Annotated in this window: 206 protein-coding genes (2 of these 206 only partly in view); 99 read left to right on the top strand and 107 right to left on the bottom strand. The window is 69.4% G+C overall.

The features are described from left to right. Together ABFY20_RS01845 and ABFY20_RS01840 are read right to left on the bottom strand one after the other, a co-directional pair. Positions 1–435 carry the 5' end (the start) of a sugar phosphate isomerase/epimerase family protein gene (locus ABFY20_RS01845; RefSeq protein ID WP_368498250.1) on the bottom strand. It extends 480 nt beyond the left edge of the window, so only the first 435 of its 915 coding nucleotides appear in the window; it begins with the start codon at positions 433–435; its stop codon lies off the left edge, out of view. A gap of 46 nt (positions 436–481) precedes the next feature. Further along, positions 482–1,582: a Gfo/Idh/MocA family protein gene (locus tag ABFY20_RS01840; RefSeq protein ID WP_368498249.1), complete on the bottom strand. Its 1,101-nt coding sequence runs from the start codon at positions 1,580–1,582 to the stop codon at positions 482–484. 127 nt (positions 1,583–1,709) lie between these two features. Here ABFY20_RS01840 and ABFY20_RS01835 point away from each other — a divergent pair, with 127 nt between their 5' ends. From ABFY20_RS01835 to ABFY20_RS01810, 6 genes are all read left to right on the top strand, one after another. Continuing rightward, positions 1,710–2,792, top strand: a complete 1,083-nt coding sequence (locus ABFY20_RS01835; protein WP_368498248.1) for a substrate-binding domain-containing protein — start codon at positions 1,710–1,712, stop codon at positions 2,790–2,792. A 9-nt stretch (positions 2,793–2,801) separates the two neighbouring features. Next, on the top strand, positions 2,802–4,364 hold the full coding sequence (locus tag ABFY20_RS01830; protein WP_368498247.1) for a sugar ABC transporter ATP-binding protein: 1,563 nt from the start codon (positions 2,802–2,804) through the stop codon (positions 4,362–4,364). Beyond that, the gene (locus ABFY20_RS01825; protein ID WP_368498246.1) at positions 4,361–5,374 is read left to right on the top strand and encodes an ABC transporter permease; all 1,014 of its coding nucleotides are present in this window, start codon (positions 4,361–4,363) and stop codon (positions 5,372–5,374) included. The genes ABFY20_RS01830 and ABFY20_RS01825 overlap by 4 nt, the downstream gene beginning before the upstream one ends. Then, positions 5,371–6,447: an ABC transporter permease gene (locus tag ABFY20_RS01820; protein WP_368498245.1), complete on the top strand. Its 1,077-nt coding sequence runs from the start codon at positions 5,371–5,373 to the stop codon at positions 6,445–6,447. The genes ABFY20_RS01825 and ABFY20_RS01820 overlap by 4 nt, the downstream gene beginning before the upstream one ends. A gap of 222 nt (positions 6,448–6,669) precedes the next feature. Next, a complete protein-coding gene (locus tag ABFY20_RS01815) occupies positions 6,670–7,812 on the top strand; it encodes an ABC transporter substrate-binding protein (RefSeq protein ID WP_368498244.1) in 1,143 nt (380 codons plus the stop codon). Beyond that, on the top strand, positions 7,809–9,017 hold the full coding sequence (locus ABFY20_RS01810) for a fumarylacetoacetate hydrolase family protein (RefSeq protein WP_368498243.1): 1,209 nt from the start codon (positions 7,809–7,811) through the stop codon (positions 9,015–9,017). The genes ABFY20_RS01815 and ABFY20_RS01810 overlap by 4 nt, the downstream gene beginning before the upstream one ends. Here the strand turns inward: ABFY20_RS01810 and ABFY20_RS01805 are convergent. Then, positions 9,014–10,075, bottom strand: a complete 1,062-nt coding sequence (locus tag ABFY20_RS01805; RefSeq protein ID WP_368498242.1) for a LacI family DNA-binding transcriptional regulator — start codon at positions 10,073–10,075, stop codon at positions 9,014–9,016. The genes ABFY20_RS01810 and ABFY20_RS01805 overlap by 4 nt on opposite strands. A 153-nt stretch (positions 10,076–10,228) precedes the next feature. On the opposite strand from ABFY20_RS01805, the gene ABFY20_RS01800 reads away from it, so the two are divergent. The 4 genes from ABFY20_RS01800 to ABFY20_RS01785 all read left to right on the top strand — a co-directional run bounded on the left by ABFY20_RS01800 (position 10,229) and on the right by ABFY20_RS01785 (position 14,991). Then, positions 10,229–11,440, top strand: coding sequence for a CaiB/BaiF CoA transferase family protein (locus ABFY20_RS01800; RefSeq protein ID WP_368498241.1), 1,212 nt, complete (start codon positions 10,229–10,231; stop codon positions 11,438–11,440). 47 nt (positions 11,441–11,487) lie between these two features. Then, positions 11,488–12,897: an MFS transporter gene (locus ABFY20_RS01795; protein ID WP_368498240.1), complete on the top strand. Its 1,410-nt coding sequence runs from the start codon at positions 11,488–11,490 to the stop codon at positions 12,895–12,897. Next, positions 12,894–13,349 carry a MaoC family dehydratase gene (locus tag ABFY20_RS01790; protein WP_368498239.1) on the top strand — a complete coding sequence of 152 codons (456 nt, stop codon included), beginning with the start codon at positions 12,894–12,896 and terminating at the stop codon, positions 13,347–13,349. The genes ABFY20_RS01795 and ABFY20_RS01790 overlap by 4 nt, the downstream gene beginning before the upstream one ends. A 64-nt stretch (positions 13,350–13,413) precedes the next feature. Then, complete coding sequence (locus tag ABFY20_RS01785) at positions 13,414–14,991, top strand: aldehyde dehydrogenase (NADP(+)) (protein ID WP_368498238.1); 1,578 nt, start codon at positions 13,414–13,416, stop codon at positions 14,989–14,991. Between the two features lie 65 nt (positions 14,992–15,056). On the opposite strand, the gene ABFY20_RS01780 is transcribed toward ABFY20_RS01785, so the two are convergent. Together ABFY20_RS01780 and ABFY20_RS01775 are read right to left on the bottom strand one after the other, a co-directional pair. Further along, positions 15,057–17,696, bottom strand: a complete 2,640-nt coding sequence (locus ABFY20_RS01780; protein ID WP_368498237.1) for an excinuclease ABC subunit A — start codon at positions 17,694–17,696, stop codon at positions 15,057–15,059. Positions 17,697–17,869: 173 nt separating this feature from the next. Continuing rightward, the gene (locus tag ABFY20_RS01775; protein WP_368498236.1) at positions 17,870–18,733 is read right to left on the bottom strand and encodes an SMP-30/gluconolactonase/LRE family protein; all 864 of its coding nucleotides are present in this window, start codon (positions 18,731–18,733) and stop codon (positions 17,870–17,872) included. Positions 18,734–18,849: 116 nt separating this feature from the next. Between ABFY20_RS01775 and ABFY20_RS01770 the strand changes: the two genes are divergently transcribed. The 6 genes from ABFY20_RS01770 to ABFY20_RS01745 are packed head-to-tail and all read left to right on the top strand — an operon-like array spanning position 18,850 to position 26,065. After that, positions 18,850–19,884, top strand: a complete 1,035-nt coding sequence (locus tag ABFY20_RS01770) for a LacI family DNA-binding transcriptional regulator (RefSeq protein ID WP_368498235.1) — start codon at positions 18,850–18,852, stop codon at positions 19,882–19,884. Positions 19,885–19,893: 9 nt separating this feature from the next. Beyond that, positions 19,894–21,192 (top strand): extracellular solute-binding protein, encoded by a 1,299-nt coding sequence (locus tag ABFY20_RS01765; RefSeq protein WP_368498234.1) that lies wholly within the window; start codon positions 19,894–19,896, stop codon positions 21,190–21,192. 4 nt (positions 21,193–21,196) lie between these two features. After that, entirely contained in the window at positions 21,197–22,078 is an 882-nt protein-coding gene (locus ABFY20_RS01760; RefSeq protein WP_368498233.1) for a carbohydrate ABC transporter permease, read from the top strand. After that, entirely contained in the window at positions 22,075–22,908 is an 834-nt protein-coding gene (locus ABFY20_RS01755) for a carbohydrate ABC transporter permease (protein WP_368498232.1), read from the top strand. Before ABFY20_RS01760 ends, ABFY20_RS01755 begins: the two co-directional genes overlap by 4 nt. Positions 22,909–22,917: 9 nt before the next feature. Continuing rightward, on the top strand, positions 22,918–24,060 hold the full coding sequence (locus ABFY20_RS01750) for a hypothetical protein (RefSeq protein WP_368498231.1): 1,143 nt from the start codon (positions 22,918–22,920) through the stop codon (positions 24,058–24,060). Beyond that, a complete protein-coding gene (locus tag ABFY20_RS01745) occupies positions 24,053–26,065 on the top strand; it encodes a hypothetical protein (RefSeq protein ID WP_368498230.1) in 2,013 nt (670 codons plus the stop codon). The genes ABFY20_RS01750 and ABFY20_RS01745 overlap by 8 nt, the downstream gene beginning before the upstream one ends. A gap of 1 nt (position 26,066) precedes the next feature. Here the strand turns inward: ABFY20_RS01745 and ABFY20_RS01740 are convergent, their stop codons facing one another. Together ABFY20_RS01740 and ABFY20_RS01735 are read right to left on the bottom strand one after the other, a co-directional pair. Continuing rightward, positions 26,067–26,696 (bottom strand): DUF2812 domain-containing protein, encoded by a 630-nt coding sequence (locus ABFY20_RS01740; protein WP_368498229.1) that lies wholly within the window; start codon positions 26,694–26,696, stop codon positions 26,067–26,069. Beyond that, positions 26,693–27,037, bottom strand: a complete 345-nt coding sequence (locus tag ABFY20_RS01735) for a PadR family transcriptional regulator (protein ID WP_368498228.1) — start codon at positions 27,035–27,037, stop codon at positions 26,693–26,695. The genes ABFY20_RS01740 and ABFY20_RS01735 overlap by 4 nt, the downstream gene beginning before the upstream one ends. A gap of 152 nt (positions 27,038–27,189) precedes the next feature. Between ABFY20_RS01735 and ABFY20_RS01730 the strand changes: the two genes are divergently transcribed. Continuing rightward, positions 27,190–28,167 (top strand): aldo/keto reductase, encoded by a 978-nt coding sequence (locus tag ABFY20_RS01730; RefSeq protein WP_368499847.1) that lies wholly within the window; start codon positions 27,190–27,192, stop codon positions 28,165–28,167. Further along, positions 28,160–29,536: an FAD-binding protein gene (locus ABFY20_RS01725; protein WP_368498227.1), complete on the top strand. Its 1,377-nt coding sequence runs from the start codon at positions 28,160–28,162 to the stop codon at positions 29,534–29,536. The genes ABFY20_RS01730 and ABFY20_RS01725 overlap by 8 nt, the downstream gene beginning before the upstream one ends. Positions 29,537–29,629: 93 nt before the next feature. Here the strand turns inward: ABFY20_RS01725 and ABFY20_RS01720 are convergent, their stop codons facing one another. From ABFY20_RS01720 to ABFY20_RS01685, 8 genes are all read right to left on the bottom strand, one after another. Next, on the bottom strand, positions 29,630–31,780 hold the full coding sequence (locus ABFY20_RS01720; protein ID WP_368498226.1) for a hypothetical protein: 2,151 nt from the start codon (positions 31,778–31,780) through the stop codon (positions 29,630–29,632). Continuing rightward, complete coding sequence (locus tag ABFY20_RS01715) at positions 31,777–34,050, bottom strand: hypothetical protein (protein ID WP_368498225.1); 2,274 nt, start codon at positions 34,048–34,050, stop codon at positions 31,777–31,779. The genes ABFY20_RS01720 and ABFY20_RS01715 overlap by 4 nt, the downstream gene beginning before the upstream one ends. A gap of 92 nt (positions 34,051–34,142) precedes the next feature. Next, positions 34,143–36,683 carry a hypothetical protein gene (locus ABFY20_RS01710; RefSeq protein WP_368498224.1) on the bottom strand — a complete coding sequence of 847 codons (2,541 nt, stop codon included), beginning with the start codon at positions 36,681–36,683 and terminating at the stop codon, positions 34,143–34,145. Between the two features lie 7 nt (positions 36,684–36,690). Next, positions 36,691–37,593, bottom strand: coding sequence for a carbohydrate ABC transporter permease (locus tag ABFY20_RS01705; RefSeq protein ID WP_368498223.1), 903 nt, complete (start codon positions 37,591–37,593; stop codon positions 36,691–36,693). Then, positions 37,583–38,476 (bottom strand): carbohydrate ABC transporter permease, encoded by an 894-nt coding sequence (locus ABFY20_RS01700; protein WP_368498222.1) that lies wholly within the window; start codon positions 38,474–38,476, stop codon positions 37,583–37,585. The genes ABFY20_RS01705 and ABFY20_RS01700 overlap by 11 nt, the downstream gene beginning before the upstream one ends. After that, positions 38,473–39,756: a sugar ABC transporter substrate-binding protein gene (locus tag ABFY20_RS01695; RefSeq protein ID WP_368498221.1), complete on the bottom strand. Its 1,284-nt coding sequence runs from the start codon at positions 39,754–39,756 to the stop codon at positions 38,473–38,475. The genes ABFY20_RS01700 and ABFY20_RS01695 overlap by 4 nt, the downstream gene beginning before the upstream one ends. Positions 39,757–39,789: 33 nt before the next feature. After that, complete coding sequence (locus ABFY20_RS01690; protein WP_368498220.1) at positions 39,790–40,500, bottom strand: PIG-L deacetylase family protein; 711 nt, start codon at positions 40,498–40,500, stop codon at positions 39,790–39,792. A 9-nt stretch (positions 40,501–40,509) separates the two neighbouring features. After that, a complete protein-coding gene (locus tag ABFY20_RS01685) occupies positions 40,510–41,685 on the bottom strand; it encodes a mandelate racemase/muconate lactonizing enzyme family protein (RefSeq protein ID WP_368498219.1) in 1,176 nt (391 codons plus the stop codon). Between the two features lie 184 nt (positions 41,686–41,869). On the opposite strand from ABFY20_RS01685, the gene ABFY20_RS01680 reads away from it, so the two are divergent. Genes ABFY20_RS01680 through ABFY20_RS01665 form a run of 4 tightly spaced genes read left to right on the top strand, consistent with a single transcriptional unit; the run spans position 41,870 to position 46,980 of the window. Beyond that, entirely contained in the window at positions 41,870–42,565 is a 696-nt protein-coding gene (locus tag ABFY20_RS01680) for a FadR/GntR family transcriptional regulator (protein ID WP_368498218.1), read from the top strand. Beyond that, on the top strand, positions 42,562–43,776 hold the full coding sequence (locus tag ABFY20_RS01675) for a trehalase family glycosidase (protein ID WP_368498217.1): 1,215 nt from the start codon (positions 42,562–42,564) through the stop codon (positions 43,774–43,776). Before ABFY20_RS01680 ends, ABFY20_RS01675 begins: the two co-directional genes overlap by 4 nt. Then, positions 43,763–45,976: a family 78 glycoside hydrolase catalytic domain gene (locus ABFY20_RS01670; RefSeq protein WP_368498216.1), complete on the top strand. Its 2,214-nt coding sequence runs from the start codon at positions 43,763–43,765 to the stop codon at positions 45,974–45,976. Before ABFY20_RS01675 ends, ABFY20_RS01670 begins: the two co-directional genes overlap by 14 nt. Beyond that, positions 45,973–46,980: a zinc-binding dehydrogenase gene (locus ABFY20_RS01665; protein WP_368498215.1), complete on the top strand. Its 1,008-nt coding sequence runs from the start codon at positions 45,973–45,975 to the stop codon at positions 46,978–46,980. The genes ABFY20_RS01670 and ABFY20_RS01665 overlap by 4 nt, the downstream gene beginning before the upstream one ends. 81 nt (positions 46,981–47,061) lie before the next feature. On the opposite strand, the gene glgX is transcribed toward ABFY20_RS01665, so the two are convergent. The 3 genes from glgX to ABFY20_RS01650 all read right to left on the bottom strand — a co-directional run bounded on the left by glgX (position 47,062) and on the right by ABFY20_RS01650 (position 51,423). Continuing rightward, complete coding sequence (gene glgX / locus ABFY20_RS01660; protein ID WP_368498214.1) at positions 47,062–49,113, bottom strand: glycogen debranching protein GlgX; 2,052 nt, start codon at positions 49,111–49,113, stop codon at positions 47,062–47,064. A gap of 112 nt (positions 49,114–49,225) precedes the next feature. After that, complete coding sequence (locus ABFY20_RS01655; RefSeq protein WP_368498213.1) at positions 49,226–50,251, bottom strand: SIS domain-containing protein; 1,026 nt, start codon at positions 50,249–50,251, stop codon at positions 49,226–49,228. Then, positions 50,221–51,423: a hypothetical protein gene (locus ABFY20_RS01650; protein WP_368498212.1), complete on the bottom strand. Its 1,203-nt coding sequence runs from the start codon at positions 51,421–51,423 to the stop codon at positions 50,221–50,223. Before ABFY20_RS01650 ends, ABFY20_RS01655 begins: the two co-directional genes overlap by 31 nt. Before the next feature lie 147 nt (positions 51,424–51,570). Here ABFY20_RS01650 and ABFY20_RS01645 point away from each other — a divergent pair, with 147 nt between their 5' ends. Genes ABFY20_RS01645 through ABFY20_RS01630 form a run of 4 tightly spaced genes read left to right on the top strand, consistent with a single transcriptional unit; the run spans position 51,571 to position 55,463 of the window. Beyond that, entirely contained in the window at positions 51,571–52,659 is a 1,089-nt protein-coding gene (locus tag ABFY20_RS01645; protein WP_368498211.1) for a spermidine/putrescine ABC transporter substrate-binding protein, read from the top strand. Further along, the gene (locus tag ABFY20_RS01640; protein ID WP_368498210.1) at positions 52,656–53,618 is read left to right on the top strand and encodes an ABC transporter permease; all 963 of its coding nucleotides are present in this window, start codon (positions 52,656–52,658) and stop codon (positions 53,616–53,618) included. Before ABFY20_RS01645 ends, ABFY20_RS01640 begins: the two co-directional genes overlap by 4 nt. After that, on the top strand, positions 53,611–54,381 hold the full coding sequence (locus tag ABFY20_RS01635) for an ABC transporter permease (protein ID WP_368498209.1): 771 nt from the start codon (positions 53,611–53,613) through the stop codon (positions 54,379–54,381). Before ABFY20_RS01640 ends, ABFY20_RS01635 begins: the two co-directional genes overlap by 8 nt. Next, complete coding sequence (locus ABFY20_RS01630) at positions 54,378–55,463, top strand: ABC transporter ATP-binding protein (RefSeq protein ID WP_368498208.1); 1,086 nt, start codon at positions 54,378–54,380, stop codon at positions 55,461–55,463. Before ABFY20_RS01635 ends, ABFY20_RS01630 begins: the two co-directional genes overlap by 4 nt. Here the strand turns inward: ABFY20_RS01630 and ABFY20_RS01625 are convergent. Next, a complete protein-coding gene (locus ABFY20_RS01625; protein WP_368498206.1) occupies positions 55,448–56,053 on the bottom strand; it encodes a TetR/AcrR family transcriptional regulator in 606 nt (201 codons plus the stop codon). The two genes, ABFY20_RS01630 and ABFY20_RS01625, sit on opposite strands and share 16 nt — an antisense overlap. A gap of 146 nt (positions 56,054–56,199) precedes the next feature. Here ABFY20_RS01625 and ABFY20_RS01620 point away from each other — a divergent pair, with 146 nt between their 5' ends. The 4 genes from ABFY20_RS01620 to ABFY20_RS01605 all read left to right on the top strand — a co-directional run bounded on the left by ABFY20_RS01620 (position 56,200) and on the right by ABFY20_RS01605 (position 61,805). Continuing rightward, the gene (locus tag ABFY20_RS01620) at positions 56,200–57,564 is read left to right on the top strand and encodes a glycosyltransferase (protein ID WP_368498205.1); all 1,365 of its coding nucleotides are present in this window, start codon (positions 56,200–56,202) and stop codon (positions 57,562–57,564) included. Continuing rightward, complete coding sequence (locus tag ABFY20_RS01615) at positions 57,561–58,979, top strand: NAD(P)/FAD-dependent oxidoreductase (RefSeq protein ID WP_368498204.1); 1,419 nt, start codon at positions 57,561–57,563, stop codon at positions 58,977–58,979. Before ABFY20_RS01620 ends, ABFY20_RS01615 begins: the two co-directional genes overlap by 4 nt. Before the next feature lie 58 nt (positions 58,980–59,037). Beyond that, complete coding sequence (locus ABFY20_RS01610) at positions 59,038–60,495, top strand: aminobutyraldehyde dehydrogenase (RefSeq protein ID WP_368498203.1); 1,458 nt, start codon at positions 59,038–59,040, stop codon at positions 60,493–60,495. 110 nt (positions 60,496–60,605) lie between these two features. Continuing rightward, positions 60,606–61,805, top strand: coding sequence for an acyltransferase family protein (locus ABFY20_RS01605; RefSeq protein ID WP_368498202.1), 1,200 nt, complete (start codon positions 60,606–60,608; stop codon positions 61,803–61,805). Here ABFY20_RS01605 and ABFY20_RS01600 read toward each other — a convergent pair. Both ABFY20_RS01600 and ABFY20_RS01595 read right to left on the bottom strand, forming a co-directional pair. Next, complete coding sequence (locus tag ABFY20_RS01600) at positions 61,779–62,729, bottom strand: helix-turn-helix transcriptional regulator (RefSeq protein WP_368498201.1); 951 nt, start codon at positions 62,727–62,729, stop codon at positions 61,779–61,781. The two genes, ABFY20_RS01605 and ABFY20_RS01600, sit on opposite strands and share 27 nt — an antisense overlap. Before the next feature lie 34 nt (positions 62,730–62,763). Then, positions 62,764–63,063, bottom strand: a complete 300-nt coding sequence (locus ABFY20_RS01595) for a rhodanese-like domain-containing protein (RefSeq protein ID WP_368499846.1) — start codon at positions 63,061–63,063, stop codon at positions 62,764–62,766. A gap of 116 nt (positions 63,064–63,179) precedes the next feature. Here ABFY20_RS01595 and ABFY20_RS01590 point away from each other — a divergent pair, with 116 nt between their 5' ends. Genes ABFY20_RS01590 through ABFY20_RS01580 form a run of 3 tightly spaced genes read left to right on the top strand, consistent with a single transcriptional unit; the run spans position 63,180 to position 65,593 of the window. Beyond that, on the top strand, positions 63,180–63,743 hold the full coding sequence (locus ABFY20_RS01590) for a hypothetical protein (protein WP_368498200.1): 564 nt from the start codon (positions 63,180–63,182) through the stop codon (positions 63,741–63,743). Between the two features lie 51 nt (positions 63,744–63,794). Then, entirely contained in the window at positions 63,795–64,961 is a 1,167-nt protein-coding gene (locus tag ABFY20_RS01585; RefSeq protein WP_368498199.1) for a sensor histidine kinase, read from the top strand. Then, a complete protein-coding gene (locus ABFY20_RS01580) occupies positions 64,958–65,593 on the top strand; it encodes a response regulator (RefSeq protein ID WP_368498198.1) in 636 nt (211 codons plus the stop codon). The genes ABFY20_RS01585 and ABFY20_RS01580 overlap by 4 nt, the downstream gene beginning before the upstream one ends. Before the next feature lie 12 nt (positions 65,594–65,605). Here the strand turns inward: ABFY20_RS01580 and ABFY20_RS01575 are convergent, their stop codons facing one another. The 9 genes from ABFY20_RS01575 to ABFY20_RS01535 form a co-directional block, all read right to left on the bottom strand. Continuing rightward, the gene (locus ABFY20_RS01575) at positions 65,606–67,600 is read right to left on the bottom strand and encodes an amidase (protein WP_368498197.1); all 1,995 of its coding nucleotides are present in this window, start codon (positions 67,598–67,600) and stop codon (positions 65,606–65,608) included. A 67-nt stretch (positions 67,601–67,667) separates the two neighbouring features. Beyond that, positions 67,668–68,039: a VOC family protein gene (locus ABFY20_RS01570; protein WP_368498196.1), complete on the bottom strand. Its 372-nt coding sequence runs from the start codon at positions 68,037–68,039 to the stop codon at positions 67,668–67,670. A gap of 105 nt (positions 68,040–68,144) precedes the next feature. Then, positions 68,145–68,846, bottom strand: coding sequence for a helix-turn-helix transcriptional regulator (locus ABFY20_RS01565; protein ID WP_368498195.1), 702 nt, complete (start codon positions 68,844–68,846; stop codon positions 68,145–68,147). A gap of 37 nt (positions 68,847–68,883) precedes the next feature. Then, positions 68,884–69,246 (bottom strand): DUF202 domain-containing protein, encoded by a 363-nt coding sequence (locus ABFY20_RS01560; protein ID WP_368498194.1) that lies wholly within the window; start codon positions 69,244–69,246, stop codon positions 68,884–68,886. After that, positions 69,243–69,617: a YidH family protein gene (locus ABFY20_RS01555; protein ID WP_368498193.1), complete on the bottom strand. Its 375-nt coding sequence runs from the start codon at positions 69,615–69,617 to the stop codon at positions 69,243–69,245. Before ABFY20_RS01555 ends, ABFY20_RS01560 begins: the two co-directional genes overlap by 4 nt. Further along, the gene (locus tag ABFY20_RS01550; protein WP_368498192.1) at positions 69,614–70,603 is read right to left on the bottom strand and encodes a formylglycine-generating enzyme family protein; all 990 of its coding nucleotides are present in this window, start codon (positions 70,601–70,603) and stop codon (positions 69,614–69,616) included. Before ABFY20_RS01550 ends, ABFY20_RS01555 begins: the two co-directional genes overlap by 4 nt. A gap of 69 nt (positions 70,604–70,672) precedes the next feature. Further along, a complete protein-coding gene (locus ABFY20_RS01545) occupies positions 70,673–71,932 on the bottom strand; it encodes a sulfatase (protein ID WP_368498191.1) in 1,260 nt (419 codons plus the stop codon). Then, positions 71,929–73,425 carry a sulfatase gene (locus tag ABFY20_RS01540; RefSeq protein WP_368498190.1) on the bottom strand — a complete coding sequence of 499 codons (1,497 nt, stop codon included), beginning with the start codon at positions 73,423–73,425 and terminating at the stop codon, positions 71,929–71,931. Before ABFY20_RS01540 ends, ABFY20_RS01545 begins: the two co-directional genes overlap by 4 nt. A gap of 45 nt (positions 73,426–73,470) precedes the next feature. After that, positions 73,471–74,904, bottom strand: coding sequence for a sulfatase-like hydrolase/transferase (locus ABFY20_RS01535; protein ID WP_368498189.1), 1,434 nt, complete (start codon positions 74,902–74,904; stop codon positions 73,471–73,473). Between the two features lie 103 nt (positions 74,905–75,007). Between ABFY20_RS01535 and ABFY20_RS01530 the strand changes: the two genes are divergently transcribed. From ABFY20_RS01530 to ABFY20_RS01490, 9 genes are all read left to right on the top strand, one after another. Further along, complete coding sequence (locus ABFY20_RS01530) at positions 75,008–76,543, top strand: ABC transporter substrate-binding protein (RefSeq protein WP_368498188.1); 1,536 nt, start codon at positions 75,008–75,010, stop codon at positions 76,541–76,543. Positions 76,544–76,626: 83 nt separating this feature from the next. Beyond that, positions 76,627–78,006, top strand: coding sequence for a sulfatase (locus tag ABFY20_RS01525; protein WP_368498187.1), 1,380 nt, complete (start codon positions 76,627–76,629; stop codon positions 78,004–78,006). Then, entirely contained in the window at positions 78,006–78,953 is a 948-nt protein-coding gene (locus ABFY20_RS01520; protein WP_368498186.1) for an ABC transporter permease, read from the top strand. The genes ABFY20_RS01525 and ABFY20_RS01520 overlap by 1 nt, the downstream gene beginning before the upstream one ends. A gap of 55 nt (positions 78,954–79,008) precedes the next feature. Then, entirely contained in the window at positions 79,009–79,869 is an 861-nt protein-coding gene (locus tag ABFY20_RS01515) for an ABC transporter permease (RefSeq protein WP_368498185.1), read from the top strand. Further along, a complete protein-coding gene (locus ABFY20_RS01510) occupies positions 79,866–81,497 on the top strand; it encodes an ABC transporter ATP-binding protein (RefSeq protein WP_368498184.1) in 1,632 nt (543 codons plus the stop codon). Before ABFY20_RS01515 ends, ABFY20_RS01510 begins: the two co-directional genes overlap by 4 nt. A gap of 29 nt (positions 81,498–81,526) precedes the next feature. Next, positions 81,527–82,180 (top strand): TetR/AcrR family transcriptional regulator, encoded by a 654-nt coding sequence (locus tag ABFY20_RS01505; RefSeq protein WP_368498183.1) that lies wholly within the window; start codon positions 81,527–81,529, stop codon positions 82,178–82,180. Positions 82,181–82,206: 26 nt separating this feature from the next. After that, complete coding sequence (locus tag ABFY20_RS01500; RefSeq protein WP_368498182.1) at positions 82,207–83,772, top strand: arylsulfatase; 1,566 nt, start codon at positions 82,207–82,209, stop codon at positions 83,770–83,772. Between the two features lie 13 nt (positions 83,773–83,785). Then, on the top strand, positions 83,786–85,153 hold the full coding sequence (locus tag ABFY20_RS01495; protein ID WP_368498181.1) for a sulfatase: 1,368 nt from the start codon (positions 83,786–83,788) through the stop codon (positions 85,151–85,153). Between the two features lie 2 nt (positions 85,154–85,155). After that, the gene (locus ABFY20_RS01490; protein ID WP_368498180.1) at positions 85,156–87,654 is read left to right on the top strand and encodes a glycoside hydrolase family 3 C-terminal domain-containing protein; all 2,499 of its coding nucleotides are present in this window, start codon (positions 85,156–85,158) and stop codon (positions 87,652–87,654) included. Here ABFY20_RS01490 and ABFY20_RS01485 read toward each other — a convergent pair. Genes ABFY20_RS01485 through ABFY20_RS01470 form a run of 4 tightly spaced genes read right to left on the bottom strand, consistent with a single transcriptional unit; the run spans position 87,651 to position 91,740 of the window. Beyond that, positions 87,651–88,418, bottom strand: coding sequence for an IclR family transcriptional regulator (locus ABFY20_RS01485; RefSeq protein WP_368498179.1), 768 nt, complete (start codon positions 88,416–88,418; stop codon positions 87,651–87,653). The two genes, ABFY20_RS01490 and ABFY20_RS01485, sit on opposite strands and share 4 nt — an antisense overlap. A 41-nt stretch (positions 88,419–88,459) precedes the next feature. Next, positions 88,460–90,070, bottom strand: coding sequence for an arylsulfatase (locus ABFY20_RS01480; RefSeq protein WP_368498178.1), 1,611 nt, complete (start codon positions 90,068–90,070; stop codon positions 88,460–88,462). A gap of 30 nt (positions 90,071–90,100) precedes the next feature. Next, positions 90,101–91,456 carry an MFS transporter gene (locus tag ABFY20_RS01475; protein ID WP_368498177.1) on the bottom strand — a complete coding sequence of 452 codons (1,356 nt, stop codon included), beginning with the start codon at positions 91,454–91,456 and terminating at the stop codon, positions 90,101–90,103. A gap of 11 nt (positions 91,457–91,467) precedes the next feature. Then, positions 91,468–91,740, bottom strand: a complete 273-nt coding sequence (locus tag ABFY20_RS01470) for a hypothetical protein (protein ID WP_368498176.1) — start codon at positions 91,738–91,740, stop codon at positions 91,468–91,470. 205 nt (positions 91,741–91,945) lie between these two features. Here ABFY20_RS01470 and ABFY20_RS01465 point away from each other — a divergent pair, with 205 nt between their 5' ends. From ABFY20_RS01465 to ABFY20_RS01450, 4 genes are all read left to right on the top strand, one after another. Continuing rightward, positions 91,946–93,307, top strand: coding sequence for a hypothetical protein (locus tag ABFY20_RS01465; RefSeq protein WP_368498175.1), 1,362 nt, complete (start codon positions 91,946–91,948; stop codon positions 93,305–93,307). A 140-nt stretch (positions 93,308–93,447) separates the two neighbouring features. Continuing rightward, on the top strand, positions 93,448–94,359 hold the full coding sequence (locus ABFY20_RS01460) for a CPBP family glutamic-type intramembrane protease (RefSeq protein WP_368498174.1): 912 nt from the start codon (positions 93,448–93,450) through the stop codon (positions 94,357–94,359). 52 nt (positions 94,360–94,411) lie between these two features. Further along, the gene (locus tag ABFY20_RS01455) at positions 94,412–95,677 is read left to right on the top strand and encodes a sensor histidine kinase (RefSeq protein ID WP_368498173.1); all 1,266 of its coding nucleotides are present in this window, start codon (positions 94,412–94,414) and stop codon (positions 95,675–95,677) included. Further along, a complete protein-coding gene (locus ABFY20_RS01450) occupies positions 95,674–96,354 on the top strand; it encodes a response regulator (protein ID WP_368498172.1) in 681 nt (226 codons plus the stop codon). The genes ABFY20_RS01455 and ABFY20_RS01450 overlap by 4 nt, the downstream gene beginning before the upstream one ends. Positions 96,355–96,389: 35 nt before the next feature. Here ABFY20_RS01450 and ABFY20_RS01445 read toward each other — a convergent pair whose 3' ends face one another. The 6 genes from ABFY20_RS01445 to ABFY20_RS01420 all read right to left on the bottom strand — a co-directional run bounded on the left by ABFY20_RS01445 (position 96,390) and on the right by ABFY20_RS01420 (position 104,378). After that, positions 96,390–98,180 carry an amylo-alpha-1,6-glucosidase gene (locus ABFY20_RS01445; RefSeq protein WP_368498171.1) on the bottom strand — a complete coding sequence of 597 codons (1,791 nt, stop codon included), beginning with the start codon at positions 98,178–98,180 and terminating at the stop codon, positions 96,390–96,392. 46 nt (positions 98,181–98,226) lie between these two features. Then, a complete protein-coding gene (locus ABFY20_RS01440) occupies positions 98,227–100,179 on the bottom strand; it encodes a glycoside hydrolase family 127 protein (protein WP_368498170.1) in 1,953 nt (650 codons plus the stop codon). Between the two features lie 4 nt (positions 100,180–100,183). After that, positions 100,184–101,002, bottom strand: coding sequence for a carbohydrate ABC transporter permease (locus ABFY20_RS01435; protein ID WP_368498169.1), 819 nt, complete (start codon positions 101,000–101,002; stop codon positions 100,184–100,186). Beyond that, a complete protein-coding gene (locus ABFY20_RS01430) occupies positions 100,999–101,979 on the bottom strand; it encodes a carbohydrate ABC transporter permease (protein ID WP_368498168.1) in 981 nt (326 codons plus the stop codon). The genes ABFY20_RS01435 and ABFY20_RS01430 overlap by 4 nt, the downstream gene beginning before the upstream one ends. 67 nt (positions 101,980–102,046) lie before the next feature. Then, entirely contained in the window at positions 102,047–103,309 is a 1,263-nt protein-coding gene (locus ABFY20_RS01425; protein WP_368498167.1) for an extracellular solute-binding protein, read from the bottom strand. A gap of 46 nt (positions 103,310–103,355) precedes the next feature. Then, positions 103,356–104,378, bottom strand: a complete 1,023-nt coding sequence (locus ABFY20_RS01420; RefSeq protein ID WP_368498166.1) for a LacI family DNA-binding transcriptional regulator — start codon at positions 104,376–104,378, stop codon at positions 103,356–103,358. 226 nt (positions 104,379–104,604) lie between these two features. Between ABFY20_RS01420 and ABFY20_RS01415 the strand changes: the two genes are divergently transcribed. Continuing rightward, positions 104,605–107,637: a LamG-like jellyroll fold domain-containing protein gene (locus ABFY20_RS01415; protein ID WP_368498165.1), complete on the top strand. Its 3,033-nt coding sequence runs from the start codon at positions 104,605–104,607 to the stop codon at positions 107,635–107,637. Between the two features lie 56 nt (positions 107,638–107,693). Here the strand turns inward: ABFY20_RS01415 and ABFY20_RS01410 are convergent, their stop codons facing one another. Beyond that, entirely contained in the window at positions 107,694–108,698 is a 1,005-nt protein-coding gene (locus ABFY20_RS01410) for a LacI family DNA-binding transcriptional regulator (RefSeq protein WP_368498164.1), read from the bottom strand. Between the two features lie 124 nt (positions 108,699–108,822). Between ABFY20_RS01410 and ABFY20_RS01405 the strand changes: the two genes are divergently transcribed. The 6 genes from ABFY20_RS01405 (at position 108,823) to ABFY20_RS01380 (ending at position 114,951) form a co-directional block, all read left to right on the top strand. Next, positions 108,823–110,190: an ABC transporter substrate-binding protein gene (locus ABFY20_RS01405; RefSeq protein WP_368498163.1), complete on the top strand. Its 1,368-nt coding sequence runs from the start codon at positions 108,823–108,825 to the stop codon at positions 110,188–110,190. Between the two features lie 16 nt (positions 110,191–110,206). Continuing rightward, a complete protein-coding gene (locus tag ABFY20_RS01400; protein WP_368498162.1) occupies positions 110,207–111,085 on the top strand; it encodes a carbohydrate ABC transporter permease in 879 nt (292 codons plus the stop codon). 3 nt (positions 111,086–111,088) lie between these two features. Continuing rightward, positions 111,089–112,009 (top strand): carbohydrate ABC transporter permease, encoded by a 921-nt coding sequence (locus tag ABFY20_RS01395; protein WP_368498161.1) that lies wholly within the window; start codon positions 111,089–111,091, stop codon positions 112,007–112,009. A 7-nt stretch (positions 112,010–112,016) separates the two neighbouring features. Beyond that, a complete protein-coding gene (locus ABFY20_RS01390) occupies positions 112,017–114,257 on the top strand; it encodes a glycoside hydrolase family 2 protein (protein WP_368498160.1) in 2,241 nt (746 codons plus the stop codon). A 107-nt stretch (positions 114,258–114,364) separates the two neighbouring features. Then, the gene (locus ABFY20_RS01385) at positions 114,365–114,610 is read left to right on the top strand and encodes a CopG family ribbon-helix-helix protein (RefSeq protein WP_368498159.1); all 246 of its coding nucleotides are present in this window, start codon (positions 114,365–114,367) and stop codon (positions 114,608–114,610) included. Further along, positions 114,604–114,951 carry a type II toxin-antitoxin system PemK/MazF family toxin gene (locus ABFY20_RS01380; protein ID WP_368498158.1) on the top strand — a complete coding sequence of 116 codons (348 nt, stop codon included), beginning with the start codon at positions 114,604–114,606 and terminating at the stop codon, positions 114,949–114,951. The genes ABFY20_RS01385 and ABFY20_RS01380 overlap by 7 nt, the downstream gene beginning before the upstream one ends. Here ABFY20_RS01380 and ABFY20_RS01375 read toward each other — a convergent pair. The 3 genes from ABFY20_RS01375 to ABFY20_RS01365 form a co-directional block, all read right to left on the bottom strand. Next, positions 114,935–115,621 carry a hypothetical protein gene (locus ABFY20_RS01375; protein ID WP_368498157.1) on the bottom strand — a complete coding sequence of 229 codons (687 nt, stop codon included), beginning with the start codon at positions 115,619–115,621 and terminating at the stop codon, positions 114,935–114,937. The genes ABFY20_RS01380 and ABFY20_RS01375 overlap by 17 nt on opposite strands. A 175-nt stretch (positions 115,622–115,796) precedes the next feature. Next, a complete protein-coding gene (locus tag ABFY20_RS01370) occupies positions 115,797–116,867 on the bottom strand; it encodes a lactonase family protein (protein ID WP_368498156.1) in 1,071 nt (356 codons plus the stop codon). Next, entirely contained in the window at positions 116,851–117,990 is a 1,140-nt protein-coding gene (locus ABFY20_RS01365) for an alanine racemase (RefSeq protein ID WP_368498155.1), read from the bottom strand. The genes ABFY20_RS01370 and ABFY20_RS01365 overlap by 17 nt, the downstream gene beginning before the upstream one ends. A 93-nt stretch (positions 117,991–118,083) precedes the next feature. Here ABFY20_RS01365 and ABFY20_RS01360 point away from each other — a divergent pair, with 93 nt between their 5' ends. Continuing rightward, positions 118,084–119,220: a mandelate racemase/muconate lactonizing enzyme family protein gene (locus tag ABFY20_RS01360; protein WP_368498154.1), complete on the top strand. Its 1,137-nt coding sequence runs from the start codon at positions 118,084–118,086 to the stop codon at positions 119,218–119,220. After that, the gene (locus ABFY20_RS01355) at positions 119,217–120,722 is read left to right on the top strand and encodes an amidohydrolase family protein (protein ID WP_368498153.1); all 1,506 of its coding nucleotides are present in this window, start codon (positions 119,217–119,219) and stop codon (positions 120,720–120,722) included. The genes ABFY20_RS01360 and ABFY20_RS01355 overlap by 4 nt, the downstream gene beginning before the upstream one ends. A 19-nt stretch (positions 120,723–120,741) precedes the next feature. Here ABFY20_RS01355 and ABFY20_RS01350 read toward each other — a convergent pair whose 3' ends face one another. The 5 genes from ABFY20_RS01350 to ABFY20_RS01330 form a co-directional block, all read right to left on the bottom strand. Further along, positions 120,742–123,069 (bottom strand): pyruvate dehydrogenase, encoded by a 2,328-nt coding sequence (locus tag ABFY20_RS01350; RefSeq protein WP_368499845.1) that lies wholly within the window; start codon positions 123,067–123,069, stop codon positions 120,742–120,744. A gap of 54 nt (positions 123,070–123,123) precedes the next feature. Then, positions 123,124–123,927 carry an SDR family NAD(P)-dependent oxidoreductase gene (locus tag ABFY20_RS01345; RefSeq protein ID WP_368498152.1) on the bottom strand — a complete coding sequence of 268 codons (804 nt, stop codon included), beginning with the start codon at positions 123,925–123,927 and terminating at the stop codon, positions 123,124–123,126. Between the two features lie 61 nt (positions 123,928–123,988). Continuing rightward, complete coding sequence (locus ABFY20_RS01340) at positions 123,989–125,290, bottom strand: ABC transporter substrate-binding protein (RefSeq protein WP_368498151.1); 1,302 nt, start codon at positions 125,288–125,290, stop codon at positions 123,989–123,991. A 47-nt stretch (positions 125,291–125,337) separates the two neighbouring features. After that, positions 125,338–126,234, bottom strand: a complete 897-nt coding sequence (locus tag ABFY20_RS01335) for a carbohydrate ABC transporter permease (RefSeq protein WP_368498150.1) — start codon at positions 126,232–126,234, stop codon at positions 125,338–125,340. Then, positions 126,224–127,198, bottom strand: coding sequence for a carbohydrate ABC transporter permease (locus tag ABFY20_RS01330; RefSeq protein ID WP_368498149.1), 975 nt, complete (start codon positions 127,196–127,198; stop codon positions 126,224–126,226). The genes ABFY20_RS01335 and ABFY20_RS01330 overlap by 11 nt, the downstream gene beginning before the upstream one ends. Before the next feature lie 188 nt (positions 127,199–127,386). Here ABFY20_RS01330 and ABFY20_RS01325 point away from each other — a divergent pair, with 188 nt between their 5' ends. Continuing rightward, a complete protein-coding gene (locus ABFY20_RS01325; protein ID WP_368498148.1) occupies positions 127,387–128,709 on the top strand; it encodes a mandelate racemase/muconate lactonizing enzyme family protein in 1,323 nt (440 codons plus the stop codon). A 28-nt stretch (positions 128,710–128,737) separates the two neighbouring features. Then, positions 128,738–129,517, top strand: coding sequence for a creatininase family protein (locus ABFY20_RS01320; protein WP_368498147.1), 780 nt, complete (start codon positions 128,738–128,740; stop codon positions 129,515–129,517). 14 nt (positions 129,518–129,531) lie between these two features. Here the strand turns inward: ABFY20_RS01320 and ABFY20_RS01315 are convergent, their stop codons facing one another. From ABFY20_RS01315 to ABFY20_RS01295, 5 genes are all read right to left on the bottom strand, one after another. Continuing rightward, positions 129,532–130,899, bottom strand: coding sequence for a hypothetical protein (locus ABFY20_RS01315; protein ID WP_368498146.1), 1,368 nt, complete (start codon positions 130,897–130,899; stop codon positions 129,532–129,534). After that, positions 130,896–133,193, bottom strand: coding sequence for a glycoside hydrolase family 3 C-terminal domain-containing protein (locus tag ABFY20_RS01310; protein WP_368498145.1), 2,298 nt, complete (start codon positions 133,191–133,193; stop codon positions 130,896–130,898). Before ABFY20_RS01310 ends, ABFY20_RS01315 begins: the two co-directional genes overlap by 4 nt. Before the next feature lie 94 nt (positions 133,194–133,287). Next, positions 133,288–134,106 (bottom strand): SDR family NAD(P)-dependent oxidoreductase, encoded by an 819-nt coding sequence (locus ABFY20_RS01305; RefSeq protein WP_368498144.1) that lies wholly within the window; start codon positions 134,104–134,106, stop codon positions 133,288–133,290. 5 nt (positions 134,107–134,111) lie between these two features. After that, positions 134,112–134,768 (bottom strand): GntR family transcriptional regulator, encoded by a 657-nt coding sequence (locus tag ABFY20_RS01300; protein WP_368498143.1) that lies wholly within the window; start codon positions 134,766–134,768, stop codon positions 134,112–134,114. 37 nt (positions 134,769–134,805) lie between these two features. Next, positions 134,806–135,231: a RidA family protein gene (locus ABFY20_RS01295; RefSeq protein WP_368498142.1), complete on the bottom strand. Its 426-nt coding sequence runs from the start codon at positions 135,229–135,231 to the stop codon at positions 134,806–134,808. 193 nt (positions 135,232–135,424) lie between these two features. Here ABFY20_RS01295 and ABFY20_RS01290 point away from each other — a divergent pair, with 193 nt between their 5' ends. Then, the gene (locus ABFY20_RS01290) at positions 135,425–136,795 is read left to right on the top strand and encodes a hypothetical protein (protein WP_368498141.1); all 1,371 of its coding nucleotides are present in this window, start codon (positions 135,425–135,427) and stop codon (positions 136,793–136,795) included. 64 nt (positions 136,796–136,859) lie between these two features. Here the strand turns inward: ABFY20_RS01290 and ABFY20_RS01285 are convergent, their stop codons facing one another. Both ABFY20_RS01285 and ABFY20_RS01280 read right to left on the bottom strand, forming a co-directional pair. After that, positions 136,860–137,681 carry a carbohydrate ABC transporter permease gene (locus ABFY20_RS01285; protein ID WP_368498140.1) on the bottom strand — a complete coding sequence of 274 codons (822 nt, stop codon included), beginning with the start codon at positions 137,679–137,681 and terminating at the stop codon, positions 136,860–136,862. Then, complete coding sequence (locus ABFY20_RS01280) at positions 137,678–138,511, bottom strand: carbohydrate ABC transporter permease (RefSeq protein ID WP_368498139.1); 834 nt, start codon at positions 138,509–138,511, stop codon at positions 137,678–137,680. The genes ABFY20_RS01285 and ABFY20_RS01280 overlap by 4 nt, the downstream gene beginning before the upstream one ends. A gap of 179 nt (positions 138,512–138,690) precedes the next feature. Between ABFY20_RS01280 and ABFY20_RS01275 the strand changes: the two genes are divergently transcribed. After that, positions 138,691–139,974: an ABC transporter substrate-binding protein gene (locus ABFY20_RS01275; RefSeq protein WP_368498138.1), complete on the top strand. Its 1,284-nt coding sequence runs from the start codon at positions 138,691–138,693 to the stop codon at positions 139,972–139,974. A 19-nt stretch (positions 139,975–139,993) separates the two neighbouring features. Here the strand turns inward: ABFY20_RS01275 and ABFY20_RS01270 are convergent, their stop codons facing one another. From ABFY20_RS01270 to ABFY20_RS01260, 3 genes are all read right to left on the bottom strand, one after another. Next, on the bottom strand, positions 139,994–140,722 hold the full coding sequence (locus tag ABFY20_RS01270; protein ID WP_368498137.1) for a VIT family protein: 729 nt from the start codon (positions 140,720–140,722) through the stop codon (positions 139,994–139,996). Then, positions 140,719–141,897 (bottom strand): NAD(P)-binding domain-containing protein, encoded by a 1,179-nt coding sequence (locus tag ABFY20_RS01265; RefSeq protein WP_368499844.1) that lies wholly within the window; start codon positions 141,895–141,897, stop codon positions 140,719–140,721. The genes ABFY20_RS01270 and ABFY20_RS01265 overlap by 4 nt, the downstream gene beginning before the upstream one ends. 163 nt (positions 141,898–142,060) lie before the next feature. Next, on the bottom strand, positions 142,061–143,752 hold the full coding sequence (locus tag ABFY20_RS01260; protein ID WP_368498136.1) for an AMP-binding protein: 1,692 nt from the start codon (positions 143,750–143,752) through the stop codon (positions 142,061–142,063). Between the two features lie 89 nt (positions 143,753–143,841). Between ABFY20_RS01260 and ABFY20_RS01255 the strand changes: the two genes are divergently transcribed. From ABFY20_RS01255 to ABFY20_RS01245, 3 genes are read left to right on the top strand one after another with little or no spacing between them, the layout of a single operon-like run. Continuing rightward, positions 143,842–144,522: a TetR/AcrR family transcriptional regulator gene (locus ABFY20_RS01255; protein ID WP_368498135.1), complete on the top strand. Its 681-nt coding sequence runs from the start codon at positions 143,842–143,844 to the stop codon at positions 144,520–144,522. After that, the gene (locus ABFY20_RS01250; RefSeq protein WP_368498134.1) at positions 144,519–145,394 is read left to right on the top strand and encodes a hypothetical protein; all 876 of its coding nucleotides are present in this window, start codon (positions 144,519–144,521) and stop codon (positions 145,392–145,394) included. The genes ABFY20_RS01255 and ABFY20_RS01250 overlap by 4 nt, the downstream gene beginning before the upstream one ends. Further along, a complete protein-coding gene (locus ABFY20_RS01245) occupies positions 145,391–147,370 on the top strand; it encodes a YhgE/Pip family protein (protein WP_368498133.1) in 1,980 nt (659 codons plus the stop codon). Before ABFY20_RS01250 ends, ABFY20_RS01245 begins: the two co-directional genes overlap by 4 nt. A gap of 88 nt (positions 147,371–147,458) precedes the next feature. Here ABFY20_RS01245 and ABFY20_RS01240 read toward each other — a convergent pair whose 3' ends face one another. Then, positions 147,459–149,117, bottom strand: a complete 1,659-nt coding sequence (locus ABFY20_RS01240; RefSeq protein ID WP_368498132.1) for a molybdopterin-dependent oxidoreductase — start codon at positions 149,115–149,117, stop codon at positions 147,459–147,461. Positions 149,118–149,224: 107 nt separating this feature from the next. After that, positions 149,225–150,166: a linear amide C-N hydrolase gene (locus tag ABFY20_RS01235; protein WP_368498131.1), complete on the bottom strand. Its 942-nt coding sequence runs from the start codon at positions 150,164–150,166 to the stop codon at positions 149,225–149,227. Positions 150,167–150,227: 61 nt separating this feature from the next. Here ABFY20_RS01235 and ABFY20_RS01230 point away from each other — a divergent pair, with 61 nt between their 5' ends. After that, positions 150,228–150,617 carry a hypothetical protein gene (locus ABFY20_RS01230; RefSeq protein ID WP_368498130.1) on the top strand — a complete coding sequence of 130 codons (390 nt, stop codon included), beginning with the start codon at positions 150,228–150,230 and terminating at the stop codon, positions 150,615–150,617. A gap of 21 nt (positions 150,618–150,638) precedes the next feature. On the opposite strand, the gene ABFY20_RS01225 is transcribed toward ABFY20_RS01230, so the two are convergent. Continuing rightward, on the bottom strand, positions 150,639–151,058 hold the full coding sequence (locus ABFY20_RS01225; RefSeq protein WP_368499843.1) for a DUF3054 domain-containing protein: 420 nt from the start codon (positions 151,056–151,058) through the stop codon (positions 150,639–150,641). Between the two features lie 44 nt (positions 151,059–151,102). Here ABFY20_RS01225 and ABFY20_RS01220 point away from each other — a divergent pair, with 44 nt between their 5' ends. The 6 genes from ABFY20_RS01220 (at position 151,103) to ABFY20_RS01195 (ending at position 155,793) form a co-directional block, all read left to right on the top strand. Beyond that, positions 151,103–151,366, top strand: coding sequence for a hypothetical protein (locus tag ABFY20_RS01220; protein ID WP_368498129.1), 264 nt, complete (start codon positions 151,103–151,105; stop codon positions 151,364–151,366). 93 nt (positions 151,367–151,459) lie between these two features. Continuing rightward, positions 151,460–152,386, top strand: a complete 927-nt coding sequence (locus tag ABFY20_RS01215) for an EamA family transporter (RefSeq protein ID WP_368498128.1) — start codon at positions 151,460–151,462, stop codon at positions 152,384–152,386. Between the two features lie 200 nt (positions 152,387–152,586). Beyond that, positions 152,587–153,657 (top strand): cupin domain-containing protein, encoded by a 1,071-nt coding sequence (locus ABFY20_RS01210; protein ID WP_368499842.1) that lies wholly within the window; start codon positions 152,587–152,589, stop codon positions 153,655–153,657. Positions 153,658–153,677: 20 nt separating this feature from the next. Next, on the top strand, positions 153,678–154,523 hold the full coding sequence (locus ABFY20_RS01205; RefSeq protein ID WP_368498127.1) for a fumarylacetoacetate hydrolase family protein: 846 nt from the start codon (positions 153,678–153,680) through the stop codon (positions 154,521–154,523). A 3-nt stretch (positions 154,524–154,526) separates the two neighbouring features. Beyond that, positions 154,527–155,312 carry a maleylpyruvate isomerase family mycothiol-dependent enzyme gene (locus tag ABFY20_RS01200; RefSeq protein ID WP_368498126.1) on the top strand — a complete coding sequence of 262 codons (786 nt, stop codon included), beginning with the start codon at positions 154,527–154,529 and terminating at the stop codon, positions 155,310–155,312. Positions 155,313–155,349: 37 nt separating this feature from the next. Continuing rightward, positions 155,350–155,793: a MarR family winged helix-turn-helix transcriptional regulator gene (locus ABFY20_RS01195; RefSeq protein WP_368498125.1), complete on the top strand. Its 444-nt coding sequence runs from the start codon at positions 155,350–155,352 to the stop codon at positions 155,791–155,793. An 87-nt stretch (positions 155,794–155,880) separates the two neighbouring features. On the opposite strand, the gene ABFY20_RS01190 is transcribed toward ABFY20_RS01195, so the two are convergent. From ABFY20_RS01190 to ABFY20_RS01165, 6 genes are all read right to left on the bottom strand, one after another. Then, positions 155,881–157,476, bottom strand: coding sequence for a gamma-glutamyltransferase family protein (locus ABFY20_RS01190; RefSeq protein WP_368498124.1), 1,596 nt, complete (start codon positions 157,474–157,476; stop codon positions 155,881–155,883). A 49-nt stretch (positions 157,477–157,525) separates the two neighbouring features. Next, positions 157,526–158,239, bottom strand: coding sequence for an ABC transporter ATP-binding protein (locus ABFY20_RS01185; RefSeq protein WP_368498123.1), 714 nt, complete (start codon positions 158,237–158,239; stop codon positions 157,526–157,528). After that, positions 158,236–160,149, bottom strand: a complete 1,914-nt coding sequence (locus tag ABFY20_RS01180; RefSeq protein ID WP_368498122.1) for an ATP-binding cassette domain-containing protein — start codon at positions 160,147–160,149, stop codon at positions 158,236–158,238. The genes ABFY20_RS01185 and ABFY20_RS01180 overlap by 4 nt, the downstream gene beginning before the upstream one ends. A 2-nt stretch (positions 160,150–160,151) precedes the next feature. Then, on the bottom strand, positions 160,152–161,060 hold the full coding sequence (locus ABFY20_RS01175; protein ID WP_368498121.1) for a branched-chain amino acid ABC transporter permease: 909 nt from the start codon (positions 161,058–161,060) through the stop codon (positions 160,152–160,154). A 111-nt stretch (positions 161,061–161,171) separates the two neighbouring features. Next, on the bottom strand, positions 161,172–162,329 hold the full coding sequence (locus ABFY20_RS01170) for an ABC transporter substrate-binding protein (protein WP_368498120.1): 1,158 nt from the start codon (positions 162,327–162,329) through the stop codon (positions 161,172–161,174). 1 nt (position 162,330) lies between these two features. Next, positions 162,331–162,828 carry a RidA family protein gene (locus ABFY20_RS01165; protein WP_368498119.1) on the bottom strand — a complete coding sequence of 166 codons (498 nt, stop codon included), beginning with the start codon at positions 162,826–162,828 and terminating at the stop codon, positions 162,331–162,333. 349 nt (positions 162,829–163,177) lie between these two features. Here ABFY20_RS01165 and ABFY20_RS01160 point away from each other — a divergent pair, with 349 nt between their 5' ends. Next, entirely contained in the window at positions 163,178–164,488 is a 1,311-nt protein-coding gene (locus ABFY20_RS01160) for an NtaA/DmoA family FMN-dependent monooxygenase (RefSeq protein WP_368498118.1), read from the top strand. Here the strand turns inward: ABFY20_RS01160 and ABFY20_RS01155 are convergent. Both ABFY20_RS01155 and argG read right to left on the bottom strand, forming a co-directional pair. Beyond that, the gene (locus ABFY20_RS01155; RefSeq protein ID WP_368498117.1) at positions 164,485–165,567 is read right to left on the bottom strand and encodes a LacI family DNA-binding transcriptional regulator; all 1,083 of its coding nucleotides are present in this window, start codon (positions 165,565–165,567) and stop codon (positions 164,485–164,487) included. The genes ABFY20_RS01160 and ABFY20_RS01155 overlap by 4 nt on opposite strands. Positions 165,568–165,763: 196 nt before the next feature. After that, the gene (argG, locus tag ABFY20_RS01150) at positions 165,764–167,191 is read right to left on the bottom strand and encodes an argininosuccinate synthase (protein ID WP_368498116.1); all 1,428 of its coding nucleotides are present in this window, start codon (positions 167,189–167,191) and stop codon (positions 165,764–165,766) included. Positions 167,192–167,310: 119 nt separating this feature from the next. Between argG and ABFY20_RS01145 the strand changes: the two genes are divergently transcribed. After that, positions 167,311–169,053, top strand: a complete 1,743-nt coding sequence (locus ABFY20_RS01145; protein ID WP_368498115.1) for an alpha/beta hydrolase family protein — start codon at positions 167,311–167,313, stop codon at positions 169,051–169,053. Positions 169,054–169,204: 151 nt separating this feature from the next. On the opposite strand, the gene ABFY20_RS01140 is transcribed toward ABFY20_RS01145, so the two are convergent. After that, positions 169,205–169,783 (bottom strand): TetR/AcrR family transcriptional regulator, encoded by a 579-nt coding sequence (locus tag ABFY20_RS01140; protein WP_368498114.1) that lies wholly within the window; start codon positions 169,781–169,783, stop codon positions 169,205–169,207. A gap of 66 nt (positions 169,784–169,849) precedes the next feature. Here ABFY20_RS01140 and ABFY20_RS01135 point away from each other — a divergent pair, with 66 nt between their 5' ends. Next, positions 169,850–171,289: an MDR family MFS transporter gene (locus ABFY20_RS01135; protein ID WP_368498113.1), complete on the top strand. Its 1,440-nt coding sequence runs from the start codon at positions 169,850–169,852 to the stop codon at positions 171,287–171,289. A gap of 26 nt (positions 171,290–171,315) precedes the next feature. On the opposite strand, the gene ABFY20_RS01130 is transcribed toward ABFY20_RS01135, so the two are convergent. Beyond that, positions 171,316–171,960 carry a TrmH family RNA methyltransferase gene (locus tag ABFY20_RS01130; protein WP_368498112.1) on the bottom strand — a complete coding sequence of 215 codons (645 nt, stop codon included), beginning with the start codon at positions 171,958–171,960 and terminating at the stop codon, positions 171,316–171,318. A 107-nt stretch (positions 171,961–172,067) separates the two neighbouring features. Here ABFY20_RS01130 and ABFY20_RS01125 point away from each other — a divergent pair, with 107 nt between their 5' ends. After that, on the top strand, positions 172,068–172,922 hold the full coding sequence (locus ABFY20_RS01125) for a CoA ester lyase (protein ID WP_368498111.1): 855 nt from the start codon (positions 172,068–172,070) through the stop codon (positions 172,920–172,922). A gap of 125 nt (positions 172,923–173,047) precedes the next feature. Here the strand turns inward: ABFY20_RS01125 and ABFY20_RS01120 are convergent, their stop codons facing one another. From ABFY20_RS01120 to ABFY20_RS01095, 6 genes are read right to left on the bottom strand one after another with little or no spacing between them, the layout of a single operon-like run. Next, positions 173,048–173,221 (bottom strand): CsbD family protein, encoded by a 174-nt coding sequence (locus tag ABFY20_RS01120; RefSeq protein WP_368498110.1) that lies wholly within the window; start codon positions 173,219–173,221, stop codon positions 173,048–173,050. Between the two features lie 51 nt (positions 173,222–173,272). Further along, positions 173,273–173,890 (bottom strand): hypothetical protein, encoded by a 618-nt coding sequence (locus tag ABFY20_RS01115; protein WP_368498109.1) that lies wholly within the window; start codon positions 173,888–173,890, stop codon positions 173,273–173,275. Next, positions 173,887–174,465, bottom strand: coding sequence for a DNA/RNA endonuclease G (locus ABFY20_RS01110; protein WP_368498108.1), 579 nt, complete (start codon positions 174,463–174,465; stop codon positions 173,887–173,889). Before ABFY20_RS01110 ends, ABFY20_RS01115 begins: the two co-directional genes overlap by 4 nt. Beyond that, the gene (locus ABFY20_RS01105) at positions 174,462–174,827 is read right to left on the bottom strand and encodes an NTP pyrophosphohydrolase (protein WP_368498107.1); all 366 of its coding nucleotides are present in this window, start codon (positions 174,825–174,827) and stop codon (positions 174,462–174,464) included. The genes ABFY20_RS01110 and ABFY20_RS01105 overlap by 4 nt, the downstream gene beginning before the upstream one ends. Beyond that, on the bottom strand, positions 174,827–175,015 hold the full coding sequence (locus ABFY20_RS01100) for a DUF2273 domain-containing protein (RefSeq protein ID WP_171706452.1): 189 nt from the start codon (positions 175,013–175,015) through the stop codon (positions 174,827–174,829). Before ABFY20_RS01100 ends, ABFY20_RS01105 begins: the two co-directional genes overlap by 1 nt. After that, positions 175,012–175,518 carry an Asp23/Gls24 family envelope stress response protein gene (locus ABFY20_RS01095; protein ID WP_368498106.1) on the bottom strand — a complete coding sequence of 169 codons (507 nt, stop codon included), beginning with the start codon at positions 175,516–175,518 and terminating at the stop codon, positions 175,012–175,014. The genes ABFY20_RS01100 and ABFY20_RS01095 overlap by 4 nt, the downstream gene beginning before the upstream one ends. 206 nt (positions 175,519–175,724) lie before the next feature. On the opposite strand from ABFY20_RS01095, the gene ABFY20_RS01090 reads away from it, so the two are divergent. The 3 genes from ABFY20_RS01090 to ABFY20_RS01080 all read left to right on the top strand — a co-directional run bounded on the left by ABFY20_RS01090 (position 175,725) and on the right by ABFY20_RS01080 (position 178,815). After that, entirely contained in the window at positions 175,725–177,077 is a 1,353-nt protein-coding gene (locus ABFY20_RS01090; protein ID WP_368498105.1) for an NAD(P)/FAD-dependent oxidoreductase, read from the top strand. Then, the gene (gene sigJ, locus ABFY20_RS01085) at positions 177,074–177,976 is read left to right on the top strand and encodes an RNA polymerase sigma factor SigJ (protein WP_368498104.1); all 903 of its coding nucleotides are present in this window, start codon (positions 177,074–177,076) and stop codon (positions 177,974–177,976) included. The genes ABFY20_RS01090 and sigJ overlap by 4 nt, the downstream gene beginning before the upstream one ends. An 89-nt stretch (positions 177,977–178,065) precedes the next feature. Next, complete coding sequence (locus ABFY20_RS01080) at positions 178,066–178,815, top strand: SDR family oxidoreductase (RefSeq protein ID WP_368498103.1); 750 nt, start codon at positions 178,066–178,068, stop codon at positions 178,813–178,815. On the opposite strand, the gene ABFY20_RS01075 is transcribed toward ABFY20_RS01080, so the two are convergent. From ABFY20_RS01075 to ABFY20_RS01065, 3 genes are all read right to left on the bottom strand, one after another. Then, positions 178,782–179,840 carry a magnesium and cobalt transport protein CorA gene (locus ABFY20_RS01075; protein ID WP_368498102.1) on the bottom strand — a complete coding sequence of 353 codons (1,059 nt, stop codon included), beginning with the start codon at positions 179,838–179,840 and terminating at the stop codon, positions 178,782–178,784. The genes ABFY20_RS01080 and ABFY20_RS01075 overlap by 34 nt on opposite strands. A gap of 75 nt (positions 179,841–179,915) precedes the next feature. Next, entirely contained in the window at positions 179,916–180,830 is a 915-nt protein-coding gene (locus ABFY20_RS01070) for an alpha/beta hydrolase (protein ID WP_368498101.1), read from the bottom strand. Between the two features lie 7 nt (positions 180,831–180,837). Continuing rightward, positions 180,838–181,542, bottom strand: a complete 705-nt coding sequence (locus ABFY20_RS01065) for a helix-turn-helix domain-containing protein (protein ID WP_368498100.1) — start codon at positions 181,540–181,542, stop codon at positions 180,838–180,840. Between the two features lie 175 nt (positions 181,543–181,717). On the opposite strand from ABFY20_RS01065, the gene ABFY20_RS01060 reads away from it, so the two are divergent. From ABFY20_RS01060 to ABFY20_RS01050, 3 genes are all read left to right on the top strand, one after another. After that, positions 181,718–182,920 (top strand): acyl-CoA dehydrogenase family protein, encoded by a 1,203-nt coding sequence (locus tag ABFY20_RS01060; protein ID WP_368498099.1) that lies wholly within the window; start codon positions 181,718–181,720, stop codon positions 182,918–182,920. 62 nt (positions 182,921–182,982) lie between these two features. Next, positions 182,983–183,552, top strand: a complete 570-nt coding sequence (locus ABFY20_RS01055; protein ID WP_368498098.1) for a flavin reductase family protein — start codon at positions 182,983–182,985, stop codon at positions 183,550–183,552. 81 nt (positions 183,553–183,633) lie between these two features. Continuing rightward, on the top strand, positions 183,634–184,020 hold the full coding sequence (locus tag ABFY20_RS01050; protein ID WP_368498097.1) for a RidA family protein: 387 nt from the start codon (positions 183,634–183,636) through the stop codon (positions 184,018–184,020). Positions 184,021–184,106: 86 nt separating this feature from the next. On the opposite strand, the gene ABFY20_RS01045 is transcribed toward ABFY20_RS01050, so the two are convergent. Then, on the bottom strand, positions 184,107–185,003 hold the full coding sequence (locus ABFY20_RS01045) for an N-acyl homoserine lactonase family protein (RefSeq protein ID WP_368498096.1): 897 nt from the start codon (positions 185,001–185,003) through the stop codon (positions 184,107–184,109). 122 nt (positions 185,004–185,125) lie between these two features. Next, positions 185,126–186,487 (bottom strand): Nramp family divalent metal transporter, encoded by a 1,362-nt coding sequence (locus tag ABFY20_RS01040; protein ID WP_368498095.1) that lies wholly within the window; start codon positions 186,485–186,487, stop codon positions 185,126–185,128. Positions 186,488–186,636: 149 nt separating this feature from the next. On the opposite strand from ABFY20_RS01040, the gene ABFY20_RS01035 reads away from it, so the two are divergent. Continuing rightward, the gene (locus tag ABFY20_RS01035) at positions 186,637–187,041 is read left to right on the top strand and encodes a PPOX class F420-dependent oxidoreductase (RefSeq protein WP_368498094.1); all 405 of its coding nucleotides are present in this window, start codon (positions 186,637–186,639) and stop codon (positions 187,039–187,041) included. A gap of 24 nt (positions 187,042–187,065) precedes the next feature. Here ABFY20_RS01035 and ABFY20_RS01030 read toward each other — a convergent pair whose 3' ends face one another. After that, complete coding sequence (locus ABFY20_RS01030) at positions 187,066–187,446, bottom strand: winged helix-turn-helix transcriptional regulator (RefSeq protein ID WP_368498093.1); 381 nt, start codon at positions 187,444–187,446, stop codon at positions 187,066–187,068. Positions 187,447–187,510: 64 nt separating this feature from the next. Between ABFY20_RS01030 and ABFY20_RS01025 the strand changes: the two genes are divergently transcribed. Beyond that, positions 187,511–189,757: an LLM class flavin-dependent oxidoreductase gene (locus ABFY20_RS01025; protein WP_368498092.1), complete on the top strand. Its 2,247-nt coding sequence runs from the start codon at positions 187,511–187,513 to the stop codon at positions 189,755–189,757. Here ABFY20_RS01025 and ABFY20_RS01020 read toward each other — a convergent pair. From ABFY20_RS01020 to ABFY20_RS01010, 3 genes are all read right to left on the bottom strand, one after another. Then, the gene (locus ABFY20_RS01020) at positions 189,729–190,286 is read right to left on the bottom strand and encodes a hypothetical protein (protein ID WP_368498091.1); all 558 of its coding nucleotides are present in this window, start codon (positions 190,284–190,286) and stop codon (positions 189,729–189,731) included. The two genes, ABFY20_RS01025 and ABFY20_RS01020, sit on opposite strands and share 29 nt — an antisense overlap. A 113-nt stretch (positions 190,287–190,399) precedes the next feature. Beyond that, positions 190,400–190,804, bottom strand: a complete 405-nt coding sequence (locus ABFY20_RS01015) for a VOC family protein (RefSeq protein ID WP_368498090.1) — start codon at positions 190,802–190,804, stop codon at positions 190,400–190,402. Positions 190,805–190,814: 10 nt separating this feature from the next. Further along, complete coding sequence (locus ABFY20_RS01010; protein ID WP_368498089.1) at positions 190,815–191,504, bottom strand: TetR/AcrR family transcriptional regulator C-terminal domain-containing protein; 690 nt, start codon at positions 191,502–191,504, stop codon at positions 190,815–190,817. 51 nt (positions 191,505–191,555) lie between these two features. On the opposite strand from ABFY20_RS01010, the gene ABFY20_RS01005 reads away from it, so the two are divergent. Genes ABFY20_RS01005 through ABFY20_RS00985 form a run of 5 tightly spaced genes read left to right on the top strand, consistent with a single transcriptional unit; the run spans position 191,556 to position 194,790 of the window. Further along, complete coding sequence (locus ABFY20_RS01005; RefSeq protein WP_368498088.1) at positions 191,556–192,167, top strand: biotin transporter BioY; 612 nt, start codon at positions 191,556–191,558, stop codon at positions 192,165–192,167. Beyond that, complete coding sequence (locus tag ABFY20_RS01000; RefSeq protein ID WP_368498087.1) at positions 192,164–192,868, top strand: energy-coupling factor ABC transporter ATP-binding protein; 705 nt, start codon at positions 192,164–192,166, stop codon at positions 192,866–192,868. The genes ABFY20_RS01005 and ABFY20_RS01000 overlap by 4 nt, the downstream gene beginning before the upstream one ends. After that, positions 192,865–193,461, top strand: coding sequence for an energy-coupling factor transporter transmembrane protein EcfT (locus tag ABFY20_RS00995; protein ID WP_368498086.1), 597 nt, complete (start codon positions 192,865–192,867; stop codon positions 193,459–193,461). Before ABFY20_RS01000 ends, ABFY20_RS00995 begins: the two co-directional genes overlap by 4 nt. Positions 193,462–193,480: 19 nt before the next feature. Continuing rightward, a complete protein-coding gene (locus ABFY20_RS00990) occupies positions 193,481–194,020 on the top strand; it encodes a pyridoxamine 5'-phosphate oxidase family protein (protein ID WP_368498085.1) in 540 nt (179 codons plus the stop codon). Between the two features lie 38 nt (positions 194,021–194,058). Further along, on the top strand, positions 194,059–194,790 hold the full coding sequence (locus ABFY20_RS00985) for an alpha/beta fold hydrolase (protein ID WP_368498084.1): 732 nt from the start codon (positions 194,059–194,061) through the stop codon (positions 194,788–194,790). Here ABFY20_RS00985 and ABFY20_RS00980 read toward each other — a convergent pair. After that, positions 194,774–195,673, bottom strand: a complete 900-nt coding sequence (locus ABFY20_RS00980) for an alpha/beta hydrolase (RefSeq protein WP_368498083.1) — start codon at positions 195,671–195,673, stop codon at positions 194,774–194,776. The two genes, ABFY20_RS00985 and ABFY20_RS00980, sit on opposite strands and share 17 nt — an antisense overlap. 211 nt (positions 195,674–195,884) lie before the next feature. On the opposite strand from ABFY20_RS00980, the gene ABFY20_RS00975 reads away from it, so the two are divergent. From ABFY20_RS00975 to ABFY20_RS00965, 3 genes are all read left to right on the top strand, one after another. Beyond that, positions 195,885–197,102 (top strand): acyl-CoA dehydrogenase, encoded by a 1,218-nt coding sequence (locus tag ABFY20_RS00975; RefSeq protein WP_368498082.1) that lies wholly within the window; start codon positions 195,885–195,887, stop codon positions 197,100–197,102. A gap of 64 nt (positions 197,103–197,166) precedes the next feature. Further along, entirely contained in the window at positions 197,167–198,471 is a 1,305-nt protein-coding gene (locus tag ABFY20_RS00970; RefSeq protein ID WP_368498081.1) for a PucR family transcriptional regulator, read from the top strand. Between the two features lie 178 nt (positions 198,472–198,649). Continuing rightward, the gene (locus ABFY20_RS00965) at positions 198,650–200,116 is read left to right on the top strand and encodes an APC family permease (RefSeq protein WP_368498080.1); all 1,467 of its coding nucleotides are present in this window, start codon (positions 198,650–198,652) and stop codon (positions 200,114–200,116) included. Positions 200,117–200,124: 8 nt separating this feature from the next. Here ABFY20_RS00965 and ABFY20_RS00960 read toward each other — a convergent pair whose 3' ends face one another. After that, positions 200,125–200,994 carry a CoA ester lyase gene (locus ABFY20_RS00960; protein WP_368498079.1) on the bottom strand — a complete coding sequence of 290 codons (870 nt, stop codon included), beginning with the start codon at positions 200,992–200,994 and terminating at the stop codon, positions 200,125–200,127. A 116-nt stretch (positions 200,995–201,110) separates the two neighbouring features. Between ABFY20_RS00960 and ABFY20_RS00955 the strand changes: the two genes are divergently transcribed. From ABFY20_RS00955 to ABFY20_RS00945, 3 genes are all read left to right on the top strand, one after another. Beyond that, positions 201,111–201,560, top strand: a complete 450-nt coding sequence (locus ABFY20_RS00955) for a VOC family protein (protein WP_368498078.1) — start codon at positions 201,111–201,113, stop codon at positions 201,558–201,560. A gap of 82 nt (positions 201,561–201,642) precedes the next feature. Beyond that, the gene (locus tag ABFY20_RS00950; RefSeq protein ID WP_368498077.1) at positions 201,643–202,305 is read left to right on the top strand and encodes a helix-turn-helix domain-containing protein; all 663 of its coding nucleotides are present in this window, start codon (positions 201,643–201,645) and stop codon (positions 202,303–202,305) included. A gap of 3 nt (positions 202,306–202,308) precedes the next feature. Then, on the top strand, positions 202,309–202,512 hold the full coding sequence (locus ABFY20_RS00945; RefSeq protein WP_368498076.1) for a hypothetical protein: 204 nt from the start codon (positions 202,309–202,311) through the stop codon (positions 202,510–202,512). A 36-nt stretch (positions 202,513–202,548) separates the two neighbouring features. Here ABFY20_RS00945 and ABFY20_RS00940 read toward each other — a convergent pair whose 3' ends face one another. Then, on the bottom strand, positions 202,549–203,286 hold the full coding sequence (locus ABFY20_RS00940; protein WP_368498075.1) for a helix-turn-helix domain-containing protein: 738 nt from the start codon (positions 203,284–203,286) through the stop codon (positions 202,549–202,551). Positions 203,287–203,482: 196 nt separating this feature from the next. On the opposite strand from ABFY20_RS00940, the gene ABFY20_RS00935 reads away from it, so the two are divergent. The 5 genes from ABFY20_RS00935 to ABFY20_RS00915 are packed head-to-tail and all read left to right on the top strand — an operon-like array spanning position 203,483 to position 207,338. After that, positions 203,483–204,652, top strand: a complete 1,170-nt coding sequence (locus ABFY20_RS00935; protein ID WP_368498074.1) for an OmpA family protein — start codon at positions 203,483–203,485, stop codon at positions 204,650–204,652. A gap of 55 nt (positions 204,653–204,707) precedes the next feature. Beyond that, positions 204,708–205,319 (top strand): DUF3060 domain-containing protein, encoded by a 612-nt coding sequence (locus tag ABFY20_RS00930; RefSeq protein ID WP_368498073.1) that lies wholly within the window; start codon positions 204,708–204,710, stop codon positions 205,317–205,319. Beyond that, complete coding sequence (locus ABFY20_RS00925; RefSeq protein WP_368498072.1) at positions 205,316–205,630, top strand: DUF4190 domain-containing protein; 315 nt, start codon at positions 205,316–205,318, stop codon at positions 205,628–205,630. Before ABFY20_RS00930 ends, ABFY20_RS00925 begins: the two co-directional genes overlap by 4 nt. Continuing rightward, the gene (locus ABFY20_RS00920) at positions 205,627–206,382 is read left to right on the top strand and encodes a response regulator transcription factor (protein ID WP_368498071.1); all 756 of its coding nucleotides are present in this window, start codon (positions 205,627–205,629) and stop codon (positions 206,380–206,382) included. Before ABFY20_RS00925 ends, ABFY20_RS00920 begins: the two co-directional genes overlap by 4 nt. Next, entirely contained in the window at positions 206,379–207,338 is a 960-nt protein-coding gene (locus ABFY20_RS00915) for a sensor histidine kinase (RefSeq protein WP_368498070.1), read from the top strand. Before ABFY20_RS00920 ends, ABFY20_RS00915 begins: the two co-directional genes overlap by 4 nt. Before the next feature lie 50 nt (positions 207,339–207,388). Here ABFY20_RS00915 and ABFY20_RS00910 read toward each other — a convergent pair whose 3' ends face one another. From ABFY20_RS00910 to ABFY20_RS00890, 5 genes are all read right to left on the bottom strand, one after another. Next, positions 207,389–209,113, bottom strand: a complete 1,725-nt coding sequence (locus ABFY20_RS00910; RefSeq protein WP_368498069.1) for a S8 family serine peptidase — start codon at positions 209,111–209,113, stop codon at positions 207,389–207,391. A 90-nt stretch (positions 209,114–209,203) separates the two neighbouring features. Continuing rightward, positions 209,204–209,584, bottom strand: coding sequence for a hypothetical protein (locus tag ABFY20_RS00905; protein ID WP_368498068.1), 381 nt, complete (start codon positions 209,582–209,584; stop codon positions 209,204–209,206). Then, entirely contained in the window at positions 209,568–209,819 is a 252-nt protein-coding gene (locus ABFY20_RS00900) for a hypothetical protein (protein WP_368498067.1), read from the bottom strand. The genes ABFY20_RS00905 and ABFY20_RS00900 overlap by 17 nt, the downstream gene beginning before the upstream one ends. Further along, positions 209,816–210,142: an ATP-dependent DNA ligase gene (locus tag ABFY20_RS00895; protein WP_368498066.1), complete on the bottom strand. Its 327-nt coding sequence runs from the start codon at positions 210,140–210,142 to the stop codon at positions 209,816–209,818. The genes ABFY20_RS00900 and ABFY20_RS00895 overlap by 4 nt, the downstream gene beginning before the upstream one ends. Continuing rightward, a complete protein-coding gene (locus tag ABFY20_RS00890; protein ID WP_368498065.1) occupies positions 210,142–210,501 on the bottom strand; it encodes a hypothetical protein in 360 nt (119 codons plus the stop codon). The genes ABFY20_RS00895 and ABFY20_RS00890 overlap by 1 nt, the downstream gene beginning before the upstream one ends. A 148-nt stretch (positions 210,502–210,649) precedes the next feature. Between ABFY20_RS00890 and ABFY20_RS00885 the strand changes: the two genes are divergently transcribed. Continuing rightward, positions 210,650–210,859: a hypothetical protein gene (locus ABFY20_RS00885; RefSeq protein WP_368498064.1), complete on the top strand. Its 210-nt coding sequence runs from the start codon at positions 210,650–210,652 to the stop codon at positions 210,857–210,859. A gap of 63 nt (positions 210,860–210,922) precedes the next feature. Next, positions 210,923–211,681 (top strand): metal-dependent transcriptional regulator, encoded by a 759-nt coding sequence (locus tag ABFY20_RS00880; protein WP_368498063.1) that lies wholly within the window; start codon positions 210,923–210,925, stop codon positions 211,679–211,681. A 190-nt stretch (positions 211,682–211,871) separates the two neighbouring features. Here ABFY20_RS00880 and ABFY20_RS00875 read toward each other — a convergent pair whose 3' ends face one another. From ABFY20_RS00875 to ABFY20_RS00820, 12 genes are all read right to left on the bottom strand, one after another. Then, positions 211,872–213,089, bottom strand: a complete 1,218-nt coding sequence (locus ABFY20_RS00875) for a cysteine desulfurase family protein (protein ID WP_368498062.1) — start codon at positions 213,087–213,089, stop codon at positions 211,872–211,874. Beyond that, positions 213,086–213,943, bottom strand: a complete 858-nt coding sequence (gene nadC, locus ABFY20_RS00870) for a carboxylating nicotinate-nucleotide diphosphorylase (RefSeq protein WP_368498061.1) — start codon at positions 213,941–213,943, stop codon at positions 213,086–213,088. The genes ABFY20_RS00875 and nadC overlap by 4 nt, the downstream gene beginning before the upstream one ends. Beyond that, complete coding sequence (gene nadB / locus ABFY20_RS00865; protein WP_368498060.1) at positions 213,943–215,910, bottom strand: L-aspartate oxidase; 1,968 nt, start codon at positions 215,908–215,910, stop codon at positions 213,943–213,945. The genes nadC and nadB overlap by 1 nt, the downstream gene beginning before the upstream one ends. Positions 215,911–216,023: 113 nt before the next feature. After that, positions 216,024–217,322, bottom strand: coding sequence for a quinolinate synthase NadA (gene nadA, locus ABFY20_RS00860; protein WP_368498059.1), 1,299 nt, complete (start codon positions 217,320–217,322; stop codon positions 216,024–216,026). After that, positions 217,319–218,113, bottom strand: coding sequence for an NUDIX domain-containing protein (locus ABFY20_RS00855; protein ID WP_368498058.1), 795 nt, complete (start codon positions 218,111–218,113; stop codon positions 217,319–217,321). Before ABFY20_RS00855 ends, nadA begins: the two co-directional genes overlap by 4 nt. A 136-nt stretch (positions 218,114–218,249) precedes the next feature. After that, a complete protein-coding gene (locus ABFY20_RS00850) occupies positions 218,250–219,041 on the bottom strand; it encodes a hypothetical protein (protein WP_368498057.1) in 792 nt (263 codons plus the stop codon). Between the two features lie 74 nt (positions 219,042–219,115). Next, positions 219,116–219,943 carry a polyphosphate kinase 2 gene (gene ppk2 / locus ABFY20_RS00845; protein ID WP_368498056.1) on the bottom strand — a complete coding sequence of 276 codons (828 nt, stop codon included), beginning with the start codon at positions 219,941–219,943 and terminating at the stop codon, positions 219,116–219,118. Positions 219,944–220,034: 91 nt separating this feature from the next. Next, on the bottom strand, positions 220,035–223,187 hold the full coding sequence (locus ABFY20_RS00840; protein WP_368498055.1) for a discoidin domain-containing protein: 3,153 nt from the start codon (positions 223,185–223,187) through the stop codon (positions 220,035–220,037). A 44-nt stretch (positions 223,188–223,231) separates the two neighbouring features. Then, the gene (locus ABFY20_RS00835; protein WP_368498054.1) at positions 223,232–224,422 is read right to left on the bottom strand and encodes a glycoside hydrolase family 99-like domain-containing protein; all 1,191 of its coding nucleotides are present in this window, start codon (positions 224,420–224,422) and stop codon (positions 223,232–223,234) included. Next, complete coding sequence (locus ABFY20_RS00830; RefSeq protein WP_368498052.1) at positions 224,419–225,207, bottom strand: carbohydrate ABC transporter permease; 789 nt, start codon at positions 225,205–225,207, stop codon at positions 224,419–224,421. The genes ABFY20_RS00835 and ABFY20_RS00830 overlap by 4 nt, the downstream gene beginning before the upstream one ends. Beyond that, entirely contained in the window at positions 225,207–226,148 is a 942-nt protein-coding gene (locus tag ABFY20_RS00825) for a carbohydrate ABC transporter permease (RefSeq protein ID WP_368498051.1), read from the bottom strand. The genes ABFY20_RS00830 and ABFY20_RS00825 overlap by 1 nt, the downstream gene beginning before the upstream one ends. A gap of 53 nt (positions 226,149–226,201) precedes the next feature. Further along, a protein-coding gene (locus tag ABFY20_RS00820; protein WP_368498050.1) for an ABC transporter substrate-binding protein crosses the window boundary here: on the bottom strand, positions 226,202–227,187 show its 3' portion. It continues 331 nt past the right edge of the window; 986 of the gene's 1,317 nt are visible here — the last part of the coding sequence; the start codon falls outside the window, past its right edge; the stop codon is at positions 226,202–226,204.

Raw genomic sequence — 227,187 nt, 5'->3', positions numbered from 1 at the left:
GTCGTAGGCCTCCTGCGCCAGCTCGGCGAGCACGGTGCGCACCTGCTCGTAGGCGTCTTCGGAGCGGTTGTGCGGGTCGTGGTCCCACTCGCTCTCGGGGTTGAAGGTGCCCGACTCCGAGATGACGTACTTCGAGCCGAAGTTGCGGGCGTTGCGGATGATCTCCTTGAGGTACTCGACGTTCGCCTTCCGGTGCTCGGGGTCGGGGTGGACGATGTTCGTGTAGCCCGAGATGGCCGAGATGGGCAGGTCGTGGTCGCGGAAGGTGTCGCTGACGAGCTTCGCCTTCTCCTTGGTGATCTGGCCGGCGCTCAGGTCGAGGTCTTTGAAGTGGAGGTCGAGCTGCACGGTGTTGAAGCCGTGCGCGCGGATCTTCTCGGCGGTGGTCTTGAGGTCGTAGGGGTAGTAGGCGGTGAAGATGCCCAGCTGGATCATGGCGTCGTTGCTCCTTGTTGTCTGGCTTGTTCGGTAGGAAAGGTGTCTAGAGGGCGAACTCGGAGAGCTGCACCGGACGCTTCTCGGCGATCGAGCGGTAGCCCGCCTCGATCAGCGCCATCGTCTTCACGTTGTCGGCGACGCTCAACTCCGGGGCACCACCCGTCTCGACGGCGTGCTGCACCTGCTCCATCACGCCGATGAAGGCGTGCGGGAACCAGTGGGTGTCCCAGCTCGGCGAGACCCACTCGCCGTCGGTGTGGGTGCGCGAGGCGTAGCGGATGCTCGACGGCTCGCCGGTGGGCCAGCCGATGGTGCCGTTGGCCACCCCCGCTGTGCCCTCGACGCGCCACCTGATGAAGAAGTCGTCGTCGTAGCCCTCTTCGCGCGGGCCGCCCCAGACGTCTTCGACGCTCAGCGCCAACACGTCACCGGGGAAACGGAGAGTGGAGACGACGATGCCGTCTTCGTGTTCGAACGTGGTGCGCGGGTCTTCACGCACCACCGTGGTGATCTCGCTCGGGTCGCCGAACAGGTAGCGCAGTGCGTCGAGGTGGTGCACGCTCATGTTCGCGAGCGTCAGCCGGTCGTACCCCTCGAGGAATCCCTGCCAGTGCGGCACCGCGTGCATGTCGATCTGCGCGAACACCGGTTCGCCGAGCGCGCCCGAGTCGAGCAGTTGCTTGAGCACGCGGATCGACTGGTCGTAGCGCATGTTCTGGTTGACCGAGAGGATCTTGCCGGCCGCCGCGGCCTCGTCGCGGAGCGCGAGCGCCTCGTCGAGGTCGAGCGCGAGCGGCTTCTGCGCGAGCACGGCCTTGACGTGCGGCTGCGCCAGCGCCTCGCGGATGAGCGCGGGCTGCTGGTCGGGCGGGAAGGCGATGTCGACGATCTCGACCTCGGGGTCGGCGATGAGCTCCGAGGGCGTGCCGTGCACGGTCGGGATGCCGTAGCGCTCGGCGACCGCGCGGGCGTTGGCCTCGGTGCGCGACGCGATGGCCACGACGGGAAACCCGGCCAGCTGATACGCGGCCAGGTGCTGGTCGGCCATGATGGCGCCGGCGCCGATGCACCCGATGCGGTGGCTCCGGGTGCGGATGTCGACGTCGGGCCGCAGCTCGGGCCGGGCTGTTGTCGAGGTGGTCACATTCACTCCAATCGCGTCGTTGCGACGATTTCATCACCGTAACGGAAACGAATTGATAGCGCTACTGGTAGCGCTGCCATTTCTACGCTACCGTACCGAGCACAGTCCGATTTCAAGGGAGAAATCCATGCACAGTCCACAGCGCACCCGATTCGCGAAGGGCGCGGCGGCCCTCGCCGCCGCCTCCTCGCTCGCTCTTCTCGCCGGGTGCACCAGCGCGCCCGCCGAGGGCGGAGGCTCCACCGGAGCATCCGGTGAAGACGGCAAGTTCGTCATCGGCTTCGAGCAGCCCCTGGGCGGCCAGGCCTGGCGCGAGATGGGCCTCGCGTCCCTGCAGGCCCTGGCCGCCACCCCCGAGTACGCCGACAAGGTCGAGCTCAAGATCGTGCGCACCAACGACAACGACGCCGCCCAGCAGAACGCGGCGATGCAGAACCTCATCGCCGACGGTGTCGACCTCATCCTGTTCGACCCCGCCTCCTCCTCCGGCGCCGACGCGGCCATCACCCAGGCCACCGCGCAGGGCATCCCGGTGATCGCCAACGGCGGCCCCTACGACTCCGAAGACGTCTACATCGTCTCCACCGACTGGGCGAACGCCGGCACCATCGGTGCCGACTGGCTGCTCGAGAACCTCGGCGACAACAAGAACATCGCGGTGCTCGAGGGCCTCGCGGGCGTGCCGCTGAACGAGGGCTCGATGCCCGGCGTCATCACCACGCTCGAAGACGGCGGCGCGAAGGTCGTCGCTCAAGACACCAACGGCTGGAACGAGGCGACCGCGCAGGAGGCCATGTCGAACATCCTGCGTTCCAACCCCGACATCGGCGGCGTGTACTCCTTCCTCACCGGCGGCCAGGGCGTGCCCGAGGCCTTCAAGGCCGCAGGGCTCCCCTTCGTGCCCGTCGTCGGCGGCTCCGGCTACAACGGCGAGGCGTGCACCCTCGCCGACAACGCCGCGGCGGGCCTCAAGGGCAACATGGTGTTCGGTCAGCCCGCCATCTACGCCAAGGGTCTCGAGCAGGCCGTGAAGCTGCTCGAGGGCGAGGAGATCGAGAAGGAGCAGTACTACGAGCCGCTCCAAATCACCGAGGAGAACGCCGCCGACTACTGCATCGCCGACAAGCCGAACAACTTCCAGCTCGGTTACGACTTCCCCGGCCTCGACCTCACGCTCGACGAGGTTCTCGCCTTCTACTCCGGCTCCTAGGAGATCTTCGTGACCGACGTTCGACCGGGTGCCGCGACCACTGTCGCGGCACCCGCCGACGCCCTCCTCGTCGCGACCGAGCTCGTCAAGAGCTACGGTCCGGTGAAGGCGGTGCGCGGCGTGACCTTCCACTGCAACCCCGGCGAGGTGCTCGCGCTCGTCGGCGAGAACGGGGCCGGCAAGAGCACGGTCGCCAAGATGCTCGCCGGCGCCGTGACCCCCACCTCGGGCTCCATCACCGTCGGCGGCGAGCCCCTCGCCTCGGGCAGCGTGCGCCAGTCGCGCCTCTCGGGAGTGCGCTGCGCCTTCCAGGAGCTCGCACTCGTTCCCGACTGGACGGTGGCCGAGAACCTCTCGCTCCCCGACGGCGCTCCCCTGCGCGGCTTCTCGCAGAAGAAGGCCGTGGCGAAGTCGAAGGAGCTGCTCGCCGAGTTCCACCTCGGCCGCATCGACCCGCGCGCCGCCGTCGGCACCCTCTCGCTCGCCGACCGGCAGCTGGTCGAGATCGCCCGCGCCCTCGCCGGACGCCCCAAGCTCCTCATCCTCGACGAGGCCTCCTCCGCCCTCACCCCGCCCGGCGTGCAGTGGCTGTTCGAGCGCATCCGTGAGCTCACCGCCCGCGGTGGCAGCGTCATCTACGTCTCGCATCGTCTGGGCGAGATCGCCGAGATCGCCGACCGCGGCACGGTGCTCCGCGACGGCATGGTTGCGGGCGAGTTCACCCGCGGCTCATGGACCGACGACGAGCTCATCTCGATGATGGCCGGCCGCGAAGCCGAACGCTTCTTCCCCGACCCGCCCGAGCGCACCTCGGATGCCGTGGTGCTGTCGGTCGACAACCTCCGCAGCGAAGGGCTGCACGGGGTGAGCCTCGAGCTCGGCGCGGGCGAGATCCTCGGCATCGGCGGGCTGCAGGGCCACGGCCAGGCCGAGCTGCTGCGGGCCCTGTTCGGGGCCTCCCCTGCCGTCGCCGATTCGTGGACGGTGGGCGGCGCATCCGTTCGCCACGCCAACCCCGTGCGCTCGGTGCGCCGCGGGCTCGGCTACGTGCCCGAAGACCGCAAGCGCGAGGGTCTCGCGCTCGAGATGAGCGTGGGCGAGAACCTGCTGGCGCCCTGGTACAAGGCGTACCAGCTGGGCGGCCGGCCCCGGCTGTCGCAGGAGAGAGGGTGGATCGACGGCATCCTCACCGCGCTGTCTGTGCGCACCCGCGGCGCCAATGAGACCTCGGGCTCGCTGTCGGGCGGCAACCAGCAGAAGCTCGTGTTCGGGCGCTGGATGAACCGCGACCGCAGCGTCATCCTGCTGCACGACCCCACCCGCGGCATCGATGTGCGGGCGAAGCAGGAGCTCTACGGGGCGATCGTCGACCTCGCCCGGCAGGGCGTCGGCATCCTCTGGTTCTCGACCGAGGTCGAGGAGCTCGTGCACGTCTGCCACCGCGTGGTGGTGCTCTACCAGGGGCAGGTCGCCGACGAGCTCGTCGGCGACCGCCTCACCGCCGACGCCGTCGTCGGGGCCGCGGTCGGTGCGACCGGCGGCATCAATCTCGCCTCAGGAGGTGCGCAGTGAGCGCCGTCAGCCCCAGCACCGCCCCGGCCTGGTCGCGGTGGTGGAACGCCTCAGGCGTAACCCGCCTCCGCCGCGAGGGCGCCGTCGCGCCTGTGCTCGCGTTCGTGGTGTTCTTCGTCGTCTACGTCATCATCAACCCGGCGCTGCTCACCCGGTTCCAGCTGCAGACCGCGGCGAACCTCGTGGTGCCGCTCGTGCTGGTGGCACTCGCCCAGCTCGTCATCGTGCTGGTGGGCGGCATCGACATCTCCATCGGCGCCATCATGAGCCTCGCGAACGTCGTGTTCGCGGTGCAGCTGGAGACCATGCCGGTGCCCGTCGCCATCCTGCTCTCCATCGGGGTGGGGCTCGGCTGCGGCCTGTTCAACGGGTTCCTGGTGGCCTACGGCGGGTTGCCCGCCATCGCGGTGACGCTGGCCTCGGCGTTCATCTTCGGCTCCCTCGCCCGCGAAGTGCTGGATGCGCCGGGCGGCGGCGTGACGAAGGAGATCTATCTCGCCACGAGCGGCGAGCTGCTGCCCTACCTCCCGGTGTCGTTGGTGTGGCTCGCGGTGATCGCGGTGCTGCTCTGGCTGCTGCTGCAGCGCACCTCCCTCGGCCGCCACATCTACGGCGTCGGCTCGAACATGGAGAGCGTGCGGGCCGCGGGCCTGAACGCCAAGCTCACGAAGCTGCTCGCGTTCGGGCTGGCCGGCGTGCTCACCTCGCTCGGTGCGATGATGCTCGCGTCGTCGACCGTCACCGGCGACCCGCGCTCGGGCGACCCGTACCTGCTCTCCTCCATCGCCGCGGTGGCGCTGGCGGGGGCGGTGTTCACGGGTGGCCGGGGCTCCATCATCGGCACCATCCTCGCAGCCTGCACCCTCGGGCTGATCGGCAATCTGCTGTTCTTCGCCCGGGTCAACTCCTACTGGCAGTACGTCATCTCGGCGCTCATCATCGTGGCGGTCGTCGGCATCCCCGTCGTCTGGCGCAAGGTGGCGTTCCGCGTGAAGGGAAACCGCTCATGAGCACCGTCGCTCCTCCTGTCGGCAACGCGGCCGGCGCATCCGGCCCCGGCGGCTCGGGCTCCGGCTCCTCCGGCGCGGGGGACTCGCCCGACGGCTCGGAGCGCAACACCGGCGCCACCGGGCGCTCCACCTTCGGCAGCGTCATCGCCCGGGTGCCGCGCGCGGTGTGGCCGCTCGTGGCGTTCCTCGTGCTGTTCGGCATCGGCGGCATCATCAGGCCGAACCTCATCACCGTCGACGCGCTGATCGGCACGGCGACCTTCGCGATCATCCTCGCCATCGCCTCGTTCGGGCAGACCATCGCGGTCATCCAGGCCGGCATCGACCTGTCGGTGCCGAACACGATCGGGTTCTCGGCGCTGGCGTTCCTCACCCTGGTGGGGCCGCTCGGGCCGTTCGGGGCGTTCGTGGCGGCGCTGCTCGCCGGTGCGGTGATCGGCTTCCTCAACGGCATCGTCATCGCGAAGCTCGGGCTCACGCCGATCGTCACCACGATCGCGATGAACGGGTTGCTGTTCGGGGTGATCCTGCTGGCGTTCAACTTCTCCGAGCTCACGGTCACCCCCGACTTCGTCATCGCGATGACCTCGGCGAAGATCTCGGTACTCGGGCTGTCGATGCCCGCGGTGCTCCCGCTCGGCCTCGGGCTCATGCTCGTGCTGCAGCTGGTGCTGTCGTTCACCGGATGGGGGCGCTCGCTCTTCGTCGTCGGCTCGGCAGCCGAGACGGCGCGGCTTGCGGGGCTGCCGGTCGACCGCATCCGTGTAGTCGGCTACATGCTGAGCGGCGGGCTCGCCGCCTTCGCCGGCATCGTGATCGTGGGCTACTACCAGCAGGCCTCGGCCACCATGGGCGCCTCGTATCTGCTGTCCTCGGTGGCAGCGGTCGTCGTGGGTGGCGCGTCGATCTTCGGCGGCCGCGGCTCGGTCGTCGGCACCGTCGGCGGTGCGCTCGTGCTCGCACAGGTGTCGACGCTCGTGGCGGTGCTCAACCTCGGCGCGAACATCCAGCAGCTCATCTACGGGGTCATCATCCTCCTCGTGATCTCCCTCTACGGGCGGCGGCGGGCGTAGCCCTCGGCGTCTTGGTAGCGCGAAGTGCTCTCCCGGTCGCGGGAGGCAGCACTTCGCGCTACCGATTCCCGCTGCTTCTGGGCGAAGCGGATGCACTCGACCTCGCTGCGGTTGCGACACGTCACCTCCCGCGGCCTCGCGCCCATGCCATGAGCAGCTGCCATCTTTTTCCGTTAGAGTCGTTCGCGTTACCGTTAGCGCTAACGATCAAAGGAGATGGCAATGTTCAGGGGTCTGACCTGGGATCACCCGCGCGGATGGGCTCCCTTGCGCGCAGCGGCGGAACTCGAGCCCGGCGGCCCGCTCATCGAATGGTCGATCCAGCCTCTCGAGGGCTTCGAGGCCGCCCCGATCGACGATCTCGCCGAGCAGTACGACGTCATCGTCATCGATCACCCGCACCTCGGCGAGGCCGTCGCCTCGGGCGCGCTGCTGCCCCTCGACGAGCTGCTCGGCGATCGCCTCACCGCAACGCTCGCACCCGATGACTTCGTGGGTCCGTCATGGAAATCGTACACGTTCCAGGGTCACCTCTACGCCCTCCCGCTCGACGCCGCGACCCAGACGGCCGTCTCGAACTCCGAGCTCGTCGAGGCGTCCGGCCTGCCGCGCACCTGGCAGGAGGTGGTCGAGTTCGCTCGCGACACGCCGACCGCGCTGGGCCTCGGCGGCCCGCACGCTCTCATCACCCTCTACTCGATCGCCCTCTCGTTCGGCGCCGAACCGGGCCCGCGGGGCGAGCTGGACCAGGATGCGGTCGAGCAGGCGCTCGCCCTGATGACACGGATCGCGGGTGACCGTCCTGAGCTGGCGAGCCTCAACTCCATCCGCCTGCTCGACCTGATGGCATCAGGCGCCGGCCCTCACTACTGCCCGCTGGTCTATCAGTTCGTCACCTACACAGACCCCCGCGCTCCGCACCGGCTGCGCTTCAGCGACGCCCCCGCAGGGCCGGGCGGACGCCGCGGCTCGGTGATCGGAGGCACCGGACTCGCCGTCTCGGCTCGCTGCACCCCGAGCGCGGCACTGCTCGACCACCTGCTCCGGCTCGTCTCCGATGAAGTCCAGCGCGGGGTCATTCCGGCCCGGTCCGGGCAGCCGGCACGACTGTCGGCGTGGACTGATCCTGCCCTCGACGCGACCACCGACCGCTTTTACGCGGGCACCCTCGAAACCATCACCGGCTCGTGGTTGCGGCCTCGGCATACGGGTTTCCCTGCCCTCCAGAACCGGGTCTCGGCGGTGGTGCGCGACGCCTGCACTGCTGCGACCCCGATCGGCGTCGCAGCGGCCGACATCGTCGCCCTGCTCGCTGCCGACCCGTCGCCAGCCCCCGCACACCACACCCGGAAGGATCCGTCATGACCGTCCCCACCGCCCTCGACGCCGGCTCGACTCTCCCCGACGACGCCGACCGCGCCCTGCTGATCGGCCGAGCCTGGCTACCGGAGCTGCACGGTCCCTCCGTGATCGCGGTGCGCGGTGACGAGGCGGTCGACCTCACCGCGGTGTTCCCCACCACGAGCGAGCTGGTCGAACAGGCGACGGATGCCTCGGCCATCCGCTCCGTCGTCGCCGACGCCCCAACCGTCGCCAGCATCGCGGAAATGATCGCCAACTCCGCCGAACCGTCCCGTGACCCGAGCCGGCCCTGGTTGCTCTCGCCGCTCGACCTGCAGGCCGTCAAGGCTGCCGGTGTGACCTTCGCCGCCTCACTGTTGGAGCGGGTGATCGAGGAGCAGGCCGGCGGCGAAGCGGCGCGGGCAGCGGAGATCAGGGAGCGCGTGACCGGCATCCTCGGCGGTTCGTTGCGCAACCTCGTGCCGGGCTCGACCCGCGCCGAGGAGCTCAAGGCGGCGCTGCAGAGCGAGGGCCTGTGGAGCCAGTACCTCGAGGTGGGCATCGGACCCGACGCCGAGATCTTCACCAAGGCCCAGCCCATGTCGACCGTGGGCACCGGAGCGGATGCCGGCATCTACTCCCGCTCGACATGGAACAACCCCGAGCCCGAACTGGCCGTGGTGGTCGCGTCGACCGGCACGGTCGTCGGCGCCACGCTCGCGAACGACATCAATCTCCGTGACTTCGAGGGCCGCTCCGCGCTGCTGCTGTCGAAGGCGAAGGACAACAACGCCTCGGGGGCCGTCGGTCCGTTCATCCGGCTCTTCGACGAGCACTTCTCGCTGCCCGACGTGGAGACGGCCGAGGTGGCTCTCGAGGTGGAGGGCGCCGAGGGCTACACCCTGCACGCTGTCTCGTCGCAGGCGGAGTCGAGCCGATCGGTCGCCTCGCTCGTCGCGCAGCTGGTCGGGCCGCACCACCAGTACCCCGACGGCGCCGTGCTGCTGCTCGGCACGATGTTCGCGCCGACCTCGGACCGGTTCGAGGTCGGAGGCGGGTTCACGCATGTCGCAGGCGACCAGGTGCGGATCTCCTCGCCCCGGCTGGGCACCCTGAGCAACCGGATCGTCCACTCGGAGGACTGCGCGCCGTGGAGCTTCGGCGCGGGGGCGCTGCTACGGAACCTGGCCGCCCGCGGACTGCTCCACGGTGCGGCAGACGGACGCTAGGTGCTCGCGCGCAATGTGATGCGGTAGCCCACGTCGATCACCCGAGGCGGCACGGCGGGGTCGGCGATCTGCTCGACCAGGATGCTCGCTGCCTCCCGCCCCACCCGCGCGGCCTCGATGCTGACGGTGCTGAGGGCGGGTGTGATGGCGGTGGCCAGCTCGAAATCACCGAAGCCCGTGACGGCGATGTCGTCGGGGATGTTCCAGCCATGTCTGGCCGCCCCCAGAATCGCTCCGCTGGCGAGGATGTCGGTGGCGAAGACCACCGCGTCACTGTCGGGGAAACGCTCGCGCGCCAGCACCAGCAACTGCTCACCGGCCGCGAGCGACAACGGCAGACCGGCCGCGTCGACCACCCTGATCGCCTCGCCGGGGAATTCGCGCTCCCACACGCGCCGGAAGCCCGCGAAACGCTCTCGCGCACGCACATCACCCGCCTCGCTCGAGCCGACGAAGACGGGCCGGCGGTAGCCGCGTGCGAGAACGGCGTCGACCAAGTCGGCCATCGCGTCGTCGTTCGGGAAACCCACCAAGCTGCCGATCGGCGACTCGGTCCAGCCCCACGTCTCCACGATCGGCACGCCGGAGGCGGCCAGCATCCGCGTCGCCGCCGGAGTGTGCATCACCCCGACGAGCAGTACGCCGTCGGGCCGACGCCCCAGCAGCTTCTGCACGAGCTGCTCCTCCGTCTCCGGTGAGTAGTCGGTCACGCCGACGATCATCTGGAACCCCGCCGGGCCGAGCACGTCCCCCGCCGCCGCCATGGTCTCGGCGAACACCGACGTCGAGATCGACGGCACCACGGTGGCGATCAGGTTGCTGCGATTCGAAGCCAGGTTGGCCGCCGAGAGGTTCGGCACGTAGCCGATCCTCCGGATGGTCTCGGCCACTCGCTTGCGGGTGTACTCCGAGACGTCGGGGTGGTCGCGGATGACGCGCGAGACCGTCTGCGTGGAGACCCCGGCCGCCTGCGCCACGTCGGAGAGGGTCAGGCCCTGCGTGGCCGAGCGGCGGCGACGCGCTGACGGCGGGATCCAGGGGTCGTCGATCGGCTCCATGATCGCGTCCTCCCTGGCTGGTCGTGCTCTCCCGCTCGAGACTAGCAGCGCCCACTTTCTGCGAGGTCGTGATTGTGTTAGCGTCGTCGTTAGCGCTTCCGTTAGCGCTAACGACCGGCCCGTCGAGCGGGCCACCTGCACAGTGAGGTGACGATGAAGACTCTTGAGGGCATCCGGGTGCTGGATGTGTCGATCGCGATGTCGGGGCCCTTCGCCGCCCAGAAGCTCGCCGACCTCGGCGCCGACGTGGTCAAGGTGGAGCCCGTGACGGGTGAGTGGCAGCGCCACGTCTCCGCGGGTGGCGCCAGGGGCAACGAGGTCAACGCCTCGTTCCTCTCGCTGAACCGCAACAAGCGTTCGATCGCACTCGACCTCAAATCGGAGGAGGGCCGCCGCGTGGTCCAGCGCCTCGCGGCCGAGTCCGACGTCTTCCTTCAGAACTACCGCACCGGCGTGGCCGAGCGCCTCGGCGTCGACTACGAGACCCTGCGGGCCATCAACCCCGAGCTGATCTATGTGTCGATGTCGGGTTATGGAAGTACCGGCCCCTACGCCACCCGCCCCGGGCAGGACGTCATCCTCCAGGCCATGAGCGGTGGGTTGCGAAGCGCCGGGGTCCCCGGCGAGGCCCCGCGTCCCGCCCCGTTCTTCCTGGTCGACGCGTTCGCCGCCTACTCCGCCTTCGAGGGCGCGCTGGCCGCCCTGCTGCACCGCTTCCGCACAGGAGAGGGGCAGCTGGTCGAGGTGAACATGCTCGACGCCATCATCGCGGCTCAGATGCAGGAGATCTCGGTGCACACGGTGGGCGGGATCGCGCAGTCGACGGCCGAGGAGATCCACGCGCACTCCTACATCCGGGCGCCGTACGGGGTGTTCCCCACCGCGGATGGTTTCATCGCGCTCTCGTTCGCCGAGTCGGAGATGCTCGCCCGCGTCTTCGACGACGAGCGTTTCCTGCGCTTCGACATGGAGCGCGACGGCTTCGCTCACAAAGACGAGATCTCACGTCTCGTGCGGGAGGGTCTGGCCAGCGGCAGCACCGAGCATTGGCTCCAGGTGCTCACCGCGGCCGGAGCGTGGGTTGGCCCCGTCTACGGGTACGACGACCTGCTCACCGACCCGCAGGTCGTGCACAACGGATCGTTCGTGGAGTATGAGCACCCGACGGAAGGCACCGTGCGCACGCCGGGCTTCAACTTCCGGCTCGGCGCATCGCGCCAGGAGGTCACCCGGCCCGCTCCCCTGGTGGGTCAGCACTCCGGCGAGATCCTGGCGGAGCTCGGCCTCGAGCGCGCCGAGATCGACACCCTGATCGCCTCGGGCGTGGTGCGCCAGCACCCGAGCTACACCCCCTCGATCGTCTGACCGCACAGGGTCAGCCCGACATCGTCCAGAATCGCAAAGGAGCAGTCATGGATCAGCATTCACCCACCCCCTCGCCCTCACCGGGCTCCGCGGGCGTCTCGGAGGCCGGCGCCCGCCGCGCGGCCGCCGCCTCCGCCATCGGCAGCCTCGTCGAGTGGTACGACTTCGCGCTCTACGGCGCAGCCGCCGCCCTGGTGTTCAATCAGTTCTTCTTCCACGCCGACGACCCGGCGGCAGGCCTCCTCGCCGCGTTCGCGACCTTCGCGGTGGGCTACTTCGCCCGCCCCTTCGGAGGCATCGTCTTCGGCCACCTCGGCGACAAGATCGGCCGGAAGCCGGTGATGATGATCACGCTGACGCTGATGGGCATCAGTACGGCGCTGATCGGCCTGCTGCCGAGCTACGACGCGATCGGCTTCCTCGCCCCGGCACTGCTCGTACTCCTGCGCATCCTGCAGGGCCTCGGCGCCGGCGCGGAGTACGCGGGTGCGATCGTTCTCTCCTCGGAGTCGGCCCCGCCGACAAAGCGCGGCTTCTACGCCTCCTGGTCGGGCGCCGGCGTCTGGATCGGCTCGGCTCTCGGCCTCCTGACCTTCCAGCTCATGCTCGTGCTCACGGGCGACCAGTTCACCGTCTGGGGCTGGCGCATCCCGTTCCTGCTCAGTCTGGTGATGCTCGCGGTCAGCCTGTTCATCCGCAACCGGGTGAACGAGACCAAGCACTTCGAGAAGGTGGTGGGCGAGGGCGAGGTGCAGCGCATCCCCCTGTTCACCCTCTTCAAGACCGAGAAGCGCCGACTGGCGGTGGCACTCGGCTCGAACTTCATGCTCTCCGGCTTCTCCTACATCCCCCAGGTCTGGGCACTCAGCTACCTCACCAACAACATCGGGCTGGCCGCAGCGCTCGGCCTGGCGACCAACGCGATCGTGCTGCTCTCCGGCGCCGCCTTCATGCCGCTGTTCGGCCGGATCGGTGACCGCATCGGTCGGCGCAAGCTGTTCCTGTTCGGAACCGGCTTCGGCATCATCTGGGCGTTCCCCATGTTCATGCTGATCGACACCCGCCAGCCGGTGATCATCATCCTCGCCCTCGCCGTGTGCTTCGTCGGCGCGGTCGCCACCTGCTACGCCGCACAAGCCGCGTTCCTCACCGAACTCTTCCCGCCCGCCATCCGGTACTCCGGCGTCGCCTTCGCCCGCGAGGTCAGCGGCGCTCTGCTCGGGGGCACAGCCCCGCTGATCGCCACGGCGTTCTTCGCCGCGACCGGCCACTGGTATCTCGTGGCGATCTTCATGACCGTCAATGCGATCATCGCGATGGTGGCGGTGTACTTCTCGAAGTATTTCCGCTCCGACGCCGACCAGGGCGACGACACGCACTTCGACGCCGACACCACGGGATCGATTCGCGTGGTCGAGTCGCGCGGTCAGCGTGTAGCGAAGGCCGCGGCACGATGAGCACGGCGACCACCTCCGGCACCACCGATCGGTTCTTCGAGGAGTACCGCGTGGGTGAGCAGCACGAGTTCCCCGAGCGCGTCATCACCGCAATGGACATCGCCGAGTTCGCCGAGCTCTCCGGAGATCACCATCCCGCCCACACCGATGACGACTTCGCCGGCCCGTTATTCGGCGGCCGGATCGCGCACGGCGTACTCACCTTCGCCGTCGTGGTGGGCATGACCGTCGAGCTGAACGGGCACGCGGTGGCCTACGGCTACGACCGCATCCGTTTTCCCAGCACGGTACTCGCGGGGGAACGGATCACGGCAACTTCCGAGGTGATCGAACTGCGCGACCACAAGCGGCCGGGCATCGGCCTCGTCACGAAGCGCTACGTGGGCACGAAGTCCGACGGGTCGGTGGCGGTCGTGTGCGAGCACATCCTCGCCGTGCAGAAGAGACCGTGACGCCCCGGGGCCGCTTGCGCCCCGTCTTCCCGCCCCACCTCCGATTCCGACCGAGGAGAACCCCATGACCGTGACCGGACAGATGTACATCGCAGGGCGCCGAGAGACCGGAGCTGCTTCGTCGGCCGCCCGCCGCGCATACGACCCCGCACGCGAGACCGAACTCGAGCCCGCCTTCACCCTGGCCGACGAGGCCCAACTCGAGCGCGCCGCCGTCGCTGCCGCGGCCGCCGCGCGGGCCTTCCGGTCGACGTCGCCCACCGAGCGCGCCGCGTTCCTCGAGGCGATCGCCGCGCGGATCGAAGCTCTGGGCGACGAACTGCTCGAGCGGGCGGCGGCCGAGAGCGGTCTCCCCACCGCGCGACTCACGGGCGAGCGGGCCCGCACCGTCGGCCAGCTGCGGATGTTCGCTGAGGTCGCGCGAGCCGGAAGCGACGCCGACGCCGTGATCGACCCCGCCCGGCCCGACCGCACTCCCCTGCCGAGGGCCGATCTGCGGCGGCGCACGATCGCCGTCGGACCCGTGGCCGTGTTCGGCGCGAGCAACTTCCCGCTCGCCTTCTCGGTGGCGGGCGGCGACACCGCCTCGGCGCTCGCTGCGGGCTGCCCGGTGATCGTGAAAGGGCACGGGGCACACCCGGGCACCAGCGAGCTCGTCGCCGGCGCCATCACCGAGGCGGCACGGGAGACCGGCATGCCCGAGGGGGTCTTCTCGCTGCTGCTCGGCGACGGACCGACGATCGGGCAGGCCTTGGTGAGGCATCCGGCGATCGCTTCGGTGGCGTTCACGGGATCGCGAGGCGGCGGCCTGGCCCTCGCCGCCGCCGCTGCATCGCGCCCGGTGCCGATCCCGGTCTTCGCCGAGATGAGCAGCACCAATCCGGTGGTGCTGCTGCCCGGCGCGCTCGACGAGCGGGCTACCGAGATCGGCCGCGGCTACGTCGCATCGCTCACGCTCGGCAGCGGTCAGTTCTGCACCAACCCCGGGATCGTTCTCGGGGTTCGGGGGCCGGGCCTCGATGCGTTCGTGGCTGCGGCTGCGCAGGCGGTGGCGCAGACGAGCGATCAGACCATGCTCACGCCCGGCATCCGCGACGCGTTCGTCGCTGCGGGATCAGCCTGGGCCGAGGGCAGCGGAGCCCGCCGCGTGGCCGAGGGCGTCGCCGCATCCGTCGGAACAGCCGGCCGAGCTGCGCTCTACACCGTCGGCGCCGAGGACTTCCTGGCGGACGCCACGCTGCGTGAGGAGGCCTTCGGCCCGGCCGGTCTCGTGGTGCAGTGCGACGACCACGCCCAGCTCACCTCGGTACTGGAATCCCTCGACGGGCAGCTCACCGGCACTCTGCAGGGCAGCTTCCCCGACGACGCGCACGCGGCGCGGGCGCTCCTGCCCGTTCTCGAGGAGAAGGTGGGACGGATCATCTGGAACGACTGGCCCACGGGGGTGGAGGTCGGTGCGGCGATGGTGCACGGCGGACCCTTCCCCGCCACCACCGACAGCCGCTTCACCTCGGTCGGCTCCTCGGCACTGCGTCGCTTCTTGCGCCCGGTCGCCTATCAGAGCATGCCCGACGAACTGCTCCCCGACGCTCTGGCCGAACGGAACGCTTGGGGTATCTCGCGTCGCGTCGACGGTATCTGAGGTCAGTCTTCGAACCACTGACATTCACGTCGAGGTGTGCCGGGACGTCACGGACGGTTCTGCGCTCAGAGTCGACCGGCGGCCCCGAGCGCGGCGGCCAGGAACGGCGCCGTGACGCTCGGCTCCGCGGCAGCGACCTCGCGCGGCGTGCCCGCGGCCATCACGCGCCCGCCCGCGTCGCCCGCACCCGGGCCGAGGTCGATCACCCAGTCGGCCTGGGCCACCACCCGCATGTCGTGCTCCACCATGATCACCGTGTTGCCGCCGTCGACCAGCTGTTGCAGGTGCTCCAGCAGGCGGTCGGTGTCGGCCGGGTGCAGCCCCGAGGTGGGTTCGTCGAGCAGGTACAGGGTGTCTCCGCGCTGCACGCGACGCAGCTCCGACGCGAGCTTCACCCGCTGGGCCTCACCGCCCGACAGCTCGGTGGCCGGCTGCCCGAGGGCCACGTAGCCCAGGCCGACATCGAGCAGCGCATCCAGGTGCCGCACCGCCTCGGGGTCGCTGGCGAACAGATCGCGCGCGCGAGTCACGCTGAGCGCGAGCACCTCGGCGATGCTCAAGCCCTCGTACCTGATCTCCAACGTCTCGCTGTTGTACCGCGCCCCGTGGCAGGTGCTGCAGGGCGCGTGCACCGTCGGCAGGAAGAGCAGCTCGACCTCCATGGTGCCCTCGCCCTTGCACGTGGGGCACCGGCCGCTCGGCAGGTTGAACGAGAAGCGACTGGCGGCGTAGCGCCGCCTGCGCGCCTCGGGGGTCGCCGCGAACAGGGCCCGGATGCGGTCGAACAGCCCGGTGTACGTCGCCACGTTCGATCGCGGCGTGCGCCCGATCGGCTTCTGGCTGACCTGCACCACCCGCCGCAGCCGATCGGCCGGCCCGGATGCGCGCCCCACGGTAGCCGCGGGAGCCGGGGTGAGCAGCAGGTCGTCGGCAGGCGCATCCGGCGTCTTCTCAGCGCCCGGGCCGCCCGAACCACCCGTCCCGCCCGACCCGCTTGCCCCACCCTCACGCTCGTCGACCTCGCTCGCTAGGCTGGCGCGCAGCAGGTCGGGCACGGCCTGGTTCACCAGCGTCGACTTGCCCGACCCCGAGACTCCCGTGACCGCCGTCAGGCACCCCAGCGGGAACGACACCGACAGCCCCGCCAGGTTGTTGCGGGTCACGCCGCTGAGCTCCAGAACACCATCCGCGGTACGGGGGCCGGATGCACGGCGCTGCGTCGCAGAGGCGAGCTCGTCTCCGAACAGGTACCGGCGTGTCACCGATTCCTCGGCACCGCGCAGCCCCTCGAGCTCACCCGAGTAGACCACCCGCCCGCCCGTCGCGCCGGGGCCAGGGCCGATGTCGACGATCCAATCGGCCTCGCGGATGACGTCGAGCGAGTGCTCGACGAAGAACACCGAGTTGCCGCTGTCGCGCAGCCGGCGCAGGATGCCGAGCAGCGCCGTCGTGTCGGCCGGGTGGAGTCCCGCCGAGGGCTCGTCGAGCACGAACACCACGCCGAACAACTGCGAGAGCACCTGCGTTGCCAACCGCATGCGCTGCAGCTCACCCGTGGAGAGGGTGATCGTGGTGCGGTCGAGCGACAGGTAGCCGAGGCCGAGGTCGGTGATGGGGGCCAGGCGGGCCAGCAGCTCGTCGACGAGCCGCTGCGCGGCGAGGCGCTTCTCGGCGGGAAGCGGCGGCGCACCCAGGGGCTCCCACTCGGGGCGGAGCGCGACGGCCATCAGCTCGGCCAGTTCGTCGAGCGGCATCGCGGCGACGTCGGTGACGCTGCGACCCTCGAAGGTCACCGCGAGGGCTTCGGGCTTGAGCCGACGGCCGCCACAGCTCGGGCACGGCACACTTCGCATGAAGCTCGACGCGCGCTCGCGCATCCTGGCGCTCTTGGAGTTGGCGAAGGTGTCGAGCACGTAGCGCCGCACCCCGAGGAAGGTGCTCATGTACCGCGGCGTGCGGCCGGCGGCGACGGCCTTGCGCACCTCGGCCGGCGACCGGTCGGTGAAGATGGGCACCTGCGGCGACTCGTCGGTGAACAGCGCCCAGCTGCGCTGCTCCTCGGAGAGCTCGCGCCACGGAACGTCGACGTCGTAGCCGAGCGAGATGAGGCTGTCGCGCAGCTGCTTGCCGTGCCAGGCGGTGGGCCACGCGGCTAGGGCCCCCTCGCGGATGCTCAGCGAGTCGTCGGGCACCATGAGCTCGAGCGGCACGTCGAACACCCGGCCGATGCCGTGGCAGGTGGGGCAGGCGCCCTGCACGGTGTTGGGCGAGAAGTCTTCGGCGAAGAGCATCGGCGCGCCGGGCGGGTAGGTTCCCACCCGGGAGAAGAGCATGCGCACCACGCTCGAGATGGTCGTGGCGCTGCCGACGGTCGAGCGGGCGCTCCCTCCGGTGCGCTGCTGCGGGAGGGCGACGGCCGGCGGGAGCCCGTCGATGGAGTCGACGTCGGCGACACCGACCTGGTCGATCAGCCGGCGGGCGTAGGGGGCCACCGACTCGAAGTAGCGGCGCTGCGCCTCGGCGTAGATCGTGCCGAAGGCCAGCGAGCTCTTGCCCGACCCCGAGACGCCCGTGAAGACCACGAGGGCGTCGCGCGGCAGATCGACGTCGACGTTCTGCAGATTGTGCTCACGGGCACCCCGCACCCGCACCAGATCGAATGGGCTTCGGGCAGGGCGGGGCTCGCGGGCGTCGTGTGCAGTCATCCCCTCCAGTCTGACCCCGAGCGCCGTTTCCGCACCGGGGAACCCTTCCCGCAGCAAGCGGCGGCGGGCCTGCACCCTCGACTGCGCGCAAAGTGCCCCCTCCGCGGCCGGGAGGGGGCACTTTGCGTCCGCTCGATGGGAGAGGATGCGCGGGGCAGGGGGCGAGGGGCGGCTCAGCCCGCGAACTCGAGCGTGGGAACCCCGGGGGTGGCGGCGGGGGCGGCGAACACGGCGCCCGCCGCGGGCTCGGCGTGGGCGGGGAGGCCCTCGCGGGAGGTGGTGATGTAGAGGGTGCGGAGGTCGGGGCCGCCGAGGGTGCACGAGGTGACCTGGGTGACGCCCGGCACCTCCACCACCTCGTCGAGCACCCCGTCGGCGTCGTAGTGGTGCACCGCGGAGCCGCCCCAGAGAGCGACCCACACCCCGCCCGCGGAATCGACGCAGAGCCCGTCGGGGCTTCCCGTCTCCTTCGGGACGACGACCCACGGCCGGCGCACACCGAGTGAGGCGTCGGCGCCCACCTGGAACACGTCGACCCGCTGGGTCGGGGTGTCGGCGTAGTAGGCGCGGGAGCCGTCGGCGGTGAAGCCGAGACCGTTCGAGATGGTGAGGCCGCCGAACAGGCGGGTGACCGCACGGTCGTCGCCGTCTACCTCGAGCCGGTACATGCTCGCCGCCCCCTCGACGATGCCGTAGGCGAGGGTGCCGCACAGAAGCCGCCCGGCCGGGTCGCAGGTGCCCTCGTTGAAGCGCAGTCCCTCCTCGACGACGGGCTCAGAGGCCCACTCATTCTCCCCCGCCGCGTTCCACAGGGTGAACTCGCGCTCGGTCACTACGACGAAGCCCCCGGATGCTCGCGGCCGCACCACGCACGCCACCGGCGACCCGGTGTGCAGCCGGTCGACGCCGCCGTCGGCCCCGATCGTCAGCACGTCGCCCGCGAGCATGTCGACGAGCTTCAGCCCGCCCCACCCCTCGTGCCACACGGCGCCCTCGCCGTGGTAGGTGATGGAGTCGGTCAGCTGCTCTGCTCGCATGCGACAAGGCTATCGGCGCAACTCTTGACCTGCGTCCTAAACCGGTATAGGTTGATCGAGCTAAACCGGTATAGGGCTGACGGCCCGCGCCGGACTCGACGAGGAGGCAGGTGAAGGTGAGCAGGAAGCCGACCATCAGCGACGTGGCCCAGCAGGCCGGCGTCTCGAAGGGCCTCGTCTCGTTCGTCTTCAACGGCCGCCCGGGCGTCTCCGCGGGAACCCGCGAGCGCATCCTCACCGCCGCCGCCGAGCTCGGCTGGAGCCCGAACCCGAACGCCCGATCGCTCACCACCCGCACCGCCTACGCGCTCGGGCTGGTGGTGCTGCGCGACCCCACCATCATCGGCTCCGACCCCTTCTTCCCCGCCTTCATCTCGGGCGTCGAGTCGGTGCTCGCCGACGCGGGGCGCGTCATGGTGCTGAGCGTCGTTCCCGACGAGGAACGCGAGCTCGCCACCTACCGCAAGCTCGCCGCCGAGAGCCGCGTCGACGGCGTCTTCCTCACCGACCTCCGCCACGCCGACCCACGCATCTCGCTGCTCGACGGCCTCGGCCTCCCCGCCGTCACGCTCGGCCGCCCCGACGTGCCGAGCGTCTTCCCCGTCATCGACCGCGACTACGGTCACGGCATCGACGCCGTGGTGGAGCGCCTCCGCGACCTCGGGCACGTGCGCATCGCCCACGTCGCAGGAGACGACCGGATGCTGCACGGCACCCGCCGCCGCGACCAGTTCGCCGAGGCGGTGACGAGCCGTGGTGGTGAAGCGGTCGTGGTCGCCGCCGACTTCTCCCCCGACGCCGGGGCGCAGGCGACGCACGCCCTGCTCTCCTCCGAGAACCCGCCCACCGCCATCGTGTTCGCGAACGACCCGATGGCCATCGCCGGCATGGCGGTGGCCCAGGAGCTCGGGCGGCGCCTCCCCGACGACCTCTCCATCACCGGCATGGACGGTTCGGAGATGTCGCGCTACCTCTTCCCCCCGCTCGCCACGGTCGGCAACGACCCGGCCGAGTGGGGGCGAGCCGCGGCCCGGTCGCTGCTCACCCTCATCGAGACCGGGGCATCCGACGATGTCACGCTCCCCGCCGCGGCCTTCATCCCCCGCGGTTCCATCGCACCACCACCGACGGTCGCACCGTCGACGAGATAGGAGACACCCGTGCAACGACGCACCCGCACAGCAGTCCTCGCCGCCACGGCGGCGGCAGCACTCAGCCTCACCGCCTGCAGCAGCGGCGGAGGGGGCGAGGCCTCCGACGCCACCACGGCGCGCGGCCCCATCACCATCTGGTACTCCAACAACGCCGCCGAGGTGGAGTGGGGCAAGCAGATGGTGGAGGCCTGGAACGCCGAGCACCCCGACGAGGAGATCTCGGCTCAGGAGATCCCCGCCGGCAAGAGCAGCGAAGAGGTCATCACCGCCGCGATCACTGCAGGCACCACCCCGTGCCTGGTGTTCAACAACCTCCCGGCCGCGACCGGGCAGTTCCAGAAGCAGGGCGGCCTCGTCGACCTGTCGTCGTTCTCCGACGGCGCTTCCTACATCGAGGAGCGCAGCGGCGCGACCGCCGACCAGTACAAGTCGGCCGACGGCGACTACTACCAGCTGCCCTGGAAGTCGAACCCCGTCATGATCTTCTACAACAAGGATCTGTTCTCCGCCGCCGGACTCGACCCCGAGAACCCCTCGCTGTCGACCTACGACGAGTTCCTCGCCTCGGCGAAGCAGATCGTCGACTCGGGCGCCGCCGACTACGCCATCAACCCCTCGCCCACCAGCGAGTTCTTCCAGCCGAACTTCGACTACATCCCGCTGTTCGCCGCGCAGACCGGCGGCCAGCAGATCGTCGAAGACGGCAAGGCGACCTTCGCCGACGACGCGGGCTACGCCGTGGGCGACTTCTGGCGCAGCGTCTACGCCGACGACCTCGCCGGCAAGGAGAAGTACGAGGGCGACGCCTTCGTCGACGGCAAGGCCGCCATGGCGATCGTCGGACCCTGGGCCATCGCCTACTACGGCGAGACCATCAAGAACTGGGGCGTCGTTCCCGTTCCCACCGAGAACGGCACTCCCGCCGACGAGACCTACACCTTCTCCGACGCCAAGTCGGTGGGCATGTACAGCTCGTGCGAGAACCAGGGCACCGCGTGGGACGTGCTGAAGTTCGCCACCAGCGAGGAGCAGGACGGTCAGCTGCTCGAGGTCACCGGCCAGATGCCGCTGCGCACCGACCTCGCCACCACCTACTCCGACTACTTCGCGGCGAACCCGTCGTACGAGGTGTTCGGCGACCAGGCGGCCCGCACGGTCGAAGACCCCACCGACCCGGAGGCAGTGGCCATGATGCAGGCACTCCGCGACGCCTACACGAGCGCGATCATCAGCGGCGACGGCGACGTGAAGAAGGCCCTCGACGACGCGGCGGCGAAGATCGACGGCCTCGCCGACCAGGGGTGATCGTATGAAGCGCCTCCTCGGCGCCCAGCCCATCGGCTGGCTGTTCGGTGCCCCCTACCTGGTGTTCGCGGCGGTGGTATTCGCCTACCCGCTCGGCTTCGCGGTGTACATGTCGTTCTTCGACTACTTCTTCACCGCACCCGGGGTCGACGTGGAGAAGCCCTTCGTGGGCTTCGACAACTACGTCGCCGTGCTCACCGACCCCGCCGTGCTGCAGTCGTTCGGCAACGTGCTGGTGTTCCTCGTCATCAACGTGCCGCTCACCGTGGTGCTGTCGATCGTGCTGGCCACCGCGCTGAACCGGGTGGTGCACCTGCGCACCTTCCTCCGGGTGAGCTACTACGTGCCCTACGTCACGGCGAGCGTGGCGCTGGTGGGGGTGTGGCTGTTCCTGTTCGGCGGCGACGGACTGGTGAACAACATCCTGGGGCCGCTCGCACCCGATCCGTCGTGGCTGGTCAACCCGACTCTCGCCATGCCGACCATCGCCCTGTTCGTCACCTGGAAGCAGCTCGGGTTCTACATCCTGCTCTACCTCGCGGCGCTGCAGAACGTGCCGCGCGAGCTGTACGAGTCGGCCTCCACCGACGGCGCCGGGGCAGTGCGGAGCTTCTTCTCCGTCACCGTCCCTGGCGTCAGACAGGCCACGGTTCTGGTGCTCATGCTCTCCACCGTCATCGGGGCGAACCTGTTCACCGAGCCCTACCTGCTCACCGGGGGTGGCGGCCCGAACGGTGCCTCAGCCTCGCCGGTGCTCATCATGTACCAGCGCGGCATCCAGCAGGGGCATCCCGGCTTCGCCGCCGCCCTCGGCATCGTGCTCACGATCGCCGTGCTCATCGTGGCGCTGCTGCAGCGCCGCTTCGCCGGAGGGAGAGACGAATGACCAGGATGCAGATCGCACTCAGAGCGGTCGTGCTCGGCCTCGGGGCGGTGGTCTTCCTCTTCCCCTTCTACTACATGGTGGTCGGCTCGCTCCAGGCCAGCCCCGACACCTCGGTGGCGGGCGCGTTCCCCTCGCCGGGGAACCTCACCACGCAGAACTACGAGGCCATCAACAGTCGCATCGATCTTCTGGCGGGCCTCGTGAACTCCGGCATCTTCACCGGCGGCGTCGTGCTGTTCACCGTGGTGTTCGGAGTGCTCGCCGGGTATGCGCTGGCGATCCTCACGTGGCGCGGGCGCGGGGCGACCTTCGCGCTGGTGCTGCTGGTGCAGGTGGTGCCGTTCCAGCTGCTCATGATTCCGCTCTACGTGCTCATCGCACGCAACTACGGGCTGAGCGACAACTATCTCGGCATGATCCTGCCCTTCGCCATCAACTCCACGGCGGTGCTCATCTTCAGGCAGTACTTCCTGCAGCTGCCGCGCGAGCTCTTCGACGCCGCGCGCATCGACGGGGCGGGTGAACTGAAGCTGCTCTGGCGGGTGGCCCTGCCGCTCGTGCGGCCGGCACTCGTGACGGCGGTGCTGCTCACCTTCATCGGGCCGTGGAACGAGTTCCTCTGGCCCTTCCTCATCACCAAAGACGCGGCGATGCAGCCGCTCGCCGTCTCGCTCGCCAACTACGTGACGAACGTGGCGGCCTCCACCGCCAACCCCTACGGGGCGGTGCTCGCCGGCGCTGTCGTGCTCGCGGCACCCGTCGTCATCCTCTTCATCGTCTTCCAGCGCCACTTCGTGTCGACCGACGTCGGCTCGGCCGTCAAAGGATAGGAACCACCCATGCACCCGATCTCCACCGAGCTGCTGCGCGCCGCTTACGAGACCGCGACCCGCTTCGACGACCCGCTCATCTCCTACATCACCACCGACCAGTTCTCGGCCGTCTACCCCGACCGCCCCGACTGGGCGATCGGCCCGTTCCGGCGCGACGACTCGCTCACCTTCACCCAGCCCGGGGAGTGGCCCGACCCCACCGGCATCGGCTGGAAGGACGGCTTCGTGTTCAACCCGTCGCTGCTCGTCGAAGGCGACACGCTGCACCTGTTCTACCGCGCATCCCCCCGCAAGGAGTCGATGTGCAGCCGCATCGGCCACGCGAGCTACACGGCGGCGGGCGGCTGGGTCGACGACCCGGGCAACCCGATCGTCTACCCCACCCGCGACAACGAGGTGCTGAGCGTCGAAGACCCGAAGATCTACAAGCGCGACGACGGGCGCTACGTGCTGTTCTACAACGGCATCTGGGACTTCGAGGGCACCGAGGAGAACGAGCGCTACCCCTCCTTCGGCCACCCGCTCGAGGGCATCGGCTGCGACATCATGGTCGCCGTCTCCGACGACCTGGTGCACTGGGAGAAGCGCGGCGTCGTCGTGCCGTACGAGATCACGAGGCTCTGGGTGAAGGGTGCGGTCATTCCGCGCAACACCAAGGGCGAGGCGGTGCGCATCGGCGGCGAGTACCTCATGTACCTCTCCGAGGGCTGCAACGGCGTGCGCTACGTGGGCCGCTCCGACGACCTGGTGACCTGGCGGTTCGAGCCACAGGAGTACCTCGACCTCGGCGAGTGGGGAGGCACCCTGTTCGAGGTGGCCTGCGCCGTCACCGGGCACGACGACTCGGGCGACCTGGTGCTCGACTTCTTCTACCAAGACGCCGAGGGCGAGCTCGCCGCGGGCCAGGCGCTCTACAGCGTCGACGCGCCCTTCACCCAGCGCGAGCTGCACCGCGGCGGGTCGCTCGCCTGGGGCGGCCTCGCCGAGTTCGGTGGCGAGCTGTACTTCGCGCAGGGGTGGGATGCCGCCGAGTACAGCCGGGAGCTGTACTTCTACAAGGCGACGGAACCGTCTGCGGGCGACGGCGCGGGTGGCGCCGACGGGGCCGGCACACGTGCCGCGAGTGGTTCGGGCGCGGCCGATGCCTGAGCGCCGGCTGCGCCTCGATGTCTCCGGCACCTGGGAGCTGCGCGGGTGGCGGCAGAACGACTGGGAGCTCGGCCTCACCCCCGAGCGCGCGAAGGTGCAGAACCCGGATGCGGGGCCCGCCCCGGCGACGGTGCCCGGCTCGGTGCGCGGCGCGCTCACCGCAGCGGGCCTCGCCGTAGCGCCCTGGCACGGTGAGCAGTCGCGCCTCAGTGAGTGGATCGAGCACCGGCACTGGACGTACAGCCGCCCCCTCCCCGCCGAGGCCTCCGTGTGGCTCGACGAGCATCCCGACGACCTCGTCGAACTCGTCTGCCCCGGCCTCGATCACGCCGGAACCGTGCTCGTCGACGAGGCCGTCGTCGGCACTTTCGAGGGCTCGTTCACGCCGCACCGCTTCGACCTGACCGACGCCGTGCGTGCCGGTGGGTCGACGCTCTCGATCGTCTTCACGACCGTGCCCGACGGGTTGGGGCAGAACGGCTGGTCGTCGCGCATCCGCGACTGGAAGCCGCGGTTCTACTACGGCTGGGACTGGACGCCGCGCATCGTGCAGACCGCCATCACCGCCCCGCCCGTGCTCGAGCTGGGGCCGGTCGGGGCGTCGCTCGACGGGCTGCGGGTGAGCGCCGGGTACGACACGGATGCGCGGGTCGGCAGGGTGCACCTCGAGCGTGACGGGGGCGACGGCATCGACCCGGAACTCTGGCTCGACGTGACGGTGTCTGCCGTCGAGACGGTGCCGGTCGAAGGCGAGAGCACCCCCGCATCCGCCGCGGCGACCGCGCGACTGGGCTCAGCCGGCGGAGTGCTGGAGGTGCCCGATCCCGCGCTCTGGCAGGTGCGGCCGAAGAACGGGCAGGGGCTCTACGAGGTGCTCGTGCGTCTCCTCGCGGCCGACGGCACCGTGCTCGACGAACTGCGCCGCAGGGTGGGGTTCCGCGAGCTGCGGTGGGAGGCGACATCCGCTGCCCCCGCCGCCGCCGACCATTGGCTCTGCGTCGTGAACGGGTCGCCGGTGTTCCTCGCCGGGGTGAACTGGGTGCCGATCCGGCCCGACTTCGCCGACGTCGGCGACGAGGAGTACCGCACGCGCCTCACGGCGTACCGCGACCTGGGCTTCACGCTCATCCGCGTGTGGGGAGGGGCCGGCGCCGAGCGGGAGGTCTTCTACGAGCTCTGCGACGAGCTCGGGCTGCTGGTCTGGCAGGAGCTGCCGCTCAGCTCATCGGGGCTTGACAACGAGCCCCCTGCCGACGACGTGTTCGCCGCCGAACTGGCCGCCATCGCGACCTCCTACGCCGAGCGGCTCTCCCACCACCCGAGCCTGGCCCTCTGGGGTGGGGGCAACGAACTCACCCGGGTGACGGCCCCGGCGGTTCCCGGCGCCCCCCTCGACTTCGGGCACCCAGCCCTCGCCGCCGCCCGCGATGCACTCGAGGCCGCCGACCCGGGCCGGCGCTCGGTGGCGACCTCGCCCACCGGGCCGCGATTCGAAGCGGATGCACGCGAGTTCGGCCTCGGCCTCCACCACGACGTGCACGGCCCCTGGGAATTCTCGGGCGACGACGCAGAGTGGCGCGCCTACTGGAACGGCGACGATGCGGTGCTGCGCTCGGAGGTAGGGGTGGCGGGCGCGAGCCCGCTCGACCTGCTCGCCGCCATGGACCTGCTCGACGCGCCCGACCGAGCAGCGCTGCGGCAGCGCTGGACGCACTCCTCGGGCTGGTGGCTCACCCGCTTCGACTCCGCCGACCCGGCCCAGCAGGTGGAGGAGTGGGTCGCCGAGAGCGCCGAACGCCAGGCACGCCTGCTCGGCTACGCCGCCCGCACCACCCTCGAGCGCTTCCCGTCGTGCGCGGGATTCGTGGTGTGGCTCGGGCACGACTCGTTCCCGTGCGCGGTGAGTCTTGCACTGCTCGACTGGTGGGGGCGGCCGAAGCCCGCGGCGCTCGCGCTCGGGGCGCTCTTCGCCGAGCATCCCGCGTGCACCTCGGAGCGCCTGTGAGCTAGGCCGTCCGGCCGACCGCCGAGGCACGGCGGTACAACCGCCACTGGTGGGCGACCGTTGCGAGCATGACGCCGCAGGCCACGACGAGCAGCACCGGCCCGCCGAGGCGGAGCATGACGAACGGGGTCTCGAAGAGGAATGCACCGACGAAGGCCCAGCCCTCCTTCTGCCAGAGACCCGGGGTGAGATACCAGTCGCCGGGCGTGAACAGGGAGGAGAAGACGCCGTTGCCCGAGACGACGAGCACGAACACCAGGAGCAGGTACAGAGCCGCGATGCCGCCGGTGACACCGAGGGCCCGGCGGTAGCGCAACGCCCTCGACGAGGTGTCGGAGAAGATCTCGGTGTCGGCACGCTCGGCCGAGGCGGCGAAGTACTGCGTGCCGCTCGTGCGGGTGCCGGCGAGGTGTCGCCAGCCCGAGTCGGTGAAGAGGGCGACGTAGTCGTCGAAGTCGGCTGCACTCATGGTGGGCCGGTAGTCGACGCGCACCACGGCCGAACCGGGTTCGATCGGGGCGAAGCGGTAGAACGGGCCCGCCTTGCTCACGAGGCGCCCCTCGGCCACCTGCTGGTTGAGCCACCGCTCCTCTTTGTCGAAGTCGGCGAAGATCTTGAATGACGTGCTCATCGTTGCTCCTCCTTCTCGTCCCGTGCGCTCGCGTCGCCGCGGGTGTTCTCGAACAGGCTCACGAGATGTGCCATGCGTTCGGCGTCTCGGGCGAGTGTCCGGTATCCGAGTTCGGTGATCTGGTAGACCTTGCGACGCGCGTCGGCATTCGCCACCCGCGCGATCAGCTTCTGCTTCTCGAGGTTCTCGAGGGCGCCGTACATCGTGCCCGGCGCGAGCCTCACCTCCCCGTCGCTCATGGACTCCACCCGCGCCATCACCGCGTACCCGTGGCCGGGCTCGACCAACGCCAGCAGCGTGTACGCGACCGTCTCGGTGAGCGGCAGGTATGGATCCCTCATGACGACCTCTCTTCCTCAGTTCAACTGTACAGTCGACCGATATACAGCGCAACTGAATAGTTCCGGCGATCGGCACCCGCTCCCACCCTGCGTGGCATGATCGGTAGGTGACCGACCAGCCGTACCTCGCGTCCCCCTCCCGCTACGACGACATGCTCTACAAGCGCTCAGGGCGCAGCGGGCTGAAGCTGCCGGGCCTCTCGCTCGGCCTCTGGCACAACTTCGGCCACGAGCGGCCGATCGAGACTCAGCGGGCGATCATCCGTCGCGCCTTCGACCTCGGCGTCACCCACTTCGACCTCGCCAACAACTACGGCCCGCCCCCCGGCTCCGCCGAGACGAACTTCGGCCGGATCTTCGCCGAAGACCTCGCCCCTTACCGCGACGAGATCATCGTCTCGTCGAAGGCCGGCTACCACATGTGGGAGGGGCCCTACGGGGAGTGGGGCTCGCGCAAGAACCTGCTCGCTTCGCTCGACCAGTCGCTCGGGCGGCTCGGGCTCGACTACGTCGACATCTTCTACTCGCACCGCTTCGACCCCGAGACCCCGCTCGAGGAGACGATGGGCGCGCTCGCCACCGCGGTGCAGTCGGGCCGCGCCCTCTACGTCGGCGTGTCGAACTATTCGCCCAAGCAGACCCGTGAGGCCGCGCGACTGCTGGCCGAGCACAAGATCGCGCTCACCATCCATCAGCCCCGCTACTCGATGTTCGACCGGCACATCGAAGACGGGCTGCTCCCCGTGCTCGACGAGGTGGGCGCCGGCTCGATCGTCTTCTCGCCCCTCGCGCAGGGTCTGCTCACCGACCGCTACCTCGACGGCACCGTGCCCTCCGACTCACGGGCGGCGACCTCGCACTTCCTCTCCGAGAAAGGCATCGACGAGGAGTACCTCGGTCACGCGCGTGCGCTCGACGAGATCGCGGCATCGCGAGGCCAGACACTGGCGCAGCTCGCCCTGAGCTGGGTGCTTCGGCACCCTCAGGTGACCTCGGCGCTCATCGGCGCGTCGAGCGTGGCGCAGCTCGAGCAGAACGTGGCGGCGCTGGCTGCGGCGCCACTGACGGCCGAGGAGATCGCCGCGATCGAACCCCACGCGGTGCACGGCACGGGGCAGAACCGTGGCTGAGGCGGGCGGGGTCGCCGCGCAGGGCGCACGTTCGGGCGGGGCGGCCGCACCGGCGGGCGGCGCCGATGGGGCCGCCGGGTCGCCCGGCGACAACTGGGCCGGCACCCACCGCTATGCCGCCGATCGCCTGGCCGAACCAGCCTCGATCGCCGAGGCGCAGCGGCTGGTCGCATCCGCTTCTCGGGTGCGCGCGTTGGGCTCGCGCCACTCCTTCAACGACATCGCCGACCCCGGCGAGGGCGGGCTGCTGCTGAGCCTCGCCGCCCTCTCGGGAGACGAGGCCTCGATCGAGATCGACCCGGATGCGCGAACCGTCACCGTCGGTTCAGCCACCCGCTACGCCGCCCTCGCCACCCACCTCGAGCAGCACGGGTGGGCGCTCGAGAACATGGGCTCGCTGCCCCACATCTCGGTGGGAGGAGCGACGGCCACCGGCACCCACGGATCGGGCGAGCGCAACCGCAACCTTTCGGCGGCGGTCGTCGGCGTCGAGCTGATCGACGGTTCGGGCTCACTCGTCACCCTCACCGAGAGCGGCGACCCGGAGCGCTTCCCGGGTGCCGTCATCGCCCTCGGCGCACTCGGCGTCGTGACGCGACTGACCCTCCGCATCGTGCCGAGTTACCGGATGCGCCAAGACGTCTATCTCGATCTCCCGTGGTCGTCGGTCGAGTCCGACTTCGACGCCGTGATGGGCGGCGCGTACTCGGTGAGCCTGTTCACCGACTGGCGAGAATCCGGGCCGCACCAGGTGTGGGTGAAGTCGGTGGTGTCGTCGTCGGAGGCGCCTCTCACGCCCGCGATCGACCCGGGTCTCGGCTACTTCGGCGCGGTCTCGGCGGGTGAGAAGGTGATGTCGCCGGCCGACGAGGGGCACGACAACACGACGGTGCAGGGTGGTGTCGTCGGGCCGTGGTGTGAGCGCCTCCCCCACTTCCGCATCGATGCGACGCCTTCGAACGGCGACGAGATCCAGACGGAGTACTTCGTCGACCGGGCCGTCACCGTCTCCGCCATCTCAGCGGTGCGGGCGCTCGGGGCGCGCATCCGGCCCCACCTGCTGGTGTCGGAGATCCGCACCGTGGCGGGCGATGCGCAGTGGTTGAGCCCGACGCGCGGCGTCGACTCGGTCGCCCTGCACTTCACGTGGAAGAACCAGCCCGACTCCGTGCGGGAGCTGCTCCCCGAACTCGAGGAGGCACTCGCCCCCTTCGAGGCCCGCCCGCACTGGGGCAAGTGGTTCGCCGCCGACGCCGCGACCATCGCGCCCCTCTATCCGTCCCTCCCCCGCTTCGCGGCCCTCGCCGACGCCCTCGACCCGGAGCGCCGCTTCCGCAACCCGTACCTGGAGCGCGTGCTGGGGCTCTGAGGGCGTGCCGGGCATTCCGGCGGAAATCGTGCTCTGATGTGCAGCGCACACAGGGGTCTCCCGATTTGCAGAGGACCCCTGTGTGTACTTTCCCTACGGCAAGCGGAACAGACGCCCCTCACCTGGCTGCAGCGTAACCTGCAGCGTACCGGAGGAGGCTGTGTAGCCACTCGCCGGCGCCAGGCTCCCGTCTAGCTTCGAGACCTCGTCCAACGATGTCGGCGATCCAGCGACACTGAAGGATATGGTCTGCGACTCGACGTTGTTCTTATTGACGACCATCACATACTGATCATCGGCGTTACTGAGCGCCCCGACGAGTGCGGTACCCGTCGATGTGGGCTGCAGCGCGAACGAAGACGGAACTCCGAGTGAGCCCGACGGGACAGAACCGACGTGGTAGACGCCCGTCGATTCCGCGGTGTTGAGCACGTCCGCCCAGGCGGAGGCAACAGAGTTGTTCGCCTGCCCCGAGGCATAGGTCACGTTCTCGGTCCCGTCTCTGCGGATGAGCCCGTCGAGGAAGTTCTCGTTCCACGAGAGGTCCGGCGGGGTGTAGTACGTGAAGTAGATGAGCCCCTTCGCCCCATAAGCGAGGTTGGCGTAGAACTGCAGGGCCATGTCGCCTTCGGAGGGGATGCGCCATCCCTCCTCGGTGCCGAAGGATTGCAGGAACGACCAGAACGGCACATCGCCTTCGCTCGCCTGCCGACGAATGATCTCGAGGTTGGAGTAGAAATCTCCTCTGATCTCGGCATTCACGAAGGGGTAGTGATCGAACACGAGCACGTCGGGATTGGTGCGCATCCACCGGTAGACGTAGTCCTCGTAGCTGAACGGAACGATCGTCTGATCGACAGCGAACCACAGATCCCAGTCGGCGGCGGCTCCGGCCAGGTATCCGGTGCCGTCGGTCTCCCATTCGGTTCCGAGCGGGGAATGAACGACACCACCGATTTCGTTGGTGCCGGCGTAGCTCAGCTCGATGTAGTAGTCGGTCGATGGCGTCACCACTGCCGAAATCGGAATGGTCGGAAAGTCGGTCGCGGGTGTCCCGAATGAGGTCAAGCTGCCCTGCGCCACCTGGGTGGCCTTGGCGGGCGAGTCCCACAGGGTGACGGTCAGCGGGGTCCCGCTCTGAATCGAACTCCGGCTGTCGATGTAGAACTGCAGGGAGGTCAGTGACGTCTGGTCGGGGCGCGTCCGGAACGTCTGTCCTACAGAGCGGGTGGACGAGACAGTGTCTGCCGTCGACACCTGCGGCGCCCCGCCGAAGAGTTGCTCTTGCGTAGCGTACGTCGGAAGCAGGTTGACGTACGACATGTTGTCCGGATCTTCGACACGGAGCTTCTCGATCGCTGCAGAGACCGCCGGGAAGGTGTTGCGAGCCGGCTCGTCCTTGATGTGGTACCCCAGGAAGGCCGGATGGTCGGAGTAGTCGTCGACCAAAGACTCCAGGTACTCATCCGACGGCCGTGCCGTCTCGGTGAACGTCTGATCTGTGGTGGACAGTCGCACCTCAAAGGCGAGGTCCCCGGTCTCGACGGCGCCGTTGACGTACCTGTCTCCACCGCTGTAGCTGTCTGCGGCAGAACCCTCCACCGCGATGTCGTAGTTGTCGGGTGTCGTCAACTCGAGGTAGGCGCTGGCCGCTGAGATCGTTGGGGAATTGACGGCGAATTCGGCGAGATCGGTGGGTGGCGGCCCGGTCACCGTATCGCATCCCCAGAGCGTCGCTTTGGTCGGGGTGTCGTAGAGGCAGAGCTTGAGGCGTGCGTGACTCTTCCAGCTGTCGCGGTCGACAGGAACGCCGATGACACCGGCCGTCCAACCGGCCCCTGCCGGCAACGAGAACGTCTGACCGACGACGTTGTCGCGTCGCACCGGTGTCGCGTCCCCGGCCGCCCCGCTCCGAACCCGTTCCGTCCTGAAGACGAGCCCCCAGTCGTGGGCGAGTACCTGGATTCCGTTTGCTGCTGCGGCATCCAAAGCGTGGAGGTTGGTTCCATGAGTCACGACCTCGTTGGTCCCAACGATGAAGTTGGCACCGAACTCCGCGATCCTCGCGTACTCCTCGACCGACGTCTGTGTCGGATCGGGCGGGAAGAATATCCCCACGGGAAACTGACGATCTGGTGCCGACGGTTCGACATAGACCGCCTCCGCACTCGGCGCGAAGGCGATGGTGGCGGCTAGAGCCCCCACTGCGCTCAACGCACCGAGCACTCTGATGTGGTTCTTCATTGAACTCTCCTTCTTGGCTGAGACGTGCTGGAACTGAGATTGATGAGGTCATCGGAGCTGAGATGGTCGCCGTTTTGCCATCGGTAGGCGGCGGAACCCCCGACGAAGTCGGCGTGGAGAACACCCCGCGGAGTCGGGATCGAGACTCGGAGCTCACCGATTCCGCGCACGGGATCGCTGATGCGAATCTTCGACCACCCCGGGGCCGCCGGCTTCACTCCGACAGCCGTCGTCGCGAGATGGACGATCGGATGGGCCGACCATGCGTGGCAATCACTACGACTGGGCTCAGGCTCCTCAGGCGTGGTCAGGAGACCTGTCGGGCGAAGAGCTGTCCAACGCTGCAGTTGTGCCCTGATCTGGCGGTGGTCACCCACGACCCCGAGCGCCTCGATCACGTAGAACGCGAAGTAGTGACTGGCCTTTGCGGCCTGGTCGTCCGTCAGCACTCGCGCGAGCCCCTTAGACCCGTGAGCGGCCCCGGCGAGAACGGCCAAAGCCTGAGCATGCTCGCTGAACGCGCTGTGCGCCACATCGTCGGCGTACACCCCTCTCTGGTCGTCCCAGAAGAACCTCTCGGCCGCGCTCAGCACATGGCGCCTCCGCTCCGTGTGCATCTCCGCCAGGTGAGGTTCCCCCATCCATTCCTCCACCTGCGCGCCCATCGCCAGGGCAAGGGCGTACTGGAACTGCAGGTGAGCGTACGGCTGCCCCGCCTGGGCCCCCGGCGGAACGCCCTGCGCCCAGTCGTCGACCCAGTCGACGAACTGCCATCCGTTCGGCGGCCTCAGGAGACCTTCGCCATCAAGGTGTGCGTAGAAGACATCCAGCACCGCTCGCACGCCGGGGAGCATCGATCTGACGAACACCTCATCCCCGCGCCACAGGGCGAAGTCGTACACCATGGCCACCCACCACAGGGAGAAGCCGGGAATCTCTTGACGAACCCGGCTGGGGTATCGACTCGCCGTCAGGCCAGAAGGAAGGGAGCGGCTGCGATCGAACGCTTCGATTGCAGCGCGTGCGAGACGGTCGTCGTCTGTTGTGGCGTACGCGAGGAGCGCCTGCATTCGCGAGTCCCCAACGTACTGGAGTTGCTCGTAATAGGGGCAGTCCATCATCGACTCGTGCGAGCAATTGTGAAGGGTGCGGGTGCACACCTCCACCACCCAAGCGAGATCCGGATCAGAGGGCTCGACTCCTGCGCGGCTGTCATAGGGATAGCGGGTCGCGAGAAGTGTCAATGCCGCGATCCTCGTCGGGTGTGACGCGCCGGTGGTGTCGACGACGAACCGGATGTATCGACCGGCATTCCACCACAGTGTCGAGAACGAGCAGGGTCCGCCCCCGGCGATGAAGGTGTGCCCGGCAGGCGCCGAACTGCGTTCGCCATCCGGAAACACCTTCCCCGCAACGATGTCCCGGTTGCCTTTCTGTCCGTCGTGTTCGTACAAGCTCTCTTGCCACCACACGCCTATACGGGCCCCCTCACCTCCTTCGGCCGTGAGCCGGGTGTAAGCGCAGATGTAGTCCTCGAGGTCACAGATCAGCTCCACGGCCACGCCCGGCGGGACGACCGTGTCGTTTCCGCTCTCGATCAGATCGACGAGTGCACTCAGAAGGTGGTCGCCCGCGACCGCGTCACGGTCGAGAAATGTTGCCGCTCGGACGGTTCCGAGGCCTCGCGAGGAGCGCTGCTGAGCCGGGAGTCGGGTGGGAACGAGAAGCCGCGTCGACAGTGAATATTCGTTTGCGTCCTGTGCGCTCCGTCCGCGCTCGAGAACGACGGGAGGACCGAATTGGGCACGAGCCTCGCCAACCTCCCACCCTGAGGGGTAGGCGCTGCCGTCGAAGTGGGAGTTCCATCCCGCCGCCCGGGTCGAATCGCTCTCGCTGAAGCGGATGCCCGCGAGTGGAGCAACCACCCAGGGCGCGTGTCCGGTGTGCAGAGGGGGGCTCACACCCTCGCTCTGAAGGATGAACCCGAGACGATGGGCACTCATCTGGGAGTACGGAGCGCGATCACCCAAGCGCCAGACTCGAGCCGCGAGGTGGTGGTGTCCGGCGGGCACCTCTGCTTCCAGCGTAACGAAGGCCCACGCGACACGGTCGGCCGGCCCCGGGCCCGTGTCGAGGAGCTGCCCGTCCAGGTACAGTTCGAACCGCTCGTCGGCCGAAACGTGCAAGACGAGTCGCTCAGGGTGCGCTGTCTTGAAGCTCAGTCGGAAGCCGAAGACGCCCTCGGTCTGCTGTACCGAGGTGATCCACATCGCATCCCAGGTGCCGCGCTCGCTCCAATGCGCACCTGAGGACTCCGGAACCGGATTCGAGGAGCCACCGACCGCTAGACGCCGAGCCGTGATCATGATTTCGCCGGAGGGAGCAGGAGTTTTCCACGAGTCGCGCCCCCGGACAGGCGAACGACGAGCGTCTGGTCGAGGGGGTCGAAATGTCCTCCAGCCACGCCGTCCACCAGCGCCTCACCGACTCCGGGCAAAGAGATTCGTAGTTCTGAGGGCGCCCGATCCGGCGACGCGAAGAGCCAGGACACTTCAATGACTTCGCCACGTTCGTCGACGGTGAGATCGAAGTCGAAGACCCCGAAGTGACTCGATACCCGGTGGAGCCCGATGTGCTGGGACGGCTCCAGCCAGGACGACGGGATCCCGGCGAGAAGACGAAGCACATCGCCGTCTTCGAGATACAACATCCACCTCGTCTGCATCAGGAACCAGGCTTCCTCATGGGTCTTGTGCGGACTGAGACCGTACAGATGCTCCCAGAACGAATACGTCTCGCGGTCGGCGAGGCCCGCAATGCCGGTGAAGTAGGCCTGGAGGAACTGCTCGCGCTCCCCACGAAGGAGGTGGAGTCGGGGATGAGGACTGTAATACGGCTGACTGAAGGCCAGGTTCTCGTGGAAGAGAATGTCGGCCTGATAGCGCAGCATGTCGGTGACGAGGGGATCATCGACGTCCAACACCTCGTAGAAGGCCAGCCACAACGGGCCGAGCAGACTGTCGCGGAGCGAGACACTGCCGTGGGAGTACCACTCGTTCTGCAGGGGGTTGAGCGCGAGCACGCCCGGGTACCCCGGCCATGGTGGAACGCTCTTGGTCCAGAGGCCGTCTGCGACAGGGACGAGTGGCGAGGCGGCGACCGCGTCGTGAAGCGCTGCGAGTACGTCTGCCACGAGGGCCTCCGCCTCTCCGCGCCACGATGCGGAACGCTCTGGGTCACACGTCTGAATCAGTTCCGCCGCGCGGACAAGAGCCGCAGCCGCGAGGCCGTTGAGCATGAACGAGCCGGTCTCGTCGTCAGGATCTGCGGTCTTCCCGGTGAGGAGACCGCCCTGGCTGGAGGAGCTGTCCTCACGCCACCGGCGGAGGAAGTCGACTGCCCGAATCACTCCGGGGGCGATCTGCTCGGCCCATCGGTCATCGCACACGTACCGGTAGTGCTCACCGAGTGTCCAGAGCACCGCTTGGGTCTCCAGCATGTAGCCGTTGAAGTTCTGAATTGAGCCGTCGGGTCGCTGCTTGTCAAGGAAGTACTGGAGCGACCGCTCTGCGAGGTCCGGGCGGTTGAGCGAATCGAAGGTGAGGATGATGGGTGAGCTCTCAGAACCGATGGGTGCGTACAAACCCACGGTCGCAGCAAGCGCCCCGCCGCTGTCGCCGTACGTGATCAGGTCGAGATGCGCGAAGCCGGCCCGAACCATGTCGGTGAGCCGACGGTCGGGTAGGTCGAACTCTGCGTTCTGCGACAACGCCGCACGCCAGTGCTCGATGACATCTGACCTCATGAGATCGCTCGAAAGAGCGCAGAGGAGTTCTGCGTCCTCGACCCCTAGGGGCTCGTGCGGAATCCACATCTCGACAGTCATGGACTCACCGGGATAGAGCAGCCGGCTGATCTGCGGGCCTCCTGCAGGGTCTCCGTCCACCGTCGCCGCCAGATAGCGGCGGCCGCTGGTGTACGCCGCGGTTCCTGTGGCAGCGTCGAACTCGTGGCCGACGGGAAAGTGAGAGTCACCGACGAACGGCACCGGAAGCGTGAGGAAGGCGTATCGCGGCGTGGCGCTGGGATTGGTCACCTCGATGCGAGTGTGGCAGACAAGCGCGTCCTTCGCGGCGCGGCCGGCCTCCAAGCGTCTGGCGTGGTCTCGTTGCTCATCCGTCAACGTCGCGCCGAAGGAGTGGGTATCGGCCACGAGAGAGGGAGTTCCCTCGACTTCCGCGGCCGAACCGATGAGCGGGCCGACGAACTGGATGATCCGATAGGTCAGGGGCCCATCCTCGATCTCCGCGTGAAGGATCGGCAGGCATCCGTCCTGCAGCGACCGCCGGATGACGTGCTGCGTACTGATTCCGCGACCCACCATGTACTGGTAACGAACCGGCTGATCGTCGGCTTCGGGCATCGGCACTCCTTCTCCGTGCCATTGGGGAGCGATCCAGTCCCAGAGCAATTCGCTCTGGCGGGTGGCTCCGATTCCCCGGAACCCCACTGCGAAGAGTTCGATGTTCCGACCGAGACCGAGCCAGGTAGGGACCTGGAGGCTCCGCGCTGAGGCAGCAGCGCTCTCGAAGGTCGCTTCGCGGTGACTCGAGGAGTCGTCGACGCGCACACCGTGCACGCGCTCCCGATGTTCTGCGAACGACGTCGGGTCTGCCCCCGACACGATCGCCACATCGACACCGCGGACGACGATCGGGATGCCCGCCCGGAGGTCGGACGGGCGGATCGTGAGGGTGTGCGCCGCGTAATCGAAGGTGAGTATCTCTGGGTCGTCCTCAACCCACGTCACCTGCCACGTGCCCGGGGAGATTTCGACGGCGTCAGCGCCATCCGCTCGGACCACTTCGCCGATCGAACCAGCGACGGACAACATCACGCCCATGACGGCCTCATTTCAATCCTGAGATGGCGAGGCCCTCACGGACCTGTCTGCTGAAGAGCAAGAAGATGATCGTCGTCGGGATCACGATGACGAGTGCACCGGCGAGGATGACCGGGAGATTCGACGTGTACTGACCTTGGAAGTACGTCAATCCGACCGTCGGTGTCATTTGATCGGGCGAACTGAGGTATACGAGCGGCCCGAGAAGATCGTTCCACGACGCGAGGAAGTTCAGGATTGCCAAGATACTAAGAGGTCCACGTAGGAGGGGGAGAAAGATGCGGAAGACGACCCCCGGGGTAGAACATCCATCCAAGATCGCGGCCTCGTACAGCTCGACCGGCATCGTCATGAGGTGTTGCCGCAGGAAGAACACCGCGAAGGCGCTGCCTGTCCACAGGGGCAGGATGAGTGCCCACGGTGAATCGATGAGGCCGAGCGATCGGATGATGATGTAGAGCGGTATGAGAGTGACGGTCCCTGGGATGAGGAGGGTGAACAACACGAGCCCGAAGTACGTTCGCTGGCCCCGGAACTTCAGTTTGGCCAAAGCGAATGCGCCGAGGAGGCTGGCGAGCAGTCCACCGGCCGTCGCGACGGTCGAGATGAAGAGTCCATTGAGGATCATCCGCGCCAGCGGAACCTCCGTGAAGGCCGTGACGTAACTGTCGAGTGTCCATTCCGCCGGCCACAGGCCGGGATTGACTGCCATGTCGGCCGACGTGCGGAAGCTCGTCAGGATCGTGACGACGAACGGACCGAGGATCAGCAACGCTCCGATCGTGAGCACGAAGTAGGCGAGAGCCGCCTCCACTCGGCGCCCCCGCGACCGACTCCTGCTCCTGACCGGCGGCGGAGCGGAATCGCGCGGCGAGGTATCGGATTCTGTCTGAACGACATCAATTGTCATAGGAGACCCACCTCCGTTGCATCCACAGCTGTACCAGGGTGACGATCAGGATGAGCCCGATCAGGACCGCCGAGATGGCCGAGGCATACCCCATCTCGAAACCCGCGAACGCGCGTTCGTAGATGTACGACATGAGGGTGAGGGTCGAATCAAGCGGCCCGACGAGGATGTACACCTCGCCGAAGGTCTGAAACGCTGCGATGAGCGAGATCACGACGAGGAAGAATGTCGTGGGGGTCAGCAACGGCAAGGTGATGTGACGGAATCGCGCGAAGGCGCCCGCTCCGTCGATGATCGCTGCCTCGTAGTACTGCCGAGGAATGGACTGGAGACCTGACAGGAACAGCAGAGCGATGTATCCGACGCCTGACCAGACGATCATTGCCGAGACTGACCACAGTGCGATGGAGGGGTCCATCCACGCGATCTTCCCCCAGCCGAAGGCCTCACGGATGCGGTTGAGAGCACCATCGGCGTCGTAGAAGTACTTCCAGATGAATGACACCGCCACGACCGAGCACGTGAAAGGGAAGAACAGGGCCAGTCGGAAGAAGTTGCCGAATCTGATCACCCTGTTGAGCGCGAGAGCGAACACGAGCCCGATGGCGAGTTTCACAGGGACGGTGATGAGGACGATGCCCATTGTGTTCCGGATCGCCGTCCAGAAGCGGGGATCGTTCACCAGCGTCTGATAGTTCTGCAGCCCGATCACCTCGGGGTCGCTGATGACGTTCCAGTCGGTGAACCCGAGCGCGATCCCTTGTAGCGCTGCGTAGTAGACGACGGCGATGCCGATCGTCACCGGGGCGAGGAAGAGGAGAGTCCACCCCCTCGCACCGGCGACGCTCGATCTGCGCCGAGCGCCCTTCTGGGCGACCGTCATTCGTTGGACGAGTCGAGCTCGGCCTGAGCTGCGGTGTCAAGCTCCGCGAGGATGCCGGCGATGTCGGAGTCAGCTGAGGCGAGGATCTTGAAATCGGCATCGGCTTCGAGCTTGCCGAGTTCCTGCGACTGAGGAAGCGCGAAGGTCCACGGATCGCCGTTGTCACTGGCCTGCTGTACGAAGTAGCCGTAGTTCGACGGCTTCTCTGCAGCTTCCGCCTCGATGCGCGCGGGATCGTTCAGATAGTCGGTCAGCACCGGGGCACCCGTTTGGCCGATGAGCTCCTGTGCCGTCTGGTCGAAGACGATGAACTCGACGAATGCTTCGGCAAGGGCCTTGTTCTTGCTTCCTGTCGTCACGGAGATCATGTCGGGGCCGGCGTAGTTCTTCGCGTCTACAGAGCCGCTCGGGTTGGGCAGGATATCCCAGTCGAAGTTCTCGATTGATCGATAGACGGGCGACATCCAACTACCCATGAAAGCCATGTTGACCGCGCCCGACGCGAACGGGTCGGCCTGCGTCGAGAGGTCTGCAGGATGCGGTGCGACCTTGTACTTCCACACCAGGTCGCGCAGGAACGTCTTCGCTTCCAGCATCTGCGGGGTGTCGTAGGTCGCAGTCTTGCCGTCAGCCGATACGGGGGCGGCTCCGAAGGCCGATTCGAGGGAAGTGGCCATGGTCAGCGACGGAACAGAGGTGCCATACGTGGTGTCGGTGGTGAGCGCCTGTGCGGCTGCGAGGAACTCATCCACTGTCCAACCCTCGGTGGGGATCTCGACCCCGGCGGCTTCCATGGCGGAGAGATTCCCGTAGAGCGACCCTCCCACGAAACGCCAGGGCAGCGCGTATTGCTGGTCTTCGCCATCGACCTCCGTGATCCCCGCTGATAGGAGAGTCTCGGGCACCTGAGCGAAATCGTCACCGAGAGACGGGCCGAGCGGTTCGAGCTGACCTTCCGGCCCGAGGACGCCTTGCTGATACTGCATCCCGATGACGTCAGGAGCAGTGCCGCCGGCCAGCTGGGTGTTCAGTCTCGTCCAGTACGCGCCGTACTCCAGGGGCTCGAAGGCAACCTCCGTGCCGGGGTTCTGGGACTCGAAGTCGTCTATGACCTTGTCCCACATCTCCCGATCCCCCTCACCGAACCAGATTGAGAACCGGATGGATCCCGAAACCTCACCGTCGCTCGTCGACGTCGTCGGATTCGCAGAGCACGCCGTCATCAGGACGGCCGCGGCCGCGAGCACAGCACCGGTCATGGTGCGCAATTTTCTGGTCACATCGAACCTTTCTCGTGGGTTTTGTTGGAAGCGTCAGAGGTCACCGAGGAGCGGTATGTCCGGTCGACTGGGCGGGTACGTAGGCACTTGTCGAAATGACTCCGCGTACTGCAGCCCCGACATCTCGCCCCGTCGTGCGGCCTGACTCCTCATGAAGTCGACGTAGGCCATCCCGTAGATGTGCTCGAGCCAATCCTCTTGGCTGGCGTGGCTGCGAAGCATCTGCTCTTTGATGTCGATGACCGAGGAGATGTCGACCGTCACGTCGAGATCGTTCTCGAGTTGACCCACAGTGTCCATCGTGTAGAGGGCGGGGATCTTCGGCAGGGAGGGATGCGTGGTTCGCACCCGCGGGACGGCGGACGGGATCTGCGCATCGAGCGCCAGCTTTCCTGCCGTCCGATGGTCCGGGTGATAGTCGCCCACACTGTGCGCCAGCACGATGTCTGCAGCGCTCTCCCGAAAGGCATCGATGAATCGCGTGCGCGTCTCACGGTCGTCCATGAGCCATTCGTCCTCGTAGCCCATCCAGATGAGTCGCGCACCGATCACCGCGCACGACGCTTCCGCCTCGGCTCGGCGTCTGATGATCGTCGCGGCGATGTCGTCGCCCTGTTCACCCACACGACCGTCGGTTGCCACGGCGATGGTCACGACGTGGCCGGCCTGCGCGTAGAGCGCGAGGGTGCCTCCGCAGAGCAGATCTACGTCGTCGGGGTGGGCGCCTATGGCGAGAATGTTCATCGTGATTCCTTAGAGTCTCGGGCTCGAGAAGAGCCTGGTGCCGTCGACAGAGATCTCGACGTCGACGAGGTGTGAGCGGATCGCCTCCTCGGAGATGGTGACACCTAAACCGGGCGCCTCGGGTATGCGCACGCGGCCGTCCGCGCCGACGGGGACTCCGTCGATCGTCAGGGCCTGCGCCAGCGAGCTCGGCATCAGCGGATACTCGCACCAGCCGGAGTTCGCGTCGAACGCGAACGGTTGCAGGGAGGCGGAGAGGGCGAGATGAGTCGTGAAGGTGTGGTTGATGTAGCTGACTCCGGCGCGAGCAGCATAAGAGGCCACTCGGAAGGCCTCGGTGATACCGCCCACACGACCGGCGTCGACTTGAACGTAGTCGACGCCGGCATCGTCGATCATCGAGATCGCCGCCTCGTACGAGGACGAGCCCTCGCCCGCGGCGATACCGACCCGACCTTTGGAGAGTGCGAGTTCTCGATACGCACGCGTCGCGCCGGGGACGAACGGCTCCTCGAGGAAGAGCACGCGGAAGTCGTGGAGAGACTTCATGCGCTTCGAGGCCGATACCGCGTCATCACCCCAGGCCATCGCGGCGTCGACCATGAACTCGACATCCTCGCCGATTCCCTCACGTGCAGCAGCCAGTTGCTCGATGTCTTCGGCCACGGTACCCCGCCCGAAGTCGCTCCAGCCGAATTTCACCGCAGCGAATCCCGAGGCAGCCGCCTCCTTCGCGATGCTCAGTGTCTGCTCTGGGTCCTGCCCGAAGAGAACCGACGCGTAGGGCAGCTTGGGCTGTGCAGGCTCGGGCCCGAGGAGCTCGTGAACAGGCACTTCGCGTTGCTTTCCCAAAAGATCCCACAGCGCGATGTCGATTCCGGACCACGTGTGAGCAGCTTGGAGAAGATCGAACGAATCCCAGCGAACTCGCTCCCCCAGCGCCCGGATGTCAGCCGGGTCGGTGATCGTCGCACCGAGGAGATTCGCGCCGACCGGCTTGCATGCGCTGTGCGACATGGGGGCGATCAGGCTCGCGATGGAGGTCAACGGTGACGCCTCGCACTCCCCCCAACCGACAAACCCATCCGCTTGCACTCGCACGAGAAGCGCATCCTGGCTTCCGTCACCGATGTCGAGGATGGTCGGCATCGCTACGTAGAAGAGGTCTACAGAATCGATGCGCATTCAATCCCCCGTCGGATTCGTCGTCCACCTGACAGTCAAGTAGATCTCCAAGGAGTAAACCGTTACCGATACTTATATGTCAAGTTAATCCGAAATCACCCAACAAAGTGGTGAACGCCGCAACCGAACGATCGACAAGGCATACAAGTGTGTGACACACTGAAGGCATGCTCAGGAGGACTAGATGAACGCGCCGGCGCCCAAGACAACGCCGAACCCATCCCTTGCGGATGCGATCGAGGACTTGTTCACGACTCGTGGGCTCTCCGCAGGAGACTTGATCCCGCCGACGCACGAGCTGGCCAAGGAGTTCAACGTGTCCCGCCCTGTGGTGCGGGAGGCCCTAGCTGAGCTCACCGGGCGCGGTCTACTTAATCGCCAGCAGGGGCGCGAGGGGATGCTCCGTGTCCCCGGCGAAGAGACCTTGGGCCGAGTCTTCGCCTACCGCCTCAACGCGCGCGACGTATCCTTCTCCGATCTCCAGGGATTCCGAGAGCTGCTGGAGGTCGACGCGGCGCGTCTAGCCGCCGGGCGCGCCTCCATGCTCGATGTCGCCCACTTGTCTGACATCCTGCACAGCATGAGTGGTGCGACCACGGAGGAGGAGATGCTCGCGGCCGACGTCGAATTCCACCTCGCCGTGGCTCGTATCGCGAATCCGCTCTACGGGTACGTGCTTGAAGGCCTCAACTCCTTGTTGACCCAGTCGCGTCTGACCGTCTGGGCGGAGTACGTCCGCGCGGGTGGAGACGTCCAGACGGCAATCGAGCGACACGCTCAGATTCGCGATCGCATCGCCGCAGTCGACCCGGAGGGTGCAGCGATGGCCATGAAGGCCGACCTAGCCGACAACCTCGAAGGGCAGTCGACCGCACCATGAATCCGGACAAGGACCTCATCCGCTCGTGGCGGTCACTCGATGAGACTATCCGCGGCTGGTGGGACGGCGACCTGTCGACAGCGACGGAAGCGGACTCCGACGGCACCCTCTTGCCGCTCCCTCACCCGTACAGCTCCGCCGGCGGTTCCGAGGCGGCATTCCCCGAGATGTACGGGTGGGACACCTATTTCATCAATCGCGCCCTCCTCGAACACGACCGCCTCGACATCGTCCGGGGCCATGTGCAGAACCAACTCCACATGATCGAGACCTACGGGATGGTGTTGAACGGCAACCGAACCTTCTACCTCACACGCTCCCAGCCGCCGCTGCTGGCCCCCATCGCAGCAGCCCTGCTTGAGCGACAGCCAGACGCGAGTCTTGCATCACGGGCCATCACGGCGCTGGAGGCCGAGTACAACGACTACTGGGGCGCCGATCATCACGTCACGTCGACAGGCTTGACGACGAACCGCGATCTGGGAGACCCGAGTCTTCGGCCCGAACTCGCCTCGGAGGCCGAGACCGGCCTCGACTTCACACCGTTGTTCGAGGGAGATGTCCGAAGATTCGTACCCCTCATCACGAACTCAGCCCTCGTCGCCACCGCGCGGGCACTGGCCGAGATGTGCGAGAGGTGGGCGGCTCCTGAGCGCGCCGCTCGCTGGCGGGCAGAGACAAGCCGTCGGATCAGACTCATCAATGAACTCTGCTGGGACAAGCGCGCAGGGCAGTATGTCGAATACAACTGGGTCGAAAAGCGCCCGTCGAAGGTCACAGGGTTGAGCTCGGTCTGGCCACTGTGGGCCGGCGTCGCATCACCGAGACAGGGCGCTCGTGCCATCGCCAAGCTCATGCCCTACGCTCAACCGGGAGGGTGGGCATCGACCGCGTCGGAGTGGCCGAGCCCGCATCCGGAATGGAATTGGGTGCAGTGGCAGTTCCCGTCCGGGTGGCCGCCCGAGCAGATCATCGTTCTCGATGCGCTCCGTCGTTACGGTCGAGATGACGTGGCCGCACCACAGGCGGCACGATTCGTGCAGGTGCAACTCGAGCGGTTCGCGCTCACCGGATCATTGTGGGAGCGATACAACGTCGCTGCGCCCGACATCGATCTCCCTGTGGAGCGCTTCCCGGCCGTTCCGATGCACGGATGGTCGTCAGCTGCCGCGGTCGTCCTCGGCCGTTTCCTCGCTCGTGACGCACGATAGCCTCGGCCAGGCATCGTGGATCGCAGGCACCGATAACGATCTGCCCGCCTTCGGAGTCGTGTTTCAGAGCAATGAGCCCCGGTCTGCCTCGATAGACCTGGCATGCCGCGGTGTGGCGAATGTGGTCGTCAATGGCCAATCCATCACGGAAGAAGTACTTTTCCCGGGGTACTCAGACCCGAGGAAGAGTGTCGAGCTGATTCACCTCACTCTTTCGCGCTACGTGCGCTCGGGCACCAACACGATCGTCGTCGAGCTGGGTTCCGGCCCCAGTCACCATCTCCCCTCCGACCGCTGGAGCAAGCTCACCACGTCGCTCGGCAGCCCCGCTCTCAGAGCAGTTGTGTCGATCGACTCGTCTCGAGGTGTTCACAGGTTGGAGACAGGCCGAAACTGGGGTGCGTCTACACACGCGACCGCCCTCAGTAGCTGGGTGGGTGGCGAGGAGTACGACGATCGTCTTGCCCTGAACTACACGGCGGAAGAGATCCTCAGCTGGGGGCCGGCTCGCGAGTTGATCCTCGACGAACTCACCGTGCGCCCGCGAATCGCCCCGCCCACAAGGCAGATCGAGACCCGGCTTCCCGTGAGCTGGTGGCGTGCACCGTCTGCCTCAGACGGATCTCCCGCTGTCGTCGTCGATTTCGGCTTCACCCACTCGGGCCTAATCGAGGTCGTTGTGCCTCCGAGCAGCGAGATCCGTGTCCGCCCCGCCGAACTCCTCGACGGTCTCCGAATCGACCCGACCACCCAAGGATGGGGCCCGGTCTACCACCGGGTGACAAGCGGCGGCAGTCCAGTTCGTTGGCGACCCCGTTTCTCCTATAACGGGTACCGCTACGTGGAGATAACCGGCGACATCGACGAGTTCGACCCGCGTCACGTCCGCTCTCACATCGTCGGTTCGGCCGCCGAACGAGCTGGATCGTTCCACTCAAGTGACGATCGACTCAACACGCTCTACGAGATGTCGGAGCGAAGCATCCGTTCGAACGCGTTCTCCGTCTTGACCGACTGCCCGCAGAGAGAGAAGCTCGGATATCTGGAGCAGACCCACCTTCAGTTTACGTCGCTCGTCCGCGCACTCCACCTTCGACCGGTCCTGGAAAACATGGTCACCCTCATGGTCGAGGCACAGCAGCCGTCTGGGAACATCCCCCTCTTCGTGCCCGAGCTCGATGTCTTTCCCGATGAATGGCAGACCGACCCGAACTGGGGCGGGGCGATCGTCGTCCTGCCCTGGTTGCTCTATCTGGAGTACGGGGACCTGCGCCTCCTCGAGCGCACCTCGACCACGGCACGGCGCTACCTCGATCACCTGCTCGCGCTGCGCGACTCGGATGGGATGCTTCGGGTAGGCCTCGGGGACTTCACGGGAAAGTCGGTCGCGACGAATGGCGAGACCAAGTTCGAGGGGCATCCGATCGAGCCACGCCGCTCGGTGGCCCTGACGTCGAGCGCCAGCCTCTACAAGCTGCTTTCGATCGCGTCGGAGATTGACAACACGCTGGAGCAGGGTGGCGAAGACCGTTGGGAACAGGAGAGGATGCACCTTAGGCACGCCATCGTCCGTCAGACGTTCGCTCACCCCGCCTGGGTCGGTACTCCGGCCGAGCTCGCTGTCCTCCATGGATCACGTGCGGTGGCCGACCATGACGATTACATCTTGGACCGTCTTGAGAACGTCGTCGGCATGCCGGAGTTCTCTCTGGAGGCGATCGGCTCCATCGCTCTGCCCGCACTGTACGAAGCGCTGAGCGTACGTGACCGCCACGATCTCCTGCACAGTCTGTGCCACCGTGACCACCTCCCGGGTTTCGGGTACATGGCGGCCCACGGAGCAACGAGCCTCACCGAGACCTGGGACGGCCCGACCTATGGGTTCAGCCAGAACCATTTCATGTACGCCTCGGTCCTTGACTGGATGCAGCGGAGTCTCGCCGGGATCCGCCAAGACGACACGTCGATAGCGTGGCGCAAAGTGCTGCTTCGACCGAAGTGTCCGCCCGGCGTGGCGGCCGTCTCAGGAAGTCATGAGACACCGCATGGGTGGATTCACTCGGCCTGGCGGCGGGATGACACAGGCATCGTCTTCTTCGGGACGGTGCCCCAATCCGTCACGGCGTCCATCCGCTTGCCCGATGGCACCAGCCACGCCGTCAGCGGCGCCTACGAGATCCGATTGGAGACGTCACCGTGAAAGCCCTGATCATCACCGGGCCCCACCGAGCAGAGGTTCAGGAGGTCGACCCACCGCAGGCAGCCGCCGGCGAAGTTATCGTGGACGTCCGGCGAGCCGGCATCTGCGGCACGGACATGGAGTTCTACTCCGGCGAGATGCAATACCTTCACGACGGTAACGCGGAATACCCCGTGCGCATCGGACACGAATGGATGGGCGTCGTCTCTGCAGTGGCAGAAGATGTCGATACCTCGTGGGTCGGACGTCGTGTCACCGGCGACACGATGCTCGGGTGCGGTCGCTGCCGACGCTGTCGATCGGGATTCCAGCGTGTGTGTGAGTTTCGATACGAGTTGGGCGTCCGCGGAGGCAAACCGGGAGCGCTCGCCGAACAGGTCGCCGTGCCCGCCCGCGCACTGCACGCTCTCCCCGATTCCGTCGATGACACAGCCGGTGCACTCGTCGAACCCGGGGGAAACGCCTTCAGGTCGGTGAGTGCCGCCAACCTGTCGGCGGGAGATCGTGTGCTCATCACGGGCAGCGGCACGATCGGACTCCTGTGCGCACTCTTTGCCCGGGCCCAGGGAGCCGAGGTGCACATCCTCGGGCGCAATGTGCGGTCGCTCGATTTCGCCAGGGGCCTCGGATTCGCCCAAGCTGTCACCGAGGCAGAACTTCCCGACCTACCGTGGGATGCGGTTATCGAAGCATCCAACGCGGCAACACTACCGGCCAGGGCCCTCGGCTTGGTCGAGCCCGGGAAGAGAGTGGTCTACGTCGGGCTGGCGGGAACGCCAAGCCTCATCGATACCCGCGCCCTGGCGCTCGCCGACGTCACCGCTGTAGGCATTCTGAGCGCATCAGGTGGAATCGAAGGCACGATCGCGAGCTTCGCAGACGATTCTGTCGATCCTCGGCCGCTGGTGGCAGCCGCCGTCAGCCTCGACGAGATGCCCGGGATCTTGGCAGGTGACCGGCCAGCGAACGCCGGACCCGGCCCGAAATTCCACGCCATTCTGTGATAACCGAGCCGTCTCCCGGCGAAGCTTTGATAACAGCGCCCCGCTGACCGCGCTCGCGTGCGGCGCCACCCGCCACTGAGGTCAGCTCGCGCGGGAGCGCAGCAGGGTGAACGAGCCGTCACGGCCGATGAGGGTGCTGACGGGCGCGCTCACCTCCTGGCCGGGGTCGCTCGACAGTGCGAGCTCCCACTCGTCGCCCGGCGCCGCGGGCACGACGAACTCCACGCCGTTCTCGGCCGCGTTCAGGAGCAGCGCGAACGAGTCGGCAGACGGATGCTCGAACACGAACACGATCGACCGGGCGTCGGGGTTGTCCCAGTCGTCGTCGCCGAACTCCTCGCCGTCGGAGCGGAGGAGTCGCACGGTGTCTTGCGCATCCTCGGTGCCCGGCGCCTGCCGGAACCATGCCGGGTGCAGGGCCGCGTTGTCGCGACGCAGCGCGATCAGGTCGCGGGTGAAGGCGAGCAGCTCCTCGTCGACCGCTCGCCAGTCGAACCACGACGTCTCGTCGTCGTGGCAGTAGGCGTTGTTGTTGCCACCTTGAGTGCGGCCCAGCTCGTCGCCGCCGAGCAGCATCGGAACGCCGGCCGACAGCAGGAGCGTGGCGAGCAGGTTGCGGCGCTTGCGGTCGCGGCGCTCGTTCACGGCCGGGTCGTCGGTCGGCCCCTCCGCCCCGCCGTTCGACGACTTGTTGTCGCTCTCGCCGTCGTTGCCGTCCTCGCCGTTCGACGCGTTGTGCTTGTCGTTGTACGCGGTGAGGTCGTGCAGGGTGAATCCGTCGTGCGCGGTGATGAAGTTCACGCTCGACAGGGGTGAGCGCCGGTCGGCCTCGTAGACGTCGGGAGAGCCGAGCACGCGCTGGGCCAGGGTGCCGAGCACCGCATCCGTGCCGTTCCAGAAGTCGCGCACGTCGTCACGGAACTTGCCGTTCCACTCCGACCAGTCGGCCGGGAAGCCGCCCACCTGGTAACCCGCGGTGTCCCAGGGTTCGGCGATCATCTTCACCGGTGCCAGCACCGGGTCTTGCTGGATCAGGGTGAGGAAGGCGCTGTGCAGCTCCGCGTCGCCGCCTTGCCGCGTGAGCGTGGTGGCGAGGTCGAAGCGGAAGCCGTCGACGTGCATCTCGGTGACCCAATAGCGCAGGCTGTCCATGATGAGGCCGAGGGCGGCCGGGTGCCCCACGTTCAGGCTGTTGCCGGTGCCCGTGGTGTCGAAGTAGTGCTCCTCGTCCCCCTCCACCAGCCGGTAGTAGGCAGCGTTGTCGATGCCCTTGAAGCTCAGGCTCGGCCCGAGATCGTTGCCCTCGGCGGTGTGGTTGTAGACGACGTCGAGGATGACCTCGAGCCCGGCCTCGTGCATCGCCTTCACCATCTGCTTGAACTCGCGCACCTGACCGCCGCCCTGGCCTGCGGCTTCGCTCACGTACTCGTTGTGCGGCGCGAAGAAGCCGATCGAGTTGTAGCCCCAGTAGTTGCGGAGGCCCTTCTCGGCAAGGTGGCTGTCTTGCACGAACTGGTGAACCGGGAGCAGCTCCACGGCGGTCACCCCGAGGTCGGTGAAGTGCTTGAGGGCGGCCGGATGCGCGAGACCCGCGTAGGTGCCGCGGATCTCCTCCGGCACCTCCGGGTGCAGCTGCGTGAAGCCCTTGACGTGCGTCTCGTAGATCACGGTCTCGCTGAGGAGCCGGCGCGGTGACCTGTCGTCTCCCCAGTCGAAGTCGTCGTCGACGATGACGCAGCGGGGGCTGAACGGCGCCGAGTCGGTGTCGTTCAGTGCCTGCGGGTCGTTCAAGTCGTGGGCGAAGAACGCCTGGTTGTCGGCCTCCCACTCCCACTCGCCCTCGATGGCGGTGGCGTGCGGGTCGAGCAGCAGCTTCTGGACGTTGTGCCGCAGCCCCTCACCCGGGTTCCAGGCGCCGTCGACACGGATGCCGTAGCGGCTGCCCACGTCGGCCCCGTCGACGAAGCCGTGGAAGACATGACCCGTGCGCTCGGTGAGTCGAACGCGGGTCTCGGCCCCGTCCTCGCCGAACAGGCAGACGAACACCGCGTCGGCGGTCTCCGAGTAGAGGGCGAAGTTGTGTCGGCCGTCGAGGGTCGAGAAACCGAGGGGATAGGGGAGGGAGAGGGTCATGACCACGCTTTCGGGACAGGCGCGCAGCGTCGAGGAGATCGCTGCGCGAAGGAGGCCGTCTCATCAGACACCGAAAGCTCGCCGCCCGCACCGGCCCCAGGCCACAGTCTTCTCAGGTGAGGGACGGGGCCCAGGCGAAGGTCGGGTCTGCCGCGAACCAGTGGGCGGCGAGGAGTTCGGCCACGAGGGTCTCGACGAGCGGGGCGACGGCGAGGTCGTCGTCGCCCCGGTAGCGCAGGGCGAGGGCGGCGGAGGCGGCGAGCGGCGTGGGGCCGACGGTCACGAGGGTGGCGGCCCGGTCGCGGAGCCACTCGGCTGCCTGGTCGTCCCAGCGCGAGCCCGCGAAGAGGAGCGCCCGATAGTCGAGGGTCTTCGAGAGGTACACGTCGACGTGCGACCAGTCGCCGGTCTCGCTGGCGTAGGCGGGGCGGCGGGGCACCTCGCGCATCATCAGCGCCCCCTGCTGCGCCGACGACAGGCGCTCCACAGGGGCCAGCAGCCAGGTGCCGTGCGGGCCGAGCAGCAGCTCGGTGGCCTGGTCGAGCCACTCCGGCGCGCTCGCGAGCAGCGCCGCCGACGAGCGGGCCGCCGCTCGGGCTGTCGCGGCGAGCGCCTCGGGCGCCGCCAGGCCGAACAGCGCCTCGAGCACGAGGAAGGTGTGCCGGAAGGTGCGGCACGAGACACCGCTCACCTCGGCCCCCGCCACGAGCGGCACCACGAGGTCGGAGGCGTCGGCGAGCGGCGACGACGCGTCATTGGTCACGGCGACGAGCCGGCCGGTGCCGCGGTACGGCTCGATCGCGGCCAGCGTCTCGGCGCTCCGGCCGGTCGCCGACACCGCCACCACGACGAGATCGGATGCTGCTGCCGGCAGCTCCACCGTGCTCGCGAGCTCGACCACCACCGAGTGCCCACGCATCCGCGCTCTCCTGGCCGCCACCGACGCCGCGTAGGTGCTCGAGCCCATCCCGAGCACCAGGACCCGCGCGCCGGGCGTCGCCACCAGCGTGCGGGCGCGTGCGAGGTCGCCGAGGGTGGGGTCTGCGGCGGAACCGGCCGCCCCCTCGAGCGCCGCGGCCAGGCGCTCGAACGCCGCCGGGATCTCGGTCAGGTCGTCGATGAAGCGGGTGGTGTCCATGGATTCTCCTCCGTCTGGGCGTCGTCGGCCGGGGCGTAGCGGGCGCTGAGCGCACCGTCGGGGGCGTACTCCCAGCGCGGCAGGTAGCGACGCGCGTAGGCGAGCTCGCGCGCGAACTGCTCGACCTCGAGGGCGGGCACCGCTCGCTCGTCGAACAGCGGCGACCCGGAGGCGCGGCCGAGGTCGCGGGCCTCAAGGCCCGACCGGTACGCCTCGAGCAGCGTAGCTCTGGCCCGCCCGGCCCACGACAGCACCCGCTCGTCGCGCCGGCCGAGGCGGCGCTGCACGATCGAGCCCACGAGGTCGACCGACACCAGCAGGTGGGCGACGTCGACCGCGGCGATGTCGAGCTCGCGCTCGGGATGCTGCGGGTCGCCGTCGAAGTCCACCACCAGGTAGCGAGGGCTCCCGTCGGGCCCCGTCGTGCGCAGGAACTGGCCGACGTGCAGGTCGCCGTGCACGGGGAACCGCACACCACCCGGCGACGACGGTGCATCGTCGACGAGGGCGCGCAGCCGCGGCATCCGGTTCGCCCATCGCACCCGGGTGTCGCCCTCGACCAGCTCGAGTGCGGTGGCGAGGGCGTCGAGGATGCGTTCCCGGAGGTCGCCGGAGGGTGATGCGGCGACCTCGCCGCGGGCCTCGGCGGAGAGCGCCGCGTGGAGCTCGGCGACGAGTTCGCCCAGCTCTGCGGGCCACTCGGGTTCCGGCGCCTCGCCCTCCAGCCAGGACAGCACGTCGTCGACGGCCCAGGTCCAGCCGTCGGTGGCCTCGGGAACGAGCTCGGTGACGATCGCCGCGCTCGCGGCCTCGCGGCCCGGCAGCTCCCACGGCACGAGGCCGCCGAGTCGCGGCGAGAGACCGGCCGAGCGCGACCCGCCGGCGGCGAGCCTCGCCAGCTGCCGCACCGTCCGCTCCGAACCGCCCCACACCAGGGGGACCTTCACCAGCCAGGTCTCATCGACGACCACGGCCCAGTTGGTCATGTCGACCCCGAGCGCCCGCTCCGCACCGCGGAATGCGGCGGGCCGACGACCCAGTGCTGCGAGCACGAGCTCGGCGCCGACCCCGTCTCCGGCGACCGCCGGGGATCCGTCCGACCGGAGCACAGACACCGCACCGTCACTGCCCAGGTGCAGGGCACCGCCCCCTGTACTCAGCCTGCCGATCATGATCCCACCGTACCTATTCCTTGAATCGCAATTCGAACAATTATGTAAATTCCGGGTCTCGACGCGGCCTGGAGCATTGTGATTCGTTGCTGCCTGATGCAACAATCGGCCAACCACGATCTTGTCCACCCGACACAGGAGGCCCCAGTGCGTTTCATCAAGTCCGGAGCGATCCTCGCAGGAGCAGCGGCTACGGCGCTCGCGCTCACCTCCTGCGCGAGCTCCTCGAGTGACACCATCGACCCCGAGGCCGACATCACGAAGCAGAGCCTCACGGTGAGCATCTGGGCCGACTACTACCCCGAGACGCTGGCCGAGGACTTCGAGGCCGCCACGGGCGTGCCCGTCACCATCGTGAACCACGCCACCAACGAGGAGATCGTGGCCAAGCTCACGGCGAGCGCCGACCCCGGCATCGACGTGGCCTTCGTCTCTGGCCAGTACGCCCAGGCCCTCAACGAGGCGGGTCTGCTGCAGCCGCTCGACAAGAGCCTCATCCCGAACGAGAAGAACCTCTACCCCGAGGCGCTCGAGCTCGCCTACGACGAGGGCAACGCCTACTCCGAGCCCTACGCCTGGGGCACCACGGGCCTGTGCTACCGACCCGACCTCACCGGCTTCGCCCCCACCTCCTGGAACGACCTGCTGAACCCGGCGCCCGAGCTCGAGGGCAAGACCACCATGCTCTCCACCGAGCGCTGGATGGCCCTGCCCGCCCTCAAGATGCTCGGCGAGTCGGTCAACTCCGAAGACCCCGCGGTGCTCGAGAAGGTGAAGGAGCAGCTGCAGAAGACCAAGGACACCCTCCTCGCCTTCGACGACACCACGTTCTACAGCAAGCTCGTCTCGGGCGAGGCGGCAATGGTCGAGGCGTGGGACGGCTGGTGCAACTACGCCATCGCCGAAGACCCCACTGTCGAGTTCGTGCTGCCGAAGGAGGGCAGCGACCTCTGGGTCGACACCATGACGGTGCTGAAGTCGTCGAAGAACAAGGAGGCGGCGATGGCCTTCGTCAACTACATCCTCGAAGCCGACGTGCAGTCGTACGTGGCGTCGAGCATCCTGTACGCCGTGCCCAACCAGGCCGCCGTGGAGTCGCTCGACCCGGCGCTCATCGAACAGTTCCCGAACCTCGCCATCGATCCCTCCACCCTGCTCGAGCAGGAGACCGTCGTCGACGTGGGTGACTTCAGCACGGAGTACACCCGTCTCGCCACGGAGATCATGGCCGGATGACCCAGTCCACCACCGCCGGCCCCGCGCCCTCCGCCCCCACTCGGCGGGCGCGGGGCCGGCTGGCCGGCCTGCCGTTCCTCGGCCCCGGCCTCCTCTTCACCACCCTGCTGGTGTTCGTGCCGGTGCTGCTCATCACCGCCTACTCGCTGTTCGAGCGCGGCCGTTTCGGCGGCGTCGTGTTCGAGTTCACCTTCGACAACTTCATCCGCCTGTTCGACCCGCTCTACCTCGGCGTGGTGGCCAACTCCCTCGGCATCGCCGCCGCGGTGACCGCCCTCGCCCTCCTCATCGGCTACCCGACGGCGCTCATGATCACGAGGCTCAGCCCCCGCTGGCGCACCATCGCGCTCATCGCGGTGCTGCTGCCGTTCTGGACCAACTTCCTCATCCGCACCTACGCGTGGATCCTGCTGCTCAACAACGCCGGCTGGATCAACCAGGCCCTGCAGGCCCTCGGCATCACGCGGGAGCCGATCTCGATGCTCTACACGCCGCAGGCCGTGGTGGTCGGCCTCGTCTACACCTACCTGCCGCTCATGATCCTCCCCCTCTACTCCTCCCTCTCCAGCCAGGACAAGCAGCTCGGCGAGGCCGCCACCAACCTCGGGGCGAGCCCGTTCCGGGTGTTCCGCACCGTGACGGTGCCGCTGTCGATCCCCGGCATCCTCACCGGGTGCGTGTTCGTGTTCGTCCCCGCCATGAGCAACTTCGTCATCCCCGAGCTCATCGGCGGCGGCAAGACGGTGCTCGTCGGCAACCTCATCCGCGACCAGTTCCTCGAGGCGCGCGACTGGCCCTTCGGCGCCGCACTGGCGCTGGTGCTGACGGTGTCGCTCCTCGTGCTGCTGTTCCTCCAGTCGCGGCTGTCGAAGAGACTGACGGATGGCCCGGGTCGGCGACGCGGTGGCAGGCGCCAGGCCCAGGGACAGACGCAGGGTCAGGCGGTGGCCGATGCTTAGGTCGCGCTTCATCCGCATTCCCTTCTGGCTGACCTTCGTCTTCCTGTACCTGCCGATCGTCGTGGTCGTCATCCTGTCGTTCAACGACTCGTCGAACCTCTTCGTCTGGCGCGGCTTCACGCTCGACTGGTATGCCGAACTGGCGGGCGACGAGCGCATCCGCGAGGGGCTCGTCAACACCCTGATCGTGGCGACGGGCTCGACGGCGATCGCCACCGTGGTCGGCACCCTGTTCGCGGTGGGCATCCAGCGCCACACCAAGGGCGGGCTCGTGCGGGCCTTCGCTCTGACGCCCGCGCTGCTGCCCGACCTGCTGCTCGGCATCGGCATCCTGAGCCTGTTCTCGCTGCTCGGCTTCACGCTCGGTCTCTACTCGGTGCTGCTCTCGCACGCCGCGTTCTCGATCGCCTTCGTGACGGCGATCGTGCTGGCGCGACTGTCGCATCTCGACCCGAGCCTCGAAGAAGCGTCGCGCGACCTGGGCGCCGGCCCCGTGCGCACCTTCCTCAGGGTGACGCTGCCCCAGCTCGGCCCCGGCATCGCCGCGGGCGCGCTGCTCAGCCTCACCCTCTCACTCGACGAGTTCGTGATCGCGTTCTTCACGGCGGCGCCCACCACGCCCACCCTGCCGATCGTCATCTACTCGATGGTGCGGTTCGGTGTGACACCCGAGATCAACGCACTCGCCACCGTCCTCCTGTTCGTCAGCGTCGTCGCCGTTCTCGGCGCACAGCGCCTCACCCGCGTCACGGAAGCACTATGAGCACCGAGTCACCCGCACCCCTCTTGCAGATCAAGGGCGTCAGCCACTCCTACGGCGCCGTGCGCGCCCTGCGCGACATCGACCTCACGATCGCCGACAACGAGTTCTTCGCCCTGCTCGGCCCCTCGGGCTGCGGCAAGACCACGCTGCTGCGTTCCATCGCGGGCTTCGAGACGCCGGAGGCCGGCGAGGTGCTCCTCGACGGCGCCGACCTCACCCGGCTGCCGGCCCACAAGCGCCCGGTGAACATGATGTTCCAGTCGTACGCGCTGTTCCCGCACCTGTCGGTGGAGAAGAACATCGCCTACGGTCTCGAGGCGCAGGGGATGGGGAAGGCCGACATCCGCAACCGGGTGGGCGAGACGATCGACACAGTCGGGCTCGCCGCCTTCGCGAAGCGTCGGCCGGCGCAGCTCTCGGGCGGCCAGCGGCAGCGCGTGGCGCTCGCCCGCGCCATCGTGAAGCGCCCCCGGCTGCTGCTGCTCGACGAGCCGCTCTCGGCGCTCGACCGCAAGGTGCGTGCCGACATGCAGCTCGAGCTGAAGCGGTTGCAGCACGAGGTCGGCATGACCTTCGTGGTGGTGACGCACGACCAGGAGGAGGCCATGTCGATGGCCGACCGGGTGGCCGTGCTGAACGCCGGCGCCGTCGAGCAGCTCGACACCCCGGTGGGCCTGTACTCCCGCCCCCGCACCCGCTTCGTTGCCGACTTCATCGGCACGTCGAGCATGTTCGACGGCACGGCGGTGGCGGGCGGCGTCGACGTGCCGGGCCTCGGCATGCTGCGCGCGGCGCACGAGCTCGCGGTCGGTACGGCGGCGACGCTCGTGGTGCGGCCGGAAGACGTGCACCTCGTCGAGCCGGGCACCGGCGCGCTCGACGGCACCGTGATCGACAGCTACTTCCTCGGCGGCTCGTCGACCCTCTCGGTGGCCGTGCCCGGGCGACCGGAACCGATCGGATGCACGGTGCACGCCACCAGCACCGCCCGCCGCGGCGACCAGGTGGGGTTGCGCATCGACCACGAGCGCTCGGTCGTAGTGGTCGACGACCGCGCGACCGCCGCTCAGGCCAGCGCGTGACCGGTCGATTGCCGGGCGTACTCCACGATGAGGGCGCGCGCGCCGGCGTGGTCGATCGTGGGGTGGCGCGCCACCATCCGGTAGCCGTAGGCATCTTCGAGCGCCACCAGGTTGCGGGCGATGGAGAGCGACGGAGCGGTGAGCGTGAAGACCCCGCGGGCGGCGCCCTGCTCGAGGACGATCTGGTACATGCCCACCTGGCGGTCGTAGAGCGCCGTGAGGAGGGTGGCCATCACCGGGTTGCGGCCGGCCGAGCCGCCGAGCTCGCAGAGCAGGCGCACCTCGGGGTCGGCGTGGTCGGAGGGAAGACCCGAGTCGATCAGCCGGGTCAGCCGCAGCACGGGGTCGTCGTCGAGGCTCTCCAGCATGCGCACCCGGTCGTCGTAGAAGCGCTCCATGCCGGCTCGGTTGGCCTCCATGACGAGCTCGTCGATGTCGGGGTAGTAGTAGAGCACCGCGCCGCTCGTGAGCCCGGCCTCCTCGGCAACGCGGTTGAGCCGGGCTCCGTCGGGGCCGTGCTGGGCGATGGCGCGCTGGGCCGCCGCGACGATCTCGCTGCGACGCTGCTCCTGACGCTTCGGTCGTGCCACGAGCGCTCCTCCCACTGCCGATCGGCATCCGACCGTAGTTTCGGACCCGGTTCAATATTACGAGCCCGAGCGCTGACATCGCGCACCTCTGGGCCTACTCTTTCTTTACATCCGCATTCAAAGAACTATTGCGCAGGAGCGATGAGATGACCGGAGAGCAGTACACCTTCCTCTTCATGCCGGAGAGCGCCTACGGCCCTACGAACAACTGCATCGGCATCGGCAACGAGCTGCTGCGCCGCGGGCACCGGGTGGTGTTCGCCGCCGAGGCCTCGTGGGCGGGAAAGCTCACCGCGCTCGGCTTCGAGGAAGACCTGGTCGACCTCGCGCCTCCCGCCGAGTCGGCGGGCCCGGATGCGCCGGAGCCCGATGCCGGGGCGTTCTGGAAGGATTACATCCGCGAGATCTCGCCCGAGTTCGCCAGGCCCACCGACGCCCAGCTCGACACGGTCATCCGACCCATCTGGGAAGAGCTCGTCGAGGGCGCGAAGTACTGCCAGCCGGCGCTCGAGGCCATCATCGAGCGCACGAGGCCCGACGCGATCGTCGAGGACAACGTGCTGCTCTTCCCGGCACTGGCCACGGCCGGCGTGCCGTTCGTGCGGATCGTCTCCTGCAACCCGCTCGAGGTCCCCGGCGACTCGATCGCCCCCGCCTTCTCGGGCCTCGCCGAAGACGACACCGCAGGACACGCCTCCTTCCGTGCCGAGTACGACCGCACCCACCGCGAGCTGTGGAGCTCGTTCGACGCCTGGGTGCAGCAGAACGGCGCCGCGCCGCTGCCCGAGCTCGAATTCCTCCCCGAGGGCGACCTCAACCTCTACGTCTACCCCGAAGAGCTCGACTACACCGACGCCCGTCCGCTCGGCGCCTCGTGGCACCGGCTCGACTCCTCGGTGCGGGAGACGGATGCGCCGGCCGGCCTCCCCGAGGCTTTCCTCGACGGTGCGAGGCCGCTGGTGTACTTCAGCCTCGGTTCGCTCGGCAGCGCCGACGTCTCGCTGATGCGGCGCGTGATCGGTGTGCTGGCGACCCTGCCGTACAACCTGATCGTGTCGAAGGGTCCGCTGCACGACGAGATCGAACTGGCCGAGAACATGTGGGGCGCCGAGTTCCTGCCGCAGACCTCCATCATCCCCGCCGTCGACCTGGTGATCACCCACGGCGGCAACAACACCGTCACCGAGGCGATGCACTTCGGAAAGCCCATGGTGCTGTTGCCGCTGTTCTGGGACCAGTACGACAACGCCCAGCGGGTGCACGAGCGCGGCTTCGGGCGGCGCCTGTCGACCTACTCCTTCACCGACGAGGAGCTCGCCTCGGCGCTGGCCGAGCTGCTCGGCGACACCGCGCTGCGCGAGCGCGTCGCGGCCGCCGGCGAGCGCATCCGGGCCGCCGACGGCGTGCGCCGGGCCGCCGACCTCATCGAGGCCGCTGCCGCGGGTGCCGCGGCGAGCGCCGCTGCCGCGGGCGCGGGCACCGCCGAGCTCACCGCGGAGGGCCGCTCGTGACCCTCGACGCGGGCCTCTCCCCCGACGTCGCGCGCTCCCTCGCCGACGCCGAGCCCACCGTGTTCTGGACCGACCAGCCCGACGCCCCCGCCCCGGGCGAGCCGCTCGCCGCCGACATCACCGCCGACCTCGTGGTCGTCGGCGGTGGCTTCACCGGCCTCTGGTCGGCCTGGCGCGCCCTCGACCGCGACCCGGGTCTCGACGTCGTGGTGCTCGAGGCCGAGCACATCGGCTTCGGCGCCAGCGGGCGCAACGGCGGCTTCGTCGCCGCCTCGCTCACCCACGGGCTCGCCCACGGCAAGCACCTCTGGCCTCGCGACCTCGACGCCCTGCACGAGGAGGGCGACCGCAACCTCGCCGAGCTGGTGCAGCAGATCACTGCCGCCGGGATCGACTGCGACCTGCGCCTCACGGGCAAGACCACGCTGGCGATCGAGCCCTGGCAGGTCGATGCCCTCGGCGAGGCCGCCGCGCTCGCCCGCTCGTTCGGCGAAGACGTCGAGCTGCAGGATCGCGCGACGGTGCAGGCCGACGTGCACTCCCCCCGCTTCCTCGCCGGCCTCCGCGCCCGCGGCGGCACCGCCATGGTCGACCCGGCCCGTCTGGCCTGGGGCATGGCCCGCGTTCTCCGCGAGCGCGGCGCCCGGGTGTTCGAAGCGACCCCGGTGACCTCGATCGAGCGCTCGGCGGGCGGCATCCGGATGCGCGCGAACGGACGCACGGTCACCGCACGCCGGGCCGTGGTCGCCACCGCTGCCTACCCCTCGCCGCTCAAGCGGCTGCGCACCTGGATCATGCCGCTCTACGACCACGTGCTGATGACCGAACCGCTCGACGCCGAGCAGCGCGCAACGCTCGGCTGGAACGAGCGGCAGGGGCTGACGGATGCGGGCAACCAGTTCCACTACTTCCGGATGACCGCCGACCACCGCATCCTGTGGGGCGGATGGGACGCTCTGTACTATCGGGGCGGCAAGGTGAGCCCCGCGCTCGAGCAGAACGACGCCTCGCACGGGCTGCTGGCGCGGCAGTTCTTCGACACCTTCCCCCAGCTGGCCGGGCTGCGGTTCACGCACCGCTGGGCGGGCCCCATCGATTCGACCACCCGCTTCACCGCCGCCTACGGCACGGCGCTCGGCGGCGACCTCGCCTATGCCGCCGGGCACACCGGGCTCGGGGTGGGGGCGGCCCGGTTCTCGGCCGACGTCGCGCTCGACCTGCTGGCCGGCGAGCCCACCTCGCGCACGCGGTACGAGATCGTGCGCAAGCGCCCGTTCCCCATCCCGCCGGAGCCGTTCCGGAACCCCATCGTGCAGTTCACCCGCTCGCGCATCCTCTCGGCCGACGACCACGAAGGTCGTCGGGGCCTGTGGCTGCGCACCCTCGACCGTTTCGGGCTCGGCTTCAACTCCTGACCCTCCTCCCCCCGCTGCGGAACGACCCCGCAGCGACCAGACAGAGAGACACACGACCATGACCTCAGGGACCTTCATCGGCAACGAGTACCGCGCGGGAGCGGGCGAGACCGTCGAGCTCATCGACCCGTCGACCGGCGCCGCCGCCTCGACCCTCACCCAGTCGGGCACCGGTGACGTCGACGAGGCCGTCGCCGCCGCCCGCGCCGCCGCACCCGGCTGGGCGGGCCAGACCCCGGGGGCCCGCGCGCGCATCCTGCTGAAGCTCGCCGACGCGATCGAGGAGAACGCGGCCGAGCTCGCCGAGATCGAGACCCGCGAGTCGGGCAAGCCCTACCTCACGGGCCTCGACGGCGAGCTGCCGTTCGCCGCCGACAATCTGCGGTTCTTCGCGGGTGCGGCGCGCTCGCTCGACGGCACCGGCGCCGGGGTGTTCAGCGAGGGCTTCACCTCGGTGCTCACCCGGCGGCCCGTAGGTGTGGTCGCGGGCATCACACCGTGGAACTTCCCGCTCATCATGGCCGTCTGGAAGGCGGGGCCGGCGCTGGCCGCCGGCAACTCCGTCATCCTGAAGCCCGCTCCGCCCACCCCGGGCACCACCCTGCGGCTCGCCGAGCTCGCCGCCGCCTGCGGCCTGCCGGCCGGGGTGCTCGGTGTGGTCACCGGCCACTCCGAGGTCGGCAGCGCGCTCGCCGGCCACGCCGGGGTCGACATGGTGAGCGTCACCGGCTCGACAACCACGGGCAAGGCGGTGATGCGTGGTGCCGTCGACGGTGTAAAGCGCGTGCACCTCGAGCTCGGCGGGAAGGCGCCGGCGATCGTGTTCTCCGACGCCGACATCGCGCCGATGGCCCACGCGCTCGCGCTCGGCTCCACCTACAACACGGGGCAGGACTGCACGGCCGCCACCCGCGTCTACATCCAGCGCGACAGCTTCGACGACGCCGTCGCCGCGCTGCGCGCCGAGCTCGAGGGCATCACGGTCGGCGACCCGATGGATGCCGGAACCGACGTCGGCCCCCTCATCTCGGCGCAGCACCGCGACCGGGTGCACGGCTTCGTCACCCGCGCGGTCGCCGAGGGCGCCGAGGTGCTCACCGGTGGGGCGCCGCTGGAGCGCGCGGGATCGTACTTCCCGCCGACGCTCATCGTGGGGGCGCCGCAGCACTCCGAGATCGTGCAGGGCGAGGTGTTCGGGCCGGTGCTCGTGGCGCTGCCCTTCGAGACCGAGGAGGATGCGATCCGGCTGGCCAACGACAGCGCCTACGGTCTGGCGTCGTCGGTCTGGACCACCGACGTGGCCCGCGCCATCCGGGTCAGCCACCAGCTCGACGTGGGCGTGACCTGGGTGAACGACCACCTCCCGATCGCGTCGGAGGCGCCGCACGGCGGCGTGAAGGGCTCGGGTTTCGGGAAGGACATGTCGATCGAGCCGCTGCTCGACTACTCCGTCACCCGCCACCTCATGATCCGCCACGCGGCTCCCCCGGCCACCACGGGCTACCGCCCCGCCTGACCCGTCGGGCGCCCCCGCCCACCCGTTCTCCCGTGAAAAGTGCGTGAAGACTGAGTTCTTCACGCACTTTTCGGGGGAGAAACGGGGGATGTGCGCGTAGGGTCCCCGGCATGCCCGCACGTCCGACGCTCGCCCCAGCCCCGACGGCCCCAGCGGGGGCGGCGGGGGCGGCGGGTGCCGCGGCGGCGGTGCTGCCGTCGCTGACGGGGCTGCGGTGGGTGACGGCGATGCTCATCTTCGGCGATCACGTGATGGCCGTGCAGTACTTCGCAGGAGGGTCGGCCGAGCTCTGGGCGACGTTCTTCGCCCCCGGGTCGGCGGGGGTGGCGATGTTCTTCGTCCTCTCGGGGTTCGTGCTGACCTGGTCGCACAAGCCGGGGCAGCGCCCTGGCGACTTCTGGATGCGCCGCGTCGCGCGGGTCTACCCGACCCACCTGGTCGGTGTCGCCCTCGCCGTCGTCGTCGGCGCGACCCTCGTCCCCGTCATCGCCACGACCGCCGTCGCACCGTTCGTCGCCGACATCGCGCTCGTCAGCGCCTGGAACCCGGCCTGGTGGCAGGCGGGCAACCCCGTCAGCTGGTCACTCGTGTGCGAGGCCTTCTTCTACCTCTGCTTCCCCCTGCTCATCCGGGTGCTCTACCGGGTGAGCGTGACCGCCCTCGTCGTCACCGTCGCCCTGTGCTCGGTCGTCACCGCCATCGCGCCGTGGATCGCCGGTGCCGCCCCCGATGCGCTGGCGTCGTACTCCTCGCCGATCCTGCGGCTCCCCGAGTTCGTGGTCGGCATCTGCGCCGCCTTGCTCCTCCGCAGCGGCGCCTGGCGGCCGCCGCGCCCGATGACCGCCGTCGCGTTCGCGGTCGCGGGTTACCTCGCCTCCGCCGCTCCCGCCCTGCCCGCGACCGAGGTGTCGCCAGGGCCGGCGTTCGCGGTGCTCGCGTTCACCCTTCTCATCGCCTCGCTCGCCGAGAGCGACCGGCGCGGCCTCCCGACCGGCCTCACCACGCCCCTCTGGCAGACGTTCGGCCGCGCGTCCTTCGCCTTCTACGTCGTGCATCTCCTCGTGATCGGCGCTCTTGCCGCGCCCTGGCCCGACGGGCATCCGCTCCTCCCCTGGCCCCAGGGCGCCCTGCTGACAACCCTCGCCCTCGCCGTGGCGGTCGCCCTGGCGCTCCTCATCCACCGCGGCGTCGAGCTGCCGATGCAGCGCGCCATCCTCCACAGCTACCGCGCGAAGGCCCGCCGCAGCGGTCGGCCGGACGACGCGGGGCGCCGGGTCGCCGCGTCAGCGGGCGAGCGTGTGGCGGGGTGATTCGCCGAAACGCTCCCGGTAGGCGATGGCGAAGCGGCCGAGGTGCGTGAAGCCCCAGCGCGCGGCGATCGAGGCCACGGTGGTCTCGTGGGACGCGCTCGCGAGCAGATCGACGCGAGCCCTCTCGAGGCGCTCCTGCCGCAGGTACACGGTGGGCGTGATTCCCAGGTGGCGCTGGAAGGCCTGCTGCAGCCCTCTCGGCGAGAGCCCGGCGGCCTCGGCGGCATCCGCCGGGGTCACGGGCTGGTCGGCGTGGGCCTGCAGGTGCTCCATCGCCGCACGGAGCCTGGCGTTGCGGGGAGCCAGTACCTCAGGAGACGGGCGGGCACGGTCATGCGGGAACACCGCGAGCATCGCGAGCACGGTGCGGCGGGACATCTCGGCCATCTGCAACGGGGTCGGACTCCCGCCGAGCACGAGCGCCGCCCCCTCGTCGACGACGGCACGCCACGCGATCAGGTCGGCTGCCGACGGCGTGGTGGCGAAGTGGAAGCGAACCGGCCCCTCCACCACTCCCTCCACCTCGACGGCGATGCGCTCGAGGTAGGCGCCGTCGAAGGCGAGGATGCTCTGCCGGAAGTCGAGGGTCTCGAATTCGAACGGCGCATTGGAGGGGAAGATCCACGGCGTGCCGCTGCCCCACGTCGCCTCCTGCCGGTTCATCGTGACCGTGGCGCCCCCGGAGTGCAGCCAGGTGACGAAGTAGTCCGGGCTCGCCTCCAATCGTCCCCGCACGCGACCGCCCATCGCCGACGACCGGAACGACATCTCAGCCGTGCCGGCCATCGTGTGCCGGTAGGCGAAGCTCTGCCCGGTCTTCTCGATGCGGAAGTCGGCGCCGTGGTACCCGCTCTCGTAGAGCTGCTTCGCCGCGTCGACGTCAGCACCTCCGAGGCTGAACCTCTGCAGCGCCTCGTCGTTCATGATCGAATCATGCCAGACGGTCGCTGAGCGACCGCTAGGCGGGCTCGACCGGGTGCCCGCCCGACCGCCAGGCCGAGGTGCCGCCCGCGACGTCGACGGCGTCGACCCCGGCGGCGGCGAGCGCCTCAGTGGCGCGGGCGCTGCGCCCGCCGGATTGGCAGATGACGTGCACCGTCGTGTCGGTGGGGATCTCGCCGAACCGCTCGCCGAGCTGCGACACGGGGATGTTCGTCGCGCCTGGCACGTGACCGCTCGCGAATTCGTCGGGTTCGCGCACGTCGATGACGTGGGCGTCGTTCAGAGCGGCGAGTTGGTCGACGGTGATCTGCTGCATGATCTCTCCAGTCTGCCGGGTGCCGGGGTGGTTCACCAGCCGCCTGGCGTCGATCTCCACCCGGGTTCCACCCTGGGGTGGTGGATGCGTGGCCTCCGCGGCGGGATCGTGGAGCCATGACGCCTCCCGACCTCACCACCATCGTCCTCCTCCTCGCCGCGCTCGTCTGGCTGAGCATCAAGCAGACCTCCTGGTCGGCGGTCGACCCCGCCCGCCTCTTCCGTGGACCCACCGTGCTCGCCGTCGTCGGGGTCGCGATGATGGTCTCCGGCGGCCAGACCGCCGCGTTCGACACCACAGACGTCGCGCTGCTCGTACTCGAGCTGGCCATGGGGGCCATGGTCGGCGCGCTGATCGGTCTCGTCGCCCACCTGCGGCCGATCAGCGACGAAGGGCTCGCCGCCTGGCGGGCACGTGCGGCGAAGCATCCGGGCACCACTCCCGGTGCACGTCGCGCCACGCCCCCGCTGTTCGAGACCCGCAACGGCTGGTTCGGCCTCGTGCTCTGGCTCGCCCTCATCGCCGCCCGCATCGGCTTCACCGTCTGGGAGTCGTCGGTCGGCGGGCACCTCGCGCAGGCCGGAGGGGTCCTGCTGGTGCTGTTCGCGGTGAACCGCGCCGTGCGCTCGGGCGTCATCCTGTGGCGCGCATCGCGCGGACCGATGCGCTCGCTCGCCTGAGCGGCGACTCGGATGCTGCACCGGGCACACGGAGTACGGCAGGATTCGAGGATGAGCACGGCGCCACCGACCTCGGCCGGCACCAGGAGCCCTCTGTCGAGGGCCCTGGCGCTCGTCGGTGTCGTGCTCATCGGCTGGGCCGTCGTGTTCGGCGGGCGCGAGCTCGCACCCTGGGTGCCGGCGGCGACCGGTGTGGCCCTCGCCGCCTGGGTCGCGATCGCCGCCCTCCCGGCCCGGGCTCCGGCAGCGGTGCGGATCGTGGCGCTCGGCATCCTGGTTGCGGGCGGCTCGCTCGCCGCCGTCCCCACCTCGATGATCACCGTGGTGCCGATGATCGTCGGCCTCGTCGGTCTCTTCGCCGACACCTCGCTGCCCTGGGCTGTCGGCGGGGTCGCCGCCGTGGCGTGCGCCGCGGCGATCGCCGTCGTCTCCCTGATCACCGCCCCGCCCCTCGGGATGCTCGTCGCGGGCCTCGGGCTCGTGCTGCTCGGCGTGCTCCTCGGGGTGACGAGACGGCAGCAGGCCGGCGCGCGGCTCGCCGAGCAGCGCCTCGTCGAGCAGCGCCTCGCCACCCAGACCGAACGCGCCCGTTCGGCCGCCCTCGACGAGCGCGCGCGGATCGCCCGCGACCTGCACGACACGCTCGCCCACTCCCTCGGGGCCCTGGTCGTGCAACTGGATGCGCTGGAGGCGCTCGTCGAGGCCGGCAAGACCGACGACGTGCTCGCCCGCGCCCGGGCGGCCCGGGCGATGGCCGCCGACGGGCTCGACGAGGCCAGGCGCGCGGTGCTCACCCTCCGGGAGGAACCCGCGGGGAAGGTCGAGGCGGCGACGCTCGAGCAGCAGGTGGCTGCGCTCGTCGCGCAGGAGCGCTCCCTCGGGGTCTTGATCGACGGTGCGATCGAGCTGGAGGGCGCCAGGCTCACCGCCGCGTCGGCCGAAGCCGTGCGGCGAGCCGCGCAGGAGGCCCTCACCAACGCCCGCAAGCACGCCCCCGGCCTGCCGATCGCCCTCGACCTCCGGCACGCAGGCGGTCGGGTCGTGCTCACCGTGTCGAACGCGATCGGGGCGACCGCGACGACTCCCCTCGCCGCCTCGGGAACCGGCTCCGGCCTCGCGGGCATGCGCGAGCGCGCCGAAACGCTCCCGGGGGCCCGCTTCGAGGTCTCCCGGGACGCCGGCCGCTTCACGATCCGGATGGAGGTGGTCGCCTCATGATCAGAGTCGCCGTCGTCGACGACCAGGCCATCGTGCGCGACGGCCTGGTGACCGTGCTGGGCCTCCTCGACGGCATCGAGGTGGTCGGCGAGGCGGAGGACGGGCTCGCGGCGCTCGAGCTGGTGGCCTCCGCGCAACCGGACGTGGTGCTGATGGATCTCAGGATGCCCCGGCTCGACGGGGCCGCCGCGACCCGGCGCATCGTGCAGGAGCACCCCGGCACGGCTGTGCTCGTGCTCACCACCTTCGCCGACGATGAGTCGATCGCCCAGGCGCTCGGCGCCGGCGCCCGCGGCTACCTCACGAAAGACGCCGGGCGCCAGCAGCTCGAGGCCGCCGTGCGCGCCGTCGCCTCGGGCCAGACGACACTCTCGCCGCTCGTGCGCGACGCGGTGCTCTCCGGTGTGTCCCGCGGCGGCACCTCGGCCGCGGCGGTGCGCCGGCGCATCCCGGCCCTCACCGAACGAGAGGCCGAGGTGCTCGGGCTCATCGCCGACGGATGCACGAACACCGAGATCGCCGCCCGCCTCGTGCTGAGCGTGGCCACGGTGAAGAGCCATGTGAACGCCGTCTTCGCCAAGCTCGGCGTGGAGACCCGCGCCCAGGCGGTGGCACGGGTGCTGCAGGGATGACCGGGGAGGCGCTCACTCCCTCTGCGGAAGCGGAATGAGCGAGAGTGACGCCGCTGCCGGGGTCGTGCGCACGACCACCATCATCTCGTCGAACAGGCGCTTGCGGGCGAGCGAGACCCGACCCCGGTAGACACCGTTCTCCCCTTCGGCGCGGCGGAGGATGTGACCGTCGGCCCACACCTGCGCGGACACCGGCGCATCGGCGGCGAGCCGCACCTCGACCTCCCACGACCGCTCCTTCGCGACGACCACGACGGTCTCGGGGGTCGCATCCGCCCCTGGATCGCCGGCGGTCAGCCCTTCCCGCAACTCGATCTGGTTCGACGGGAGGGTCGGCGTGAGGAACGCGGGCTGCCGCCGCCGCGTCGCCCGCTCGTAGGCCGAAGCGTGGTCGAGCAGCGCGTCGTCGCTGTAGGCGGGCCCCGCGAAGGTGAGCCCGACCGGCATCTGGAGGTCGCCCATGAAGCCCATCGGCACCGTGACGGTCGGGATGCCGAGGTGCCTGATCACCCGGTTGCCGTTCGAGTACACGACACCGTTGCGCGAGGCCGCCTCGAGACTCTCCGGTCGCTCGAACAGATCGACTCGCCCGACGTCGCCCGCCGCGGGGAAGACGATCAGATCGAGACCCTGGTCGCGCATCCACTCCTCGAAGTCGACCCGGCGTGCCTCCTCGAGGCCGCGCAGCAGGTGGTCGAGGCCGGGCACCTCGTCGTAGCTGCCCGGCAGGCCCTGCTTCACGAGTTCGGCGAGCCGCTGCCAGTCGAAGCCGCCCCTGGCGCGCGTGATCCACACCGGCACAGGCGCATCCTCGACCGGGAACACGGTGTCGCCGTCGACGTCGGCCCAGGAGTGGAGCCCGGGGTCGGCGTTGTCTCGGAGGAACCCGTCGAGCGCCATGGCCGTCACCGGACCGCCCTCGAGGGCCCGCCAGGTGGGCGGCACGAGCCCGCGCTCGGCGAGCCCCTGGGCACCCGGCCGGTCTTCTTCGTAGTTCGACACGACGGGGAAGTCGACCTCGACCACCTCGGCGCCGAGCGCCCGCAGGTCGTCGGCAGCACGGTCCCACAGGGCCCGCACCGAGGGGCGGATGACGGGCGGCACGAGCGGCACCCGGTCTTCACCGATGTAGAGGCGGGGCACACCGATGCGCAACCCGTCGAGTCGTTCGGGCCGCGGTCGGGCGAGCGGATGCGGGAGCACCGACTCGGGCGACGGCAGCTCCACGGCCGTCTGCTGCCGCCAGAAGTCGCCCGAGCGATCGGGGTCGTCGACGGCGAGCACGTCGAGCACGTGGAGCAGGTCGTCGACGGTTCTGGTGTGCGGCACCACGACGTCGCAGCTCGGCCGCAGCGGCCAGTTGCCGCGGATCGACAGCACCCCACGCGACGGCGTGTAGGCCACGAGGCTGTTGTTCGAGGCGGGCGCGCGCCCGGAGGAGACCGTCTCCTCGGCCATCCCGAACGCGCACAGACTCGCCGCCGTGGCGGTGCCGGAGCCGTTCGACGACCCCGATCCGTACGCGGCCGTCAAGAACTGCGGGTGGTACGGGCTCCTGGCGTAGTCGTAGACGCCCGGCTGCATCCCCCCTGCAGCCATCGGCGGCATGTTCGTCTTGCCGAGCAGCACCGCGCCCGCCGCACGCAGCTGCGCCACCGTCGCGGCGTCCTCCGTCGCCACCAGCTCGGCCAGGGCAGGGCTGCCCGAGGCCACCGTCAGCCCTTTCACCTTGTAGCTGTCCTTGACGGTGAACGGAACGCCCTCGAGCGGGCCGGCCCGCCCTGCGCGCCGACGGGCATCCGACGCCGCCGCCTGCTCGAGGCAGCTCGGGTCGAGCACCGCGATGGCATGCAGGCAGAGACCGGTGCGGTCGTAGTAGGCGATGCGGTTGAGGTATGCGGTGACGAGCTCCACACTCGTCACCGCGCCCGTTTCGAGGGCGTCGAGCATCTCGGCGATGCCGAGCTCGACGACGTCGACGGTGCGGGAGGTCTCGGCGCTGGTCATGCTCTTACTATCGCTCAGAACCCCCCGCTCGCGCGCGCCCCGCCGCCGGGCCGCGGCATCCCTCGCCTCACCCCGCCGGACGGCTGAACAGGTTGACGACATTCCCGTCGGGGTCGCGCACCAGGGCCGACCGGTTGCCCCACGGCATGGTCGTCGGAGCGAGCACGACGTCGGCGGCGGCGGGATGCAGCGCGGCGAAGTCCCCGTCGACGTCGTCGACCTCGAACTCGATGAGGACCGAGCGATTCGCTGCGGGTTCCATCGCACCGCCCAGCATCGCGACGGTCGACACGTCGGCGATGGCCAGACTCGCGCCCGGGCCGCCGAAGTGCGCGAAGGGCGGCGCGGGCCGCTCGGCCTTCTGACCGGTGATCCTCTCATAGAAGGCGACCATGCCGTCGAGATCGGCGGTGACGATACGGATGGATGCGAACGACATGGACACGGGGGTACCTCCGGATGCGATGGGGACGTGAGAGAACCACGATCGCCCCCGGGCGCGACGACGTCCTGTCGGTGTTTCGGCAGATGCTCCGCGCTCGGCTCAGTCCCAGTCGACGACCGAACGCAGCCGCCCGTACTCGATCGCGAGATCGGAGGCGGCGAGTGCGCGCCTGACCGGGCGCTCGTCCGTGATCTCCAGTGCGAGCATCCGGTCGCTGCGGAAGGCGCGCACGCCGTCTCGGGTGCGGCACCAGGCGACGAGGTACCAGGCGCCGTCTCTGTCGATCGACCCGAGGGGTTCGACCTCGCGCCACGACTCCGCTCCGGTGCCGTCGCGGTAGTGCAGTCTGACGACGCGATCGGCGAGCAGCGCTCGAGCGAAGTCGGCCGGCGCCGCGGCGGTCGGCGTGTCGTCTTCGAGGAAGTGGATGCGCGAGCCCAGGGCGACCGCCCGGGCGGAGTGATCGTCGGGCATGGCCGCGAGCGCCTTGCGGGCCGCGGTGCGAGCCGCGTGGCGGAAGGGGCTGTGCCGGAGGCCACCGAGGCCGATCAGCACGGCGAGCGCTTCGTCGAGGGTGAACCGCATCGGCCCGAGCGTCGCGGTGGCGTCGATGACGTACCCGCCGGTTCTGCCGGGTTCGGCCCAGATCGGCAGTCCCGACTCCTGCAGCGCCAGCATGTCGCGCTCGATGGTGCGGCTCGACACCTCGAACCGCACGGCGGGGCGCCGCGCGCTCGAGGGGCGGGGCGACGCCGCCCTCAACTCCTCCACGAGTCCGAAGAGCCGATCCGTGCGGTTCACCCTTCGATTATGCGCCGGTCGCCCGGGTGCCCCGCGCTCAGCGGTCGACGGCGAGGAAGGAGAACCCCGTCGCCGCCATCGCGATGACGAGCGCGAGGGTGAGCGCCGCGGCGGCGACGCAGAACACGGTCATGGCCGCGATGAGCCTCCCGCCCGCGAGGGGCGTGCGGTCGCCCTCCTCGGTGAGCAGGCGGTGGTGGGTGTCGTAGCGCCGATGCACCGCCCAGAGCAGAGCCCCCGCCGCGAGCAGGCCGGCGAGGCCAAGGGCGACGGCCCAGGTGCCGAACACCTCGGGCAGGATGCGCATGGCGACGAGCGATCCGACGAGCAGCGCGAGGGCTGTGCGCCGCCAGGCGAGGGCGGTGCGCTCGGGCTGGAGCCCGGGGTCGAAGACGCTCACACGAGCACCCCGACCAGCACGAGCACGCCCACCACCCCGACGACGATCGCGAGCGGCAGCGCGAGCGGTGCACTCGGCAGCGGTGTGCCGAGGCGCAGCGCGCGCTCGGTACGCATCCAGCCGAACCAGCCCTGCAGGGGGGTGAGGAGCCCGGCGACGATCAGGATGAGCGAGGCGGCGAGCCGGAACCCGGGGTGGATGCCGAGACCGAGGGCCTCGAGGGCGACGCCGCCGGCGAGGAACGCGAGGCCCGTGCGGATCCACGCCAGGAAGGTGCGCTCGTTGGCCAGGCTGAACCGCGCATCCGGTTCACCGCCGCGCCCGAACACCGACGACGGGAACCGGCGCTGCGGCTTCTGCTCGTCGCTCATGCGGCGACCTCCAGGGCGACGGTGCGGAAGCCCGCGTTCCCCATCGACGAATCGGGGGTGTTCTGCGACCGCGCCGAGTTGCGATACCGGTTGCAGTACGAGATGTGGCACAGGTAGCTGCCGCCGCGCATCACCCTCGCGTCTCCGGTCTCGGGGCCCGCGGGGCCGTGCACCGGCGAGTCAGCGTAGTAGCGGGGCGAGTACCAGTCCGAGCACCACTCCCAGACGTTCCCGACGGTCTGCCAGAGGCCGTACCCGTTCGGCTCGAAGGTGCGCACCGGGGCGGTGGTGAGGTAGCCGTCCTCGACCGTGTTCTCAGCAGGGAACCGGCCCTGGAAGATGTTCGCCCGCCAGCCCCCGGCATCCACCTCGTCGTCACCCCACGGGTACTTCGCACCGACGAGACCACCACGGGAGGCGTACTCCCACTCGGCCTCGGTGGGCAGCCGTCGCCCGGCCCACGCGCAGTAGGCGACGGCGTCGTTCCAGCTGACATGAACGACCGGATGCTCGCCGAGCTCCTCGATCGACGACTCCCGGCCTCCCGGGTGGCGCCAGTCGGCTCCCCGCACGCCGAACCACCACGGGGTTCCCGGTGGTCGGCCCACGATGTCGTCGGGCGCGGCGGCGAGCGCGAGATGGAAGACGGCGGAGAAACCGAAGGTCTCCGCCTCTGTCGCGTAGCCCGTCGCCTCCACGAATCGCGCGAAGGCGTCGTTCGTGACCGTCGTCGCGTCGATGCTGAACGCATCGGTGCGCACCTCGTGCAGCGGCACCTCGCCGTCGGCGGCGTTGCGGTCGCCCGAGGAGTCGCCCATGGTGAACGAACCCGCGGGAACGAGGATCTGCTCGACGGGGTGGGGCGACTCCGCGCGTTCGGGCTGCGAGGCGGCTGCGCTCGGCGGGGCCGATCCGATCGTCAGGAACTGCGAGCGGCCCGGAGCGCCGCAGGTGCATCCCGGCCCGCACCCTGACTCGTCACTCATGCGCCCATCCCTTCTCGCGATGCTTCCAGTATCCCGTGCGTGGCAGAGGGCCCCGGCACGGCCACCGCGTCACTGGGGGTGATTCCGAGCCGCCACGCCCGCACCCAGATGGTCGTTCCCTCGGGTATGCTCGAGCTCGGGTTTCCCTGGACCGGTGGCCCGCCGCTGCACAGGGGTCATCACATCAGGAACGAGCCCGGCAGCGCGTTGACGCGCCTCGCCGTTGACTGCCGTTCTGAGAGCGCGCCAGGTCGGGAAGCGGTCGGCGAAGTGCTGATACTGCAGCGGCGAACGGTCTGGGTGGCGGTGCCGGATGAGGCGGTACCGCTCATCGCGCACCGTGCGCGAGCTGTCCTGCTGCTCGTCCATGCGATCACGACCGCCGAAGGCGTACTCTCCCTGCTCGACCGGTCGGCCCTCTCCATCGAACAACGGTGAGAACTGGACGTGCTCGGGCACGGGCAGTCCGGCCAGCGTGAGCATGGTGGGGCCGAGGTCGGCGAGATGCACGACGTCGGTGCGCACCTGACCCCCGGCCAGGCGTGCCGGCCACCTCACGATCATCGGCACTCGCAGCCCCGCTTCGGTGGCAGCGCGTTTCATGCGGGGCAAGCCGGCTCCGTGGTCTGACCAGAAGACGACGATGGTGTCGTCGGCGAGTCCGTCGTCGTCGAGCTGCCGGAGCAACCCGCCCGCCCACGCATCCATCACCGACACGAGATCGTGATACCGCGCCCACGCCTTCCTGAACTCCGGAGTGTCGAGATGGTAGGGAGGAACGGGTACCGACGCCGGGTCGTGCCGATGCGCTTCCGGCAGGCCGGCGGTGATGCGGTCGAACTCCGCGTCGGCCAGGTAGAGCTGCGCCTCGTGCGTCGCCATCCCGTGGAAGACCGCGAAGAACGGCGTCTCCACGTCGGGCCGGCCGCGCCAGTGCGCCGTGTCGGAGCACTCGTCGAAAGCCGTTCCGGGGAGATGCACCTGCAGATCGGTGAACCAGTTGTTGGTGGCGTAGTAGCCCGCCATACGGAAGTACTCCGAGAGCAATCTGACCTCGGGCGGCGGCACCGCTTTGGTGCGCATGTTGTGAGTGCCGATGGAGATCGGGTGGCAGCCGGTCATGAGCGCCGACCTCGATGGGGCGCACACCGGCGTCGTCGCGAACGCCTGGTCGAATCGCACCCCCTCCGCTGCCAGTCTGTCGAGGTTCGGCGTGCGCGCGGCATCAGCGCCCGGCCAGACCCCTGCATAGGCGCCGAGGTCGGGGTTGATGTCGTGCGTGGAGATCCAGAGGATGTTCGGCCTGCGCGCACCGGGGTCGCCGTTCATCGCGGGCCGGTGGGCACGACCGGGTTCATGCCGGGCGACTCGGTGAACCGTGCGATCACGGAGGCCCGCTCATCCGCATCGGGCTGCCTGCCATCCCAAGGCTCGTCACCCACTGCCGCCTGCGCCTCAAGCATTCGTTCTTTGAGGCCGTCGCGGATCTCGGCGTAGGCGGGGTCGTCGTAGACATTCTTCAGTTCGTGCGGATCGACCTCCAGGTCGAACAGCTCCCACTCGGCCGGGTATTCGAAGAATCCACTGCCCGGCAGCCCGTACCCGGTGTTGTAGTAGTAGATCAGCTTGTACCGGCTGTCGCGGTAGCCGTAGTGAGCCGGCGCCTTGTGGAACCAGTCGTCGTTCTCCCAGTACCGGTAGTACATGCCTTCGGCGGGCGGGCTCGACGGCCGGCCGACGAGGTCTCCCCAGAAGCTCCTCCCCTGCATCCGCTCGTGCGGCTCCACTCCCGCAGCGTCGAGGATGGTCCGGGCGAAGTCGACGTTCGTGACGATGCCGTCGTGCACCGTACCAGCCGGGATGGCACGCGGATAGCTCATCACGAGAGGCATCCGCAGCGACTCCTCGTACATGAAGCGCTTGTCGAACCAACCGTGATCGCCGAGGAAGAAGCCCTGGTCGGAGGAGTACATCATGACGGTGTCCTCGAGGTCACCACGCTCGCGCAGCCAGTCGGTGACCCGGCCGACGTTGTCGTCGACGGAGGCGACGCAGCGGAGGTAGTCCTCCATGTAGCGCTGGTATTTCCAGAGCGCGAGCTCCTCGTAGCTGAGGCCCTCGGGCGGGTCGACCTTCAGGTCCTCGCTGTTGATGTAGTCGGCGATCGACATGAGAGCACGGCGGGCCGACGCCGAGCGGGTACTCATGTCGTCCCAGAACGTGCCCGGCACCGGGATCGGGTCTGAGTACATGTCTTTGTGCTTCTCGTCGGGCTCCCACGGACGATGGGGCGCCTTGTGCCAGATCAACAGGCACCACGGCTCGTCGCCGTCGAGGCTCTCCACCCAGCGCAACGCGAGATCGGTGATGACGTCGGTCGCGTAGCCGGGCTCATGGCGCACCCCGTCGGGCGACAGGAAACGCGGGTCGAGGTACTCCCCCTGATTGATCAGCACGTCCCAGTAGTCGAAGTTCTTCGGGTTGGACAGCTCCTCCTCTCCCATGTGCCACTTGCCCACGATGCCGGTGCGGTACCCGGCGGCCTTCAACTGCGAGATGAAGGTGGGCTGGGAGGCGTCGATGGGCGTCCAGAGCGTGGTGACTCCGTTCACGTGGCTGTAGGTGCCGGTGAGGATGGACGCGCGGCTGGGCGAGCAGAGCGAGTTGGTCACGAAGCAGTTGTCGAGCCTCACCCCGGCGTCGGCGATGGCATCGATGTGCGGGGTCTCGTTGACGACCGAGCCGTAGGCGCCGATGGAATGCGCTGCATGGTCGTCGGTGAGGACGAAGACGATGTTGGGGCGTCTCGGTGAGTCGGTCACCTTGTTCTCCTTCGATGGTGATGCGGATGGTGGTGGGCGCGACGCTCAGACGGCGCCGGTGCGGCCTCGGGTGCGGTCGAAATCGTCGGCGTCGACGACTCCGACGGGAAGGCGCGCGGCCGCGGTGGAGACCGTCTCTGCGAGGGCCTCCGCCACGTCGGAGTAGGACGGGTCGTGGATGCGGTTCACCCGCTCGTTCGGATCGAGGACCGTGTCGGCGAGAAAGGCCCCGGCTTCGTCGACGCTGACCGGCTCCCCCGCCCTTCGAGTCGTTGCGTCGAAGCGGTAGCGCACGGTGCGGGCGCAGACTCGCTGGGGCCAGCCGCGTCCGTCTCGCCAGCCGCCCTCGTCGCGATTGGGGAAGGCCCGGCTCGACGGCTCTCCGTACCCGATGACCGACAGCACCGTGTCGGGGGCAGGGTCGGCGAAGAGATCACGGCCCGTCATCGTCGACGCGCGGGGCAGCCCGGCAAGCCCCAGCACGGTCGTCGCGAGATCCTCGCTCACGGCGAGGTCGCCGCGTCGCTGCCCGGCCGGCAGAGTACCCGGCCAGGAGATGATGAGCGGCACACGATGACTCTCCGGCGCGAAGGTGTGCTTGGCGAGGATGCCGTGCTCACCGAGCGAAGCACCGTGGTCGGTGCCGAGCACCACGATCGTCGACTCCCGCAGCCCAGCCAGGTCGAGCGCCTCGAGGATGCGCCCGACCTGATCGTCGAGCCAGGCGACGCAGCCGTGGTAGCGCTGGAACGACAGCTGGAGCTCGTCGTCGCTGAGCTCGGCTCCTCTGGTGAGCCTGCCCCACTCCCGCTCGAACTCGTTCTGCGCGGCGTCGGGGTCGCGTGGCACGTCGAACTCGACCCCCTCGTACCGACTCGCCCACGGCTCCGGCACGACCATCGGCTTGTGGGGCTGCACGTAGCTGGCGCGGAGCAGGAAGGGCGACTCGCTCGCAGCCAGGGCCGTGATCACCGATTCGGTGATCACCTCGGAGCCCGTAGCGGCCCCTGCGGGGAGCACCGCGTCATAGACGTGCCCGATACCGGGCGAGCGCCGCATCGGCACTCCGTGAGCGCGGGCGACTGCGAGCAACTCCGGCATTCCCGAACCGGTGTGGTCGTCGAGCTGCCAGGGCGACCGTCCCCCCGGGAGGTGCTCTTTGCCGTAGCTGGCCGTCGACCAGCCGGCCGCGGCGAAGATCTCGGGGAACATCTCGGGAGGCTCGAATCCGGCCGGCGTGTACCCCTCGTTGTTGACCACCCCGCTGATGAGCGGACTGACCCCCGAGAGCATCGCCTGACGAGCAGGCACGCAGACGGGCGACGACGCGAACGCGCGCTCGAACAGCACACCGGATGCGGCGAGCGCGTCCATGTTCGGGGTGCGTACCTCGGGGTGCGCATTCCCGTAGCACGAGAGGGCGTCTGCCCGCAGCTCGTCAGCCATGATCCAGAGCACATTGGGTCGACCCTCGGTCATCTTCATCGCCTCCTCGCGAAATCTGCACTTGCAAACCTACTATCTACTCACTAGGTTTTTGCAACAGCACCAATCTCTCACCGATGAGGAGTGAACAACAACGATGTTGAAGTCCCGCAGATTCAGGTTGCTCACCGGCGTCACCGCCGGCGCCGCCGCCCTAGCCTTGACGCTCACCGGCTGCCAGTCGGCAGTCAACTCCGCCGCAGAGGCCTCCTCGACCCCGGTCGCCGGCGGAAGGCTGACCATCGCGCAGAGCTCCGATGCGCAGCCCAACAACGTCCAGTCCGGCCGCCTCGGCAATTTCTCCTGGGCAGCGAACGTCTTCGAGACGCTCACACTCCTCGACGCCGACGGCGATCCCCAGCCGCTGTTGGCGAAGGAGTGGAAGGTCGCCGACGACGGACTCTCCATCGACATCACACTTCGCGACGACGTGACCTTCCAGACCGGGCGGCAGATGACCGCAGACGACGTGAAGTACTCCTTCGAGACGGCGGCCGAATCCAGCTCGCAGACCTCCTACATCGCGAAGATGTTCTCAGGGATCGAGGTGACCAGCCCGACCGAGCTGACCATCACCTTCTCCGCACCGATCCCGAACCTATTCGACTTCTTCGAACAGACGTTCATCCTCGACCAGGAGACCGCGGCGGGCCTTGCCGACGGATCCCAAGTGGTCGGCACCGGGCCGTTCACGTTCACCAGCTGGACTCCGGGATCGGAGTTGAAGCTCGATCGCTACGACGGCTACTGGGGCGACGAGCCCCTGCTCGACGGGATCGACGTCGCCGTCATCACCGACAGCACCGCCATGCTGAATGCCGTGAGAAGTGGTCGCTCCTCCGTAGCCATCGGCATGAACCCGCAAGACGTGAACTCGATCGGCGCGAGCAGCGGATACACCATCGTGAACACCTCCGGCAGCGTCTACCCCTTGGGAATCGACGTCAGCCAGGCGCCGTTCGACAAGGTCGAGGCTCGCCAGGCGCTCAACTACGCGATCGACCGGGACCGCATCGCGTCGCAGGTCTTCGGCGATGCAGCCACTCCCACCGATGTCTTCTGGGACGAGACCTCCACCGACTATCCGTCCGATCTCGACGACTTCTACAGCTACGACCCCGACAAGGCCAAGGAGCTTCTCGAGGAAGCGGGAGCGACGGGCGCAGCCGTGACGATCAACGTCATCAGCATTCCAGCGAACGCCAGCGTTGCGGAGATCGTGCGCAACAATCTCGAAGAAGTGGGTTTGAACCCGACCATCAACGCCGTCGACACACAGACCTTCGGCCAGAACCAGATCGCCGGTGAACTCGGACAGGTCTTCATGCCGCTGCACGGCCTGAACGGTCTCGCGCCCATCACTCTCATGAACACTCTGCCCTCGCTCCGCAAGGGGAATCCCTCCAAGTTCTGGACCCCTGAGTACGAGCAGCTCCGGAACGACCTTCTTGCCGCAGACGAGGCCGGTTACGGCGACGCCCTGCACGCACTCACGGAGTACATGCTCGAGCAGGCGTTCTCCACCAATGTCGTGCGGGTCGACGGCCAGTTCGTCCAGGCCGACGACGCCCAGGATCTGTCCTGGAGCACCCGGGCCTACCTCGACGCCTCGAAGGCGTTCGTCACCCAGTGATCCACCGGAGGGCGCTCGAGAGGGCGCCCTCCCCACCCCATCGTTCGCGAGCCACCGCACCTCGCGCCTTCGGAAGGACCGACATGAGCACCCCCAACGTGCTGCTGGTGATCGCCGATCAGCACCGCTACGACTGGCTGGAGGGCGCGCCCGGCCTGCCCGTTCGGACTCCCCACATCAAGCGCCTGCAGGAATCGGGCGTGACCTTCCGCCGAGCGACGACACCCTCACCGTTGTGTGCGCCGGCACGTGCGTGCCTCGCGACCGGCCTCGACTACACCTCGGCTCCTGTTCCGAACAACTTCCACGACCTTCCCGTCGAGAGCACCACCTACTACCGCACCTTGCGCGACGAGGGCGGGTACTTCGTGGCGGGCGTGGGGAAGTTCGACCTGCACAAGGCGACCTTCGATTGGAACCTCGACGGTTCCCGGCTGCTCGGCGAGTGGGGGATGTCGGACGGCATCGACAATGAGGGAAAGTTCGACTCGCTCTGGTCGACCCGCGACGGCCGACCGCACGGCCCCTACATGAACCACCTGTACGAAGCAGGTCTCGCCGACGCGCACCGGGCGGACTTCGACCGACGGAAGGACGCACCGTACAGCGACGTCGAGCCCAGCCCGCTCCCCGAGGAGTCGTATCTCGACAACTGGATCGCCGCCAACGCCCATACCATGCTCGATCGCCGCCCCTCCGATTCACCGTGGCACCTCGTCGTCAACTTCGCCGGTCCGCACGACCCGATGGACGTGACCGACCGCATGCTCGACGACTGGGCCGACGTCTCGTTCCCACCCCCACACGCGCCCGGCGAGTTCGATGGCGACCACGACGACGTGCGGCGCCGGTACGCGGCGATGATCGAGAACATCGACCGCCACCTCGGGTCGTTCATCGATCGTCTCGCGGCTGAGGGCGAGCTGGAGAACACGGTCATCATCTACACCAGCGACCACGGTGAGATGCTCGGTGACCACGGCACCTGGGGCAAGCAGATCGCGCTCGATCCGAGCATCCGGATACCGCTCGTGGTGAGCGGCCCCGTGGTGCGCGCGAAGGGCACCACCAGCGACGCACTCGTCTCCCTCGAAGACATCGCCGCGACCATCCTCGACACCGCCGGCGTCGAGGTACCGGCGCCGATGACCGCGAGATCGGTGCTCGGTGTGCTCGACGGCAGCACCGACTCCCACCGCGAATGGACCCTCTCCGGCCTCGACCGCTCAGAGCGCGAGATCGAGATGGCTGCGCGGCACTACGGCTCGAACGCCTGGGTTCGGCTCCGGGAGTGGCGGGCGCTGACCACGGCCACCCACAAGCTGGTCACGAGCCCCGACCTCCCGCGGCCTTATCTCGTCGACCTCGCCGCCGATCCCTTCGAAGAACGGGACGCGTCAGGGGAGCAACCCGAGGTGGCGGCACGACTGCACGCCTTGATCGATGGGGAGGGCGGCGACTGATGCTCAGGTTCCTCCTGCGAAAGCTGCCCTCGATCCTCCTCGTGCTCTTCGCGACGTCGATCATCGCGTTCCTCCTTCCCCGGTTCGCCCCCGGCGACCCGGCCCAGACCATCGCCGGTTCGGATGCGTCACCCGATCAGGTGGAGGCGATCAGAGCGTCCCTCGGCCTCGACCAGCCGCTCGTCGTGCAGTACCTCACGTGGCTCGGCGGAGTGTTCCGAGGCAATCTCGGGGAGTCGTTCATCTTCAACCGATCGGTCGCCGACCTGATCGGGACGAGGCTGGAGAGCACGATCGAGCTCGCGCTCCTCGCTGCGGTCTTCCTCGTCGTCATCGGCTTCACGCTCGGCATCCTCGGCGGGTCGGCGCAATCGAAGATCGCCCGCTTCGCCGTCGACACGACGAACACGCTGCTGCTGGCCACCCCCGCCTTCCTGGCAGGGCTGCTGCTCATCGTGCTCTTCGGTGTCACCTGGCGCATCCTGCCGGTGAGCGGTGAAGTGCCGCTCACGGAGAACCCGGAGATCGGAATCCAATACCTCCTGCTCCCGGCGCTCGCCCTTGGCCTGTCCCAGGCCCCGTCCGTCGCGCGCCTCCTGCAGACCACGATGCGCACCACCAGGGGCGAGGAGTTCGTCGATCTCGCCAGGGCGAAAGGGGCGTCACCCCGACGCATCACCTTCCGCCACGTGCTTCGCACGAGCCTCGGCGCGGCGGTGGTGGCCATCGGCATCAGGGTCGGCGAGCTCTTCGGCGGTGCCATCATCATCGAGGCGATCTTCGCCCGCAACGGACTCGGCCAACTCGCCGTTCAAGCTGTCAACTCGCGCGACTACCAGCTCGTGCAGATCCTCATCATGGGAGCCGTACTCATCGCCGTGTTCGCTCAGCTGATCACGGAGATGATCCTCGCCGCCCTCGACCCCCGAGTCAGATTGGACGCCTGAGATGAGCATGGAGCGCAAATCCTCCCGCGTGCCGAGCCCGCCTCGTACAGAAGCGGTGAACCTCCAGCAGACCCGTCAGCGGCGGTTGACGCCCGGAGCGACCCTTCAGCGCTATCTGTCAGCCTTCAGAACCCCGCGCGGCATCATCGGCGCGGCGATCCTGATCGTGCTGGTGCTGTTAGCCGTCTCGGCCCCGATCCTGTTCCCAGGCGGATACGACCAGCAGACCCGCGACGCCTTCCTCACCCCGAGCCTCGCGCACCCGTTCGGTACCGACGAACTCGGCCGCGACCTCCTGGTCAGGACGATCTACGGACTCCGCACCGACTTCTCCATCATCCTGGTGGCCGTGCCGCTCAGCATGATCATCGGTACCGCGCTCGGGCTGCTCGGCGCGCTGTCCAGGATCGCCGGTACCGTGGTGCAGCGCGTGCTCGACATCATCCTCGGATTCCCCGGTGTGGTGCTCGGCGTCTGCATCGTGCTCATCATGGGTCCCGGATGGGCTGCGCTCGTCGTGGCGATCACCATCAGCGGCCTGCCGTCCTTCGGCCGGCAGGCGCGGGCCGCACTCATGGAGCAGATGCAACGGGAGTACGTGACCGCAGCCCGCACCCTCGGAGTCGGCAAGGGCACCATCCTGGTGCGCCACATCCTGCCCAACGCCGTCGACCCGATCCTCGTCGGAGGCGCGATCTTCGTTGTCGTGGCGGTCTTCATCGAGGCGGGCCTCAGCATCATCGGCCTCGGCATCCAGCCGCCGGAGCCGTCGCTCGGCTCGCTACTGAACGTCGGCATCCGCTTCATCGAGCAATCGCCGATGTACATCCTCGGCCCGACGCTCGTGCTCATCCTGCTGTCGATGTCGTTCAGCCTCCTCTCCGACGCGCTCAACGAAACGGTGATCCGCAAATGACCAGCTCAGACCCCACGCCGCAGCCACTGCTGCGGGTGACCGACCTGCACGTGACCTTCGATCTGCCGAGCGGTCCCGTCGTCGCCGTCGACGGCGTCTCGTTCGACCTCCGGCCCGGTCAGATCCTCGGCATCGTCGGCGAATCCGGTTCGGGCAAGTCGGTCACCTCCCGCGCCGTGATGCGGATGCTCCGACATCCCGGTCGGGTCACCGGCGGCGCGATCGAGCTCCGCGGCCGCGACCTCACGGAACTCTCCGAGAAGGAGATGCTGGCTGTGCGCGGCGAGCAGATCGCGATGATCTTCCAGGACCCTCAGGCGGCACTCAACCCCGTCATGCGGATCAAGGACCAGATCGTCGAAGCCTTGCGGATCCACGGAGTGGACGGCAGGACGGCCGGCGAACGCGCGGTGGAGCTGCTCGACAAGGTGGGCATCCCGAACCCGGTCGAGGCGGCATCGAAGTTCCCGCACCAATTCTCCGGCGGTATGAGGCAACGCGTGGTCATCGCCATCGCGCTGGCCAACAACCCCTCGGTGCTCATCGCCGACGAGCCGACCACGGCTCTCGACGTCACGATCCAAGCGCAGATCCTCGATCTCCTCCGCGACCTGCGTGACGAGCTCGGCATCGCGATCCTGTTCATCACGCACGACATGGGGGTGGTCGCCGAGCTGTGCGACGACGTCGTGGTGATGTACCGCGGAAGGATCGTCGAACGCGGGGACGTACGGTCAGTGCTCACCCGCCCCCAGGACCCGTACACGGTTCGCCTCATGGACGCCATCCCCAAGATGGACGCACCGCTGCGTCATGACGCCCCCGTCGACCGGCCCAGAGTGCTGGAGGTGCGGGAACTCAAGACGAACGTGAACACGCACCGCACCAGCTTGTTCCGGTCGCCCCAGCCGTTCTTCGCCGTGAACGGGGTGTCGTTGCACGTCGACGCCGGGGAGACGCTGGCCCTCGTCGGCGAATCCGGTTGCGGCAAGTCGACGCTCTCACGAACGATCGTCGGCATCTACGAGCCGGCCGAAGGGGTGATCGAGGTCGATGGCAGGTCGATCCACGGCATCTCCGGACAGGAACGACGCGGCGTCGCCCGCGCCGTGCAATACGTGTTCCAGGATCCGTATTCGTCGCTGAACCCTCGACGGACCGCCGGCCAGTCGCTGGCCGAGGCGCTCAGCGTTGCCGGTGTGCCCAGCCGCGATCTGCGCGACCGGAGCGTCGAACTGCTCGAGCGGGTGAGCCTCGGGCCGGAGTACCTCGACCGCTACCCGTGGGCGTTCTCGGGTGGGCAGCGACAGCGCATCGGGATCGCACGGGCACTGGCGAGCGACCCGCGCCTGCTCATTCTCGACGAACCGGTCTCCGCCCTCGACGTGTCGATCCAGGAACAGATCCTCGCCCTGCTTCGCCAACTCCAGGAGGCTGACGACCTCGCCTACCTCTTCATCTCCCACGATCTCGCGGTGGTGCGGGAGATCAGCCACCGCGTGGCTGTCATGTTCAAGGGGCAGATCGTGGAGCATGGCACTACCGAGCAGATCTTCGGCGACCCCCAGCATCCTTACACGAGGACATTGCTGGCGGCGACGCCCGATCTCGACAAGGCCATCGCATGACCGAGGTCATCACAGGGGTAGGAGACACGATGACGGCCGAGACCAGTACTCCGCGCAGCCGCGCTCTGACCAGTACTCAGAAGCGCGGTGAGGCACGACGGCGCGAGATCCTCGACACGTCGACGTCGCTGTTCTCGGCCGGTGGATTCAACAGCGTCAGCCTCGCCGACATCGCTCGTGAGGTCGGTATCACCCAGGCGGGGATCTTGCACTACTTCCCCACCAAGGCGGCCCTTCTCCTGGCCGTGTTGCAGGAGCGCGAGGCGCGCAACGTCGCCTCGCGCGAGAAGTACATCGCCGAAGGGGAATCCCCTCTCGCGGCGTACATCAAGACGCTGAAGGAGAACGACCAGAACCCCGAGCTCGTTCAGTTGTTCGTGATCCTGGCCGCCGAGGCCACCGCCGTCGACCACCCGGGCCACGAGTGGTTCGCGAGGCGTAACGAGAGCCTCGTCGTGTCGATGACGGAGATGGTGTCACTGACCGTCGACGAGTCGAAACTCCCTGACGGGGTGACCTCGACGACGATCGCCAGGTGGGTGCTCGGCCTCGCGCACGGCCTCGGCGCCCAGTGGGTGCTCGACACCAGCGCCTTCGACCGCGCGGGCCAACTCGACCTGTTCCTGAAATTCATCGAGCCGTATCTGCTGGATCGCCCGGCCGACCGCTCCGCGGATCGCTGATCCGCCCCACCGAAAGAGATCTGCCCGTGGCCCACAAGCCCAACATCGTCATCATCCTGGCCGACGACCTCGGCTTCTCCGACATCGCCCCGTTCGGAGGCGAGATCGACACTCCCTCGCTGCAGCGGCTCGCCGATCGCGGCATCCGGATGAGCTCCTACTACGTCACCCCACGCTGCAGCCCCTCCCGCGCGGCGCTCCTGACCGGCCACCACCCTCATTCGGTAGGCATCGGAGTGCTCACCACCGACAATCGCCCGAACGGCTATGCCGGTTCGCTCACGACCGAGGTGCCCACGCTCGCCGAGCTGCTCCACGACCGCGGCTACGCCACCGGTCTGTTCGGCAAGTGGCACCTCGCGAGCGAGTTCGCCGTTCCGAGCGACACCTGGCCCACCCGACGGGGTTTCGACGAGTTCCGGGGCATCCTGCCCGGCGCGTCGAGCTACTACCAGCCGCCCCTCACCGAGGGCGAGACCCGGGTGCCCGACGAGGAGCTGCCCGACGACTTCTACTTCACCGACGACATCACCGCCAGCGGCACCGACTTCGTGCGGCGGCATGCCGGGGCGGAGGAGCCGTTCTTCCTCTTCCTCACCTACACCGCGCCGCACTGGCCGCTGCACGCTCGCGAGGAGGAGATCGCGAAGTATCGCGCGCGGTTCGAGGAGGGGTGGACGACGACTCGCGAGCGGCGGCTGACCCGGCTGCGCCAGGAGGGCATCCTGCCCGCGGTCGACCATCTCCCCGAACAGCAGCCGCTTCCCGACTGGCCCGAGGAGGACAGGGCGTGGCAGATCGAGCGGATGGCGGTCTACGCGGCACAGGTCGAGTCGCTCGACCGCGGTGTCGGCAGCATCCTCGACGCGCTCGAGAGCACCGGGGTCGCCGACGACACGATCGTCCTGTTCTTCTCCGACAACGGCGGATGCGCCGAGGAGCTCCCGGCCGGGGAATCGTTCTTCCCGCCGTTCACCGCGCCGCCCACCACACTCGACGGGCGTCCCATCCCGTTCGGCAACGACCCGTCGATCATGCCGGGGCCGGTCACGTCGTACCAGAGCTATGGCAAGGATTGGGCGACCGTCTCGAACACGCCTTTCCGCATGTGGAAGCGCTGGGTGCACGAAGGCGGCATCTCCACCCCCTTCATCGCGTCGTGGCCCGCCGGCGGAATCCCCACCGGTGGATCGGTGAGCCATTCCCTCGGCCACGTCACCGATATCGTGCCCACCGTCATGGACATCCTCGGGGCTCCGAACCCCGCCGAGGGTGAGAGTCTCCTCGAGGCCTGGCGTTCTCCCGGGTCTGACGACCAGGACCGCACGGTCTGCTGGGAGCACGTCGGCAACGCCGCCGTGCGCCGAGGCAGGTACAAGCTGGTGCGCGAGTGGGGCGGCCCGTGGGAGCTGTACGACATCGCCGTCGACCGCATCGAGTCGAACGACCTCTCGGCCATGAAGCCGGATCTCGCTGCCGAACTCGCCGCGGTCTACGAGCAGTGGGCACGCGAGCACTCCGTGATCCCGTGGCAGGACGTGCTCGACGACCACGTGGCACGCGGAATCCCGGCCCGACGCGCCGTCGGCTGATCGGACCAGGCTGATGCGCACCAACATCCTCTTCATCACGGCCGACGACATGGAGGGCACGACGCCAGGCGTCTTCGGAGGCGCGGGCGACGTGACCCCCGCCCTCGACATGCTGGCCGCCGAAGGCATGATCTTCGGGCGAGCCCACGTCGCGGTCGCCGTCTGCCAACCCAGCCGCTCGGCGATCATGACGGGTCTGTGGCCGCACCGGAACGGCGCCGAGGGGTTCGAGCCCATCCACGATGGCGTGCCGGTGCTCACCGAGAAGCTCGCGGAGGTGGGGTACGTCACAGGCATCCTCGGCAAGGTGAACCACCTCCAACCCGTCGAGCGTTTCGGCTGGGACACCGTCGTGGAGATGCGGGAGCTCGGACTCGGCCGCGACCCGGGCCGGTATGCCGCCGAGACGGCCCGCTTCCTCGCGAATACGGACGGCCGCCCGTGGTTCCTCATGGTCAACGCGCATGATCCGCACCGGCCCTTCCACGGTGCCGACGACGAGCGACGTGCGTTCGGCGACGCCGCCGCGGCGATCCCACGCCCGTCGAAGGTGTTCAGCCCCGACGGCCCGGCCGCCACACCACCCGCCTACCTGCCCGACCTCCCCGAGGTCAGGCAGGAGTACGCCGAGTACCTCAGCTCCGCCCGCCGCTGCGACGACGTGGTCGGCGCCGTGCTCGGCGAACTGGAGGCCTCGGGTGAAGCCGAGTCGACTCTCGTCGTCTTCCTCTCCGACAACGGCATGGCCTTTCCGTTCTCGAAGGCCAACTGCTACCTGCAGTCGACCCGCACCCCACTCATCGTGCGATGGCCCGGTGTCGTCGCGGCGGGCAGCATCGAGGGTGACCGATTTCTCACCATGCTCGATCTGTTCCCCACCTTCTGCGAGGCAGCGGGAGTCGAAGCAGGTGACATCGACGGGGAGAGCCTCGTCCCGGTGCTCCAGGGCTCTCCCTCCCTCCCCGCTCGCACCCACGTGGTCACCGTCTTCCACGAGACCGCGGGCAAGGGCCGATACGAGATGCGGTGCGTGCAGGATGCTCGTCACGGCTACATCTGGAACGGTTGGGCCGACGACGAGACCGACTACAGGGCGGAGAACATGGCTGGCTTGACCTGGCCCGCCATGGTCGAGGCCGCGGACCGCGACGAGGCCATCGCCGCGCGCGTCGGCTTCTACCTGAAGCGGCGACGCGAGGAGCTCTACGATCTCCGTGCCGATCCCGCCGGTCTCCACGACCTGTCGAACGACCCCCGTTCCGCGGCGGCCCTCGCTGCGGCCCGCCGCGCCCTCCGGACGTGGATGACCGAGACCTCGGACCCGCTGCTCGAGCTCTACGACGCACACACCGGTGGGGCCGCCTCCGCCGCGAAAGGATGAGGATGACCACGACCGACGACAGAATCGACTCGCTCCTCGACCGGCTCACGCTGGAAGACAAGGTGCGGTTGCTCACCGGCCGCGATTTCTGGACCACCTGGCCGATCGACTCGATCGGCCTGCGGCGCATCCTGGTCTCCGACGGCCCGAGCGGTGTGCGCGGCGAGGTCTGGGACGAACGGAGCCCCTCCATCAACCTGCCGTCGGCGACCGCGCTGTCGTCGTCCTGGGACACCCGGATCGCTGCACGCTATGGGGCGGTGTGCGCGATCGAAGCGCGACGGAAGGGCGTCGACGTGGTGCTGGGCCCGACCATCAACCTGCATCGGTCGCCCCTCGGAGGCCGGCACTTCGAGGCGTTCAGTGAAGACCCGGTGCTCACCTCGGAGCTCGCCGCGGCGTACGTCACGGGGGTGCAGCGCAACGGTGTGGGCGCCACCCCGAAGCACTACGTCGCGAACGACTCCGAGACCGACCGCCACAGCGTCGACGTGAGGCCTGACGAGCGCGCTCTGCGCGAGCTCTATCTGGCGGCGTTCGAGAAGTCGGTCACCGAGGCCGGGGCGTGGCTGGTCATGAGCGCTTACAACTCCGTCGACGGCGTGACCATGACCGAGAACCCGCTCCTGGAGACCCCTCTGAACTCCGAGTGGGGTTTCGACGGGGTCGTCGTCAGCGACTGGACCGCCGTACGGAGCGTTGAGGCGGCGAACGCCTCCCAAGACCTCGCGATGCCCGGACCCCGCGGCGCCTGGGGCGACGCGCTGCTCGCCGCCGTCCAGGACGGGCGGGTGACGCAGGCCGCCATCGATCGCAAGGTACGCCGCATCCTCCTGCTCGCCGCCCGCGTCGGTGCGCTCGACGGGTTCGACGACCTCGCCACCGCACCGATCGACGACGAGGACGGCGTCGCCTTCGCGCGGGAGGCGGCACGCGAAGGATCCGTCCTGGTGCACAACGACGGCATCCTCCCCCTGGATGTCTCGGCCGTGCGAACGATCGCGGTCATCGGCCACAACGCACGGGAAGCACGGTCGCAGGGCGGGGGAAGCGCGACGGTGGTTCCCGAGTCGGTCGTCTCGCCTCTCGAGGGCATCCGGGCGGCGTTCCCCGACGCGCGGGTGGAGTACGAACGCGGAGCCGTGGTCGCCCAAGGAGTCTCCGAGCTGCCGCTCTCCGTCATGGTCAACCCCGAGACAGGCGAGCCGGGTGCTCATGTGGCCTTCTTCGATGCAGAGGGCGTCGAGCTCTACTCCGAGGAGCGGCGGGCCGCGGCCCTGGTGTTCATCGGAGGCGACGCGCCGATCGGCTCCACCGACTCGATCGAATTCACCACGCGGTTCACTCCGGAGGCGACAGGCACGTTCCTGCTCGGCTTCGCGGGGTTGGGCGCGGGCACCCTCTCTGTCGACGGGCGCGAGGTGGCTTCGCTGCAGACGGACTCGACGAGCAACGACGTCGCCGCGAAGCTCTTCTCACCGCCCTCGGCCTCCACCCCCGTGGAGCTCCGACAGGGCGAGCCCGTCGACCTGCGCGTCGTCTTCCGGCCGCTCCGCGACGAAGCCCTCACCGATGCGCTGGCTCTCACCGTGGGGCTTGAAGCCGACGCCTCGGCGCCGGAGGCGTCACGCGCCCGCGCCGTCGAGGCCGCCGCCCGGGCCGATGTCGCCGTCGTGGTGGTCGGCACCAACGCGCAGGTGGAGTCGGAGGGCTACGACCGCGCCGACCTCGACCTGCCTGGCGAGCAGGACGAGCTCGTTCGCGCAGTGGCAGCCGCCAATCCGCGCACCGTCGTCATCGTGAACTCCGGCTCACCGGTGCTGCTGCCCTGGCGCGACGATGTCGGTGCGATCCTCCTGACCTACTTCGGCGGTCAGGAGTACGGATCGGCGATCGGCGACATGCTCGCGGGCCACGCGGAGCCCGGCGGGCGGCTCCCGACCACATGGCCGGGAGCGATCGACGACGTCCCCGTGCTCGATGTCACGCCGCAGGACGGAGTGCTGCGCTATGACGAGGGCATCCACATCGGGTATCGGGCCTGGCTCCGAGCGGGTCGCACTCCGGCCTACCCGTTCGGTCACGGCCTCGGGTTCACGGAGTGGGCACACGAGGGCGTCTCGGTGGAGACCTCCGCAGACGGCGATGGCTGGATCGTGTCGGTCCACTCGTCGAATCGGGGGGATCGTGCCGGTAAGCAGGTGCTCCAGGTCTACGCGGAGAAGGCGGACTCGCGGGTCGAAAGGCCTGCACGGTGGCTGGTCGGGTTCGAGTCCGTCCGGGCCGATGCAGGACGATCGGCGGTTGCACGCATCCGTGTTCCCGCCCGGACTCTGGCCTACTGGGAATCGGGTTGGCAGAACGAGCCGGGCGACTACGTGCTCAGAGTCGGGGTTTCGAGCGAGCGGCTGTTCGGGGAGGTCGTGGTCGGGTTCGACCACGACGGCGCGTCGAGAGTGGGGCAGGCGGCAGAAGGACGCGTCGGAGGCGTCGGCGACTAGCGAGGCGTCGCGGCCGGGGCGACACCACCGAGCCGGGAGCTCACCACGGCGCACGCCGCCCGGAGCGGCTCGATCGCCTCGCGCATCCGTTCGGGAGTGAAGCGGCCCGCGGGGCCCGAGATCGACAGGGCGGCGGTCACCCCTCCCGTCGCATCCCGGATCGGCATCGCCAGCGAGTTCACGTTCGCGATCGCCTCGTTGAAGGCCATCGCGTAACCGGCCTCGCGGGCCCGCTCCAGTTCTTCGCGGGTCTGGTCGATGGAGAGGGGGTGGTCGACGTTCTCCTCGAGGGCGCGACCTTCGAGAACGGCGTCGATCTGCTCGGCCGGGAGCCCGCTCATTAGCACGCGGCCGTTGGCCCCCGACCAGAGCGGGTAGAGCCTGCCGAGCTCCGAGGCGAAGCGCAGCTCGGCGGTGCTCTGCACCTCCTCGAGGAACACCCGGGTGTTGTCAACAGCGACCGAGAGACCGACCGTCTCCCCGGTCGCGTCGCGGAGCGCGATCATCTGGGGTCGCGCCTCGGTCACGAGGGTGAGCCCGCTGTTGTAGCCGAGACCGATGAGCAGTGCACGCGGCCCGATCTTGTAGCGCTGGGTCGTGTGGTCCTGAATGACCATGCCGGTCGAGGTGAGGGTGGTCAGGATGCGCTGGGTCGTGCTGCGGGGCAGCCCGGTCAGCGAGGCGAGCTCCCGTGCGCTCGCCCCGCCGGCCAGGGGCCTGAGGGTGCTGAGAACGTGGACCGCCTTGACGACCAGATTGTCCATTGCCCCATCCATCCGATCAGGTTAACCGATGCTCCCGTTCGTCACTCCGACGGCAGTCCCTTTCCGCGCTTCTCGTAGATCTCGAGCACGCGGCGGCGCGGGATCACCCCGCAGCGCTCCGCCCATCCGTCGTAGGCCTGGCTGAGCTCCGCCACGATGTCGGGATGCTCGGCCGCGAGGTCGTTCAGCTCCGTGCGGTCGGCGAGCATGTCGTAGAGTTCCCACTCGAGCCCGTACTTCTTCACGAGCTTCCAGTCCCCGCGGCGCACACCGCAGTTGCCCTCGTGCTCCCAGTACAGCAGACGCGAGGTGTCGCGCGCGTCGTCCCGCAGCGTCGGCAGCATGCTGACGCCCTCGAGGGGCAACGGGTTCCGGCCGGCCACCTGCTCCGGGTACGGTGCACCTGCCACCTCGAGCAGGGTCGACATGACGTCGGTCAGCTGGTGGGGCTGGGTGCGGAGCATCCGGTCGGTGCCGATACCGTTCGGCCAGCTCACGATGAACGGGGTGGCGATGCCGCCCTCGTGGATCCAGTGCTTGTACTCGCGGAACGGCGTATTCGAGAGGTTGGCCCAGGGGCGCCCATAGGTCGTGTAGGTGTCTTCCGGCCCGGGCACGATGCTCGGGTCGTTGCCCGGGCGCACCTCCCGGCCGTCGCGGGTTGTGGCGTCGAACGTGACGTAGGTGGTGACGAACTCCTTCGCCGTCTCGATCGGCATCTCCTCGGCGCAGCCCCCGTTGTCGGAGAGGAAGATCACCACGGTGTCGTCGAACTGCCCGTTCGACTTCAGCTCGTCGACGATGCGGCCGACACCCTGGTCCATGCGGTCGAGCTGGGCCGCGTAGACCGCCATGCGGATGGCCTCCCACTCCTGGTCGGCGACGTCGTCCCAGGCCGGCACGCGGGGGTCGCGATCGGTGAGCGGCCAGCTCGCCGAGATGATCCCCGAATCGACCAGCCGCTGCAGCCGCTCCTGCCGGAGCACGTCCCACCCGGCCGAGAAGCGGCCGAGGTACTTCTCGACGTCCTCCTCGAGCGCGTGGAGGGGCCAGTGGGGTGCGGTGTAGGCGACGTACAGGAAGAACGGGTCGTCGGCGTGCTCCGTGGTGTGCTCGTGGATGAACGTCACCGCGTTGTCGCTGATCGCATCCGTGTAGTAGAACGACGGGTCGTCGGCCTCCTGCTCGACGTTCGTCTCGTTGCGCGTGAGGGTGCGCGGCTGGAAGTAGCTGCCGGCACCTTCGAGCGTGCCGAAGAACTTCTCGAACCCCCGCCGGGTGGGCCAGGCGTCGGTGGGGTGGTGGATGTCGCCGGCCATGTGCCACTTGCCCGAGATGTAGCTGCGGTACCCCGCGGGCTCCAGCGCCTCGGCGATGGTCACGCAGCGGTCGTTGAGGGTGCCCGCATAGCCCTCCGGCGAGTCGTCGTAGTTCAGGATGCCGATGCCGGTCTGGTGCGGGTGGAGCCCCGTGAGCAGCGACGCGCGCGAGGGGCTGCAGCGGGCGGTGTTGTAGAACTGGGTGAGCTTCGCCCCCTTGTCGGCGAGCGCGTCGATGTTCGGGGTCAGCACCTCGCCGCCGTAGCAGCCGATGTCCGAGAATCCCATGTCGTCGACGAGGACGAGGACGATGTTGGGCGTGGTGGAGGTCATGTCTTTTCCTTCGTGGGTGATGCCCGCGGGTCAGCGGGCGGAGTTGGGGAGGTCGCTGCGCGAGCCTGCCTCCGCGGCACGGGCGTGAAGCTCGGCGTCGGGCTCGGTGTGCGCGGTCTCCTTCGCGAAGAACAGCGCGACGAGGGCGATGGCGGCAGCGACCATGACGTAGACCGCGACCGGCCACGACGAGCCCGACATCGACACCAGCCAGATCGCGATGATGGGGGCGACGGCGCCCGAGGGGAGCACACCGAGCTGATAGACCAGCGACATGCCCGTGTAGCGCACCTTGGCCGGGAACAGCTCGGCGAAGAAGGCCGCCTCGGCGCCGAACATGGTGCACGCTCCGAGCGACCAGCCCAGCACGATCGCGATCCAGATGAGACCGGCCACCCCGCTGTCGATGAGGGCGAACACCGGGAAGGCGGTGACCAGGGCGACTCCCGCGCCGACGGCGAAGACAGGCCTCCGGCCGAAGCGGTCGGAGAGCCTTCCCGACAGCGGGATGAGCACGAAGCCGATGACGCTGGCGATGAGGAGCCCGTTCAGCGCGTAGCTGCTCGAGAGACCGAGCACGGTCGTGGTGTAGGTGAGGATGAAGGCGTTGTAGACGTTGAACGTGATGCTCTCGCTGAAGCGGGCGCCGAAACCGATGAGGATCTGCTTCGGGTAGTGCCGCAACACGTACAGCACCGGGACCTTCACCGTCTCGCCCGTGGTCACCATGTCCTGGAACGCGCGTGGCTCGTGCACCTTCAGGCGCACGGCGAGGCCGACGATGACGAGCACGATGCTGGCCAGGAACGGGATGCGCCAGGTCCATTCGACGAGCGCCTCGTCGCCGGGGATGCTGACGAGGTTCACGGCGAGGGTGGAGAGCAGGAGCCCGAGAGGCACGCCCGTCTGCGGCCAGGCCGAGAACAGTCCGCGTCTGCCGCGGGGAGCGTGCTCGAAGGTCAGGATCGCCGCTCCGCCCCACTCGCCGCCGAGCCCGATGCCCTGCAGCATGCGGAGCACGAGCAGGATGATGGGGGCGGCGACGCCGATCGCGGCGTAGGAGGGCAGGAGGCCCATGGCGAAGGTCGAGCCGCCCATGATGAGCATCGTGATGACGAGGATCTTCTTGCGGCCGATCCGGTCGCCGAAGTGCCCGAAGATCAGTCCGCCGATGGGGCGGGTGACGAAGCCGGCGGCGAAGGTGCCGAAGGCGACCAGGGTGCCGATGAGCGGATCGAAGTCGGGGAAGAACTCCTTGTTGAACACCAGGGCGGCCATGGTGGCGTAGAGGAAGAAGTCGTACCACTCGACGACGGAGCCGAGCACGCTCGCCGTGACGGTGTTGCGTTGCTGGCGACGCTCTTCAAGGGTGGATTGCGAGTTCATCGTCGGACTCCTCAGGTGGTGGTCGGGTCGATCGCCGACGGGGTCGTCGGGAAGCTGCGGCGGGGGAACGAGTACGAGGTGTCGGCCTCGAAGTGGTAGAAGGCGACGTCGCCCGCGTCGTGCACGAGCGCCCAGGTGCGCGAGTGTCGAACGGAGTCGATCGTAAATCGCTCGACGACACGCGTCGGCGCGTGCCCGTCGGTCGTGGCGATGTCGACGGCTTTGCTCGAACCCATCCCGAACAGGGGCAGGTGGGCACGGACGGTGGTGATCACATCGGTCATGGACGCCTCCTCGCGGTACATGTCGGTGAAGGAGGGAGCGGGGATCTCGGGCCCCGCCCCCTCCATCGCCCGCACCGGCGTGGACGACGGTGGTGTTCGGACGATGTCCCATTGTGCGGGACAATGTCCCACTCAATGGCTAAGGCGAGACTAGAGCCTTTGTTTCCGGAGGTCAAGCGGCGGGGTGTGAGGCAGGATGTGAGGCATGACGAACGGAATGCGGCGGACGGCGCGACCGGGCGGCGGCGCGATCGTCGTCGCCGTGGCCGTCGCGGCGGGCGCCGCGCTCGGCATCGCCGGGGTGGCCCCGGCCGCAGCGGAGGCCGACGGGCATTCGCACACGCCCGCGATGTACGTCACGTTCCACGGCGAGGCGTCCTCCGACACAGGGTCCACCGCCGGGTCCGCTGCCAACAACATCTCCTCGTACGACGCCTCAGGGCACCTCGTCTCGCAGAGCGTGCTGGCGACGGGCAAGCACGACCCCGTGCTCGCCGAGCTCCGGGGCATGCTGCTCACCGCCGACGGCGGGCTCGCGGTCGCCAATGCGACGAAGAGCGACAGTGCGATTCTGGGCTACCAGGCGCCGGATGCCTCCGGCGCCCGCCACCCTGCTCCGCCCACGGGTGTCTTCGCGCCGGGTGCACCCACGAACCCGGGCATCGACCACCCGTACGGCCTCGCCGCGGCGCCCGACGGCGGCCTGTTCGTCTCGAGTCAGGACACCGCCGTGGTCACCGCACTCGACGGCTCCGGCGCGCCCACCCCCTCAGCGGGTGCGTCGTCGTGGTGGGCGGAGCAGTACCCCGACGTCGATTTCGACAGCGGCACCCTGGTGCCCTCGGTGTCGGACGTGCCGGCCGAGTCGGGCGGGCTCGTCGCGCCCCGAGCGCTGGTCACGGCGCCGAGCGGCGCCGGTGCCGGCACCACTCTCTACGTCGCGGACAACACCGCGCAGCTCGTGCGCAGCTACGACGCCACCACGGGACGGTTCCTCGGCGACGTGCTCTCCCCCGCAGTCGGCGGCATCGGCAACCCCGTCGGCCTGATCGTTCACGACGGCATCCTCTACGTCACCAGCGAGGGCACCGACGATGTGGTCTCCTTCGACCTCTCCTCCGGCAGCACGTCGGAGGTCGTTCCCCGCGAGTTCGGCAAGGCCAAGCTCGACCATCCGTCGGGTCTCGGCTTCGGCACCGACGGCAGGCTGTACGTCGCCAGCCGCGCCGGCCAGAAGATCATCGCGTACACCCTCGACGACACGAACACGAAGGCAGAGAAGGCCGAGGTGTTCGTCGACGGGCTGCCCGACCAGCCCGAGCAGCTGCTTCTGGTCGACGGCACGGACGACGGTGCCGAGCCGCCCCTTCCGGCGGCGCCACCTTCTCCCACGGCGACCTCACCCGCACCCTCTCTCCCCGCTGACCCGCGGCCATCGTCGGGAGATCAGGAGCTCGCCGCGACCGGACTCGGGCCGGCTTCCCTGGCAGGAGCCGGCCTCGCCCTCGCCGCCCTCCTCGCAGGACTGGCCGTCGTCGCCCGGCGCAACCGCACCCGCAGCGGGTGAGCAGCGTGCGGCGAGGCCGGGGCGCCGTGGCGAGCACTTCCGGGGACTCGCCGCGCGGCGGCTGCACCTTTCGGATGCACTGCGGAGGTGCCATCCTGCTGAGCTAGAGCGCCTCCCGCGCCCTCCGTAGCGTGGCGCACATGACCACGACACAACGATCACTCGCTCCGCAGCCCGGTTCCGTCGAGCCCTCCACCGGGGAGTCCCCTGGTCTCCGCGGCCTGCTGCGCGCGCATCCGCTCATCTCGTTCTTCGTGCTCGCCGACGCGCTGAGCTGGCTGGCCTGGCTGCCCTACGTGCTGTCGCAGAACGGCCTCGGAGTGTGGGCGTTCCGTTTTCCCGAGGTGCTCGGCAGCAGCCAGATCCTCGGAGTGCTCCCCGGCGCCTACCTGGGTCCGATCGGCGCTGCCTTCCTCGTCACCGCGCTCGTCGGCGGCCGACGGGGCCTGCGCGACTGGGGTGCGCGGCTCTGGCGCTGGCGGGTGGCCCCGCGCTGGTACGCGATCACCCTCCTCGGTGTTCCGGCGGCCATGCTCCTCACCGGGCTCGTCTTCTCGGGCGGCCGGATCGAGGCACCGTCGGTGGCAGCGCTTCTCGCGTTCGTTCCCGTGCTGCTGTTCCAGATGATCACCACGGGTCTCGCCGAGGAGCCGGGCTGGCGCGACTTCGCCCTCCCCCGTCTGCAGGGGCGATTCTCGCCGCTGCGGGCCGCCTTCGTGCTCGGGCCGCTGTGGGCGCTCTGGCACGCGCCGCTGTTCCTCACCGAGTGGGGCGGGTTCCCCGAGGCGTCCTGGATGCGCCCCGCCGCCTTCTTCGTCTTCTGCGTCGCCTTCAACATCGTGATGTCGTGGGTGTTCAACCGCACCGGGCAGAGCCTTCCGTTGTCGATGCTCATGCACGTCGGGGTGAACACTTTCGCCTCTGTGCTCTGGGTGGAGATGTTCCCGTCCCTCGACGGCGACGTGGCGCTCGTGGCGATGGCCGCCGGTGCGGTGGTGGCCGCTGCGGCGATCATCCTCGTCACCAAAGGTCGGCTCGGCCTTCGGCGGTGACGTGCCCATCCGCACCGGCACCGCACCCGCACCCGCGGACTACGATCGGCTCATGCCCGCGGCGCAGCGCCTCCACCGTTCGATCGCCGTCACGCCTGCCCTCGTGACGGCGATCGTCGCCGCAGGGGCGGCCTGCGCGGTCGGCGCTCTCGCCGAGCTCGACCCGGCAGAGCACGGCGCCGCACCCGGGCCGACGACGTGGGCGGTCACGCTCGCCGTGCTCCTGCTGCAGTCGATTGCCCTGGCGGGCGTGCGCCGGGCCCCGCGCCTGGCGCTCCTGGTGGCGGCAGCGCTCCCTCTCGTAGTCGCGGCGACCGCACCCTCCGCACTGTTCAGCGCCAGCGCTGTGCCGGTGCTGGTCGCGGCGTTCTCGGCCGCGGTGCAAGGGACGCTCCGCCGGATCGCCGTCGCCGCTGCGGCATCCTCCGCACTCGTCGCAGGCGGCCAGTTCGTGGCGGGGATGGGTCTCGGTCGCGGAGATCTTCTCGTACTGGCCCTCGAGTCCCTTGGGCAGGGGATCATCGTCGTCGGCGTGCCGATCGTCCTCGGTTCGACGATCGCCGCTCACCGCGCCGCTGCGACGGCGAAGGAAGAGTCGCTGCAGGCCGCACTGCGCCGACGTGAGGCCCAGGTCGGCGAGGCGATCGCGCGCGAGCGGAGCGCCATGGCCCGGGAGCTCCACGACATCGCCGCCCACCACCTGTCGGGCATCTCGTTGATGGCCTCGGCCGTCGCCCGGCAGGTCACGACCGATCCCTCCGCCGCCCGCTCGGGTGCGCTGCAGATCCGCGAGCAGAGCAACGCGGTTCTCGACGAGCTGCGCAGCCTGGTCGGCCTGCTCCGCACGTCGGAAAGGAGTCACGGCCAGGGCGGCGACGGCGGGCTCGAGACATTGGCGACCATCGCCGAGTTCGTGGCGTCGGCGCATCAGACGGGTGGCGCCGTCGTGCTCGATGTGCGCAGCTCTCCCTCCGGCGTGCTCGGATCCGGAATCCCTCCGCTCGCCCAGCTCGCAGCGTTCCGCATGGTGCAGGAGTCGCTGACGAATGCCGCCCGCCATGCACCCGGTGCGCCGAGTACCGTGACCATCGACGACAGTGCCCGGTCTGAGCTGACGATCTCCGTGACCAACGGCAGGGGCTCCGGCGCGCCTCCGCTGCCGCGACACGATGAGGGCTTCGGTGTGCTCGGCATGCGCGAGCGCGCGGCTCTGATCGGCGGCTCGTTCGACGCGGGCCCCACGGATGACGGCGGATGGGAGACCAGAATGCGCATCCCGCGCGGGCTGGCGCGCGCAGACCGCGTGGAGGAGCCATGATCCGGGTCACGATCGCCGACGACCAGCCCCTCGTGCGCGCCGGGCTCGCCGCGCTCGTCGGCTCCGAAGCCGACATCGAGGTGGTCGGGGTCGCCGCCGACGGCATCGAGGCCCTCGAGCTGGCGCTCGAACTCGTGCCCGACGTGGCGTGTCTCGACATCCGGATGCCAGGCCTCGATGGCATCGAGGTCGCAGCACGGCTCTGCGGGCCCGACGCCGACCCGAAGATCCCCGTGCTCATCCTCACCACCTTCGACATCGACGACTACGTCTTCCGCGCACTCGAGGCGGGGGTGTCCGGGTTCCTGCTGAAAGACTCCGACCCCGACGAGATCATCCGCGCGATCAGGAGCGTCGCCGAGGGCCATGGCACGCTCGACCGCACCCTCACCCGACGCGTCGTCGACGAGTACGTGCAGCGTCGCCGGCTGCAGCCGGTCACCGCCGCCCGGGCTGTCGAGCTGCTCACGGCGAGGGAGCGAGAGATCCTGCTGTTGCTCGCCCAGGGCCTGACCAACGAGCAGATCGCCGCCGAGCTCGTGGTGGAGGTCGCGACGGTGAAGTCGCACCTGGCGAGGCTGCTGCCGAAACTCGGGGTGCAGTCGCGGCTGCAGGCCGCTGTGTGGGCGTATCAGAACCGCGTGGTGACGGTGGAGGAGCCGGGCGGCGCGCGCTGAGCCGGGCCCTCGGCCCAGGAAGCGCGCCGCTGGTCTCAGGCGCCGCCGGCGCGGCGCGATTCGAAGGCGCGGGCGAGGGTGAGGTAGCAGCTGGCCGTCCAGGTGTAGGCGCGGTCGCGGAGGCCCGCGCCGGTGAGGGCGTCGAAGTTCTCGGCGAAGCCGGAGCGCTCGCAGAGGCGGCGGAAGCGCTCGCTGATGACGTCGGCGAGCGCGGTCTCGCCCGCTCGGCGCAGTCCGTCTTCGATCAGGGTGGTCGACGGCGCCCAGATGGGCCCCCTCCAGTAGCCGTCTGGTTCGTACTCGGGGCTGTCGACCAGCTGGGTCGCCGGGCCGTGGTCGGTGAGGTGCAGCGCGACCCGGGCACCGAGCGCCGCGGTGATGTCGGAAGGGAGGTGGTCGGCGGCGATCACCGCGACGCTGTTGAGCAACGAGCTCGTCGCGCTCGGGCGGCCACCCGTCGCCGCCCTCGCCACGAAGGTGTCGCCGTTCCACAGCTCGAGGAGCCCGCCGAGCATCGCCTCGCGCTCTGCACGCCAGACCGCTGCCTCCGCCGCCCAACGGCTCGCCTCCGTGGTTCCCGCCACCCCGCCACCACCGCCGAGCTCGTCGGCGAGCCCGGCGAGCACGTCGAGCTGCACGACGAGGAAGGCGGCGAGATCCGGCGACTCGATCACCCGGTCGCGGTCGAAGGTCGTCGAGTTGTCCCATCCGCTGTCGTTGCCGTGCTGGTAGTGGGCGAGCGGGTGCCCGGGCACCCGGCGATGGTCGAGCCAGAACCGAGACCACCGCGCGAGGGAGTCGTAGATCTCGCGGAGCACGGTGCCGTCGAGCTCGCTGTCGAGGTGTGCCCGCAGGCGCCGCAGCGCCCACCCGTGGATGGGCGGCTTCACGAAGTTGTACAGGACCTCCGAGTGGGTCGCCGAGTCGGGCAGCGCCCCCGCGGCGTCTTGGAAGTCGAACACCACCCGGAACTGGTCGACCGCCTCGTCGGGGAGTCCGGGAGCGAGCGCCAGCGCGTTGAAGCAGTGGTCCCAGCTCCACACCTTGTCCATCCAGTGCTTCGACATGAGGATCGACTCCCGCTGCAGGAATCCGCGCGGGGACACGGTGGCCGACCAGAGCACGTAGCACGCTGCGGCGGCCGCCGGAGTGCGCTCGCTGCGCCATGGCGCGAGCCTGTCGACGTAGTCGTCGAACTCGCGAGCCACCGCGTCGACCGCATCCCCGAACCCACGCTCCGGCCGGTAGGGCGACCGCGCCGTGTCGAACTCCTCGAGGACGACCTCCCACTCAGCACCCGTCCCCGGTGCCCGCTCATCCTCGCCCCGCGCCGAGACCGTCACCGCCCGCTCGCCTGCACCGAGCATCTCCGCACCGGAGACCTCCAGCGCGCCCCGCAGCTCCGTGACCCGGTAGCGGCGCCCGGTCTCGTACGAGGTGAACACCGCCGACCCGTCGACCGGGTCGCGGAAGAGGTACGTGCCGGTGAACGGGGTCAGTTCCTCCGCCGCGTCGGCGATGCGCAGCTCGAGCCCCCGCCCGCGCAGCCGCACCGTGCTGTCGTTCTCGAACACCGCCTCGATGAGGCCGTCGGATGCACGCCACCGCAGCACGGAGGGCGTCGCCTCCACCGTCGTGGCGACCTCGGCGCCGTCGAACCGGGGTTCGAGCACGACGACGGCGTGCATCCCGGTCTGGTGGGAGACGAGGTGCAGCTTCTCGCGCGTGGTGTGCAAAGCCACCACCGGTGAGATGTCGAGCCACGACCCGCGCCGGCTGAACGGGATGTCGCGGATGTCGAAGGCGAGGGCTGAGGGTGCGGTCATGCTGAACCCATTCTCGTGCGGGCAGGGGTCGGCGGGGCGGATGACATCACCCTGCCGTCGGCAGGAAGACCCGCATGGTCGACGGACCCCGCTCGGCCCAGCGGTGGTACGGGATGAGGGTCACGTCGAGGGGCTCGGTGCCACCGTCGGGCTCGCCGTTCGCGCTGTACGGGAGCGGTTCGGTCGCGGCAGGCGCGACCACCACCTCGCCGGCGATGCGCGCACCGTCGGCCAACGGCTCCGGTTCGACGTCGGTTCGCACCCGGATGCCGTCGATGCCCGCCCCCGCGGGGAGGTCGGTCGACTCGAGGCAGAGCACCAGGGGTCCGCGCTCCACGGCGACGGTGCCGCGCACGGCGTCGATGCGCCGGTCGGGCCAGGTGAGACGGGGATGCAGGGGCAGCTCGAGCGTCACACTGTCGCCGGGGGCGAACTCGCGGCGCACATCGGCCCAGCCCTGGCGCACCGGCGACGCGTCACCGGCGCCGTCGGTTCCGCCGACACGGAGGGTGGCGGTGTCCGCCCAGGCGGGAACGCGCATCCGGAGTCTCGCCTCCCCCACCGGCGCCTCGACGACTCTGACGACGACCGTCGAGGTGCGCGGGTAGTCGGTCTCGACGACGAGGTGAAAGCCTCCCAGCCTGATCTCGCCCGCTGCATACTGCAGCAGGGCGACCCCCTCGTCGTCGGCAGCCGCCGTGTACGCGCCGAGGGAGGCGAGGGTGCGCGCGACGTTGGTGGGGCAGCACGAGACGTCGAACCACGGTGCGCGCACTCCGCCTTCGGCCCGGTTGTTCACGCCGTCGGCGGCGGCTTCACCCGCCTCCCGTTGGTGCAACGGGTTGGCGTAGAAGAACGCCCGGCCGTCCGCGCTCGGCGAGGTGGCGATGACGTTGAAGAGGGTGCGTTCGATGAGATCGGCGTAGCGCACCTCTCCGGTGGCCAGGTAGAGCCGCCAGGCGAGCATGATCGAGCCGACACCCGCGCAGGTCTCGCAGTAGGCGCGGTCGGCCGGCAGCTCCCAGTCGTCTCCGAACCCCTCGTCCTGGTGCCGCGAACCCATGCCCCCGGTGAGATAGGTGCGGCGCCCGACCGTGTTCTCCCACTGCGAGGCCACGGCCTCGAAGAGCTCGTCGTCGCCGGTCTCCACCGCCACGTCGACAGCGCCGGCGGTGAGGTAGAGCGCCCGCACGGCATGGCCGCGCAGCACCGTCGCATCGCGCACGGGAACGTCGTCCTGGAAGTACTCGGCCGAGAGCAGGGGCCGCACGGGAAGTGAACCCTTGCCCCGCCGTTCAATGAACAGGCTCGCCTGTTCGAGGTAGCGACGCTCGCCGAAAGCGCGCCCCGCTTCGGCGAGCGCCACCTCTATCTCGGGGTGGCCGCACACCATCGCGCGGCCGGTCGGCCCGAATTCTTCGCAGAGCTGGTCGGCAGCGCGCCGCGCGAGCTGCACCAGCGTGTCGTCGTACCCGGTGCGGTGGCGTGCCACCGCCGCCTGCAGCAGGTGCCCGGCGTTGTAGAGCTCGTGCCCCATCGCCAGATCGGAGTACCGGGGAGGCAGGCCCGGATGCCCGAAGGCGGTGTCGAGGTAGCCGTCGGCATCCTGGGCGGCGGCGACCCGCTCGACGAGGGCGTCGAAGGCCGTGGTGAGCCCGGGGTCGGGTTCGGCTGCACGGCCGAGCTCCCAGGCCATCGCCTCGAGCAGCTTGTAGACCTCCGAGTCGGAGAACTGCCAACCCGGCCGGTCGGTGGTGGTCTCGCCGCGCGCCACCCGGTCGAAGTTCTCGATCCAGCCGAGGCGCTCCATCCAGTCGAGGCAGTGCAGCAGCGTCGCCGAGGCGTTGACACGCTGTCGCGACCCCCAGAACCCCTGCGGGTCGAAGCGCACGGCGGCGACCCCGGCCCCGCGGAGGGACCCCCGGGTGGGTGCCACCGGCACGTCGCGAGCGTCGTCTGATTCCTCGACCGCACGCGCGGTCACGAGTGGGAGCGTCACGTGGTCAGTCCTTCACTGCGCCGGCGGTGACACCGGCGGCGACGTAGCGCTGGGCGACGATGAGCAGGATCGCCGCGGGGATGGAGGCGACGACCGCGGTGGCCATGATGGCGTTCCACTGGGTCGTGTTGTTGCCGATGTACGAGTAGATGCCGAGGGTGACCGGTTTCAGCACCGAGTTGCGGGCGAGCGTCGACGCGAAGACGAAGTCCGACCAGGCCCAGAGGAAGGCGAACAGCGCTACGGTGAGCGCCGAGTTGCGGCTGAGGGGCAGCACCACCGACGTGAAGGTGCGCCAGGCGTTGGCGCCGTCCATGCGGGCCGCCTGCAGCAGCTCGCGGGGCAGTCCGCTCATGAACGCGGTGAACAGCAGCACACCGAAGGGTACGGCGATGGTGGAGTCGGCGAGGATGAGACCGCCCACGCTGTTGAGCAACCCCAGCCGCACGTAGATGGCGTAGAAGCCCATCGCCATGACGACCCCCGGAATCATCTGCGCCACGAGCAGCACGAAGTTGAGGGTGCGACCGCCGCGCATGTTGAGCAGCGCGATCGCGTAGCCGGCGGGTGCCGCGATCACCACGGTGAGCACGACGCAGCCGAGACCGATGATGAGGCTCGTGCCGAGGTTCGGCAGCTGCTGGCGCAGCACCTCGGCATAGCCCTCGAAGGTCGGGTCGACGGGGAAGAGGTGGGGCGGGCTGATGCGCAGGTCGGAGGTCTTCGTGAGAGAGACGTTCAGCATCCAGTAGACCGGGAAGAGCATCAGCACCGTGAAGACGATTCCGAGTGCCGTCTTCCAGAGCGGGCGGCGGGCGGTCATGAGTTCTCCTGACGTCGCTGCATCCTGAGGTAGAGGAAGCCGAAGACGAGTGCGATGACGATGAGGATGTTGCCGACGGCGGCGGCCGGCGAGAGATCGGGCTGACCGGTGCCGAACGCCTCCCGGTACGACCAGATGGCCAAGGTCGTGGTGGAGTTCGCGGGCCCGCCGCTCGTCATGATCCAGATGATGTCGACGACCTTCAGCGTGTAGACCAGGCCGAGCAGCAGCGTGATCGCCGACACCGGCCGCAGCAACGGGAACGTGATGCTCCAGAACTGGCGCCACGGGCCCGCGCCGTCGAGGGAGGCGGCCTCGTAGAGGTCGTCGGGGATGTTCTGGAGGCCCGAGTAGAGGATGACCAGGTTGAACGGGATGCCCAGCCAGATGTTCGCGATGACGACAGCGAGCATCGAGGTGTCTGGCGAGGTGAGCCAGTTGATCTGGCCGATGCCGAACGCCTGGAGGAAGGAGTTGACGATGCCGTTGTCGCTGTTGAGCATCCAGGCCCAGGTCGACCCCGAGACGATGAGCGGCAGCAGCCACGGCACGAGGAACAGGGCGCGCAGGATGCCGCTCAGCCGGAAGGTGCTGCGGAAGAACACGGCGAGCGCGAGGCCGATCACGTATTGGAACAGGAGCGAGGCCCCGACGAACACGACGGTGTTCCAGAGAGCCTGCGAGAACAGCGGCGACGTCACGACGTCGATGTAGTTCTGCAGGCCGACGAACTCGGCGTTCCCCTGCACGAAGGCCCGCACCGTGTAGTCGTGCACGCTGAGATCGATGCTGCGGATGAGCGGATACGCGTAGAACGCGGCCAGATACACCAGGAGCGGTGCCGCGAAGGCGACGGCGACCCAGCGGGAACCGTTCAGCCCGCCGCGGCGGCGGGGCTTGCGTGCGCCGCCTCCGGGGCCCTCCTCCGGAGGGGCGGGCGGAGTCGACAGGGCGGTCGGCGCCGTGGAGATGGTCATCGGGTGTCCTTCGTCGATCGGGTGCGGGGTGCCCCGGGGCGGGCTCAGGCCCGCCCCGGGGCGGGCGTCACTTGCCCTCGGTCGCCGACGCGGCGGCCTCCTGCGCCGTCTTCAGCGCATCTTCGGGCGTCGACGCACCCGAGATCGCGCTCTGCACGGCTGTCCACAGCTGCTCGGAGATCAGCGGGTAATCGGTTCCGAGGTTGTCGCTCGTGCGGCCCTTGGCAGCCTGCACCGCGGAGACCCAGGTCTCGAGTTCGGGGTGCTCCTCGAGCAGCTGGGTCTGCCCGTCCTCGGTCGGCGGGATGTAGTACGCGAACGTGTTCGCCGTCTCCACGAATCCCTCCGGAGTGGTCATGCAGTCGACGATCTTCTTGGTCGTCTCGTACCGGGAGGTGTCGTTCTGCACCGGAGCGATGATGAACTCGCCACCGGTCGGGGCAGGGGCGACGCCCGAGTCGACCGCGGGCAGCTCGATGACGCCCGTCTTGAACGACTGCTCGGCAGCGCTGTTGACCTGCCAGGTCCCGTTCTCGGCGAAGCCGAAGTCACCGGTGATGAACTCCTCCCAACTGGTGTTCTGCGAGTTGTTGATGACCGACTGCGGCGCGTAGCCGTTCTTCACCCAGTCGGTCCACAGCTGCAGCGCCTCGACCGCCTCGGGCGAGTCGAGCTCGGTCAGGTCGGCACCGGCACCCCAGAACCAGGGGAGGAACTGGAACGAGCCCTCTTCGGTGTTGATGCCGGCGAAGGTGATGCCCTTGTGACCGGCCGCGGTGACCTTCGCCAGGGCATCGGTGAGAGCCGGCCAGCTGGTGATGGAGGCGGGGTCGACACCGGCGGCGGAGAGGATGTCGGCGTTGTAGTAGAGCGCAAGGGTGTTCGCGCCGATCGGGATGCCGTAGTTCTTCCCGTCGAGCTCCCCGGCCGCGAGCAGGTTGGCGTCGATGCCCGAGGTGTCGAGGCCGAGCTCGTCGGTGGTGGTCAGCATGCCCGTCTCGGCGAGGGTCGACACGGCGGGGTTGTCGAGGAGGATCACGTCGGGCGAGGTCCCCTCCTGGGCGGCGAGCAGGGCCTGGTTGGTGAGCGATGTCGTGTCGTAGGCGGTGCGCTCGATGGTGACCCCGGCGTCTGTGCCGCAGGCCTGCACGCGGTTGGCCCAGTCGGAGCCCTCCTCGTGCTGGGGGTACGGGTCCCACCAGGTGTAGGTGCCGCCGCCCGCGGCGTCGGTCGACGAGCCGGTCGACGACGCGGAACAACCTGCGAGCGCGCCGACGGCGATCGCCGTGACCGCCAGGGCGATCGGCGCTCGAAGCTTCGTGGTGATCATCTGTTCCTCCTTGAACACGTCCGGGAATCCCGGACCTCTCGGTCGTTCAGTGGTGCTTCGGTGGTGCGGCGGTGCTGCCGCGGTCATCGAGTCGGGGCGCGATCAGATCGACGACGGTTGCTTCCGCATCGGTGGTTCCTTCGATGCGGGAGACGAGGTGCTCGACGGCTCGCCGGCCGAGCTCGTCGGCGGCGCTGTCGATGGCGGAGTACGGAAGGGAGAAGGTGCGGGCGAAGTCGTCGGAGTACCGGCCGATCACCGAGATGTCGCGGGGTGCCGACAGCCCACGCGTCTGCAGCACGCTGGGCAGCGCCGCCGCCGCAGCCTCGTTGTTGAGCAGCAGGCCCGTGGCGGCCGGATGCGCGTCGAGGAGGGCGTTCAGCTCGCGCCCGATCTCGGGCTGGCTCGACGAGGCGAAGGTGTGGTGCAGCTCGACACCCAGCTCGTCGGCGCGCTGCCGCGCGGAGTTGGCCAGCCTCCAGACGTAGCCGCCACCGCGCTGGAGCACGTGTTCGGGCTGGGAGACCAGGATGACGCTGCGGTGCCCGAGCCCGTGCAGGTGCTCGACCATCAGCCGCCCTGCCGCCGCGAAGTCGAGGTCGAACACGTCGATCCCCTGCGGGTCGCCCGGAAGGCCGACGAGCGAGCCGGGCTGGCTGGCGTTGCGCAGGATGTCGAGGCGGTCGTCGTTCTCGGCGACGTTGAGCAGCACGAAGCCGTCGACCATGCGCGAGTCGGAGATGCGGCGGAGGGCGGAGACCCCGTCTTCGTCGGTGATGAGGAGCGTGTCGTAGCCGCGCTCCCGTGCCTGATTGGTGACTCCGAGGATGTACTGCAGCATCGCGGGGGCGAACTCGTCTTCGAGGAATCGGGCGAGGAGCCCGAGCACCTTGGTCTGCGACGTGGCGAGGGCCCTGGCTCCGGCGTTCGGGGTGTAGCCCAGGCTGGCCACGGCTTCCGCCACCTTCGCCCGCACCTCGGGGGAGATCGACCGCTTGCCTGACAGCGCGTACGACGCGGTGCTGCGCGAGACGCCCGCAATGCGGGCGACGTCTCCGATCGTGGCCATGGGTCTCCTTCGACGGGTTTCGAATCGGTTCGACTCGAACCGGTTCGACCATACAAGTCCGAGGTCGGGAGTGCAACCGTTGATTAGGAACGCGTTCGATGCTTTACTCGGGGATCGAACCGGTTCGACGTTGGGTGCATCGCGGTCAGGACGGGTTCTTCCACTCGCTCGATCAACGGAGATGAAGCTGATGATGAGACCTTCTTCCCTACGCGACACCCCTCGCGTGGACACACCAGGCAGCACGCGCCGCCGCACTCCAGGGAGCCCGGCGCTCGGTCGCCGAGCACTCGCCGCCCTCGCCACGACCGCCGTCGTCACGGCGGGAGGGATCCTCGCGGTAGCCGCCCCCGCGGGTGCCGCCCCCGGGCCGAACGCCACCCTGGTGGTGGAGGCCGATCAGCCGTTCCGCCCCGTCACCACCATGGCGAGCGGATCCCTCTACGGGCTGGCGAGCGCGGGGGTGCCCTCGATCGACAAGATCCTCCCCATCAAGCCGCACACCTTCGTGCAGAAGCCCGAGGGCGGCACGCAGCAGCCCACGGGTGACGCGCTCTCCGTCGCCGACACGGCCGACGAGGCGGGAGCCGACGTGGTCATCCGTCTCGTCGACTACCTGCCCGGTTGGCCCTACCAGTACAACAAGGACGCCTGGCTCCCCGCTGTCGAGAAGATGGTCGACGACACCAAGGCGGCCGGCAAGCTGAATGTCGTCGCCTACGCCATCTGGAACGAGCCCGACATCACCTGGCGCACGACCAACGGGTCGTTCTTCGACCTGTGGACCGACACGTACCGGCTCATCCGCTCCCTCGACCCCGAGATGCCGATCCAGGGCCCGGCGTACTCCGACAACATCACGAGCATGCGCGCCTTCTACGAGCACGCGAAGGCAACCGACACGCTGCCCGACGTGCTCGAGTGGCACGAGCTCATCCGCTCCTCGAAGATCAAGGGGGACGTCGAGCAGGTGCGTGCCATCCTCGCCGACCTCGACATCCCCGAACCGCCCATCGACATCACCGAGTACGCGGCCCCCGCGGAGGTCGGACTCTCCGGCCCGCTGGTCGGCTACATCGCGAAGCTCGAGCGCTACGGCATCACCCGCGCCGAACTGCCGTTCTGGAACCAGTCGGGTGCGCTCGGCGATCTGCTCACCGGTCGCGACGGCGACCCCAACGGGGCCTACTGGCTCTACACCTGGTACGCGCAGATGAGCGGCGACATGGTCACCACGACCCCGCCGTCGAACGAGAGCCCGCTCGACGGCGCGGCATCCGTCAACGAGGAGGGCACCGAGGTGCGCGTCATCGCGGGCGGCAACAACGGGCCCACCGCGGTGAAGATCAACGGGCTCGACGAGCTGTCGCTCGGCGAGAAGGTGAACGTGCAGGTCGACTTCACCGCGTCGTACGGCCGCACGGTGAAGACGGATGCGCCCGTCACCATCTCGAACACCACCTACGAGGTGGGCGACGACGGTTCGATCTCGGTGCCGATCGTGATGAACCCCACGTACGGCTACCAGGTGATCGTGACCCCCGAGGGTGACCCCACCGACCTGGCCGGCACCTACACGCTGGGCAACGTGAACTCGGGCCTGCAGCTGGCCACGAAAGACGGGGCGACCGCCTCCGGCACGCCGGTCGTGCAGGCCGACGGCGCGAGCGCGACAGGTCAGAACTGGCAGATCGCCGCCGCGGGTCAAGGCCTCTACACGATCGAGCACACCCCGAGCGGGCGCGTGCTGTCGATCGCGGGAGCGGCAGCCTCGAACGGCGCCGCCGCGGTGATCGCCGACCCGACCGGCGCGGAGGAGCAGCTCTGGCAGCTCGTCCCCGACGGCAAGGGCAACGTGCGATTGGCGAATTACGCGACGGGTAAGACGCTCGGTGTGCTCAACCTCGACAAGGATGCCGGCGCGCCGGTCATCCAGTGGTCGGATGGGGCACCCACCTCGAACTGCCAGGTCGACGGAGCGCGTCAGGCCGGCAAGATCGGCACCGCGCTCGACTTCTGCAAGACGGCGTCGTACGGCTCCCTGCCCACGGGTGTCGTCAGCAGCCTGAACGGCGACTGGTCGATCTCCACCTGGATCAAGCCGGGCGCTCTGACCAGCTGGTCTCGCGTGTTCGACTTCGGTACGGGTCAGAGCAGCAACATGTTCCTCACCATGAACGCCGGTGGGGCGGGGCCCCGGTTCGCGATCACGGCGAGCGGCGCCGGCGCTGAGCAGCAGCTCACCTACGGCGGGCAGAACTTCCCGCTGAACGAGTGGTCGAACGTGGTCATCACCGTCGCGGGGAACCAGGGCACGATGTACCTCAACGGAGCTGTCGTGGCGACGAATCCGAGCATGACGACGAAGCCGTCTGCTCTCGGCAACACGAACCGCAACTACCTCGGCAAGTCGCAGTACAGCGACCCGGCCTACGACGGCGCGATCGACGATTTCGCCATCTACGACCGGGCTCTGTCGACCGCCGAGGTCGCCGGGCTGGCCGGTGGCCAGGCAGCAGCGGGTACGGTCGCCCAGTACGCGTTCGACGAAGCATCCGGAACCACCCTGCAGGACTCCTCGGGGAACAACCGGAACGGCACGATCGTGCTCGCGGCCAACGGCACCACCACGAGCACCGCGACCGACGCCCAGACCGCCGACCGGTTCTGGACCCTCACGCCGGCTGAAGTGCCCGACACCACGAAGCCCGCGGCCACCCTGGTGTCGCCCACCACGGCCGGCCCGTTCTCGTCGCTGGCCATCCAGGTCGACGCGAGCGACGACCGCGGTCTCAAGCGCATCGTCGCCAACATCTACAAGGACGGCACGCTCGTGAAGAGCACGCAGTCCCCGGTGGCCGACGGCGCGACGAGCGGGTCGCACACCGCCACGGTGACGCTGCCCGACGGCGCCTACACGATCAGATACAACGCGGAGGACCTCGCGGGCAACATCGCCCCGACCGGGTCGTTCGCGGTGACCGTCGACGCCACGGCGCCCACCGTCACCGTCAAGACCGAGCCGTCGTTCACCACCGGTGCCGACGGGGTCTTCGACCAGGTCAGCTACAAGCTGCACGACGCGGGCCAGATCGACAAGCTGACAGTCAACGGAGTCGTGAAAGAGCTCACGAACAACGCGTGGTCTGACGTGAACTTCATCAAGCCGGGAGTCTTCGGCGCGGTGAAGGGCGCGAACACCCTCGTCGTCTACGACGTCGCGGGCAACACCACCACGGTCGAGTTCACCCTGAACTGACCCCACCCGATGGCGCCTCGCACTCGTGCGGGGCGCCATCGGCGCGTGCCCGCCCCTCAGCTGCTCTCGCGCACGATGAGGCGGTGGGGCGCGACCACCTCGACGGCCTCGCGGTCGGGGTCGTCGATGCGCTCGGCGATGCGCGCCACGGCCTGCGCCGCGATGAACGGGGTGTCGAGCGACACGGTGCTCAGCGAGGGCCTGGAGTAGCGGCCCTCCTCGATGTCGTCGATGCCGACGATCGCGATGTCGTCGGGAACGCGCAGCCCCGCGTCGAAGACGGCGCGCATCGCACCCATGGCGAGCAGGTCTGAGTAGCAGAAGATCGCATCAGGGGCCTCGGCCGAGGCGAGCAGCTCGCGCGCCGCGGTGTATCCGTCGGCGCGGCTGTAGTGGGCGGCAGGCCGGGTGAGCGAGGGCACGAAGTCGAGTCCCGCGGCGGCGAGCGCCTGCCGGTACCCGGCGGTGCGCTGCTGCGGCGTCGCGTAGCCCTCGGCGGGCTGGGTGCCGATGGCGCCGATGCGGGTGCGGCCCGCGGCGGCGAGGTGCAGAACCGCGTCGGCGGCGGCCTGCACGTTGTCGATCGCCACGTGGTCGAAGCGCCCGTCGAAGTCGTGCTCCCCGAGCAGCACGAGCGGCATGCCGCTGCGGGCGTTCATCTCGCGCAGCTCCGCCTGGGTGACGAGCGGGCTGAACAGGATGCCGTCAAAGAGCATGGTGCGATCGCCGCCGGTGAGCAGTTCGCGCTCCCGTTGATGGTCGTGCCCGGTCTGGTCGATCATCACCCGGTAGCCGAGCTCGCCGGCCGCGTTGATGACGTCGCGTGCCAGCTGACTGAAGTAGGGCACGTCGATCTCGGGCACCACGAGCGCGAGCACCCCCGTGCGACCGGTGCGCAGGGTGCGGGCGACCGGATTGGGCCGGTAGTCGAGCTCGTCGATGGCCTTGAGCACGCGGGCGCGCATCCGATCGCTGACGTGCTCGTAGCCGCTCACGACGTTCGAGACGGTGCGGATGGAGACGCTCGCCCGCTCGGCGACGTCGCGCAGCGTTGCCGGCATGCCTCAGCCTCCTTGCACTCGAACGGAATGTCGGATGCCGCCAGCATAGCGTTTGCATCGTGTGCAAACACGGGCTACAGTTTTGCCTACGTTGGCAAACGCACAGTCACGAAGGAGTGTCCCCTTGCACCAGCACCTGCCCCGAGTGGCGAGCCGGGCCGCCGCGCTCGGCCTCGCCGCCGCCGTCGCCGTCGGGCTGACGGCCTGCGGCCCCGACATCGGCTCCGCCTCCCCCACCGACTCCGCCGCCGACCTGCTCCAGCTCCCGGCCGAGGAATCTCCCTCGGGCGAGATCACCATCTGGGACAGGTCGGGCGACCTGTTCGAGGTGTTCGACGAGGCCATCGCCGACTTCAACGAGAAGTACCCCGACGTGAAGGTGAACCACGAGTCGGTCGACATCGACGCGAAGCTGCAGAACACGCTCATCACGGGCACCGACGTTCCCGACGGCGTCTTCCTCGACGACGCGAAGATCGCCGGCTTCAGCGACTACCTCTGGGACCTCTCCGACGTGCTCGCCCCGTACTCGGGCGACATCGCGCCGCAGAAGCTCGACGTCAACACCGTCGACGGCGGCATCTACGGAGTGCCCTTCGACTCGAACCCGGGCCTGCTCTACTACAACGCCACGGCGCTCGAAGCAGCCGGGGTCGACGCGACGACGATCACCACCTACGACGAGCTGCTCGACGCGGCGCGCGCCTACAAGCAGGCGGTGCCGAGCGCTGCCCCCATCCACCTCGAGCAGTCGCCCTTCCTCGGGCAGCTGCAGCTCGAGATGTACGCCAGTCAGCTCGGCACCAGCCTCGCCGACGCCGACGGCCAGCTGCGACTCGACAGCCCCGAGTACGAGCAGATCCTCACCTACCTCGACACCGTGCAGAAGGAGGGGCTCGGCACCCGCGCCGAGTACCTCGGCCCCACCGACATCGCCGAGCTCGAGAACGGCAACCAGGTGTTCTACCCCTGGGCGATCTGGTTCGACTTCGCCCCGCAGCAGCTGCTCACCGAGACCCAGGGCGACTGGCGCGCCATGCCGCTCCCGGCCTGGGAAGACGGCGGCGCGCGCAGCGGGGCGATGGGCGGCTCGTCGTTCGCCATCCCGAAAGACGCCGAGAACCCCGAGCTCGCCGCGCTGTTCTACAGCTTCCTGATGTTCGACGAGGCCGGCTACAGCACCGTCTGGGGCCCGAACTCGGTCTACCCGGCCGGGCTCAACACCTCGATCCCGAGCTACTTGCCCGCCGCCGACCCGAGCACGCCACTGTTCGAGCCGGTGCCCGCGCTCGGCGGCCAAGACCTCTGGGCCGTGGCCACCAAGGCGGGCGCCGAGATCCCGGCGAGCGTTCCGACACCGTCGTGGTGGGCGGGTGCCGTCGACTACCTCGGCACGAACATGCAGCGCATGCTCGACGGCGAACTCACACCGAGCCAGGTGCTGGAGCAGTCGAGCGACGAGATCCAGACCAACCTGATCGACCGGCAGTAGGGCGGCGCAGCAGACCATGACCGTGATGACCGCCGCGCGGGCCCGGCGCAGACTGGCTCCTTATCTGTTCGTGCTCCCGTTCGTCGCGGTGTTCCTCGCGTTCAGCGTCTACCCGCTCATCTTCACCGCCCGCCTGAGCTTCACCAACTGGCGAGGCTCAGGCGCGGCGGAATGGGTGGGCTGGGACAACTACACCTACCTGCTGACGAGTCCCGGGTTCTGGAACTCGCTCGCGAACTCGGGCGTGCTGTGGCTGCTCATCATCCCCGCGCAGCTCGTGATCGCCCTCGTCGCCGCGGTGCTGCTCGACAACGCGAAACTGCGCCTGCGCGGCTTCTACCGGGTGGCGTTCATCGTGCCCTTCGTCACCCCGCTGGTGGCGGTGGCGCAGATCTGGGTGGTCGTGTTCGACACGAACTACGGCGCGGTGAACGGCCTGCTCGGGCTGGTGGGGCTTCCGGATGTCGGATGGCTCACCACGAGCGAGTGGGCGAAGCCGACACTCGCACTGCTGTTCCTGTGGAAGACGACGGGGTTCATCATCATCATCCTGCTGTCGGGCCTGCAGTCGATCGACTCGTCCGTCTACGAGGCCGCGTCGCTCGACGGGTCGAGCAGGCTGCGCACGCTCTGGAGCATCACCGTTCCGCTGTTGCGGCGCACCATCATGTTCGCGGTCGTGCTGCAGACGCTCGCGGTGTTCCAGATGTTCGCCGAGCCGTTCGTGGTCACCCAGGGCGGGCCGTACAACTCCACCACCACGGCCGGCTACTACCTCTACAACCACATCACGCGCGCCGACCTCGGCACGGGAGCCGCCAACTCCTTCCTGCTCGTGATCATCGTCATGGCGCTGTCGCTGCTGTTCGTGCGACTTCTGCGAGCGAAGGACTGACGGATGACCGCACTCACCACACCGCGGAGCGCGAACGACACCCGCTCCCCAGCCACCGCCGTCACCCGCAACCCGTCGCGGCGCTCGCGGCCTGCGATCGGCTCGCAGCTGTTCCTCGTGCTGCTCACCGTCGCGTTCCTCGCGCCGGTGGCCTGGGCGCTGCTGTCGGCGTTCAAACCGGCGAACGACATCATCCGCTCGCCTCTGCTGTTCGACCCGTCGACCTTCACCCTCGACAACTACACGGCGATGTTCGCCGACGTGCCCATCGCATCCGGGTTCGTGAACACCGCGATCGTGCTCGTGTTCAAAGGCGCCATCACGCTGTTCTTCGCCCCGCTCGCGGCCTTCGCCTTCGCGAAGTACTCCTTCATCGGCAAGAACCTCATCTTCGGCGCGGTGCTCATCAGTCTGATGCTGCCGACGATCGTGCTCATCATCCCGCTGCTGCTGGAGATGAAGGAGCTGGGGTGGGTGAACACCTACCAGGCGCTCATCCTGCCCGGGGCCGTCGACGCCTTCGCCATCTTCTGGATGCGCCAGGTCATCAGCGCCGTGCCCGACGAACTGCTCGACGCGGCACGCGTCGACGGGTGCAGCGAGTTCGGCATCTTCTGGCGCATCGTGCTGCCGGTGATCAGGCCCGGGCTCGCGGGGCTCGCGGTGCTCACCGTCATGAACATCTACAACGACTTCGTCTGGCCGGTGGTGATCGCCTCGTCGGAGCGCATGGCGACGCTGCAGGTCGTCTTGTCGACCCTTTCCCAGAACATCACCGGCAACCGCATCGGTGCCGACTACGCGACCGTGACCGGTGAGCTGCTCGCCGCCAGCTCGGTCGCCCTCATCCCGCTGCTCGTGCTCTTCATCGCACTGCAGCGCCATTTCATCAACGGAATCCTCGCTGGAAGCGTGAAGGGCTGAACCACCCATGACCATCGCGACAGAACTCGCATCCCCCTCCCCCTCGGCTGCTGCGGCCTCGTCGGCCTCTTCGGCCGACTCCGCGTCGGGCGCCGCGCCCGCCGTGCCGCCCTTGCTCGTGCCGAAGGGCGAGTACCCGCGCCCCGACCTCGACCGCTCGGAGCGCTGGCAGAGCCTCAACGGCGAGTGGGACTTCTCGAGCATCGACGGCGAGGCCCGCATCACCGTGCCCTTCGCCTGGGAGACCCCAGCCTCGGGCATCGAGCGCACCTGGCTCGAGGCGGCGACCTACCGGCGGGCGCTCGCGGTGCCCGCCTCCTGGGCGGATGCCCGGGTCGTGCTCTGCTTCGGCGCCGTGCACCACCGCGCCACCGTCTCGATCGACGGCGTCGTCGTCGGCACCCACGTCGGCGGGTACACCTCCTTCGAGTTCGACGTGACCTCGCACCTCACCGCCGGGCGGGATGCGGTGCTCGAGGTCGCCGTGGAGTCACCGGCCGACAAGCGGTCGATCGTGCACGGCAAGCAGCGGTCGATCCCCCGCGACGACTACGACGGGGTGTCGTTCACCCCCACCTCGGGCATCTGGCAGAGCGTGTGGGTGGAGGCGCGGGGGCGCACGTACGCGCGGTCGGTGACGCTGCGGGGGGACAGTCTCAAGGGGATCGACGTCGCTGTGGAGCTGGCGGGTGATGCTCCCGCGGGGGCCGCGGTGCGCACCCGGGTGCTGGGTGAAGGGGCGGCTCCTGCGGCCGGGGTGGCGACGGATGCGCGTGCTGAGTCAGCAACGGATGCTGCGGGCGGCCTGCACCCCGTCGACGCCGAGCTGCGCCTCACCGCCGACGCGGCCGGCCGCGCAAGCGGGCGCCTCGAGATCGGCTCGCCGCAGCTGTGGTCGCCGGCCGACCCGCACCTGTACCGCGTCGAGGTGATCGTGGGCGAAGGCGCCGGGGCCGACCGGGTCGTCGCCACCACCGGACTTCGCTCCCTCGAATGGAACGACGGCGGGCTGCGCCTGAACGGCGACCGCCTGTACCTGCGCGGCGTGCTCGACCAGGGCTACTGGCCCGAGACGGGCCTCACCGCACCGAGCGACGAAGCGCTGCTCGCCGACCTCGATCTCGCCCGCGAGCTCGGCTACACGATGGTGCGCAAGCACCTCAAGCTCGAGGAGCCGCGGTGGCTCCACCGCGCCGACGAGCTCGGCATGCTCGTCTGGGCCGAGCCCGCAGCGCCCAGCCGCTTCAGCCCCGAGGCAGCGGCCCTGTTCGAAGACCAACTGGAGCCGATGGTGCGACGCGACGGCAATCATCCGTCGATCGTGGTGTGGGGGCTGTACAACGAGGAGTGGGGGCTCGACTGGGACATCCCGGGCAGCCGCCGCCGCGCCGAGGCCGCCGCTCACGCCTACGACACGATGGCGGCCCTCGACCACACCCGCCCGCTGGTCGAGAACTCGGGCTGGGCGCACGTGAAGAGCGACCTCGTCGACTGGCACTACTACGAACCAGACCCCGCGACCTGGGCCGAGAACGTGCGCGACCTCGCCACCGGGGTGCGAGAGGCGTTCCCCGTGAAGCTCGGGCCCGACTTCGTTGTCGACAAGAGCCTTTACGGGTCGGACGAGTTCCCGCGCACGGGCGTGCCGCTGCTCAACAGCGAATACGGCGAGGGCTACACCAGCCTCGAACGCGCCTGGCACCTGCGCTGGCAGACCCAGGAGCTGCGCCGGCACGACCGCTACTCGGGCTACGTGTACACCGAGCTCGCCGACGTCGAGCACGAGAACGCCGGCCTTCTCGACGCCGACCGCCGCCGCAAAGACTGGGGCGGCCTCCGCCCCGCCGACGTGAACGCCGACACCGTGCTCGTCGTCGACCTCGTGCCGCGTGCGGCCGGCGCCGACATCGAGGTGCCTCTCGAGGCGTTCGAGCTGACGGTGCGCGTGTCGCACCACGGGGCGGATGCGGTGGCCGGGCGAGTCGAGGCCGCGTGGATCGCGGCGGGCGCGCCGCTGCCGGCGTCGCCCCACGGTGAAGCCTCCTCCGCCGCGGTCCCTGCGGTGTCGCCCTTCGTGCTGGGCGCTCCGGTGACGCTCACGATCGAGCCGCCCGCTGCATCCGCTCGCCTCGCGCTGTTCTTCGTCGACGAGACGGATGCGGTGCGCGCACGCAGCTACCTCGACGCCGCCCCCGTCGAGGCCCCCAACCGCCGGGGCGCGCGCCCCGCGCCCACTCCCGCCCCCTGAGGGGCGGGCACCAGCCGTGGCGCGCGTCCCCCTGCCAACGTGGCGCGCGCCACACTCCTGCGCGGCAGGGCTGGGATGGCCCGGTATAACCCGTTGTACTTCATCCCATGAAGACCGCCATCTCGCTCCCCGACGATGACTTCGAACGGTTCGACCGGGTCGCCGCGAGGCACGGGATGAACCGCTCGGAGTTCTTCCGCGCGGCCGCGAGCCGGTATGCCGACGAGCTCGACGGCGACAAGGAGCTCACCCGCCTCGCCGACGCGGTCATCGCCCGGGCCGGCCAGCCCTCGGCCGACGGCGAGTTCGAGCGCGCGGCAGAACGACGGATGCTGGAGCACACCGAGTGGTGATCGCTCGCGCCGACATCGTCTGGGTCGACTTCGGGTCGCCCCGCGGGTCGGAGTCGGCGAAGGTGCGACCCGCGATCGTGCTGCAGGAGGAGTGGCTGCTCGCCACCACGATCAACACCGTCGTCGTGGTGCCGCTGACCTCGAACACCACGCTGGAGGCCTTTCCGGGCAACGTGCTGCTGCCCGCAGAGGCCTCGGGGCTCGAGAAGGACTCGGTAGCAGTCGTGTCGCAGCTCGGGCCCGTGAGCCGCGAGTTCATCGAGCCCTACCCCGCAGGGCGTGTGCCGCTCCACTTGATGGCCCGGGTGATGGAGGGGGTCAGGCTCACGATCGGGTTGTGACGCCCGCGTTGGTCGAAGGCCCTGGCGCTTTCCTGCGCCGCGGCAGGAGGGTCAGGCTCACCCAGGTCTCGAGAGGTGTGCCGGGCCGGAGCCACGGGGCCTCCCCGGCCGCAAGGGCGCCGTCGAGCGAGGGCGTGAGCGCCGACTGGGGCTCCACCGCGATGGCCCTCGGCCCGTCGTGCGCGGCCGTCGGCCCGGGATCTTCGACCCACAGCCACATCGCAGGGTAGGTGACGACGTCCCACTCCACGATGACGCGACGGCTCGTGGTGCGGAGCTCTGCTCGCCCGTCGCCGCTCGGAGCGAAAAGCATTCGTCGATCGGGAGGTACGATCCGCGAGACCTCTCTTCCGCGGCCGGAGGGGGATGGCAGGTCGATCTGCAGCTCGTCGTCGAGGAGCCTCGGGCCGAACGTGATGTGCTGCCCGAGCAGATACGGCACGACGAGCCCACCCGTGTTCTCGAGTCGGGTGCGCACCTCGAGCCGGTCGCCCTCGAGGAAGATGGAGCGGGTCGCGCGAATCGGCAGGGAGCTGCTGGTGGTCGCGACGACCAGCAGCTGGCCGGCACCACACCTCGCCAGGTCGATCAGGCGCCACCGCACGTCCCTCACGTCGCCGTGCCGGGGAACGCGCGGGTCGAGCGATTCGGGACCGGCGTTCGGGAGCAACTCGAACCATCCGCCGATATCACCGTGGGCGGCCGACGGTGGACTCTCGAGGAGGATGTTGCCCGGGCACCCCGCATGTTCGAGAGAAGTGATTCGCGCGCCCCGCGTCAGGTCGACACGAGCGATGAGTCCTGTCGACGTCAGCTCGATGAGCCGGCGCGAGTCAGTGCCGGGATCACGAGCGATGGGACCGCTCCAGCAACCAGCCCGGCTCGGGTACCGCGAACGATCGGGTCGCACCCTCGGGAACGCCCGCGACCAGGTTCGTGACGCTCACGAGCGACGAGTGCCACCAGGCCACGAGCATCCGGTCGCTCGTCACCGACAGGTGCTGCGGCCACGCCGCACCTGTCGTGAGCTCGGCACGAAGCACCGGCGCATCACCCGCGATCTCGAACACGGCCACCGTGTCAGCTCCACGGTTGGCGACATAGACGTGGGTTCGGTCGGGCGAGGCCGCGATATCGCTCGGGTAATTGCCCCCGCCCGCCTCGCCTCGGGAAACGGCCTCCGAATTCGCCGAACTCGGGGTCGTCTTCCACGTCGTGACCCCGGCACCCAACCGCCCCACCAGCACCGTCGAACTCAGTTCTCCGCTCACGGCCACGAGCACGCCCCCGCCCGAGCGGTCCTCGCCGAGCACGACGAGGTGCCGCGGCCCCGTTCCTGCCGGCACCGCCACCCCGGGGCGTTCGACGAGCGATCCGTTCTCGACGTCGAACAGGCGCACGAGGTCGGCGCCCAGGTCGGGCACGAGCACCGTGTCACCGAGGAAGACCGCCTGGTGAGGGTGCGGGGCGTCCTGCCGTTCGGCGTCGACCCCGCTCGCGCCTTGGAGCTTGACCACTTCACCATCGCCGATCGGCACTCCGTTCGGATCGAGGGCCCACAGTCGCAGAACTCCTCCATCAGCACCGCCGTACGCCACGACCACGAGGAGGGTCCCGTCGGGCGAGATCGCGAGGTGACAGGCCTCCTCGTAGCCGATCGCCACAGCGGCCAGGCGCCTGGCAGCGTCGCCCTCGAGGCCCCAGACCAGGAGCGTTCCGCCGCCGGCGGCCGACAGCCCGAAGACGACGGGCAGACGAGGATGCTCGCACAGCGCGGCGAGGTCGGCCACTGCATCCATGCGAAGGGCCTCCGATCCCGCGACGCGGTAGAGCCCCCCTTCGGAGCCGCGGCCGGCGACGAGGATCGCAGCGCTCCGGGAATCCGTGGGCGACGCTGCCTCAGTGGTCTCGTGCATCGATCGCCACCGCCCTCGTCGTCCCGTCTTGCGCGACGAGGACGAATTCGGGATAGAGCACGCTCGCCGAGCAACTGTGGTTGGGAATCACCGCCACCCTCTCGCCGACTCCGAGTGCATCGATCGCCGAGGCGGGCCCCTCGATCACCCCGACCTCCTCATAGAGCCGGGTGATCACCAGCTCCGGATGCCCGACGACGATGCCGAACCCCGTCGTGAGCGACGACATGATCTCTTTCGGGATCGCCTTCGAGCCGGCATCGATCAGCGCTCGGCCGGGTGCAGGGCGCCCGGTGACCGTTCCGACGACGAACAGCGCGCACTCCGACTCCGAGACCGAGCCGAGGGCCACCTGCGTGGCGTCGTTGTAGACGTAGTTTCCCGCCCGGAGTTCCGTCACGCGCTGGTCGGAGATCAGGGCGTCCGCCGCGGGAGTCGCACCGACGCTCACCGCCGGGGGCGTGAATCCGTCGGTGGTCGCGAGCTCGAACACCGCACCGATGGTCCGCGCGTCACGGCGAGCCGCCGCCGCGGCGGCGTCAGGCGACTCGGCCGCGTACAGGTGACCGCCGAAGCTCATCAGGCCGGCGAACCTCGCCGCCGGGTGGGATTCGATGGCGGCACGCACAGCATCCCAGGTGCGATCGGGGTGCGTGCCCGATCGAGAACTCCCGGTGTCGAGCTCCCAGTAGAAGCCGATCTCGACCCCCGTGGTTCGGGCGAGTTCGGCGACCCGCGCGACGCCCTCGACATGGTCGACGCAGAAGGTGAGCCTCGCCGCTGTGGCAAGCCGCTCGTAACGTGCGCTCTTCGCGTGGTCGACGGGCGCGAAGGCCGCAAGGATGTCTCGGTGGCCCGCTGCGGCGAACACCTCCGCCTCACCCAGTGTCGCGACCGTCACCGCCGACGCCCCCCGGTCGCGCTGGAGTCCCGCGACGAAGGTCGACTTGTGGGTCTTCAGGTGAGGCCTGAGCCGCACGCCTCGCGCCTCGGCGAGTGACTGCATCCGATCGATGTTCGAGCGCAAGGTCTGTTCCCGCACCACCAGGAGAGGGGTGGGATGAGACCCCGTCGCCTCGAGCAGCTGAGAGACCCGGGTCGCCTGAGTCGGATGGTCGGGCATGCGCCCTCCTTTGCATCACAGTTAACTGTTAACAGTTTATGTCATGATGGGTCGGGGCAGAGCGGCCCGCTGCACGAGGAACGAGGAACACTGATGAAGATTCGCGAGATCCGTATCGCCGGCCTACGCGGGGCGACCCCGCGCGGCGGGTGGACGATGGAATTGCGGCCCGACTCCTCGCTGCACACACTCGTCTCGGTGCACACGGACGACGGGCGGGTGGGGCTCGGCAGCGTCTTCACCCACGAAGCGCTGGTGCGCGGCGCCATCGAGGTGCTCAGCGAGCTCATCGTCGGGCGGGAGTTCACCTCACCCCCGGCGATGACCGAGGAACTGCACCAGCACACCTTCTGGATGGGCCGCGGCGGGTCGATCACCCACGCCATCAGTGGGATCAACATCGCCCTCTGGGATCTCGCGGGCCAGGCCTGGAACGCTCCCGTCTCGCGATTGATCGGCGGCGACTACCGCGACCGGGTGCGTCCCTACGCCTCGCTCTTGATGGACGAGCCCGGCCTCATGCGCGACAACCTGCTCGCTCTGTCGGCCCAGGGGTTCACCGCCTTCAAGATCGGTTGGGGGCGCTTCGGGCGCGACGACTCGGGCACCGACGAGCTCCTCGTGCGCACGGCGCGAGAGGCGATCGGCCCCGGCGCGCTCCTCGCGGTCGACGCCGGCGGGAGCGACGGATACTGGCACAACGGCGTGCGGTGGGCCCTCGACACGGCCCGCATGCTCGCCGATCACGATGTCGCCTGGTTCGAGGAGGCTCTGAATCCCGATGACATCGACGGGTTCGTGCGTCTCTCCGACGCCTCACCCGTGCCCATCAGCGGCGGGGAGACCCTCACCCGTCGTCAAACCTTCAGCCCCTACGTCGATCGCGGCGCCTTCGACATCGTGCAGCCCGATGTCACCAAGGTGGGCGGAATCGACGAGTTGATGGCCGTCGGGCGTCGCTCCGAAGACGCCGGGGTGAAGCTCGTGCCGCACGGCTGGAACACCGCGGTCGGGCTCGCTGCCGACCTGCACATCGCCGCGGCGCTGCGGTTCACCGACCTCGTCGAGTACTGCACGGGGTCGGCCTACATCGACGACCTCACCGTGGGCGGCTGGACCCTCGACAGCGACGGGCAGCTCGCCGTGCCCTCGGCTGCGGGACTCGGCGTCGAATGGGACGCCGACGCGCTGGAGCAGTACACCGGCGGTGTCGACCTGCTGACCCCGTGACCCCGACGTCTCCGAGCGCCTCCCCACCGGCGCACAGCAGTCTGCCCTTCGAGGGATACGTCATCGCCGGCGCGACAGTCGTCGACGGATCGGGGCGGCCGTCTCACTGCGCCGACGTGCGCGTGCGGGCCGGGCGCATCGCAGCAGTCGGACGGGTCGACCGCTCCGAGTCGGACCACGTCCTCGATGCCTCCGGGCTGGTGCTCTCTCCCGGATTCATCGACACCCACGCCCACGACGACACCGCCGCGCTGCACCAGCACGGGCTCCGGCCCAAACGCCAGCAGGGGGTCACCACCGTGGTCACCGGCAACTGCGGCATCGGCATCGCGCCCGGCAGCCCCGAGCTCGACGCCAGACTCTCCGCCGATCTCAAGGCTGTGCTGGGATTCCCTGCCCCGCCCCGGCTGCCGAGCTTCTCCTCCTTCGTCGATGCGCTCGACGCCGCCCCGCTGCAGTGCAACGTGCGACCGCTCGTCGCTCATGCAGCGCTGCGCTACCTCGCTGCACTGCCTGATCAGCGTGAACCTGCCGATGCCGGCGGGCGTCAGCGCCTTGCCGCACTCCTCGACGACGCGCTCGACCAGGGCGCGGCGGGAATGTCGACCGGTCTCGTCTACGAGCCGTGCAGCGCAGCGGACCCCGAAGAACTCGTCACGTTGGCCGCACGTCTAGCCGCACGTGGTGCGGTGTTCGCGGTGCACGTGCGCGACGAGGGCGCGCGACTGCTCCCCAGCCTCCGCGAGGTCATCGACGTCGCGCGCCGCAGCGCCTGCCGGCTGCACATCAGTCACCTGAAGGCGACGGGCCGTGGGAGCGTCGACCGGATGGAACGGGCGCTCGATCTCATCGATACGGAGCGCGCAGCCGGGGTCGACATCACCTTCGACGTGTACCCCTACGCGGCCGGGTCGACGGCCCTGCTACCGGCACTCCGGGCCGACGAGAACCGCGGCGAGCCGAGGAGCACCGTGCAGCTCACCTCGGTTCCTGGCGAACCCGAGCTCTCCGGGCGCTGGCTGAGCGATGTGGCCGAGGAGCGCGGACTGACCCTCGAGCAGACCGCCGCCATGATCCTCGACCGCTCGCCGTCGACTTCTGCGATCATCCACATGATGCACCCCGAATCGGTGAAGCTCGCCCTGGCGCACGAGGCCTGCTTCATCGGCAGCGACGGCCTGCCCTCCCCTGACGGACTGACCCATCCGCGCCAGTACGGCACCTTCCCCCGAGTGCTCGAGCGTTACTGCGGCACCGACGGTCTCACTCTGGAGCGCGTGATCAGCCGCATGACCGCCCTGCCGTCCGAGCGGTTCTCCGTGCCCGGGCGAGGAAGGATCGAGCCCGGCCTCGCCGCCGATCTCGTGCTGTTCGATCCGCTGCTCCTCGGCGAGACGGGCACCTATGAGCTGCCCGCGCAACGGCCGCGTGGAATGTCCGCCGTGTTGGTCGCCGGGCGGGCGGACGACGACGGGACCTTCGGCCAGGGCCAGGTGCTCTGACCCGCCCCGCCGGGAGATCTCACCCGATGAGGTCGAGCGCCGCTCTGATCATGCTCTCGGCGTCGATGCCGTGGTAGCGGTACACGTCGGCGAGGTCCCCTGCTTGCCCGAAGCGGCTCACCCCGAGGTGGCGGGCCGGAACGGCGTTCACTCCCGCCAAGAACGAGAGCGCATGGGGATGCCCGTCGAGCACCGTGACCATCGGCGCCGCCCGGTCGCCCGGCAGCACCTGGTCGAGGATCCAGCTCTCACCGTCGCCGGTTCCTCCACGTGCCTGCACGGCCTCGAAGAGCAGTCCAGGGCTCGTGACGCACACCACGTCGACGTCGTGGCCGAGCGCCACGAGACGGTCGGCGGCGGTGAGCGCATCCGGAACCATCGCGCCCATCGCGACGAGGGTCGCCGCCGGATGCGCTCGAGCAGTACGCAGGCGGTAGCCGCCCGCGACCACCTGGCGGCGACGACGCTCCCGGGCAGCCGGGTCGGCCGGCATCCCCGCGAGCGACTGCTCCACCGGCTTGGTCGACAGACGCAAGTAGGCGGAGTGGCCCCCCGGCCGCGCCATCTGCCCCATCGCCGCGAGCAGGGTCCATTCGACCTCGAGGGCGAAGGCCGGCTCGTAGCTGACGCAACCGGGCTGCTCGATGCCGATCGACGGGGTCTTGATCGACTGGTGGGCTCCGCCCTCGGCTGCGAGTGAGACCCCGGAGGGTGTGCCGATGAGGATCGACTGCCCACCTGCATACATGCCGTACGACCACGGTTCGAGAGCGCGTTCGACGAACGGGTCGTAGAGCACGCCGATCGGGAACAGCGGTTGCCCCCAACGCTCCCAGGTGGCGCCGAGCTCGCCCAGCAGACTCACCAGGTTCACCTCGGCGATACCGAGCTCGATGTGCTGTCCGCTCGACCTCTCCCGCCAGTGCATGATGGTCTCGGGATCGTCGTCGAACCAGTTGCGGCGATCGTCGCGGGTGGACCAGACCCCGACTTTGTTCAGCCACCCGGCGAGGTTGGTGCTGGAGCTCACGTCAGGGCTGGCTGTCACGACGCGCCGAGCCACCTCCGGTGCCGCACGCGTGAGGTCGAGCAGCACGCGCCCGAGCGCCGCTTGGGTGGTGCCGACGGTGGTGGGCGTGCGGCCGAAGTCGGTGGGTACGGCAGGCACGGCTGTCGCGACGACGGGTTCCCGCCGCAGACGCGCAGCCGTCGCCGCACACAGGCGACCCTCTGCCGATCCGGCATCGAAGCGCACCCAGGGCGTCGAGACATCGGTTCCACAGCGCGCGGCGAGTTCGGCGTACTGCTCGTGCGTCAGCAAGGAGGAATGGTTCTGGGGGTGCCCTTCCACGGGGAGACCGTGACCCTTGATGGTGTAGGCGATGATCGCCGTCGGCCGGGTGTCGTCGATCGCAGCGAAGGCTCGGCGAAGCGCAGCGATGTCGTGACCTCCCAGGTTGCGGACGGTGGCGAGCAGCTCATCGTCGCCGAGCTCGTCGAGCAGCGCGCCGATGTCGGGCGCATCGTCAGTGCCGCCGGGCAGCCGGAGCCGCAGCTCGGAGGCGGGGCAGCGCAGCAGCCGCTGGTACTCCGGATTGGGCATGTCGAGGATACGGCGGCGCAACGCCGCGCCCCCGGGGCGGGTGAAGAGCTCCTCGAGCCGTCGACCGAAGGGCACGGTGAGCACCTGCCAGCCGGCGGCCTCGAACATGCGCTGCAGCTTCTCGCTGGCGATGTTGGGCACGACGCGGTCGAGTGACTGCCGGTTGAGGTCGACGATCCAGACGACTTCACCGAGGTCGGCGACCTGCGGGTCGAGCAGGGCCTCCCACACCGCACCCTCGTCGAGCTCGGCGTCGCCCACCAGGGAGTACTGACGACCCGATGTGGTGGAGCCGGACAGGGTCGCCGAGTAGCGGCGGGAGATCGCACCCCAGATGGGTGCGGTCGCGCCGATGCCGACCGATCCGGTGGAGTAGTCGACGGTGTCGGGATCCTTGGCGCGGCTCGGGTAGCTTTGAATGCCGCCGAACTCGCGAAGAGTGGTCATCTGCCGGTCGTCGAGTTCTCCGAGCAGGAAACCGATGGAATGCAGCATCGGCGAGGCATGGGGTTTCACCGACACCCGGTCGTCGGGGCGGAGCTGCTCGAACCAGAGCTCGGTCATGATGGTCGCCATCGAAGCGCTGGAGGCCTGGTGCCCGCCCACCTTGACGCCCGAGACGTTCGGTCGCACGCGATTGGCATGATGGATCATCGAGGTCGAGAGCCAGAGCAGGCGCTGCTCGATGCGGGCCAGGGCCGCGTCGTCAGAGGTGTCGACAGGGGAAATGGGGGCATCGGTGATGAGCACGGTGATTCCTGAGATGAGCGAGAGCGGAGAGGATGGGTGGCACGTCGTCTAGACGTCGCCGGTGAAGGCGCGGTCGTAGAGCAGAAGCCCCAGGCCGGCATCGACGGTGATGGTCTGCCCGGCCACAGCCCACGCCTGGTCGGAGACGAGGAAGGCGGCGACCTCGCCGATGTCGACGGGCAGAACGGCCCGATCGATGACCTGGCGGGTACGAGTGTGTTCGCGCACCCAACCGACGGGATCGTCACCGACCCCGTAGTCGTGCGCCTTCGCCTCGTCGAGCACCGCCCCCGGTGCGAGACCGTTGCATCGGATGCGATACCGGCCGAGCTCGACGGCGAAACCCCGGGTGAGGCCTTCGACAGCGGCCTTGGCGCCGGCGTAGAGCGCGAACCCGTTCTGGGTGCGGGCTGCATGGATCGAGGAGATGTTGAGGATGCTGCCTCCGCCACCGAGGGCGATGCGGTGCTGGGCGAAGCTCCGGCTCATCAGCCACAGCCCCTTCACGTCGACCGCGTAGAGCCGGTCGAACACCTCTTCCGACGCCAAGTGCGCGGCGGTGCCGAAGTTGACGCCCGCGTTGTTGACGAGTGCGTCGATCGAACCGGACCGCTCCACGGCTGTCGCCACGATGCGCGCCGCATCAGTGGCGGTCGAGATGTCGCCCTCGACGGCGAAGGCACCGTCGTATCGGCTGGCCGCCTGACGTGCGGCGTCGGCATCGACGTCGTTCACGACGAGGCGTGCGCCCGCGCGGTCGAGCGCGTCGCAGATTCCCGACCCGACGGCTCCGCCGCCGGCACCGGTGACGAGCACCGTGCGACCCGACAGGTGGGGGGTGATCTCGGGCATCCGTCTCTCCTTCCCGGGTTCTGCGGGCGTGGAGCCTCGGCCCCACGCCCGCAGACCGTGGCTACTGGTTGGCCCAGAAGTTCTTCGACGCCTCGGCGATCTGCGTGATGAACTCCTCGGCGCTCAGCTCACCGAGCACCAGCTTCTGCGTGAACGGATCTCCCACGTCTTGCGCCCAGGTCGGGTAGGCGGCGGCCGCGCCGTCCTCGTAGGCGATCTTCACGACGTCGCTGTCGTTCAGTGCCTTCTGCACGCTGGCAAGGTTATCGGCCACCGAGGCATCCGACCGCACCGGAACTGCGATCTGACCGATCTCGTCCTGATACTTCTTCTGCGCGAAGAACTCGATGAACTTCTTGGCGTTCTCGACATTGGGAGCCTTCTCGAGTACACCGAAACCGATGGAGTCGAGGGTCATCGCACGCGCATCGCCTTCGGCGAGCGCCGGGAACGGGAACGAGGAGTACTCGAAGCCTTCTGCCGCGTAAGGGGCGACCTCGGAGGGGATCCAGGAGCCCACGAGGAGGAAGTCGGATTCGTCGTTCGCCCACTTCTGCTGGATGGCAGGGAACTTGCTCTCCGTGTAGCCGTCGGCGAAGGCGCCCGAGTCGACCAGCTCTTGCACCTTCTTGGCGGCCTCGAGATACACGGGGTCGTCGATGAAGCTCTGGCCCGTCTCGTCTCCCGCCGCTTCGAGGTACGCGCCCTTGCCCCCCGCGCTCACGGCGAAGTTGATGAAGTAGTACGCTGCGTACCCGCCGATCGTGCCGTCGAGGGCGAGGGCGCCCTTGCCCTGCTCCGCCAGGATCGCATCGAACTCGTCCCACGTGGTCGGAGGGCTCTCCACCAAATCGGGGAAGCGCGCCGCATTGAACCAGAAGTCGGAGTCGGAGAGCACTTCGTACGGGAGGCAGAATGTTCTGCCGTCTTCTTGACCGGTCGCCACCACCGCCTCGCTCATCGACTCCCCGACCGTCATCTCCTCGCCGGGGATCGTCGCCTCGAGCACCGATGAGAGATCGGCGGCGTTGCCGGTGGCGTCGAGGTTGGCCTGCACCGAGGGGCACGCCATGTCGACGATGTCGACATCGGGGTTCGACGACGACAGCAGCGGCGCAAGTGTCGCAGGGAGATCACGACCCTTCCATTGGATGTTCACGGTCACGCCGGTCGACTCCTCGAAATCCGCCGCTGCCTCTTTGAGGATCTCGGCCGTGGGCTCGCCTTCCGTCCAGTAGCTTTCGTAGTTCAGCACCTTGCTCTCGGCGGCGCCCCCGCCGTCGTTCGTGGCGCATCCTGAGAGCACGAGTGCTCCGGCGCCCAGGGTCGCGATGACGCCCAAGGTACGGGTCTTCCGAATCATCGGCATTCCTTTCATGTGATTGGTGGTGCGGTGGGTCGGGTGGCCGGTCACTTGCCGTAGCCGGCGGCGATGCCTTCGACGATCTTGGAACCGGCCCAGATGTAGACGACGAGCAGGGGTAGGAGCACGAGCACGATGCCCGCGAAGAGCACGTCCCAACGCGCGCCGGTGTACTGCATGGTCTTCACGAACTGCAGCAGTGAGACCGAGATCGTGGTCTCCTGCCGGAGGAACACGATGGCGAAGAAGGTCTCTCCCCAGAACGAGATGGCGTTCAGGATGAAGACGGTGACGAGCCCCGAGCGGGTGAGCGGCAACATGATGGTCCAGAAGGTGCGCCCGGGTTTGAGACCGTCGAGCGCTGCAGCCTCCTCCAGTTCCTTGGGGAGGGAGCGGAAGAATCCGGTGAGCAGGAACACCGTGAACGGGATGGCAAGACCGGTGTAGATGACGAACAGCCCGAACACCGAGTCGGTGAGGCCGATGCGGTCGAAGGCCACGTAGAGGGGGATGAACACCGCCTGAGCCGGGACACCGAGGCCGAGCACCAGGACCACGGTGAGCATCCCCGCGCTCGGGCGACGGAATCGCGAGAGCGCATAGGCCGCCGGCGCGGAGAGGAGGATCGTGGCGAGGCTGCAGCCGAGCACGAGCACGACCGAGTTGAAGATGCCTGCGCCGAGATTGGCCGAATTCCAGGCGTCGACGTAGTTCTGCACCTGCGGCGACGCCGGGAGCCCCCACGGGTCGAAGAGCAGTTCGCGCGTCGTCTTGAAGGAGCCGAGGAACACCCAGAGCAGCACCGCGACATCGAAGATCGCGAGCGACCAGGCGAAGGGGATGAGCACGACTCGGATACCGGTGCGCCGACCGCGCCGGCGGCGGCGACCCACCGGCTCGGGCCGCTGTTCGGCGAGGGGAAGGAGGGTGGTCTCAATACTCAATGTCGTCTCCTCGCATGATGCGGCGGACCAGGATGGTGAGCACCAGCGCGAGCAGCAGCATGATGACGCCGCACGCCGCGGAAGCGCCGAAGTTGGCGACGCCCCCGGCGGGGAACGCTGCGGCGTAGGAGTACACCGCCAGGTTCCAGATGCCGGTGTCGGGAAGGGTTCCCGACGTCGACGAGAAGGTGAGCAGGAACTCGAAGGTCTTGAGCGAGGTGATGCACCACAGCACGGCGGTGACGCTCACGACGTCCCACATGAGCGGGAGGGTGACGTAGCGGAAGCGCTGAAGAGCTGAGGCCCCGGCGAGATCGGCCACCTCGTAGTACTCCGGCGGAATGCGATCGGCCGCGGACAGCAAGATGATCGTGTACATGCCTACACTCAGCCAGGTCATGCCGAGGAGGATCGTCGGGAAGATGAGGCTGCTGCCGAGCCAGGGCGGCGGGTCGACGACCCCGATGATGCGCAGGAACCCGTTGATGAGGCCATCGGGGTTGAACAGGAACCCCCACAGGATCGAGATGACGATGCCGGGGATGAGCGTCGGGAAGAAGATGATCGACCGGATCGCCTTGCGCCCCAGGGCGTTCTGAAGAACCAGCGTGAGCCCGAAGCTGATGGCGTACACCAGAACGCCCACGCCGACGACGATCCAGAACGTGTTTCCCACTGCGACGAGGAACTTGGGGTCGCGGAACATGCGTGCGTAGTTGTCGAAGCCGACGAAGGTCATGGCCCCACTGCCCGACCAGCTGGTGAAGCTGCTGGCGATGGTGAACAGGGTCGGCAGCACGAGGATCAGCACGAACACGATGACCGCGGGGAAGACGAACACACGGTAGCTGCGGCGACGGGAGGCATCGAACGCCGATTCAGGGTTCTTCACGAGCGAGGCGTCGCCTCGCTGTGGAGCCGCCGTCGCGGTCTCGGCTCGGTCTGCCAGGGCGGATTCGGGCATCCGACACCTCCTTCGGTCTTTCGCAGCTCGTGGGGCCGGGTCGGTGGGGTCGAGCACTGCGGTGTGCGGCATCAGCTGTCGGCGCCGTTGTCGCTAGCGTCGATCGCAGTCCGTGATGTGTCGTCAGCGTATTGTAATCTGTCAACAGATACAACATTTGGCTTCGACACCGTGTCCGAGAGGCGAACATGACCCATCTCCCCCACCGCCCGTCGCCGCCCTCCTCAGCGCGTCTGCGCGGCGCGTTGCCGCGCATCCGCGAGGTGGAGCGCATCGTGTTGCGGGTCCCGTTCAGGTCGAGCGTGGCGCGGTGGAACTCCGTGCTCATCTCCGACTGGCAGCAGGTCGAGCTCATCCGCATCACCACCGACGACCCCGATGTCATGGGCATCGGCGAGACCATCGTCGAGTACTCCTGGGCACGTGTCACCGATGCTGCGGTCGAGCGGGTGCGCCAGGGCGACCCGATGGAACTCCTCGCCGATGACAACTTGGGTGCCGGCCTCCAGATGGCACTGCTCGATCTCGTCGGCAAGGCCCTCGGCGTGCCTGCGAACCGCCTTCTCGCGCGCCAGCGTGTTCGGGAGTGGTGCCCGATCGCTTGGTGGAACACCGATGTGCCCCCCGCGCTCCTGGCGGAGGAGGCGGCATCCGCGGTGGCTGCCGGCTATCTCAGCCAGAAGTTCAAGGCACGGCCGTGGTTCGACGTGCACGATCAGGTCGCCTCGGTCTCCGCGGCGACGCCGGAGGGGTTCCTCGTCGACGTGGACTGGAACTCCTTCCTCCTCTCCCCCGCCCAGGCCGTGCCCGTCATCAGGTCGCTCGAACAGAGCGGCCGCCTCGGCATCGTCGAGAGCCCCATCGCGCGCACCGATGTCATGGGGCATCGGGAGGTGCGTCAGAAGATCGCGACCCCTCTGGCCGAGCACTTCGACCCCGTTCTCTTCCCGCTCTGGATGCGCGACGACGCACTCGACGGATTCGTCGTGGCCGGGGTGGGCGTGACCGAGAGTCTTCGCCAAGCCACTCTCGCCGCAGCCTTCAACAAGAGCTGCTGGCTGCAGATGGTGGGAACGGGACTCACCACCGCCCTCGCGGCGCACCTCGGCTCCGTGCTGACGCACGCCCGCTGGCCCGCCGTCACCGCGATGAACACCTTCGCTCACGACCTGCTACGCGAACCGCTCCAGATCGCGGGCGGCTTCCTGCGTGTTCCCGAGGCGCCGGGTCTCGGCGTCGAGCTCGACGAGCAGCTCGTCGAGAGTCTGCGTGTCGATGACGGTGCCGATCCCCTCCACCCGCGGCGGCGGCTGCTGACCTTCCGGCTCGCCGACGGCCGACGCGTGCACACCACGTCGATGCAGCAGCTCTGGGCCTTCTGCGAGAACGACGGCACGCTTCCGGTGCAGGAACGGGGCGCCACGCTGGAGCTCCGCGACGACGACGGGGGCCTCGACTTCGCGCAGCTCTACGAGCGCGCTCACGTGCATCCGGTCTGGGATGCACGGTGACCCGCCCGAACACGACAGGAGACCGGACATGACGACAACACGCCACCTCGCTCAGCACACCACCACGGAGGCCGGCGAGCTGTTCGCCCAGGCGCGACTCGCTCTCCTCCCGGTCGGGGCGATCGAGCAGCACGGACCTCACCTCGAACTCCGCACCGACATCTCCATCGCCACGGCCATGGCCGAGCGCATCGCCGCGGGGCTCGGCGAGCCAGCGATCGTGTGCCCCCCGATGCCATACGGCATCTCAGAGCACCACCTCCGCTTCGCCGGAACCCTCACCCTCCGGCCCGCGACGTTCCAGGCCGTCGTCGTCGACATCGTCGAGTCGCTCGCTGCCCATGGCGTCGATCGGATCCTCGTCGTCAACGGGCATGGCGGGAATGTCGACGCGGTGCGGCTCGCGGCCCGCGCGGTGAGGCGTGACGTCGACATCATGGTGGCGCACATGATGTGGGCCACCGTGATCGGAGACATCATCGCCGAGGAGATGGAGGGCCGAGGGGCCCACAACCATGCCTGCGAGATCGAGACCTCGCTCGCGCTCGCCCTCTGCCCGCAGATCGTCCGCTACGACCGCCCGGGGCCCGCGGTCTACCCCGGGCTCGAACCGCTCGTCGCGCCGCCGACGGCACGCTTCGACGTGCCGCTGCGGTTCGACGAGCTCTCCTCCGACGGCGCTCTGGGAGATCCTTCACGGGCAGACCTCGAACTGGGGAGCCGCCTTGCCGATGCCGCGGTCGAGCGTGGCATCGCCTTCGCCCGGGCATTTCTTCTCGAGGGTTTCCCTCAGACGCAGAAGCTCTGACACCCTGACGGATTTCAGAGGGAACGGTGGAGCTGCTCGAGCAGCTCCACCGTTGCCTCCACGAGCGACTCACCGGCCTCGGGTGCCACGAAGCAGGCACTCTCAATCTCGTAGCCGCCCTCTGCATAGGCCTCGCGCGTGGGGACGTAATAGACGCTCCCGTTGGTGTACCCCGCATAGAACAGGTTGACGAACGGGCTCCGGGCCCTGATGCGGACGGCGAGCGCGGTAAAGACCTCTCCTGGGGCCGTGACGATCGCTGTATCGCGGTCGAGGGCGACGGCGGTGAGCTCCTCGACGAACGACTCGGATGCTCCCCCACGAGCCCCGTCGCGTCCCGCTCGGGCGTTCTGCAGGCGCACCTGCGCCCAGCGGAGGTATTTCGGGTCGTCGGGAGCGTCGGCTTCGATGAGCGCGAGCTCGCGCTCGAGCGCCATCACCCTGGCGTCGGCCTCTTCGACGGTGGCAGGCCGGAGGCGGGGCAATACGACCGAACGGCTGAGCGCATGGTTCACGGGCGCCATGGGCTGCAAGGCGGACGCTCCACGCCAGGCGTCGACGACCGCTTCTCCCAACCGGGTGCCGAGGATCTCGGGATTCGCCGCGTCGTGGCCGAAGAGCAATGAGTTGACATCGCCGGCCGCTCCCTGGACGAACAGCGCGACGGCGCCGGTCTCCGCCTCGACGAGATCGCGAGCGACCCCTGGGAAGTCGGGATGCCACTGTCGCCACAGGTCGCCGAGTGACACCGCGTGGCACGCTGCGTTCATGACCACCGCAAGCGGAGCGACCGGATGGCACCGATCGACGCGGAGCACGTCGACGCGCGGATCGTAGTCGCCGTCGGGATTGGGCTCCATGTGAACCGTTCCGTACGCATCGCGTCGCCGGCGGTTCACACCGATCGCGGCCTCGGCCCTCGCGTAGGAGACGGTCGCGGGCTCCAGGGCGTCGACGGCTGCGACCACGAGGTCGGCGAGGGCACCGACCAAGACGTCGAGGTAGTCCGCCGAGCGGGCGTCGCGCGCGACTCCGAGCAGGTCATGCCCCTCCGTCACCGGGCCGGTGTGGGTGTGGGAGCAGCTCAGCAAGAGGTCGACCTCCAGGTCGGGCTGGGCGCGTAGCGATTCCCGCACCCGCTCGAGAGTCGTCGACGACAGGCAGAGAAGATCGCAGCAGACGATCACCGTGGCAGAGCTCTCCGATCTCGCCTGCGGCTCGGCCCCCACCTCGCGCCCTGCGGAGAGCGCTAGCGCCGTGGCGGTCAGAGGTGCACCGATACCGGTAGCAGGACCGCGCCCCAGGTACCCGTCCATCGCCAGGCCGAGGTCGGGGGTGATGTCGGCACGGGCGACCCCGGCCTTCCAGCCGTTCGTCGTCACGAGACAGACCCGCACTCGGAGGTCGAGAAGGTGACGATCTCGCCGCTGAGTTCCGCAGACACGCGCAAGGACACCACCGTCTCCGCGCTCGACCAGCACGCCATCACGATGAACTCACCCGGCTCGACGACCCAGCTCCCGTCGGGCTGCAGAGTCGCGAAAGCCCGTTCATCGAGTCCGACCGTCAGCAGGCGCGACTCGCCGGGCGCGAGAAGCACCGATGCGAATCCCGCCAGTTCGCGACTGAGCGGCACGCTCGATGAGACCAGGTCGCGCACGTAGATCTGGGGCACGGCATGACCTGCACGCGAGCCGGTGTTGGTCACGGTGAACGATACCGCGAGGAAGGCGTCATCCCCCACGGCCGCAAGGGTGAGCCCCTCGAGCGAGAACTCGGTGTACGCCAGACCTTCGCCGAAGACGTAGAGGGGCGTGTAGGGCATGTCCACGTACCGCTGAGCGAGCTCCGACTGGAAGGTCTTCGCGGCGTCGTGGTTGTAGTGCACCGGCAGCTGGCCCGCGTGACGGGGCACCGACAGCGACATGCGCCCCATCGGTTCGTGGCTGCCGAACAGGATGTCGGCGACGGCCCGGCCGCCCGCCTCCCCGGGCAACCAAGCCTCGACGATGGCCGCAGCGGTCTCGTCGATGCGTGGGATCGACAGCGGCCGCCCGTTCACGAGCACGACGACGACGGGCGTTCCGGTCTCGTGCACGGCGAGCACGAGTTCCTCCTGCACACCGCTCAGATCCAGGTCGGCGACATCCGCCCCCTCTCCGACGGTGGGCCACATGGCGGGGTCGTCTGGGAACGGCCCGCCGATCTGCTCACCCACGACGACGACGGCGACGTCGGCCTCACGCGCGGCGGCGACGGCCTCGGCGAAGCCGCTCCGGTCGTCGCCGGTGATGGCGCACCCACGCGCGTACACCACCTCTGCCCCGGGGGCCGCCTGAGATCGGATGCCCTCGAGCACCGACACCAGCTGCCGGTCGATCGGCAACCCCTGCCACGCCATCGTGTAGTCGCCGAGCTGGTTGAGGGCGTTGTCGGCGTTCGGCCCGATGACGGCGATGCGGAGCCCGTCGCGGTCGAGCGGGAGCACGCCGTCGCGGTTGCGCAGCAGCACGATCGACTCACGCGCCGCGCGCAGAGCGAGGTCGGCGTGCGCCTCGCAGCCCAGCACCGCCCGTGCCCGCTCGGGGTCGACCGTCGCGTTCTCGAACAACCCGAGTCGCTCCTTCACTGAGAGCACCCTCGAGACGGCGCGATCGATGAGCGTCTCGTCGATCGCACCCTCCAGCACCAGACGCTTCAGCGGCGAGAGGTACGCCTCTTCGTACGTGATGTTGACGTCGACGCCTGCCGTGATCGCCAGCCGGCCCGCCTCCTTCTGGTCGGCGGCGACACCCTCGTAGACGAGGGTCTTGAAGCCGTACCCCTCACTCAGCACGATCCCCTCGAAGGCGAGTTCCTCTCGCAGCAGATCGGTGAGCAGCGCGGTCGAACCATGTGTGGGCATCCCATCGATGGCAGCGTAGGTCGCCATGACCGACAGCGCCTTGCCTTCGCGTAGACCGCGCTCCCACGGAGGCAGGAACACCGAGCGCAGCTGACGTTCGGAGATGTGCATGGCCCCACGCTCGAGGCCAGACTCCGGTTGGCTCTGCCCGGGGAAGTGACAGAGCACCACCCCTGCGGATTCCGGATCGCTGAGGTCGTCCCCCTGCGCCCCGGCGACGATCGCCGCCGCGTAGACGGAGGCCAGGTAGGGGTCTTCCGTATATCCCTCGCACGAACGACCGAGTCGAGGGTCGCGCGTCGGTTCAATGACCAGCGTGCACAACACATGCACCCCGACGGACCGTGCCTCCCGGGCCACGGCCGCGTAGACCTCGCGCACCAGCGCGGGGTTCCAGCTGCTGCCGAGCGCAGGTCCCTCGGGGAAGATCGTGGCTCCGGGTGCCGAGAATCCATGGGTTCCTTCGGCGATCTGCAGTACCGGCACACCGAGCCGGGTGCGCGCCGCGACAGCCTGGAGCTCGTTGAAGAACCGTGCCTGGGTCTCAGCGGTCGCGCCTGCGAGGTTGGAAAGCTGGAAGAAGCCGCCCCCGGGGCCTAGATCGGGATGGAACTCACCCCGCGCGAATGCCTCGATCTCGTCAGCGTCAGCGGGCGGCAGCGGGGCACCGGGCTCAGCGCCCACCTCGATCGACAGGGGCATGTTGAGTTGCCCGAGCTTCTCGTCGAGCGACATGCTCTCGAGCAACTGCTCGATCCGTCGCGAATGCATGCGTCTCCTTCGATGGTCGGCCGGCTAGTCCGGCGGAGTCGTCACCAGCTCGGCGGAGCGAGGCGAATTCTGTCAACAGTAGCAATGTTCTGCGTCAGAAGGTGTTCGCACTCCTGGCCAGTAGACCGCCATCACAGACGAGATGAGTGCCGGTGACGTAGGAGGAATCGTCGCTGAAAAGCCACCCGACAGCCTTGGCGATCTCCTCCGGTCGCCCCATCCGCCCCAACGGGATCTGCTCACGCGCGTCAGCAGCCATCCTCTTCCTGGCGGCGTCGACCTGGGCTTCGTCCACCTCCGCCACGAGGATGGGGGTATCGACGGCACCGGGCACCACCGCATTCACACGAATGCCACACCCGGCGTAGTCGACGGCGAGCGACCTCACGAGCGCTCCCAGACCGCCCTTCGAAGCGGCGTAGGCGGCATTTCCGCCGGCTACGAAGCCCTGGAACGCCGCAGGGGACGAGGTGCAGACGATGGAGCCACCTCCCGTCACCAGCATCGCCGACACCGCGGCTCGGCAGACGTAGAAGCACCCGTCGAGATTGATCTCCAGCACACGCCGCCATGTCTCCCGGTCCATCCGGTGAGCCGGGGCGTTGCGCTCGATGCCGGCGTTCGAGAAGACTGCGGTGATCGGGCCGGCAGCGGCCACCTCACCGAACACCTCGACCACGCGCTCCTCGTCGGAGACATCGCACAGCCAGATCCTCACATCGGAGGCGCCTGCCGCTCGAGCTTCCGCCTCAACGGCGACGAGGCCCTCCCGGTCGATGTCGAGCAGCGCGAGCCTGCCCCCGACGCCCGCCCGGTCGAGCGCGACCGCACGACCGATTCCGGACGCGGCACCGGTCACCACCGTCCAGTCGGCGTCCGCCGCGGTGGGAGCCGACTCGGACGGAGCCGTCACCGCACTCAGGCCGGCACCTCGCCTTGGTGATGGCTCGGGAAGGTCATCACGTGCTCACGCACGCGCTCGACCACCAGCTGGTCGTCGCCCGCCTTCAGAGCATCGAGCAAGAGCACGTGCTCGTCGACCACATCATCGAGGCGCTGTGTCTTCTGCTCTTTGCGGAAGTGGGCACGGATTCGAGGCTGCAGCGACCGCCAGATCTGCGCGCACTGCTCTTGGCCGGCCCGGTCGATGACGAAACGGTGGAACTCGACGTCGAGGTCGCCGAGCGCTTCGGCGTCGCCGGCCGCGGCGACGCCCTCCATCTCCGCGACCAGGGAGTCGAGGGTCTCGAAGTCCGAGGCGGTGAGATGGGTGAGTGCGCGCCGGAACGCGTATTCCTCGATGACCAGGCGGATGGGGACCAGCACCTCGAGCACCTCCTCGCGAGTGATCTCGACGACTCGCACACTCCGGTGCGCCTGACTGCGTACGAGCCCCTCCTGTTCGAGGTCGCGGAGGGCCTCGCGAATGGGGCCGCGGCTGGTCTCGAGCTGGCGGGCGAGTTCGGGCTCGGTGAGCTTCGCGCCGGGTGGCAGCGAGCCGTCGAGGATGCTCTCCCTGATGCTTGCCGCAACCCGGCCTCGCAGGGATTCGTTGCTCACCGGCTTCAGCGCCATGGTCTCTCCCACCTACGTCGTTATTTCTGTCGACAGATTACAACACGGTAGACGTTTCCTCGACTGCGGCGGCTTCCGTCGTCGCGGCGACAGGCAGCGCAGCGACGACATCTATTTCCACCAGGATGCCGGCGAGCTGCGAGCCCACCGTGGTGCGAACAGGTCGCGGATGCGAGAAGAACGTGCCGAAGACCTTGTCGTATTCGACGAAGTCGGCAAGATCGGCGAGATGGACCGTGACCTTCACGGCGTCATCGAGCACGCACCCGCACTCCCGGAGAATCGCGGAGATGTTCTCAAGTGTCGCGCGAGTCTGCGCCGCGATCCCCGCGGGCACGGCACCGGTCGCTGGATCGTGCGGCCCGAGGCCCGCCGTGAAGACGAAGCCGTTCGCGACCACCGCTTGACTGTAAGCCCCCGCAGGGGCGGGCGCAGCGTCGGTGGACAGTGAGGTTTTGGACATGGAAGCACTCCAGATAACTGTTGACAGTAATACGAATGTAGCTCATAGTGGCCGGGACGGGCTCACCCGTGATGCCGGCGAGACCGGACGGAGCGTGCATCCCGCAATGACATTTCTCGTCGAACAAGGAGGTACGACTGTGCTACAAGAAGATCATCAGCAGGGGGCGCTGCGGCGTCGCGCTGCGGAACCGGTGAACCGACGATTCGCCCTCGGCGCTCTCGCCGCGGCGGCCGGCGGCGGCGCGATGGCCCTGACCGGCGCTCGCCCGGCATCGGCGCTGTCGAGCTCAGTGACCGCGAACATGAAGCTGCTCAAAGAAGACCCGCTCACGGCCGCCGGGGTGAACGGAGATCTCGACGCCATCGACTCGGAGTTCGCCGGCCGCGCTGTCACGCCCGACTTCTTCAAGAACCCCTCCGACCCCGACGACACCGCCGCGGTGCAAGCGGCGTTCGACTCGGGCAAGACGGTCATCTTCACCCGGGACTACCACGTGAAATCGGTGAGCATGAACGTCGACTACTGGCCGGCGACACCCACCCACTACCAGCAGATCGACTTCAACGGCTACTGGCTCATCGGAATCAGCACCGCGAGCGACTCAGCCGCCATGAAGGACTGCGTTCTCGAGATCTCGGGCAAGAAGCTGCGGCTCTACAACGTCAAGGTGAAGTCGGACTTCAACGTGAACTACCGCTGCGGAGTGCACTGGCTCTCACGAACGGCCCAGCGTTCGGCCGAGTGGAACACTGTCTACGGCCTCGAGATCCAGGCGTTCCTGGTGGGAATGGTCTACGGCTCGCATCTCGGCGAGACCGTCATCGACTGTCCGCAGAGCGAGAACACCATCTACGACGCGAACTTCCTCTGTGTTCAGAACTGCCTGGTCTACAACCAGACCAACGGAATCCTCACGATCATCGGCGGCAACCTCGACTGCGGCGAGTACGAGTGGGCCCAGGTGCCGAACAACCCCTACCGCTGGGCTGACGCCTACTGCTTCTACGTCACCGACGCCGGATGCCTCCTTCGCATCTACGACTGCGAGCTGCTGAAGACCGGTTCGGGCGAAGGGGTGGGGTTCAAGGGGTCCGACTTCGAGATCAGCAACTGCGTGATCGAGGTCGGCGGTACCTGGGGGCGACTCGAGGGCAAGGCGTCCGTGTCGTACATCACCGGCGGCTACAGCGGAGACGTCTCGAAGAACATGTTCGAGATCGCGCCGGGCGCGACCGGCCGGTTGCTTCTCACCGAGATCAACGCTCATCGGCTCGACGGGGTGATCGACGTCGCCGGATCGTACATCGTGAACGGCCTCGACCAGGCCACCGGCTACCGCGTCATCGTCGACAAGAGCGACCTGGAGGATTGGGCGGCAGAGAAGGTCGCGTCATCCCGGCGGGGCAACGTCATCGTGCAGAACACCTGGTTCCATGGCAAGAAGTCGAACGGCGCTGCCTACGACGTCACCGTCAACGACGTGCCGTTCTACTCTCCCGACGGGACTCACTACAACCTCATCATCCACAACGGTGGAGGCTTGCAGATCGTCGTCGCCTGATCTCACCACGCAGGCGGAGGGCCGGCTCCCCGAGGGAGTCGGCCCTCCGCCTCGCCAGGCCCGGCTACTTCAGCCCGCCACTCACCATCACCGAGTCGAGGATGCGTCGCCGGCCGAGCAGGAAGAGCACCACGACGGGCAGGGTCGCGAGCACCGACATCGCGAGCATCACGACATTGTTGTTGAAGTACTGACCCTTGAAAGAGTTCATCGCGAGGGGGATGGTCATGTTCTCGGGCGACTGGATGACGACCAGCGGCCAGAGGAAGTTGTTCCAGCTGCCGACGAACGTGAGCAACGCCATCGAGATCAGCACCGGCCATGCGAGGGGGAACACGATTCGCCAATAGGTCGTCCATTCGCCGGCGCCGTCGACGCGGGCGCTCTCGAGCAGTTCGTCAGGAAGGCCCTGCATGTACTGCCGCATGAAGAAGACCGTCGATGAGGCGATGAGACCGGGGAGGATGAGACCCGCGAGCGAGTCGACCAGACCGAACGAGCGGGCGATGATGAACACCGGCACCATGATCGCCGGGAACGGGATGAGCATGGTCGAGACGATGGTCCAGAACAGCAGATCACGCCCGAGGAAGCGGTGCTTGGCCAGCACGTAGCCCGCCATCTGGGCGACCACCACGCCCACCGAGGAGATGATCAGCGCAACCACGAGGCTGTTCAGGATCGCTCGCCCCGAATTGCCCACTGACACGGCATCGGCATAGTTCTGCGGCGAGGGTTCGGGAGGGAACCAGCTGTACGGGGTGGCCGCGAGCGAAGAGTTCGTCTGGAACGAGCCCGACAGCGCCCAGAGCAGGGGCACGCAGGTGAGTACGGCCATGCCGCAGAGGAACAGGATGCCGATGAACGGCGGAAGGTGTCTCTTCATCGCGTTACTCGCTCTCGTCTCACTCGCTCTCGGGTCGCGCGCACGATCACGATCGTGAGAGCCACCGCTGCGATCAGCAGCACGACCGCCATCGCGGAACTCTTGCCGACCGCTCCGTACATGAACGACTGGTTGTAGATCAACAACGGGAGGGTCAGAGTGGCGTCGGCGGGGCCACCCTGCGTCATGATGAACGGCATCCCGAAGTCGGTGAGCACGGCGGCGACCGAGGTGACCAGAGCGAAGATGAGGGTCGGCCGCAACAGCGGCAGCTCGATGGAGAAGAAGCGGCGCACGGCGCCGGCGCCGTCGATGGTGGCCGCCTCGGTGATCTCGGGCGGGATCTGCTGGTAGCCCGCAGCGAAGATGATCGTGTAGTACCCCACCATCGACCAGATCGTCGCCGCCGACACCACGATCAGTGCGGTACGCGCGTCGCTCAGCCACGCATGGTCGCCACCCGCGATCTGATTGACCAGCCCGTACTGCTGGAAGAGCAGCACGAAGACGATGCCGATCGCGACGCCCGGCAGAACGAACGGGATGAAGAAGACCGTCATGAAGACCGAATTGAGGCGCGTGCGCGCGGTGAGCAGGCGGCCCATGATCACGGCGAGGATGAGGCAAGGGCCGACCACCTGGAGCGTGTACGCGGCTGTCGTCCAGAGCGAGCCGAGGAACTGCTTGTCCGCCGCGAGGCCGACGTAGTTCTCGACACCGACGAAGTCGACCCGGCCGGCGAGTGACGATTCGGTGAAGCTGAGGACGACTCCGTAGACCGTGGGAGCGAGCATCCAGACTGCGAAGTACACCACGGTCGGGATGAGCATGACGGCGAGGAAGCTCCGTCTTCTCGGTGTGCGCGATGTCGAGCGGTGCATCTGTGGAGTCTGCTCTTGTGGAATTTTTTTGTCAACAGTTTTCAGTTGTCTGTTGACAGAAGGACGGGTGCTGCCGATGCTAGGGCGAGATGAGAGTCATCGCACACACCGAGCCCGAAGGGACCCCCATGGAGAGCAAGCGCGTCATCGCCGCCGCCGCCGTCGCCGCACTGGGCATCACAGGATTCACGGCCTGCGCACCGTCGACGGAACAGGGCGGTGGTCAGAGCATCCGCTTCATGAATCTGTTCGCCGGCGAGGAGCAGCGCACGATCATCGACGATCTCATCGTCGAGTTCGAGCAGCAGAACCCCGGCATCACGGTCGAGAACGTACCTGTGCCCGGCGGTCAGATGGACGGCACGTTCCGAACCCAGCTGGCCGGAGGGAATCCGCCCGACGTGTTCCAAGCAGGCCGGGCCATCGCCTTGCAACTGAACTCCGACGGAGCCATCACCCCGGTCGACGTGGAGGCGATGGGATACACCTCGCAGGATGACGTGGTCGACGCCTACATCCCGAACGCCATCGAGCCCTACCGCGCTGCCGACGGAAGCTACTTCGGCGTACCGGAGTCGTTCGCCAACTATCTGGCCTGGGTCGACACTCAGGCGTTCAGCGACGCGGGCCTCGATGTGCCCACGACCTGGGATGAGGTGTGCGAGGCCGGACCGAAGCTGCTGAAGAAAGACGCAAACGGCCAGATCACGCACGTCGAGCTCACGCTGCCTCTCGCTAGCGACGTGCAGTACACCTTCGTCGACGGTTTCGTGCGGGGGTTCGGCGGCGATCTGTTCTCCGGCGATGATCTCGATCAGCCGAACCTCACGAGCGACGAGGTGGTCGAGGCCTACTCGACTCTGCAGCGGCTGGTGTACGACTGCCAGGCCGCGGTGCCCACGCTCAACACCTCCGACTCCGGCGACGATCGGGGTGCGTTCGTCAACGGGCAGGCTGCCATGATGCTCACCGGCGGCACCTGGATGACCGGCGCTCTCAAAGAGCCACTCGTCTCCCCCAGAGTGCAGGCCTTCCCCTGGCCGGCTGGCCCCGCGGGCAGCGTCTCACCCGGGTACGGCTACGGGTTCGTCGTGCCGACAGCGTCGAAGAACCAAGATGCAGCCTGGAAATTCGTGAGGTTCCTGAGCGACGCGGGGGTCGACTACATGGAGCTCGGGCAGTTCAACGGGCGCCTCGATGTCGCCGAGTCCCCCGAAGCCGCAGCACGGGTCGTCGACTGGAACGAGACCTGGTTGCCCTCACTCGACTCCGCGGTGATGGCGGCCCCGTACGACTCCACCGAGATCGCCGACATCCTCTCCACGGCCATGTCGAAGATCCTGCTGGAGAAAGCCGACGTGCGGAGCACGCTCGACGACGCCCAGTCCGCTGTCGAGTCGGCCCTCGACTGAAGTCGGGCGAGGGATCCGCTCACACCACGCCCGAGGCGCCGAGGAGCGCGCCGATGCCGTAGGTGGCGGCGAGCGCCAGGGCGCCGCCGATGACGACGCGCAGGGTGGCGCGGCGGCGCGAGCTGCCGCCGATCTGGGCGGAGACGGCGCCCGTGATCGCGAGGGCGAGCAGCACTGCCACGAAGGTCACCGGCACCCGCAGCTCGGGCGGCGGCAGCAGGATGGCGAGCATCGGCAGGATGGCCCCGATCGTGAACGCCGCCGCCGACGCCGCCGCCGCGTGCCAGGGGCTCACCACGTCGTCCTGGTCGATGTTGAGCTCGGCGGCGAGGTGGGCGCGCAGCGCATCCTTCTCGGTGAGCTCGATGGCGACCTGGCGTGCGGTCTGGTCGCTGAGACCCTGGGCGCGGTAGAGCTCGGTGAGCTCGTCGAGCTCCTGCTCGGGCATGTCGAGGAGCTCCTGCTTCTCCTTGGCGATGAGCGCGCGCTCGCTGTCACTCTGGCTGCTCACGGACACGTACTCGCCGAGCGCCATCGAGATCGCGCCGCCGACCAGCCCGGCGACGCCCGCCGTGAGGATGGGCCCCGTCGCGGTGGTCGCACCCGCCACACCCACCACGATCGCGGCGACCGACACGATGCCGTCGTTCGCCCCGAGAACGCCGGCCCGCAGCCAGTTGAGGCGCTGCGCCACGCCGCCCCGGTGCGGTTCGTCGGGGTGCGCGGCCGTCGCTTCGTCATTCGTCATGGCTTCACCCTAGGAGAGGTCTCGGGTTGCGGGGATGCCCCGACGCGGACGCCCGCGAGGTCGCGCACGATCGCCGCCACGGCCTGGCGCCCCGCGCGGTTCGCACCGACCGTCGACTGGGAGGGGCCGAATCCGATGAGGTGGATGCGCGCATCCGCCACCGTCTCGGTTCCGGTCATCGCGATGCCGCCGAGCTCGTTGCGCAGCCCGAGCCCGTCGAGGTGCGCGAGTGCGGCCCGGAAGCCCGTCGCCCACACGATCGTGTCGACCGAGGTGAAGCTGCCGTCGGCCTCGCGCACCCCGTACGGCTCGATGCGGGTGAACATCGGGCGACGCACGAGCACGCCGCGGTCGCGGGCGGCGCGGGTGTAGGGAGTCCAGCCGAGCCCGGTGTACGACACGACGCTGCTCGCCGGCCTGCCCGCCTCGACATCGGCGGTGACGCGGGCGATCGTGTCGCGCCCGGTCGTCTCGGGTTCGAATTCGCCGTCGAGGAAGACGGGCTCGCGCCGGGTGTACCAGGCAGTCGTCGCCACCCGCGAGATCTCCTCGAGCTGCTGCACCGCCGAGATGCCGCCGCCCACGACCGCCACCCGGTGCCCGCGGAACTGCTCGAGGTCGACGTAGTCGGCGGTGTGCAGCTGGCGCCCGAGGAAGGTGCCGCTACCGGGGTAGAGCGGATGCACGGGGTTCGTCCACGTTCCCGTCGCGTTCACGACATGGGCCGCCCGCCACTCGCCCGCCGAGCTCTCGACGACGAGGTCGCCGCGCGGGTCGGCGTCGGCGCGGCGCACGGCGGTCACCGTCACAGGGCGGAGGATCGGGAACCCGTTCAGCCGCTCGTACTCGGCGAAGTAGCGGGGCACGGCGGTGCGGCTGGGCTCCGCCGGGTCGATCGGGGGCTTGGCGAGCCCGGGCAGGTCGAAGATGCCGTTCACGGTCGCCATCGTGAGCGACTCCCAGCGGTGCTGCCAGGCGCCACCCGGCGCGGCGTTCGCATCGAGCACCACGAAGGTGCGTTCCGGGGCGGCGTCGGCGCTCGCGGGCAGGCTCGTGCGGGCATTCGAGCCCGGCGCAGGCTCGAGAGCGCTCGTGAATCCGCGCCGCTGCAGGTGGTACGCCGCCGAGAGCCCCGCCTGCCCCGCCCCGATCACCACGACGGTCGCCCGCCGCATCCCGTCACTCACACCACTCCCAACCACCCGACCTCCGCGCCTGTTCCCGCCCGCCATCGAATGGGCGCAAAGCGCCGCCTCACGCCGCGCGACGGGGCACTTCGTGCCCGCTCGCAGGGCAGTGGCGCCGCGCCGACGCGGCACGCCAGCCGTGGCGCCGGCCTCAGAGGCGGTCGGCGCGCCACTCGGTGGGGAGGTCTTCGCCACGGGCGAAGGCGGCCTCCTCGCGGTCGCGGAGCTCGACTCGGCGGATCTTGCCCGAGATGGTCTTCGGCAGCTCGAAGAACTCCAGACGGCGCACCCGCTCGTAGGCGGAGAGCTCGGCCCGCGCGTGCGCGAAGATCGCCCGAGCGGTGTCGGCCGAGGCTTCCCACCCGGAGGCGAGGGCGACGTAGGCCTTCACGATGCTGTGGCGGGTCGCATCCGGAGCCGGAACCACCGCAGACTCGGCCACCGCGGGGTGCCGCAACAGCACGCTCTCGACCTCGAACGGGGAGATCTTGTAGTCCGACGACTTGAAGATGTCGTCGGTGCGGCCGATGAAGGTGATGGTGCCGTCGTCGGCGAGCTCCGCGACGTCTCCGGTGTGGAAGAAGCCGTCGGCGCGCGCGGTGGCCGTGCGCTCGGGGTCGTTGTGGTATCCCGCCATGAGGTTCACCGGGTCGGCACCGAGGTCGAGGCAGATCTCGCCCGTCGAGGCGCGTTCACCCGACACGGGGTCGACGATCGCGATCGCCACCCCCGGCAGCGGCCGGCCCATCGCACCGGGGACGATGGATGCGCCCGGCGGGTTCGCGATGAGCGCCGTCGTCTCGGTCTGGCCGTAACCGTCACGGATGGTGAGCCCCCAGGCCTCCTCGACCGCCGAGATGACGCCCGGGTTGAGCGGCTCCCCCGCCGAGAGCACCTCGCGGAGCCCCCGCGGCTTCGCCCCCAGCTCGGACTGGATGAGCATGCGCCACACGGTCGGCGGGGCGCAGAACGTGCTCACCCCGGCCTCGTCGAGCTTCGCGCGCAGGGCTGCGGGGTCGAAGCGCGCGTAGTTGTAGACGAACACCGTCGCCTCGGCGTTGAAGGGGGCGAAGAAGCAGCTCCAGGCGTGCTTCGCCCAGCCCGGGGAGCTGATGGCGAGGTGCACGTCTCCGGGGCGCACGCCGATCCAGAACAGGGTGGCGAGGTGCCCGACAGGATAGGAGGTGTGCGTGTGCACGACCATCTTCGGCTTCGAGGTGGTGCCCGAGGTGAAGTAGATCAGGCACGGGTCGGTCGAGGAGACGGTGACGGTGGGGGCGATACCGAGCCCCTCGAGCGAGTCGTCGTAGGAGAGCCACCCGTCGGCACTGCCGCCCACCACGATGCGCCCGACGTCAGTCGCGGGGCCACCCGGCAGCTCGTCGAACTTCCCCACCCCGCTCACGTCGGCGATCACGTGCGCGACCTCCCCACGCTCGAGCCGATCGGCGAGATCGGCGGGCGACAGCAGCGTGGTCGTCGGGAGGATGACGGCGCCCAGCTTCATCACCGCCAGCATCGACTCCCACAGCTCCACCCGGTTACCGAGCATGAGCATCACGTGGTCGCCCTGCTCGACGCCCACGCTCGAGAGCCACGCGGCCACCTCGTCGGAGCGCCAGCGCAGCCGGTCGTAGCTGACCTTCGTCTCCGACCCGTCCTCCTCGACGATCCAGAGGGCGAGGTTCTCGTTCCCCACGGCCACGGCGTCGAACCAGTCGATCGCCCAGTTGAAGGCGGGGCCCACATCGGGCCAATCGAACTGCTGTGCGGCGGTGACGACGTCGCTGCGGTGACGGATGAGGGTGTCGCGGGCGACCCTGAAGCTCTCGGTCGGGTTCATCCTCCCAGTCTGCTCCACGACGCAGGTAGAGCTCGTGATCTGCATGGTACTAACTTGCACAATGATGTGCAAGTTAGTACCATCGTCCCGTGCCCACCCCTCTGCCCAAGACCACGCGCGCTCCGCGCCGCGACGCCGCCGAGAACCGCGAGGCCATCATCACTGCGGCCGCCACCGTCTTCCGGCGCGACCCCGAGTCGTCGCTCGACGCCGTCGCCGCCGAGGCGGGCCTCAGCCGGCGCGCGCTCTACGGCCACTTCGCCTCGCGCGACCAGTTGCTCGCCGAGCTCCTCACGCGCGGCGCCGCCCGCATCTCGGCAGCCCTCGCCGGCGTGCACGACGACGACCCGCGCATCCATCTCGCCCTCGTCGGCGCGGCCCTCTGGCAGGAGGTGCAGCAGATGCGCGTGCTCGCCCAGCTCGCCGTTCACGGCCCCCTCGAGCGCACCGTCGCCGAGGCCCTGCTACCCGTGCGCAGCTCCGTGCGCGACGCGGTGCGACGCGGTGTCGACGACGGATGCTTCCGCCCCGACATCCCCGTCGAGAGCATCGCCCGCCTGGTCGAGGAGGCCGCCATCGCCGTGCTCGACGAGGCGGTGCGCTCCGACCTCGACGAGGAGTCAGGGCGTCGGCTCGTGATGTCGGTGGGTCTGTCGGTGGCCGGCCTCTCCTGGCGGGAGACGGATGCGCTGCTCGACTCGCTCGACCTCCCTGCCGCTTCACGAACCACGACCTCCACTCCGACGACCCCCGAGGCGCACACCGCATGAGAATCGAAGCCATCGCCGTGAGCAAGGGCTCCCACGGCGCCCCCCTTCCCGAGACCAGCTTCGTGGTCGACAGCGGCGAGGTCACGATCGTCGAGGCCGAGACCGGCGACCGCCCGGTCGTGCTCGCGCTCATCGCCTCGGGGCGCATGGTTCCCGACTCGGGCGGCATCACGCTCGACGGCTCGGCCGACCCCGCGCTCCTCCGCGAACGCGTCGCGCTCGTCGACGCCCCCGAGATCAGCGAGCCGCCCGCCGACATCAAGCTCTCGACCGCCCTGCGCGAGGAACTCTCCTACTCCGGCCGCTCGACCGGACGCTCGAGCATCCTGCAGACCATCACGGATGCGCTTCACACCAACCACGAACAGGGCCTCACCCCTGAGACCCGCTCGGCCGCCGAACTCGCCTCCCTGCCGATGCGTGATGTACCCCCGGCACTCCGCATCCGCCTCCTGGCCGAGCTCGCCCTCTCCCGCCCCGGCGTCGACGCCCTCGTGCTCTCCTCCCCCGACCGCCACGGCGGCCTCCCCACCGACTGGCACACCATCGCCCTCGACCTCGCCTCCCGCCACCACCCCCTCCTCATCATCTGCGGCGCCCCCTCCGCCGCCCTCCTCCCCACCCACGCGGTAGCGGCGGCGCAGCCCGCCACCCCCCTCCCCCTCCCCACCCCTTCGGCGGCGGCCCAGCTACCGGACGTGCCCCTCACGCCAGCGCCAGCTGCGGGTGAAGGGGATGAGGGCTCCGGTGTGGCGGGCGTCTACGGGCAGAGCCCTCATCCCCTTCACCCGCAGCCACCCCGGGCAACCCCTGCAACCCGAGCCACCCCCACAACCACCGAGCGACCCAACCCCCAGGACCCCGACGCATGAAACTCCTCCACCTCGTCGCCACCGAACTCCGCCGCCTCACCGCGACCGGCATGGCCCGCCTGGCCCTCGTCGCCCTCATGCTCGTCCCGGTGCTCTACGCCGGCCTCTACCTCTGGGCCAACAACGACCCCTATGGCAACCTCAAAGACGTCCCCGTTGCCCTGGTCGTCGAAGACACCGGGTCCACTCTCGACGGCAAGGCCGTGAACTACGGCGACGACGTGAAGGAGCAGTTGCTCGACGACGCGTCGGTGGGCTGGAAGGTCACGAGCGGCACCGAGGCGGCGAAGGGTGTGCGCGACGGCGAGTTCGACTTCATCCTGACCCTCGGCCCCGACTTCTCGAAGGCGCTCACCTCGGCGGCCGGCGACACCCCCGAGCAGGCGGTGGTGGAGCTCACCACGAACGACACGAACAGCTTCCTCGCCACCACCATCGCCGGTCAGGTGGCCGAGAAGGTGCGGGCGAGCATCACCGAGCGGGTGGGCAAGGAGGCGGCCCTGTCGCTGCTGAACGGGTTCGCCACGGTGCGCAGCAACCTCACCGAGGCCGTCGACGGCGCCACGAAGCTCGCCGACGGCACCACGAGCGCTGCCGACGGCGCGAAGACCCTCGCCGACGGCACCGCCACCGCGTCGGCGGGTGCGCTTTCGCTCGCACAGGGTGCGGGCACCGCGAACGTCGGCGCCCAGCAGCTCGACTCCGGCCTCCAGCAGCTGCGCACCGGGTCGGCCGATCTGCCCGCCCAGGCGAACCAGCTGAACGACGGCGCCCAGCAGATCGCCGCGGGCAACGCCCAGCTCTCGGCGACGGCGAACGAGGTGGCAGGCACGGTTCAGGATGCTGTGAACCAGGTTCCCGCCGCCCGCGCCGACATCGTCGCCATCCTGGATGCGTCGAGCCTCACGCCCGAACAGAAGGCGGCGGTGCTCGCCCAGCTCGACCGGGTCGGCACCGCGATCGACGACGGCAACGCCAAGGTGCAGCAGGCGAACGCGCAGATCGGCGCCCTCGCCGCCGGCAGCGCTCAACTCGCCGCGGGCACACAGCAGCTCGCCGACAGCGCCCCGGCGCTCACGAACGGCATCGCCCAGGCGGCCGACGGGTCGTCGCAGTTGAGCGGCGGGCTGCAGCAGGTGGCCCAGGGCTCACTCGATCTGAGCAACGGCATGCAGCAGCTGGTCGACGGCAGCAGCGCCCTGAGCACCGGGTTGAACACGGTGAACAGCGGCGCCGGCACCCTCCGCGACGGCCTCGCCAGCGGTCTCGACGACGTGCCGAACCAGACCCCCGACCAGCGTGAGACCGCTGCGCAGACCATCTCCGACCCGGTCGCCCTCGACACCAGCGCGGTCACCAAGGCGAGCAACTACGGCGCCGGCATGGCCCCGTTCTTCATCAGCCTCGCCGCCTGGATCGGCATCTACGCCCTCTTCCTCATCGTCAAGCCGCTCTCGCGGCGGGCGGTGACGGCGATGAAGCGGCCGTTCCTGGTCGCCACCGCGGGGTGGGCGACGCCGGCGGTTCTCGGGGCGATCCAGATGGCGGCCGTGTTCGGCATCATCACCGTCGCCCTGGGGTACCAGGTCGAGCATCCGTGGGGCATGTTCGGCTTCATGGCGCTCACCTCGGCCACGTTCGCGACGATCATCCTGGCGCTCAACATCCTGCTGGGCAGCGTCGGGCAGTTCCTCGGGCTGGTGCTCATGGTGCTGCAGCTCGTGACCGCCGGCGGCACCTTCCCGTGGCAGACCCTGCCCGGGCCCTTGCAGGTGCTGCACCAGGTGCTGCCGATGAGTCACGCGGTCGACGGCATCCGTCAGCTCATGTACGGCGGCAACCTGTCGCTGGCAGGGGCGGATGCGGGAGCCCTGTTCTTCTGGCTGGTCGGGGCGCTGCTGGTGTCCTACCTGGGCACGCGGCGACTCACCCGTCACCGCACGCTGCGCGACCTGCGCCCGTCGCTGATCGGCTGAGACCGGATCGGATGCGCGGGCGGGGCACCGCCGACACGGCGCGAGCACGACGCGGCGGATGCGCGGGGCGCTCTCTGCGCATCAATCGTCAGCTGACCGTCACGCTGTGGGCATCCCACCCGGTCGCACCGTCGGGGGCGGGTGGTGCCTCATCGGAGGTCTGGGTGTAGCCCGAGGCGTCGGTGGCGCGCACCGAGATGGTGTGGCTGCCAGGGTCGGCGTCCCACGGGTAGAGCCACTGCACCCAGGTGTCGGGACCCGTGGTCTCGGCGAGCTGCGCCTGCTGCCAGTCGCCGTCGTCGATGCGCACCTCGACCTTCGCGACGCCGGTGTGCTGGGCCCAGGCCACGCCGGCGACGGGCACGGTTCCGGCCGCGACGCTCGCTCCCGCTGAGGGCACGTCGATGCGCGACTCGGTCTTGATGGGGCCGAGGGCCGACCAGCCGCGAGGGGTCCAGTAGCCCTGGGCGTCGGCGAAGCGGGTGACCTCGAGCTGCACGACCCATTTCGTCGCCGAGACGTAACCGTAGAGGCCGGCCACGACCATCCGCACCGGGAAGCCGTGCTCGACGGGGAGCGGCTCGCCGTTCATGCCGACGGCGAGCATCGCCACGCGGTCGGGGTCGGTGAGTGCGTCGAGCGGAGAGCCGGCCGTGAAGCCGTCGACGCTGGTCGAGAGCACCATGTCGGCGCCTTCGAGCGGCTTGGCCCGGGCGAGCAGCTCGCGGATGGGGTAGCCGAGCCACAGCGCGTTGCCGATGAGGTCGCCGCCCACCTCGTTCGAGACGCAGGCGAGGGTGACGAGGTGCTCCTCGAGCGGGAGGGCGAGCAGCTCGGCGAAGCTGATCTCGACCTCCTGCTCGACCATGCCGGTGATCTTGAGCACCCAGGTGTCGGCGTTCACCTGCGGCACCTGAAGGGCGGTGTCGATGCGGTAGAAGGAGTCGTTGCCGGTGACGTAGGGGGTGATGCCGTCGACGTCGAGCTCGGCGCCGGCCGGCACGGACGCCGCGGGAGTCGCTGCGGCCGGGAGGGTGATGGCGTCGCGCACGGCGCTCACGGCGGTGGCTGTCGCGTTCATGGAGCGGGCGATGACGCCGGCGAAGACGGATGCGACGGCGGCGATGGCGGTGGCGGTGAGGAAGCGGCGGCGGTCTAGGGGGGTCGGTGTCGAAGGGGTTGCTCGGGGGCGCTGGGGGTGAAGGGGATGAGGGCTCTGCCCGTAGACACCCGCCACACCGGAGCCCTCATCCCCTTCACCCCCAGCGCGGCCGGGGACGGCCGGTGCGGGGGAGGCGGAGGTGGGAACGGCTCGCTCCCAGGTGCGGAGTCTGGAGATGAGGAGGCGGAGGACGAGGGCGCCGGCGATCATGCCGAGGACGGTGGGGATGCCGGAGAGGGCGGTGGCGCCCGCGCGTGTGGTGACGGCCAGGACTGCTATGCCTGAGACGACGACGAGGAGGACGATGCCGAGTGGGGGGCGGCGGCGTTCGAGGAGGCCGGCGACGGCGGCCAGGGCGAGGACGACGATGCCGAGCAGCACGAGAAGGGCGATCTTGTCGCCGGTGCCGAAGAGGGTGATGACGAGGTTCTTCACCCAGGGCGGTGCGAGGTCGATCGCCAGGGATCCGACGGCGAAGAGGGGGCTCGACTCGGCGCCCACGAAGACTGCTACCACCTCTGCCGTCGCCAGCACCACCGCTGCCGACACCACCCCGGCCACCGCCGCCCACAGCCTCCAGCTCATGCGTCATCATAGGCTCGCCCCACTGGGCGTGCGCCGTGCGCCGTGCGCCGCCCGGCCGCACCCCGCATCCGTCTTGCTCGCGAAACGGGGCGGGTGCGCGCCCCGCCTCAGTAGAGCAGCGTGGCGGGTTCGAGCGCGGCGGTCTGGTCTCCGACGCGGGTGGGGTCTCTGGGGTCGAGCTTGCGCACCTCACCGGCGTCGGCGAGGTCGTCGAGGGTGATCCAGAAGATGTTCGGGCTGCGGGTGGAGCCGAAGTAGTAGACGCGATCGGTGAGATCGGCTCCGGCACGCCACCAGGTCGGATACACGTCACCGGTCGAGTACGGGGCTCCGTAGGGAACCGACACGTTCGCGATGAGCTGGAACACTCCGGCCACGGCCTCCTCGACGTTCTCGGGCTCCGGGAGGTAGTGCAGGAAGTACGACGACCGCACGAACCGGTCGGCCGAGGTGATGTCACCAGGAGGCGGCAGCTCCCCGCCGAACGGCCGGTACCGGCGGAGGTTCGCGAGCTGCTTGTCGAGAGTCGGTGAGTTGGCCATCACCGTGTACTCGCGGCCGTGGTGCACCACGAGCGTGCCGTCGAGGGGCTCGATGATCGCAGAATCCCCGCTCGCGTCTTCGAGGGCGATGTGCACGCCGAGCTCGAGGCCACGGAACAAGGGTGACGTGATGCGCACACGGTCGATGCCCGCGATGGCCTCCGCAACGGTGGAGTGGTTGTCGAGGAGGTACTGCACCCACATGGCGTTGGCCACCGAGGGTCGCCCGTCGGCGGCGGGGAAGGCGACGTCTTCCGGGTCGAGGTAGAGGGCGTGGGCGGCGAGGCCCTTGTCGTTGAGGCCGTCGACCGTGCCCATTCCCCACATGCTGGTCACGACGCTGCCGTGCAGCGAGGTCCAGGTGAGGGAGTCCTCATCGGCGTTCCCGCTTCGCTCGAGGCCTGCCGGCAGGTACCAGAGTTCGGGCTCGTCGCTGACGGCCCAGTCCATGCAGCGGGCGACGGTGGTGGCGACACCGTTGGTGTTCCACAGGATGCGAGTGCACATGCTCGTGAGCGTATCCCCTCCGCCGCGCCGGCCGGCGGATGCGCCGGGATAGTGTTCTGGAATGAGCGAGCAGGGCGACGGCCCGGATCAGCGGTGGTGGCAGCTCCCCGGCGCCTGGCTGAGTGAGCAGAAGCTCTGGCGCGACGTGCTCACGAGAGTGCTCGCCGGAGTCATCACCGCCGCGGTCGTCTACGTCGGCGCGGTACTGCTCGGCTATCTCCACACGCCCGAGCTCGAAGCCGGCGCACTGCTCACCCTGGGGATCGCCGGCGGCGTGCTCCTGGTCGGCATCGCGGTGCTGCTCGTGACATCGCTGCCCGCGCGGCGGCGTGCCGGTCGCGGCGTGCTCGGCCGGGCGGTCATCGCCGGGGTGCTCGTGCTCGCAGCAATCGCACTCGTCGTCGGGGTCGTCGCCGATGTGCACGGTGCCGGCTCGGCGCCCTCCCCCTGATGGCGCCGAGGGTGGTCGCGCTCAGTTCCGGCCGATGACCACGGCGGCGCCGGCCGTCTCGCGCCGACCCCGGTGACGACGGATACGCGCCACCAGCAGAGCGGCCGCCCGCCACCCCACGAGGAAGGCGGCGAGCACCAGGGCCGTGACGATCACGAAGCTGAGTTGGACGCCCTGGCCCGTCAGCATCCGGAACACCATGCCGAGCGCGACGGCAGCGGCCCACACCACGACGCCGGTGGGGGCGACGGCGAGCGGACGGCGCCAGGCGAGGGACGCGAGCCAGCCGACGGCCGCCCCGGCGAGAAAGGGCCAGGCGGTGATGAGGAAGCCGAGCAGCGCGCCGTCTTCGTCGTGCGAGCGTCGGCCGATGGCGACGAACAGCAGCACCAGAGCCACGTCGACGGCGGCGGCGAGCGCGATCGTTCCTGATTTCGTCAGCACCCGGCCAGCGTAGCCGCGCGGGCCGGTGGCAGGATGTGAGCATGACCCACACCGAGATCACCGTGCTGAACTACACCGTGAACGCTGATGTCTACGCCCGGTACGGGGCCGACTTCGACGCCGAGGCCGTGAACGACGAGATCTTGCGCATCGTGAACGCCGAGGCGCCCGCCGGGGTGACCGTCGAGCGCAACGGCAAGGTGCTCGCCGAAGACCACGCCATCGACACGGCGCGTCACTTCGACTGGGCGGGGCTGCTGAAGCGCATCGATCTCGACACGATCCTCGCCGAGCACGGCAAGTAGCGCATCCGACGCTCCCCATCGGCAAGCTGCGCCACAAGGTGGGTGTAGCGACGCTCGCTTGTGCCCGGGCGGATGCGCCACGAGGCTGAACCCGTGACCACCCGCGACCGCCTCCTCGCCGTGCTGGTCGCGGTGCTGTGGGGGGTGAACTTCGTGGCGCTGCACCTCTCGCTCGAGCACTTCCCACCCTTCTTCCTCGTCGCACTGCGCTTCGCGGTCATCGCACTGCCGACGGTGCTGTTCGTGAAGCGGCCCGGGGTGCCGCTGAAGTGGTTGCTCGGTTACGGGCTCGGCTTCGGCATCCTGCAGTTCGCGTTCCTGTTCGCGGCGATGGATGCGGGCATGCCGCCCGGTCTCGCCTCCCTCGTGCTGCAGGCATCGGCGCCGTTCACCGTGGTGCTCGCCGCGGTCTGGCTGCGGGAGCGGCTCACCCTGGTGCAGGGAGTCGGCATCGCCATAGCGGTGGCCGGCCTCGGCATCATCGCCGCCGAACGCGCGGGGGTCTCGGCGCTGCTGCCGGTCGTGCTCACTCTGTGCGGAGCGCTCGGCTGGGCCTTCGGCAACATCTGCAGCCGCCAGGCCAGGCCTGAGAACCCGCTGCGGCTGACGCTCTGGATGTCGGTCGTGCCACCCCTGCCGATGCTCGCCCTCTCGCTCCTCGTCGAGGGGCCCGACCGCATCGGCGAGTCGCTCGCCACCGCCTTCACCCCCGAGGCGCTGCCCGCCCTGATCGGTCTCGCCTACACCGCGTTGCTCGCCACGGTCGTCGGCACCGGCATCTGGACCGCCCTCATGAAGCGCAACCCGTCGAGCCGGGTCGCGCCCTTCTCCATGCTCGTGCCGGTCGCGGGCTTCACGAGCGCCTGGCTCATCCTCGGCGACGTGCCCGCGGTCGGCGACCTGCTCGGCGGGGCGGTCGTGGTGGCGGGCGTCTTCATCGCCACGGTCGCCTGGCGCCCCCGCCGCCGCATCCCCTCCTCCCTCGACCCCGAGGAGTCCCCCACCGCGACCGCCGCGTGAGGCCCCGCGCGGCCCTGCGCGGCCCCGCGCCGCGCTGCCCGCGATCGAGAAGGCGCGAAGTGCCCTCTCAACCCTCGGGAGCAGGCACTTCGCGCCCTTTCGATCGCTGCCATCCGCAGGTCGTGACAAGGATGGGGTGTGCGGATATAGTTGGGGTACTGACTAACTCGTGATGACGAGAGGACACTGCAGTGCAGCAGATGGACGGCTCCGCCGACAGCCCCGAGCTCGAGCAGCTCTACCGCGACTTCGCCGCGAACGACATGGCGCCGCTGTGGACGCAGCGCGACGATCTCATGCCGATGACGCCGGCGCCCCAGGCGGTGCCGCACGTGTGGCGGTGGAAGACGCTGTTCGACATCGCCCAGCGCTCCGGCGACCTCGTGCCCGTCGGCCGCGGCGGCGAGCGCCGAGCGGTCGGCCTCACGAACCCGGGCCTGCCGGGCACCGGGTACGCCACCCCGACGCTGTGGTGCGCCATCCAGTACCTCGGCGGGCGCGAGACGGCCCCCGAGCACCGTCACTCGCAGAACGCGTTCCGCTTCGTGGTGGAGGGCGAGGGCGTCTGGACAGTCGTCAACGGCGACCCGGTGAGGATGAGCCGCGGCGATCTGCTGCTCACCCCGGGCTGGAACTTCCACGGCCACCACAACGACACGGCGAACCCGATGGCCTGGATCGACGGCCTCGACATCCCCTTCTCCAGCCAGATGGACGTCGGCTTCTTTGAGTTCGGCTCGGAACGAGTGACCGACGAGGCGAGCCCTCAGTTCTCCCGTGCCGAACGCCTCTGGGCCTACCCGGGCCTGCGGCCTATGTCGGTGCTCGAAGACAAGATCTCCTCCCCCCTCAGCGCCTACCGCTGGGAACACACGGATGCTGCACTCACCGAACAGCTGCGCCTAGAAGACGAAGGGTTCCCGGCGACGCTCTCGCAGGGCCACGCCGCCATCCGCTACACCAACCCCACCACGGGCGGCGACGTGATGTCGACGATCCGCTGCGAGTTCCACCGGCTGCGCGCCGGAGCATCGACACCCTCGACCCACGAGGTGGGCTCCGCCGTGTGGCAGGTGTTCGAGGGCACCGGCACCGTCGTGCTCGGTGGCGTCGAGACCCGGCTCGAGACCGGCGACCTGTTCGTGGTGCCCAGCTGGGTGCCGTGGGAGCTGCACGCCGACTCGCAGTTCGACCTGTTCCGGTTCACCGACGGCCCCATCATGGAGCGCCTCAACTTCGCCCGCACCTTCGTTCCCTCAGCCCAGCAGTAAGACACCAGAAAGCGTCCCCCATGAAGCTCGCCACCCTCCGCACGCCCGGCTCCCCCGCCTCCTCCGTCGCCGTCCGCGTCGACGCCGACACCGCCGTCGAGATCGACGGGTTCGCCGACGTCGGCGCCCTGCTTGCCGACCCCACCTGGCGTCAGACCGCCGAGGCGGCCACCGGCACCGCGCATCCGCTCGACCAGGTGCACGACGAGCAGTGGGCGCCGGTCGTACCGGCACCCTCGAAGATCGTGTGCGTGGGCCTGAACTACCGCAACCACATCCTCGAGATGGGCCGCGAACTGCCCGAGCACCCCACCCTCTTCGCCAAGTACCCCGAGGCGCTGATCGGGCCTTACGACCCCATCGTGCTGCCCGAGTACGCCTCGCACGCGGTCGACTGGGAAGCCGAGCTCGCGGTCGTGATCGGGCAGCGCGCACGGCGACTCACGGCGGCCGAAGCATCCGACGCCATCGCCGGGTACTCGGTGTTGAACGACGTGACCATGCGCGACTTCCAGTACCGCACGCCGGAATGGTTCCAGGGCAAGACCTTCGAGGCCACCACGCCGTTCGGGCCCGTGCTCGTGACGCCCGACGAGTACGCGGTCGACACCGACATCCGCACCGAGGTCGACGGAGAGACGATGCAGCACTCGAACACCGACGACCTGGTGTTCGACCCGGCTGCCCTCGTCGCCTACATCTCGCAGATCATCACGCTCAACCCCGGTGACGTCATCGCGAGCGGCACCCCCGGCGGCGTCGGGCACGCCCGCAAGCCCGCCCGGTACCTCACCGACGGCGCCACGCTCGTCACGTCGATCGAGGGCATCGGCACACTGCGCAACACCGTGCGCGCGGAGGCCTGAGCCGTGGTCGCCCGCACCGACCAGGTCACCGACCCGGCGATCGTCGCGGGGCTCCTGCTCGCCCGGCGCGCGCAGGCCTACTACTCGCGCAAGCTGACAGAGCTGACGGACGCCGACTTCGACGGTCCGTCCCTGCTCCCGGGCTGGTCGCGTCGCGAGCTGATCGCCCACGTCGGGCTGAACGCCCGGGCCCTCACCCGCCTGGTGGAGTGGGCCGCGACCGGGGTCGAGACTCCGATGTACGCGTCGCCCGAGCAGCGCAACGCCGAGATCGAGTTCTCGGCGACCCTGCCCGCGCAGGCGCTGCGCAACCTCTCCGACCACGCCGCCATCCACCTCACCGTGGAGTGGCGCGACCTCCCCGACGCCGACTGGTCGAACCTCGTGCGCACCGCCCAGGGTCGAACCGTGCCGGTGTCGGAGTCGGTGTGGATGCGCACCCGCGAGGTCTGGATCCACGCCGTCGACCTCGCCAACGGCGGTCGCTTCGACGACATCCCCGCACCCGTGATCGACAGGTTGATCGGCGAGGTGCTGGGCGCGTGGGACAAGCGGCGCCTCGACGAATCGCTGCCCGCTTTCGTGCTCGAGCCCTCCGATCGCACCGAGCCGTTCCGCTCGGCCGAGCCAGAGGCGGATGCACACGCGGAACCCGATCGCACGGGCCTTCCCGCCCTCACACTCCGCGGCACCGCCGCCGCACTCGCCCAATGGGCGACCGGTCGCGGTGGCCACGGCGTCACCACCCTCAGCGGCGACGTCGCGCCCACGCCGCCGCGCTGGCTGTGACCTCCGGCTCTCCTGCGACTCTGGAATGATCGGGGAGATGGCCACCCCGCACGACGTCTCCGACTACACCGGCTACCTTTTCCGCCGCGCGCAGCAGGCGCATGTCGCCGCCTGGCAGCGCGAGGTGTCGGCCGAGGTCACCAGCGTGCAGTTCGGAGTGCTCAACGTGCTGGCCGGCACCCCCGGTGCCAGCCAGCAGCACCTCGTCGAGCGCCTCGACCTCGACCGGTCGACCATCGCCGACATCGTCGCCCGTCTGGAGCGCCGCGGCCTGATCGAACGGCTCCGTGACGACATCGACAAGCGCCGGAACGTACTGCACCTCACCGAGCTAGGCGAGCGCGAGCTCACCGCACTGGTGCCGCGCGTCGAGCGCGTCGACGCCGTGCTCACCGCCGGCCTCACCCCCGCCGACGCGACGACCCTCCGCCGCATCCTGACGGCCGTGCTCGACTCGCCCGAGGTGCGCGCCCTGCACTGAGCCGAGAAGCTCGATCGCAGCTCATCGTCGGCGTGCGCGGCGTATCCGTGGCCGAGCCGACCTGGCTCCGCATCCGCTGACCTGCTGCTACTCCGAGGGAGGCGTCGCGACGAGGGCCGCCCCGTCGCTGCGCGGGTCGGCGCCAGCGGAGAGCGCGCCCGAGGGGTCGAGGCGGGCGATCATGGCGTGGCCCGCGTCGGAGTGGAGGATGGGCGAAGGCACCAGCCGCAGAGGGCTGCGCTCGAGGCCGCGGAGGGTGTCGTCGTCGAAGCCGGGTTCGACGAAGACGTAGTCGTTGTCGGTGCCCATGTCGAGTCCGCCCACGATGTACCGGGGTGCGGCGACGGCCTCCTGCGGCGTGGCCCCCGCACGGATGCGCTCCACCAGCTGCACGTGGATCTGCGACTGCGCCTTCCCGCCCATGGTGCCGTGCGCGGCGACGAGCCCCGCATCCGACTCCACGAGCACCGGCACCAGGGTGTGCGCCGGCCGCTTGCCCGCCGCCACCACGTTGGGCGACCCCGCCTCGAGGGTGAAGAACGCCGCACGATTGTGCAGCACGAGTCCGGTCGCCGGCTCGAGCATCAGCGAGCCGAAGGAGTGGAACACCGACTGGATGAGCGAGACGGCCACCCCGTCGCTCGACACCGCCGTCACCGCGATCGTGTCACCGGCCGGCCGCGGCGTCACCCGGGCCTCGACCCGCACTCCCGTGCGTGCGCTCTCGGCCGCGGCGGTGAGCGCCGCCGAGAGCGCCTCGGCCGACAGCGCGCCCTCGACGTCGACGGGCACCACGAGCGGGTCGGCGAGCTCGTCGTCGCGCAGCACGTCTCCGCTGTACATCAGCTCCGCGACCACGGCCGCGTCGACCTCGGCGCCCACCGCCCGCGCCGTCTCCACAGCGCCGAGGGTGCGCAGCAGCGTGTACCCCTGCGAGTTGGGGGCCGCCGTCGACACGGTGAGCTCGCCGACCCTCGCCGAGAGCGGCGGCTCGAGCCGTGCCGCGTGCGCCTGCAGATCGGATGCGCTCACCGGCACCCCGAGTGCGGCGAGTCCCGAGGCGAGCTGCGTGGCGACCTCGCCGTCGTAGAACGACCGCAGTCCGTCTCGGGCGAGGACCGACAGGGTCGCCGCGAGAGCGGGCTGGCGGATCACCTCGCCCACCTGCGCCGGACGCCCGTCGGGGAAGAAGACGCCCCGCATCCCGGGGTCGGCCGAAAGGGCCTGCTCGTCGTCGCGGATCGCCTGCGCCAGCCCGGCGCTCACCGCCACGCCGTCGCGCGCCAGCACGATCGCATCCCGCAGCACCCGCTCGAGCGGCAGCGAGCCCCAGCGCTCCAGGAGCGCCGCCCATCCGGAGGGGGTGCCCGGCACCGACACCGTCAGCGGACCCGAGACCGGCATGGCCGCGACTCCGTCAAACAGCGTCTCGACCGGCGCCGCCGAGCCGAAGGCACCGGAGGCGTTCACGCACTCCACCTCGCCGTCGGCCGAACGCACCAGCGCGATGAGGTCGCCTCCCACGCTGCACATGTGCGGGTAGACGACCGTGAGCACCGCCGCCGCCGCGACCGCAGCATCCACGGCGTTGCCGCCGTCTTCGACGATGCGTCGACCGGTCTCGACGGCCGCGGCATGGGGCGCGGCGAGCGCCACCGAGGGCGCGCTGAAGGAAGGATTCATGGTGCTCCTAGAGAAAAAGGGATGAACGAGAACGCGGCGGCGTGCCCGGTCAGGGCGACGATCGGCCGAAGTAGGCGGCGTGCAGACTCTCGTCGTCGGCCATGTCGGCGGCACTCCCGCCGCCCGCGAGCGTGCCGGTCTCCATCAGGTAGCCGCGGTGCGCGATCGACAGCGCCATGCGCGCGTTCTGCTCCACAAGCAGCACACTGGTGCCTTGCGCGTTCACCTCGGCGATGAGCTCGAACATCTGCTTCACCACGAGCGGCGCGAGCCCCATCGAGGGCTCGTCGAGCACGAGGAGCTTCGGATGCCGCACCAGCGCCCGCGAGATCGCCAGCATCTGCTGCTCCCCGCCCGAGAGCGTCGCCGCCACCTGGCCGGCCCGCTCGGCGAGCACCGGGAAGAGCCCGTAGACGCGGTCGAGTTCGCCGCGCAGCTTGTAGGCGCTGCCCCAGGTGGCGATCTGCAGGTTCTCGAGCACCGTCATGCGCCCGAAGATGTGCCGGCCCTCGGGCACCAGGCACAGTCCCGCCCGCACACGCTTCTCCGCGGGAGCCGTCGTGACGGTGCGCCCGGCGAACGCGACCGAACCGCCTGCCGACTTCACGAGCCCCGACACCGCTCGCAGCAGGCTCGACTTACCGGCTCCGTTGGCGCCTACGATCACGACCAGCTCCGCCTCGTCGACGTGCAGCGACGCATCCGTCACCGCCCGCACGGCCCCGTAGCGCACCGAGAGGTTCTCCACAGTCAGGATGCTCATGCTCCGCTCCCCAGATAGGCCTCGAGCACGGCGGGGTCGCGCCGCACCTCCTCGGGCGTGCCGGTGGCGATGACCTCGCCGTGGTCGAGCACGACGATCCGGTCGGAGACACTCATCAGCAGGTCCATGTCGTGCTCGATGAGCACCACGTCGGTTCCGGCGTCGCGGATCGAGGTGATCAGCGAGGCAAGCGCCCTCGTCTCGCTCTCGTTCATTCCCGCGGCGGGCTCGTCGAGCAGCAGCAGCCTCGGCTTCGTCATGAGCGCGCGGGCGATCTCCACCCGCCGCTGCGCGTCGTAGCTGAGAGCGGATGCTCGGCGCGACCGATCATCCGCGACACCCGTGAAGCGCAACAGCTCGCCGGCGTCGGCGAGGGCCGCGGCCTCGTCGCGTCGGTGCTTCGGCAGGCGCAGAGCGAAGGCGGGAACCCAACCCCGCAGTCGCTCGTGGGCGCCGACCAGGAGGTTCTCGAGCACGGTCATGTCCCAGAACAGGCGCACGGTCTGGAAGGTGCGGGCCACGCCCCTCACGCTCACGCGGTCGGACTCGAGCCCGTCGATGCGGTCGCCGTAGAAGGTGATGGTGCCGCGCGAGGGCTTCGTGACACCCGACAGCACGTTGAGCAGGGTCGACTTGCCGGCGCCGTTCGGCCCCATCAGGCCGAGGATCTCACCGCGCCGCACCTCGAAGCCCACCGAACCGAGAGCGGTGAGGCCGCCGAAGGTGCGGCCGACCCCGTCGACGACGAGCACGGGGGTGCCGGATGCGGGCCCGGCCGCCTCGGTGGGCGGGGCGTCGGTGGTCGGGGGGTGTGCATCCGTCGCGCCCAGCGCGTCTGGAACCCCCGCCGTCGGGGCGGCAGCCCGGGCGGCCGTCGGCACCCCCGCCGACCGTGTGAGCTTCAGCCGCCGCGACACGATACCGCCCGGGCGGACGATCATGAGCACCACCACGATGAGCGCGAGCAACCCGGTGCGGAACTCCGGATGCTCCTGCACGATCGTCCAGTCGCGGGCGATGGCCTGGAAGAAGATCCACAGCGTGGCCCCCACCACCGGCCCCCAGTACGTGCCCGCTCCGCCGAGGATGACCAGCGACAGCACGATGAAGTTGTCCTCGAGCGTGAAGCTGTCGGGGTTGATGAACTGCTGCATGTGCGCGAAGAACACGCCCGTCACGCCCGCGATCGAGGCGCCGCAGACGTAGGCGAGCAGCTTGTAGCGGCGGGTGCGGATGCCCATCGACGACGCCACGAGCTCGTCTTCTCTGATGGCCACCCAGGCCCGCCCGACGGGCGAGGCGATCACCCCGGCGAGCGCCGCCAGCACGACCACCACCATCGCCAGCACGACGTAGTAGTTCGCGGCGGGGCTCACCAGCTCGATGCCGCCGATGCCGAAGGGCGGGATGTTGCGGATACCCACCGACCCACCGGTGAGGTCGATCCAGTTGATCGACACGATGCGCACGATCTCGCCGAAGGCGAGCGTCATGATGGCGAGGTAGTCGCCCCGTGCCCGCAGCGTCGGGTAGCCGATGATCGCCCCCGCGAGGCCGGCGAGCAGCAGTGCTGCGACGAGGCTCACCGGGAACAGCCACCACAGGCTCTCGGGCTCGAAGCCGAGCTGGTCGATGAACAGGCGCACCGTGAGAATGGCCGTGGTGTAGGCGCCCACGATGAAGAAGGCGATGAAGCCGAGGTCGAGCAGCCCGGTGAGCCCGACGAGGATGTTGAGCCCCGAGGCCAGCGCGATGTAGATGAGCGCCAATGCGGCGACCCGCACCCAGCGGTCGCCCGGCAGGAGGTACGGCAGGAGCACTGCCACGAGGGCGAGCAGGGCCGGCGGGATGAGCCGCACCAGACGGGGCAGCGGGCGGCGGAGTGCGGATGCGGGGGTCGTCGTGGTCATCGTCACACCTTCTGCACTTCCCGGCGCCCGAGCAGGCCCTGGGGCCGCAGCCACAGGATGAGCACGAGCACCCCGAATGCGATCACGTCGCGGTACGCCGAGCCCTGCGGCACGTAGGCTGCGGCGAGCTCCTCGACCAGGCCGATGACCACCCCGCCGACGAAGGCGCCGGGGATGCTGCCGATACCACCGAGCACCGCTGCCACCAGCGCCTTGAGGCCCGGGATGAACCCCATCGTCGCGGCGGCGAACCCGTACTTCTGCGAGTAGAGGATGCCGGCGAGCGCCGCCATGATCGACCCGAGCACGAAGGTGGTGGAGATCACCCGGTCGACGCCGATGCCCATGAGCCTCGCCGCATCCTTGTCTTGCGCCGTAGCCCTGATGGCCCGGCCGATGGGAGAGAAGCGCACCAGCGCCCAGAAACCCGCTGCAGCCACGAGCGCGACCCCGAAGATGACGAGATCGATGGGCTGGATGCGCGCGTCGAGGAAGATGATGGCGTCACCGAGCTCGGGAGCCGGCACCGGGGTGCGGGCGGCCCCGAACAAGAAGGTGCCGACGGCTCGCAGCAGCATCGACACGGCGATCGCCGTGATGAGCATCGACAGGATGGGGGCGTTGCGCAGCGGCTTGTAGGCGATGCGTTCGATCAGCAGTCCCACGATGGCGCCCACCAGGAGGCCGATGCCGATCGCCGCCCACTGCGGGAGGGCGGGCCCGGCGAAGTCGGCGCCCGCGATCTGCGTGTTCGCGGCGGCGGCGACGAGCGCGCCGAAGGCTCCGAACATGAACACCTCGCCGAAGGCGAAGTTCACCATGCCGAGCACGCCGTAGACGACGCTGAAGGAGACGGCCAGCAGGCCGTAGATCCCTCCGACGGCGAGGCCGTTGATGAGCGTTTGAGTCATGATCTCCGAGGTTCGGGTCGGGGCCGGGCGGGGTGTGATGCCTGATGGGGTGTCAGCCGGGCGGGCGGGGTGTGATGCCCGCCCGGCCGTCTCCGGGCAGGTGGCCGGAGCCTATTCGGCGACGAAGGCGCCGTCTTCGACCTTGAGGAAGATCAGCTCGCCGAGGCGGTCGCCCCCGTCGTCGAAGCTGATGTCACCGGTCACACCCTCGAAGCCCGCCGTGGCGGCGAGCGCCTCGGCGACCGCGGCGCGATCGGTGCTGCCCGCATCCGTGATGGCCTCGGCGACCACGTTGGTCGCGTCGTACGCCAGGGCGGCCCACGACGAGGGAGCCTTGCCGTACTTCTCGGTGAAGGCCTCGACGAAGTCGGCCGAGGCGGGGGTGCCGGCGGCCGCCGTGAAGGCGGAGTAGACGGTCATGCCCTCGACGGCGTCGCCGCCCAGCGCGGTGAGGTCGGGGCTCACGGCGCCGTCGGTGCCGAAGATCGGCAGCTCCGACCCGCTGGTGCGCAGCTGCTGAGCGATCGCGGCGGCCTCGGTGTAGAACCCGCCGATGAAGATGCCGTCGGGAGAGTCGGCGAGCGCGGTGTTGATGGCGGTGGCGAAGTCGACCGCGCCGAGCTGGTAGGCCTGCGAGCTGGTGACCGTGCCACCTGCCTCCTCGAAGGCCGTGCTGAAGCTGTCGGCGACACCCTGACCGTAGTCGTCCTGCTGGTAGAGCACGGCGATCTTCTCGATACCGCTCTCGTGGACGTGCGTCCCCATCTCGGCGCCCTGGTAGGCGTCGGTGAAGACGTCGCGGAAGAACACGTCGCTCGCACCGCTCAGCTCGGGAGACGTGACCGCCGAGGCGACGACCGGCAGACCGCACTGGTCGTAGACCGGAAGTGCCGCCAGGGCGACGCTCGAGAAGCTGTAGCCGAGCACGGCGGCGATGGAGCTGTCGTCGCAGAACTGCTGGGCGACCACCGGCCCGTTGGCGGGCGAGCCCTCGTCGTCGGCCGAGACGATGCTCACATCCTTGCCGTCGATGCCGCCCGCCTCGTTGAGCTGCTCGACGGCGAGGTCGACGCCCTCGCGCATCTCGAGGCCGTAGCTGGCGAAGTCACCGGTGAGGGTGGCGGTGTAACCCAGGGCGATGCCGCCCGAGCCCGAGTCGGAACCGGAGTCGGCACCCGAGCTGCTGGAGCAGGCGGCGAGGGCGAGCGAGAGCGCGGCGACCGCGGCCCCTGCGCCGGCGAGGCGCGAGAAGGTGGTGCGTCGGATCATGTCAATCAACCGTTTCTATCGTGAGGACGTTCTCGAAGCAGTGGTTGCCAGCCAGTGCGCTGACGCCCAGGGTGGCGCGCCCCCCGAGGCCGTTCTCCGGGCCGAAGAGGTCGCGGAAGAGATCGGTGGCACCGCTCGAGATGAGGTGGACATCGGTGAAACCCGGGGCGACCGCGACGTAGTTCAGCGAACCGACGAGGCCCTTGACCCGGTCGAGGGTTCCCAGCGCGAGCCTGATGGTCGCGAGGCAGTTGAGCGCGGTGAGGCGTGCCGCCTCGTAGCCCTGCTCGACCGTCACCTCGGCGCCGAGGCGGCCCGCGTGAAGCGGGTCTCCCTCGTGGCCGGGTGCGTCCTCGACGTGACCGGAGAGGAAGAGCAGGTTCCCGGTCTTGTGGAACGCCTTCATCGATCCGTACGAGAGGCCGTGGTAGGGCACGCTGGCGTAGTCAGGGATGACGAGGCCGAGTTCGGCTGCTCGTTCTTCATGCGACTGCGACACGGTACGACTCCTCGGGACGGATGCGGTGGGGTTGCTAAATCGTGACAGCACACGTCGATGCTGTCAACCACGATTCTTCTGTTTACCCGCCCGAAACATCTGCGAAGCTTCGGAATCGGTTGCGAGCATCCGTTTCGACCATCGGTTACGGTCGTCATTCCGTGTCATTGCAGCGATCGCAACGCAACCGGATCCGCACTATGGCGAGCCGCCGCCGACAGACGGTGTTTCGCCGATGTGGCGAGCGTGTTAATTCATTCCGCGAGTGGCCCGAACGGTTTGACAGTGCTCCGAACGGCTTCCCATCATCGGAGACGTCCCTCCCCCGGCAAGCGATACGGAGACCCGCATGTTTCACCTCGGATGGTTCGTCGGCAACGGCTACAGCGTGCAGTCGTGGGGCCGCGACTGGGCGGGCACCGACAACGACGACTGGTGGTCGCCGAGTCTGTACGCCGACGCCGCGCGGGCACTCGAGCGCGCCTGCTTCGACTTCATGGTGTTCCAAGACGGCCTCATGGTTCCCGACGTGTTCGGCGGCAGCATGGAGGCTGATCTGAAGTTCGCGCAGGAGATCCCGCGCTCCGACCCCACCGCGATGGTCGCCGTGCTCACCCAGGTCACCAAGAACCTCGGCTACATCCCCACCATCTCGACCTCGTTCTACCCGCCCTTCATGGCGGCACGGATGCTCGCCACGCTCGACCAGCTCTCGGGCGGCCACGCGGGCGGCAACCTGGTCACCTCGGCCAGCGACCGCGCCGCGCAGAACTTCGGGCTCGAGGGCCACCACGACCACGACCTCCGCTACGGCATGGCCGAGGAGTGGACCGATCTCGTCACGCAGCTCTGGGACTCGTGGGAGCCCGGCGCCGTCGTCATGGACACCGAGCGGCACGTCTTCGCCGACCACACCAAGGTGCACCCCATCCACTTCGCCGGGAAGCACTACTCCTCGCGCGGGCCGCTCAACACCCCGCCCGGGCCGCAGGGGCGGCCCGTCATCTCCCAGGCCGGCGGTTCGCCCGCGGGCCGGGAGTTCGGGGCGCGCTTCGCCGACGTCATCTTCTGCGTGCCCAACGGCATCGAGTCGATGAAGGCGTACCGCCGCGACATCCACGAGCGCATGGCCGCGCACGGGCGGGCACCCGAGGAGTGCAAGATCCTCTTCATGGTCGACCCGATCATCGGCGAGACCGACCAGGTGGCGCGCGACATCGCCGCCGCGCGGGCCGAGAAGAAGACCACCGACGCCTACGTCGAGGAGCACCTCTCGGTCATGTCGTACTTCTCGGGCATCGACTTCGCCCAGTTCGACCTCGACCAGCCGATGCCCGACCTCGACGGCAAGGTGAACGCCCAGCAGAGCACCATGGCGCGCTACCAAAAGGATGCGGCGGGCAAGACCCTGCGCGAGCTCGTCATCGCCCACAACATGGTGGCGACGATCGATCTCGTCGGCAGCCCCGACACGGTGGCGGCGAAGATGGGCGAGGTGATCGAGGAGGTCGGCGGCGACGGGTTCCTGCTCTCGGGGCCGCTCAACCGCAAGAACATCGCCGAGATCACCGACGGGCTCGTGCCCGCGTTGAAGCGTCGCGGACTCACGCGCTCGTCGTACTCGGGGGCGACGTTGCGCGAGAACCTGCGGGAATTCTAGGGGGCCCGGGTCTGGGGCGGGCGCGGCGCGCCGGTCGAGGCGCGCACGCGGAGGTCGATCGTGAAGGCCTCCGCCTCGACTTCGGGTGCCGCCTCGGCGTCGGTGCGGGCCTCGGCGTCGGTGCCTGTCACGCCTGCGGCGCCGTCGCCGTCGCCGTGGAGCGCCGAGAGCAGCATCGCTGCGCAGTGGCGCCCGAAGTCGCGCGCACGGAGGTCGATGGCCGTGATGGGCGGGTCGGCCATCTGCATGGCGAGGCTGTCGGCGTACGCGGTGATGAGCACATCCGTTCCCACCTCGAGACCCAGGCCGCGTGCCGCCGACACGGCGCCGACCGCCGAGCCGTCGGGCGCGGAGATGATGGCGTCGGGGCGGTCGGCGCTGCTCAGCAGCTCGGTGGCCACGCGTCGCACGTCGTCGGGCATGAAGCGCTCGGGCGACTCCCGCACGATCGGCTCCACCCCGGCGGCCGCGCACCAGGCGAGGTAGGCGTCTCGCACCTCGCTGCCCCAGACGGTCGTGGCGGGAGGCGCGATGAGTGCGGGGCGCGTCGCTCCGCGCTCGGCGACGTGGTTCATGAGGGCCGTCATGCCCATCCGATGGTCGGAGTACACCACGCCCCACGGCGCCGGGAGCCCTGACGGCACGCGCTCGCCCGAGACGACGGGAAGGCGGCCCTCGAGGATGCGCCGCACCACCGGGTCGTCGTCGGGCGGGTCGATGAGGATGTACCCGTCGACATGAGCCCTGGCCCGTTCACCGGCCGTGGCCCCGGCGACGATCGTCACCGACTGCCCGCTCGCGGCAGCGGTCTCGACGGCGCCGAACACGAAGTCCATGTAGTACGCGAGGCCGTTGGTGCTCTCGGGGAGGTACACGCCGAGGGCACCCGCACGGGCGCGACGGAGGTTGCTCGCCCCCACGTTGACCGAGTAGTCGAGCTCGGCGGCCACGGCACGCACGCGGGCCCTGGTCTCGGCCGAGAGTCGCCCCGTGCCGGCGAGCGCGAGCGACACCGTCGCGCGCGACACCCCCGCCGCCCGGGCGACGTCCTCGAGGGTCGTGGCCCGCACTCGATTCACGCTGAGAGGCTACCAGCCGCCCGCGCCGCCCCGGCGCGGCGAGAGCCGCCCGTCGAGTGGGCGCAAAGTGCCGCCTACGGCCGCTCGAAGCGGCACTTTGCGCCCTTTCGGGGCGCTCGAGGCGGCGCTTTGCGCCCACTCGAGTGCGGGAGCGCAGTAGGGGGAAGTCGGGGCGCGGCGCGGGGCGCCGTGCGGGTCAGTCGGTGCCGAGGTCGAAGGCGGAGGCCTCGTTCGCGGCGTCGGTGGCCGCCTCGAGCTCCGACTCGGGGCCGCCCGCGGTGATGGCCGCGGCCTCGCCCGACTCGAGGTCGCCCACGAGCTGCGCGGTCGCGCCGCCCACGATGCCCTGTCGTGCGTACTGCTCGAGGCGCGAACGGGTGTCGGCGATGTCGAGGTTGCGCATGGTGAGCTGGCCGATGCGGTCGAGCGGGCCGAAGGCCGCGTCGCCCACGCGCTCCATCGAGAGCTTGTCGGGGTGGTAGCTGAGCGAGGGGCCCTCGGTGTTCAGGATGCTGTAGTCGTCTCCCCGACGCAGCTTCAGCGTGACGGTGCCGGTGACGGCCGAACCCACCCAGCGCCCGATCGACTCGCGCAGCATGAGCGCCTGCGGGTCGAGCCAGCGGCCCTCGTACATGAGGCGACCGAGACGACGACCCTCGAGGTGGTAGTTCGCCACGGTGTCTTCGTTGTGGATGGCGTTCAGCAGACGCTCGTAGGCGATGTGCAGCAGCGCCATGCCCGGCGCCTCGTAGATGCCGCGCGACTTCGCCTCGATGATGCGGTTCTCGATCTGGTCGCTCATGCCGAGGCCGTGGCGGCCGCCGATGGCGTTGGCCTCGAGCACGATGGCGACGGCGTCGTCGTACGAGGTGCCGTTGAGGGCGACCGGTCGACCCGCCTCGAAGGTCACCGACACGATCTCTGACTCGATCGCCACCTCGTCGCGCCAGAACGGCACGCCCATGATGGGCTCGACGATCTCGACGCCCGTGTCGAGCTGCTCGAGGGTCTTGGCCTCGTGCGTGGCGCCCCAGATGTTGGCGTCGGTGGAGTAGGCCTTCTCGGCCGAGGCGCGGTAGGGGAAGCCGCGGGCGACGAGCCACTCGCTCATCTCCTGGCGGCCGCCGAGCTCGGTGACGAAGGCCTCGTCGAGCCATGGCTTGTAGATGCGCAGGCGCGGGTTGGCGAGCAGGCCGTAGCGGTAGAACCGCTCGATGTCGTTGCCCTTGTAGGTCGAGCCGTCGCCCCAGATCTCGACGTCGTCTTCCTTCATCGCGCGCACGAGCAGCGTGCCGGTGACGGCACGGCCGAGGGGTGTGGTGTTGAAGTAGGTCTTGCCGCCGGAACGGATGTGGAACGCACCGCACTGCAGCGCATCCAGCCCCTCCTCCACGAGCGCCGCCCGGCAGTCGACCAGGCGGGCGATCTCGGCGCCGTACTCGCCGGCGCGGCCGGGAACGGCCTCCACGTCGGGCTCGTCGGGCTGGCCGAGGTCGGCGGTGTAGGTGCAGGGCACCGCGCCCTTCTCGCGCATCCACGCGACGGCGACCGAGGTGTCGAGCCCGCCCGAGAACGCGATTCCGACGCGCTCGCCGACAGGGAGGGAGGTGAGGACTTTGGACATGCCTCCCAGTGTATTGAACCCGCGCGGGCGCGCCCGCCAGTCCCCGCTCGGGGGCTGCCCGGGCGGGGCCTTCGTCGTTAGGCTTCGGGCACCCCCACCCACGACAGTCGAGGAGCGCCATGACGCCCGAACTCACCCGCCGCTCCCTGCTCGGACTCGCCGCCGCCGGCGGGGCAGGTGTCGCGTTCGGTGTGGCGGGCGCCGCTCCCGCCTCGGCGGCCGTGCCGGGCACGAGCGCAGTGGCTCTCGCCGGCACCGCTGCGCGAGCGGCGGCGGGCACCGGCGCGGTCGCCGCCCGCACCACCACCTCGGTGGCGGCCCCCGACCCGGGCCTCACCCCGTTCCCCCAGCAGGACGACCTCAACTTCCAGACCCTCACCGCGTACGGTGAGGCCGCCTACCAGGCGGGAGAGGTGGGAGAGGTGGCGAGCGCGGTCGCCGCCGTGCAGGCGGCGATCACCGCCGGCGGCGCGGAGGCCATCCCCGCCTACCAGCCCTACGCCGACTCCTTCGAGTCGCTCGCCGCGCGCCTGGCCGCCGAGGCCGACGCCGAGCTCGCAGCGGGCCGCTACGTCACGGCGCGCGCCCGCTACCTGCGCGCTGCCTCCTACTACAACTGCGTGCTCTTCTTCGTGCTGGGAACGGATGCGCCGGGTCGCGAGGCCGAGATCTACAGCGCGATGCAGCGCTGCTGGGCCGCGGCGGCTGCGCTGCTCGAGCCGGTGCTGCAGCGGGTCGAGATCCCGGCCCAGGTGCGGTTCCGCGAGCTCGACGGTTCGGTGACCACGCGCACCGTGACGATCCCGGCGTACTGGGGGCGTGCATCCGGAACCGGGGCGAAGCCCACCGTCATCGTCAACAACGGCAGCGACGCCCAGTTCGTCGATATCTGGGCCTACGGCGGCGCTGCCGGGCTCGAGCGCGGCTACAACGTGCTGCTGTTCGAGGGGCCGGGGCAGGGGTCGATGCTGTTCGAGCAGGACATCCCGTTCACTCCGTACTGGGGCGACGTCGTGACGCCCCTCGTCGACTTCGTCACCGCCCAGCCGGAGACGGATGCGCAGAAGGTCGCGCTCACCGGCTGGAGCTTCGGCGGGGTGCTGGTGATGCGCGCCGCCGCCGCCGAGCCGCGCCTCAAAGCCGTGGTCGCCGACCCGGGCTTCTGGGACAACGCCCAGCCCTGGCAGCCGCTCGTCGATGCCATGGAGCAGTACTTCGGGTCGGTGAGCAACGCGAACTGGAAGGAGCTGTTCGAGGGCACCTCCCCCGCCTACGGCCCCGACGGGCAGGACGCGCTGAAGTTCCTCGTGAACAAGCGCGGCGAGATCTACGGCTCGACGCTGCACGACGAGGCGATGAGCGGGGGAGTGATCACCGACATCGTCGGCCTGCTCGACGCGCTCACCGCGTTCAACGCCGACGCCGCACTCGTCGGCGAGGTGACCGCGCACGTGCTGATCAACGAGTACGACTCCGACACGTTCTTCTCGGGTCAGGGCGCACAGGTCGCCGAGTGGCTCACGAAAGCCGCCTCGGTGACGAGTCACACCTTCACCTACGCCACGGGCACCGAGTTCCACTGCGCGCCCATGGCGCCCCAGGTGCGCAACGAGGTCGTCTTCGACTGGCTCGACGAGGTGCTCGCCCACGCCCCCACCCCGCCTGCTCCCCCCGCGCCCCCGGTGCCGCCGGCCCCTCCCGCCCCTCCCGCGCGCCCGGCCCTCGCCGACACCGGCGCCCCCGGCACCGCGGCAGCCGTCACCGCCGCCGTCGCCACGGGTGTCGCCGCAGCCGGCGCCACCGCCGCCACCCTCGCCGCCCGCTCCCGCTCGCCCCACCCCGCCACGAGCACCCGCGAGTAGCCCGCGCTCCCGCGCTCCCGCGCTCCCGCGCTCCCGCGCTCCCGCGGCAGCATCGACCCGGCACAGAGTGCCCCCTCAGGCCGCTTTAGTAGGAATCTTGTGACGGGTCGACTGCCCGCCCGCTCCGTGAGGCCCGAGGCGCGCAGCGGGGTCAGCGCACCAGCGGCAGCCAGATCTCGTCGACGATCTCGAGGATGCGGGGATCGGGGAGCGGCTTCAGGGTCATGACGAGGTCGTGGCGCACCAGGTCGGAGGGGAGGGTCGTGACGCCCTGCGGCCAGTCGCGCAACGGGATCTCGCCGCGCGCGGCGGCGCGTTCCAGCATCCGCCGCCCCATCTCGGTGCGGCCCTCGAGCAGGCGGCGGCGCAGGTCGGCGGGTGACAGGCCGGTGTCGGCGTGGATGCTCGCCATGTACACGCTGATCACCGCCATGAACCCCGACCGCGCCGCGTTGAAGTCGCGGAGAGCGGCGAGAATGTCGCCCCGCAACGTTCCGGTGTCGGGCGTCTCCCGGGCCGCGAACAGGCCGCCGTGCTGCAAGGCCGCCAGCACGAGATCGACCTTCGCCGGCCAGCGGCGGTAGAGCACCGGCTTCGAGGTGCCGGCCCGCGCGGCGACGCCGTCGAAGCTGAACGCCGGGTAGCCCACCTCTTCAAGCTCGGCCCAGGCCGCATCGAGCAGCGCGCGCTCGAGTTCGGCGCCACGGCGGCGCGTCTTCACAAGATCCATTTGCGTATCTTATCCCGACGACATAGAGTGCTGCCCATAAGACACAATCAAGTATCTAAGGTGATCATGGACAAGAACCTCCGCCGCCTCGCCATCGCCCTCGTCGTCGGCGCGATGGCACCGCTGTTCGATGCGACCATCGTGAGCGTCGCCCTGCACACCCTCGCCGGCGACCTGAACGCGAGCATCGAGACCATCCAGTGGGTGAGCACGGGCTACCTGCTCGCGATGGGAGTCACCGTGCCACTCGTCGGCTGGCTGCAGAACCGCATCGGCGGCCGGCGACTGTGGATGGCGGCGCTCGTCGTGTTCCTCGTCGGCAGCATCCTGTGCTCGCTCGCCTGGGACGCCGGGAGCCTCATCGCGTTCCGTGTCGTGCAGGGTGTGGGCGCGGGCGCCATGATGCCGCTGCTCACGACCCTCCTGATGCAGGCCGCCCGCGGCCAGGCGCTCGGGCGCACGATGGCCGTCGTCTCCCTCCCGACCGCCCTCGGCCCCATCCTCGGCCCGGTGATCGGCGGGCTCATCCTCGGCGCCGGCGCCTGGCCGTGGCTGTTCTGGGTGAACGTGCCCTTCGCAGCCGTCGCGCTCGTGCTCGCCTGGCGCTTCATCCCCGCCGACGGCCCGACCGGCGCCGCGAAGCTCGACGTGGTGGGGCTCACGCTGCTCTCCCCCGCCGTCGTCGGGCTGCTCTACGGCCTCAGCAACGCCGGCAGCGCCGGCGGGTTCGCGCGGTTCGACGTCTGGGCGCCCCTCGCGGCGGGCCTCGCCCTGCTCGCCGCGTTCACGCTCTGGGCCACCCGCGCGAAGCGCGCGGCGCTCGTCGACCTGCGCCTGATGCGCCACCGCCCCCTCGCCGCGGCGTCGGGCGCCATGTTCCTCATGGGCGCCGCCCTCTACGGCGGGATGCTCCTGCTCCCCCTGTCGTTCCAAGAACTCCGCGGCACCGACGCGCTCGGCGCCGGCCTCCTGCTCATCCCGCAGGGCGTGGGCTCACTGCTCAGCCGCTCCCTGGCGGGGCGCCTCACCGACCGCATCGGAGCGCGCACCGTGGCCATCCTGGGCTTCGCGGTGGTGCTCGTGGCGACCGTCCCGTTCGCCTTCGCCGATGCGAGCACGAACCTGTGGTGGATCTGCGCCGTGCTCGTGGTGCGGGGCATGGGACTCGGCGCGGTGATGATCCCGATCATGGCAGTGGGCTTCGTCGGGCTCGAGCAGCACGAGATCCCGCACGCGAGCACCATCACGCGGCTCTCGCAGCAGCTCGGCGGGGCCTTCGGCACGGCGGTGCTCGCGGTGGTGCTCGCCGGCGCCGCTGCGGGCGGCGGTTCGGGAGCGGTCGAGACAGATGCGGTGGGTGCGTTCCAGCAGTCGTTCTGGTGGGCCATCGGCATCACTGCCGTTGCCATGCTGCTGTCGTTCCTCCTCCCGGGGCGTTCGCCGGTAGCCGAACCGGATGAGACGGCGGAACCCGCCACCGCAGCCTCTGCGCCCTCCCGCGCCTGACGCAGGAGACACGCATGCCGAGGCCGTCAGAACCGCACGTGCTGGGCGATCCAGGCGTGCATGGCGACGGCGGCGGCGGCCGAGGCGTTGATCGAGCGGGTGGATCCGAACTGCGAGATCTCGACCACCGCATCCGCCGCGGAGAGGGCCTCGGGCGAGAGGCCGGGGCCCTCCTGCCCGAACAGCAGCACGCAGCGCTCGGGGAAGGCGAAGGTCTCGATGATGACGCTCCCGGGCACATTGTCGATGGCGACGACAGGCAGCCCCTCCGACCGGGCGAGCTCGACGAAGGAGGCGACGTCGGGGTGGTTCCGCACGTGCTGGTAGCGGTCGGTCACCATTGCTCCGCGTTTGTTCCAGCGCTTGCGGCCGATGATGTGCACGGTGTCGGCGGCGAAGGCGTTGGCGCTCCTCACGATCGAGCCGATGTTGAGATCGTGCTGCCAGTTCTCGATGGCGACGTGGAACGGATGCCGGTGCTGGTCGAGATCCGCGATGATCGCGTCCATGCGCCAGTAGCGGTAGCGGTCGATGACGTTGCGGGTGTCGCCGCGTTCGAGCAGCTCGGGGTCGTACTGCTCGCCCTCCGGCCACTCCCCCGCCCACGGGCCGACGCCTCCGGCGCTCAGTTCGACGCTCGCGGTGGGGCCGGATGCGCGGGGCTCGTTCACCCGCACAGGCTATCGTCCACGGGCTGCGCGGCGCCCACAACAGTCCTCTCCGTGAACTGTATGAACTCGTATACAGCGCAATGGCGCGCATCCGTAGACTTGAGCGTGTGACTGAGACCCACCCACCCACCGAGATCCCCGGAGAGATCGCCCGCTCGTGGCTGCTCGTCTCCGCCCGCCGAACAGAGCAGTTCGACTCCGCCGCCAAGTCGCGAGCCGATCAGATCGTGCTCGACATCGAAGACGCCGTCGACCCGAAGCACAAGCCCGAGGCGCGCGGCGACGTGGTGGAGTGGCTGTCGAAGGGCGGCAGCGGCTGGGTGCGCATCAACGACCGCGCCAGCGACTTCTGGAGCGACGACGTCGACGAGCTGAAGGGCGTTCCCGGCCTCCGCGGCGTGATGCTCGCGAAGACCGAGTCGGCGGCCGACGTCACCGAGACCTTCGACCGCCTCGGCGGCACCACCCCCGTGCTCGTGCTCATCGAGTCGGCGCTCGGCATCGAGGAGGCCGTCTCCATCGCCCGTGCCCGCGGTGCCTACCGCCTCGCCTTCGGCTCGGGCGACTACCGGCGCGACACCGGCACCAGCGCCGAAGACATCGCCATGGCCTACCCGCGTTCGCGCCTCGTCATCGCCAGCCGCGTCGGCAAGCTCCCCGGCCCCATCGACGGGCCCACCGTCTCGTCGAGCCACCCCGTGCTCCGGGAGCAGTCGGCCGTGGCCGTCGCGCTGGGGCTCACCGGCAAGCTCTGCCTCGACGTCGAGCAGCTGCCCGTCATCAACGAGGTCATCAGCCCCACCCAGTCGGATGTGACCTGGGCCCGCGACTTCCTCGACGACTTCGAGGCCCGCGGCCGGGTCATCCGCGACGGCAGCGACCTGCCGCGCCTCGGCCGCGCCGAGAAGATCGACAAGCTCGCCCGCGCCTTCGGCGTCGAGCCGCTGCCGAGCGGCAGGTAGAGTCCGCCGCGGAGCGCGGCGCGACCTCCGAGCACGACGAAGGCCCCGGGTGTGCGACCCGGGACCTTCGTGGTGGTGACGGATGCTGTCACGGCGTCACCGCATCCGTCGGCCGTGCGATGCACTCAGTGCTTGAACGCGTCCTTCACGTTCTCGCCGGCCTTCTTGGCGTCGGCCTTGGCCTGGTCGGCCTTACCCTCGGCCTCGAGCTTCTCGTTGCCGGTCGCCTTGCCGAGGCCTTCCTTCGCCTTGCCGGCGATGTCTTCAGCGGCGTTGCGGATCTTGTCGTCGAGTCCCATGATCTTCTCCTTCTCGATGGTGGGTGTGGTGGTGGGTGGAGCCGGCGGCGCTCAGTTCAAGCGCCGCGCGTCTCCGGCCAGGCGGGCTCGGAGCCCGCTGTGGATCGACACGAAGGTCGGCACAGCGTGCCCGGTGAGCGTCGCCAGGTTCGTGGTGAGCCGCGCCACGAGGGTCGCGACCTCCTGGGGTGAGGTGTTCTGTCGCGGGGTGACCGAGACGTGCAGCACACTGCTGCCCTTCACCCGGTTCGCCGACACGCTGCTCGAGAGGATCTCGTCGTGGGCGGCCAGGCTTCCCCGGATCGCGTCGGCGGCGAACGACTCCTGCACGGTGATGGGGCCGAGCGGACTCTCGGAGCCCGCGGTCTTCAGCACTGTGCGAGTACGGCGGCCGCCGAGGTTCGCGACGATCACGATCGCCACGATGACGAGAACGAGCATGGCTCCGAGCACGCCGATGGCGACCCAGCTGACCGTGGTGCCGTCGGCCACCCGGCTGGCCTGGTGGGCCGACTGGAGGCCGTCGACCGCGCCACCCACCGTCGCCTTCCAGGCGTCGCCGAAGGCGGGCCACAGCACGGCGGTGCCGGCGGCGGCGCCGACCGCGAGGAGCACCAGGCCGATGACGAGCAGCACCGCACGGTTCAGACCGCGATTCGTCGAGTTCATGACGCCGGTTCCTTCTCTTGTCGGTAGTGCACGCGGGCCCGCACCCGAACCCTCGGGTCGAGTTCGTAGCGGTCGAGCTCGTCGGTCGCCGTGCGGATGACGGCGAACCGATCGATCTCGGTGCCGGCCTCGGGGTGCACGGTCACGTCGGCGGTGCGGTGGGCGATGCCCACCGTCACCTCGTCGCGCCGGAGCCCGTGTTCGTCGGCGACGTGCTGGGCGAGGGCGGAGGCGATGACGCCGTTGTCGACGACCACAGCATCCGGCCCCATGCGGTGCTTGGGCAGACGCCCCGCGCCGATGGCCAGCACGATGAGCACCACGCCGAGCACGGCGATGACCGCGGCTCCTGCGACGACGGCCGCGGCGGGCTGGGCCGAGGGCAACGACACGAGCCAGTCGAGCCCGGCGGCGGGGGCCACGAGCAGCGGCCCCGCGCCGGCGAGTCGCAATACGATCTCGGTGCCGAGGTACGCGAGGGCGAGAGCGACGAGCACCAGCACGACGACCGTCGCCACTGTGCGAGGCGAGTGGGTCTCGCGCCGCACCACGCGGCGGAGTGCGGGATCCGTCATCTCACTCTCCTCTTCGGTGGGACCACCGCGCCGGTGACGACGACGGCGAGTCGGGTGATGTCACGACCGGTGACGTGGGCCAGGTGACCCTGCAACCGGTGCTGCACGGCGGTCACCCGTTCGATCACCGACGAGCCCGCGGCTATCGCCTCGGTGTCGTCGAGATCGGGGATGGGCAACGGGGTGCGCACCCGCACGGCGTACCCGCCGCGCCATTCGGAGACCTCGACCTTCACCTCGCCCGGCTCGACGCCGACGGCGTCGGCCGAAGCGCGGTGAACGATCTTCTCGATGACGCGATCGCGAACGCTGATCCGCCCTGCGGGAGCGCTCGGGGCGGTCACGAGGAGTGAGGTGCTCATCAGGAGGTGCGCCTCCCCGAGAACACTCCCGCCAGGGCCCGGAGGTCGAGCTGGCCGCTCATCACCCGGGCGACGACCGCCCCGATGACCATGAACAGAGCCACCAGCAGGAACCCCCAGAAGCCGAACAGCAGTGCGGCGGCTGCGAGCACGGCGCCGATCAGGGCGCCGGAGACGGTGGCACTCATGCGACGCGCGACTCGGTCTGCTCGTCGGAGTCGTCACCGGGGATGTGCACGTCGTTCACGTCGACGTTCACCTCGACGACCTCGAGGCCCACCAGGCGGGTGATGGCGCTCGCCACGGCGGTGCGCACCTGCGAGGCGACCTGCTGGATGGGGGCCGGGTACTCCACGACGATGGTGATGTCGGCGGCGGCCTGCGTCTCGCCGACCTCCACCTTCACTCCCTGGCCGAGGTCTGTGGCGTTGATGGCGTCACGAATGGCGCCGAACGCGCGGGCTCCGCCGCCGCCGAGGGCGTAGACGCCCTGAACCTCGCGGGCTGCGATGCCGGCGACCTTCGCCACGACGCCGTCAGCGATCGTGGTGCGGCCGGCAGCGGTGTCGTCGGTGGTGATGCGGCTGGTGGCCGCCGAGGAGCGGTCGACACGCGACGCGGAGACCGGGGTGTTCGGCTTCGCGGGGGTGGTGGCCGCTGCGGTGGTGGGGGTGGTGTCTTCGGTGGCCATGACGGGTGTCCTTTCGCTCTGTACGTCAGTGGTGCGGAGTGGGCATCGGGTCGGCCCCTCCGCGAGCATCGATTGCGTTGCTCACAGATGAGACGCATCCTGCGCACCATTCGTCACAAAAAAGTCCGAAAGAATTTTTCCGGGGCTTCGGATGACACATTCCGGGCGGCTCCGTCGTCATCCAGGTGAGAGCACAGGAGGACGAGATGACGAGGATCCTGATCATCGGCGGCGGCTACGCGGGCTTCTACACGGCGTGGGGTCTCGAGCGGCGGCTGCGACCCGGGGAGGTCGAGGTGACGGTGGTCGACCCGCGGCCCTATATGACCTATCAACCGTTCCTGCCGGAGGTCGCCGCGGGGTCGGTGGAGCCGAGGCACACGGTGGTGTCGCTGAGGCGGCACCTCACGCACACGCGGGTGCTGGCCGGCAGCGTGGTGGAGCTGCGGCACGCCGAGCGCATCGCCGTGGTGCGACCTGTCGAGGGGCCCGATCGGGCGCTCGCCTACGACGTGGTGGTCGTGACGGCCGGTGCGGTCACCCGCACTCTTCCGATCGACGGGGTGCAGGAGGAGGCGATCGGGCTCAAGACCGTCGAGGAGGGGGTCGCCGTGCGCGACGCCCTCCTCGGAGCCTTCGACCGGGCATCGGTGCTGCCGCCCGGGCCGGAGCGGCGGCGCACGCTGTCGGTCACCGTGGTCGGGGGCGGGTTCACCGGGGTGGAGCTGTTCGGCGAGCTCCTCTCGCTCGCCACCGCGCAGTTGAAGCGGTACCCGATGCTCGGCCCCGACGATCTCGACTTCCACCTCGTCGAGGCGGCCCACCGCATCCTGCCCGAGGTGAGCGACGAGCCTGGCCGCTGGGTCGTACGGCAGTTCGAGAAGCGGGGCGCGCGGGTGCACCTCGGCACGCAGCTGCGCTCGGCCGTCGACCGGCACATCGTGCTGTCGACGGGCGAGGAGTACGACACGGGCCTGCTCGTCTGGGCGGCGGGCAACGCCTCGAACCCGGTCGCCGCGCGGCACACCGACCTGCCGACGGATGCGCGCGGCCTCATCACGGTGAAGGCCGACCTCAGGGTGGTCGACACCGCAACCGGGCACGTGATCGAGGGCGCGTGGGCGGCGGGCGACGACGCCGCCGTGCCCGACCTGGTGCTGCAGGCGGAGCGACCGGATGCGCGCACGGTTCCCAACGCGCAGCACGCGGTGCGGCAGGGCCGGCTGCTGGCCGAGAACCTCGCGCGGGCGCTGCGCGGCGAGCGGCCGCGGCCGTACCGGCACCGTAGCCTCGGGGTGGTGGCCACGCTCGGGCTCGGAACGGGGGTGTTCCAGTACCGTGGAATCGTGGTGAAGGGGCTGCCGGGGTGGGTCATGCATCGCGGCTACCACGTGCTCGCGGTGCCGACCTGGGAGCGCAAGGTGCGGGTGCTGCTGGTGTGGTTGTCGGCGTTGCTGTTCGGGCGCGACGTGGTGTCGTTGCCGGAGTTGCAGCATCCGCGTCGTGCCTTCGCCACCGGTGGGGCGCCGCGGGAGCAGACGGAGGGGTCCCCGAGATGAGCGTGCCCCACGGAGACTCGCTCGGCCAGGTGCTCGGCGAGCGCCGGCACCTGCTGGCGGTGGCGTTCCGGATGCTCGGCACCTCGGCCGACGCCGAAGACGCGGTGCAGGAGGCGTACGCCCGCTGGTTCAGGCTGAGCGACGACGAGCGTGCCGGCATCCGCTCGCCCGAGGCCTGGCTCACGCGAGTGACGGCGAACGTGTGCCTCGACGTTCTCGGGTCTGCCCGTCACCGGCGGGAGCAGTATGTGGGCGAGTGGCTGCCCGAACCGCTGTCGGGGACGGCGGTGGGCGGCGGCTCGACCGCCGTCGACCCGCTCGACCGGGTGACGCTCGACGACTCGGTGACGATGGCGCTGCTCGTCATGCTGGAGTCGCTCACCCCCGCCGAGCGGGTGGCGTTCGTGCTGCACGACGTGTTCGCGATGCCGTTCGACGAGATCGCCGTGATCGTGGGCCGCACCCCGCAGGCGACGCGGAAGCTCGCCTCGACCGCCCGGCGCCACATCGCCGAGCGCCGTCGACGCGAGGCGTCGGCCGAACGGCACGACGAGGTGGTGCGCGAGTTCTGGGCGGCGTGCGAGAGCGGAGACCTGAGCGGACTGCTGACGCTGCTCGACCCCTCGGCGGTCACCCGTGTCGACGGCGGTGGGCAGGTGCGTGCCGTGTTGAAGCCCATCCTCGGCGCCGACAAGGTGGCGCGCTTCCTTCTCGGCGGCCTCGCCAAGCAGGGCGAACTCGTGCCCTCGCTCGAGACGGTGCACGGGCTCGCCGGCATCGTCTTCCGCCTCGACGGAATCGTCGCCGGCGTCGCGACCCTCGACGTCCACGACGACCTCGTCACCGACATCTGGTTCACCCTCAACCCCGCCAAACTCACCACCTGGAACCAGCCCTGACAGCGTGGTGCCCCCGCATCACATCCTCGGGGGCTGCGTCGTCGGTGGGGTAGGGCGCGCAGCGGGCGGGCCCGGGAGGAGAGGGAGAGATGAAGGTCGTGGTGCTCGGGGGAACCGGGTTGGTCGGTGCGCAGGTGGTCGAGCGGATGCGCGGAGCGGGGCACGAGGTGATGGCTGCGTCACCGGCGAGCGGGGTCGACACGGTCGCCGGCACCGGGCTGGCGGAGGCGTTCGCCGGCGCGAGCGTGGTGGTCGACGTCGTGAACTCGCGGTCGTTCGAGGGGGTGCGCGAGTTCTTAGAGACGTCGACACGGAACGCACTCGACGCGGCGAACGGGCAGGGCGTGGGCCACTACGTGCTCCTCTCGATCGTCGGCACCGACCACATCACGGGGGCCGACTACACGGTCGGCAAGACACGGCAGGAGGAGTTGGTGCGCGCATCCGGGCTCGCGTTCTCGATCGTGCGGGCAACCCAGTTCTTCGAGTTCATCGAGATCCTCGCCGACGGAGCCACCGTCGACGGCGCCGTGCACGCGACAGCCGCATTCTTCCAGCCCGTGGCGGCCTCCGAGGTCGCCGAGGCACTGGCCGACGTGGCGGCGGCGGAGCCGCTCGGCGGCACCCTCGACGTGGCCGGGCCCGAGCGGACGACCCTCGACGAGATGTTCCGCTCCGCTCTCGCCGCCACCGGCGACCCCCGCCCCGTCGTCACCGACGACGGCTTCAGCTACTTCGGCTCCCCCATCACCCGCGACACCCTCGTGCCCGTGGGAGAGCACCCCCTCCGCCTCGGCGACACCGGCTACAGCCAGTGGTTGCGCTTGAAGACGGAGTAGAGGATGACCATGAGGAGGATCATGCCGCCGATCGCCATCGGGTAGCCGAACACCCAGTGCAGCTCGGGCATGTGATCGAAGTTCATGCCGTAGATGCCCGCGATGAGACTGGGGGCGAACAGGATCGCGGCCCAGGCCGAGATCTTCTTCACCTCGTCGCCCTGCTTGATGCTCGCCTCGGCGAGCTTGCGGGTGTCTTCGGCGAGCGTGAGGTTGTTCTGGCTGATGCGCTGCATCTCCTCGTTCTGCCGCTGCGTGGTGAGCGTGGAGTGCACGGTGAGGGCGTTCTGCAAGGTGGCGCGGAACGCATCCGCATGCCCCACCACCGACAGCACGTGGTCGAGCACGTCGCGCAGCCCCCGCTGCACCTCGATGTCGACCTTGTACTTCTCGGCGCCCTTCAGCAGCGCCTCGAGCATGACGATGAGCGGATGCGCGGCCCGCTGGAAGTCCATCACCTCGCCCAGGAGGTCGTAGATGCGCCGCGACACGTCGGGATCGCCGCCGAACAGCTGAGCCTCGATCTCGTCGATGTCGTTCTGCAGGCCCGCGATCACCGGCTCGTACTCGTCGACCACCTCGTCGAGGATGGCGTACAGCACCGCCTCGGGGCCGAGGGCGAGCAGCTCGGGGTTGCCTTCGAGCCGGTGCCGCACCGCGCCGAGGTTCGGCGACTCGGCGTGCCGCACCGTCACCACGAAGCCGGGGCCGATGAACACGTGCACCTCGCCGAACTCCACCCGTTCCTCGGCGTCGAGGTAGCGCGCGGGGCGCAGCACCACGAACAGGGTGTCGCCGTAGCGCTCGAGCTTCGAGCGCTGATGACCGGTGAGAGCGTCTTCGACGGCGAGCTGGTGCAGCCCGAACTCGTTCTCGACCGAGCGGATCTCCTCCGCGGTCGGCCGGTACAGGCCGATCCAGGCCATACCGCCCCGCTCGCCCATCAGGGCGTAGGTCTCGTCGAGACTGTGCGGGTCGGGCAGCCGCACGCCGTCGACGTACACGGCGTTGTCGATGAGGGTCATGTGCCGAGACTACGACCAGCAGGTGAACGGGGGGGGGCGTCGAGGGCCGCTGGACGACGGGGCCCTCGACGCGGTTCAGCGGGCGAACGCAGCCTTGAGCTCGGTGCCGACGAAGCGGCGGGCCGAATGCGCGACCTCGATCACCCCCGCCATGTAGAAGAACGGATGCACGAGTCCGGAGAAGGTCACGCTCGTCACCGGCACCCCGGCCTCGGCGAGCGCCCGCGCGTAGGCGAGCCCTTCGTCGCGCAGCGGGTCGAGCTCGGCGACGACGACGGTCGCCGACGGCAGGCCCGTGAGGTCGGTCGCGGCGGCGGGGGCGAGCCGCGCATCCGTCGTGTCGACGCCCTTCGCGTAGCTGTCGTAGAAGTACTGCATGTCGCGCGCCGTGAGGAAGTGCCCCTCGGCGAACTCGACGTAGCTGCCGTCGGTGCCGACCCGCCCGGTGGTGGCGGGGTAGATGAGCGCCTGATGCACGAGCCCGGCGTGGTCACGCCCGAGCTGCTGCGCCACCACTGCGGCGAGGTTGCCGCCGGCGCTGTCGCCCGCCACCGCGACCCGGCTCGCGTGGAGCTCCACGCCGGCCGTGCCCTCGAGCACCGCTCGGGTGACGGCGAGAGCGTCGTCGACAGCGGCGGGGAAGACGTGCTCGGGAGCCTTGCGGTAGTCGACGCTCACGACCGCCGCGTCGGAGGCGTGGGCGAGTTCGCGCGCGGTGGTGTCGGCGATCTCGAGGTCGCCGAGCACCCAGCCGCCGCCATGGAAGTAGACCGTGACAGGGAGGTCGGGGGCGAGCTCGCGCGGGCTGTAGAGCCTCACCCCGACGCCGGCGATGCTGAGATCGCGCACCACGGGCAGCGCCGTCGCCTCCCCGGTGAGCGCGACGGCGTTCTCGAGGTCGGCACGGTTCTGCTCGACGGTCAGCGTGTCGAGGGGCGGGGCCGCGGCCACGATGTCGAGGAAGGCCTTGGCCTGCGGGTGAAGCGTCATTGCGGTCTCAACTCCAGTCGTCTTGGTTGTGCAGGGCGTTCAGCACGTCGCTCAGGGTGCTCGAGCGGCGCACCGGGGCAGAACCCTTGCGGCGCCACAGCTCGGTGTCGGCGCCGGGTTCGTCGGCGACCGGGAGCCGCAGCGCGAACCACACCCCTCGAGCGGGCCGATCGCTCTCGTTGACGTAGACGTGGGGCCGCGTGGTGTCGAAGTGCACCGAGTCGCCTGCGCGCATCGGATGCTCGTCGAAGTCGATGCGCAGCACGAGTTCACCCTCCACCAGCACGCCGAAGTCGTAGCCCTGGTGCCGGCTGAATCGAGCACCGGGCGTCGTCGACGAGTGCGGCTCGAAGGTGACCATGAGGGGCTCGGCGATGCCGCTCGCTCCCCCGGCCAGCAACTCCAGGCGCACACCGGAGGTGAGGTCGACGACCGGGTTGTCTTCGAAGCGCTGCACGGGCGCGACCGGGCGCCGCCGCCGCATGCGGCCCGACGCGTCGGGGGTGTCGATGTCGAGCAGCTCGTCGATGGAGACGCCCAGCCGGGTCGCCAGTTGGTAGAGGGTGTTGAGCGAGGGCTGCACCTTGTCGGTCTCGATCTGGGAGAGCAGGCTCGGCGTCACACCCATCGAGTCGGCCAGCGACTTCAAGGTCAGCCCCTGGTCTTCGCGCGCAGCGCGAAGCCGGGCGCCGATCGCGGAGAGTGAGGTCATCTGCGCCCCCCATCGAAAGCTGCACTTAACTCGGACGTCGTCATCACAGTGCGACTTTACCGGATTTCTGGGATTCTGCCCAGCATCCGTTTCAGTAGGGCTTGACAAAAGTCGGCGGTCTTGTAAATCTCTGTTCACGCGATGTCGCGTCACCGCCGAAGCCGAGGAGTCCCGTATGCCCACGACAGCAATCCGACCGGAGATCGAAGAGATCGTCGCGAAGATCGACGAGTTACGACCGCAGTTGGTCGCGGGTGGGCGTGAGGGCGATCAGAACCGCCGCATCCCGGCCGAGGTGTTCGACGCAGTCGCGGCGACGGGGGCCTTCAGCATCTCGGCGCCCACGAAGTTCGGCGGCCTCGCCGCGAACACCCGCGAGGCGCACGCCGTCGCCCGTGCCATAGGGCGAGGAGACGGGAGCCTGGCATGGGTCGACGGCATCCTCGACTCGGGCGCCTGGGTGCTGAGCCTCATGGACGAGCGGGCCCAGCACGACGTGTGGGGCGGCGAGGGCGGCCTCGACAACTTCATCTCGATCGTGCTCGCCACCACCTCAGACGCCACTCCCGTCGAGGGCGGCTACCGGGTGACGGGCAAGTGGGGCTACGGCACCGGCAGCATGCACGCGACGTGGTCGCTGCTCGGCATCCCGCTGAAGAACGAGCGCGGCGACATCGTCGACGCCGGGCTCGCGCTCATTCCGACCGCCGACCTCAGCTACGAAGACAACTGGTTCGTGGCCGGCATGAAGTCGACCGCCAGCGTGATGCAGATCGCCGACGACGTCTTCGTGCCCGAACACCGCATCTTCCCGCTCACCGCAGCGGTGGAGGGCGGGTACCTGAGCGAGAACCCTGAGGCGTCGTACGACACCATCTTCGTGCCGTCGTTGTTCATGAAGCTGGTCGGCCCGCACCTCGGCATGGGTCGCGCGGCGCTCGACTTCGTCATCGCGAAGGCGGAGTCGAAGGCCATCGCGTACACCGGGTACGAGAAGCAGGCCGACTCGGCCATCTTCCAGTCGGCGGTCGCGAAGGCCGCCGTGCAGCTGAACGCCGCGGAGGCGGTGGCCGCGCAGGTCGCCGACCAGATCTTCGAGGCCACCGAGCGCGGGTACTACGCGCCCTACGCCGAGCGCATCGAGATGCGGGCGAAGGCGGGCTGGGTGGTCGAGACCGTCACCAACCTCATCAACGAGCTCATCACCGCGCACGGCTCGGCCGGCTTCGCGGAGTCGTCTGTGCTGCAGCGCATCTGGCGCGACCAGGCGACCGCCGCGCGCCACGGTCACACCCTGTCGGCGAGCGGGTACGAGGCCTACGGCAAGGTGCTCTTCGGCCGGGAGGACGACGCCCGCTTCGTGCTCCCGATCGTCTGACCGCGGCGCGACACCCGCCTCCGCCTCCGCCCACCGCCTGTCCGCCTCGGAAGGAACGCCAGATGTCCACCATCGTGCATGAAGCCCCGGTCTCGGCCGACGATTTCCGTTTCGCGTTCCGCGCGCATCCGGCCGGCGTCGCGATCGTCACCGCAGACGCGGGTGACGGCCCCGTCGCCATGACCGTGAGCTCCGTCGCCTCCGTGGCGATCGACCCGCCCACACTGATGTTCTCGGCGTCGGCACTGTCGTCGAGCACGCCGACCATCCGGCGTGCCGAGACGGTGGTGGTGCACATGCTCGCCTCCGACCAGATCGACCTCGCGAAGCTCGGTGCGCGCAGCGGCGCCGCCCGCTTCGGCGACGACGTGGAGTGGGGGCGCCTGCCCACCGGCGAGCCCTACTATCCCGGAGCCAACTGGCTACGCGGCCGCATCACGCAGCGGGTGGAGGTGAACGGCTCCACCCTCGTCATCGTCGAGGCCATCGAGGCCAAGCCCCGCGCCGAGCACGCGGCCGTCGACCCGACACCGCTGGTGTACCACAACCGGTCGTGGCACGTGCTGACCGAGAAGTCCACCCTCCCCGAGTCCGTGGTTCCCTTCTATAGGGTCTTCGGGCGAGACGAATAGACGCCGACCGGCACCCGCCCGCCGGCACCACCCACCCCATCCCAGCCCCGGCGCCGACGCGCCGGAACGAGAGAGAGCACCATGACGAACGACCGCATCAGCCGCATCCCCGCCCCTGTCGTACCCGGCATCTCCGACAGCACCCGAGTCACCGCGGGCGACCTCGTCTTCATCTCGGGCCAGGTCGGGTTCGAGGCCGACGGGTCGGTGCCGACCGACTTCGCCCGCGCCATCGAACTCACCTACGGCGAGCTGGAGCGGGCCCTCACCGCCGCCGGTGCGGGATGGGAAGACCTCGTGCGTGTCAACGTCTACATCACCGAGCTCGACCAGGAGAAGCTCACCATCTGGCGCGAGACCCGCAACAAGCTCGTGCAGACCCCCGAGCCCTCGGCAAGCACCGTCATCGGCGTGCACTCCCTCTACAACGGCGCCACCATCGAGATCGACGCGATCGCCGCGGTCTAGAACGCGCATCCCTCAGCCGTCACGCGAACCGCCGCACGACGCAGTGAGTGCCCGGCCCCTTTCGGGAGGCCGGGCACTCACTGTGTTCAGCGGAGCAGCCTCGGTGCCGAGTGGGGCCTGCGGGAGGAGTCGTCTTCGCGCAGGTTGATCTCGGTGATCGAGTTGCCGCTCTCGGAGAGCCAGGAGGTGTGCCGCTTCGCGATCTCGGGGTCGTGCCCGGGGATGATGCGCGACGTCTCGCGCTTCAGTTCCGTCTGCAGCCGCCGGTAGAGGTCGATGAGGTTGAACGAGTTGCCCTGCCCGTAGCCCGGCGCCCACATCTGCTCGACGTTCGAGTACCAGTACACGGTGTCACCCGCGGCGACGAAGGGGCCGTTGGCGGTCTCGATCGAGAACCATTGCGAGCCGAAGGTGTGGGAGTCCTTCGCCAGTCGCGCCGTCACGCCGGGGAGGAGTTCCTCGTCTCCTTTCACGAAGCGCACCCGTCCCTCGCTGATCCCCTGGGCGGCGCGGGCGAGGTCGGTGGGGTCGAACGAGGAGAACACCCAGGCCTGTTCGGCTTCAGGGGTCTGGAGGGCTGAGGCGACGGCATCCGACCACCCTGTGAACTCGTCGAGCTGTACGAAGAGCTTCGCGTTCGGGAACGCCTCGAAGTTGCCCATGTGGTCGAAGTGCATGTGGCTGACCAGGATGACGTCGACGTCTTCCGGGCGGTAGCCCACGCGCCCGAGCACCTCGGCGGGGTCTTCCCAGTTGGAGAAGTCGTACCGGTCGAGCCAGTAGTCGTTGCGGAAGCCGCAGTCGACGAGAGCGACGTGCTGCTTGCCGCCGACCTCGCCGCCCACGATGAGCGTATAGAGCATCGGGATGCGGATGATCCCTTTGTTGCTGAAGATCCCTGCGCCTCCGAAGAAGTCGTGGGGCATGTCGGCGTGGCAGAACTCTAGAGACCAGATCGAGTAGTCGGTGCGGCGTTCAGGCATACGGTCCTCCTTTGGAGCGAGTGAAGCTCCATTAACACCAGAGGACCCCGTATTTAGCAAGAATAAAATCTGGCCGACATCGAACCGACGACTGTGAAGCTTCGCTTAAAGCATGAGGCAGTCTAGGCTGCGGCGACGGTGAGGGTGATGAGCACCACGTTGAGGGCGACGATGAGCAGCGCCACCGTCCATGCGACGACCCGCACGAGCATCCGGTCGGCGAACTCGCCCATGAGACTGCGGTTGCCCGTGAGACGGATGAGCGGGATGAGCGCGAACGGGATGCCGATGCTGAGGAACACCTGGCTGAGCACCAGCGCCCAGGTCGGGTCGATGCCCGCGCCGAGCACGAGGAGCGCCGGAATGAGGGTCACCACGCGCCGCACCAGGATGGGCACCCGCACCTTGAGCAGGCCCTTCATGATGACCGAGCCGGCGTAGGCACCCACCGAGGTCGAGGCGAGCCCCGAGGCGAGGAGTCCGACGGCGAAGATCGTCGCGATCACCGGCCCGAGGGCTGCCGAGATGGCGTCGTAGGCGCCGGGGATGGTGTCGGTGCCGTCGACGCCGCGCAGGCTCGAGGCGGCGAGAAGCAGCATGGCGATGTTCACCGCTCCCGCGAGCACGAGGGCGATCATGACGTCGAAGCGTGTGACCTTGAGGAGCGAGCGGATGCGGCCGGTCGCCTCCTCGAAGCGCGGCACCGGGGCCGTCTCGACGCGCCCCGAGTCGCTGCCGGTGAAGTCGCTCTTCTCGGCGACGGCGGCGAACGCCGCGTGGTGGCGGTCGCGGGCGAGGGCCGAGTGCAGATAGATGGCGTGGGGCATGACGGTGGCGCCGAGCATGCTGGCGGCGAGCAGCACGGTGGGCGCGCCCTCGAAGCGCGGCACCAGCCCTCCGGCCGCCTCGGGCCAGTCGATTCCCGAGACGACGGCGCCGGCGAGGAACCCGAAGGCGATCACGGCGAGCAGCCCGATGATGATGAACTCGAAGCTGCGCTGCCGATGCGATGACTGCACGAGCAGCAGCACGATCGACACCACGCCCACGATGGCGCCGCCGACGACGAGCGGCACCCCGAACAGCAGGTTGAGGGCGAGCGCCCCGCCGATCACCTCGGCGACGTCGGTGGCGGCGGCGACGAGTTCGGCCTGCAGCCAGTAGGCGCGGCGCGTCCAGGGGCGGGTGCGGGCACCGACGTGCTCGGGGAGGGTGCGGCCGGTGACCAGACCGAGCTTCGCCGACTGGTACTGGATGAGCATCGCCATGAGGTTCGCGAGCACGAGTACCCAGACGAGCAGGTAGCCGTACTGCGCACCCGAGGTGAGGTTGGCGGCGACGTTGCCGGGGTCGACGTAGGCGATCGACGCCACGAAGGCGGGGCCGAGCAGCACGATGCCGTGCCACCACCGCGGGCGCACGGGGGCCGGTGCGACGGCGGGCGAGGATGCGGCCGGCGTCGTCGGCGCCGCAGATTTAGGCATGCCTAAAAATAGCAGGCGGTGAACGGTTGGCGTCAAGGGGGTTCGCATCCGCTCTGCCCGGCCGGCTCGGCTGCGGACGCCGACTCGAGCGCGCCTCCGGCCTCACCACGGCCCGGCCCGACGCTTCGACACGGCGTAGGCTCGACCCCGTGACCGACCAGCACGGCCTCCTCACGGCGGATGGGCTCGCCTTCGTGACCGAGCGCCACCTCGCGACCCTTTCGACGCTGCGACGCGACGGCTCACCGCACGTCGTCGCCGTCGGCTTCACCTTCGACCCCGAGACCTCCACGGTGCGCATCATCACGAACGGCCCCAGCCAGAAGGTGCTGAACGTGCGCCGCGACGGCCGGGCGGCGGTGTCGCAGGTCGACGGCGGTCGCTGGCTCACCCTCGAGGGCGACGCCACCGTTCTCGACGACCCCGCCTCGGTGCAGGACGCCGTCGACCGCTACGCCCTGCGCTACCGCCAGCCCCAGCCCAACCCCCAGCGCGTCGTCATCGCCATCACCGTCACCCGCACCATGGGCTCCGCCCAGCTCCTCGCCCGCTGATCCGGGTGCAGTTCCGCCCCGCGCTCAGGGCGCGGGGGCGGTGGGGCGGGGGACGGGGGGTTCCCAGCGGCGGGCGTAGTGGGCCATGGGCTGGAGGGAGCGGAGGAGTTCGGTGCCGCGTTCGGTGAGGCGGTAGTAGATGCTGACGGGGGTGGTGGGTTCGACGGTGCGCACGACGAGGCCGGCGGCTTCGAGTTCGCGGAGGCGGACGCTGAGCATGCGGCCGGAGAGACCCTCGACGCGCTGCTCGATCTCGCTGAAGCGCTCGGCGCCCATGCCCAGGGCCAGGAAGATGCCGCTCGACCAGCGCTTGCCGATGATCTCCATGACCCCGGCGAGGCGACGACACTCCTCGTCGTCGATGCGGAGTGGGTTGCCGACGAGCCCGGAGCGAATGTCAGTCACGCACGAAACGTAAGCGGCTTACCGGGTGTTTGTCAAGGCGGATGCGCATCCCGATGCTGGAGGCATGCCTGACTACCTCCATCCGCTCCGCTTCGGGAGCTTCATCACGCCGATCGCGGCAGCCCCGCAGCACCCCGTCGACCTCGCTCTGCTGAGCGAGGAGCTGGGCCTCGATCTCGTGACGTTCCAAGACCATCCGTATCAGGCGGCGTTCCAGGACACGTGGACGCTCCTGTCGTGGGTCGCCGCGAAGACCTCGCGCATCCACGTCTCGGGCAACGTGCTCAACCTACCCTTGCGGCAGCCCGCGGTCTTGGCCCGCGCCCTGGCGAGTCTCGACCGGTTGAGCGACGGCCGGGTGGAGCTCGGCATCGGCACGGGCGGGTACTTCGAGGCGATGGCGACGATGGGCGCGCCACTGCTGACCCCCGCCGAAGCGGTGAGCGGTCTCGACGAGGCGCTCGACATCATCCGGGGCATCTGGGACACCACGGATGCGTCGCCGCTGCACGTCGACGGCACGCACCACCGGGTCGCGGGGGCGGCCCGCGGGCCGGCACCGGCCCACGACATCCCGATCTGGGTGGGGGCGTACAAACCGCGGATGCAGCGCATCCTGGGCCGGAAGGGCGACGGGTGGCTGCCGAGCCTGCCGTGGCTGAAGCCGGGCGACGTCGAGCGGGGCAACCGCATCATCGACGACTCCGCCCGCGCGGCGGGGCGCGCACCGAGTGACGTGACCCGGCTGATGAACGTGACACCGCAGTACGACGCCGACGAACTGGCCGAACTCGCGATCGAGCACGGTGTGAGCGTGTTCATCCTGGGGTCGGACGACCCGCGAGAGCTCGAGAGGTTCGCGACCCGGACGGCCCCCGAGATCCGCGGACGGGTGGAGACGGCGAGGAGCGCGAAGGGATCGCGCGTCGCAGCGCAGGGAGTGCGGGGAGTGCAGGCAGCGCCGGCGGTTCAGGCACCACGCGAGTTCCACGACGACCCCATCCCCGACGCGCTCGCCCCGCGGGTTCTCCTGCCGGGCGATCGCGGCTACGAGAGGTACACCTCCGGGTACTTCCGCGGCGCCCGCCCGGGTCTGGTCGTCCGTCCGGAATCCCCGGCCGAGGTGCAGCAGGCCGTGCGCTTCGCCGCCCGCCATCGCGACCTGCCGCTCGGCCTGCTCAGCGGAGGCCACGGCCTGTCGGGACGGTCGCTCAACGACGGCGGCATCGTCATCGCCCTCGACGCGCTGAACGGTATCGCGATCGGCGAGGGGAGCACGGTGAGGGTCGGCCCCGGAGCCCGCTGGGGCGAGGTCGCGAAGGCTCTCTCCCCGCACGGCCTCGCGCTCACGGCGGGCGACTACGGCGGTGTCGGCGTCGGCGGGCTCGCCACCACGGCGGGAATCGGATGGTTCGCCCGCGAACGCGGTCTCACCATCGACCACCTCCGTTCGGTCGAGATCGTCACCGCCGACGGCGAGCTCGTGCACGCGAGCGACACCGAGAACCCCGACCTGTTCTGGGCGGTGCGGGGTGCGGGGGCGAACTTCGGGGTCGTGGTGTCGTTCGAGTTCGAGGCCCACCCCGTCTCGCAGGAGGTGGGGTTCGCGATGCTCGTCTACGCGCCCGACGACCTCACCGCGTTCCTCGAGGGCTGGGGTGCGGCGATCGAGGGCGCCGACCCGACCGTGACCGGCACGCTCATGATCGGCCCCGCGAGGCCGGGTGCCCCGGCGGCCGTGCAGGCGATGATCGTCGTCGACGAGCACGACCCCGACACCGTGGTGCGGCGGCTTCAGCCCTTCGCCCGACTCGCGCCCCTGACCGACCAGTCGGTGCAGCTGGTCCCCTACGCGGCACTGCTCGAGCTCCCCGCCGGAGGTGAGCAGCAGCACGGCCGGGGCGAACCCCACGGGCACTCGGGTCTCGTGCGCCACCTCGACCACGACGTGGCGCAGAAGCTGACGCGACTGATCTCGTCGAGGTCGTCGTTCATCCTGTCCATCCGCTCCGCCGGCGGCGCCGTCGCAGATCAGCGGGCGGATGCGACGGCGTACGCCTGGCGCGACGCGAACTTCCTCCTCGCCATGATCGGCAGCGGCAGCGGAGAGGTCGAGCAGCGCTGGGCCGAGTTGGTTCCGTCGCTCGAGGGCATGTACCTCAGCTTCGAGACCGACACCGGGCCCGAGGTGCTCGCCCGCGCCTTCCCGCCCGCGCACCTGGCGCGGCTGCGCCGGCTGAAGTCGGTGTGGGACCCGACCGGCCTCTTCCGCGACAACTTCTTCATCGATCCCGCTCCGAGCGGGGCCTGACGGCCGAGGCTCGGAGGAGGAAGGCGCTCGGTGGGAGGTCGTCGTAGGCGGGCGGGCGACGGAACATGGTGAGGGTTCCGTAGCGATCGGCGTAGGGCGGCCACACCTTCTCCACCGGCAGGTCGACGAGGTCGGAGTGTCGCGACACCGGACCCAGCACGAGCATCCGGCGACGGAGCGACCGGCGCACGAGGGTCGCGCCGTCGCTGACGAGCGCCGCCACCATCACCCCGAGCTGGTTCGACGGGTCGAGGCCGACCGCGGACCCGGTGGCCGGGATGCCGGAGCACCGGCGCTCGGCGAAGGCGCCGAAGCTCACCAAGGGCACGTCGCTGCCGCCGGCGACCACCGTGAAGCCCAGGCTCGCGGCGCGGTGCGGCGTGACGACGACCTCGGCGCGCGTGCTGGCCGCGGGGTCGTCGTCGTGGTCGAGCTCCGGATGCGCGGTGTAGACGACGTCGGCGCATCCATCGAGTTCGCCGGCGAGGAAATCGGCCCACCACGACACCGCGTCCGGCTGCGCACCCATGCTCCCCGAGCCTGGCACCGCAGCGGCGGAACCGCATCGGGGGCAGGGCGCACGGAGGCAGGGCGCGGACGCGCGCGGCCCGACCCTGCCCCGCGCGGCCCGCCCCGCCGCGCTCAGGCCTGCTGGATGCGCACCAGGTTGCCGGCGGGGTCACGCACCGCCGCGTCGCGGGCGCCCCAGAACTGGTCGGCGGGTTCCTGCAGCACCTCCACGCCCGGCGTGGCGACGACCTTCTCGAACGTGGCGTCGAGATCGGCGGTGCTGAACTGCACCTGCCCGAGCTCGCCCTTGGCGAGGAGTGCGGCGAGCGCCGCCCCGTCTTCGGCCGACCGGCCCGCCTGGGGCTGTGAGAGCACGATCTGGATCTCGGGCTGCGACGGGGCGGTGAGGGTGATCCAGCGGAAGTTCTCGTGGGCGACCTCGTTCTGCACGGTGAGCCCGAGGGTGTCGCGGTAGAACAGCATGGCGGCGTCGGGGTCGTCGACGTAGATGTGCACGTGGCTGATGGAGACTGTCATGGCAGTGACGTTACCGAGCAGCGGGCTCCGACGTTTCTCGGAAACTGCTCGATGCCAGCGAGCCGAGGCCCGACACCAGCAGGTCGACACCGAAGGCGAAACCGGTGGCCTGCTCACCGGACCGTCGAGACGACTTCGCCCCCCGCGGCTCGAGCGCGGCGGAGGGCGCTACGACGCCGAACGCGTCGTACTGCATCCGCTGCTGCTCGTGCGAGACGTGGCCGAGGATGAAGTGCAGCAGGGCGGTTGCCGCCCGCTCGGCGGTGGGCTCGTCGAAGCCGCCCAGGGCGACGGATGCGCGCAGCCGTTCGAGCGCACGGCCCGAACCGAGGCCGAGAGCGTAGGTGCTCGAGACGACCTCGGCGCCGTCGCGGTAGGCGAGCAGGGCGTCGCGGAGGGCGTGTGCCTCGCCGCGCACGACGTCGCGCCACACGTCAGGGCCGGGCCGGCTGCCCTCCTTCGAATGGTCGGGCTGGGCGGCAGGGCGCGCATCCGCGGTGGCGACGATGCGGTCGGCGAGGTCGGCGATGAGCGTCTGCTTGTTCTCGAAGTGCCAGTAGAGCGCACTCGGCTGCACGTCGAGGGCGGCGGCGAGCCGCCGCATGGTGAGCTCGGGGAGACCGTGGTCGTCGAGGATGCGCAAGGCCGTCTGGGCGACGTCGTCACGGCGGTGCCTGCGCGGAGTTTCGAATCGAGCCACGGCACCACTATAGTGAACGGCGTTCAGGTGAACAGCGTTCAGGAGGACGATATGAGCAGGTTCCGCATCGATGCCACGGACATCGCCCGCATCGCCGTGCTGGCGGCGGTCATCGCCGCGCTCGGTCTGCCGGGGGCGTTCTCGGTGTTCGGCGCCGTTCCGATCACCGCACAGACGCTCGGCGTGATGCTCGCGGGCACCGTCCTCGGCGCCTGGCGCGGGTTCCTCTCCCTGCTGGTCTTCCTGGCGCTCGTCGCCGTCGGGCTCCCGCTGCTCGCCGGCGGCCACGGCGGTCTCGCCGTGTTCGTCGGGCCCACGGCCGGGTATCTCGTGGGGTGGCTCGTCGGCGCCGCCGTCATCGGCTGGATCGTGCACCTCCGCGGCCGCAGACTGACCTGGCTCCGCACCGTCGTGGGGCTCGTCGTCGGCGGCATCGTGGTGATCTACGCGGTCGGCATCCCGGTGCAGTCGCTCGTCACCCGGCTGCCGCTGCCCGAGACCCTGCTGCAGAGCGCGGTCTTCCTGCCGGGCGACATCGTGAAGGTGGTGCTGGCGGCGATCATCACGATGACGCTGGTGCGGGCCTACCCGAAGGCGTTCCGGCACGCGTCGGGCACGCCGGTGGAGGCGGCCTCGACGCGGGAGGACGCGCGGGTGCCGTGACGGCTCCTCCCGCCGTCGAGCTGTCGCGGGTGACAGTGCGGCTCGGCGAGACCGTGGCGCTCGACGACGTCTCGCTGCGCCTCGACGCCCGCCGCATCGCGGTGATCGGCTCGAACGGATCGGGCAAGAGCACCTTCGCCCGCCTCCTCGGCGGCCTCACCCGCGCCACCGCCGGGAGCGTCGACGTGCACGGCATCGACCCGGTGCGCCAGGTGGCGGCGCTCCGCCGCGCCGTCGGCTTCGTGTTCAGCAACCCCGACGCGCAGATCGTCATGCCCACCGTCGCAGAAGACGCGGCCTTCTCGCTGCGCGGTTCGGGTCGCTCGAAGGCCGAGATCGCCGGTCTGGTCGACGAGGCACTCGCCGAGTTCGGCCTCACCGAGCTCGCAGACCGCTCGGCGCACGAACTCTCGGGCGGGCAGAAGCAGCTGCTCGCGCTGTGCGGCGCATTCATCCGCCGGCCGAGCCTGCTCGTCGCCGACGAGCCCACCGCCTACCTCGACGCGCGCAACAGCCGCGCCGTGGCGCGCCACCTGCTGAGCCCGGATGCGGGCCACCAGCTCGTGCTCGTCACCCACGATCTCGAGCTGGCCGCCCGCTGCGACGTCGCGGTGCTGTTCGACGAGGGCAGGGTGGCGGTGCAGGGCGAGCCCGCCACCGTGATCGCCGCCTACCTCGGGAGCCTCGGGAGCATCCCGTGATCACCCTCTACAAGCCCGGCACCGGGTGGCTGCACCGGATGCCCGCCGGCCCTAAGGCCGCCGGGATCCTCGTCGTGGTGCTCGCCGTGTCGCTGCTGCCCACGAGCTGGTGGTCGGCCGGGATCGCCGCGGTCGTGGTGGTGGTGGCCTATCTCGTCTCCCGCCTCGGCCTGCGGGAGCTCGGCCGGCAGACGATCGCCGTGCGCTGGATCATCGTCATCACCCTCGCCACCCAGCTGCTGTTCCTCCCCACCGAGGCGGCCGTCGCCAACTCGGCCCGCGTCGTCGCCGCCCTGCTGCTCGCGTCGTTGCTCGTACTCAGCACGCGCATCGCCGACCTGCTCGACGCCTTCGAGAATGCGCTCGGGCCGTTCCGTCGGCTCGGTGTCGACCCCTCGCGGGTGGCGCTGATGCTCGCGGTGGCGGTGAACACCATCCCGGTGCTGGCGCGACTCGCGACGTCGGTGCGCGAGGCGCAACGCGCCCGTGGTGTGCGGGCGGGGCCGGTCGCGTTCGTGGTGCCGTTCCTCGTCGTCGCTCTCAAGCACGCCGACGAGCTCGGCGAGGCCCTCACCGCCCGCGGGGTGCGGTAGGCGGCACTAGTGTCGGATGATGGGCAAGCTCTTCGACGAGATCGACGACACATTGGCGGGGTGGATCGAGGCGCAGCCGCTCTGGTTCGTCGCCACCGCGCCCCTCGCGGAGGACGGGCACGTCAACGTCTCCCCCCGAGGTCATGACACGCTGTCGGTGCTCGGGCCGCGGCGCGTCGCCTGGGTCGACTACACCGGCAGCGGGGTCGAGACGATCGCGCACCTCCGCGAGAACGGGCGCATCTGCCTGATGTTCGTGTCGTACGACGGCCGCCCTCGCATCGTGCGTCTGCACGGGACGGGTTCCGTGCTCCTCCCCGGCGAGACCGGGTTCGACGAGGTGGTGGCCAGGCACCCCGACAATCCGAGCACGCGCGCCGTCATCGCCGTCGACGTCACCCGCATCAGCGACTCGTGCGGGTGGGGCGTGCCGGTGATGGACGTGCGCGAGGAGCGCGACCTCATCCGGCTCCACGCCGAGAAGAAGGGGCCGGCCGGGATGGAGGAGTACCGCCGCCGGAAGAACGCGCTCAGCATCGACGGACTGCCGGGCCTCTAGACCGCCGCCCGGTGTTCCCGGCTGGCTAGGGTGGCCCCATGGCGACGACGGTTCTGGTGCACGGGGCGATGCACGGCGGATGGGCGTGGGCCGCGGTCGCAGACAGGCTGCGGGCGGAGGGACACACCGTCTACACGCCGACGCTCACCGGGCAGGGCGATCGGCGCCGCGGCCTCAGCCCCTCGGTCGGAGTGAGCACGCACGTCGCCGATCTCACCGAACTGCTCTGGTTCGAAGACCTGCACGACGTCGTGCTGGTGCTGCACTCCTACGCCGGGGTGCTCGCAGGGCCGGTGGTGGAGGCGTGCGCCGACCGCATCCGCTCGGTCGTGTACGCGGGTGCCTTCGTGGTGCGGCCCGGCGAGAGCCTCGCCGACGTCGAGCCGCCCGCGGTCGCGGAGCGCTACCGCGAGGCCGCCGCGGAGCACGGCGGCGGGTGGCGCATCCCGGCCACGAGCGCGTTCCTCGCGCAATGGGCCGTCACCGACCCCGCCCTGCAGGCCTTCGTGGGGCCGCGCCTGACCGACTTCCCGCTGAAGTCGGTGACCGACGCGGTCGCGTTCGACCCCGCGCCTCTGGCCGTTGTGCCCCGCACGTACATCGAGCACACGGCCCCGCCCCTGCCGTCGCTCGCCGACTCGCGCGCTGCGGCGGTCGCCGACGGCGCGACGCTGCGCGCCATCGGCACCGGCCACGACATGATGCTGGCCGACCCCGACGGCACCGCCGCGCTGCTCTCGGAGCTGCTGGTGGTCATGCCGCCTGGGTAGCGAGGGCAAGAATCCGCCGGGTGAGCTCCGAGTCGGGTCGCTCGAGGTCGTCGAGCTCGTCGAAGTGGTTGAGGCCGGCGCGCTCCCAGCACTCGCCGGGGAGACCGGCGCCCGTCCATGCCCGGAAGAAGTCGAGCGACTGCCGGAGGTACTCGCGCGGCTGCCGGCCGCCGAACGTCACCAGGAGCGGCGGGGCAGTGATCGGCAGATTGAGGATCGGGCTCTCGCGCAGTACCTGGTCGGCGGTGAGCCGCAGGTAGGGCTGATCGCCCGTGAACGGGATCGGCCGCAGGTCGAAGATGCCGGTGATCGCGCATCCGCCGCTGATGACGGATGCCGGCAGCCCGTAGTCGCTCTCCCAGTCGGTGGCGAGGAGCCTCCCCACCAGGTGACCGCCGGCCGAGTGGCCCACGACGACGAGGCGGTCGACATCAGCCCCGTAGGAGTCGCCGTTACGGTGGGCCCAGGCCACAGCGGCCCTGACTTGGCGGGTGATCTCGTCGATCGTGACGGCGGGGCAGAGGGCGTAGGTGGGAACCACGACCGTGGCGCCTCCGGCGACGAGCCCCGAGGCCACGAAGCTGAACTCCTTGCTGGTCAGCTCGATCCACGACCCCCCGTGCACGAAGACGACAAGGGGCCCGCCCGGGCGTCCGGGGAAGACGTCGAGGGTCTCGGCCCTGGTCGGGCCGTACGGGATGCTCAGCTCGCAGTCGAGATCGTGACGCGCCTGCTCCGACCTGGCGTTGTAGGAGGCGAGGTACGAGTCGTAGTCGCGACCCTCGGAGTGCTGCGGCAGTGATGCCAGGAGGTCGTACTGCTGGTCGAGCGCCTCCGTCGTCTCGAATGCTGTGCCGTCGGGAGCGCGGTAGAGGATCGTCATAGCGCTGGTCTAGCACCCCGTCGGCGGGGCTCTCAAGACGCCGGCCACCCGCAGCGAGGCGAACTGGTTCCGAGCACAGAACCTCGCCCACGCTCCTGGCTCGCCACCAGTTCGCCCGCCGGAACCCGGCGGTTACGGTACAGGAACTGTCGAAAGAAACCGTCGATGCGCGATCCGATGTGGGTGGTGGCGCCGGCGAGAGGAGGACCCGATGCCCGAGACCACAGCGACTATCGCACCGACGGAGTCGCCGCGCCGGTCGCGCCGGCTCCACGTGAGCGACGAGTTCGACGGCGTCATGGCCCGGATCGCCGAGATCGCCCCCATGATCCGCGAGGACGGGCCGGCGGGCGAAGAGCTCGGCCGGCCGACGCCGCGCGTGCTCGATGCTCTGAAGGAGATCGGTGTGTTCCGGGCGATGCTGCCGCGTGAGGTCGGCGGGTACGAGTTCAGCCCGCGGCAGCAGCTCCAGCTCATGGAGACGCTCTCCTGGCACGAGGCGTCGACCGGCTGGACGGTTCTGGGTGTCATCGACCAGACCGCCCTGGTCGCCGCGTACGTCGACGACATCGCCGTCGACGAGTACTTCGGTGACGGCTTCGCCATCTTCTCGGGGCAGGGCACGCGACCGGGACGGGGCCGGCGCGTCGAAGGCGGGTACGTGATCTCAGGCGAGTGGCAGTTCAACTCGGGGTCGTCGGTCTCCACCCATCTCGAGACCGCCGTGATCGGCGACGACGGGCGGTTCGTCATGGCGACGCTGCCGCGGGAGAAGTCCACCGACGTCGACAACTGGGACGTGCTCGGCCTCCGCGCGAGCTCCTCGCACGACTACCGGGTCGACGACGTCTTCGTGGCCGACACCCACACCTACGACCCCGTCGACGGCGTCGCCCGTCGGGGAGGCGCCATGTTCGACGTGGGGCTCGCCTATCTCGCCACCCTGCAGCACGCCGGTTGGGCGCTCGGCGTCTGCAAGCGACTGCTCGAGGAGATCAGGCTCCTGGCCCGCCAGAAGGCCTCACGCCGGGGCGCCTCCACGTCGACCGACCAGTTCTATGCCTCCTACGCCTCGATGGAGGCCCAGTACCGCAGCGCCCGGGCGTTCCTGCTCGACCTGTGGGGAGACGTGGAGCGCACCGTCGACGCGGGCGAGGCGCCGAGCGCCGAACAGATCTCGCTGATGCAGCTGGGAACGGTGACGGCGAACCGCACCGCCCAGTCCATCGCCACCGAGGTGGCGACCTGGGCCGGAACCGCCCTCATCAGGAAGGGTGCGATCCAGCGCTACTTCCGCGACGCCTACACGGGTGTCGAGCACCTGGTCTGCAGCCCCCCGGTGCAACAGGCGGTCGGTAAGCAGCTCTCCGGCAGCGCGGCGGAGGGGGCGCACTGGGTGTTCTACGACCTCGTCGAGTCGGCCGACTAGGGCAGAAGTGATCCCTGCCGCGGTTCGCAGTATCCTCGGAGACCCGGGACGGAGGAGGCCTCACATGCCGAAAGGCAGGGATGTGGGCGGAGCCGCCCCCTGGATGCGGAGGTTGCGGCCGAGCCAGCCCGTCGTCGCCGACACCAGCGCGATGTCGGAGGACGCCCTCATCATCTACGACAGGTTCGGCCTCGAGGCCTTCGCGTGGAGCTTCGAGAACGCCGAGACGACGGTGGCGGCCATCTTCGAGTCGACACCGTCGATCGCCGCGGAGGCCGGTCTGCACAGCATCTTCATGCGAGGTCTTCGCGCATCCGTCCTCCGGGAGATGCGGATGGCCGACGGCGAAGACCTCGACCCCATGACCGAGGAGTGCGCCGACGTCGCCCGTGATTTCGCACGTCGCGGCCTCGACCTCACGACGATGCTCGAGACCATCCGGATCGGCAGCCGCGTGTCGTCTGCCGAATACATCCGCGCGGCCAGCGTGCTGATCGAAGACCCCGAGGAGCGCGCCGATGCGATAGCTCGTCTCATGGATGTCTTCTTCGGTTCCCTCGTGCGGTTCTCCGCGGAGATGTCGGACATCTTCGAGGCCGAACGTTCCCGGTGGGACACCTCTCGATCGGCCGAGCGGCTAGCGATGGTCAACTCCCTGCTGGCCGGGCGAGCGGTCGATCGGCGGCGGATGAGCGACGTGCTGAACTACGACCTCGACGGGCGCCACGTCGCCGCCGTCGCCTGGTCGGCCGGAACGGAGGGCACTGCGAGGCTCGGCGCCCTGCTCACTGCAGAGCTCGACGCACTCGGCGCGAACGATCCGCTCGTCGTCGACGTCGGGCTCGGCGCCGCCTGGGGCTGGGGGGTGGTGACCGACAGGGGGCTCTCCGTTCCCCCGACGGATCCGCCCGTCGGCATCTCCGTCGCGGTCAGTCAGGTCAGGCAGGGCAGGGCCGGTTTCGCCCGGGCCCACCGGGAGGCGATGAAGGTCGAGCAGCTGCTCAAGTTCGCCGCCCCGACGATGCCGCGACGTGTCTTCCACGCCGACGTGGAGCTCGCGACACTCTTGGCCTCCGATCTGGAGAGCGCCCGGTACTTCGTGCGTGGCCAGCTGGGTCAGCTCGCCGTCGACGATGAGCGCATGGAGCGCCTCCGCACCACATTGTGGTTGTACCTGGAGAACGAGCGGAGCGTCGCGACCGTGGCGAACCTGCAGTTCATCGCGCGGAACACGGTCACCTACCGTGTGAAGCAGGCGGAGACCCTCATCGGCAGACGCGTCGAAGACGCTCGCCTCAATCTCCAGCCGGCCCTCCTCCTGGCGCGAATCCTCGGCCGGCGCGTGCTGACCGAGCCGCCGTCCGACTAGCCTCGCGCCGCGACTGGGCTGGCGCACAACTCCGGGCCGTCTTGCCTGTGGCGTGACCAGTGGGAGCCGACACGCGAAACCCGTTAGCCTCCTGACCACCCTTCCTCGCAGCCCTCGGCGGCACGCGACCGGGAGGAGAGTCCGGCATCCCGGCCGGCCGAGTTGCTGAGGAGCAGCCATGGTACTGAAATCCGGCGAGACGGTCGTCTCGACCTCAGGGTCCACCGAGCCGGCCGCCCCCGGCCAGCGACTCAGGCACGGAAAGCTCGGGGTCTTCGCGATCGTCTTCTTCGTCATCGCCGCCGTGGCGCCGCTCGGCAGCATCGTCGGAGGCGCACCCGTCGTCTTCGCGGCGATCGGCGTGACGGCTCCGATGGCCTACCTCGCCGTCGGAGTGCTCTTCGCCGTGTTCGCGGCCGGCTTCGTCGCGATGAGCCGGCACGTCACGAACGCTGCCGGCTTCGTCGCCTTCATCGCGAAGGGGCTCGGGTCGCGCTTCGGCGGAGCCCTCGCCGCTGTCGCCGTGCTCGGTTACGTGGCGCTCGTCTGCGGGCTCTGGGCGATCACCGCGGGCATCGCGGAGTCGACGATGGCCGGCCTCGGGCTCGCGGTGCCCGGGTGGGTGTGGTGGGTCGTCGGACTGGTGATCGTCACCACGCTCTGCGCCGTCGGCATCGAGGTGAGTCTCCGAGTTCTCGGCGTGCTCGTCGTGCTGGAGATCTGCACGCTCCTGTTCCTCGCCATCACGGTGATCGCCGGGGGAGGAGCCACCGGCTCGTTCGACCTCCAGTCCTTCAACCCGGCGAACGTCGTTCCCTCCGGCGTGGGCATCGCGATCCTCTTCGCCGCCACCTGCTACGCAGGTTTCGAAGCCACCGTGGTGTTCTCCGAAGAGGCGAAGAACCCGGCCCGCACCATCCCCCGAGCCGCGTACCTCGCCATCGCGGTGATCGGCGTCTTCTACGCGTTCATCACCTGGGTGCTCGCGAACGCGTGGGGCGCGAGCGAGGTGCAGGCCGCCGCTCAGGCCGACCCGGTGGGCTTCGTCTTCGCAGTCGCCGCCACCTACGGACCGTCCTGGCTGCCGAGTGCCCTCGGCATCATCATGCTCGTGAGTTCGATGGCCATGTTCATCGGTTTCCACAACCTCCTGTCGCGCTACCTCTTCTCCCTCGGTCGTTCCGGGATGCTGCCCGCCGCCCTCGCTCGAACGAGCAAGAGCGGCACGCCCCGCGTGGCGGTGCTCGGGTTCTCCGCGGTCGTGTTCGTGGTGGTCGGTGGGTTCCTGGTGTTCGGAGCCGACCTGATGACGGTCATCTATCCCTGGCTGACCTCGCTGGGAACCGTGGCCCTCGTGCTGGTACTGCTGTTCACCTGTATGGCGATCGTCGCCTACTTCGCCGGGAAGGGTGCCGCCGACGCCAGGATCTGGCACACCAGGATCGCTCCGGTCATCGCGGGCATCGGCTTCCTGATCATCCTCCTGCTCGCCGTGGTGAACTACGACGCCCTCCTCGGCGGATCGGGCGGGGTGGCGCGCTGGCTGATCCTGCTCATCCCGGTGGCCTTCATCGGGGGGTTGATCCGCGCCGACCGGCAACGACGGGCCGGTCGCGAACTGACCTTCGAGGACAGCCCGGTCTAGCGGGGCCGTCAGGGACGCCGCGCCGGCCGGCCCATGTGCTCCGCCCCGGCCAGGATGCGTCGGGCACGCTCGGTGACCGGGCGATCGACCATGCTTCCGTCGACGCTCGCGACCCCCTCGCCCTGCACCGAGAGGATGCGCTCGGCCCACTCCACCTCCTCGGCGGTCGGCGCGAATGCCTCCTGCACCGCGGCGAGCTGCCGCGGGTGGATGCACAGCTTGCCGCCGAACCCGAACGAGCGGGCGCGGGCGGCGGCGGACCGCACGGGTTCCAGCTCGGCGAACTCGACCGAGGGCGAGTCGAGCGGGCCGGAGAGCCCGGCGACCCGCGAGGCGAGAGTGAGCTGGAAGCGGGCGAAGTCGATCACCTCGGGCGCGGTCGTGTCGAGATCGAGGGCGAGGTCGATGGCACCCAGCGCCAGCCGTGCCACACCCGGCGTCTGCGCGAGTGCCGGCGCCGCAGCGAGCCCCGCCGCGCTCTCGACGAGCGGGACGATGCCGACGTCGCCGGCGCGCATCCGTACCGCCTCGATCGCCTCCGGCGACTCGGTCTTCGCGAGTGCGACGCCGAGCAGGCCGCTGCCGACCGTGGCGAGCAGTTCGAGATCGGCCGCGTGCTCGGGCGACCCCGCCCCGTTCAGCCGCACCAGGAACGACGACGGATGCGCGGCGACGGCCTCGACGACCGCCTCACGGGCGAGTGCTTTGCGGTCGCCCGCCACGGCGTCCTCGAGGTCGACGATGACGAGATCGGCGCCGCTCGCGAGCGCCTTGGCGAAGCGGTCGGGGCGGTCGCCCGGCACGAACAGCGCTGTCGTCGCGGCGGACAGCGCGGTGATCGGGCGGAACGCGGAGGGGGACGGATGCGCGGTGCTCACCCCTCGATCATGGCCCATGTCATTTGCGGACAGAAAGTGACCTGAAGGGTCGAAAGAGTTGGTGCAGAGCCGGACAGACCGGCCCGCGGCCCGGCCGCGACTGTCAAGGAGACCCCATGTCGACCTCACTCGTTCCCCACCTCAACTTCCGCGGCGAGGCCCGCGAGGCCCTCGAGTTCTATGCCGGGGCCTTCGACGGCACCGTGAGCATCCGCACCTACGGCGACTTCGGCATGCCCGCCGAGCTGCCCGACGCCGCCAAGGTCGTCTTCGGCCGCGTCGACGGCGTCGACGGATTCGTCGTGATGGCGTACGACGTGCCCGGGGCCGACAGCGGCACCCTGCAGGGCGGGTCGACCGCGCGCGAGAACGGGCTCACGATCACCGACCAGCCGTACTTCCTCGCCCTCGACACGGCGACACTCGACGCCGCCGCACTCCGGTGGTCGGCGCTCTCCGAGGGTGCCACGGTCGTGGAGCCCCTGGCCGCCTCGGCCTGGTCGGCCGGCTTCGGGATGCTCACCGACCGCTTCGGCGTGACCTGGGCGGTGAGCGTCACCGCCTGAGCGCACGGCGCTGCCTCTGCAACGAAGCTTCCTCTGCAGAGATCATGTTGCAAATAGTTCTTTGCAGAGGTAGCTTTGCATCATGAGCGAAAGCGGGATGGAGCGGCCGGGCAATCGGTCGCTCGACATGGCGGCACTACGGGGGCTGGCGCATCCGTTGCGGGTGCGGATGCTCGACATCCTGTCGACCTACGGCCCCCAGACCGCCAGCAGCCTCGCCGAGCGACTCGCCGAATCGTCGGGAGTGACCAGCTACCATCTGCGACAGCTCGCGCAGCACGACTTCATCCGCGAGGTGAAGGGTCGAGGCACCGCGCGAGAGCGCTGGTGGGAGCGGGTGCCCGGCGGCATCTCGGTCGACACCGCGACCCTGCCGTCGACTGCCGCAGCGCGCTCGGCGAACGCCATCGTCATGAGCGAGTGGCACCGCAACCGCGAGGCGCTGCTCGGCGACTACGTGCGGCGCGGTGAGCACGAGCTCAGCCGCGAGTGGATCGAGGCGTCGATGATGAGCACCGCCAACGCCCGCGTCACCAGCGAGCAGCTCGCCGAGCTCACCTCGGAGCTGCAGCGGGTCGCCGACGAATTCATCGACCGCCACCGCCACCAGTTCGGCACGGATGCGCCGGGCACCCGGCCGGTGCAGATCCAGCTGAGTGCGTTCCCCGTGCTCGACGCCGAGGAGGCGCCCGCAGCGGGGCGCTCCGCGGCGCGCGGGAGCGACACCGCCGATCGCGAGGAGTAAACCATGACCGCCATCCAGAGCTCCCCACGCGGGGTCGATCTCGTCGCCATCCGCCTCGGCATCCTGCTGCAGCGATGGGGGCGCGAACGCGCGGGCCGCCGCGCCCTCGACGCCGAGCCGGTAGACCCCCGCGATCGACGAATGCTGCTGGCCGAGCTCGAGGCTGCGCGTGCGCAGCGCGAGGCGTGGATCTCACGCATCCGCTGAGACGACCTCGCTTGCGGGTGCGCCCGGGACGGGTCGTCAGACCTCGAAGTAGAGATGGGTGTGGAGGCTGCAGCCGGGGTTGAAGGCGGCGGCGCACGAGGGGCAGCTCGTGCTGGCGAGGTAGTCGGCGATGGTGAGTTCGTGGTCGCAGACGCCGCAGAGAACGGCGCGCCGGTCGCGCTCGGCGAGGGGCCAGACCGCGGCAGGGTGGTCGGCGGTCTGCTCGTGGCAGAGGTGGCAGGGGTAGTACTCTCCGCAGCAGGCGAAACGGATGGCGACGACGTCGAGAGGGCCGCGATAGTGCACGCACCGCGTCTGCGCGTCGACGGTGGGGCCGAGCACGGCGGGGCGCGCCGCAGCAGGCGCGGCGCGTGGGGGCTTGCGGGGGCGGGTGAGGATCATGGTGCGGCAGCTCGGCACCACGAGCAGGTCGCTGTGGTCGCGGGCGCGGTACGCGGCGGGAGACTCGCCGACGAGCTCGGTGAACTTCGTGGTGAACGACCCGAGGCTGGTGCACCCCACGGCGAAGCAGACGTCGCGCACCGTGAGATCGCCCGCGCGCAGCAGCGCCTTCGCCCGTTCGATGCGGCGGGTCATGAGGTACGAGTACGGCGTCTCGGAGTACGCCTCGCGGAACCGCCGGCTGAAGTGCGCCTGCGACATCAGGGCGGTGCGGGCAAGCGCGGCGACGTCGAGCGGATGCGCGAACTCGCGATCCATACGGTCGCGGGCGCGGCGCAGGAGACGCAGTTCGTCGAGCTCGGGGGCGGCCATGCCTCCATTCTGCCGCGCGGTGCCGCCCACGAGCCGTGTCGCGAGATCGCGACAGCCTCGCTACCCCGCTGCGACAGCTCCTGAATAGCGTGGGAGCATGCACTTCCGCCCACGATCCCCCCGATCCCGTCGAGCCGGTCGAGCCGGTCGACACGCGGGTGCCGCGGCCGGCACCCTCCTGCTCGCCGTCGCCCTCATGGCTTGCACCACCCCCGCCGGCACCGCGGCCCCCGTCGCCGAGAGCGCAGCCTCAGCCCCCGGCCCCACCGGCGGCACCCGCACCCCGACCACCCCGACCTCCGCGGCCGAGCCGGCCCACGCATCCGTCGCCGCCGTTCCGGGCTACGACGTCGGCGACTTCCCGCCCGTGCCGCTGTTCACACTCCCCGACCTCGCGCTGCTCGACGCCTCGGCGTCGGCCTTCACCATCGACGTGCGGTCGAAGCTCGTCGACGTGCCGGGCGTCGAGGTCTCCCCGGCGCACTGCGACGCCACGGGCGCCGTGTCGTCGGGCGCGGGCAGCGCCTTGCTCTACGGCGACGGCTCGGGCAACTACACCGGGCCCGACGGCACCATCCAGAACTTCGGCGACGGATCGGGGACGACGACGATCGACGGGGTCGCCATCGAGAACTTCGGCGACGGATCGGGAACGTACAGCGACGGCGTCACGAGCATCCAGAACTTCGGCGACGGCTCTGGCTCCTACACCGACCCCTCCCTCGCCGTTCAGGTGTTCGGCGACGGCTCGGGCACCTCCGTCGCCGGGACCGTGAGCATCCAGAACTTCGGCGACGGGTCGGGCACCTACACCGACGGCACCGTGTCGATCGAGAACTTCGGCGACGGATCGGGCAGCTACACCGACGGTCGCATCAGCATCCAGAACTTCGGCGACGGCACAGCCCGCGTCGACGGCGAACTCGTCGACGCCGTCCCCCTCGCACCCGTGCCGCCGCTCGGCGTCTTCCCGCCGCTCACCGCACTCGCGCCGGTCGAGAGCTGCGGCACCACCATCACCCTGCGCGACGGCGTGCTGTTCGACTTCGACCGCAGCGAGGTCAGAGCGGATGCTGCTGCCGTTCTCACGGCACTGGCGGGCACCCTGCAGCAGGCGGGGATCGGCTCGGCCGTCGTGTCGGGGCACACCGACGCCATCGGCCCCGACGACTACAACCAGGCGCTCTCGGAGGCGCGTGCCGACTCGGTCGTCGCCGCCCTCCGATCGGCGGGCGTGACCGCCGATCTCGCCGCCCAGGGGTTGGGCGAGTCGCGCCCGGTGGCGGCGAACGAGCTCGACGGACAGGACAATCCGGCCGGCCGGCAGCTGAACCGCCGCGTCGAGATCTTCGTGCCGGCGCAGTGACCCGCTCCGCTGCAGCCGTTCGTCAAGACGCACCGACTACGGAAGGATCGACGTGATGTCGATGACGCACTCACCCTCTCGCCCGCGGGCCGGCTCCCGTCCGCGCGCTCGCGGAGCCGTGGCGAGGGCCACCGGCGCGACGGCGATCGCGCTGCTCGTGCTGGGACTGGCCAGCGGATGCACGCTCACGATCCGCGATGCGGGCGGTGCCTCAGGGCCCGCGGTCGACGGCAGCCCCGCACCCGTCTCTTCCACACCCACCCCGACCCCGTCTCCCACCGCGGCGTCCGAGACCGACGCGGGTGCCGCATCCGGCGCCCCGCCCACCCCGGCACCCGACTCCGGCGCAGACCGCGATCGTGACCGGTGGAGCGCTGCGGCCACCACGACGCAGAGCTGCGACAGCGAGCTCACCCTCTCGACCGCGGGTGCCGTCGTGCGGGTGGAAGGACCGTGCACGACGCTCACGGTGAGCGCCGACGCAGCGGTCGTGGTCGCCGACGAGGTCGGCACCCTCGTCGTGACCGGAGCGGGCACCACGGTCTCGGTGCTCCGGGTCGACACGGCGCAGGTGTCGGGGTCGGCGAACTCGATCGTCTGGGAGACCGGAACGCCCTCCGTCGCCGACACCGGAACCGCCAACAGACTCGGAAAGGCCTCGCCATGACCCAGCCGCCCTACCCGACATACCCCGTGCAGGCACGCTACGCCCCGCCGCCGCCCGTGCGCCGCACGAACGGCCTCGCCATCGCCTCGTTCGTGCTCGGGCTGCTCGGCTTCGGCCTGCTCCCCGTGATCTTCGGGCACGTGGCGCTCGGCCAGATCAGGCGCGACGGCGACGGCGGAGCGGGCTTCGCCATCGCGGGGCTGGTGCTCGGGTACCTCGTGCTCGCCTCTGTCGTCGTCGCCGTCGTGATCGTCGCGCTCGCCGTCGGCGGCGGGCTCACCATCGCGGGTATCTCGGGCGGGTTCTCGTGAGCGAGAGCGTGCAGCCCGGGGCGGTGAGCGCCGCAGCCGACACCCCTCGTCCGGAGCTGCTTCTGGTCGACGACGACACCGCCATCACGGATGCCCTGAGCGCCTTCCTCACACGCAGCGGCTACGGCGTGCGCACGGCGGCCGACGGAGCCGAGGCGCTCGACGCCGTGGCGCAGGCGGTTCCCGATCTCATGGTGTGCGACGTGATGATGCCGCACGTCGACGGGCGCGAGTTCGTGCGGCGGGTGCGAGCGCAGGGATTGTGGACGCCGATCATCCTGCTCACGCAGGTGGGCGAGTCGTACGAGCGGAGCGCAGCGCTCGACGAGGGGGCTGACGACTATCTCAACAAGCCGTTCGACCCGCATGAGCTGCTGTCGCGCATCCGTGCCGTCCTGCGCCGGGCGAAGCCCGGGGTGCCGCCGCTCGCGACCGCAGCCAGGCTGCGATCGGGGGCGCTGCTGCTCGACCGCGCAGCTCGACGCGTGTGGCTCGGCGGCCAGGAGGTGGCGCTGACACCCAAGGCGATGACGCTGCTCGACTACTTGATGGCGCATCCGGGGGAGGTGCATTCCCGCGAGCGGCTGCTGGCGGCGCTGTGGGGCTTCGACTTCGCCACCTCGAGCCGCGCGGTCGACCATCGCGTCGCCGAGCTGCGGCGGGTGCTGGGTGACGACGCGGCGCATCCGGTGTTCATCGAGACGGTGCAGAGCACCGGGTACCGCTTCGCCGACGGGGTGGTGGCCGCATGAGCGGGGGCGCGGAGGCGGCGGAGGGTCGGCTCGGCGGGCGGCGCGCACGGGTGGTCGCCGGGGTGGTGGCCGCCGTGCCGGTCGTGGTGGGGCTGGTGGTGGCGGGGGTGCTGACGGTCACGGGGGATCGGCGCGAGGTGGTGCTCACATCGGCTCTCGCCACCGCCGTCGCGGGTGGCGGTGCCGTGCTGTCGGCGATCGGCGCGCTGATCGTGCTGCTGCTCGCGGGGCGCCGATCACGTCGGCTTCGGGCAGCCTCGGCGCTCTCCTCCGAGTTCGAACGGGGGCGGGCGCTCGAGCGTGCTCACCACCGCCGCTTCCTCGCGCGCCTCGACCACGAGATGAAGAACCCGATCACCGCCATCCGCGCCACGGTCGTCGCACACGACCTCTCCACCTCCCCCCAGCTCGCGGTGATCGACGACCAGGCGCAGCGGCTCGCCACGCTCGTCGGCGACCTGCGCAAGCTCTCCGAGCTGGAGACCCGGCCCCTCGACCTCGAGCGGCTCGACCTCGAACAGCTCGTCGCCGAAGCGGTCTCCGCGCTCGTGCAGCAGCGGCCGGAGACGGCGGGCCGGGTGACCGTCAGCGTCACCCGTGTGCCGTGGGCGGTGCCTGCGGTCGCCGGCGACCCCGACCTGCTCTCGCTCGCCATCGACAACGTGCTGAGCAATGCGGCGAAGTTCGGAGCAGCGGGCCCGATCGAGCTGCGCCTGCGCGAGCACGACGGCTGGGCGGTGCTCGAGGTGGCGGATGCGGGCCGCGGCATCCCCGAAGCCGACCTGCCCGTCGTGTTCCACGAGCTCGCCCGCGCGGGGAACGCGCGCGATGTTCCGGGGTCGGGGCTCGGCCTCACCCTGGTCGAGACGGTGATCCGCCGTCACGGCGGCGACGTGACGCTGCGCTCCCTGCCGGGTTCGGGCACGGTCGTCACCCTCCGCTTACCCGGCGCCTGACCGGGCAGGCGGCGGCGTGGCCGCCCCGCCACGCCGCAGCAGCGCCGACCTCAGGCCCTCGAGCGCCTGACCGGGTGGCGCGTGCGCCGCGGGCGCAGCAGGAGGGCGACGGCTCCGATCGCCGCCGCCAGCGCGGCGAGCGCGGCGGGCACAGCGGCATCGGGCGCCCCGGTCGCGGCGAGCGCCGGCGAACCCGCGCTGCCGCCCCCGCCGGGGACAGGTACAGGCACCGGGGTCGGGTCGCCGGTCGGCGACGGGTCGGGTGTCGGTGTCGGCTCGGGCGTGAGCGCCGAGAGCGTCGCGGCGACGTCGATCAGGCCCGCTCCCACCGACCGCTCCGGCGCCACCGACGCATCCCACGGCTGGAGGAGTCTCCCGGTTCCGGCGTTCTCGGTCAGCACCTCACGCAGTCGCACCGGCGAGAGACCGGGGGTGTGCTGCAGCACGAGGGCCGCCGCGGCCGCGACCGTGGGCGACGCGGCCGACGTGCCCCTGAACCACCCGCTGCCGCCGAGCACCGAGTTTGAGGTCGGCAGGTTGTCGACGCCCACCGCCGTGGGCCCCGGAACGACGACGGGTTCGGGCACCCCGAAGTACAGCGCGGCAGGGCCGAGAGACGAGTAGGTCTCGAGGGTGGAGTCGGCGGCGTTCATCGCCGCGACGGAGAACACCGCGGGAACCGCCCGATGGCCGTAGAGGGTCGTTCCGACGACGTCGGTGTCGGTGCTGCGGTAGTACTCCTGGTCGATGAGCACGTCGTACCCCTCGGCCTGTGCCCAGGTCACCGAGATCGGCGGAGTGCCCGCCGTCGGGGTGACGTGCCGCACCACGCTCACCGTGTTCTCGATCGGATCGCTCGAACTCAGGTTGCCGATCTCAGCGAACGCCGACGCCACCTGCGGGTTCGAGGGCGTCGACTTCGTCGTGCGCCCGTCGACGGTGAGCACGTAGTCGAAGGACGTGCTCACGTCACCGTCGTCTTCGGCCCAGTCGAGCGACCCGGTCATCAGCGATTTCGCGGGCATCGTGACGGTCAGGGAGGCGTCCTCCGCCTCTCCGGGATCGAAGTCGAGGCAGTCGATGAGCTCTCCCGGGTAGAGTGCGGCGACCTCGCCGGGGCAGACGGTCGGCCGGTAGGCGACCGTCGACCACGCCCCGATCGGAAAGCCCGCACTGGGGCGGCCGGGAGCTCCCGCGACACCGAAGTTGCCGGCGGCGGCGATGTAGAGCACACCCGCCTCCACGGCGGCTCGTGCGGCACGTCCGCCGGCGTCGATGTGGTAGGGCCGGTCTCCGCCCACCGACTCGTCGTCGACGATGACGGATGCGCCGTGGGCGATCAGGTCGGCGATGCCGCTCTCGTAGCTGTCGAGGCTGTTCGACCCCGCGAAGAGGATCTCGGCGCCGGGCGCGACCTGGTGCACCACCTGCGCCATGGCGCGGCCCTCGTCGTCTTCGCCGTCGGCCCCCTCGCTGAGGACCGTCACGGGAGTCTCGTAACCGCAGGGATTGCCCGGACCGGGCAGCCAGCCGGCGGCGACGTCGGCGTCGACGTCGGCCTGCCCACGCGCGGCGAAGGAGTTCGAGATGATGCCCACCTTCACACCCGTGCCGTCGACCCCGAACACCGACTCCGCGGTGTCGGCACCCAGGAGGCGGCGCGCGGTGTCGCCCGCCGGGCCGCACGGCTCCGCCGCGGCCGCGCCCCCAGCACCAGCCGTCAGCAGCCCCCCGAGGAGGGCGACCACCGCCACGCCCACTCGCGTTCCACCCATCCGCCCATCCCCCTCCGTCGGCGCAACCATCATGGCGGGGCCGGCTACCTCACGTCCACCCGACAGTCCCGTGCCGGGTCGCCGCCGGACTCAGAGGCGGTAGAAGTCGCCCACGAGGGCGAGGATGCAGCACACCGGTGAGGCGACGAACAGCACCAGGCCGAAGCGCAACAACCAGGTGATGCGGGTGCATGCCCGGCGAGCATCCGTGCCGCCGGGGAGGGCCGCAGCGGCGAAGACGGCGACCATGACGACGGCGAGCACGAACCCGGCCCAGAACAGACGCTCCCACGAGTCGACGAGCACCCCGGCGAACCAGCCCGACACGATCGTCGCTCCGCAGACGACCGCGGTGGTGAGTGCCGCCGCGGCGAACAGGCTCGAGGCGTGACGCTCCAGTTCGGCCCTTCGGCGCTCGGCGGTTCGATCGGCATCGGATGTGGCGAGGGCCGGGTCAATCGGCAGGGTCACCCTCGTCCTCACCCTCGTCGGCGTCACCATCGGTGTTGATCGCCACCAGTGAGACGGGGATTCCCGGAGCGATGAGGATCTCGGCCGACCGCGCCCGCCCCTCTCCGTGGTCGACGCGAAGCCAGGTTGCTCTGCCCTCGTCGTGCGCCGCGGCGATGCGCGTCTTCAGCACCTCGTACTCCTCGCCGCTCACCGAGTAGAGGGTGCCGTCGTAGATGATGTCGATGCGCTTCACGGTTCGATCCCCCGGTCTCCGCCCACCTCGGGCGGCTCGGGCACCAGGTGGAGTCCGGCACTGGAGTTGGCCGTGAGCATCAGCTGGTCGACCCAGGCGCGGTTGAGAGCGGGCGGGCGCCCACCGTAGTACTTGAACACCAACGGCGCGTTCGGATAGAGCCAGATCGAGGTGCGCCCGTCACCGGTCTTGGGGTCGTCTTTCCAGGAGAAGTAGAAGGATTCCCCGCGTCGCAGTTTGGCTCCGATGACGAGCTGCAGGTGGGCGAGGATGCGGTCTTCGAAATCGACGACGAGGCTGGAGTCGTAGGTGAGTTTGCCCATCAGATCACGTCCGTACCGAGGGTCGACCCCTGGTCGTCGTCGAACACGTCGTCGAACACGGGCCTCGCGTGACCGAGCCGCGCCGCCCGGCGTGCCAGGTCGTCGACGAGCTCCTGGCTCTCCAACTCCTCGCGGGCGCCGTCGGCCGACTCGACCGGCTCGACGGACTCGGCGATGAGCTGGCTGGCCGGCCCGATGAGAAAGGTGGCCCGAGCGACACTGCCGTCGTCGCGCACCACCGGGATCTCCACCGTGTCGGAGGCCTCGACCAGGGCGAGGGCGCGCGCGTAGTCGAGCAGGGCATGGGCGATCGCCGTTCCCGTGGTCACCGCGTCGCCCGCGTAGTGAATGCGTTCCATACCTCAACCCTCGAAAGGTGGAGCGGATGCGGCAACGGGCTTGCCATCCGCCCGTGAGGGTGCAAGGAGGCTCGGCTGCAGGCTGCCTGCGCCTGAGTGGCTCGTGTGCATCTGTCTCGGGCCGATCGACAGCTGTGCAGGATGGAGTATGGACACTCTCTGGATCATCGTGCTCGCCGTCGCCGCGATCATCGTGGTGCTCGCCGTGGCCATCGCTCTGCTCCGGCGGCGCAGCGGCGACCGTGGGCCATTGCAGCACGAACGCGACCAGCCGATCGACACCACGTACGACCGCACGACCGCGGCCGCACGATATGCCGACCGCACCGGTTGGGGTGCGGGCGGCGGAAGCGTGTGAGCGACGGCGCCGCCTCCTGACACGCCGCCGCGACCGCGTGCGCGGCCCTAGGCTGGTGGCACCATGACTCCTCCGGCCGCTCCCCGATCCGCAGGCCAGGACACCGCCGCCGAGAACTATCTCAAGACCATCTACGCCCACACCGAGTGGCAGCCCGACCCGATCACCCCGTCGGCGTTGGCCGCCCGGCTCGGCGTCGCACCCTCCTCCGTCACCGAGATGGTGAAGAAGCTCGCCGCCGCCGGGCTCATCACGCACGTGCCCTACGGACCACTCACCCTCACCCCAGAGGGGCGGATGCGCGCCATGGGCGTAGTACGCCGCCACCGCCTCACCGAGACGTGGCTGGTGCGGGAGATGGGGTACGAGTGGCACGAGGTGCACGACGAGGCCGAGGTGCTTGAGCACGCGCTCAGCGAGCGCCTGCTCGACGCGATCGACGAGCGGTTGGGGCGGCCGACGCAAGACCCGCACGGGGATCCGATCCCGTCTGCCGCGGGAACCGTTGCCTCGTACTCGGCGGTCGTGCTGTCGCAGGCGGCCGAGGGGCACCACGGAGTGGTGCTCCGCATCAGCGATCGCGACCCGTCGCTGCTTAAGACCCTCGCCGCCCGCGGCATCACCCCCGGCGTCGCCGTGCGCGTGGAGGCGGGCGGGGCGCTGAGCGTGGTGGGGGGCACGGGGTCGGGTGCGCCTGCCGGAAGCGCGGGCCGGGCGGGCGGTGCGGGTGCGGGTGGTGCGGGTGGTGCGGGTGCGGGCGAGGCGGCGAGCGCGGCGCAGCCCGTGGTGGTCGACGCCGACGCCGTCTGGCTCACCGCCTAGGAGCTCCCCCGTCAGACCCCATTTGGTCGCTCAAAGTGCTCCTGATCCGGCGCGAGGGAGCAGTTTGCGCGACCGACGTGAGGTGGGGGCGGCGCGGGATCGTGAGAACGCGCGGGCGGGGTGGGCCCGCGCGGGGGCGCCCCGCCCGGGGGCACCCGCGGAGGTCAGCGCAGGCGGGCGCGGGCGCGCATCAGCGCAGGCGGGCGAGTTCCGTGACGGCGGCGTCGAGGGCGGCGGCAGCGGCCATGAGGTCGTCGCGAGTGACGGTCGGGCCGAAGGTGAAGCGCACCGCGGTCTGGGCGACCTCGGGGGCGAGGCCGAGAGCGAGGAGGGTGGGTGACGGGTCGTCCTCGCCGGCCGCGCAGGCCGACCCGCTCGAGACGATCACGCCGCGTTCTTCAAGCTGCAGCAGCACGGCCTCCCCGCTCGTGCCCGGGAAGCAGAAGGATGCGACGGAGGGGAGTCGAGCATCCGTGCCGTCGGCGAGTCGATCGCCCACGGCGGGCCCCGTGAGCAGAGCGCCCGGCACGCGATGCAGCACCTCGGTGATGAACGCGTCGCGGAGCGCCGCCACGCGCGCCGCCGCCTCAGCCCGAGCCGCCTCCGCGAGCCGGAACGCCGTGGCGAAGCCGACGGCGAAGGCGACGTTCTCCGTGCCAGAGCGGCGCCCGCGCTCCTGCCCACCGCCGTGCACGAGCGGCTCGAGGCGCAGCCGCTGCCGCGCGGCGAGAACCCCCACCCCCTTCGGCGCCCCCAGTTTGTGGCCCGCCAGGGTGAGCGCGTCGACACCCAGCACGTCGAGGCGCGTGTCGAGCCAGCCGCCCGCCTGAACGGCGTCGGTGTGGAGCGGAACACCCGCGGAGGCGGCCCGGGCGGCGAGTTCGGCGACGGGCTGCACCGTGCCGATCTCGTTGTTGGCGAGCATGACGGAGGCGAGCGCGGTGGCGGGGCGGAGGGCGGCGGCGAACTCCTCGGGGTCGACCAGGCCGGCGGGCCCGACCGGCACCACGGTGACCTCGAAGCCGTGCACACGTGCGAGGTGGTCGACGGCCTCGACGACTGCCGGATGCTCGATCGCCGACACCACGAGATGGCGCGACCCGTCTGCGCCCGGCCCGCGGCCGGCCCGGCCGGTCTCGGCGACCGCCTCGAGCATCCGGCCGAGGGCGATGCCCTTCACGGCGAGGTTGTCGGCCTCGGTGCCGCCCGAGGTGAACACGATCTCGGCGGGGCGGCAGCCGAGCAGCTCCGCCACCGTGCGGCGTGCCTCGGCGAGCGCCCGCGCTGCCGACTGACCGACCGCGTGATGACTCGACGGGTTGCCGAACTCGCCCGCCAGATAGGGCCACATCGCCTCGAGCACCTCGCGCCGAACCGGCGAGGTGGCAGCCGCGTCTAGGTAGATCACGGCCGCAGAACGGCGTCGAGACCCAGGTCGAGGGCGCGCACGCTGTGAGTGAGGGCACCGACCGAGATGAGGTCGACCCCGGTGGCGGCGATGTCGGCGACGGTGCTGAGGTCGACCCCGCCGCTCGCGTCGACGAGGGCGCGCCCGGCGACGATGGCGACGCCCTCGCGCAGCTCGTCGAGCGAGAAGTTGTCCAGCAGGATCGTGTCGACCCCGGCCGCGACGACCGGCTCGATCTGGTCGACGCGGTCGACCTCCACCTCGAGGTGCGTGGTGTGCGACATGCGCGAACGCACCGAGCGGATGGCGGCAGTGAGGTCACCGTCGTGCTGCGCGGCGAGCACGGCCAGGTGGTTGTCTTTGGCGAGCACCGCGTCGGAGAGCGAGAAGCGGTGGTTGAAGCCGCCTCCCGCGCGCACGGCCGCGCGCTCGATAGCGCGGAGCCCGGGCGTGGTCTTGCGGGTGTCGACGATGCGCGCAGCGGTGCCGGCGACCGCGTCGACATAGCGGGCGGTGAGCGTCGCGATGCCGCTCATGCGCTGGGCGAGGTTGAGGGCGACGCGCTCGGCCCGCAGCACACCCCGGGCGGGGCCCTCGATGGTGGCGAGGGTGTCGCCGGCGACGAAGCGGGCGCCGTCGTCACGGGTGAGCTCGACCCGGATGCGCGGGTCGACCGCCCGCATCGCCGCCACGATCACGGGGCCGCCGCTCAGCACGCCCGGCTCTCGGGCGCTCAGCACCGCATCGATGCGGGCCTCGACGGGGATGAGGAGTTCCGACGTGATGTCGCCCCACGGCGCATCCTCGGCGAGCGCCCGGGCGACGACGTCGTCGACGATCTGCGGTGTGAGCATCAGGCGGTGACTCTCTCTCGATGGCCCGCTCCCGCGGGTGCGGGTGCGGTGGTGGCGGGTGCGGTGGGAGCGGGTGCGGTGGTGGGGTCGGTGCCGGATGCGGTGGCCGCCGCCACCACGGACGTCCCGGATGCGGAGGCCGGCTCCACCACGGACGTCCCGGATGCGGTGGCCGCCGCCACCACGGGCGTCCCGGATGCGGTGCCAGGCTCTGGCGCGGAGGGCGCGGAGGGCACGGCGGGCGCGGGTGCGTCGTCGGCCGTGGGATGCGGGCCGAGCGCCGCGGCGACCGAGGTGCGGTGCAGGCGGGGCTGCGGGTGGGTGCGTGACTGCAGCAGGTGACCCACGAAGGCGGGGAGCGTCTCGGGGACGTCGGTGCGGAAGTGCCCGCCCCGTGACTCCTCGCGCGCCAGCGCCGACTCCACCACGAGGCGCCCGAGCTGCAGCAGGTTCGCGGTCTCGAGGCGCGCGACCGCCTCGGGTGATGCGTCGTCGCGCTCGACCTGCACCGCCCATCCGCTCAGCCGGTCGCGTGCGGCCCGCAGGCCCGCCGCATCCCGCGCCACACCCGCGCCGGCCCAGAGCAGCTCCTGCACCTCGGCGCGGGAGGGCTCCCGGGCCGAGCCCTCGACGTTCTCCCCCGAAAAGTCCGTGAAAACCGCAGTCATCCCGGACTTTGTGCGGGAGAACCGCCCCGACCCGAGCTCTGCGGCGAGCGCCACCGCCGCACGGTGCGCGAACACGAGCGACTCGAGCAGCGAGTTCGAGGCGAGCCGGTTGGCCCCGTGCACACCCGTGCACGACACCTCGCCGACCGCCCACAGCCCGGGCACCGAGGTGCGGCCGTCGAGGTCGGTGGCGACGCCGCCCATCCAGTAGTGGGCCGCCGGCGCCACGGGCACCGGCACGTGCGCCCAGTCGAGGCCGCGGCGGCGCATCTGCTCCGAGATCGTAGGGAACCTGCGGGCGAGCTCCGCGGCCCCGACCGAGGTCGCATCGAGCATCACGGGTGCACCGGTGCGCGCCATCTCGGCGGCGATCGCGCGGGCGACGACATCCCGCGGCGCGAGGTCGGCGAGCGGATGCACGGCATCCATGAACCGCGCCCCCTCCGCATTCCGCAGCACGGCTCCGTCGCCGCGCACCGCCTCCGAGATGAGGAACGAGCCCGGTGCGGCGAGCGCCGTCGGGTGGAACTGCACGAACTCCGCATCCGCGATCACGGCCCCGGCGCGCCACGCCGCGGCCGCACCGTCGCCGGTCGCGACCACGGGGTTCGTGGTGTGGGGGTACAGCTGGCCGAGGCCGCCGGTGGCGAGCACCACCGCATCCGCCGTCAGCACCTCGCGCACCCCGCCACGGATCACCTCGACCCCCACGACGGCCGGCGCCGTCGGCACCGCCGCCCCACTTTCTCGCGGAGAAAGTCCGTCGGAAATCACGTTCGAACGGACTTTGTCCGTAAGAACCGGCCCGTCGAGCACGAGGTCGGCGAGGAACGTCGACGACAGCACCGCGATGCCGGCACCCCGCACGGCACGCACGAGGGCGCTCTCCATCGACAGGCCCGTGGCGTCGCCGCCGGCGTGGAGGATGCGGTGCGCCGAATGCGCACCCTCGAGCCCGGCCTCGAACGGCGCACCGGGCACGGCTCCCTCGGTGTCGAACCCGACCCCCCAGCCGATGAGGTCCCGGATGCGCGCCGGCCCGTCGACGCACAGCGCCGCGACCGCATCGGGGTCGGACAGCCCCGCGCCGGCGGCCAGCGTGTCGGCGATGTGCGACTCCACGGTGTCGCCCGGCATCACGGCCGCCGCGATGCCGCCCTGCGCGTACCGCGAGTTGCTCTCGTCGATCGTCGACTTCGTCACCACGGCGAGCTCGATCGGCAGCCCCGCCTCCCGGCACCGCGCCTTCAGCGTGAGTGCCGTCACGAGCCCCGCGACCCCGCTGCCGACGACGATCACCCTCGGGGGCCGCTGAGGCGCATCCGTCGGCCCCGCCGCCTCGTTCTCGCGGACAAAGTCCGTCTGAATGGACGTTTGGACGGACTTTGTCCGCGAGAAAGTGGAGGAGTCGCTCATGGCCGGGCGGCGAGCATGCGCTCGAGGGCAACACGGGCCGGAACGGCCACGTCGTCGGGAACGGTGATCTGGTTGACGACGCGACCCGCCACGAGCTCCTCGAGCACCCAGGCGAGGTAGCCGGGGTGGATGCGGTACATCGTCGAGCACGGGCAGATGACGTCGTCGAGGCAGAAGATGGTGTGCTGCGGGTACTCGTTCGCGAGCCGCTGCACGAGGTTGATCTCGGTGCCGACGGCGAAGGTCGACCCGGCCGGTGCCGCCGCGATGGCCTTGGCGATGAAGTCGGTCGACCCGGCCGCGTCGGCGGCGTCGACGACCGGCATCGGGCACTCGGGGTGCACGATGACCTGCACGTCGGGGTGCTCGGCCCGCGCGCGCTCGATCTGCGCCACCGTGAACCGCTTGTGCACCGAGCAGAACCCGTGCCAGAGCACGACCTGAGCATCGAGCAGCTCCTCGGGCGTGGAGCCGCCGAGCGCCTTGCGCGGGTTCCACATCGGCATGCGCTCGAGCGGCACCCCCATCGCCTTGGCGGTGTTGCGGCCGAGGTGCTGGTCGGGGAAGAACAGTACCCGCTGCCCGCGCTCGAACGCCCACTCCAGCACGGTCGCCGCGTTCGACGAGGTGCACACGATGCCGCCGTTGCGGCCGCAGAAGCCCTTCAGGTCGGCCGAGGAGTTCATGTAGGTGACGGGGATGATCGGCACGCGCCCCGACGCATCCGGTTCGCTGCCGTAGAGCTCGGTGAGCTGCGCCCAGGCGTCTTCGACCGAGTCGATGTCGGCCATGTCGGCCATCGAGCACCCCGCGGCGAGGTTCGGCAGGATGACGCTCTGCTCCGGCCGCGCCAGCACGTCGGCGGTCTCGGCCATGAAGTGCACGCCGCAGAACACGATCGCCTCGGCCTGCGGCACCGTGAGCGCCGCGTTGGCGAGCTGGAACGAATCGCCCACGAAGTCGGCGTACTGCACCACCTCGTCGCGCTGGTAGAAGTGGCCGAGCACGACCACCCGGTCGCCGAGGGTGTCTTTCGCGGCCCGGATGCGCGCATCCAGTTCGTCTTTCGACGCCGTCTTGTAGACCTCGGGCAGCACACCCTGCCGGGGGGCGTCGTGGGGGATGGGGTCGGCGACGGATGCACCTGGGCCGTAGGAGGGTGCCTGCAGGTCGAACACCCACGGCCCGTCGGCGAGGCCTGGCGTGCAGGTCGAGGCGGTGGCGCCGGGCGGGGTGGCGGTTCCCGCCTCGATGAGCTGGATGGTGCTGTCGACCGACAGGGCTGACGGGGTCATGACTTCGGCTTTCTCGAGAGGGGGCCGCGATCGACGGGATCGACGGCCTGGTTGTAGCGGTAGAGCTTGGGCGGGCGGTAGCTGGTGCCGGTGACGCGCTTGCCGGTGGGCACGATGGCGTTCGACGACTCGATCTGCCGCCGGAAGTTCGCCGGATCGAGCGAGCGCCCGAGCACCGCCTCATGCACCTCGCGCAGCTCGGCCAGGGTGAAGGTGTCGCCGAGGAAGGCGTGGGCGATGCGGGAGTACTCCACCTTGTTGCGCAGGCGCCAGAGGGCGTACTCGACGATGACGTCGTGGTCGAAGGCGAGGTCGGGCAGGTCGTCGACCGAGAACCAGGCGACGTTCTCGTCGCCTGCGCTGTGCTCGCTCGACTGGGTGACCTCGTCGGCGTTCACCAGGGCCCAGTAGACGATGGAGACGACGCGGTCGGGGGGCTGCGCTGCACCGGGGGCCGCGGCCCGCGCTGCGCCCGGCGTCGCCTCGGGCGCCCGGTCGAGGGTGCCGAACGCGTAGAGCTGCTCGAGGTAGTTGGGCGCGAGAGCTGTGGTGGCCGCGAGGGTGCGGGCCGCAGCCGCCTCGAGGTCTTCGTCGAGCCCGAGCGGGCCGCCAGGCAGCGCCCACTGCCCCTCGTAAGGCGGCCGGATGCGCCTCACGAGCGGCAGCCACAAGCCCGGCGACGAGGTGGCGGCCTGCATCTCGGGGCGCAGCGCGAAGATGACCGTCGAGACCGCGAGCAGCAGCCGCGACTGCTCCGCGTGTGCGGGTGCGTGTGCGGCTGGCTCGGTCATCGTCGTCGTCCGTTCACCGTCCGGCCTCCTGCCGGACTAAAGGTTGCCCTGACTATAACCCTTAGAGTCGCACCGACACAAACAACTCCCACGTAGACGTTCGCGACTCCACACACGAACGATCGGCCCGCAGCGGCTACGAGCAGATGTACGTCGCGCCGGGCGGCCCGCACGTGAGGGGGTTGGCCTCGCGCCAGCGGTCGTATTCCTCGCGCCACCTCTCCTCCGCGGCCTCCCGCCAGGAAGGAACCGGTATGAGCTCCGTCGGAGAGCCGCCCCCGCCTCCTGAGGCTGCCTCTTCCGCTGCGCGGCGGGCCTGTTCTTCGTTGTAGGCGAGCTGGGAATCCTGGGTGGCGCGGGTCGCCGTGAGCAGGGCCTGCAGCTGCGCCGGGGTCGCCGTCGTCGCGGGTGAGTCGAGCTGTGCCTGCTGCTCCACGATGGCCACGTAAGCCGCGTCGCGCAGCGACTGATCGGCGTTCGGCGCGCCTTCGTTGAGCACCTGTATGGCCGTGGTCACCACCCCCTGCCGCACCTGCCCGATCGAGTCGAGCACGGCGTCGAGGTCGGTGGCGAGTCGCTCCTCGTCGACGGGCGGCACGGCCTGGCTGGCCGCCGGGCCACCCGCCATCGACAGCTGCACCACGGCGATGTCGGCTGCCAGCTGCTCCGCAGCGGCGGCGAGCGCCGTCCGCACCTCGGGCGCCGCCCAGCCGTCACTCGTCGCGACGAGCGCCTGCGCATCGGCGACGAGCGGCTCGGCCTCCGGGTCGAGCTCGACGACCTGCTCGATCGGCATCGGGGTCGGGGCGACCGAGGCGACCGCACCGGCCCCGTCCGAGCCGACCGTCCCCGCGCATCCGCTCAGCACCATCACCGCGGCGACCACCGCGACGAGCACAGCGCTCGACCTCGAGTTCAGACCATTCACGTTTCCCCCCGACCCGGCACCCCTCCGTGCCGCCGTCGCCATTCTAGGGATCTGGCGAACGCGCCTGCGAGCGGTCAGGCCTTCGTGAGCGTGTGGGCGTGGTCGGGGACGGAGCGGAAACGGTCGCGTGCGGGCCGCTCGTAGGAGTCTGCCGCGGGGCGATCCGGAATCGTGATCGGCTCGGGGTCGCGCTGCTCGTACGGGATCTGCGAGAGCAGGTGCTTGATCGTGTTGAGGCGCGCGGAGCGCTTGTCATCGCTCTCGATCGTCCACCACGGCGCGTCGGCGTGGTCGGTGGCCTCGAACATCTCGTCCTTTGCCCGGGAGTAGTCCTCCCAGCGGGTGATCGACTGCAGGTCGGTGTCCGAGAGCTTCCACCGTCGCATGGGGTCGTGCAGTCGGGAGCGGAAACGGTCCTCCTGCACGTCGTCCGACACCGAATACCAGTACTTGATCACGGTGATGCCGTCTTCGACGAGCATCCGTTCGAACACCGGCACCTGCCGGAGGAAGCGGCGGTACTGCTCGGGCGTGCAGTACCCCATCACCCTTTCGACACCCGCGCGGTTGTACCAGGATCGGTCCATCAGCACGATCTCGCCGGTGGTCGGCAGGTGCTCGATGTAGCGCTGGAAGTACCACTGCCCCTTCTCCTTCTCGCTCGGCGTCGGAAGCGCGACGACCCGCGCCGATCGCGGGTTGAGATACTGCACGACCCGTTTGATCGCCCCGCCCTTGCCCGCGGCGTCACGGCCCTCGAAGATCACCACCACCCGCGCGCCGGTCTCGATCACCCACCGCTGCATCGCGACCAGCTCGATCTGCAGGCGCTTCAGCTCCGCCTCGTAGGCGGCCTTGGGGATGCGCTTGACGTGTGCACTGCCCGTGCGGGTTTTCGACATGACGGTCCCAGCTGCCTTCAGAGAACTTCGGTGGTCGCCGGGTGCGGCGGATCGCCACGCTACGCCCGATCGCGTGCTCGCGCACGGGGCATCAGTGGCCGAGGACCTGGATCGATCGGATAGCCGCCCAGTTGTCGGGAGCATCGAGGACTCGTACTCGGATGTATCGGTACGAGCCGAAGACGCCGTCTGTGTACTTGCTCGCAGCGACGTTCGAGTGGTTCGAGAGGGTGGTCCAGCTCTGCTGGTCATCGGAGCCCTGGACCCAGTACTCCCAGGTGTCCTGGGAGTAGAAGGTGGTGATGACGCTGTCGATGTCCTTCTTCGCTTGGAGGTCGACCTGCAGCCACTGTGGCTTGGCGGGGCCGCTGGCACACCAATACGTGGTGGCGTTTCCATCGACCGCCTTGGACGCATTGTAGGTCGAGCCGTTGTCACTGGACGCGGTGGCGGGCTTGCCCGCAGCCAGGTCGGTAGGCACGGCCGGCCCTGCACCCAGAGCACCGTTCGCGATGCGGACCTCAGCAATACTGAGGTCCGTGGAGGGATTGAATTCGACCCGGATCCACGGCGTCGAGACGGCAGCGAATTGCGCGAGCACTCGTGACGAGCCGATGGATCCCGTGGCCAGGGTCGTCAGCTGGCCGTTCACGAGCCCCTGTACGGCGTACTGCGTTCCGGCATTCGCCGTGGCCGTACTCGGGGTGATTTCGACCCTGTCGACCTGTTGGTTACGGGTGAAGTCGTACCGTAACCACTGAACTGTGGTGGCGGCGGGCCGCCACCACGTGGTGAGGGAGTCGTCGCGAGTCTGTGGGGCACCGACCGCGTACCAGCGGGCGGCCGAGTTGCTCGAGGCGGTCACTGCGGCCGCGGCCGCGATGTTCTGGCCCGCAGCCGCTGCCGGCAGGTTGCTCGCTCCTCTGATGATTTCGAAGGCGTCGTGGTAGCAGATCGTGCCGAATCTGTTGTCACACTTGATGAAGATCTCGTGGGGCCCGCCGCCGAGCCCGGTAGCGGAGAAGACGGTTTTCTGGTTGTGCACGGTGGTGCTGCGCATGCTGATCTTCCCGTAGGAGACGCCGTCGATGAAGACCTCGGCCTGTTCAACTCCGTCAGGCGCAGTGCGGGTGATCCAACGCACTGCGTCGCCCTCGAAGAGGGTCGAGATCGTATTGAGGTAGTAGGCGTCCGTATCGCCGGAGCCGGCAACAAGCCCGGCGTAGCTGCCGCCGGATGCCGCGCTGTCGGAGACCGTTCGGTTCCATTGTTGTCCGGTGCCCGAGTAGTCGGTGTACTCGGTGAGCAGGTCCGAACTCTCTCTGCGTGTCACCCCTTGCGTCAGGGCGGGCGCCGCGGCCGGCTGAGCGGGAACAGGGTCTGAAGACTGCGACGTTCCGCCAGTGGAGTAGAAGAAGTTGAGTCGGCCGTAGGGAGCAGACGTCCCGTTGGTGTAGAAGTCGGTGACGGCTCCGTCCTGGCTCCAGTTGTCGGCCCACTTGAAGGAGACCGTGGCGGGATCGGTGGTCAGTCCTAGCGCTGATCGGGGAACGGAGAGCATGATCTTGTCGTTCTCGACGCGGTAACTGACGGGCGAGACCGTGGTCCAGTTGTAACCGCCGACATTGGCCTGGAGAACGTAGGTCGAGGCGGAGGGACTGGTCTTGCGGACGATGAAGTCGTATCCCGACCACCCGTTGACCGGGTTGGCGTCGGTGTCCAGGAACAGGGTCATCCACCTGTCGCCCGGTGCGGAGACGGCGTCGGCAGTCTGGGTCATGAAGTAGAAGTTGCTGGTATCTCGCGCGACCTTGGAGAATGCGAAGACGTTGCGGGTGCTCTGGGTCGTGTAATGGGTGGACCCGGTGCCGGCGTGGTTGCGGTCGGTGAACGCGCTGGTCGAGGACATGAACTTCGGCGAGACGGTGGACCACTGGTCGAAGCTGCCCGCGAGGTCGATGGTGCGCGGTGAGCCCGGGGTCAACGCCGGCGTCGTGCCTTTGAATCGGCGAATGTTCTCGATCAGCTGCATGTAGTAGTTATCACCCAGCGCCCCCGCGGTGGGTTCCACGTCACGGCTGTATCGGTCGGATGCGGCGTCGTAGAAGGCCAGCGGGTCGCTGCGATCGTTGTTCATCTGCTGCCAGTTGCCTGCGCTCCACTCGTTCCAGCCCTCGACGAGGACGATCTGTGGGTCTTGTTGAATGGCGAAGTCCCACTGTTCCTGGAAATACGCGCCCGACTGGAGGGCCTGAGGTGACGTGTCTTCGGCTCCGTTGTGCCACCCGCGCCCATGAGCACCGGCCAGCCCATACCAGGCCGTGTCGGCGAACTTCGCCGTGGAATTGGAATTGGCAGCCACGGCGACTGTGATCTGCTCCTTCTCACCGGCGCTGTTGTAGTTGACATGTTGCGGTGTCTGGAAGCTGATCCAGTCCCAGCCGTTGGAGGCCTGGGGCTGCTCGTTCGGCCATTGCGGGTACCTGACCGTGAAGAAGCTCGACACTGTCGCCGACGGGTTGGAACCGACGATCAGTGGCTTGCCTTTGAGCTGCAGCCACGTCGTGGGGTGACGGTAGGGGGCGGTGGGAGCATAGAACGTCGAGTAGACGTCGTTCATGAAGACGGTCGAGCTGTCAGGCTGTCCAGCGCCATTCCTGTTGTGCGTGTGCAGGGTGACGAGGGGGGCGTCCCGGCCTTCACGTTGCATCTGTTCGATGACCGTCATGATGAGGTTGATCTGGGGGCGGAACTCACGGTTGTTCGTGATGTCGACCTGAATGAAGTCCACGCCGGCATCGGCGAGCATCTGCAGGTGGCGGCGGATCACCCACGCATCGTCACTCCGGTAGTAACCGAAAAGCGGTTGGTTCCAGTAGGCGAAGTGTTTGGCGTCGGGAAAGACCGAGCTGTCGTGGTCCTGAGGAGCGGACGGTTCGGCGTCGACGATGGACTGCAGGTTGAAGATGTTCTTGTAGTCGGTGGCGTCGTTCTGTCCATGCCAGGGCATGTAACGCACCCCGACCAGCCGGTCAGTGCGCTCGGCCCCGACTTGGGCAGAGCTCGGAAGCACACGCCCGAGGGCGTCGGCGCCGGTGAGAGCGCTCCAAGTGGTCAGCTCGCTCCCAGACGTCGCACCTGCCACGACGGCATCCGCCGGTAGGGAGGCATGGGCGCTACCGGACGCGACCCCCAGGGTGAGCGTGAGGACAGCGGCAGTGAGACCGGCGAGGTTGCGCAGCACGATTTCTCCTTCGAAGGTGCGGTGGGTGTCTGACGAGCCGTGGGTCAGACGAGCGCGCTCGCCGAGTCGTCTGACGGCTGTGCGAGTTCTCGCGGTCCGAAGACCTCGGCGACGCGTTTCAGCATCGCGGTCGCGTTGTCGGTGTCAGGCAGGAGGTAGGAGCCCTCGGTCCATTCGTTCCACGCGTTGATGGTCACCTCGCTGTACGGGTTGCCAGCACGATCACAGAAGCGTCGAGCTCTGCGAAGCGCATTCGCGAAATCGTCCGGCGTGGGGTCCCAGATGGGTGGGTACGGCAGTGCGGTGCGTGTGAAGGCAGCATCTGCGGCCACTCTCGGTGACGCATCCCATCCCACCGTGACATTCGGGTGAAAAGGGACGCCGAGCTCGTCTTGGTAGGCCTCGTATTGCGCGAACACCTCGTCGCCGACAGCCTCCCAGGGGCCGCCCGCTGGAAAGGGGTGGAGGCTGGTGTCGATGTGGTGGATCCAGACGTAGGAACTGGCGGACCGGAAACCGAGCTCCGCCACGAGACCAGCCGGGTTCTCGAGCGGGATCTCTGCCGGCAGCACCGCGAAACCCCAGACGACGGCGTCGAGATGCACTCCGGGCAGGCCAGTCTTCCGGGTCTCGGCATCGAACCAGCGCAGCGCGTCGGCTGCTTCCTGCACGCCTCCCATGCCCCGCACGAAGGCACCCACCTCATAGATGGAGAACCGGGGTCGTCCATCGATGAGGGTGTAGCGCGGGTCGGTGAAGTAGCTGTCGATGACGTGGCGCGCCATCCGCTCGAAGGCATCTCGTCCGATCGTCCCGCTCTTGAGACGCTCCGGCGGGGTCACGAGATCCTTTCGCGGGAAGATGTCGAGGAGATCGTGATTCGCCCACATCAGCGAGAATTCGACAGCGCCCGGGTTGTGGGCGGGAAGGTATCCCTCGTCGAGGGCACGTTGCAGGTAGGGCCCGTCGTCGTACCAGTAGTAATCGAAGATGAAGCCATCGACGCCGTGTCGGTCGGCGAGGGCGATCTGGTCGGCGAATACCGCTGGGTCTGCCTCGTCCGTGTACCCTCCTGCGGGCACTCGCGGCTGGCGGTGTCCGTCGAAGCGGGGGAGGCCGGCCCGTACCACTTCCCACTCGTCCCACCCTGGTCCGAACCAACGCTCGTTGCGGCTGTCCGCGTGATAGTCCGGAAAGTAGTAGGCGAGAACCTTCGGGCGGGGAGATGCACTCATTTGATTGCTCCATTGGAGAGGCCTCTGCGGAATGTTCCTTGCAGGGCGAGGTAGAAGACGATGATGGGGAGGCTGATGAGGACGTTGGCCGCGAACACCTTCGGAGTGTCGACGAGCCTTTGACTCTGGAAGTAGGTGGGTACCTGGGTGACGACCTTGATGTCGACGTCTTGGAGGAACAAGAGCGGAAGCAGGTACTCGTTCCAGGCCGCGAGGAAGGTGAAGACCGCGACGACGGCGAGGATGGGGCGACACAGCGGGAGCAACACGCTGATGAAGGTGCGCCAGGTGCCGGCACCGTCGAGTGTGGCGGCTTCGAAGACTTCGACGGGTATGGCCCGTATGTAATTGCCGCCCACCAGGAAGCCGAACGGTACTGCGAGCGCGGTCAGCGGAATGATGACCGCCCAGTAGGTGTCGAACAATCCAAGGCTCTGCACGAGGCTGTAGACGGGGACGACCAGTGCGATGGCGGGCATGGTGAGGCCCGCCAGCACCAGCACGGTGATGACGGTGCTGCCTCGCGGCCGCAGGATGACCGTGCAATACGCCGCTGCAATGGAGAAGGCCAGCACCAGCGCGAGGGTCACCGCTGAGATGACTGCACTGTTGATGAGGAATCTCAGGAACGGGGTGTCTTGCAGGATCACAACGTAGTTAGGAAGACCCTGACCCTGGATGGAGACCTTGACGATCATCACCAGTGGGACGGCGACGACGATCACCGCAAGGATGATGAGCGCCTGGCTGACGATGCGGGAGACGAGGGTTTGGTGAAGGAACATCAGTGCGCGTCCTTCTGGGCGAGGCGAACCTGGAGCACGGCGAAGACGAGGGCGATGACCACCAAGGCGACGGACAGAGCGGCACCATAGCCGGCGCTGAACTGGGTGATCACCTGACGGTAGATGTAGGTGGAAAGGAACTCGGTCTCGACTCCCGGGCCACCGGCGGTGGTCAGGAAGACGAGGTCGAACGTCTTCAGAGCGCTGATCACTCCGAGCACGATGAGGACGAGGTGCGACCCGGACAGGAGCGGTGCGATCACGCTGCGGAGCATCCCGAACGTCGAGGCGCCGTCGAGGTGAGCCGCTTCGATGACGCTGGGATCGATCTGAGCCATCGCGGCGTCGTAGATCACGAAACTGTACCCGGTGTATTGCCAGACGTTGATGACAACGAGCGTGAGAAGAGCGGTGCGTGGATCCGCCAGCCAAGGCTGCGCGAACCCGTCGAGACCTAGGGCGCGAAGGAAGCCGTTGAATTCGCCGTCGGGAGTGAGCAGCAGTCTGAACGAAGTGGCGACGATGGCCGGCGAGATCACGACTGGGATGAAGAGCAAGGTGCGCAGGATCCCTCTGCCCCTGGTTCTCGTGCGAACGAGAACAGCGAGCATGAACCCGAGGACCATCTGGTTCGCCACGGTAAGGGTCGCGAAGACGAGCGTGTTGCCCAACGACCTCCAGAAGACAGGGTCCTCAACCAGCTTGATGTAGTTGGACCCGCCGACCGGAGTGTGTGAGGGGGTGACTCCAGACCAGTTCCACGTCGAGTAGACGCCGTTGGCCACGAGACTGTAGTGCACCACGCCCACGATGAAGATCAATGCCGGCAGGGCGAACAGGCAGGCTCGAAGATCGGCGCGGGCCGGTCGGGTGCGCTTCACCGGGGCCCAGTGCGGTCGTTGCGCCCGGCCGGGGTCAGTCTTTGTCAGCTGCATGGTCATGTCGTATCTCCGTCAGGGACGGGAGCAGGCTGTAGGGCCTGCTCCCGTCGGGGTCACCGGGAAAGCGTGGCGGAGACGTCCTGGACGGACTTGAGCGCGTCGGCCGAGCCGGACGTACCGGCAGCCACGGCGGACAGTGCCTGGCCGAGGGCCGTCTCGAGCTCCGGGTACGGAATCTGGCGGTAACCGATGAGGTCCCCCAGACTGTCCTGCTGCTCGTCGATGTTCGCTACCTGGTCGGGTGCGACGACATCGTCGGTGGAGACGGACACGTCAAGCAGGGCGGGAAAGTTCGCCACCGAGGCCTGGATCTCCTGCCCCTTCTCTCCGGTGAGGAAAGACAAGAATTTCCAGGCCGCGTCCTTGTTGTCGCTGTTGCTCGAGATCGCCCATCCGTTGTCCGGACCACCGAAGGCCTGGGTCGGCTCGCTCGACGCAGTCGCGGCGGGGAACGGTGCGGAGAGATAGACGCTATCGATCGGAGTGGACACCGTCTGCTGCGAGACCTCGACGCCGGTCTTCGTCATGGTACCGGGGGTGTTCCAGGTTCCCAGTGCGATGAAGGCGGCCTTCTTCTCCAGGAAGGCAGAGAATGCGTCGGGGTACTCGCCCACCGCTGTGGCTCCCGGGGCGATGATTCCGTCGCTGAAGAGGGAGGCCCAGACATCCATCGCCTGGATGAGATCCGGGTCTGTCCAGTCGATCGCGCCGTCGATGGCGTCGTAGATCGCGCCCGGAGCGATGCTGTTCGCGAGGGAAAGGTAGACGTCGAGGTTCGCCCAGGCGTCTTTGGCTCCCTGGGCCAGGCAGTCGTAGCCTGCGGCGCGGATGGTGGCGCAGGTCGCTTTCCACTCGTCGACGTTCTCCGGGACTGTGGTTCCGGTGTCGGCGAGGATGTCGGAGTTGTAGTAGATGAATCCCGCGGCGCTCATGTAGGAAGGAAGCGCGACTTGCTTGCCCTCGCTTTGGAGTTGGGTGAGTCCGAGGGGGTTGTAGTCGTCGGCCCACGTGTCGCCCCACGAAGCGCTGGCCAAGGGCG

It is taken from the genome of Herbiconiux sp. A18JL235, from assembly GCF_040939305.1.
GTDB lineage: Bacteria > Actinomycetota > Actinomycetes > Actinomycetales > Microbacteriaceae > Herbiconiux.
This window is presented reverse-complemented; position numbering and strand designations above follow the sequence as displayed.

What these genes read in the sequence shown, in the direction of transcription:
- ABFY20_RS00915 (WP_368498070.1), top strand. Translation starts at nt 206,379, where the DNA reads ATGAGCGGGGGCGCGGAGGCGGCGGAGGGTCGGCTCGGCGGGCGGCGC.
- ABFY20_RS01250 (WP_368498134.1), top strand. Translation starts at nt 144,519, where the DNA reads ATGAGAATCGAAGCCATCGCCGTGAGCAAGGGCTCCCACGGCGCCCCC.
- ABFY20_RS01775 (WP_368498236.1), bottom strand. Translation starts at nt 18,733, where the DNA reads ATGCGAGCAGAGCAGCTGACCGACTCCATCACCTACCACGGCGAGGGC.
- ABFY20_RS00990 (WP_368498085.1), top strand. Translation starts at nt 193,481, where the DNA reads ATGGGCAAGCTCTTCGACGAGATCGACGACACATTGGCGGGGTGGATC.
- ABFY20_RS01705 (WP_368498223.1), bottom strand. Translation starts at nt 37,593, where the DNA reads ATGACAATTGATGTCGTTCAGACAGAATCCGATACCTCGCCGCGCGAT.
- ABFY20_RS01425 (WP_368498167.1), bottom strand. Translation starts at nt 103,309, where the DNA reads ATGATCACCACGAAGCTTCGAGCGCCGATCGCCCTGGCGGTCACGGCG.
- ABFY20_RS01115 (WP_368498109.1), bottom strand. Translation starts at nt 173,890, where the DNA reads ATGAACTCGACGAATCGCGGTCTGAACCGTGCGGTGCTGCTCGTCATC.
- ABFY20_RS01185 (WP_368498123.1), bottom strand. Translation starts at nt 158,239, where the DNA reads ATGAGCATCCTGACTGTGGAGAACCTCTCGGTGCGCTACGGGGCCGTG.
- ABFY20_RS01065 (WP_368498100.1), bottom strand. Translation starts at nt 181,542, where the DNA reads ATGACCTCACTCTCCGCGATCGGCGCCCGGCTTCGCGCTGCGCGCGAA.
- ABFY20_RS01745 (WP_368498230.1), top strand. Translation starts at nt 24,053, where the DNA reads ATGCCTGAGCGCCGGCTGCGCCTCGATGTCTCCGGCACCTGGGAGCTG.
- ABFY20_RS01555 (WP_368498193.1), bottom strand. Translation starts at nt 69,617, where the DNA reads ATGAGCGACGAGCAGAAGCCGCAGCGCCGGTTCCCGTCGTCGGTGTTC.
- ABFY20_RS01435 (WP_368498169.1), bottom strand. Translation starts at nt 101,002, where the DNA reads ATGACCGCCCGCCGCCCGCTCTGGAAGACGGCACTCGGAATCGTCTTC.
- ABFY20_RS01265 (WP_368499844.1), bottom strand. Translation starts at nt 141,897, where the DNA reads ATGCGGCGGGCGACCGTCGTGGTGATCGGGGCGGGGCAGGCGGGGCTC.
- nadC (WP_368498061.1), bottom strand. Translation starts at nt 213,943, where the DNA reads ATGCTCACACCGCAGATCGTCGACGACGTCGTCGCCCGGGCGCTCGCC.
- ABFY20_RS00910 (WP_368498069.1), bottom strand. Translation starts at nt 209,113, where the DNA reads ATGGGTGGAACGCGAGTGGGCGTGGCGGTGGTCGCCCTCCTCGGGGGG.
- ABFY20_RS01610 (WP_368498203.1), top strand. Translation starts at nt 59,038, where the DNA reads ATGACCTCAGGGACCTTCATCGGCAACGAGTACCGCGCGGGAGCGGGC.
- ABFY20_RS01210 (WP_368499842.1), top strand. Translation starts at nt 152,587, where the DNA reads ATGGACGGCTCCGCCGACAGCCCCGAGCTCGAGCAGCTCTACCGCGAC.
- ABFY20_RS01675 (WP_368498217.1), top strand. Translation starts at nt 42,562, where the DNA reads ATGAATCCGGACAAGGACCTCATCCGCTCGTGGCGGTCACTCGATGAG.
- ABFY20_RS00890 (WP_368498065.1), bottom strand. Translation starts at nt 210,501, where the DNA reads ATGGAACGCATTCACTACGCGGGCGACGCGGTGACCACGGGAACGGCG.
- ABFY20_RS01385 (WP_368498159.1), top strand. Translation starts at nt 114,365, where the DNA reads ATGAAGACCGCCATCTCGCTCCCCGACGATGACTTCGAACGGTTCGAC.
- ABFY20_RS00835 (WP_368498054.1), bottom strand. Translation starts at nt 224,422, where the DNA reads ATGAGTGCATCTCCCCGCCCGAAGGTTCTCGCCTACTACTTTCCGGAC.
- ABFY20_RS01145 (WP_368498115.1), top strand. Translation starts at nt 167,311, where the DNA reads ATGACGCCCGAACTCACCCGCCGCTCCCTGCTCGGACTCGCCGCCGCC.
- ABFY20_RS01465 (WP_368498175.1), top strand. Translation starts at nt 91,946, where the DNA reads ATGACGAACGGAATGCGGCGGACGGCGCGACCGGGCGGCGGCGCGATC.
- ABFY20_RS01535 (WP_368498189.1), bottom strand. Translation starts at nt 74,904, where the DNA reads ATGACCGAGGGTCGACCCAATGTGCTCTGGATCATGGCTGACGAGCTG.
- ABFY20_RS01080 (WP_368498103.1), top strand. Translation starts at nt 178,066, where the DNA reads ATGAAGGTCGTGGTGCTCGGGGGAACCGGGTTGGTCGGTGCGCAGGTG.
- ABFY20_RS01605 (WP_368498202.1), top strand. Translation starts at nt 60,606, where the DNA reads ATGCCCGCACGTCCGACGCTCGCCCCAGCCCCGACGGCCCCAGCGGGG.
- ABFY20_RS01595 (WP_368499846.1), bottom strand. Translation starts at nt 63,063, where the DNA reads ATGCAGCAGATCACCGTCGACCAACTCGCCGCTCTGAACGACGCCCAC.
- ABFY20_RS00935 (WP_368498074.1), top strand. Translation starts at nt 203,483, where the DNA reads ATGGCTTGCACCACCCCCGCCGGCACCGCGGCCCCCGTCGCCGAGAGC.
- ABFY20_RS01230 (WP_368498130.1), top strand. Translation starts at nt 150,228, where the DNA reads ATGAGCGAGCAGGGCGACGGCCCGGATCAGCGGTGGTGGCAGCTCCCC.
- ABFY20_RS01790 (WP_368498239.1), top strand. Translation starts at nt 12,894, where the DNA reads ATGAGCACGGCGACCACCTCCGGCACCACCGATCGGTTCTTCGAGGAG.
- ABFY20_RS01135 (WP_368498113.1), top strand. Translation starts at nt 169,850, where the DNA reads ATGGACAAGAACCTCCGCCGCCTCGCCATCGCCCTCGTCGTCGGCGCG.
- ABFY20_RS01310 (WP_368498145.1), bottom strand. Translation starts at nt 133,193, where the DNA reads ATGCATTCGCGACGGATCGAGCAGTTGCTCGAGAGCATGTCGCTCGAC.
- ABFY20_RS01295 (WP_368498142.1), bottom strand. Translation starts at nt 135,231, where the DNA reads ATGTCCAAAACCTCACTGTCCACCGACGCTGCGCCCGCCCCTGCGGGG.
- ABFY20_RS01720 (WP_368498226.1), bottom strand. Translation starts at nt 31,780, where the DNA reads ATGAAGAACCACATCAGAGTGCTCGGTGCGTTGAGCGCAGTGGGGGCT.
- ppk2 (WP_368498056.1), bottom strand. Translation starts at nt 219,943, where the DNA reads ATGTCGAAAACCCGCACGGGCAGTGCACACGTCAAGCGCATCCCCAAG.
- nadA (WP_368498059.1), bottom strand. Translation starts at nt 217,322, where the DNA reads ATGACCCCGTCAGCCCTGTCGGTCGACAGCACCATCCAGCTCATCGAG.
- ABFY20_RS01110 (WP_368498108.1), bottom strand. Translation starts at nt 174,465, where the DNA reads ATGACGGATCCCGCACTCCGCCGCGTGGTGCGGCGCGAGACCCACTCG.
- ABFY20_RS01630 (WP_368498208.1), top strand. Translation starts at nt 54,378, where the DNA reads ATGAGCACCGAGTCACCCGCACCCCTCTTGCAGATCAAGGGCGTCAGC.
- ABFY20_RS01075 (WP_368498102.1), bottom strand. Translation starts at nt 179,840, where the DNA reads ATGACCCTCATCGACAACGCCGTGTACGTCGACGGCGTGCGGCTGCCC.
- ABFY20_RS01300 (WP_368498143.1), bottom strand. Translation starts at nt 134,768, where the DNA reads ATGGCGCTGAAGCCGGTGAGCAACGAATCCCTGCGAGGCCGGGTTGCG.
- ABFY20_RS01060 (WP_368498099.1), top strand. Translation starts at nt 181,718, where the DNA reads ATGCCCACGACAGCAATCCGACCGGAGATCGAAGAGATCGTCGCGAAG.
- ABFY20_RS01090 (WP_368498105.1), top strand. Translation starts at nt 175,725, where the DNA reads ATGACGAGGATCCTGATCATCGGCGGCGGCTACGCGGGCTTCTACACG.
- ABFY20_RS01700 (WP_368498222.1), bottom strand. Translation starts at nt 38,476, where the DNA reads ATGACGGTCGCCCAGAAGGGCGCTCGGCGCAGATCGAGCGTCGCCGGT.
- ABFY20_RS00830 (WP_368498052.1), bottom strand. Translation starts at nt 225,207, where the DNA reads ATGTTCCTTCACCAAACCCTCGTCTCCCGCATCGTCAGCCAGGCGCTC.
- ABFY20_RS01170 (WP_368498120.1), bottom strand. Translation starts at nt 162,329, where the DNA reads ATGATCCGACGCACCACCTTCTCGCGCCTCGCCGGCGCAGGGGCCGCG.
- ABFY20_RS00895 (WP_368498066.1), bottom strand. Translation starts at nt 210,142, where the DNA reads ATGGGCAAACTCACCTACGACTCCAGCCTCGTCGTCGATTTCGAAGAC.
- ABFY20_RS01445 (WP_368498171.1), bottom strand. Translation starts at nt 98,180, where the DNA reads ATGACCGCACCCTCAGCCCTCGCCTTCGACATCCGCGACATCCCGTTC.
- ABFY20_RS01140 (WP_368498114.1), bottom strand. Translation starts at nt 169,783, where the DNA reads ATGGATCTTGTGAAGACGCGCCGCCGTGGCGCCGAACTCGAGCGCGCG.
- ABFY20_RS01735 (WP_368498228.1), bottom strand. Translation starts at nt 27,037, where the DNA reads ATGAGGGATCCATACCTGCCGCTCACCGAGACGGTCGCGTACACGCTG.
- ABFY20_RS00855 (WP_368498058.1), bottom strand. Translation starts at nt 218,113, where the DNA reads ATGACCGAGCCAGCCGCACACGCACCCGCACACGCGGAGCAGTCGCGG.
- ABFY20_RS01525 (WP_368498187.1), top strand. Translation starts at nt 76,627, where the DNA reads ATGAGCACCCCCAACGTGCTGCTGGTGATCGCCGATCAGCACCGCTAC.
- ABFY20_RS01005 (WP_368498088.1), top strand. Translation starts at nt 191,556, where the DNA reads ATGAGCAGGTTCCGCATCGATGCCACGGACATCGCCCGCATCGCCGTG.
- ABFY20_RS00885 (WP_368498064.1), top strand. Translation starts at nt 210,650, where the DNA reads ATGGACACTCTCTGGATCATCGTGCTCGCCGTCGCCGCGATCATCGTG.
- ABFY20_RS00930 (WP_368498073.1), top strand. Translation starts at nt 204,708, where the DNA reads ATGTCGATGACGCACTCACCCTCTCGCCCGCGGGCCGGCTCCCGTCCG.
- ABFY20_RS01455 (WP_368498173.1), top strand. Translation starts at nt 94,412, where the DNA reads ATGCCCGCGGCGCAGCGCCTCCACCGTTCGATCGCCGTCACGCCTGCC.
- ABFY20_RS01025 (WP_368498092.1), top strand. Translation starts at nt 187,511, where the DNA reads ATGCCTGACTACCTCCATCCGCTCCGCTTCGGGAGCTTCATCACGCCG.
- ABFY20_RS01260 (WP_368498136.1), bottom strand. Translation starts at nt 143,752, where the DNA reads ATGAACCCGACCGAGAGCTTCAGGGTCGCCCGCGACACCCTCATCCGT.
- ABFY20_RS01320 (WP_368498147.1), top strand. Translation starts at nt 128,738, where the DNA reads ATGACGACAACACGCCACCTCGCTCAGCACACCACCACGGAGGCCGGC.
- ABFY20_RS01575 (WP_368498197.1), bottom strand. Translation starts at nt 67,600, where the DNA reads ATGACCAGCGCCGAGACCTCCCGCACCGTCGACGTCGTCGAGCTCGGC.
- ABFY20_RS01585 (WP_368498199.1), top strand. Translation starts at nt 63,795, where the DNA reads ATGAGCACGGCGCCACCGACCTCGGCCGGCACCAGGAGCCCTCTGTCG.
- ABFY20_RS00970 (WP_368498081.1), top strand. Translation starts at nt 197,167, where the DNA reads ATGCCGAAAGGCAGGGATGTGGGCGGAGCCGCCCCCTGGATGCGGAGG.
- ABFY20_RS01395 (WP_368498161.1), top strand. Translation starts at nt 111,089, where the DNA reads ATGACCGCACTCACCACACCGCGGAGCGCGAACGACACCCGCTCCCCA.
- ABFY20_RS00825 (WP_368498051.1), bottom strand. Translation starts at nt 226,148, where the DNA reads ATGACCATGCAGCTGACAAAGACTGACCCCGGCCGGGCGCAACGACCG.
- ABFY20_RS00965 (WP_368498080.1), top strand. Translation starts at nt 198,650, where the DNA reads ATGGTACTGAAATCCGGCGAGACGGTCGTCTCGACCTCAGGGTCCACC.
- ABFY20_RS01195 (WP_368498125.1), top strand. Translation starts at nt 155,350, where the DNA reads ATGGCCACCCCGCACGACGTCTCCGACTACACCGGCTACCTTTTCCGC.
- ABFY20_RS01475 (WP_368498177.1), bottom strand. Translation starts at nt 91,456, where the DNA reads ATGAACTCGCAATCCACCCTTGAAGAGCGTCGCCAGCAACGCAACACC.
- ABFY20_RS01795 (WP_368498240.1), top strand. Translation starts at nt 11,488, where the DNA reads ATGGATCAGCATTCACCCACCCCCTCGCCCTCACCGGGCTCCGCGGGC.
- ABFY20_RS01810 (WP_368498243.1), top strand. Translation starts at nt 7,809, where the DNA reads ATGACCGTCCCCACCGCCCTCGACGCCGGCTCGACTCTCCCCGACGAC.
- ABFY20_RS01805 (WP_368498242.1), bottom strand. Translation starts at nt 10,075, where the DNA reads ATGGAGCCGATCGACGACCCCTGGATCCCGCCGTCAGCGCGTCGCCGC.
- ABFY20_RS01650 (WP_368498212.1), bottom strand. Translation starts at nt 51,423, where the DNA reads ATGATCGGCAGGCTGAGTACAGGGGGCGGTGCCCTGCACCTGGGCAGT.
- ABFY20_RS01270 (WP_368498137.1), bottom strand. Translation starts at nt 140,722, where the DNA reads ATGACGAATGACGAAGCGACGGCCGCGCACCCCGACGAACCGCACCGG.
- ABFY20_RS01120 (WP_368498110.1), bottom strand. Translation starts at nt 173,221, where the DNA reads ATGGGACTCGACGACAAGATCCGCAACGCCGCTGAAGACATCGCCGGC.
- ABFY20_RS01680 (WP_368498218.1), top strand. Translation starts at nt 41,870, where the DNA reads ATGAACGCGCCGGCGCCCAAGACAACGCCGAACCCATCCCTTGCGGAT.
- ABFY20_RS01820 (WP_368498245.1), top strand. Translation starts at nt 5,371, where the DNA reads ATGAGCACCGTCGCTCCTCCTGTCGGCAACGCGGCCGGCGCATCCGGC.
- ABFY20_RS01070 (WP_368498101.1), bottom strand. Translation starts at nt 180,830, where the DNA reads ATGACGCTTCACCCGCAGGCCAAGGCCTTCCTCGACATCGTGGCCGCG.
- ABFY20_RS01015 (WP_368498090.1), bottom strand. Translation starts at nt 190,804, where the DNA reads ATGACAGTCTCCATCAGCCACGTGCACATCTACGTCGACGACCCCGAC.
- ABFY20_RS01330 (WP_368498149.1), bottom strand. Translation starts at nt 127,198, where the DNA reads ATGCCCGAATCCGCCCTGGCAGACCGAGCCGAGACCGCGACGGCGGCT.
- ABFY20_RS01420 (WP_368498166.1), bottom strand. Translation starts at nt 104,378, where the DNA reads ATGGCCACGATCGGAGACGTCGCCCGCATTGCGGGCGTCTCGCGCAGC.
- ABFY20_RS00945 (WP_368498076.1), top strand. Translation starts at nt 202,309, where the DNA reads ATGACCGCCATCCAGAGCTCCCCACGCGGGGTCGATCTCGTCGCCATC.
- ABFY20_RS01040 (WP_368498095.1), bottom strand. Translation starts at nt 186,487, where the DNA reads ATGCCTAAATCTGCGGCGCCGACGACGCCGGCCGCATCCTCGCCCGCC.
- ABFY20_RS01655 (WP_368498213.1), bottom strand. Translation starts at nt 50,251, where the DNA reads ATGGACACCACCCGCTTCATCGACGACCTGACCGAGATCCCGGCGGCG.
- ABFY20_RS00975 (WP_368498082.1), top strand. Translation starts at nt 195,885, where the DNA reads ATGCCCGAGACCACAGCGACTATCGCACCGACGGAGTCGCCGCGCCGG.
- ABFY20_RS01175 (WP_368498121.1), bottom strand. Translation starts at nt 161,060, where the DNA reads ATGACTCAAACGCTCATCAACGGCCTCGCCGTCGGAGGGATCTACGGC.
- ABFY20_RS01635 (WP_368498209.1), top strand. Translation starts at nt 53,611, where the DNA reads ATGCTTAGGTCGCGCTTCATCCGCATTCCCTTCTGGCTGACCTTCGTC.
- glgX (WP_368498214.1), bottom strand. Translation starts at nt 49,113, where the DNA reads ATGACCCTCTCCCTCCCCTATCCCCTCGGTTTCTCGACCCTCGACGGC.
- ABFY20_RS01505 (WP_368498183.1), top strand. Translation starts at nt 81,527, where the DNA reads ATGACGGCCGAGACCAGTACTCCGCGCAGCCGCGCTCTGACCAGTACT.
- ABFY20_RS01580 (WP_368498198.1), top strand. Translation starts at nt 64,958, where the DNA reads ATGATCAGAGTCGCCGTCGTCGACGACCAGGCCATCGTGCGCGACGGC.
- ABFY20_RS01750 (WP_368498231.1), top strand. Translation starts at nt 22,918, where the DNA reads ATGCACCCGATCTCCACCGAGCTGCTGCGCGCCGCTTACGAGACCGCG.
- ABFY20_RS01740 (WP_368498229.1), bottom strand. Translation starts at nt 26,696, where the DNA reads ATGAGCACGTCATTCAAGATCTTCGCCGACTTCGACAAAGAGGAGCGG.
- ABFY20_RS01160 (WP_368498118.1), top strand. Translation starts at nt 163,178, where the DNA reads ATGTTTCACCTCGGATGGTTCGTCGGCAACGGCTACAGCGTGCAGTCG.
- ABFY20_RS01345 (WP_368498152.1), bottom strand. Translation starts at nt 123,927, where the DNA reads ATGCCCGAGATCACCCCCCACCTGTCGGGTCGCACGGTGCTCGTCACC.
- ABFY20_RS01325 (WP_368498148.1), top strand. Translation starts at nt 127,387, where the DNA reads ATGACCCATCTCCCCCACCGCCCGTCGCCGCCCTCCTCAGCGCGTCTG.
- ABFY20_RS01485 (WP_368498179.1), bottom strand. Translation starts at nt 88,418, where the DNA reads ATGGACAATCTGGTCGTCAAGGCGGTCCACGTTCTCAGCACCCTCAGG.
- ABFY20_RS01755 (WP_368498232.1), top strand. Translation starts at nt 22,075, where the DNA reads ATGACCAGGATGCAGATCGCACTCAGAGCGGTCGTGCTCGGCCTCGGG.
- ABFY20_RS00880 (WP_368498063.1), top strand. Translation starts at nt 210,923, where the DNA reads ATGACTCCTCCGGCCGCTCCCCGATCCGCAGGCCAGGACACCGCCGCC.
- sigJ (WP_368498104.1), top strand. Translation starts at nt 177,074, where the DNA reads ATGAGCGTGCCCCACGGAGACTCGCTCGGCCAGGTGCTCGGCGAGCGC.
- ABFY20_RS01640 (WP_368498210.1), top strand. Translation starts at nt 52,656, where the DNA reads ATGACCCAGTCCACCACCGCCGGCCCCGCGCCCTCCGCCCCCACTCGG.
- ABFY20_RS01280 (WP_368498139.1), bottom strand. Translation starts at nt 138,511, where the DNA reads ATGCTCATCCCGACCGTGGTGTACTTCGCAGTCTGGATGCTCGCTCCC.
- ABFY20_RS01400 (WP_368498162.1), top strand. Translation starts at nt 110,207, where the DNA reads ATGACCGTGATGACCGCCGCGCGGGCCCGGCGCAGACTGGCTCCTTAT.
- ABFY20_RS01020 (WP_368498091.1), bottom strand. Translation starts at nt 190,286, where the DNA reads ATGGGTGCGCAGCCGGACGCGGTGTCGTGGTGGGCCGATTTCCTCGCC.
- ABFY20_RS01460 (WP_368498174.1), top strand. Translation starts at nt 93,448, where the DNA reads ATGACCACGACACAACGATCACTCGCTCCGCAGCCCGGTTCCGTCGAG.
- ABFY20_RS00940 (WP_368498075.1), bottom strand. Translation starts at nt 203,286, where the DNA reads ATGGCCGCCCCCGAGCTCGACGAACTGCGTCTCCTGCGCCGCGCCCGC.
- ABFY20_RS01730 (WP_368499847.1), top strand. Translation starts at nt 27,190, where the DNA reads ATGCTCTACAAGCGCTCAGGGCGCAGCGGGCTGAAGCTGCCGGGCCTC.
- ABFY20_RS01780 (WP_368498237.1), bottom strand. Translation starts at nt 17,696, where the DNA reads ATGACTGCACACGACGCCCGCGAGCCCCGCCCTGCCCGAAGCCCATTC.
- ABFY20_RS01715 (WP_368498225.1), bottom strand. Translation starts at nt 34,050, where the DNA reads ATGTGGATCACCTCGGTACAGCAGACCGAGGGCGTCTTCGGCTTCCGA.
- ABFY20_RS01570 (WP_368498196.1), bottom strand. Translation starts at nt 68,039, where the DNA reads ATGTCGTTCGCATCCATCCGTATCGTCACCGCCGATCTCGACGGCATG.
- ABFY20_RS01815 (WP_368498244.1), top strand. Translation starts at nt 6,670, where the DNA reads ATGTTCAGGGGTCTGACCTGGGATCACCCGCGCGGATGGGCTCCCTTG.
- ABFY20_RS01785 (WP_368498238.1), top strand. Translation starts at nt 13,414, where the DNA reads ATGACCGTGACCGGACAGATGTACATCGCAGGGCGCCGAGAGACCGGA.
- ABFY20_RS01410 (WP_368498164.1), bottom strand. Translation starts at nt 108,698, where the DNA reads ATGCCGGCAACGCTGCGCGACGTCGCCGAGCGGGCGAGCGTCTCCATC.
- ABFY20_RS01180 (WP_368498122.1), bottom strand. Translation starts at nt 160,149, where the DNA reads ATGACCACGACGACCCCCGCATCCGCACTCCGCCGCCCGCTGCCCCGT.
- ABFY20_RS01220 (WP_368498129.1), top strand. Translation starts at nt 151,103, where the DNA reads ATGACCCACACCGAGATCACCGTGCTGAACTACACCGTGAACGCTGAT.
- ABFY20_RS01470 (WP_368498176.1), bottom strand. Translation starts at nt 91,740, where the DNA reads ATGACCGATGTGATCACCACCGTCCGTGCCCACCTGCCCCTGTTCGGG.
- ABFY20_RS01190 (WP_368498124.1), bottom strand. Translation starts at nt 157,476, where the DNA reads ATGAATCCTTCCTTCAGCGCGCCCTCGGTGGCGCTCGCCGCGCCCCAT.
- ABFY20_RS00925 (WP_368498072.1), top strand. Translation starts at nt 205,316, where the DNA reads ATGACCCAGCCGCCCTACCCGACATACCCCGTGCAGGCACGCTACGCC.
- ABFY20_RS01490 (WP_368498180.1), top strand. Translation starts at nt 85,156, where the DNA reads ATGACCACGACCGACGACAGAATCGACTCGCTCCTCGACCGGCTCACG.
- ABFY20_RS01285 (WP_368498140.1), bottom strand. Translation starts at nt 137,681, where the DNA reads ATGAAGAGACACCTTCCGCCGTTCATCGGCATCCTGTTCCTCTGCGGC.
- ABFY20_RS01365 (WP_368498155.1), bottom strand. Translation starts at nt 117,990, where the DNA reads ATGCCCGACCATCCGACTCAGGCGACCCGGGTCTCTCAGCTGCTCGAG.
- ABFY20_RS01050 (WP_368498097.1), top strand. Translation starts at nt 183,634, where the DNA reads ATGACGAACGACCGCATCAGCCGCATCCCCGCCCCTGTCGTACCCGGC.
- ABFY20_RS01105 (WP_368498107.1), bottom strand. Translation starts at nt 174,827, where the DNA reads ATGAGCACCTCACTCCTCGTGACCGCCCCGAGCGCTCCCGCAGGGCGG.
- argG (WP_368498116.1), bottom strand. Translation starts at nt 167,191, where the DNA reads ATGTCCAAAGTCCTCACCTCCCTCCCTGTCGGCGAGCGCGTCGGAATC.
- ABFY20_RS01245 (WP_368498133.1), top strand. Translation starts at nt 145,391, where the DNA reads ATGAAACTCCTCCACCTCGTCGCCACCGAACTCCGCCGCCTCACCGCG.
- ABFY20_RS01430 (WP_368498168.1), bottom strand. Translation starts at nt 101,979, where the DNA reads ATGACCATCTCCACGGCGCCGACCGCCCTGTCGACTCCGCCCGCCCCT.
- ABFY20_RS01275 (WP_368498138.1), top strand. Translation starts at nt 138,691, where the DNA reads ATGGAGAGCAAGCGCGTCATCGCCGCCGCCGCCGTCGCCGCACTGGGC.
- ABFY20_RS01690 (WP_368498220.1), bottom strand. Translation starts at nt 40,500, where the DNA reads ATGAACATTCTCGCCATAGGCGCCCACCCCGACGACGTAGATCTGCTC.
- ABFY20_RS01370 (WP_368498156.1), bottom strand. Translation starts at nt 116,867, where the DNA reads ATGCACGAGACCACTGAGGCAGCGTCGCCCACGGATTCCCGGAGCGCT.
- ABFY20_RS01240 (WP_368498132.1), bottom strand. Translation starts at nt 149,117, where the DNA reads ATGAGCTGGAGGCTGTGGGCGGCGGTGGCCGGGGTGGTGTCGGCAGCG.
- ABFY20_RS01510 (WP_368498184.1), top strand. Translation starts at nt 79,866, where the DNA reads ATGACCAGCTCAGACCCCACGCCGCAGCCACTGCTGCGGGTGACCGAC.
- ABFY20_RS00955 (WP_368498078.1), top strand. Translation starts at nt 201,111, where the DNA reads ATGTCGACCTCACTCGTTCCCCACCTCAACTTCCGCGGCGAGGCCCGC.
- ABFY20_RS00985 (WP_368498084.1), top strand. Translation starts at nt 194,059, where the DNA reads ATGGCGACGACGGTTCTGGTGCACGGGGCGATGCACGGCGGATGGGCG.
- ABFY20_RS01045 (WP_368498096.1), bottom strand. Translation starts at nt 185,003, where the DNA reads ATGCCTGAACGCCGCACCGACTACTCGATCTGGTCTCTAGAGTTCTGC.
- ABFY20_RS01550 (WP_368498192.1), bottom strand. Translation starts at nt 70,603, where the DNA reads ATGAGTGACGAGTCAGGGTGCGGGCCGGGATGCACCTGCGGCGCTCCG.
- ABFY20_RS01340 (WP_368498151.1), bottom strand. Translation starts at nt 125,290, where the DNA reads ATGATTCGGAAGACCCGTACCTTGGGCGTCATCGCGACCCTGGGCGCC.
- ABFY20_RS01450 (WP_368498172.1), top strand. Translation starts at nt 95,674, where the DNA reads ATGATCCGGGTCACGATCGCCGACGACCAGCCCCTCGTGCGCGCCGGG.
- ABFY20_RS01545 (WP_368498191.1), bottom strand. Translation starts at nt 71,932, where the DNA reads ATGAACGGCGACCCCGGTGCGCGCAGGCCGAACATCCTCTGGATCTCC.
- ABFY20_RS01800 (WP_368498241.1), top strand. Translation starts at nt 10,229, where the DNA reads ATGAAGACTCTTGAGGGCATCCGGGTGCTGGATGTGTCGATCGCGATG.
- ABFY20_RS01100 (WP_171706452.1), bottom strand. Translation starts at nt 175,015, where the DNA reads ATGAGTGCCACCGTCTCCGGCGCCCTGATCGGCGCCGTGCTCGCAGCC.
- ABFY20_RS01360 (WP_368498154.1), top strand. Translation starts at nt 118,084, where the DNA reads ATGAAGATTCGCGAGATCCGTATCGCCGGCCTACGCGGGGCGACCCCG.
- ABFY20_RS00980 (WP_368498083.1), bottom strand. Translation starts at nt 195,673, where the DNA reads ATGACGATCCTCTACCGCGCTCCCGACGGCACAGCATTCGAGACGACG.
- ABFY20_RS01520 (WP_368498186.1), top strand. Translation starts at nt 78,006, where the DNA reads ATGCTCAGGTTCCTCCTGCGAAAGCTGCCCTCGATCCTCCTCGTGCTC.
- ABFY20_RS01235 (WP_368498131.1), bottom strand. Translation starts at nt 150,166, where the DNA reads ATGTGCACTCGCATCCTGTGGAACACCAACGGTGTCGCCACCACCGTC.
- ABFY20_RS01760 (WP_368498233.1), top strand. Translation starts at nt 21,197, where the DNA reads ATGAAGCGCCTCCTCGGCGCCCAGCCCATCGGCTGGCTGTTCGGTGCC.
- ABFY20_RS01205 (WP_368498127.1), top strand. Translation starts at nt 153,678, where the DNA reads ATGAAGCTCGCCACCCTCCGCACGCCCGGCTCCCCCGCCTCCTCCGTC.
- ABFY20_RS01495 (WP_368498181.1), top strand. Translation starts at nt 83,786, where the DNA reads ATGCGCACCAACATCCTCTTCATCACGGCCGACGACATGGAGGGCACG.
- ABFY20_RS01600 (WP_368498201.1), bottom strand. Translation starts at nt 62,729, where the DNA reads ATGAACGACGAGGCGCTGCAGAGGTTCAGCCTCGGAGGTGCTGACGTC.
- ABFY20_RS01530 (WP_368498188.1), top strand. Translation starts at nt 75,008, where the DNA reads ATGTTGAAGTCCCGCAGATTCAGGTTGCTCACCGGCGTCACCGCCGGC.
- ABFY20_RS01480 (WP_368498178.1), bottom strand. Translation starts at nt 90,070, where the DNA reads ATGACCTCCACCACGCCCAACATCGTCCTCGTCCTCGTCGACGACATG.
- ABFY20_RS01685 (WP_368498219.1), bottom strand. Translation starts at nt 41,685, where the DNA reads ATGCGCATCGATTCTGTAGACCTCTTCTACGTAGCGATGCCGACCATC.
- ABFY20_RS01835 (WP_368498248.1), top strand. Translation starts at nt 1,710, where the DNA reads ATGCACAGTCCACAGCGCACCCGATTCGCGAAGGGCGCGGCGGCCCTC.
- ABFY20_RS01710 (WP_368498224.1), bottom strand. Translation starts at nt 36,683, where the DNA reads ATGGGCGTGATGTTGTCCGTCGCTGGTTCGATCGGCGAAGTGGTCCGA.
- ABFY20_RS00950 (WP_368498077.1), top strand. Translation starts at nt 201,643, where the DNA reads ATGAGCGAAAGCGGGATGGAGCGGCCGGGCAATCGGTCGCTCGACATG.
- ABFY20_RS01620 (WP_368498205.1), top strand. Translation starts at nt 56,200, where the DNA reads ATGACCGGAGAGCAGTACACCTTCCTCTTCATGCCGGAGAGCGCCTAC.
- ABFY20_RS01055 (WP_368498098.1), top strand. Translation starts at nt 182,983, where the DNA reads ATGTCCACCATCGTGCATGAAGCCCCGGTCTCGGCCGACGATTTCCGT.
- ABFY20_RS01390 (WP_368498160.1), top strand. Translation starts at nt 112,017, where the DNA reads ATGACCATCGCGACAGAACTCGCATCCCCCTCCCCCTCGGCTGCTGCG.
- ABFY20_RS01095 (WP_368498106.1), bottom strand. Translation starts at nt 175,518, where the DNA reads ATGGCCACCGAAGACACCACCCCCACCACCGCAGCGGCCACCACCCCC.
- ABFY20_RS01590 (WP_368498200.1), top strand. Translation starts at nt 63,180, where the DNA reads ATGACGCCTCCCGACCTCACCACCATCGTCCTCCTCCTCGCCGCGCTC.